The organism is Halomonas sp. ANAO-440, from assembly GCF_019915905.1.
Lineage (GTDB): Bacteria > Pseudomonadota > Gammaproteobacteria > Pseudomonadales > Halomonadaceae > Halomonas > Halomonas chromatireducens.
The window spans coordinates 115,344-342,178 of sequence record NZ_JAHXBV010000004.1; the positions used below are offsets into that span (position 1 = coordinate 115,344).

Consider the following 226,835-nt stretch of genomic DNA (forward strand, 5'->3'; position numbering starts at 1 on the left):
CGCTAAGCTGATACTAGCACCACACCTCTGCTGGCGGTCAAAGGCTTTATTGCATCATGACAATTGATCTGACTCCCTACTTGACCGACACCGGTCCCAAGTACCTGGCCATTGCCCGCGCCTTGTCGGAGGCAATTCGCCTGGGGGAGCTCACCCCGGGCACCCGCCTGCCACCTCATCGACAGCTGGCCGAAAACCTCGCCGTCAGCGTGCAAACCGTTTCACGGGCCTACGCCCAGGCCGAGAAGATGGGCCTGGTACAGGCGCGAGTCGGCAGCGGCACCTGGGTGAATGCCCTGGATGATGCCCGGGAGTCCGCTTATCTACGCGGTCATGAGCCACGTCATGAGAGCGCCCTGATCGACCTCTCCATCGCCCATCCGGTCTGTCCGCCCGGGCACCACCTGCGCTTTCGCCAGGCGCTGATGGAACTGGCGGACCATGCCAGCCCCGACGTAATCACCGCCTGTCGCCCCATCGCCGGACTACCTCACCAGCGCGAGCGGGCCAGCGCCTGGCTGCAGTCCCGACTCGGTGTGCCCGGCGAGATGGACGACAGGATTCTCTGCAACGGCGCGGCCCATGGTCTGATGCTGGCCATCGCAAGCGTGGTGCAGCATGGCGACCTGGTCCTCACCGAGGCCCTCACCGACCATGGCCTGGTCGCCCTGTCGCGCACCCTGGGCTTCCAGCTCCGCGGCGTGGCCATCGACAGCGAAGGCATTATTCCTGAGGCGCTGGAATCGGCGTGTCATCGTTTCAAGCCGAGAGCGGTGTACCTGACGCCGACCCAGTTGAATCCAACCGGCGCGACCATGAGCGAGGCCCGCCGTGACGCCGTGGCCGAGGTACTTGCGCGTCATCGGGTGTGGCTGATCGAGGACGATGTGCATGCCCTGCTCGAGGCCCCTAGCCTGACATCCCTGACCGCCCGGATTCCCCAGCTCGGCTTTCATGTCACCAGCATGACCAAGATCACCGTGCCGGGACTGCGCGCTGGCTACCTGACCGTGCCCCGCGGCCAACTGCACCACGTGCTGCCGCGGATGCGGGCCACCACCTGGATGGCCACGCCGCTGATCTTCGAGCTAGCCGACCGCTGGATCGCCGACGGCAGCATCGAGACCATGGCCGCCGAACAGCGGGAGCTGCTGGGCGAGCGCCAGAAACTTGTCTCCCGACTCTTGGGCCATCACGCCTTTACATCCCGCCCCACCAGCCTGCATGTCTGGGTGACACTCCCCGATGCCTGGCGAGCGGAGGAGATGCAGCAGCAGGCCGAACAGGAGGGCCTGGCCATTACCACCGCGGTACCGTTCATGGTGGAGCAGACGCCGCCCCCGCGTCGCATCCGAGTGAGCCTGGGGGCAGAACAGGACCTGCAGCGTCTGGAGGAGGGTCTGAAGCGACTGGCAATCTTGCTCGATGAGTCTCCCCCACCGATGATGCAGATTATCTACTGACCTTCACTCAACAAGGAGAAGGACATACTGATGCGTATCTTGATCCATATCGACGAGGCGGCCAGCTGGCGCGACGCCCTGGCCGAGCATCTGCCTGGCGCCGAGATCGTCACCAGCGATGCACCCGCCCACCAACGCCGGGATATCGACTACCTGGCCGCCTGGAAGCCGCCCGAGTCGCTGCTGCGGGAGCACGCCGACCTGAAGGGGATCATCAACCTGGGCGCCGGTGTCGACGCCCTGCTCAACAACCCCGGCCTGCCCGAGGGCGTGCCCATCGTCAAGCTGCGCGATGCCGGCATGGCCGAGCTGATCGGTGACTACGTGCGTTACGGCGTGTTGCATTTCCAGCGCGACTTTGACCGCTATCGTCGTCAGCAGGCCCACCGTGAATGGCGGGAGCATGCCGTTGACGACAAGGGTGACTGGCCGGTGGGCGTGCTGGGCCTCGGCGCCATCGGCGCCAAGGTAGCCAGGATGGTCGCCGCCGACGGCTTTCCGGTCCACGGCTGGAGTCGCTCTCCCAAGCGGCTCGACGGCATCACCTGCCACCACGGTGACGACGGCTTGCCTGAACTGCTCGGTCGAGTACGCACCCTGGTGCTGCTGCTACCCGGAACCCCGGAGACCCGGCATATCATCGATGCCAAGACACTGGCCGCCCTGCCGGAAGGTGCCAGCCTGATCAATCCCGGGCGCGGCACCCTGATCGATGAAGTGGCACTGCTGGAGGCGCTGGGGGAAGGTGAAACCGAGGGCCGGATTCGCGGCGCCTTGCTCGATGCCTTTCCCGAGGAGCCGCTGCCCCGGGAAAACCCGCTCTGGTCACACCCGAGGGTATGGATAACGCCGCACATGGCCGGCCCTACCCCGCTGAAGGAAGCCGTGGGGCAGGTCGCCGAACTGATCGAGGCCTTCGAAGCGGGCGAAACGCTCGAGACCGTGAACCCCAGCGCCGGCTATTGAATCGCCACGGCCTCGACCTCATCCCTACAAGTACGGCGAGATAGGAGATAGTCTGAAAGCCATACCCATCGCCCTCCCTGGAGGTGCACGATGACGACGCAACTGGACTACCGTAAGCAAGACACCCTGCTGGTCGTGGACATGCAGAACGACTTCTGCGAAGACGGCGCCCTGCCGGTGGAGGGTGGCAAGGCATTGGTTCCAGGCATCAATGCCGAGATAGAGGCCGCCCGTGCCGCCGGTGCGCTGGTGGTCGCTTCCCGCGACTGGCACCCCATCGACCATGCCAGCTTCGAACATCGCGGCGGCGCCTGGCCGGTGCACTGCGTACAGGACACCCCCGGCGCAGCCTTCCACCCGGACCTCGACTTCACCGACGACACCATCCGCGTCAGCAAGGCCACGGCCTTCGATGTCGATGCCTACTCGGCCTTCGACGGCACTGGCCTGGGCGGCTACCTGCGCGACCGAGGCATCCGTCGCGTGGTGGTGTGCGGCCTGGCCATGGACGTCTGCGTGCTGGCCACCGCCAAGGAAGCACGCCAGGAAGGCTTCGAGGTCGTGCTGCTGGCCGGGCTGACGGCGCCCGTCGACCCCGAGGCCCGGGGCCGCTGCATTCGTGAGCTGGAAGCCGAAGGCATCGAGGTTCGCCAATGAGTCAGCACGTCTCCGTACAGGTGGATGACGGCGACCTGGCCCTGCTCACCGACCTCTACCAGTTGACCATGCTCCAGGCCTACTGGAAGGAGTCGATGCAGGAGCGGGCCACCTTCAGCCTCTACTTTCGCAAGCTGCCGCCCACCCGGCGCTTCATGCTCGCCTGCGGCCAGCAGCATGCCGCCGCACTGGCCAGTCGGCTGCGCTTCTCGTCATCCGCCCTGAGCCGACTGGCCGGCACCGGGAAGTTCGACGATGCCTTCCTCGACTGGCTGGCCGGCTGGCGCTTCACCGGCGATATCTGGACCCTGCCGGAAGGGACGCCGGTGTTCCCGAACGAGCCCTTCCTGGAAGTGGATGCACCGATTGCCGAGGCACAGCTGCTCGAGAGCCTGATCATGAACCTGGTGCAGCTGGAAACGGTGCTGGCCTCCAAGGCCGTGCGCCTCGTCATGGCCGCCCAGGGCCGGCCGGTGGTCGACTTCGGCATGCGCCGCATGCACGGTGTCGACGCGGCGGTACGCGGGGTGCGCGCCTACCGTACCGCGGGCCTAGCCGCCACCAGCAACGTGCTGGGCGGGCTGCGCCACGACCTGGAAATCAACGGCACCATGGCGCACAGCTACATCCTGGCCCATGACAGCGAGCGCGAGGCCTTCCGTGCCTTCGCCCGCCACTATCCGGACACCACCCTGCTGGTGGATACCCACGACACCCTGGAGGGTGTCCGCATGGTCATCGAGCTGATGGCGGAGGAGCCCGACCTGCGCGTCAGTGCGATTCGACTCGACTCCGGCGACCTGGGCGAACTCGCTCACCGCTCCCGCACCCTGCTTGACGAGGCCGGCTTCGAAGAGATCAAGATCATCGCCAGCAGTGGCCTCGATGAATACAGGATCCAGGAGCTTGTCGAGGACGGGGCGCCCATCGACGCCTTCGGCGTGGGCACGCAGATGGGGGTCTCGGCCGACGCGCCGGTCATCGACCTCTCCTACAAGCTGGTGGAGTATGCGGGCATACCCCGGGTCAAGCACTCGACGGGCAAGGTCAACCTGCCCGGGCGCAAGCAGCTCTACCGGCGACGGGACGCCCAGGGCCGCTATGCCGGCGACATCATCGCCAGCCGCGACGAAGCGATCGTCGATGGCGAACCGCTGCTGGTGCCCCTGGTACAGGGCGGCAAGCTGGACGAGTCGGTCATGGCCATGGCCGCCGATGCCCGTGAACGGGTCCGAAACTCTCTCGCGGAGATGCCCGAGGCGCTGACCCGGCTCGCACCGGGCGAGAGCAACTACCCGGTGAAGCTCAGCGAGCAGTTGAAGCGCCTGCAGCAGCGGTGATGGCGTCCCGGAGAACATGCAACAAGCGTGCATCGGGGAACCCAGGGTGCCTTCCCGTGCTCAGACTCCTTGTCACTTCGTCACTCCTTTCCTCACCATCCCATGTTGAGTCCCATGAACCGACTGTTGCGCCCTCTCACCATGCTGGCCTTGCCGCTGCTACTGCTGTCGCTGGGCAGCGCCCAGGCCATGGCGGCCCCGACGGCTGCCAAGCCCGCGTCGGTCAGCGATACCGAACGCCGGGTCACTCCCCAGCCCTTCGACGCGCGATACCGGCTGGAGGTGAGCGGCTGGCCCAACGCCTCCATCGAGCACCGCTTGATCCGGGACAACCATCACTGGCAGAGCCGAATGAATGCCTCCATCGCCGTGGCTCGCGGCAATGAACGCAGCCGCTTCTTCCTGACCCCGGATGGCGTTCGCTCGGTGAACTACGCCAGCGGTTATTCGTTGCTCGGCATCGGCGGCGACTACCGGCTCGGCAGCGACGAGCTGAGCGAGCTGCCCGATCGTCAGGCCGCCCTGTTCGACCTCTCCCTGAGCGCCCTGAATGGCAGCTGCCAGGAGGAGGCCGGCTGTCGCCTGGTCTATCAGGATCATCGTGGCCGTGAGGAGTCCCTCGACTACCGGGTGCACGACCGAGAGACGCTGAGCCTCCCGGCCGGCAAGTTCGAGGCGGTCAAGGTCGAGGTGATGGACCCGGAAACGCCTGACAGGACGATGACCTTCCACTTCCACCCCGAGCTTCCCGGCTTGTTGCTGGCCGTGGACTATCGCCGCGACGGCAAGCGCAAGAGCCGGCTGCGGCTCACCTCTCTCGATACACCCCTCGACACCCAAGCCCCCTGACACGCTGCATGATCGCTTCTTCCCGGTGAGTGCCCCGTCGGCTCGATCGAGGCCGGTCGAGCCGACGGCAGCACTCGCCGCAAAAGGCTGCTAGAGTGTGGCGCTTTGTGCCGCCCGGCGGCCACGACAAGGGAAGAGGTCTCGATGTTGAGCGGGCTGTTGATCGTCCTTTTGCCGCTGCTGCTGGGCTACCTGGTGCCGGTTCGCCATGCCGGCCTGATGAACCTGATCAACCGCGGCGTCAACGCCTCGGTCTATCTCATTCTGCTGCTGATGGGGGTGAGCCTGGCCGGCCTAGAGGACCTGATGCGCGAGCTGTCGCGCATGGGCGGCCAGGCACTGCTGCTGTTCAGCGTCATTACTGCCGTCAACCTGGCGGCCCTCTGGTGGCTGTCTCGCCGGCTCGGGCTACGCTTCGACACCTCACCGGTCGTCGCCAATGCACCGACCACCAAGCTGGCCGCCCTGATCGGCTCCCTGGCGCTGGTCGCGGTGGTGGTCTTCGGTGTGCTGATCGGGCTCGCCCTGAGCTGGCTGGGCGGCCAGACCATCTTCCCCACCGCTGAACGGCTGGCCGAGTGGGCGCTCTATGCCCTGCTGGCACTGATCGGCTGCCAGCTGCGCAATTCGGGCATGCCGCTGCGCCAGATATTCCTCAACCGGCACGGCCTGGCCATCGCCACGACCCTGGCCGCCAGTTCCCTGGTTGGCGGCCTGATCGCCGCCCCGCTCCTCGGCCTGAACTGGAACGAAGGACTGGCACTGGCGTCCGGCTTCGGCTGGTATTCGCTCTCCGCCATTCTCATCGGGGACCAGTTGGGGCCACTGCTTGGCGGCGTGGCCTTCTTCAACGACCTGGCCCGTGAACTGCTGGCCTTCATCCTCATCCCGCTGCTGATCCACCGCCATGCGCCACTGGCCATCGGCTACGGTGGTGCGACCTCCATGGACTTCACCCTGCCGGTCATCCAGCAGCACGGCGGGGTGGCCTGCGTGCCGATCGCCGTGGTCAGCGGATTCATTCTTTCGCTGTTGTCGCCGCCCTTGATCCTCTTCTTCCTGTCGCTCTGAGCCGCGAGGCGACAACGCTGTCACAGCGGCAGAATGTGCGCCTCCGCTACACTTAGCCAAAAGTCTAGGTTGATCTCCGTGCCAATAAGCGGCTAACTGAGCGCCGACAAACTTAATCGTTTAAGTTCTCAAACAGCCAGCCCCATAAGAACAAGCCGACAAGGAAAACTGCCATGCTCAAGAAGACACTGTTTCCCACGCTCATCATGGCTGGAGCCGCCGGTATCAGCCACGCCCAGGCCGCAGACCTGACCATCTCCTGTGGCGCCGTCGGCGCCGAGCTGACCCTCTGCCAGGAGGGTGTCAGAGCCTGGGAGGAAAAGACCGGCCACAGCGTCGATGTGGTCTCGACGCCGAACTCCTCCACCGAGCGCCTCTCCCTCTACCAGCAGATTCTCTCCGCCAACTCCACCGACATCGACATCATGCAGATCGACGTGGTCTGGCCTGGCCTGCTCGCCAACCATCTGCTGGACCTGCGCGAGGTACTCGGCGACGAGGCCGGTGAGGGTCATTTCGAGACCATCATCGAGAACAACACCATAGACGGCCGACTGGTCGCCATGCCCTGGTTCACCGATGCCGGTGTGCTCTACTACCGTCAAGACCTGCTCGAGAAGCACGGCCATGAGGTGCCCAAAACCTGGGAGCAGCTCACAGAGACCGCCCGGGAAATCCGCAATGCCGAGCGCGCCGAGGGTAGCGAGCGGATGCAGGGCTTCGTCTTCCAGGGCCGCGCCTACGAAGGCCTGACCGTCAATGCCCTGGAGTGGGTGGCAAGCCACGGCGGCGGCACCATCGTCGACAGTGGAGGTGAGATCACCATCGACAACCCGCAGGCCGCTGCCGCACTCGATCGCGCGGCGACCTGGATCGGTGATATCTCACCCAACGGCGTCCTCAACTACACCGAGGAAGAAGCCCGAGGCGTGTTCCAGGGCGGCAACGCCGTGTTCATGCGCAACTGGCCTTACGCCTGGGCCCTGGCCCAGAGCGAGGACAGCGAGGTACGTGGCAAGGTCGGTGTGACCCAGTTGCCCTACAGCGGCGACGGTCAGAGTGCCGCCGGCCTCGGCGGCTGGAACCTGGCCGTCTCCCGCTACAGCGAGAATCCCGAGCTCGCCGTCGACCTGGTGGCCTTCCTCGCCGGCGAAGAGGAGCAGAAGCGTCGTGCCATTGCCGGCGCCTACAACCCCACCCTGGAGTCGCTCTACAAGGATGAGGAGGTGCTCGAGGCGGTGCCCTTCTTCGGCGATCTCTACGAGACCTTCGTCAATGCCGTGGCGCGTCCCTCCGCTCCCACCGGAGATGCCTACGGCCGCGTCAGCAATGCTTTCTTCAGTGCCGCCCATGACGTGCTGTCCGGCAACAAGACCGGTGAGCAGGCAGTCAGCGATCTCGATCGTGAACTCTCCCGCGTCAAGCGTCGCAACTGGTAACCTCCTGGAGCCCGAAATGTCGACTCCCGTAACCGAAAGCGCGCCGATCGCGGCGCGCCCCCTGGCAAGGCACAAGCGCAGCACCAAGGTGCGTCGCCAGAGGGTGCGTGCCGCCTGGATCTTTCTGGCCCCGATGCTGGTCGTCCTTGTCCTGGTTGCGGGCTGGCCGCTGCTGCGCACCTTCTACTTCAGTTTTACCGATGCCTCCCTGTCCGACCTGAGCGATACCCTGTTCATTGGACTGGAGAACTATCTGATATATGAAGATGGTCGCTGGTACGGCGTGCTGGCCGACCCCATCTGGTGGCGCGCCGTCTGGAACACCGTCTACTTCTCGGTGGTCTCGGTCTCGCTGGAGGTGGTGTTCGGCATCATCGTGGCGCTGGTGCTCAACGCCGAGTTCAAGGGCCGCACGCTTGTGCGTGCCGCGGTGCTGATCCCCTGGGCGATCCCCACCATCGTCTCGGCGCAGATGTGGGCCTGGATGCTCAACGACCAGTTCGGGATCATCAACCACCTGCTGATGGTGATCGGGATCATCGGCGAGCCGATCGCCTGGACGGCCGACGCCAGCTACTCCATGTGGGCGGTGATCATGGTCGACGTGTGGAAGACCACCCCCTTCGTCGCCCTGCTGGTGCTGGCCGCCCTGCAGATGCTGCCCAAGGACTGCTATGAGGCCGCCGAGGTCGACGGCATCCATCCGGTAAAGGTCTTCTTCAGGGTCACCCTGCCGCTGATCACCCCGGCGCTGATGGTGGCGGTGATCTTCCGCCTGCTCGACGCCCTGCGCGTGTTCGACGTCATCTACGTGCTGACCTCCAACTCCACCAGCACCATGTCCATGTCGATCTACGCACGCCAGCAGCTGGTCGAGTTCCAGGACGTGGGCTACGGCAGCGCCGCCTCCACCCTGCTGTTCCTGATCATCGCCCTTGCAACCATCGCCTACCTCTACCTCGGTCGCAATCAACTGAAACTGGGAGGCGACTGATGACCTCGCGCCAGCTCTCCAAACACGCCACCCGCATCGGTTTCTGGGTCCTGGTAGCCCTGATCGTCGTGATCGCGGTCTTCCCGTTCTACTATGCCGTAAAGACCTCCTTCACCCCCTCCAGCGAGCTGTTCCGGGTCGAGCTATGGCCCTCTCGCCTGGATTTCACCAACTACGTGCAGATCTTCAGCCAGCGCAGCTTCCTGCAGGCGATCTTCAACTCGATCCTGGTTGCCACCAGCGTGGTGTTCATCGCCCTGCTACTCGGTATCACGGCCTCCTATGCGCTGGGGCGGGTGCGCTTTCGCGGGCGCAGCACCGTGCTGCTGGTGATCCTGGGTGTTTCGATGTTCCCCCAGGTGGCAGTGCTCTCCGGCCTGTTCGAGGTCATCCGTGCGCTCAACCTCTACAACAACCCGGGCGCGCTGATTCTCAGCTATACCATCTTCACGCTGCCCTTCACCGTCTGGGTGCTGACCACCTTCATGCGCCAGCTGCCCATGGAGCTGGAAGAGGCGGCGATCATGGACGGCGCCACCCCCTGGGTCATCATCACCAAGGTGTTCCTGCCGCTGATGTGGCCTGCCATGGCCACGACAGGCCTGCTCGCCTTCATTGCCGCCTGGAACGAGTTCCTCTTCGCCCTGACCTTCACCCTCACCGACAGTCAGCGCACCGTGCCGGTCGCCATCGCCCTGCTCTCCGGCGGCAGCGCCTACGAGCTGCCCTGGGGGCCGATCATGGCGGCCTCGGTGGTGGTCACCGTGCCGCTGGTGGTGCTGGTAATCATCTTCCAGCGGCGCATCGTCTCGGGCCTTACCGCCGGCGCCGTGAAGGGCTGATCCCACCCTAACCATCGAGACATAGCCATTGAGGGACGCCGGGGGCAGGCAGAAGAGGAGGTCCGATTCCAGGGATGGAATCGGTAGCGCCCAGGGAGGGGTTTACAGCGCCTCCTCGCAAGCCTGCCGCCGGATCAGTCCCGATAGCGATAAGGCTGAGAGTTAACGGCAACTTCGCTGAATACCAAACGCTTTCCATGACGCAAGGATTCCAAGATGCAGGACAACACCCTCTGGTGGCGCGGCGGCGTCATCTACCAGATCTACCCGCGCAGCTTCATGGATGCCAATGGCGATGGCATCGGTGACCTGGCCGGCATCACCGAGAAGCTCGACTACGTGGCCTCGCTGGGCGTGGACGGGATCTGGCTGTCGCCCTTCTTCACCTCGCCGATGCTCGACTTCGGCTACGACGTCAGCGACTACCGCGACGTGGACCCGATGTTCGGCACCCTGGATGACTTCAAGGCGCTGCTGGCCCGGGCCCATACGCTTGGCCTCAAGGTGATGATCGACCAGGTCATCAGCCACACCGCCGAGGCGCACCCCTGGTTCCAGGAGAGCCGCGCCGACCGCACCAACCCGAAGGCGGACTGGTACGTCTGGGCCGACCCCAAGCCGGACGGCACCCCGCCCAACAACTGGCTGTCGATCTTCGGCGGGCCGGCCTGGACCTTCGACCCGCGCCGCCGCCAGTACTACCTGCACAACTTCCTGTCGAGCCAGCCGGACCTCAACTTTCACCACCCGGAAGTGCGTCAGGCGCAGCTGGACAATATGCGCTTCTGGCTGGAGCTTGGCGTCGACGGCTTCCGCCTGGACACCGTCAACTTCTATTTCCACGACGCCGAACTGCGCGACAATCCACCGGTGCCGGCAGGCGCCGCCAAGACCCTCGGCGCGCCGGATGCCAACCCCTACACCTGGCAGCGCCACGTCTATGACCTGAGCCGCCCGGAGAACCTCGGCTTCCTCAGGGAGCTGCGTGCACTGATGGACGAGTTCCCCGGCACCACCACGGTGGGCGAGATCGGCGACGACAACCCCCTCGAGCGCATGGCCGAGTACACCGCCGATGGTGACAAGCTGCACATGGCCTATACCTTCGACCTGCTCAACGCCCCCCACTCGGCGGCCTATATCCGCGAGGTGCTGGAACGCTTCCAGCGCCTGGCCGGTGACGCCTGGCCCTGCTGGGCGCTGTCCAATCACGACGTGGTGAGAAGCGCCTCCCGCTGGGGCGACGGCGAGGACCCCATCGCCTACCCCAAGGTGGCGCTCGCCATGCTTTTCTCGCTGCGCGGCAGCGTCTGCCTCTACCAGGGCGAGGAGCTGGGCCTGCCCGAGGCCGAGGTACCCTTCGAACGCATCCAGGACCCCTACGGCAAGGTACTGTGGCCGGAGTTCAAGGGCCGCGACGGCTGCCGCACCCCCATGCCCTGGGAGAACGCCAGGGAAGGCGGCTTTACCGCGGGGGGCGTTACGCCCTGGCTACCGGTGGAGGCTCGCCAGCTGCCGCTCGCCGTCGCCGAGCAGCAGGACGACGCGGAGTCGGTACTCAGCGCCACCCGCCGCCTGCTCACCCTGCGCACCGCCCATCCGGCGCTGTTCGATGGCGATCTGGCACTGGTCGATGTGGGGGAAGCGCTGCTGGGCTTCATCCGCGAGAAGGGCAACGAACGCATCCTCTGCGTCTTCAACCTCACCGGCCAGGCCCATGAGGCTCGCCTGCCGCTTGCGGTGGGCAGGTCTCTGGAAGGGCATGGCTTCACCCATGAGCGCGACGGCGAGATACTGTGCCTGCCGCCCTATCAGGCCGCCTATTTCGTCGTCTGAGACACACTCATAGCAATGCTCATAACAGTGCTCATAACAACACTGCCGGCCCGCCACGAGGCAACCCATCAGCGGGCCGGCTAGGAGATACTCAATGGCAAGCGTCAAACTCGACAAGGTCAACAAGGTCTTCGGCAGCACCCATATCATCAAGGATGTGGACCTGGCCATCGGTGACGGCGAATTCGTGGTCTTCGTCGGCCCCTCCGGCTGCGGCAAGTCCACCCTGCTGCGGCTGATCGCCGGGCTGGAGTCGATCAGCGACGGCGAGCTCTCCATCGGCAACACCGTTGTCAACGATCTGCCGCCCCGGGAACGTGGTGTCGGCATGGTGTTCCAGTCCTATGCCCTCTATCCGCATATGACGGTCTACGAGAACATGGCCTTCGGGCTCAAGCTGGCCAAGGCATCCCAGGAAACCGTTCATGAACGGGTCATGGCCACCGCCCGCATCCTGCAGCTGGAGGAGCTGCTGGAGCGCAAGCCCAAGGCGCTCTCCGGCGGCCAGCGCCAGCGCGTCGCGATGGGGCGGGCCATGGCGCGCGAACCCCGCATCCTGCTGTTCGACGAGCCACTCTCGAACCTGGACGCTTCGCTGCGGGTCCAGATGCGCAACGAGATCGCCCGCCTGCACCAGCGTCTCGAGTCCACCATGATCTACGTCACCCATGATCAGGTGGAAGCCATGACCCTGGCCGACAAGATCGTGGTACTCAATGGTGGCCGTATCGAACAGGTAGGCAGCCCCCATGAGCTCTACCAGCGCCCGGGGACCCGATTCGTGGCCGGCTTCATCGGCTCGCCGACCATGAATTTCATGCCGGCAAAACTGCTCGATGCCGACGAATCGGGCTGTCGTGTCAGCGCCAGTGGCATGGCCCAACTCGACCTGCCCCAGGATGCTGTCGGCCAGGCCAAGGGCACCGGCCTGACGATCGGCGTACGCCCCGAACACCTGCGCCTGACCGAGGCCCAGGGCGCCAACAGCTTCGAGATCGTCAACGTCGAGTACCTGGGCAACGAGGTCTATGTCTACCTCGACCCCAAGGAGGGCGACACCCTGCTGATCCAGCGCAGCGAGGCGCCCACCCACTGGTCGGTCGGGCAGCGTGTCGCTCTGGCCCCGGACCCGGCGCATGTCCATCTGTTCGACGGCGAAGGCCGGGCGCTCCCGGTCAAGGCCGTAAGCGCCGTGGCATGAGCGGGACTGTCGCGGCCACGACCGGGGCGGTATGCTTGGCATGCACTCATTAGCAGGAAAAGAAAAAGTGTCAAAACCGTCGCGCCGCATGACCCTGAAGGACCTGGCACGGGAGATGGGCGTTTCCACCGCCACCATCTCCAATGCCTTCAATCGGCCGGACCAGCTCTCACCGGCGCTGCGGGAGCGCATCCTCGACGAAGCCAAGCGGCTCGGCTATCGCGGACCCGACGCCAAGGCCCGCAGCCTGCGCACCGGCCGCTCGCGCATCATTGCGGTGCTGCTCGCCGAGAGCCTCACCTACAGTCTCAACGACGCCGTATCCAGCGAATTCCTCTCGGGGGTTGCCGAAGTTCTCGACGCCCAGGGCCATACCCTGCTGCTGCTCTCCGCGCGCCAGGCCCAGAGCCCGATCCCGGGCTCGGCAAGCATGGCGGACGGCTTTATCGTCTATGGCCTGATTCCCACCTCGGAGCTACTCGACTCGCTTCCCGTTCAGGCTTCGCTGGTGGCAGTGGATTTCGATGTGACGGGCTATCCATCGGTACATATCGACAACGAGCCGGCCTGCTATGCCATCGCCCAGTATGCGCTGAAGGCAAGAAGGCCCAGGCGACCCGCGATCGTCAACCTGCGCCTGACCGTCGAGCCCTGCAACGGCTATATCACGCCCGACCATGCCCTGCTGCCGGCCGATCGCACCATTACCCGTGCACGACTGATGGGCTTTGACCGCGCCCTGGCCGAGCATGGCTTCGAGACCGAACGGGTGCCGAAATGGAACGTGGAAGAGAATACCTTCGACGTCTGCGCCCCGGTGATCGAGTCGATTCTCGACCTGCCGGACGAGGAGCGGCCGGACCTGCTGTTCTGCATGTCGGACCGTCTCGCTCTGACCGCCCTGACCCTGGCCGAGCAGCGTGGCATTCGCGTTCCCGAGGATCTACGGCTGACCGGCTTCGACGGTATCGCCGAGGGGCAGTACCGGGCGCCAAGGCTCACCACCGTGTGTCAGGAGAGCCATGCCAAGGGACGCCTGGCAGCCCGCATGATCCTGGGGCTCGATGAACCCCATGCCAAGATGCTGCATACCGAACTCCTGGTCGGTGACACCTGTCCCTGACCACGGCACCTGCCCTCTGCTTGCATATTGCTTGCACGATTCCTGACCATTGGCTGCATCGCACGGGTGGATGATGACGGGGCCGTCCCCCCGTCGTGAGTCACCCTATGCCTCGTCACGCCGCCGCTCCCCGCGCGCCGCATTGCTCCTGTTTCCATGCTCGACAACGGGGGCGCCTCACGCTTGGCCCCCTGCTGGCGCTGCTGGTACTGGCGGGCGGCCTGTTTCTGGCCTGGTGGCTGATCAGCCAGCCCCCAAGGGTGGAGCGCCGTGCCCCTGCCGAGGCACCGCCCCCGCTGGTGGACGTCGTCACCGCCCACCAGCGCGCTGCGGCACCCTCACTGCATGGCTTCGGTCGCGTTCAGGCCGAGCGCGAGGCGCATCTTTCCAGCCGGATTGCCGGCCAGCTGCTCGAGTTCGCCCCGAATACCCTGCCCGGCATGGTGGTGGAGGCCGGCGCCCCCCTGGCCCTCATGGACGACACCGACTTGCGTCTGGCGCTGCGCGACGCCGAAGCGGGATTGGCCCAGGCCCAGGCCCAACTGGCCATGGAGCGGGGCGAACAGCAGCGCGCCCAGTCGGAGTATCAAAGCTTCGGTCGCGACCTGCCCGCCGACAGGCGAGCCCTGGTGCTGCGTGAGCCACAGCTGCGCGTGGCCGAAGCGGAAGTCGAACGCGCCACGACGGCCCGGGACCGGGCCCGACTCGACCTGCAGCGCACCACTCTCACCGCGCCCTGGCGCGGCATGGTGCAGTCTCGGCTGCTGGGCGCCGGCAGCGAGGTATCCAGCGGCACCGAGCTGCTGCATCTGGTCGATGTCACGCGCTTCTGGGTCCGGGTCTCGCTGCCCGGCGAGGCGCTGGGCTGGCTGGACGCCGCAACGGACGACGCTCCCGGCAGCCAGGTGACCATCAGCAGCCGCAGCTGGCCCACCGGCCATGAACGTCGAGGCGAACTGATCGCCGTGCTGCCGACGCTGGAGGAGAACGGCCTTCAGGCCCAGCTGCTGGTCGCGGTGGACGATCCTCTCGGCCTCGAGCTGGGCTCCCCCGCCCTGCGTCTCGGCGACATGGCGCGGCTCGACTTCGCCGCCCGCCCCCGTGAGGGGCTCTTCGTGCTGCCGGTAGCGGCGCTGCGCCCCGGCGACGAGATCTGGGTGCTGGACGATGAGGACCGCCTTCGCCGTCGCCAGGTCACGGTCCTGCACCGGGGCGACGAGCGTGTACTGATCGAAGAGGGCCTCGAGGAGGACCAGCGCATCGTGATCTCCCAGCTCGGCCAGCCCCGGGAGGGCATGCGCCTTCGTGCTCGGGTCGCCGACAGCGAACGCCCCGCAGGTGCCGTCAGGGAGCCCACCTCATGATGCGTCGCGGCCCCATCGCCTGGATGGTCCATCACGGCGTCGCTCCCAACCTGCTGATGCTGCTGCTGATCGTCGGGGGCCTGGCGGCATCGACCACGATCAAGAAGGAGGTCTTCCCCGATTTCGAGCTGGAGATCATTCATGTCGCCATCGGCTATCCCGGTGCCACTCCCGGAGAGGTGGAGCGCAGCCTGCTGCTGCCCATGGAGGCGGCACTGGCCGACGTGGATGGTATCGACGAGCTGACCGCCACCGCCAGTGAGGGGGCCGGACGGGTCTCGGCCACCCTGGTCGAAGGCGTCGAGGTGATGCGGGTCTACCAGGAAATACAGCAGGCCATCAATGCGATCACCACGCTGCCTGCCGCGGCCGACCCGGCACGCTTCAGCCTGGCAGGTCGCTCACGCAGCGTCATGAGCCTGCAGCTGCATGGCTGGGTGGATGAACGGCTGCTGCATGAGATCGCCGAGGACATCCGTGCCGAACTGCAGGCGGCTCCCGGCATTTCACGGGTCGAGCTCTCGGGTAGTCGTGACCGCGAAATCCAGGTGCTCCTCGACGAAGAGGCCATGCGGCGACACGGCATCGAACACCGTCAACTGGCAAGCCGGATCGGCGACGAAGCCATGGACCTCGCCGGTGGCCGACTGGCCACCGGCGAAGGGGAGTGGCTGGTCCGCTACCAGGGGCGTCGCGACGACCTCCTGGGCTTCGCCGACCTGCCGATCATCGGCTCCCCTGACGGTGCACAGCTGCGGCTTGGCGATATCGCACAGGTCGTGGACGGCTTCGCCGAAACCGATAGCGAGGTACTGTTCAACGGCGACCCGGGTATCAGCCTGGATGTGTACCAGATCGGCAACCAGACGCCGATCGGCATCAGTGACGCCGTCACGGCACAGCTCGAGCGGCTGCGCGCCGGACTGCCCGAAGGAGTCAGTCTGAGCGTGTCGCGGGACACATCCGAGGTCTACCGCGACCGCCTCTCTCTGCTGCTGAAGAACGCCTGGCTGGGGCTGGCACTGGTGCTGGTGCTGATGGCGCTGTTCCTCGAGGCACGCCTGGCGTTCTGGGTCACCCTGGGCATCCCCACGGCCTTCCTCGGCGCCATGCTCTTCCTGCCCTGGCTGGGTGTGTCCATCAACATGATGTCGATGTTCGCCTTCATCATTGCGCTGGGCATCGTGGTCGACGATGCCATCATGGTCGGCGAGAACATCCACAGCTATCGCGAGCAGGGCCACTCCCTGCGCGAGGCCGCGGTACGCGGCGCCAGGGAGATGGCCGTGCCGATCAGTTTCGCCATCCTCTCCAATATCGTCGCCTTCCTTCCGCTACTGTTCCTGCCGGGCTTTCTGGGCATGATCTTCGCCGTGGTTCCGGTGGTGGTGATCACGGTATTCCTGGTCTCCTGGCTGGAAGCGCTGTTCATTCTGCCCGGCCACCTGGCCCACCGTGCCGGTGGCCGAGAAGGCTCGGCCTGGCTCAAGCCTCTGGACCGCCTGCGTCGGACCCTGCAGGGCGGACTGTCGCATTTCACCCAGCACCAATTCGCCCCTTTCCTGCAGCGCGCCCTGGATCAGCGGCTGCTGACCGTCTGCCTGGCCATTGCCCTGCTGGTCGTCGCCATCGCCTGGGCCATGAGCGGCCGACTCGGCTTTTCGCTGATGCCGCGGGCCGAGTCAGACCGGGTTCAGGCCACGGTAACCCTGCCCGTCGGCAGCCCCATCAGCGAGGATCGCCGAGTCCGTGATCAGCTGCTGGAGAGTGCCCTGGTATTGAGCCAACAGGAAGGTGGTCCGCGCTTTTCCGCCACTCGCGCCCAGATCGACGGTGATCGTCTGAACGTACGCCTCACCCTGGCGCGTGACAGCCTCGACGACTGGCCCCCCTCCCGGGTGGCACGGGCCTGGCGGGAAGAAGCCGGCGATTTCACCGGGGTCCAGGCCGTGCGCTTCGAATCCGATTTCGGTGGCCCCGGCCAGGGAGCCGACCTGACCCTGCGCCTCTCCCACCCCGACAGCGGGGCCCTGGAGGCCGCTGCAACCCGTCTGGCCGATGAATTGGCCCAACTCGATGGCCTCACCGATATCGACAGCGGCCTGGCCGACGGCAAGCCCCAGTTGGAAATCCGGCTGTCTCCCGAAGGAAGAGCGATGGGCCTGACCGGCGCAGATCTGGCCGGGCAGCTACGCGGCCCGCTTCAGGGCGCCACCGCCATCGAGCAGTTCATCGGTCGTCACGAGATCAGCGTGGTGGTGAGGCTACCCAGCAGCGAACGGAACAGCCTGAGCGACCTCTACCAGCTACCGATCCGCACCCCCGATGGCGTGACGGCGCCGCTCCATCGGGTAGCCGATATCCACCTGGGCCGTGCTGCCACAACGCTTCAGCGTATCGACGGCCGGCGGATCATCAACGTCACCGCCGAGGTGGCCAGCGAAACCCAGGTCAATCAGGTGCTGGGCACACTGCAGGCCGACGTCTTTCCCGCCCTCCAGGTCGGCTGGCCGGGGCTCGAGATCGCTCCTGGCGGCCGCCAGCAGGAGACCGCTGACAACGTCTCGGTGCTCTCCCAGGCCACCTGGCTGACGCTGATCGCCCTCTACGCCCTGCTGGCGATTCCCTTCCGCAGCTATCTGCAGCCGCTGCTGGTGTTGGCCGCGATCCCCTTCGGTGTGATCGGGGCCGTGGCCGGTCACATGATCATGGGTTACGGGCTGTCGGTGATCAGCCTGATGGGCATGCTGGCGCTCTCCGGCGTGGTCATCAACGATGCCCTCGTCCTGATCGACTATGCCAACCGGCGCCGCCGGGAAGGCCTGGGTGCGCGTGAAGCCATCGTCGCCGCCGCGACACGTCGTCTGAGACCCATCATGATGACGACCATGACCACCTTCCTCGGGCTTGCCCCGATGATCTTCGAGACATCGCGTCAGGCTCGTTTCATGATCCCGATGGCCATTTCGCTCGGCTTCGGCATGCTCTTCGCCACCGTGATCCTGCTGGTACTGGTACCCTGCCTCTACCTGATGCTGGAGCGCCTGCGCGAACGCATCCACGGCCGCCAACTCACCACCGAGTCATTGGAGCCCACCCGATGAGCCTTCGTCTTCCCCGCCCCGCCATTTCACGCTTGGGGATCAAGCTGTTCGTGATCATCCTGGTGGTCAACGTGGGTATTGCCGGGCTGGTCTTCCTGGCGGTGTCGCGCAGCCTGGATCGCGGCTTCATCGATTACCTGGAAACCACCCAGGCCAGCCGTGCCGAGACCCTGGCGGAAGGGCTCGGCCAGGAGTGGGCAAGACGTGGCGGATGGCAGTGGCTGCGCGACTCTCCGCCGGCCTGGCAGGGCCTGGTTCGCCAGCAGCTTTGGCCCGGCGAAGGCCCCCCCGCCCACGGCATCGAGCGCCGCCTGGGCGACGCCCGGGACTTTGTGCTGCATGATGCCGATGGCCTGCCGGTGATAGGGCTTGCCCCGGATGACAGTGAAACCGCCTCGGAGCTGCACTGGCTGCCCATCGAGCACGAGGGCGAGCAGGTCGGCACCCTGGGCTACCGCCCTCCCCAGCAGCTGATGGCCCGCATGGACCGCATCTTCCTATCCCGCCAGCAGCGCAACCTGGGCATCATCATCGCCGCGCTGGGCGTGGCCTCGCTGCTGCTGGCCGGCGGGCTCGCCTGGTGGCTGGGTCGCCGCACCCGCAGCATGGCCCAGGCCACCCGACGTCTCACCGAGGGCGACTACAGCGCGCGCCTGCCTGAGCAGGGGCGTGACGAACTCTCGCGCCTGGCCCACGATTTCAATGTGCTGGCGGCCACCCTGGAAGCCAGCCGTGAGGCCCGGGCCCGCTGGGTCTCGGACATCGCCCACGAGCTGCGTACGCCCCTGTCGATACTGCGCGGCGAGATCGAGGCGATGCAGGATGGTATCCGGCCCTTCAATGAGGACAACCTCTATTCTCTCTCCCAGGAGGTCGGCCAGCTGGAGCGTCTGGTTACCGACCTGCGGCTACTGTCGCAGAGCGATGCCGGCGCCCTGGAGGTGCAGCTCGCGCCCCTGGACCTGGCCGAAAGCCTCGCCGCATGGCTCGAGGAGGCCGACGGCTGGCTCGAAGACAGCGGTCTGGAACTCGCCACAGACATCCAGAAACCGGCCTGGGTTCGTGGCGATGCCCGCCGACTGCGCCAGCTCTGGAGCAACCTGCTCGATAACAGCCGCGCCTATACCGCGCCGCCCGGCCGGCTGGAAGTTAGCCTGAGCCACGAAGGCGATCGCGTCCGGATCACCTGGCAGGATAGCCTACCTGGCGTACCAGAAGACGCTCTCGGCCGTCTCACCGAGCGCCTCTACCGGGTGGAGGACTCACGTAACCGGGCCAGCGGCGGCAGCGGGCTGGGTCTCTCCATCGCCAGCGCGCTGGTCAAGAGCCACGGTGGCGCCATGCATGCCTCTGCCGCCTCGCTGGGTGGGTTATGCTGGACCATCGAGTTTCCCGCCCTGGAAGACGACATACCCAGCCGATAAGGAAAGGACCCCATGCACGACGCCGACGCCCCGCGAGACACCCTGCTGATTGTCGAAGACGAGCCCAAGATCGCCCGCCTGGTGGCCGACTACCTTGAGGGTAGCGGCTTCGCCACGCACCCTATCGACCATGGCGACGCGGTACTGCCCTGGCTGCAGGAGAACATGGCTGGCGAGGGCGCCCCGTCGCTGGTGCTGCTCGACCTGATGCTGCCGGGTACCGACGGCCTGACCCTGTGCCGTGAGATTCGCCAGCGCTGGCCGAAGCTCGCCATCATCATGCTCACGGCCAGGGTCGAGGAAGTGGACCGCCTGCTGGGCCTGGAGCTGGGCGCCGACGACTACATCTGCAAGCCGTTCAGCCCGCGGGAAGTGGTCGCCCGGGTCAAGGCCGTACTGCGCCGCAGCCGGGCCGCCAGTGACCCTGCGGCCAGCGACGGCAGCAACCTGGTGCTGGATGACGACGGCTGGCGCGCCCTGGCCGATGGCCAGGACCTGGGCCTGACCGCCGTCGAATACCAGCTACTAAAGGTGATGATGCAGTCGCCTGGGCGGATCTTTTCGCGCGACCAGCTGATGGACCGTATGTACCGCGACCACCGCATCGTCTCCGAGCGCACCGTTGACAGCCACGTCAAGAAGCTTCGCAAGAAGATTTCGGATACCTGGCCTGAACGCGAGATCATTCGCTCGGTCTACGGGGTAGGCTACAAGTATCAGCCCGAGGAGTAGGCTCCACAGGGTTTGCACACTCCCTGCACGCCCGCTGCACGCCACTTCCGGATACTGACACCATCACCCCAGCACCGAGGAGTTGCTTGATATGAAACGTTCTATGTCCCGCACGCTGTTGATGCCTGCCCTGCTCGCCGTCGCCATTGCACCACTCTCCCTGGCAGCAACTGCCGGCCAGGGCGACAAGGGCTGGAACGAGCAGCGTCAGGCGCTGTTCGAGCGCGCCGGCCTCGACGAGGAGACCCGAGCGGCCCTGGAAGAGGCACATGACGAGCACCGCCAGGCCCTGCGCGAGCTGCACCAGCAGCATCGCGAGCGCATGGATGAGATTCTCGACGAAGACGAACGTGAGGCGCTACGCGAGGCCAAGCGCGAGATGCGCCAGGAGCATCATGGCGAACGCCAGGGCTATGGCCGCCAGGGTTTCCCACAGCGCCTGAGCACCCTGGTCGACAGCTGGGATCTCTCCGACGAGGAGCGTGAAGAACTCACCGAACTTCGCCAGTCCCTCTATGCTGATATGCGGGAGCTGCGCGAGCAGTCGTTCGATTCCCGTGAAGAGCGGCGTGAAGCCTGGCAGGCGCTGCGCGACGAGCATCAGGAAGCCCTCGGCGAAGTACTGAGCGAAGAGCAGATCGAAGCGATGAAGGCCATGATGCAGCCACAAGGCCACAAGGGCCATGGCAAGGCGCATGGACAGAAGCACGACCGCTGATTCTTGGCTCAACGCCTGTATACCCTGGCCCGACCTGCGTGTCGGGCCTTTTCATGGGCGCTCGTCCGCTATGGGTGAACGCCTGCTAGTTGTAGAGCACGTCCGGCCCTTCAGCCGACGGAAAGCATCCCTGTCCTTGCTGTCTTTACTGATACTTCCTCGCCTCCCATAAACACAGGGTTGAAGCTACGCCAGGATGTGCGTATTTTATTTGAACGTTCATTTAAAAAAACACTCCCGCCATACAGCCGTCGAGCCAGCCGCTGACAATGAGCATTGATAAAAGCGTGGCGAAAGCAGGCGTGCTATCGATTGTGAAGAACAATCTACAGCGCGTCTCGGTGTCGGAAACCGGCGGGAGGTCCATCCATCCGACAGGAGTAGGCTCCACATGGCGCTTGATAATCCGCTTCCCGAACGACGTGATCGACTGAATCCCGTGGTCTTCCACGGCTCCGTCGCCGGCATCCTGGTCTTCCTCGTCTTGACCATGACCTTCACCGAGGAAGCCGGCGCCTTCTTCGATGCCGGCCTGGCCTGGGTCAGCCAGACCTTCGGCTGGTACTACATGCTGGCGGTGCTCGCCTACCTGATCTTCGTGATCGCCATCGGCCTGTCACGCTTCGGCAGCATCCGGCTCGGCCCCGACCATTCGCGGCCGGAGTTCTCGCTGCTCTCCTGGTCGGCGATGCTGTTCGCCGCCGGCATCGGGATCGACCTGCTGTTCTTCAGCGTCGCCGAACCGGTCGCCCACTACCTGGCGCCACCGGACATGACGCCGGAGAGCCAGGAGGCGATGCGCGCCGCCGTTGTCCAGACCTTCATGCACTGGGGGCTATCCGGGTGGGGGCTCTATGTGCTGATGGGCATGGCACTGGCCTATTTCAGCTACCGTCACCGGCTGCCGCTGGCCATTCGCAGCGCGCTCTACCCGCTGCTCGGTAAGCGCATCCATGGCCCCATCGGCAATGCCGTGGACATCACCGCGGTGATCTCCACCGTATTCGGCATCGCCACCAGCCTTGGCATCGGCGTCATGCAGCTCAACTACGGGCTGGCCTACATGTTCGACGTGCCCGAAAGCCTCTCGGTGCAGATCATCCTGATCGCCCTGGTGGTGGTCCTGGCCACCATCTCGGTAGTCAGCGGCGTGGAGAAGGGCATCCGGCGTCTGTCGGAGTTCAACATGCTGCTGGCGCTGGCACTGCTGCTGTTCGTGCTGTTCCAGGGCCACACCCTGCAGCTGCTCGACATGGCGGTGAACAACGCCGGCGACTACTTTTCCACCTTTATCGCCAAGAGCTTCGATACCTACGCCTTTGCCGGCGACGCGGCCAACGAGTGGAAGATGTGGTGGACGATCTTCTTCTGGGGCTGGTGGATCGCCTGGACGCCCTTCGTCGGCCTCTTCCTGGCCCGCATCTCGCGTGGGCGCACCATTCGCGAATTCGTTGCCGGCGCGCTGGGCATTCCGCTGGCCTTCATGATGGTGTGGATGTCGGTGTTCGGTAACAGCGGTATCGAACTGGTGGCCAACCAGGGAATCGTCGAGCTGGGCGAGCAGGCCCTGAACACGCCGCAGACCACCATGTACACCCTGCTCGAGCACTACCCCTATATCGGCCTGACCGCCGCCGTGGTCACCGTGCTCGGCATCGTCTTCTTCATTACCTCGGCGGACTCCGGGGCCCTGGTACTGGCCAACTTCACCTCGATCCTGTCCGACGTGAACCACGACGCGCCGATCAAGCTGCGCATCTTCTGGTCGATGATGATCGGCCTGGTTACGGTGGCTCTGCTGATGGCGGGTGGCCTGGCGGCGCTACAAAGTGCTGTGGTGATCACCGCACTGCCCTTCTCGCTGGTGATTTTCGCGATCATGGTGGGGATGTACAAGGCGCTGAAGCTCGAGGGCAGCAAGGCCGATGCGCGTCGACAGGTGACCGGCACAGCGCCTGGCGGCGACTGGCGCGAGCGCCTGGACAGAGCACTCGACACCTCCAACCGTGCCGGTGCCGCCGCCACCATCGAGCATGCCATTCGCCCGGCGCTGACCCAGTTCGCCCAGGAGCTGGAGAGCCGCGGCCAGACCGCCAACGTGACCGAGGAGCATCTCGAGGGCGAAGCCCTGCCGTGCCTGACGCTGCAGGTGGACCTGGGCGAGGCCGCCAGCTTCGTCTACCAGGTGTGTCCGCATCGCATGCGCACGCCGAGCTTCCTGCCGGCGGACGACGATTATTACGTGCGCCTTGACGTCTACCTGGCAGAAGGCGGCCTGGAGAAGGATCTCAACGGCTTTACCCGTGGCCAGGTCATTGCCGATGTGCTGTCGGAATACGAGCGCCACCTGCACTTCCTGGCACTCGCCGGCCAGGGCGGTTATGTACAGGCCATGCCTGGATCGGTAGGGGAACCGCCGCAGGATGCCAACCCCGCCTGAGGACACATAACACCTGCTACGGCGGCGCCCCAGGGCGCCGCCTTTTTTGTCTGGGCCTATTCTCCCTGCAGGGTGGCAATGAGCCGCCGCGCCCCGCCGTGATCGCGATGCTCGCCAAGCCAGATACCCTGCCACGTCCCCAGCGCCAGGCGACCGTCGCGCACCGCCAGGGTGAGCTGGGTACCGAGCAGGCTGGCGCAAACGTGGGCGGGCATGTCATCCGGACCCTCCAGGGTGTGGCGGAAGTAGGGCAGGTCGCCGGGGATGCGCTCGCGCAGGAAGGCATCCAGGTCATGGCGCACGTCCGGGTCGGCGTTCTCGTTGAGAGTCAGCGAAGCCGAGGTGTGCAGCAGCTGCAGGTGCAGCAGCCCGATCGATACCTCGGCCAGCCCGGACACACCCTCGGCTACCTCCCCGGTGATCAGGTGAAAGCCCCGCGAACGCGGGGCCAGTCGAAGCTCCCGTTGTTGCCACATGAAGCGCCCTCTCCAATCAGATAGTGTCCTCTGCCATGCTAACCTGCTGCAGCGCCATGACAAGCGCACCGCCTGCCAGTGCAGGCGGTGCGCTTGCTCTCGCCAGTTGCAAGGGTCAGCAATTGCGAGGGCTCAGTTGCGAGGGTCGTCCGCCGGATCGATGTACTCGATGCCCCAGGGGCCTTCACCGTGCAGTTGGATGATTGTCTCTCCCTCGGCATAGCCGAACATGGCATCACCTGGCGCCATGATGGCGTAGCCTCCCACGGGCAGCTCCTGCGTGGCATCGGGATCGAACGTCTCGCCATGGGCGAAGTGCAAGGTGCCTTCGAGCACCGTGACCCGTTCGTAGGCTGGATGAACGTGCGGCTTGATCTCGTAGCCGTCTTCCAGTCGCAGGCGGAAGGTGAAGGGCTCCTCGGCCGAGAGGTCGCCTTCGATGATGGCGATCTCGGCCCCCTCACCCATGGAGCCCACCGGCCCCCAGGTCAAGTCGTCCGGCGTGCCCAGCACGTGGCCATCGCCATGGTAGGTCTCCGCCTGAAGCGCACCTGCTGCCAAGCCCAGCACAAGGGCCGCGGCGGTCAGGATGCCAGCCTTGTTGGTCATAACGTTGTGCTTGTTCATGTCACTGCTCCTCGGGTGAATCCTTTCTTGTCGGGAAATCACCGCTATTGTCGGTCAGTCACTGTCGTCGCACCTCACCGCTTGATCGCCAGCAGCGAGATGCTCTTGACCCCATAGGTACTGCTAGCCCCCTGGGCCGACTCGGTCAGGAAGCGGTACTCGGGGTGCTCGCGCCAGGCCTCGATGACAAGGCCCGCCGATTCGATGGCCGCACGATAGGCATCCTGCTGCAGGGCACCGCCGATGCAGGCGGCCCACAGGGTCGCATTGCAGGAGACGCTCTCGGGAAGCGGTTTTTCGGTGACGATATCGGCCAGCGCCAGGCGTCCGCCGGACTTCAGCACCCGCGCCGCCTCGGCGAAGACCCTTGGCTTGCCCGCCGACAGGTTGATCACGCCGTTACTGATGACCGCATCGATACTGCCATCGGAGAAGGGCGGCGATTCGATATAGCCGGCGTGGAACTCGACGTTGGCGAAGCCCGCGTCCCCGGCCAGGCGGGTTGCCTTCTCCCGCTGTGCCGCGGTCATGTCGAGCCCCTCGACACGCCCCCCGGCGCCTACCGCCAGGGCGGCGATCAGGCTGTCCATGCCGGAGCCGCTGCCGAGGTCCAGCACCGACTCGCCGGGACGCAGCGCCACCAGATCGAAGAAGTGGCCGACACCGGCGAAGGAGCCGATGGCCGCGGCCGGAATCCGGTCGAGCGCCGCCGGGTCATAGCCCAGTCGTTCGGCCAGTCCACGGCCCATCTCGAAATGAAAGTCATGATCCGGTGTCTCTGCCACCTCGTGATACATCGCCTTGACCCGCTCCTCCAGCTCGCTTCGATTCACCGCGGCGGGTGTCGCTTGTGCGCTGATAGCCATGGTCGCTCTCCTCTTTGGCTGATTCGACACGACGTCGAGTCGTCGTGTGCCCCAAGGACGCACCGACGCCCGTCATTGTTCCCAGAGATGACCGCCGCTTGAAGCGGGAACCCTTGCGGCCCGTGCCGCGTCCTTGCCACAAACGCGATTTGCCCGCTGCCCTGGGACGTTCCATGCTCAAGAGGTGCCCAATGACCCGCACCAGCCAGCTCACCCGCCGCTCGACGGCATGGCTTGCTCCGCTTCGGCGGGTCGAACCGGGGGATGTCATGACATTCCGCGACGCCACCCATCGGCGGCAGTGGTTCGAACAGCGCCTGGAGCCCTTGATGGATCGGCTCTACGGAACGGCGCTGCGCCTGACCCACAACCCCGACGATGCCGAGGATATCGTCGCCGAGGCAGTGGTCAGGGCCTGGACACGGCTCGACAAGCTGCGCGACCCTGAGCGCTTCGACGCCTGGCTGTTTCATATCCTCACCAACACCTTCATCAGCGAGTGGCGCCGACGTCAGAGTCGCCCCCGGGCCGCAGCCGATAGTGACACCGCTGCGCCGGACGATCTCGATGCCGACGGCTTCACCCTGTTCCAGCAGCTGCATCAGCCCTTCCTGCTCTGGTGGGGCAGCCTGGAGGATCAGTTCTTCAACAGCCTGCTCCAGGAGGAAATGCAGGAGGCGCTGGATGCGCTTCCCGACCCGTACCGGGTCACGATTGTGCTGGTTGAGGTGCAGGGTTATACGTATGAAGAGGTGTCCGGCCTGCTCGGTATTCCGCTGGGTACCGTCCGCTCACGGCTGAACCGGGCACGCTCGCTGCTGCAGAAACGGCTCTGGCAACAGGCCAAGGAAGTCGGCATGGCAGCCGGCCATACCGACAAGGGAGGGCAGAAGCCATGAGCCCGAGAAACTTGAGCTGCGAGGAGGTCATCGAGCGGCTCTTCGACTATCTCGACCGGGAGCTGGACCACCAGCAGACGGCCGATATCGAGCGGCACCTGTCCCGCTGTCGCGACTGCTTCACGCGGGCCGAATTCGAAAAACGACTACGGGCCAGGGTGGCGGCATCCGGCACGGTCAAGGCACCGCCTCGGCTATATCTCCGCATCGGCAGCCTGCTGGACAGGTTCGACGATGACGAGCCGGACAGGTCCCACTGAGCCCGAAGGAGGTCCCTCATGGTGGCCCTACTGGGGTATTCACGACAGCAGATCGTCTCGGCGGTCCAGGACATGTACACCGCCGTGGCCGAGGCGCCCGCCTCGCCCTTTCACTTTCCTGTCGGTGGCAAGGCCAGCGAACAGCTCGGCTATCCGGCGGAGTACACGGCCGAGCTGCCACCAGCGTTGCTCGGCTCCTTCGCCGGGGTCGGCTACCCCTTTCGGGCCGACGCCATCCGACCCGGCAACACGGTGCTCGACATCGGCGCCGGTGCCGGCAACGACTCACTGATTGCCAGTCGCATCGTCGGCCCCGCCGGTCGGGTGATCGCCCTTGACCTCACCGCCGCCATGACCCGCAAGCTCAAGCAGTCCGCCGAACGCAGCGACACCGGCAATCTCGACGTGGTGCAGGCCACGGCGGAACAGCTGCCGCTGCCCGATGCCAGCATCGACGCCATCACCAGCAATGGCGCCCTCAACCTGGTGCCGGACAAGCGGCGCGCCGTCGCCGAGATGTTTCGCGTCCTGCGTTCAAACGGTCGCCTGCAGCTTGCCGACGTGGTCATTCATCGTCCGGTCTCGGTGGACTGTCACGACGATCCGCGGCTATGGGTCGAATGCGTGGTGGGCGCCACGATAAGGGAGGACCTGATCGCGCTGTTCGAAGACGCCGGGTTCGAGGAGGTGGCGACGGTGGGCAGCCATGACTATTTCGCCCTGAGCCCCAGCGCCCAGACCCGGGAGGTTGCGGAGAGCTTCGGCGCCCACTCCATCGAACTCGGCATGCGCCGCGGCGAGCGGGCGCCCTCCCTGCCCCGCCAATGGTCGAGACGACTCGATCCGCGGCGCTGGCTGCTGCGACTTCGCCGCCGCGGCCTGCTGGGGCTGTCGGCACTGGGTCTCGCCCTGCTGAGTTGCTATGGCACCATGGCGCTGGTTGGCCTGCTGCCACTGCTGGGCATCGGCCTGACGCTGCATGAGGGGGCCTGGGCCGGCACCATCGCCGCCTTCGTACTGCTCACCCTGGTGGCGCTGGCCGGCGGCTACCGATACCACCGCGCCATCGGCCCGATACTGCTGGCGGCAGCGGGCAGCGCGGCCGTTCTCTACGCCCTGTTCATCGACTACCGGGCATGGGTGGAACTGCTCGGCTTCGTGGTGCTGGGCGGCGCGGCACTCTGGGACCTGCACCGACGACGGCGGGAAGAGGCCAGGGTGCTGGGGCTCGAGCGGCCCGCTGCGGGATAAACCAAGCCAACTGGATCGACTGGCCAAGGGCAGGTCAGCCTTCAGCCGGCCGGCAACGACGCCTTATGAATGGCCAGGGCGACCCGGGGGCCCTCGTAGACCAGGGCATTATGCAACTGCACCAGAGCGGCGCCGGCTCGCAGGCGTCCGGCGACGTGCTGCGCCGAGCCGATTCCCCCTACCGCAATGATCGGCAGCCGTCCCGCCAGCATGGCGGCGAGCCGCTCGATCCGATCGCAGGCCTGGCGCTGGCGTTGCGACACCTGCCAGTCGACATAGCGTTGCGGCGTGGCCGGCGGGCCGACATCGAGGGCAGCGATCAGGGCATCGAAGCGCAGTGCCACCAGCCGGGTCACTGCCTCGGGCAGCTCCACGCTCTCGAGCGGCAGCTTGATCTTCACCGCCAGCGGCACGTAGCGGCCGGCCAGCGCGGTCAAGGCCCGCTGCTCGCGTTTCAGGGCCACCAGGAGCGCGTCCAGTGTCTCCCGACGGCTCGGATGCAGCAGTTCGGCCGCCTGGGGGCTGCTCAGGTTGATAGCGACATAGTCGGCCTGGCCCCATACCGCCCGCAGACCGACGAGATAGTCATGCTGGGCCTGGGATGGCTCCGTCTCGGGGCTCATCCCGATGTTGATACCCAGGAGGGTGCCGGTGGTGGCGCGCTCCGGCTTTCTGGCCACATAGGCGGCCGCGTCCCGCGGGGTGAGCGTGCCGATTTCGATGGCGCCGAACCCCAGGGCGCCTGCCTGCCGCCCCAGTTCCCCCCGCCTATCGAATCCGGCGGCAATACCGACCGGGTTCGGAAACATCAGTCCCATGACCCGCACCGGGGCAGTGGCAGGCGTTCGCGACAGCCCCGCCAGGAGACGGGCACTCAGCCTGGCCCGGGCGAAGGCGAGCTTGCGGCCAAGAGGCGGCTGGTGATGCATCAAGGCGGTCATGAGGTAGCGGGACATGGGAGCAAACCCTGGCGTGAAGAAAAGCATCCAGGGCCGGCCAGCGGCCCGCCACCGGGATCAGGCGTGCCGCAAGGCGAACGCCTGCATGAAGGTGATCAGGGCGTCGACGCCCGCTTCGGGCATGGCATTGTAGAGGCTGGCCCGTACTCCGCCGGTGGCCGGGTGGCCCTGAAGGTTCAGCAGCCCCTGGGCGCTGGCTGACTGCAGGAACTTTCCCGTCAGTGCATCATCGGCCAGATGAAAGCAGACATTCATGGGTGACCGGTCCATTGAGCGTGGATGACAGACGTAGAAGCCGCTGCCGTCGATGGCGTCGTAGAGCCTGGCGCTCTTGCGCCGATTGCGCTCGGCCATAGCCCCCAATCCGCCCTGGCGCTTCAGCCAGCGGAACACCAGGCCGGCAATGTAGATGGCATGGGTCAGCGGGGTATTGACGCGCCCGTTGCTTTCCGCCTGAAGCCGATAATTGAAGACGGAGGGCGTCTCCGGCCGCGCCCGTCGCAGCAGGTCGTCACGGATAATGACGATGGTCAGCCCGGCGGGGCCGATGTTCTTCTGTGCCCCGGCATAGATGACCCCGAAGCGTTTAACGGCCAGGGGACGGGAGAGAAAATCGGACGTCATGTCGGCGACCAGTGGCACCATGCCGGTATTCGGCAGCCAGTGATAGGCCAGGCCATCGGCCGTCTCGTTACTGGTGATATGGCAGTATCCCGCCTCGGGGTCCAGTCGCCAGGTGGCCTGGGCGGGAATCCGGCGATAGTCGTGCGCCTCCCCGCTGGCCGCGACGTTGATGCGCACGTAGCGGCCACCCTCGGCGATCGCCTTTCGCGACCAGTGTCCGGTGTCGAGGTAGTCCGCCTTGGCCCCCGCGGGCAGCAGGTTCATGGGCAGCAGTGCGAACTGCGCCGAGGCACCGCCCTGCAGGAACAGGATGCGATAGTCGGCGGGCACACCGAGCAGCTCGCGCAGGTCCTGCCGTGCCTGCTGTTGGATAGCCTGGAATGCCTCACCGGTGAAGGGCATCTCCATGACCGACATCCCGCTTCTCTGCCCGTCCAGCAGCTCCTCCCGGGCCTGCTGCAGAACCTCACGCGGCATCATGCCGGGGCCCGCAGCGAAGTTGTAGACGGCGTCAGGCGAAGAGACGTCGTAGCCGGGCTCAGATGAAGAGATGCAGCGCATGTCCGCTGGCCGTCATGAAGAAGAGCAGTGGGATCGACAGGATCGTATTGGTGCGAGACGAGAGGAAGGTGATACGCGAGCAGCGCACCCGTTCCTCTAATGGGGCCGGCACGAAGCCCAGCACCTTCTTCTGGTGGGGCCAGAGCACCAGCCACAGGTTGAGCAGCATCAGGGTGCCGATCCAGGCACCCACTCCGATCACCGCATGGGGTCCTTCGAGCAGCAGGGCATCCGGCAGCCAGCCCCGATACCACAGCATCCCCATGCCGGAGACCCAGACCACGATGGAGGCATAGCGAAAGGTGCCATGCTCGCGCTGCATCCGAGCCTCCAGCGCGGCTGAGCGCTCCGCTTCGCTCGCCTCGCCGTTGAACGGGGTGTAGGTGGGATGCTTCACGACATTGGCGTAGTTGTGGCCGATCCAGATGATCGCGAAGAGGAGATGAGCCCAGCGGAACACGAAGTCGAGCAGTGCAAGGGTCATGGCGATTGGTCTCCTAGACCAGTGTCCGGACGATCAGGTACAGCACCGCAGTCAACGACATGCCGGCGGCCAGGGTGCCGCCGAGTGAATCGTGTGGCAGTTTCATGTCGCCTCCCTCCTCAGCCGATAGCCGCCCTGGCGAGCGATCAACGAGCCAGCATTCCCGTCCTCGATCGCCGACTCCCCGATGGCCTGCTGGATAATATGGTGGTGCGGGGATTTGCTGCAGGCAGGGTCGGCATTGGCGGCGTCCCCCGTCAACAGCAGGGCCTGGCAGCGGCAGCCGCCGAAATCCTTCTCCCGTTCGTCGCAGCTGCGGCAGGGTTCCTTCATCCACCCATCGCCGCGAAATTTCTGGAAGGTCGGGGACTCCCGCCACAGCCATTCCAGGCTGTGCTCCCTGATGTTGGGGAACGCCAGGGTGTCGATGGTGCGGGCCTGGGAACAGGGCAGAGCCGAGCCATCCGGGGCGATGGTCAGGTGGATGGAACCCCAGCCGTTCATGCACGCCTTGGGACGCCCTTCGTAATAATCGGGAATCACGAAGAAGATGGTCATGGCATCACCCAGGCGTTGACGGGCCTTGTTCACTTCCGCTTCCGCCCACTCCAGCTCTTCACGGGTGGGCAGCAACTGGTCTCGATTCAGTAACGCCCAGTTGTAGTACTGCACGTTGGCCAGTTCCAGGTATTCCATACCCAGTTCACTAGCCAGATCGATGATCTCCGGCACCTGGGCAATATTGTGCCGGCTGATGGGAACATTCAGCACCATGGGAAAACCGTGGGCCTTGATCTCCTTGGCGATTGCAAGCTTCCTGTCGAAACTCTCCACCCCCGCTAGCATATTCGCCGTATCACGGTCACTGGATTGGAAGCCCAGTTGGATATGCTTTAGACCCGCCTCCTTGAGTGCCGCCAGCCGCTTTGAGGTAAGCCCGATTCCGGACGTGATCAGGTTGGTGTAATACCCCAGGTCATTGGCTTCAGCGACCAGCTCCTCGAGATCCTTGCGCAGCGTGGGCTCACCACCGGAAAAGCCGATCTGCATGGCTCCCATCTTGCGGGCGTCGCGTATTACCCCCTTCCACTCCTCGGTACTCAGTTCATTGTCGCGATAGCGATCGAAGTCCACCGGATTGCTGCAGAAGACGCACTTCAGCGGGCATTGGTAGGTGAGCTCGAGCAGCACCCAGATGGGCTTGCCATCCCCATCAAGACGTAACGCGGATCCAGCCTTTGACACGGGACACCTCCAGGAACTTGATGACACTTTCGGCGATGGCAACACGATTGGCGGCGTAGCGCTCGGTGAGCTTGTCGATGAGCTCGTCAACGGTAGACTCGCCATCACATAGCTTCAGGATTTCGCCACCCGTATCATTCAGCTTGACGATCCCCTCAGGGTAGAGGAGCACATGGGCGCTCTGGGACTCTTCCCAACGAAAGAGAAAAGTAGGACTAAGGACATAGGCGTCACTCAAGTGAACCTGATGATTCGTTGTCATGCCCCACTCCTTATTATTGTTTTCAACAATTCAAGGGCGTAAGCCGGGAATGAACATATGAGTCATTCCCGGCAACTTACTTACCGCACATAGACATAGGCCGTGACTTCAAAGCCCAGTCGAAGGTCACAGAAAGCCGGATCAACCCATTGCATAAAAACCTCCCGATCACGTTAATATTTATTGTTGCAACAGTGACGTTGCCTCTCTGAGGCTATAGATGCAAAAGAAATGCATGAATAGGACCTTGGAAGCAAAAACACACCCCCTTGGTCGTAGTTTTTCAGCTATTGATATAATCAACAGGACGATGCTTACGCTGGATTGACCGGGATCAAAACCGACAAGATAGCCAGGCGGCTTCACGCCACATAGCGTTCTCCCCCAGATTTCCCCGCTTCAGGTTTCAAACTGTCTGACAATCATTTCGCTCGAAGCGTGCCAGCTGGGTCGGCTGACCCAGGTCCGAATGCCACTCACCGATCCCGGAAAGCCGCACCCGGTAACCATTGCGATGTGCGACACCCCATGCCCAGTCACGAAAGCGGTCACGCGTCCATTCGAAACGGTGGTCGGGATCGCGAAACTCGCCACGAGCCAGCCCGAACAGCGGATTGTAGTCGTGGTTGGGTGTGGTCAGCACCAGCAGTCCAGGCCGCAGTACCCCGAAAACGCATCGCTCCACCTGAGACAGGGTCTCCGGCGGCACGTGCTCGATGGTTTCCACCATTGCGGCGGCATCGAAGCCGACCAGTGACGCCTGAGGTTCAGCGTAGGAGCCGCATACCAGCCTCAGCCGCCCCTGCTCCGCCTCTGGCCAGTCACCCAGTCGCAGCTGCGCCTGAGCCAGCAGCTCGCCAGACTGCTCCAGCCCCACCAGCGTCTCGAACTGGGGTTCGTGCAGCAGATACAGAAGCAGCGTGCCGGTGCCACACCCCAGATCCAGCACCCGGCGCGCACCGCTGGCACGCAACTGGCCGGCAACGTGCTGCAGGCGTTGCTGATGCAGGTCAAGATCCTCGAGGTCCATGTCGACGCTCCTTCTTTCGAAGCGAGAAGCATGAAGCATAGCGCCGTATCGTTGTAGTGAAGAAAAAAAAGCGCGGCAATAGCCGCGCCTGAAAATCGCCGCTACGGGCGACGAGAGAGCAACGCTCAGCTTGCCATGTCCAGCACCACGCGCCCCTCGATCTTGCCGTCGATCATGCGCTGGAAGACGTCGTTGATATTCTCCAGGCGGTCGGTGCTCACCGTGGCCTTGACCTTGCCTTCTCCAGCGAAATCCAGCGACTCCTGGAGATCCTGGCGGGTACCGACGATGGAGCCGCGGATGGTGATGCCGTTGAGCACGGTTTCGAAGATCGGCAGGGGAAAATCACCGGGTGGCAGGCCATTGAGAACCAGGGTGCCTCCCCGACGCAACATGCCCTGGGCCTGATCGAAGGCCTTGGGCGATACTGCCGTCACCAAGGCTCCATGCGCACCACCGATTTCCTGCTTGAGGTAGGTGGCGGGATCGGTCTTGAGCGCATTGACCGTGACAGTCGCTCCCAAGCGTTCCGCCAGGGCCAGCTTTCCATCGTCGATATCCACGGCAGCCACGTTTAGCCCCATCGCCTTGGCATACTGGACCGCCATGTGGCCCAGGCCACCGATGCCGGAGATCACCACCCACTGCCCCGGACGGGTATCGGTCATCTTCAGCCCCTTATAGACCGTGACTCCCGCACATAGCACCGGGGCGACCTCGAGGAAATCGATGTTATCCGGCAATAACCCGACAAAGCCGGCATCCGCCAGGGTGTAGTCGGCAAAGCCGCCGTTGACCGAGTATCCCGTATTCTGCTGGGATTCACACAGCGTCTCCCAGCCACCCAGGCAGTGTTCACAGTAGCCGCAGGCTGAATAGAGCCAGGGTACACCGACCCGGTCACCTTCCTTGACATGCTTGACCCCCTGGCCAACTGCCACGATATGGCCCACGCCCTCATGCCCCGGAATGAAGGGCGGGCTGGGCTTGACCGGCCAGTCGCCGTGGGCGGCATGCAGGTCGGTATGACATACCCCCGACGCGGCAACCTTGACCAGTATTTCACCAGCTTGCGGCCGAGGAACGTCGACCTCTTCGATGGCCAGCGGCTCGCCGAACTTGCGTACAACGGCGGCTTTCATCGTCTTGTCCATGTCTCTCTCCGGGCTTGGCGGGTAGCAAGATGCCACACGCGGTTCGTTCGGAATCGCCAGGGACGGAGCGGTTATCCACTCTCGGGATAATTGCCGCCCGGCTGGGCCGGGCGGCATGGAGGCTCAGAAGAAGCCGAGCGGATTGATGTCGTAGCTGACCAGCAGGTTCTTGGTCTGCTGGTAGTGCTCGAGCGCCACCTTGTGAGTCTCGCGACCGACACCGGACTTCTTGTAGCCGCCGAAGGCGGCGTGTGCCGGGTACTGGTGGTAGCAGTTGGTCCAGACGCGGCCGGCCTGGATGCCACGGCCCATGCGGAAGGCGACATTGATGTCGCGACTCCACACCCCGGCGCCAAGGCCGAACTCGGTGTCGTTGGCAATGGCCAGCGCCTCGGCCTCGTCCTTGAAGGTGGTCACCGCCACCACCGGGCCGAAGATCTCCTCCTGGAAGACGCGCATCTGGTTGTTGCCCTTGAGCAGGGTCGGCTGAATGTAGTAGCCCTTGTCGTAGGCCGGATCGAAGCTCGCCTTGTCGCCGCCGGTAAGGAACTCGGCACCTTCCTCGCGGGCGATGTCCATGTAGGACATGATCTTGTCGAACTGCTCCTGGGAGGCCTGGGCGCCGACCTGCACGTCGGTGTCCAGCGGGTTGCCGCGCTTGATCGCCACGGTACGCTCGATCACCTTGGCCATGAAGGCGTCGTACATGTCCTCCTGGATCAACGCTCGCGACGGGCAAGTACACACTTCGCCCTGGTTGAAGAAGGCCAGCACCAGGCCTTCCACCGCCTTGTCGATGAACTCGGGCTCGGCGTCCATGATGTCGGCGAAGTAGATGTTCGGCGACTTGCCACCCAGCTCCACGGTGGAGGGAATGATGTTCTCGGCGGCGCACTTGAGGATATGAGCACCCACCGGGGTGGAGCCGGTGAAGGCGATCTTGGCGATGCGCTTGCTGGTGGCGAGTGCCTGGCCGGCCTCAGCGCCATAGCCGTTGACCACGTTGACCACACCCGCCGGCAACAGGTCGCCAACCAGCTCCATCAGCTTGAGGATCGATGCCGGGGTCTGTTCGGCGGGCTTGAGCACCACACAGTTGCCGGCCGCCAGCGCAGGCGCCAGCTTCCAGACGGCCATCAGCAGCGGGAAGTTCCAGGGGATGATCTGGCCCACCACGCCCAGCGGCTCGTGGAAGTGATAGGAGACGGTATTGGCGTCGATGTCGGCCGCGGTGCCCTCCTGGGCGCGGATGCAGCCGGCGAAGTAACGGAAGTGGTCGACGGCCAGTGGCAGGTCGGCGTTGAGGGTCTCGCGCACCGCCTTGCCGTTGTCCCAGGTCTCGGCGACGGCCAGCATCTCCAGGTTCTGCTCGATGCGATCAGCGATCTTGAGCAGGATGTTGCTGCGCTCGGCGGCGGAGGTCTTGCCCCAGGCAGGCGCGGCGGCATGGGCGGCATCCAGTGCCTTCTCGATATCTTCGGCGGTGGAGCGCGGAATCTGGCAGAACACTTCACCGTTGACCGGGCTGATGTTGTCGAAGTACTGGCCCTTCACCGGGGGCACGAACTCGCCACCGATGAAATTGCCGTAGCGAGACTCGAAGGTGATGACGGAACCGGACTGACCGGGGTTGGCATAGATCATGGTACTAGCTCCTGGAGTGCATTCTTGTCGATTGGTGTGGCCATTTGAAAGATAGCGCTGACTCACCCGGTGGGTGCCTTGACGAGTCCTTTATTTTTCTCGTCCGACATGCCCTCTCGCTGTGTGCCATTGAGGTTGGCCGACCTTGCTTCGAGTGTAGTTAACCCACGGCCGTGGCCAATGCTTCCTTGGGGGGCCGAGAGGGGGTCGTTAGTAGTAGGAGCCGGAGCCACCCGGGGCCCGGCTCCTGACAGATCACTGCTGCGCGTATTCGCTCGGCAGCTTGAAGGTCCACAGCATGCCGCCTTGGTTGAAGTCCTTGATCACCTCCGCGACCTCGCCACCCCACAGCGGCACCGCCCCGCCCCAGCCGGAAGCCACCGAGACGTACTGCTCACCGTCCATCTCCCAGGTTATCGGCGTTGCCACTACTCCGGAGCCTGTATTGAAGCCCCACAGTTCCTCGCCGGTGGTGGCGTCGAAGGCTTTCAGATACCCCTCCGGGGTACCGGTGAAGACCAGGTTGCCAGCGGTGGCCATCACTCCACCCCAGAGCGGCGCGCGATTCTCGTGGCGCCATACCTCCTCACCGGTGCGCGGGTCGACGGCACGCAGCACGCCGATGTAGTCGTCGTTGGTAGGGCGAATCGTGAAGCCGGCACCCAGGTACGCCGCGCCCTTGCGGTAGGAAACCGGCTCGTTCCAGATGTCCATCATCCACTCGTTGGAGGGGATGTAGAACAGGCCGGTATCCTGGCTGTAGGCCATGGGGTTCCAGTTCTTGGCGCCCAGGAAGGCCGGATAGGCCGCCACCGACTCGCCGCGTTCGCCCTCGGTATCGGCCGGATTGCCCGGGCGCCCTGCGGGATTGAAGATGGGCCGGCCGTTTTCGTCCAGCCCATCGGCCCAGGTGATCTTGTCGGCAAAGGGGAAGCCGCGAATAAAGTCGCCGTTCTCGCGATCGAGCACGTAGAAGAAGCCGTTGCGATCCGCCGTGGCGGCAGCCTTGACGATACTACCGTTCTCCTCGTAGTCGAAGGAGATCACCTCGTTGACGCCGTCATAGTCCCAGCCGTCATTGGGCGTGGCCTGGAAATGCCACTTGATGGTGCCGTCGTCAGGGTCGATCGCCAGGCGAGAGGACGTATAGAGGTTGTCGCCGGGACGCAGGTGGGAGTTCCAGGGCGCCGGGTTACCGGTACCGATCAGCAGGGAGTGAGTGTCAACGTCATAGAATCCGCCAAGCCAGGGCGCGCCGCCGCCCTGCTGCCACATGTCACCCGGCCAGCTCAGCCCCGCTTCGCCCCCGGTGATGCCGTTCTCGACGGCTTCGCCATTTTCATAGACATACCCCATGTGCCCCTCGACCACGGGACGGGTCCAAAGCTCATCGCCCGTCTCGGCATCGAAGGCGAAGACAGTGCCTACCACGCCGAACTCACCCCCGGCCACACCGGTGATCAGCTTGCCATCGATGATGATCGGCGCGGCGGTGATGGCATGCCCCGCCTCGTAGTCGGCCACCCGCTTGATCCACTGAACGCGACCGGTCTCGCGGTCGAGTGCCACCAGCCGCGCGTCCAGGGTGCCGAAATAGACCTTGTCGCCGTAGATGGCCGCGCCGCGGTTGATGACGTCGCAGCAGGGCATGATGCCGTCGGGCAGGCGCGCCTCGTACTGCCAGATCTGCTCACCGGTGTAGGCATCCACCGCCCACATGCGAGAGTAGGAGCCGGTCACGTACATCACACCGTCCTTCACCAGCGGCTGTGACTCCTGGCCACGCTGCTTCTCACCGCCGAAGGAGAAGGCCCACACTGGACGCAGCTGGTGCACATTATCGGTATTGAGGGTCGTCAGCGGGCTGAAGCGCTGCCCGTGAAGGCCCATGCCGTTGGTCACCACCTGATCCGTGGCCAGGTGATCGTTGAGCATGTCCTCGAAGCTGACGGCCTGGGCCTGGGCTGAAACAGCCAGTGCAATGGCGGTCAGGGCAAGGGGCCTGGCCAGGTTGCCGAGGGGGGTGGATTGAGTCATGACGGTCTCCGGAGGGACAGTAATTCAATGGAATTGTTGTTCGAACGCCAGCGCGCGTCTTGGCGCTGCGCCTTTCAATCTGGTGGATCTCGGGGTTCCCAGCCATGGCCAACAGGGACGACATTCCCTCCTCTCTTGGTCGTACGACCCGAGAATTCATCCAAAAAAAGCCACCCGATCGCTGCAACTGATCAAGGTGGCAAGAGCCATGCACGGAAAGAAACGTCAGGCAGAATTGCGCTTACCCTCCCCCGGCCAGCGGCGACAACGCTTCACGCTCGTAGCGGCCATACAGGTGGGTCACGCTGCGAATCAGCTCATGGCGCGCGACCGCTATCTCATCGAACCGCTCAGGAATGGCCATGGCCATGACCTCGCTGGCGGTCAGGCCCTGACCGGCCGCCTCCCGGAGGCTTGTATCCAGCCAGGCAAGATAATCGTGCATCTGATCGAAAGGCGCCGTGTCCTCCACCACCGGACCGTGGCCGGGCACCAGATAGCGAAAATCGAGAGCTTCCAGTTCGCGCAGCTCCTCACGCCAGACGTCGATGCCAGGTGTGTGCGGCGTGGTCGGCGCGCGCTGAAAGAACACCATGTCGGCGGCCAGCAGCACGCCGGAGGCATGATCCAGCAGCACCAGGTCGGCCCCGGTATGGCCGCTCATGGCGATCAGTTCGATGTCGCGACCGCCAATGGTCATCCGGCCGGGCGTGACGCGATGGGTGGGCAGCACGACTTCGGTCCCCCGCATCCAGTCACCGAGTGCCCGGTAGAGGTTTTCGGCGAAGTCGTCACCCTGGGCCTTGAGCAGTGCGATGGTATCGTCCAGCGCGTGAAGCCTTTGTGGGTCGAAGGCCTGGTTGCCGAACACATGGTCGGGATGATGATGGGAGAGAAAGACATGGGTAACGGGAAGGTCGGTGATCGAGGCGATGGCCTCCCGCATCTGCTCGCCGTAGCGCCGCGAAGGGCCGGTATCGAAGACCACCACACCCTCTGCGGTCAGGATAAAGGCAGTGTTGACGATATTGCCCCCGTTATCACGGGAAAAATTCTCCGTCACGCCTTCGATGACCCAGACATCCGAGGTGATTTCCACCGGTTCAAGTTCGTACCGAAAGCTTTCGGCCGAAGCACTGCCTCCACCAAGAATCAAGCTACCCAACAGCAGCATGGCATATCGCATGATCAGGTACCCAGGTGACTTTCGAAGACGTTTCCGCCGTTGTCACGCATCCACAGCGTGAGCCCGGCCTCCTTCCCCTCGTGCTCCAGGTCAAAGACGAACAGCGGGTTCTCCGAGGCCGATTCGGACAACGACATGGTAGCGATTCGCGCCTGATTCGCGGCATCTCGCAGCTCCACATCCTCGATATTGAATCGCGGAATGTTGCCCACCATCCCGGTGTCCATGGGATGCATGACCTGCAGCTTCAGGCGAGTGCTGGCCGGCCCACTGACCGGGCTGAATAGCGCACCGCGCATCTGGCCGAGGCTGGCCGCCCAGTCGGGATTGCTGGCCGTGGCGCTGGGCGCGGTGCAACCACCGCCGGCCGCATCTACATGGGCACTGCCGATGTGCCACACGCCCTGCTCATCCTGCACCGCGGCACGCACCGTGGAAGCCTGCTGGATGCGGAAATTCAGGGCAATGCCCCGCACCTCGGTGGCTTCTGGCCGGAAGGTGAAAAGATGCGGTACCGGATTGAGATCGACCCAGGTGATGACCTGCTTGACGGGCGAGCCGAAGCCGGAGAGATCCACCGTCAGGGGCACCTGGGTGGCGTCCTCCGCGAAATGGGGCACCTTGAGTACCACCTGGTCGCTGTGCCGGACTACCGCCTCTTCGCCAAGATAGCGATTGAGGTTGTAGTGCCACATGGGCGAGCGAAAAGGGTCGTCCGGGATGGATGCCGCTGCTGTCACGGCTGAAGCCACCAGGTAGCCAACCATCAGCGCAAGCCATCCGCAACGTGCCGTCCATAGCATTGCTTGTTGTCTCATCACGGTTACTCCGCCGGGCCGAGAACTTCGGCGTAGAAATCGGGCATGCGATACTCGAGGGCATGGGCCTGGAAGATGTCATCGAGGCTGCCGTCGCGCACCGCGCGATCCACTATCGCCTCGACCGCGTAGCCCAACTGGCGATGGTTGTGGCGAACGGCCATGCCGATATCCCATTGCTGACGAGAGATGCCGGGCAGCAGTGGCTCGGCAAGCCGGAAGTCGTGTGCCGGATGGTGTGCCAGGTAATGTTCGAGCTCCCCGCGGATAGCCATGACACCTGCCACTTCGCCGCGGGCCATGGCGGCAAAGGCGTCGCCCACGTTGCGATAGTGGCGAACGTTGTCGCGCAGTTGCCCACCCATCACGGCGGTCAGGTAGGTAGAAGGAAGGGTCTTGTATTCCGTACCGATACGCTGACTACGAAAACTGCCCAGCGTCGCCTCTCCATCGAGTTGACCAGCATCGTAGGCGATGCCCCACTCTTCGCGCTGGTAGGGGCCGAACATCACCACGCTCTTGTTGATGTACTCACCGGTGGAGTCACGCAGGTAGGAGAAGTTTCTGTCGTAGGGGACCCGCAGCATGACATCGGCCACCTGGGTCGGACGCAGGTAGTGTCCACGGGAGACATTGTTGCCGAGATCTCGCCCCAGGCTGCTGCCGGGCTCGATCCAAAAGGGACGGAATTCCAGGCCCAGCCCATCGGCGATGGCGCGCCCGATTTCTACATCAATACCCTGCGCCTCACCCGCTTCGTCAATATAGGAGTAGGGGGGAAAATCCTCGTACAGCCCGATGTTGATATACCCGGAGGCCATCACTTCATCGAGGTTACGCAGCGCCGGGCGCCGGAACAGCTCGGCGCTGGGATTGCTCCCCACCACCTCCCCCACGGCAACGCGCAGCACCTGCGGTGCCAGCCCCTCCCCCCAGGCCGGTGCCTGGAACAGCATGAGCAACAGCAAGATCAAGGTTCGTTTCCACATGGCGAGCTTTCTCCCAGACGATGACTGGTGGCAACGGCTTCCCTCAGGAAACGCTGAACAAATCGACGAGCGAGATGAAGCGGCTAGGTTCGTTCCCGACGAACCAACGCACTTCCCACATCCCTGTGGGTCGCAAGGCGCACGGAGCACAGAACCGAGCGAAGCGACAAACATCCCCTGGATGGCTCCGAAGGAGCGAGAAACCGAAGGTTTCGAGTCAACCGGAGCATATGGGGTATATGTGAGGATCCGCCGGTCCGACGCTTCGGCACCGCGCAACGCAGCGATTCGCTCGCGCAGGCATTTGTGCAGTGTTTCCCTCAGGGCGTCACCGACTCGATGTAGCTCTTGATGGCCCAGATGGCGGTCTGGTCGAGATTCTCCCGAAAGGCGGGCATGCCCCGCTCGGTGCCCTTGATGACACGCTCCAGGTAGAACTCGTCATCCCACTCCTCGAGCTTGCGCAGGTCCGGCGTCAGCCCCCCCGACATGGCCTGGATGCCGTGACAGACGGCACAGTTGCCGCCATAACCACTCTCGCCCACCTGTATGGCCAGCTCATGGTAGTCGTCGTGTTGATTGCCGGGACGGAAGGGGTTCTCCATCAGCGGCGACTCGCCCAGATCGGGCAACCCCTTGGTATCGACTTCCTGCGGCGTGACATCGCCATGCCCCAGGGCAGTACCTGAAGCGCCCAGCAGCAGGCAGGCGCCGCAGATGGCGAGGGTCTTGCGCACGGGAGTGACCAGGGCGTGGGCTAGAGCATGAGTAAGGGAGGTCATGGTTCGCATGAGGGCACCTGTCGTTGTGAGTTGTTGTGAGACGTCGTAGTCGTGAGATTCGGCTGTCGAGCAAGGCCGCAGGTCGCTGGTCTGCAGCGGTGTGAGTGGAGTCTAGGTAGCGCAGCGCAGCGTGCGCAGCGCCACTTTCCGGCCTCTCGACGTCCTCCCTTGGTACTAGTCCTCTCTTCTCCCCCTGCTCCCGTCTTACGCCCTTGGAAGGAGAACAAGGGCCCCATGGTGTCATGGGACGGCACGGCGCGAAGTGCTGAACTTGACGGCATGGCCACACGGTCGGCTGTCCTGCAACCCGAAGGAGAACAACAACATGTCCGCCACCTCTTGCCGTACTCTCCCTTGCCGTACTGTCCCTGCCCGCAAGCGTCCCACCGCACGCCGCCCTGCCGCCATGGGGCTGTTGGCCCTGGCCCTGAGCCTCACCACCGGCGCGGCCCTGGCGGCCGGCGACCTGGCCAACCGGCCCGAGCGCCTGGAGCGCCTGGTGATCGGCACCGGCGAGAGCATGCTCGGGGTGTCGGTGCGTGAGCATCAACTGGAAACCGGCCAGTCCTACCGGCTGGTGATCGAAGCCACGGGCATGCAGGAGTGCGCCTGGGTGGCCCCCGGCTTCTTCAAGAATGCCTGGCTGCGCAAGATCGAGGTGGGCAACGTGGAGATCAAGGCACCCACCCTGACCGAGCTGGAGTTCGAGCGTGAAGGCGAGGCCGAGCTGTTCTTCGTGCCCATCCGCCCCGGCACCTACGAATGGGCCTGCGCGGGACTGGAGGAGCGGGGCGTGACCGGCACCTTCGTCGTGCAGTGATGCCCCGTTTTCGACCCTTCTCGACCAGGAGATGTCATGGACACTTCCCAGCACATGCGACGCCTTGTCTACGGACTGGCACTAGGTGGCTGGCTGCTGGCCCCCTTGGCCAATGCCGACGAGATGAGCCTGCGATATGGCTACCTGCAGTGGCAGCCCGATCGCGGCCCGGCACTGGCCCAGTTGACCCCCGAGCCCGAGGATTCGGGCCTGCAGGGCGCCCGCCTGGGGATCAGCGACAACATGAGCACTGGCCGCTTCCTCGGCCAGAACCATGAACTCGAGAGCATGGTTGCCGCCAGCGAGGACGCCTTGCTGGAAGCGCTCTCGGCCATGCTCGAGGACGATATCGGCCTGATAGTGCTGAACGTGCCGGCGCAGACCCTGCGCAAGGCCGTCGAGATCAACGGCGACCAGGCCCTGCTGTTCAACGCGGGGGCCCGGGATGTGTCGCTGCGCCTCGACGACTGCTCACCCTACTTGCTGCATACAGCCCCCAGCCACGCCATGTTGACCGATGCCCTGGCCCAATGGCTCAGCTGGCGGCGCTGGCGCTCGGTGTTCCTGATCAGCGGCCAGTCTGAAGACGACCAGGCCTGGGCCGATGCCTTCCGCCGATCCGCCGAGAAATTCGCCTTGCGGGTGGTCGCCGACAAGGAGTGGACCTTCGAGGCCGACATGCGTCGCAACGCGTCCGCCGAGCTGCCGCTGTTCACCCAGGGGCCCGACTATGACGTGGTGGTAGTCGCCGACGAGCGCAACGACTTCGGCGATTTCGTGCCCTTCAATACCTGGCTGCCTCGTCCCGTGGCCGGCACCCAGGGCATGGCGGCGGATGCCTGGCACCCCGCCGTGGAAGCCTGGGGAGCGGCACAGCTGCAGAACCGCTTCCACAAGCAGGCCGAACGCCACATGACCGGCACCGACTATGCCGCCTGGGCGGCGATACGCGCCGTGGGCGAGGCGGTGACCCGTACCGAAAGCGACGACATGCCAACTCTGCGCGACTACCTGCTCGGCGACGACTTCGAACTGGCCGCCTTCAAGGGTCGTCCGCTCAGCTTCCGCGAATGGAACGGTCAGCTGCGCCAGCCGGTGCCTCTCGCCCACCCCAACAGCCTGGTGGGCATGGCGCCCTTCGAAGGCTTTCTGCATCAGCACACCGAGCTCGACACCCTGGGCTACGACCGCCCGGAAAGCCGCTGCCGCCTGCGCGACTGAGTCCCGCTCCCCGACCTACACCGAAGGAACCGACCATGAAAATCACCACCCGCGTAGCCACCCTCTGCCTGACCCTGGGCCTCTCCACACCGCTATGGGCCCAAAGCCTGGCCTATGTCTCCAATGAGCGTGACAACACCATCTCGGTCATCGACATGGCCTCCCTCGAGGTGATCGACACGATCGCCGTCGGCCAGCGCCCGCGGGGCATTCTGCTGTCGCCCGACGAAGACCTGCTCTACATCTGCGCCAGCGACGACGACACCGTGGAGATCCTCGACCTGGCAACCCGACAGGTCATCGACACCCTGCCCTCCGGCGAGGATCCCGAGCAGTTCGCCCTGCACCCCAACGGCCGGCATCTCTATATCGCCAACGAGGATGACGCCCTGGTCACCGTGCTGGACGTGGAAACCAAGCGCGTGCTGGCACAGATCGAAGTGGGCATCGAGCCAGAAGGCATGGGCGTCAGCTACGACGGCCGCTGGGCGGTGAACACCAGCGAGACCTCCAACATGCTGCACTGGATCAACACCGAGACCTTCGAGATCGAGAAGAACATCGTCATCGGCGCCCGCCCGCGCCACGTGGAGTTCACCCACGACGATGCACTGCTGTGGGCCTCGGCGGAGATCGGCGGTACCGTGCATATCATCGATGTGGAGAGCCTCGAAGAGATTCACACCATCGACTTTCGCATCCCCGGCGTGAACCAGGACCGCGTCCAGCCTGTCGGCATACAGCTCACCTCCGACGGTCGCTATGCCTTCGTCGCCCTTGGGCCGGCCAATCACATCGCGGTGGTGGATGCTCAGACCTTCGAGGTGCTCGACTACCTGTTGGTGGGCGCCCGGGTATGGCAGGTGGCGCTGAGCCCCGACGAGAAGACCCTGCTGACCACCAATGGCGTCAGCGGCGATGTCTCGGTGATCGACGTCGACAAGCTCGAGGTGGTCAAGACCATCAGCGTGGGGCGCTTCCCCTGGGGCGTGCGCATCACCTCGGGTACCGAGTCGTGATCATGGAAGCCCGGGGCATCGGCTATCGCTATCGGCGCCAGCCCGTCCTGCAGGAGGTCAGCTTCACGCTGGCCTCCGGTCGTTTCCACGCCTTGCTCGGGCCCAACGGGGCCGGCAAGTCGACCCTGTTCGGCCTGATGACCCGCCTTCTCGCCCTGCAGCAGGGCGACCTGCGTCTCGGCGAGCGGTCGCTAAGGCATCAGCCCGCCGCCGTGATGCGCCATATCGGGGCCGTCTTTCAGCAGAACGCCCTGGACCTTGACCTCAGCGTGAGCCAGAACCTGCTCTACCATGCGGCCTTGCACGGCATGTCGCCGCGTGAGGGTCGGCGACGCTGCGGCGAGGAGCTGGAGCGCCAGCGGCTGACCGAACATGCCCGCATGCCGGTACGCCGGCTCAACGGCGGCCACCGCAGGCGGGTGGAGATCGCCCGTGCCATGCTGCACAGCCCTGCCCTGCTGCTGCTCGACGAGCCCACCGCCGGGCTCGATCTCGACAGCCGAGCGGCCCTCGGTGCCCACGTTCGCCAGCTATGCCGGGATCGCCAGGTCACCGTGCTCTGGGCGACCCATCTCATCGAGGAGATCGCGCCGGAGGACCAGGTTCTGGTGCTGCATCGCGGGCGCCTGCTGGCCGACGAGCCGGGCGATGCGCTTTGCCGACGACACGGTGGCATCAGCCTCACCGACACCTTCAACGCCTTGACCCGGGAGGCACTCGCATGACGCCGCGCGACTACTGGTACTGCTTCGTCGGGGTGCAGAAGCGGGAGTGGCTGCGCTTCTGGCAGCAACGCACCCGGTTTGCCAGCGCCCTGGTGCGCCCCTTGCTGTGGCTGGTGGTGTTCGCCGCGGGCTTTCGCATGGTGCTGGGGGTATCGATCATTCCCCCCTATGTGACCTACATCACCTACGAGACCTATATCGTGCCCGGCCTGTGCGGCATGATCATCCTGTTCAACTCGATGCAGGGCGCGCTCTCCATGGTCTACGACCGTGAGCTGGGCTCCATGCGCGTCTTGCTCACCAGCCCGCTGCCTCGCCCCTTCCTGCTCTTGACCAAGCTGCTGGCCATGGGCAGCGTCTCGGTCATCCAGGTCTATGTCTTCCTTCTGATCGCCCGCTGGGGCGTCGGCGTGCGCCCACCCCTGGAAGGCTACCTGGCGGTGCTGCCGGCGCTGCTGCTGGCCGCGCTGATGCTGGGTGCCCTGGGCCTGCTGATCGCCACCTGGGTCAAGCAGCTGGAGAACTTCGCCGGGGTGATGAACTTCGTGATCTTTCCCATGTTCTTCCTCTCCTCGGCGCTCTATCCGCTATGGCGCATGCAGGAGGCGAGCCCCTGGATCTACCAACTGTGCCAGCTCAATCCCTTCACCCATGCGGTGGAGCTGGTGCGTTTTGCCCTCTACGGGCAGTGGAACGGCGAGGCGGTGGCCATCACCCTCGGCGTGACCCTAGCCCTTTCGGCGCTGGCCATCGGCGGCTTCCAGCCCCAGCGTACGCGGCTACTGGGCGCACACCTCAGCTAGACTCTAGACCGGGGCTCCGCCGGCCAGCGCAGCATCGGCGGCGGCCCCTCTGCCCAGCGCCTCCAAGCGCCTGGCCAGACCGGCAACTGCATCGGGGTGATTGTCCACCGCCTCGTCATGCTCGAGGCGGGCGGGCCGCCCGGACAGATACCAGACGCGGTTGGCCAGGGCCGCGGCATCGCGCACTTCGTGGGTGACACAGATCATGGCCATACGCGGCGTCCGGTCGAGCAGCTCGCGAATCAGCGCCTGAAGCTCGGCCGCCCGGTGTGGATCGAGGGAGGCGAATGGCTCATCCAGCAGGAGAAGCTCGGGGCTCACCGCCAGGCAGCGCGCCAACGCGGCACGCCGGGCCATGCCCAGCGAGAGCTGGTCGGGAAAGTGTGCGCCATAGCCGTCGAGTCCGACCTGCGCCAGCAGCGAACTCACCTGGTCGCTGCGTACACCGACCAGCCGCAGGTTGTCGTGCAGCGTGCGCCAGGGCAGCAGGCGGTGCTCCTGGAACAGGTAGCCGATGCGCAGCGCAGGGCGCGGCTGTCCAGTCTCCAGGCCGGCCAGACGATTGAGCAGCGTGGTCTTGCCTGTGCCGGAAGGGCCCAGCAGGCAGATGCGGTCGCCGTGGTGAATGCGCAGCGTCATGGGCGACAGGACGGGATGGTCGGGAGGCGTGGCGAAATCAAGCATGCTGGGCTCCCGAGCGGCGCCAGCGCGAGGCACGCCGCTCCAGCGGTTGCAGGATGACGAGCTCGATCAGCTGCACGATGGCAATGAAGGCCAGGCTGTAGGCCAACAGGCCGGCCACGTCGAAGACCTGAAAGGCCAGGTGCAGCTGGAAACCGACCCCGTCGGAGCGCCCCAGCAGCTCGACCACCAGGACGATCTTCCAGATCAGCGCCAGGCCGCCTCGGGTGGCCGCCATCAGGTAGGGAAACAGCTGGGGCACCCAGACGTGCAGCAGCCGCTGGCCGGGCGAGAACGCGTAGACCCGGGCCATCTGTTCCAGTCGCGGATCCAGGCTGCGCGCCCCCTCACGCAGCGTGACGGCCACGTTGGGTATCTTGTTGATGACAACCGCGAGTATCGCGGCGGCCTCCACCAGGCCGAACCAGACGTAGAGCAGGATGATCAGCACCAGCGCCGGCAGGTTGAGCAGCAGCACCAGCAACGGGTCGAGTAGCGCATTGACCAGCGGCAATCGTCCCATGGCGATACCCACCAGGGCACCCAACGCCATGGCCAGGGTGAAGCTGATCGCCACCCGCTGCAGGGTTATCGCCAGGTGACGCTGCAGTTCACCGCTGGCCGCCTCATGCTGCAGGGTATGCAGTACGGCCAGCGGCGAAGGCAGTAGCGAGGTGTCGAGCTGCCAGGCCATCAGCCACCAGAACACCACCAGCAGTGGCAGGACGACCCAGTAGGCCAACGGCGACGCCTTCACCGTTCGTCACTCGGCGCCTGGACGAACAGCGACGCGGGCATCGTCTCGCCCGGCCTCACGCCGGCCAGTTCCAGCAGCCGCTGCAGCGCCTGGATACGCGGCGCGTCCAGCGGCTCGGGAATGCCCTGCACGTAACCCTGGCGCAGCGCTTCGAAGTGGTCATCGTCGCTGACACGCATGAGCGGACGCAGGGCCGCCCAGTGCTCCGGCTCGTCGCGCAGTTCCCGCTTGGTATGCGCTACGGCGCGGGCAAACTGCGTCACCAACGCCTCCTGTTCGAGCGCCCAAGCCTCGTGAAAGACATAGCCAAGGATCGGCAGCCCCGTGGGGATATCCAGGCTAGCCAGCACCGATGCCATGGGCAGCGCCACTTCGGCGTCGCCCGCGGCCGTCAGCTCGGCGGCGAAATGCCAGAAGGTCACCAGTACATCGAGCTGGCCGCGCTTGAGCGACTGGCTCAGCAGCGGCGGCGCGCCGAACTGCACCCGGGCCTCGCGCTCCAGCGCGATGCCCCGGGCCTGTGCCGCACGTGTCAACAGCACCCAGCTCTTGCTGTCGGGGCCGCCGGCCACGCCGATGCGCTTGTCGCGCAGATCCTCGATATCGCGGATGACCTGCCCCGGTGCCGCCAGCACATCGCCCAGCTGGGAAGAGTAGGGTAGATAGCGAAAGGACTGACCGGCCTCATGGCGGGCCTGGGCCCAGGTCAGGTCGACCACGGCCCCGTCCACATCGCCGCTGGAGACGGCGATGCGCGAGGCCGGCAGGTTGGCCACCAGGCGTACCTGCAGGTCGAATCCCGCCTCTCGATCGAAGCCATGCCGCTTGAGGTGATCGAGCTCCCAGTGGGCGGTGCCGAACTGCAGCACGCTGAGCCGCAGCGTCGGCAGCTCGGCATGCAGGGATTCGGCACCTCCCAGCAGCAGTACGACGATCAGGGTGCGTACCAGCGCAAGGGGTGTAAGCGGGGTGCGTAATGTCATGTGGTCAGCCTAGGGGGCTACCCGCCGCGGCAGAATAGTACTTTCGTGCCTGTCACCTCGCGACAAAGGTGCAATTCCGATGCCGTATAAAAGACGGTCCCATAGGAGCATCAGCCCACAGGATCATGCCCATGGTGGTCGCGAAGCGGCATCTGGCCACGCTGCTCTTGCCAGCGCTCTGCTCGACACTCCCCCTCGCCTCGGCAGCGATGGATGACCCCTTGCTCTTCTCCGAGCAAGGCTATCGCATCGACCGCTACCGCAGCCCCACCCCCGAGACGGCACCCGGCGCTGCCACGGTGGACACGGGTGAGGTCGTGGCCCTGTTGAATGCCACGCCGCCAGCGCTGCCGGTGGATGTGATCAATCTCACCTTTCACCACGGCCGGTTCCTGCAGACCGAGCCCCACCGCTCGCTGCCAGGCGCACTTTGGCTCCCCAACACAGGGCTGGGTCATTTGAGGGACGATTGGTACTACAGCCGTCATGACTGGGTGGGCTACCTGCTCAACGAGGTCACCGTCGCCAGCGGCAATGACATGAGCCATCCAATCGTGGTGGTCTGCCGTTCCGACTGCTGGCTATCCTGGAACGCCGTCAAGCGCCTTGCCGAAGCGGGATTTCAACGACTTTACTGGTATCGTGATGGCATCGACAGCTGGGAAGCCGCCGGCCACCTCCTGGAGACCGCCACGCCAAGCCCACCACCCTTTGCCAAAGCCGAGTCTCCCTGAAGCATTGCCACGAGGATAACAACAAGATGGATGAGCCTACTCCTGCCTATCGCATCCTGATCGCCGACGACCATCCGCTGTTTCGTGAGGCAATCGCGCGGGTGGTCGGCGCTGGCTTCCCCGGCAGCGAGCTGCTGGAGACCGAGAATCTGGAAGCGACCCTGGCCTTGACCGCCGACGAAGAGGATCTCGACCTGATCCTGCTCGATCTCAACATGCCCGGCATGAGCGGCCTGACCGGGCTGATTCAGCTGCGCAACGAATCGCCCACCATTCCGGTAGCGATCATTTCCGCCGAGGAGGACAAGAGCGTCATGCTGCAGGCGGTCTCCTGCGGTGCCGTGGGCTTCCTCACCAAGTCATCCCCCAAGGAGCAATTGATCAAGGCCATCACGCAGATACTCGAAGGCAACATCTATCTCCCCTCCGATATCATGCGTGCCAGCAACACCCGCCCACAGGAGCCGAACGAGCGCAGCATCACCCCGGAGCAGCTAGAAACGTTGACCCGCAAGCAACTGCAGGTGCTGGAGCATATGACCCGTGGGGAGTCGAACAAGATGATCGCCTACCATCTCAACATCGCCGAAACCACGGTGAAAGCCCACGTCTCGGCCATCCTGCGTAAGCTCGGGGTCAGCAACCGCGTGCAGGCGATTCTCTCGGCCAGCGACATCGACTTCAGCCGCTACCTGCGCAAGCCTTGAAGCTCCCCCGCGGTGGCTTCGAGCGGGGCATCGGCCACCAACTGCTGCAGCGTGGTGCGCAGCCGCAACGGCTTGACCGGCTTGTTGAGCAGCTGGAATCCGAGCGAGCGAACCTGCTGGCGCAGCTCACGGCTATGGTCGGCAGTGATCACCAGGACCGGAAGCGGACGCTTGCGCATGGCGTTGATACGCTCCGCCAGATCGAGGCCATTGCATTCATGGTCCAGGTGATAGTCCACGATCAGCGCATCGGCGCCCTCTTCCGCCAGGCAGGCAAGCTGTGACAGGCGAGTTTCGCTTTCGGCCACGATGACCTTGCAACCCCAACGCTCCAGCAGGTGGCGCATCGCCAGGCAGATGGCCGGATCGTTGTCCACCACCCACAGGCATCTCCCGGCCAGCTCCCGCCCCACCCCGCTGACGACCACCGGCCGGGGCTGGCCGGCCGGGAGCTGCTGCGCATAGGGCAGCAGCACGCCGAACAGGGTGCCGCGGCCGATCTGCGAGCTCACGCGTACCGGCTGGTGCAGCATGCGCGAGATCTTGTCGACGATGGAAAGACCGAGCCCCAGGCCACGATCCCGAGCCGAAGCGGTCTGCAGGCGCCGAAACTCCTGAAAGATCAGCTCACGCTCCTCGTCGGGAATGCCGCAACCGGTATCCAGTACCTGGATCTCCAGCCCCTCCCGGCGACGCCGACAGCCCAGCAGCAAATGGCCGCCTGGCGTGTAGCGTATGGCGTTGCTCAAGAGGTTGCGTATCACCCGGGCCATCAGCGAGATATCACTTCTGACGATCGCCGATGACGGAACGTAATGGAACGCCAGGCCTTCGCTGGCCGCCACCTGACGGTACTCCCGAGCCAGACCGTCGAGCAGATCACGGATGGCAAAGGGAGCCATCTCGGGCGTGATCACCCCGGCATCCAGCTTGGAGATGTCCACCAGCGTGCCGAGCAGTGTCTCCACATCCTTGAGCGAGTGACCCACCTGCTGGATCAGCTCCAGGTTGGTCGCCGACATCTCCTGCTCCACCAGCGCCCCCACGAACAGCCGCGCGGCATTGAGCGGTTGCAGCAGGTCATGGCTGACCGCCGCGAGAAACTTGGTCTTGGAGAGATTGGCCGCCTCGGCCTCGGTCTTGGCCTCGCGCAGCTGGCACTCGGCTGCCAGGCGCTCCTCGATTTCTCCGCGCAGCTGCGCATTGACGCGGGTCAGCTCCGCGGTGCGTTCGCGCACACGCTGCTCGAGGTTCTGGTAGGCATGGTGCAAGGCCTCGGCGGTACGGCGCTGCTCGGTGATGTCGCGGACGAGCACGAAAAAGCCGATGACGCTGCCATCGCTGTCGCGGTGCGGCACGTAGGCGCGAAGCAACACCCGCTGTTCGCCGGCGACGTTCTGCTCGGGCAGTTCGAAACTGATACGCTCTCCGGCCAGTACGCGCTGCAGATACGGCATCAGCCGCGCACAGTGCTCCGCCGAATGCAGGTCACCCAGAGTGGAGCCCAATGGCAGGTCGTGGGGCCAGCCGTACCACTCCTCGTAAACGCGGTTGGTGAAGACGTAACACAACTCACGATTCAGGTAGGCGATCATTGCCGGCACCTGATCGGTGATGGTGCGAATCCAGCGCTCCCGTTCGGCCACCGCCTCGGCCTGCCGAATACGCTCGGTGATGTCGGTATAGGTGAGCACCTGGCCGCCGCCAGGCATGGGATGGCCGCGTACCTCGACCACGCGTCCATCGCTGAGGCGGCGCTCGCAGGCCGGCAGTATCGCCTGCATATCCGCCGGGTCGAGCAGTTCACTGGTGGCTTCCAGAGACGCCAGCGCTACCGGCAGCATCAGCCCACCGAGGCCGGTGAGCTGCGAGAAGCGCTGGTTGTGCATCTCCAACTGGCCGCCATGGGTAATCACCGCCACGCCTTGGGAGAGACTGTCGAGGGTGGCCTGCAAGAGGCGCGACTTCTGGGCCAGGGCATGCTCACGCTGGGCGTGCTCATGACGCTTGAGCTCGGTGATATCCACATACAGGAACACGCGCCCCCCACCGCAGATCGGCCGCTGGTTGACCTGCACCCAGCGGCCGTCGTGCAGCTGATAGACGGTGCGCCCCTCACGCTGTTTCAGCTGCTCCTTGACGACCAGCCCGGAGGTGAGCGCCAGCCGCCGCAGCTCCTCCAGCGACATGCCGGCCCGAATTTCGATACCGGCCGGTCGCCAGAACTCGGCGAAGCGGCTGTTGAAATGCTGTATACGCTGGTCGGCACCGAACAGCACGAAGGCGTCGGTAATGCTTTCAATGGCGTCAACCAGATACTGGTTGGCCTGCTCGGCGCGCTTGCGAGCCTCGCCCAGCAGTCTATTGCTGGCACGCAGCTCATCCAGGGTCTGGTTGAGGGCGCGGGTGCGCTCGCGGACCTGCTCGGCAAGCAGAGCGGCATGCTCGAAGGCGGCATAGGGCGCGATGCGCGGCAGATTGCTCGACTCAACCCGCTCGATCAGGGCCGCGTTGATGCGCTCGAGCTTGGCAACCTGACGCTCCAGCTCACGTTCGCGTTCAGAGATCATGGCGGGACCGACCGATGAAGACGCCGCTGAAGGTCTGGTTCAAGTGCAGGCCGTTGCAGTGCTCACCATAGGTGTTGAAGCCGAGGATACGCTGGCGCCGATAGAACTCCCCGGCGGCCGGCTGCAGCCCCGCCTGCTCGAGCTCCAGGCGACGCAAGAAGCAGTCACAGGCGAGAATGCATTCAGCCGGCCCCAGGCGCTCGACGATGGCCTCAACCTCGCAGGCGAGATCCTCCAGCAGGTCCGTGCCCTGCATGGCGGTCATGACGATGCCGGTCTCCACAGCACAGTAGAAGTTCAGACTGAGGTCGCAGTTGACGCCCTGGATGGCACGCACATAGGTCTTGTCATGGAGCCTGACTGCCAACGGATGCCGGGCGAACACCTCAGGGCCCAGCGCCTCGACGGGACAGCCCACCAGTCGCGCATACTCCTGCGCAGCAGGCTCGGCGTTGAGCTCCAGCACCCTGCGCCCCTCGCTGTCGGCGGCCGTCACTACCAGTTTCTCGCCGCGGGGCCGCAGGTGGTGGGTCGAGAGCACCTCGAAATCCAGCGCGGTGTTGATCATCAGCACGACCGCCGCCTGGGCGTGAAAGGTGCCTTCGCCATAGACATGCGTTCCGGTCAGGCGATTGTCGTCCCCGGCGCTGCCGCCGAAGTGAGGAATACCCGCCAGCACCGAGGTCAGGGTCAGCAGCACCTGTTCCTCGCAGGCCGAGAGGCCGTCGAGCAGGGTCATGGCGAAAGTGTGCCCCTTCAGCGGAGCCACGCCATGGCGCAGGCAGTGATCGAACAGTTGATCGGTAATACACTGGGCATCGATCAGCGTGAAACGATCCAGCTCATGGATCAGGCGGTAGTCGAGGGTAAAGGCACGGCGGTCGAAACCCAGTGCCACGATGGAACCCCGAGAGTAGCCATCGATACCCAGCTCCCCCGCCGTGGTACAGCCACACATCTTGACGCCCTCCAGGTGGGCTTTCAGGGCAGTGGCCAGGGCGGGCAGGTCATACTCCGCAGAGCAGAAGAACAGCACCCCCTCCAGGTCGGGGTGAAGCAGCTGGCTGGCGAGGTACTGTGCCGCCCGCTCCGGATCGCGGAGGGAGGACTGGGCCACACGCAGCGACGCATCCTGCGGGGCATCCACTTCCGAGACCGCTAATGGCATTGGCATGGCTGGTCTCTCTCGATCCAAGGTCCGGCTTTCAGTCTATGTCTTGATGCAAAGCAGCAACATAGCACTTCAGTGTCGAAGCGAGGCCGCGGCGCCAGGACCAAAGTCGTAGACTGCTCTCAATGCCGCTCATCGCCGAGCAGCTGGCTGAGAACGGCCCGCAGCTTGCCCGGCCGCACCGGCTTGTGCAGCACAGGAATGCCTGCCTCGGCCAGGGTTCGCCGCCAGGCCTCGGAGCGATCCGCCGTGATCACCACCGCCGGCAGCGCAGGCTGCTGCCAGTGCCGGCGGAGCTTCTCCACCAGGAAATCGCCCATTTCGCCGCCGTCCAGGTGCAGGTCGACCAGCAGCACGTCAGGCGGCTCATGCAGCTGTGCCAGTGCCTCTGCCAGGTCGTGGGCAACGCGACAGTCCATGCCCCATTGCTCGAGCAGTGCCTGCATGCCCATCAATATTCGGCTGTCATTGTCGACCACCAGCATGCGCCGCCCCTGCAGGGGACTCAACTGCAGAGAGGCCAACGGCGCGGCCTCCTGCGAGGAAGATGGCCGACAGATCGGCACACGCACGGCAAAGCACGAGCCGTGCCCCGGCGTCGAATCCACACTCACCGTCGCGTCCAGCCGCTGGCAGATCCGCTCGACGATGGCCAGGCCCAGGCCCACCCCCTGCCGATTGCGCGCTTGCTCCGCGTTGAGCTGGTGATACTCCTCGAAGATGGCCTGAAGCTGGTCGGCAGGAATGCCGGGGCCCGTGTCATGCACTTCGAGGGAGACGACATCCCCCACATGACGCACGCCGAGCAGCACACTGCCGGACTCGGTGTAGCGGCAGGCATTGGAGAGCAGGTTACGCAGCACCCTGCCCAGCAGTCGGAAATCGCTGTTGACGCAGACCGAGCTTTCCACGCAGCGAAAGCGCAGCGCCTTGCGCTGGGCACGCGGGGCATACTCGGCCACCAGGCCATCGAGCATGCGCGAGATGGGGAAGCATTCCAGCTGCGGCTGAATACGCTCCTGGTCGAGCCGCGCAATGTCGAGCAGGTCGGTGAGCAGCTCCTCGGCGCCTTCCAGGGAGAGATGAATGCTGTCGACCAGGCGGCCGCTATCGCCATCGAGCTCCCGCTCGCGCAGCGTGGATACCAGCAGACGCGCCGCATTGAGCGGCTGCAGCAGGTCGTGGCTGGCCGCCGCCAGGTAGCGATCCTTGCTGCGGTTGGCTTCCTGGGCCAGGTCCCGCGCCGCGCGCAGCTGCTCCTCCATCAGGCGCCGCTCGGCCACCTCGCCGGCCAGATCGGCGTTGAGCTGCTCCAGCAGTTGGGTGCGCTCCTGCACCCGGGCCTCGAGGCGTGCGTTGAGCGCCAGCAGCTCCTGGCGGGCCCGCTCACGCTCGGTGATATCGGCAACGAAGCCCTCGACCAGGATCTCATCGCCCCGGTCCGGCTTGCTCAGCAGGGTCAGGGCGACCGGCACCCGCCGGCCGTCGCTTCCGGCAAGCCAGGTGGTATGCCCCTGCAGGTGGCCCTGCCGGTGCAGCAGCAACGCCACCCGCTCCGCCTCCTCGGGCTCGGCAAACAGCGCCTCCAGCGATGCGCAGCGGCTCAGCGTCGTCGCCACGTCGCCATCGCCCAGCATTGCAGCCAGGGCCGGATTGGCTGCCAGGAGGCGCCCGCCCAGGGAGGCCTGGAAAATGCCGTGCAGGGCATTCTCGAACAGCCACTTGTAGCGGTTGCGCTCGGCCTCGAGCTCGGCCATGCGCGCCGTCAGCTCGGGGTAGTAGCTCTTGCGCGCCGACTGCTGGCCAAGCCCCAGCAGCTGGCTGACCGAGTAGCCGTCGGGGTCGTTCACCTTCTTCATCGGGCATACGACCGCAGCATCACAGGGCCTCCTCGAAGACCACCTGCACGTCCCTCGAACCGGAGCGGCGCGGATTGGTCAGGATGCAGGGATCCTCGAGAGCATGGCGGGTCAGGAAGGGCACGTCGCTGGTGCTGACGCCAACCCGGCCGAGACTTCCCGTCAAGCCGACGGCACGCTTGAGCGCAATCAGGTGATCGATCAGCCGGGCCCGCACCTGACGACTCGTCAACCCACGGCAATCGATGCCCAGCGTCTCGGCAATGCGGGTAAAGCGCTCCGGAGCCGCCTCGAAGTTGTAGGCCACCACGTGCTCGAGCAGCAGCGAGTTGCACAGCCCATGGGGCAGGTCCAGGAAGCCACCCAGGCTATGTGACATGGCGTGCACCGCCCCGAGGATGGCGTTGGAGAAAGCCAGCCCCGCCTGCATGCTGCCGAGCATCACCTGGGCACGCAGCTCGAGGTTCTGCGGGTCGGCCACCAGCGCGACGAGATGACCATTGATCAAGCGCATCGCCTCCAGGGCGTGGGCATCGGTGAGCGGCCCACTACCGGTGGAGACGAAGGCCTCGATAGCATGCACCAGTGCATCGACACCGGTGCAGGCCGTCAGGAATGGGCTCATGGTCAGGGTGACCTGGGGATCGATCAGCGAGACGTCCGGCACCACGGACTTGCTGACGATGGAAAACTTCATGCGCCGCTGCTGATCGGAAATGATCGCGAACTGGGAGATGTCCGCCGAGGTGCCCGCGGTGGTGGGCACGAAGATCAGTGGCGGAATGGGCACCCGCAGGGTGTCGACGCCCTCGAACTCCAGGATGTGGCCATCATGGGCAACGACGATGCCGATACCCTTGGCGCAGTCCATGGGGCTGCCGCCACCGATGGCCACGATAGCCTGGGCGCCCATCTCGCGATACGCCTCTGCACCCGCCATCACCTCCTCGATCCGCGGATTGGGCGAGACCGATACAAAGCGCTGGCAGGCGATACCGTGGGCCGCCAAATCCGCCTCCACGTCCGCGACCCAGCCGGCCAGAACAACGCCAGGGTCCGATACCAGCAGCACGCGCTCGGCGCCGAAGGTATCCACGTAGTTGGCCACGGCACGGCGTGCGCCGTCGCCGAAGATGATCTCGGGAGCCACGAACTTGCGCAGCTGGGTAATGCTGGTAGCCATGCCGGGTATCTCCCGCTTGACGCTGCCCATCACCGGGACCCGGCCATGGTCAGCGGCGTCTTGTTATCGTGTCGTCACGGGATTTCTGGCCCATGTTATGGGGCATCCCGTTCCGGCGCCCTTCGCCCTTGGTCGCGTATGGCCTAACCGCGACAAAGGATGCGCGAGTTGCGGGCATGACGCGATATCAACCCCTCCACCTCTCGGTGATCGGTGCTCGACTCGTCCAAAGCCTGTACGATCAGCTCATGTCGCGGCGATATGCTGCATACCGGATCGGTGGCCGCCGCATCGCCCGTCAACAGATAGGCCTGGCAGCGGCAGCCGCCGTGATCCTGGTGACGCTCGCTGCATCCACGACAGGGCTCGGGCATCCAGGCGTCGCCACGAAAGCGGTTGAAGGCGTCGCTGGCGTACCAGATATCCTTCAGCGATGCGTCGCGCACGCTGGGAAAGGGCATGGGCAGCTCACGGGCACTGTGACACGGCAGCACGGTGCCATCCGGAGCCACCGTCATGAAGATGGCGCCCCAGCCGCCCATGCACGCCTTGGGTCGCTCGGCATGGTAGTCGGGCACCACGAACAGCAAGCGCATATTGCGCCCTCGCGCAGCCAGGCGCTCGCGCCACTCCCAGGTCACCGCCTCGGCGCGCTCGACCTGGGCACGGCTCGGCAGCAGGCCGGCACGATTGAGCCTGGCCCAGCCGTAGTACTGGCAGCTGGCCAGCTCCACGGCATCAGCACCCAGTTCGTCGCACAGGGCAATCACCCGATCGATGTCATCGATATTGTGGCGATGCAGCACCACGTTGAGCACCATGGGATAGCCGGCCGACTTGACCGCGCGGGCCATGGCCAGCTTGCCGGCATAGGCCTTGGCCGAACCCGCCACGGCGGCGGCAACCTCTGCATCCGCCGCTTGCAGGCTGATCTGGATATGGTCCAGCCCCGCGTCCCGCAGCGCATCGATGCGCGCCGCCGTCAATCCCACGCCGGAGGTGATCAGGTTGGTGTAGAAGCCGAGCCGCCGGGCTTCGTCGACCAGCGCTTCCAGGTCGCGGCGCACCAGCGGTTCACCCCCCGAGAAACCGAGCTGCACGGCACCCATGGCCCGGGCCTGGCGCATCACGTCGATCCAGGCGTCGGTGTCGAGCTCGTCGCGATAGCGCGCGAAGTCGAGGGGGTTGGAACAGTAGGGACACTGCAGGGGGCAGCGATAGGTCAGCTCGGCCAGCAGCCACAGGGGCGGGCCGATGCCGCTTGCCCCGCCGGCCCGGGAGCGAACGACGTCAGTCATGATGAATCCAGCCCTGTTGCAAGGCGTCGACGAAGAACTCGATGACATCCTGGGCAAGCTCATCGCTCGACGCATCGGGATAACGCCGGGTGAGCTCGTCGATCAGCGCGGCGACATCACGCTCACCATCGACCAGCGACAGGATCGCACCGGCACTGTCGTTGAGCTGCACCATCCCCTCGGGGTAGAGCAGCACATGGCGCCCCTGGGCCTCCTCCCACTGCAGCCGCCAGCCGGGTCGCAGCGAGGGCGCCGCCAGGGCGTTCATGCCAGTCCTCGGTGAAAAACCGCTCGGTCGGTCACGCTGTGATAGGGCGGACGCCCCAGCTGGTAGGCCAGGGTCATGGCATCCAGCATGCTCCACAGCACGTCGAGCTTGAACTGCAGGATCTCCAGCGCGCGCTGCTGAGCTTCCACGGTGGTGCATACCGTCAGCGCCACTTCCAGCCCATGCTCGACATCTCGGCGTGCCTCCTTGAGGCGCTTGCGGAAGTATCCGTAGCCGGCCGCGTCGATCCAGGGGTAGTGACTCGGCCAGGTGTCCAGGCGGCTCTGGTGCGCCAGGGGAGCGAACAGCTCGGTCAGCGAGGAGATCGCCGCCTCCTGCCAGCTGGCCCGACGCACGAAGTTGACGTAGGCGTCCACGGCGAAGCGCACACCGGGGAGGACATGCTGCTGGGAGATCAGCTCCTCCCGGGGCAGGCCGACCGCCTCGCCCAGGGTCAGCCACGCCTCGATGCCACCTGCATCATCGTCTCGCCCGTCGTGGTCCAGCAGTCGCTGGATCCAGCGGCGCCGTGTGGCGGCGTCCGGGCAGTTGGCCAGCAGCGCCGCGTCCTTCTGTGGAATCATCACCTGGTAATAGAAGCGATTGGCCACCCAGCCGCGGATCTGCTCCGGCGTGGCGCGCCCTTCTGCCATGTCGACCTGATAGGGATGGTGAATATGATAGTAATCCCCCTTGGCCAGCAGGGCCTGACGAAAAGCCTCGGGGGTCATGAGAGAGACTGGCGAAGAGAGAGCGGCGTTCATGTCTGGTCCTGTTAGTTGTTTGTTGTTAGCTGTAGGGCGTCGGTTTCCCTGGCATTTACAGTGACAGGCGCATTCCATCATGGGCCACGTCGATGCCGTGCCGGTCCAGCACGGCGCGCTCGGCGGCCCCTTCGTCCAGGACGGGGTTGGTATTGTTGATATGGATCAGGATGCGCCGCGTGCCTGACGGCAAGGCGTCAAGCTCTTCGATCATGCCGCCCTCCCCGGCCAGGGGCAGGTGTCCCATCTCGCGGCCGGTGGTATCGGCGATCCCGAGGCGCGACATCTCGTCGTCGTGCCATAGCGTGCCATCCACCAGCACGCAGTCGGCCCGGGCCATCAGCGCCCTTGCCTCGCGACTCGGCGCCCCCAGACCAGGCCCATAAAAGAGCGAGCCGCCCGTCAGGGTGTCGTGAAACAGCAGCCCCAGGTTGTCACCGGTGGCCGGCGCACCGCGCCGGGGAGAGTAGGGAGGGGCATTGGAGTGCAGCGACAGCGCGGTGATCGCAAGTCCCGGGCAGCTTGGCACCTCAAAGGTGCAGCAGTCGCGCTCGCCGGACAGGGCGATCTCTCTCCAGGACAGGCCTCCGTTCCAGTGTTCCAGCATGGGAAACAGCGGGAAGCCGGTGGACAGGTCGTCGTGGACACTCGCGGTGCACCAGACGTCAAGCGGACAGCCTTCGCGCAGCGACAGCAGCCCGCTGACATGATCGATCTGGGCATCCACCAGCAAGACTTCGGCAATACCACTGCCGCGCAGGCCACGCCTGGGAAAGAGTGCTGGATGGGCGCTGAGCTGGGCACGAATGTCGGGCGAGGCATTGCACAGCAGCCAGCGCTCACCGTCCATGCTGATGGCGATGGAGGATTGCGTCCTGGGGCTCAAGCCGTTCCCTCCCTGGCGCACCCCACGGCAGTTGGGGCAGTTGCAGTTCCACTGCGGAAACCCGCCCCCGGCAGCCGAACCGAGTATCAGCACCTGCATGGCGCTTCTCCTTCTTGCCCGAACGGGACCATTGCAGGCCCCGTTGGCGTGACGAGTGATCAGCGGTTGGCGATATAGAGGGTAACTTCGAAGCCGAGGCGAAGGTCGCGAAAACTAGGCTTGGTCCACATGGCATCTCTCCTGTTGGTGTTGTCGGTTTGCGCAGACGTGCCACAGCAGCGGCACAAGCCCAGTAAAGCACCCGCCGCCCTGCTCATGGGCGGTACTTTGGAAGGAGAAGCCTCCCTTCGTTGGGAGCAAACGGGAGGGAGAGCGCTAGCGCGCCCGGAGGTTGCCGGCTAGCCTCGAAAGATCCTCTTCGTGCCGGGAACTCTGATGAAACCTTACCGTCTGCTGCTGCTAGCCACCTTGGTCCATGGCCCACTCTCCTGGGCCGACGAACCGACCGCTGCGCCGACCCAGGGACGCATGATCGACAGCTATCTGGCATATGGGCAGTTCAAGATGGGACGCTATGAGCACGCTTTCGAGATCTGGCAGCGCCTGGCGATCGAAGGAAATGCCGACGCGGCGTTTCAGCTGGCAGTGATGCTGGAAGATGGCCGTGGCACACCCCCCGACCTGGAACGGGCGCTCGCTTACTACCGCCAGGCCAGTGAAGGCGGCAGCCGCCGCGCGGCGCATCGCCTTGCAGCGCTGTACGGCGAGGGTGCCTACGGCCTTGCAGCCGATCATGCCCTGCACCAGCACTACCGGAGCATTGCCGAGTCGCCGTCATCCCTGGACTGAGCTCGAATGCCACCGTCTTGAGCTCACCGTGAGGCTTTTCTAAGCTGACTAATGGGCACAGTGGTGCCGGTCAATTCTCAACTCGCCAGCAAGGAGCCAAGCGATATGCATCTGCACGGACCCCACACCCAGATTCGCTTTTCTCGCACGTCACTCAGCCTCGCCATCGCTGTCAGCCTTTCTGCAACCGGCCTGGCCAATGCCGACGTTCAGGTAACTGAAGAGGAAGTCACCACCGGGACGGAAACCGAAGAGTTCAATCTACGGGTCACCCGAGTGGTCGGCGGCATCGAACACCCTTGGGCGGTAGCTTGGCTGCCCGATGAGCGCATGCTGGTCACCGCACGTCCCGGCCAACTCTATCTGGTCGACGGCGATGAAGTGACCGAGGTCGGGAACCTGCCCAAGATCGATGCCGAAGAGGATCAGCGCACCGCACCCGAAGGCGGCAACCAGGGTGGCCTGCTGGATGTCGCGGTGCATCCCGACCACGAGAACAATGGCTGGATCTATTTCACCTACTCCAGCCCGGGCGATGACGACTCGGTCATGGGCGACGAGGAGTATGGTACCGGCACGGCCCTGGCTCGCGCCCGGCTAAGCGACGACGGCAGCGAGCTGACCGACCTGGAGACGCTCTACGCCCAGGTGCCGCGCACAGCTCCCGGCCGCCACTACGGCTCGCGTATCGTTTTTCCCGGCGACGGCAGCGTGATGTTCTCCATTGGCGACCGCGGCATTCGCTACCCGTCTCAGGATCTCACCGACCCGGGTGGCTCGATCATTCGCTTGCATGAGGATGGCGGCGCCTTCGAGGGCAATCCCTTCATCGGCGTCGAGCCAGGCAACCTGCGCCCGGAGATATTCTCCTACGGCCATCGCAACAACCAGGGTCTGGCATTGCACCCCCAAACCGGAGCGCTGTGGGCCATCGATCACGGCCCCTCCGGCGGTGGGGAGCAGCTCTATATCGCCGAGCCCGGAAGTAACCACGGCTGGCCCCAGGTCTCCTTCGGTCGCGAATACGCCACCGACGAGTTCATCGGCATCGGCGAGGAGGCACCCGGCGTCAAGCCGCCGGTGCACGTATGGGACGATACCCTGGCGCCTTCGGGTCTGGCCTTCTATACCGGTGAGGAGTTCGCCGCCTGGCAGGGCAACCTGTTCGTCGGGGCCCTCTATGCCGAGCGACTCCACCGCCTGGTGCTGGATGGCAACGAGATCGCGCATGAGGAGGTCCTGCTCGAGAACGAACTGGGGCGCATCCGCGACGTTCGCCAGGGACCGGATGGCCTGCTCTACGTGCTAACCGACGAGAGCGATGGCGGCCTTTATCGCATCGAGCCCGAGACCTGATACCTGCATGGCATCGATCAGCACCCTGCCCGCCCATGGAGCCTGGGCGGGCAGGCCGGGAAAATCAGCTAAGGTGGTGCAACAGAATCATTTTCAGTCGTAGCGGCTTCAGCGGCTTGAGCAAGCACTCGTGTCCCAGCTCCCGAGCACGGGCTTTCAGTGCCGCATCGTGGTTGGCGGTAATCACCACCACCGGCAGCCCGGGGTGGCGCCGGCGCAGACTCGCCGCCACGGCCAGGCCGTCTGGCCCACCCTCCTCAAGATGGTAGTCCACCAAAAGCACATCGGCACTGTCCTCACCGACAAGGGCTTCGAGCTGAGCCAGCGATGCGGCCGTAACCACCCGGCAGCCCCAGCCCCCCAGCAGGGCTGCCATTCCCTCTCGAATGGCCGCATCGTTATCAATTACCCAGACTTTGGCACCTGAAAGGCTATCCAGCGCCTGACCACCCACTGACGGCGCTGATGCTCGTGGCGCTCGCTCCCGGGTCGGTCCATACGGCACACACACCGAAAACAGCGAACCCTTACCCATCTGGGAGACAAGTCGCAGCGGGTGACCCAGCATACCGCTGATACGATCGACGATGGCAAGCCCCAGCCCCAGTCCCCTATCCTGTTCGCTCGACTCAACGCCGAAGCGGCGAAACTCCAGGAAGATTGCCTCGCGCTGAGCCTCGTCGATGCCGGGCCCCGTGTCACCTACCATGATTTCCAGACCATCGGCTCGATGCCGGCAGCCCAGCAGGATACGACCCTGTGGGGTGTAGCGAATCGCGTTGGCCAGGAAGTTGCGCACGACCCGAGCCAGCAATGCCATGTCGGACTCGATAATGGCATCGCTGTGGACGTAGCGCAGCTCAAGCCCTTGCGCCGCAGCCATTTGACGATACTCTTCGGCCAGCACATCGAGCAGTTGATCGATGGGGAAAGGTGCAATGTCGGGCTGCAGCACGCCTGCGTCCAATCGGGAAATATCCACCAGCGTGCCGAGCAGCGCTTCGACCCCCTTGAGCGAGCGACCGATGTGTCCGACCAGCCGGTGCGAATCATCGGGCAGTGCATGCTCGTCCAGGGCGCTGGCAAACAGCCGTGCTGCATTGAGTGGCTGCAGCAGATCGTGGCTGACGGCTGCCAGAAACTTGGTCTTGGAGAGATTGGCGGCCTCGGCCTCGGCCTTGGCCCGGTGGAGTTCGACCAGCGCCTGCTGCAGCGCGTCGGTGCGCTCCCGCACCTGCTCGGCCAGCAGTACCGAGTGCTCGAAGGAGGCATAGGGGGCGCCACCGGCCACCCCACCGGACTCGACTCGTTCGATCAACGAGGCACAGATGCGCCTCAGCCGAGCGTTCTCTTCCTGCAGAGCACGCTCCCTTTCCTGCCACTCATCGGGGAGCTCAGGCGGTTGGAACAGATCCAATGGCGACTCCGGTGAGCGTCTGGTTGATGTGCATACCGTGGTGCTGCTCCCCATAGGTATTGAAGCCGACGACACCCGCCTGCCCCAGCAGCTTCGAGGCCTCATCGACCTGGCCCAGCGCCTCGAGTTCGAGTCGCCTCAGGAAGCAGTCGCAGCCCAGGATCAGGGCTGGCTCACCCAGCCGTTGGCGCAGCCCATCGAGTGTCAGCTGCAGGTCTTCGAGCAGCGGTGCCGGCTGCATTGCCGTCAGCACGATGCCGTTCTCCACCGCGCAGTAGAAACTGAGGCTGCCATCCTCGTTGGCACCCTGGATCGAGCGCACATAGTGCTGTTCACCTATGCGTACTGCCAGGGGATGGCTGGCAAAGATTGCCGGATTCAGGGACGTGACCGGCTGCCCCACCAGACGAGCGTACTCCGCCGCCGCCGGTGCTGCGTTGAGCTCCAGCACCCGGCGTCGTTCACAGTCAGCTCGTGTTACCACCAGCTTCTCCCGACGCGGGCGCAGGTGATGGGTGGTAAACACCTCGAAGGGCAAGCGAGTCTGGAACATCACCACCACCGCCGACTCACTGTGAAAACGGCCATCGCTGTAGACATGGGTATACGCCAGGCGGTTGTCGTCACCCGCCGAGCCACCAAAGCTGGGGATACTACCCAGTGCCGTATCCAGCGTGGCCAGCACCTGCTCCTCGCTGCTTGAAAGGCCGTCGAGCAAGGTGAGTACGAAACGCTGCCCCCCCTCCAGTGCCGACGATGCCTGTCGGCACGACTCGAGCAGCTCGCCAGTCAGGCGCTGTGCCTGCAGCAGCCCGAAGCTCTCCAGGTCGTCGATCAGAGTATGTGCAACGGCGAAGGCACGACGATCAAAGCCGATGGCCACGATGCAGCCACGGCAATAACCTGCGGGCGTGATCTCCCCAGCCGTGGTGCAACCGGAAACGGGTATGCCCTGGAAAGCCGCATCCATCGCCGGCCCCAGCGCCTCGAGCGAGTACTCCGCGCTGCAGAAGAACAGCACAAAGCCAAGCTCGGCGTGAAGCAACCGGCTGGCCAGCTCTCGCGTGGCCTCGCCAGGGTCGCGCCGGGCACTGTACGCGGTACCAACTGGTGAAAGAGCAGAGTCATCCCCTGTCTCGGTGGCGTCGACGGCAAGCAGATCCATGGCGACCTCGGCGGGTGTTTTCTGCAGTTTAGGCTTCCCCAGGGGTCGGCTACAACGCAGGCCGTCGATCGCCAGCCCTTACCTGGTCAGATCGCCGGATGCGGTCTGCTCCGCGAGCCAGCGCTCGAGTTCTTCGAGCGTCACGGGGATCAGGGCGTGGAGTATCTGCAATTGCTCCGCGGCCTCGCCCCGGCGATCATGATGAGCCAGCGTTTCCAGGCGTTGGGCAATGGCAGCCAGCTTCCGGGCACCCAGGCTGGCCGACTCTCCCTTGACGCTGTGGGCTGAAGCTTCTAGGAGTCTCATGTCGCCCTGGTCAAGGGCGTCTTGCATGCTGCGGCGATGCACTTCCAACTGGTCTCGATGCACGCTTATCAAGGTCGCCACCATCGCCTCACCCAGCGAGTCCAGCAGCTCGGCCAAGGCTTGGTCATCAAGTTCCGCAGTGGCAGAAATACTGACCTCATCTGCCGCCGATACCGGCAGCGTGCGGCGCAGGCACGCCGCCAACTCCGAGCGCAGCAGCGGCTTGGTCAGGTAGTCGTTCATTCCGGCATCCAGGCAGCGTGCCCGCTCGGCCCCGGGGCCACCGGCGGTCATTGCCACGACAGGCACCCTGCCGCACCACCCCCCTTTCGCCCGCAGGCGTCGCACGGTTTCCAAGCCGTCCATGTCAGGCATTTGCACGTCCATGAAGATGAGATCAAACGACTCTCGCTCCGCGGCTTCCAAGGCCTCTTGACCACTACCCGCCAACTTGAGGTGGCAGCCGAAGCGCTCCAGCATCGCTACCGCCACCTGCTGATTGACAGGATTATCCTCCACCACCAGCACGTTGCCACTGAGTGTGGGCATGGTGAATGGTGGCGACTCCTCACGCTCCACTTCATTTTCGTCATCAGCCGGCTCGAGAGGCAGCTCGATCCAGAATCGACTGCCCTCGCCGGGCCGACTGTCAACACCGATCTCCCCGCCCATGGCATCGGTCAGTCGACGGCAGATGGCCAGACCCAGTCCGGTGCCCCCATAGCGTCGCGCCGTGGAAGCGTCCGCCTGACGAAACGGCTCGAAGAGACGCTCTTGCTGGTCCTCGGCAATACCGGGTCCCGTATCGCACACTGCAAGGCAGAGTCGACCGTTATCCGCCGCCTTCGCTTCGATGACCACTTCGCCGCGCTCGGTAAACTTGATGGCATTGGCGATCAAGTTGAGCAGCACCTGCCTCAGCCGAGCGGGATCCCCCATGACTTGCGCCGGCAGCGTCGGTGAGAGATGGCTTTCCAGCTTGAGGCCCTTGGCCTCGGCACGCGGCGCAAAAAGCCGGCAAGCATCATCGATTAACGCTGCCAGCCGAACCGGCCGGTGCTCCAGTTCAAGCTTGCCGGATTCGATCTTGGAAAAGTCCAGAATATCGTTGATCAACCCCAGCAAGCGTCCGGCACTGGCATGAAGCGTACTGACATACTCCTGTGAACGAGGATCCAGCGGCTGGTCCATGAGCAGATCGCTCATGCCGATGACGCCATTGAGCGGGGTGCGTATCTCATGGCTTACCGTGGCAAGAAATTCCGACTTGGCCCTGCTGGCCGATTCGGCCTGCCGGGCCGTCCCCTGAAGCTCACGGCTCAATGTCTCCAGCGAGCGCCGCGCCACTGCATTGTCGCGGGCCTCCCGCACCAGAAAGATGACCACCAGCAGCCCGGCCAGACTCATGGCCAGGATCAAGGCCAGCAATAGCACGTAGAGCGTTTGCAGCACCTCCCGGTCACGAGTCGCCGCTTCGGCAAGTAACCCATTAATGGCGATGACAAGCTGCTCGGTATGGGCACTGAGTGCTCCCAGCCTGACGTCGAGTAACTCGCGTGCCGACTCATCCAGTTGATCCAGCGCCTTGAGCCCATCATCGAACCGATCCATCTTTTCGTCGAGCTCGGGCAGCAGTCGAAACGCCGTGGGGCTGTAGGGGTACAGTGAGGAGATATCGGCTCGACGCAACTGATTGAAGCGACTGTAGAGCAGCTCAAAGCGCAGCATGAATGCATCCAGCGATTCACCACTGCCAGTCCCGCTGGCCAGATCACTGCGCAGCTGAACCATATCGCGGTCGAGCTTGTAGGCGTGCCACGAGGCGTCCGCACCCACGTTCTGGTAGAGGCCTTCCTGCCGCCAGGCAGCCAGGCCCACCACGACCAGGGCAGCAGTGAAGAAGAGCAGGGCGGCCATGGCACCCAGCTTCAGCCGGAGGGGGTGTCGCAGCACCATTCTCTTGCCTCCGCCTCAGTGCTGCTCAGGGAACATGGATCGTGCCCACGTGCCAGACTGAGCGAAAGCGAATGGTCTCGTTGAGCAGCTCAGGATGGTCATCGAAAGGATAGAGGAGGAAAGCCGGACCGAGGTCGCGGACGGCGATGGGTTCTCCGTCACGCTGGATGGCCAGGATCACATCGTATTCATGAAAGTCCGATACCGGCACCTTGGCCTCGAAAGCATCCAATGCACGCACTTGTACATGCTCTGCATCAGCGCCCGCTGCATCGAGAACGGCACGGGCCAGCGGCCCCTCGAAACGCCCCACCCCTTCGGTCCAGGGAGTGGTCGTTTCAACCACCACCGGCGAAAGGGACATCAGCATGGCACGGTCAAGGTGCAACTCGTCGCCGACATTGACATGAGCAATGTCGCCTGTCAGCCGCAACAGGACATCCCCTTCCGGGGGCGGGAAGGGATCGGCCTTCGTCAGGACCGAAAAAGGCAGCAGGCAGAGGGCACACAGATAACGACATCGGCTCGTCAGCAACATCTCGGCAGTCCGCATTGGCCGGTTTGACAAACAAGATTACGCGAAATGCACTGAAAGGTCAGGTGAGAAAGAATAAGGCGGGAAACGGCGACGGTAGCGAACCAGGCAGGAGGGAAAGACCCTCCTGCCCATGTGCTGATCAGCTGGCAACCTTCTCCACGGGTTCACAACGTACCAGGTCCTCATAGGCATGCCAGCTGGCGTGCCCCAGAACCGGCAGGATCAGGGCCAAGCCGATATAGAAGGTCAGTACCCCGACCAGCACGCAGCCGGTCAGTATCGCGGCCCACAGCAGCATAGGGCGAAAGTTTCTTGCCACTGAGCGCACACTCGCCTCGATGCCTTCCATGAAGGTCAATTCCTGATCCATCAACGTGGGGATAGCAACCACGCTGATGCTAAAGGCACCGAAAGCCAGCACGGCGCCCACGCCCGTACCAACCAGGATCAAGCCCAGCCCTTGCGGTGTGGTCAGCAGCGATGCATAGAGCGCCGCGGGTCCGGGCGCCTCGAAGCCATAGAACAGCGCGAAGAGCAAGGTGGCCAGACGAATCCAGGCGAGAAAGAAGATCATCATCATCACACCCATCATCGCCAGTTGGCCAGCGTGAGGCCGCCAGGCGCTGAAGGCGTCACCCAGATGGGGAGTGCGATTGGCCTCGATTGCCCGGCTGATACCATAGGATCCCACCGCCACCAGCGGTCCGAGGAACATGAAGCCGGCGGCCATAGGCAGCAACCAGTGCCACAGATCGAGCATCACGGCACCCAGGGTCACGGCGATACTCAGCCCGACCCAGAACATGCCATAGGCAAGACTTACCGCCGTGGCCTGGCGAAAATCCTCAAAGCCGGCGGCCAGCCAGGCCCTGGGCCTGTCCATGCCAATCGGGTTGATGGTGATCTTCACCGTGGGCACCGATGCCTGCCCCGTGGATCTTGTTGTTGCATTCATAGTCATACCCCGTCTGGTCGCCAAGTCATGTGACGAAAGAGCGCGCCGTTCCGGTTGGGTGACCGGGAGGCGTCTTGTTGTCTTGCTACAGCATTAATGTAGTTGACCTGGCACAAGAGTGCGCCTCGCGACAATCAACGTAAAGCCCCATTTTGTCGAATAAAGCTCCCGACTTTTACAGCAATCACAAAAAGGCATAAGATCCTAGCCCTGTCGTTCATGGGGGCATAACGGAATGCCAAAGCGTTCCTTCTGATGGCGTCCGGCCCACAGTAATATGCTCGTTTGGCACGACTTCCGACAAGAACTCCGATCAGGAGCCTGACGATGAAACGGGTTTTCTCTATTGCGTCCTTGCCACTGGTGAGCCTGCTGTTGGTAGGCCTCCCCCTGACCGCCCAGGCCGAAGAGACATTCTCCGACGCCCAGCTCGAGGTGATGGCCGGCGGTTGCGCCAGCTGCCATGGCACCGATGGCCGACTGGCGAGCAGCGTACCATCGATTGCCGGACGTCCCGCCGAGGTCCTGACCTCACGGCTGCTCGACTTCAAGCACGAGCAAGTCGATGAGGTCACGGTAATGGACCGGATCGCCAAGGGTTTCACGGATGCCGAGCTTGAGGCTCTCGCTCGACACTTTGCCGCCATCGATTTGGAAACCGATAACGAGCTGGAAGAATGAGGGGGCGCGACATGAATCATCGCCACAACCGTAGCGGCCTGACCCGCCGTCAGCTGATCAAGGGTATCGGTGCCGCATCCCTGCTGCCACTGATGGGCAGCGCTCCCTTCGCCATCGGCGGGCAGAACGCCGGGCGCGTCCTGGTGGTCGGCGGGGGCTTCGGCGGCGCCACGGCCGCCAAGTATCTCAAGCGGGCCAACCCGGCCATCGAAGTGATCCTGATAGAACCGAACGAAACCTTCTATACCTGCCCGTTCAGCAACCTGCATCTGGGCGGGCTGCGGCAGATGGACGCCATCGCCCATGGCTACGCGGAGCTGGAAGACCGTTACGGTGTCCGTGTGATCCATGCCACGGCCGAGGACGTGGACGCCGACGCCCACCAGGTCACCCTTTCGACCGGACGCAAGCTCGACTACGATCGCCTCGTCCTCTCCCCCGGCATCGACATGCGCTGGAATGCCCTGGAAGGCTACGACGAGGAGGCCGCCGAGAAAGCCCCCCACGCCTGGAAAGCCGGCACCCAGACCGAGCTGCTGCGCAGTCAGCTCGAGGCCATGGACGATGGCGGCACCTTTGTCATGGTGGCGCCGGCCAACCCCTTCCGCTGCCCGCCCGGCCCCTATGAACGTGCCAGTCTGGTGGCCAACTATCTGGCACAGTACAAGCCGAAGTCAAAGGTACTGATCCTCGACGCCAAGGATAACTTCTCCAAGCAGGGGCTGTTCACCGCCGGCTGGGAGCGACTCTACGGCGACCGCATCGAGTGGGTGGGGCTATCGAATGACGGCCGGGTAACCCGGGTCGATGCCGACAGGCTCGAGGTCGAGACCGAGTTCGGCACCGTGCATCGCGCCGATGTACTCAATGTGATCCCGCCGCAGAAAGCCGGCTGGATCGCCGAGCGTGCCGGAGTCACCGACGACTCCGGCTGGGTGCCGGTAAAGGCCGAGACCTTCGAGTCGCGCCAGGTCGCTGACATTTATGTGGTTGGCGATGCCACGGTGGCGGCGCCGATGCCCAAGTCGGGTTTCTGTGCCAACGGCCAGGCCAAGGTCGTGGCAGCTGCCATTGCCGCGTCCCTGGAGTCGCGCCCGGCACCTGAGGCCTACTGGACCAATACCTGCTACAGCCTGGTGGGGCCGGAGTACGGCATCTCGGTGGCCGGTGTCTACCGGGTACAGGATGGGGTGATCGCTGAAGTGGAGGGTGCCGGTGGCCTGAGCCCGGCCGATGCTTCCGACGCCACCCGCGCCCTGGAAGCAGAGTATGCCGTGGGATGGTACAACGCCATCTGCCAGGACACCTGGGGCACTCCCCTCGGAGGCAGGGCTACCTGAGCGTGACCGGACACCTGTTCGTCATTGGGACAAGGATACTCTTTGCATGAGCCATACCGAACTGGTCGTCTGGTCAGCTGTGCTGATCGGCCTGTGTTTTGGTGCGGCTGGCCAGGCCACCGGATTCTGCCTGATGCGTGGCTTGGCCAATAGCTGGACTCTCGGCGACACTCGCAAGCTGCGCAGTTACGTCCTGGCCATGGCGGTGGCGCTGCTGGGCAGCCAGGCGTTGGTTGCTGCCGGCCTGGTATCACTGGGAGCGTCCCACTATGCCAGCCCGGCCCCCTCCTGGCTGGCCATTCCCCTGGGCGGCGTCCTGTTCGGCTATGGCATGACCCTGGCCAACGGCTGCGGGGCCCGGGCACTGGTACTGCTGGGCAGCGGCAACCTGCGCAGCTTCATCGTCCTGACATGCCTGGGCCTGGCCGCCTACATGGCGCTCTCCGGCGTCCTGGCACCGCTGCGGATCTGGCTGGAAAGCATGACTACACTGGCCCTCCCCGCCCGTGACCTGCCAGAAGCCATCGGTGTCCCGGCCTGGCTCACGGCACTGGTGCTTGGCGGCATCCTGCTGGCCTGGGTGCTCTCCAGTGCAACGTTTCGCGCCTCGCCCCGGGACTGGCTGGGCGGCCTCATCATCGGCCTGCTGGTCCCGGCGGGCTGGTACGCAACCGGCGTTCTCGGTCATGACGACTTCGAACCCGTACGTCTGGCGAGCCTGACCTTCATCGCCCCCATCGGTGAATCGCTGCAGTACCTGATGCTGTCCACTGGCACCCGGCTCGGTTTCGGCGTCAGCGTTGTGGGTGGCGTGATTGTCGGCGCCCTGGCCATGGCACTGCTGCGGCGCGACTTTACGCTGCGTGCTTTCGACGGGCCCGGACACATGCTGCGCAGCATGACGGGCGGCGCCTTGATGGGCATCGGTGGGGTCATGGCACTGGGCTGCTCCATCGGCCAGGGCCTGTCCGGGCTGTCGACGCTGGCTTTGACCGCCTTTGCCGCCCTGGCAGGTATTGTTGCCGGTGCGCGACTGGGGATCGTCGGTCCTCTGGCACTGTCCAAGAATTGATCGCTTATCGGAGAAAGTCATGCGCCCTGCCCGCCCCACTCATCATGACGCTGCTCGCCGTAGACTGCTGCGCGGTATGGTCGCAGCCATTGCCGCTATCGGCCTGGCCACGCCCGCCCTGGCAGAGGGCCCTTGGCAGCGCCTGGACGCCGCTCGCAGCGTACTGGGTGATGCCGAGCCAAACACCCAGGGGCTGGTACTCGACCTGCCCCATGTCTCGGAAGATGGCGCCTCGGTTGCGCTCACGGTCGGTTTCGACGGTGAGCTCGCTGACGATGACTACATATCACGCATCGACCTCTTCGCGACGGCCAATCCCTCGCCCGAGATCGCCACCTTCCATCTCACGCCCCTGAGCGGCAAACCCGAGATATCCACCCGAGTCAGACTCAACGAAACCCAGCAGGTGATCGCCATCGCCACCAGCCATCAGGGCGAGCGCTTCGCGACGGCGCGGGAGGTCCGCATCACCGTCAGCGGCTGTCTGATGCGCAATGGCGGCGACCAACCCGAGCCGCTGTCCAACCCTCGGGTGAGCGTTCCCTCCAGTTTCACCGCGGGCCAGCCCGAGGCGGTGCGTACGCTGATCAACCACCCCATGGAGACCGGCTTGCGTGAGGGCGCCGACGGCGAGGTCGTGCCACGGCATATCATCGAACGTTTCACCGTGAGCCTGAATGGTGAGACAGCCTTCGAGGCCGAACTGCACCAGTCGATTTCCGCCAGCCCCTACCTGCTGTTCTATCTCAGCCCCGATGAGAGCGGTGAAGCGCTCTTCGAATGGCAGGACGATACCGGAAATTCCGCCACCCACGAAGCATCTATACAGGCCGGCTGACCGCCAGAGACAAACGAGTCCAGCCTCCAGAACCCAGAACGCCCCGGCCGATGTTTCACGGCCGGGGCGTTCCCTTTTGCTGCTTACCGATTCCTCGATGCTCAACGCACGATCATCACCGATACCTTCGAGTGATGTACCACATGCTCGGCATTGGGACCGAGTACATAGTCGGCAAACTTGCGTTTGTTGTGGGACGCCATGACGATCAGGTCCACCTCGAGTTTCTTTGCAGTCTTGACGATGGCCTCCCAGGGAGAACCATCGATGATCACCGACTGCACCTTGATATCTTCCGGCACGTGCTCCTGGATGAACGTATGCTGCGCATCCGAAATGGCCTCATGCGCTTTCTTGGCGAAGTCCTTGGGGAAATAGGAGCCAACCAGAGGCATGCGGTAGTCAGGCAGCACCGTCACCACATGCAGCGATGCCCCGAAAGTCCGACATAGTGTGACCGCCGTTGGCAAGGCTTTGACCCAGGAACTCTCCTCGTTGAGGTCCACCGACAACAATATCTTGCTGTACATGATCATCTCCTTCAGGCGGTGGCTGTCGAAGCCGGCTGTTGGTTACGCCGACGCCGCTGCAGCAGCACCACCAGGCCAAATACCAGGAAGCCCGGTATCCACATCCACTCTTTCGCCCAACGATCTACCGGGGCCGATACCTCGATGATCTCCTGATCGAAGTCGAAGCCCAGGTCGGCGGCCAGGCTGCCGAACTCGACGAAGTCCACCATGGCCTGATCACCATCTATCCAGAGCTCCATGCCAAGTTCTTGCATGCGCTCCTCGGCCGTTTCACCGCGCGGCACCGGCACCAGAATATAGGTGGTCAAGGGATCGCCGAAGGCATCTTCACCGGCGATTTGCACACGCAGGTTGCTGCCGTCGTCGACCTCACCCAATGCCTCGACAAACTGTGCCGGCGGCACGGACTGGTAGGGGTCGTGGATCCTGTCCATCCAGAACCCTGGGCGGAACAGGGTGAATGCCACCAGCAACAACAGGATGCTCTCGTACCAGCGGTTACGGGCGATCATGAAACCCTGGGTCCCGGCGGCAAAGATCAGCATCGCAATGGTGGCGATGATAAAGATAACGATCCCCTGTAGCCAGCCGACATCGATCAGCAGCAGGTCGGTATTGAAGATGAACAGGAACGGCAGGGCCGCGGTGCGCAGGCTATAGTAGAAGGCCTGAAAACCGGTACGCAGGGGATCACCACCAGAGACCGCCGCTGCCGCAAAGGACGCCAGGCCTACCGGTGGCGTCACATCGGCCATGATCCCGAAGTAAAAGACAAACAGATGCACGGCGATCAGCGGCACGATCAGGCCACTCTGCTGCCCAAGGGTCACGATCACCGGCGCCAACAGCGCCGACACCACGATGTAGTTGGCCGTGGTGGGCAGCCCCATGCCAAGAATCAGGCTGAGCACCGCGGTCAGCAACAGGATCAGCATCAGGTTGCCCATGGAGAGAATCTCCACAACATCGGCCAGCACCAGACCGACGCCGGTCTGGGAGACGGCCCCCACGATGATCCCCGCTGCCGCGGTGGCGATACCGATACCAATCATATTGCGGGCACCGGTCACCAGGCCGTCCCACAGGTCCATGAAGCCTTCCTTGATATCCGCGGCAAGCTTGCTGCGCTGGCGGAATACCGCAATGATCGGACGCTGGGTAACGATGATGAATATCATGAACACCGTGGCCCAGAAAGCCGACAGCCCAGGCGACAGGCGCTCGACCATCAGACACCAGACCAGCACGATCACCGGCAGGATATAGTGCAGCCCGACCATCACCGTGGGCCGAGTCTGGGGAAGAATAAGCACCTTGGAGCTGGGATCGTCGAGCTCCAGCTCGGGATACCGGGCACCTAGCTTCAGCAGAACGACATAGACGACTGTCAGGCCAACGGCTATCACCCAGGGCGTTGCATCACCGAGTACCGGTTTTAGCCAGCCCAACCCGTAATAGACCGCAAAGGAGAGTGCCATCAGCAGGAGCAGGCCGGTCAGAAAGCCGAGCACCTTGTTGAGGAAGGGTCGCGCCGGATTACTGGTGGGCAGGCCCTGCATATTGGCCTTGAGCGCCTCGAGATGGACGATATAGACCAGCGCGATATAGGAGATCAGGGCCGGCAGGAAGGCATGCTTGATGACCTCGACATAGGAAATCCCGACGTACTCCACCATCAGGAAAGCCGCAGCACCCATCACCGGCGGCATGATCTGGCCATTCACGGAGGAGGAGACCTCAACGGCACCCGCCTTCTCGGGAGAAAACCCGACCCGCTTCATCATCGGAATAGTGAAGGTGCCGGTGGTGACCACATTGGCAATCGAGGAGCCGGAGATCAGCCCGGTCATGCCCGATGCCACTACCGCCGCCTTGGCCGGGCCGCCCTTGTAGTGACCCAGCAGCGAGAATGCCACCTTGATGAAGTAATTGCCGGCACCGGCCTTGTCGAGCAGCGCACCGAACAGCACGAACAGGAAGACGAAGCTGGTCGATACCCCCAGAGCGATACCGAAGACCCCCTGGGTGGTCAGCCACTGGTGGTTGACCAGGCTCTGGAAGGTAACGCCACGGTGGGCCAGGATGCCCGGCATATAAGGGCCAAACAGCGAATAGAGGATAAAGACCGAGGCCACGATCATCAGCGGAGGCCCCAGCGCTCGGCGTGTCGCCTCCAGCAGCATCAGGATCCCCACCACGCCAACAATGACATCTTGAGTAATCGGCGCCCCGGGACGATCAGAGAGCTCGGCATAGAAGAGGAAGATGTAGCCGGCACAGAATGCACCCACCAGAGCGAACAGCCAATCCTGAATCGGAATACGATCCCGTGGCGAACGCTTCAATGCCGGGTATGCCATGAACGCCAGGAAGATGGCAAAAGAGAGATGAATGGAGCGCGCCTCAGTGGCATTGAAGACGCCGAAGCGGAACATGTAAGGCAACGGCGAGGCGATCCAAAGCTGAAACAGCGACCAGGCGGCCGCAATGCTGACCAGCAGCTTTCCCGGCACCCCTAACGGCTTGCGCGCGCCTGAATCACTCGAGGCAACCATATCCTCAAGGTCAGCATCAGACGCTCGGGAGGTATTGTTTTCGTCAGTCATATGTTGCCCTATCCACTGTCGATTGACGTGCAGCTCGCTGCTTCTGAACCGTCATCACGGTGCTGTAACTCTATCAAGCCGTTCTTGAAACAGATGCGCGGACCCCCTCGGGTGTCCGCGCATCATTCACCGGAGGGCCAGGCCCTCTGTCAGTCGTTTACTCAATCCAGCCACGCTCGCGGTAGTAGCGAGCCGCACCGTCATGCAGCGGTGCAGTCAGGCCATCGGAGATCATGTCCTCCTCATTGAGGTTCTCGAAGGCAGGATGCAGGCGCTTGAAGCGGTCGAAGTTCTCGAAAACCGCCTTGACCGTCTCATAGATCACGTCTTCGTCTACGGCTGTGGAGCTGACGAAAGTGGCTGCCACACCGAAGGTCTCGACATCCTCGTCATTGCCCCGATAGAGGCCGCCCGGAATCACGGAGCGGGTGTAGTAGGGATAGTCATCGATGAGGCTATCAATCTCGTCACCGGTTACCGGGATGATGCGCGCATCGATCGTGGTGGTGGCTTCCTGAATGGAGCCATTGGGGTGGCCCACTACATAGACCATTGCGTCGATATTGTTATCGGAGAGCGCCGCGGCCTGCTCGGCAGCATCCAGCTGTGAGGCCAGCGAGAAGGTATCGGTATCCCAGCCCATGACATCCATCACCACGTTCATGGTATTACGCTGGCCAGAACCGGGGTTGCCGATATTGACGCGCTTGCCCGGAAAATCGCTGAAATGCTCGATGCCGGAATCGGCCCGTGCGACCACGGTCAGCGGCTCGCCGTGCATGGTGAACACGGCACGCATGTCGTCCCAGGCGCCGTCGGATTCGAAATTGGCCTCGCCATGATAGGCGCGATACTGAACGTCGGACTGCACGACACCCATATCGAGATCGCCGGACTTCATGCCGTTGACGTTGGCCACGGAACCACCGGTAGACGGGGCATTGCAGCGGATGTTGTGCTCGTCACTGCCACGGTTGACCATGCGGCAGACGGACTGACCCACGACATAGTAGACCCCGGTCTGTCCACCGGTGCCGATGGTGATGAAGCGATCCTGAGCGACGGCAGGCGACGAGAACAGGGCCGCACCCAGTAGAGCCCCGGAGAAGGCAGCCGCAGAAAATGCATGGCGTTTCATGAACACACCTCTTGATGTTATTGGCAAGCTGACATTGCTGAAGCAAGGTCCCTGGCAGCCGATTGGCTGGCTAGCGGTCTCTGCCGCTCCCCTCTACTTTAGCGAAAAACAACAGCTCGATGGGGTCTTTTTGCACACTCCTAATGTTAGCCCTCATAAACGTTTAGTGTGCGTTAATTTTCTATGCAGACACAATCTATCGAGCACCCTGCAGCGCTGCTCAGCCAATGCGTATCAAGATGCCTTCATGATCAGCGCCTGCTTCTCGTCTTTCATCGCAGTAAACTCGGCCTCGTAGAAGAACTCGCGCTCGCCCAGCGCAGGCTCCAGATGGTTGAGCCAGGTTGCTTCCTCGTCGTACTTGGCGAAGAACGGCCGCTGCACCCAGTCGCTGTCACGGCCCTGGATGAAACGCAGCACGAAGACCTTCTCGCCGTGGATCTCGGTGACCCCCTGGATCTCCACCTTACCCGGATCGGCGGACATCGACGGCCCGCGGGCAGTGCGCGCCAGGCCCGGCACCTGTTTCATCGCCTCGCGATAGATCTCCCAGGCACGCACCAGCGGCACCTCGAAGTAGTGGCGGGCGCCGGTGTCGCGCTCGACGAACATGTAGTAGGGGATCATCCCCAGCCGCACCTGGGTGGTCCACATCCTGGCCCACTGGTCGGCATCGTCGTTGATGTGTTTGAGCAGCGGCGCCTGGGTGCGAATCTCGGCACCGGTGGCACGGATACGCCGGATCGCCTCGCGGCAGATGGGTGTATCCATCTCCTTCCAGTGGTTGAAGTGCGCCATGAAGGCGACATGCTTGCCGGCGGCGGTCAACTCGCGGAACAGCTCGAGGATATCCTCGGCGTCCGGGTCGGTAACGAAGCGATAGGGCCAGAAGGTCAGGCTCTTGGTGCCGATGCGAATGTCCTGCACATGGTCCAGCTCCGGCGCCATCAGCCCCTCCAGGTACTGGCGCAGGTGCTTGGCCTTCATCACCATGGGGTCGCCGCCGGTCATCAGCAGGTCGGTGACCTCGGTGTGCTCGGCCAGGTAGCGATGCAGCGAACCCGCCTCGCTGGAGGCGAACTTGAGCTCCTTGTCGCCGACGAACTGCGCCCAGCGGAAGCAGAAGGTGCAGTAGCTGTGACATACCTGGCCCTGGCTGGGGAAGAAAAGCACCGTCTCGCGATACTTGTGCTGCATGCCAGGCAGCGGCTCACCGTCGAGCAGCGGCAGGTTGAGGTCCATCTGCCCCGCCGGGTGCGGATTGAGTTCGCCACGCACTCGCTCGATGACCGGCTTCAGCTCTGCCGCATCGGCACCACGACGAACCAGCTCGGCCACCTCGTCGAAGTGTTCCGGCTTGAGCATCCCACGCTGGGGGAAGGTGAGCTGAAAGACCGGGTCCTCGGGGACATTGGTCCAGTCGATCAGTTCATCGATGACGTACTCGTTGACGCGAAACGGCAGCACCTGGCTGACAACCCGCATGTCGAAACGCAGGTTTTCAGGCAGACTCTGGATCGCCTCGATCTTGTCCAGCTGTCGATGGGTATAAACCTTGAACTGACGGGCCTCGAACGCTTCTGCACGCGGGTCGCCGAGATCGATCTTGACTCGCTGGTTCATAGTCTCCTCCTATTGTCGTGGGCCATGGCCGCGAAACCTGCCCTGCGGCGCAAGCACGCCGTATCGCCGACCCAAGGTCGCGAGCCGTGGCTTTTTTTGGGAGCACATTGGTACCGTCTAGGCAGGCAAGTTGCAAGCTTTTGCTTCTATTTGCAACGAATGTCACGCCAAATGGCATAAAATGCAACGATCCGTTCTTATCAAGCCCGCACCGATGAGGACACCTACCAAGCGCCCAACAAGTCGTTGCAGGCACAGCGCCATCACCTCAAGACCTTCCATTCCAGCCAGTAAGCTTGAATCAGCCTGCACATAGCCTCCAAACTGACAGAATTATGGCCAGGAGAGCGATGATGATTTCGTCAGCCCGCGTGGAATGCCTGCAAGGCAATATCGTTCTGCAAGAGGATATTGGCATCGTGGTGAACGCCGCCAATGCCGAATTGCGCCCTGGAGGGGGTGTCGCCGGGGCCCTGCATCGTGCCGCCGGCCCAGAGCTGGACAAGGCGTGCCGGCCGCTGGCGCCCATTGCACCGGGGCAGGCAGTGATTACCGACGCCTTCGAACTGCCCAACCAATATGTGATCCACTGCCTTGGGCCTGTCTATGGCGTCGACTCTCCCGCCGATGAGCTGCTTGCCGCCTGTTACTACAATGCGCTGCGGCTCGCTCAATGGGAGGAGGTGGATTCCATCGCCTTTCCATCGATTTCGACCGGCGCCTTCCGCTATCCGACCACCGAAGCCGCTCGCATCGCCCTATCCACCGTGATCCAGCATCTGCCCGAGTTCCCCCGGATCGAACGCGTTCGCTTCGTGCTGTTCGACACAGCAACCAGCGAGCTGTATCAGCGTACGCTGGCTTCATTCAACGAGGCCTAGATAGCTACTCCGCGATGCATGACGATCGGAATCCAGCCTGGAGCCTGTCAGATTTGACCGATCGTCACGAGAGATTTGGATTTCGAAACAAGTTTATCGATCTGATGAGGCGAATAGCCCGCTATTAACGAATCAGATCGAATGAAATTGGCCGAAAGACCGGATCTCGCAGTAGGTCAGCGTTAAGTCCGACAGGCTCCTAGACGTTGTAGCCCAGCACACCGGGCAACCAGAGGGCGATCTGGGGAAAGATCGCTACCAGCGCCAGGGCGCTGGCCATGGCCAGCACGAACAGCAGCGCCCAGCCCACCGTCTGCTCCAGGCGGATCTTGGCGATATTGGTTGTCACCATCAGGTTGACCGCCACCGGCGGTGTGAACTGTCCGATGGCGATGTTCATCGCCAGCAGGATGCCGAACCACACTGGATTCCAGCCAAAGTGCTGCATTACCGGGATGAGGATCGGCATCATGATGAGATAGATGGAGATGGCATCGAGCAGCATGCCGGCCACCAGCACCGCCAGCATGATCAGGATCAGCAGCAGTACGCCGCTGTCGGAAAGGCCGATGATCCACTCCGCCAGATGACGGAAGGTGCCCAGCATGGTGCCGGCCCAGGCAAAGATCCCGGCCAGGGCGATGATCAGCATCACCACACCCGAGATCACCGCTGCCTCGCCGAGCAGCGTCCAGAGGTCGCGCAGCCGGAGCTCACGGGTGAGGAACAGCCCAACCAGGGCGCCGTAGGCCACGGCCACCACGGCGGCCTCGGTGGGGGTGAACAATCCCGAACGCAGGCCGCCAAGAATGAGCACCGGGGCGAACAGCGCCGGCAGTGCCTGCTTGAAGCTCTCCCCGATCTTCGGCGGCTCGGCGCCTTCCACCGGCGCGCCCCCCTCCCAACCATAGCGCTTCGATACCAGCAGCGCCGGTACCAGCAGCGCCAGCCCGGCCAGGATGCCGGGGAACAGGCCGGCGGCAAACAGTGCACGCAGGTCGACACCCGGCACAACGATGGAGTAGAGAATCAGCGCCACGGAGGGCGGAATCAGGATGGCCGTGGAAGCCGACGCCGCGATCAGCGTTGCCGAAAAGGGCTTGGGATAGCCCGCCTTGGTCATGCTGGGGAGCATCACCATGGCCACGGCGGCGGCGTCCGCCGGACCAGAGCCGCTCATTCCCCCCATGATCATGCAGACCAGCACCGCCACCAGCGCCAGCCCACCGTGGCGGGGCCCGATCAGCGCCTGGGCGAAGCGTACCAGCCTCAGCGCCACACCGGCGCGTTCGAAGATCAATCCCGTCATGATGAACAGCGGGATGGCGATCAGCGGATACTTGGCGATGCTGTTGTAGGTGTTGGTGCCAAGGGTGGCCAGCATCTCGGGGGAAAGCCCGGCCATGATGCCAACGGCACCGGCCAGCGCCAGCGAGAAAGCCACCGGCACGCCGGCGATCAACAGTCCGGCAAAGGCCAGGATCATCCACAGGTCAGGGCTCATCCGCGAGCCTCCCGCTCAGGCGATCACGGGTCTGCTGCGTCAGGCGCACCAGCATGGCCGCCGACAGCAGCGGCAGCCAGGCCAGATACCACCACTGCGGCAGGCCGAGACCTGGCGACAGCGACTGCCACTGATACTCTTCCCAGGTCAGCTTGCCGCCGAACCAGGTGATCAGCCCCAGCACGAGGGCGCCACATAGCCACTGGAAGAGGATCAGCGCCTTGCGCGGACCTGCCGGCAAGGCACGCTCCAGCAGACCGATACGAATATGGCCGTTACGCCGCAGTGCCACCGAGGCCCCCGCGAAGGTCAGCACCACCAGCAGAAACACCGAGAACTCCTCGGTGAAAGCCAGGGAACCACCTGTGACGTAGCGCGTGATGACATTACCCAGGCTGATCAGCGAGATGACCGCCAGCGCCAGGGAGCCCAGCCAGCGTTCCGGCCGGGCATCGGGAGAGAATTTCATGCAAGCCTCGCGAAGAGCGGACCGGCACCGTGAAGGGGCCGGTCCTAGCCGGGATCAGCGCGCCTCGATGGCCGCACGGGCCGCTTCGACCAGCTCCTTGCCGATCCGCGGGACCCACTTGTCGTGGACGCTGGCGGTGGCATTGACGAAGGCGCGATGCTGCTCCTCGGTCAGTTCGGTCACCTCAACCCCGCGCTCCTGGATGGCGGCAAGACGCTCGCTCTCCTCCTCACGGGTCATGGCGATCTCCCACTCACCGGCCTCGATGGCGGTTTCACGCAGGATTTCCTGGTCCTCTTCGTCCAGCGAATCCCAGATCCGCTGGTTGACGGCAAAGATCAGCGGGTCGTTCATGTAGTTCCACAGCGTCAGGTACTCCTGGCCGACCTGGTCGATCCGAGCCACGTCGAATACCGAAAGGGGGTTCTCCTGACCATCCACGGCCCCCGTGGTCAACGCCGGCTGAGCGTCGGTCCAGCTCATCTGGGTAGGATCGGCACCGAGCGCGTTGAAGGTATCCTGGAAGAGGGGCGAGCCCACCACGCGGATCTTCAGGCCGTCGAGATCGCCTGGCTCGCTGATCGGACCGCGGGAGTTGGAGACCTGGCGGAAACCGTTCTCACCCCAGGCGAGCGGCACCACGCCGCGGGACTCGATGGCCTCGAAGATCATTTCACCGGCCTCGCCGCCGGTCACGGCATCCACCGCCGCCTCGTCGGGCATGAAGAAAGGCAGGGAGAAGAGATTGAGTTCAGGGACCTGTGGCGACCAGTTGATGGTCGAACCCACGGCCATGTCGATCAGCCCCGAGCGCATGGCGGAGAACTCGCGGGTCTGGTCACCGGCCACCAGCTGGGAGTTGGGGTAGACGCGCAGGGTCAGGCGACCCTCGGTACGCTCCTCCACCAGTTCAGCCCATTTTTCGGCAGCCTGCCCCCAGGGGAAGGCATCGGACAGCACGGTGGAGACGGAGAGTTCGCGGGCCTGTGCCGAGAGCGAGGTGGCCAGCACGGCGGCACCGGCCAGGGCCGCGGCGAAGCGAGTGAGTCGACTAGCGGATGTCATGACGTGTCCTTGCAGCAAAGGGCCGGTTCAGAGAAGACCGGCCGCGATTATCGTTCTGGGTTGGTACAATCCGGGACATGTTACGCTTCAATATTCTACGAAGTCCCGCGTTGAATGATAGACCGTCATTGGCATAACGCGACCACCGGACCTGTCGCTACCAACCTCGCCAGGTCGAATTCTTCAAGGAATCCCGCTCTTGCCGCTTCGCGATCTACTGCTGGGCCTGGTGATCGTCACCATCTGGGCCCTGAACATCATCGTCATCAAGCTGGGGGTCGCGGAACTCCCACCACTGCTGTTGACCACCCTGCGTTTTATTCTCGTTGCCAGCCTGCTGGTGCCCTTCCACCCGGTTGCCCGGCACCAACTTCCCTTCCTGCTGCTGCTTTCTGTGACCTTCGGCACGCTCCATTTCGCCCTGCTGTTCATCGGGCTGGGCCAGGCCGAAGCGGGTACCGGGGCGCTGCTGGTGCAGATGGGAACGCCCTTCGCCACCCTGCTGGCCGTGATCTTCCTGGGCGAACGCCTGAGCGCCAAGCGCATAGTAGGACTGGTGCTGTCATTCGGCGGCGTGATGATACTCGCCGGCGGCCCCAGCCTGCCCTCGCCGCTGCCCATGGCGCTGCTGCTGCTCAGTGCGCTGGGCTGGGCGATCTCGCAGCTGTTGATCAAGAAAGGCCCCAATATCGCTCCCATGGCGCTGGCGGGCTGGGTCGCGCTTTTCGCCATTCCGCAGGTGGGGCTGGGTTCCTGGTGGTTCGAGAGCGGGCAGATGGAGGCCATCAGCCAGGCGGGGCTATTCGGCTGGGGAGCGGTGTTCTATACCGCCGTGATGTCGTCGATCGTCGCCTATGGTCTCTGGTATGGCCTGTTACGCCGCCACGCAGTCAGCCGACTGGCGCCGCTTAGCCTGCTGGTGCCGGCGGGGGCGGTGGTGCTGGGGATCGTGCTGCTGGGGGAGCAGCTCAATACCCATATCGCCATCGGTGGGGCCATGGTCATCGCCGGCGTGGCGCTGATCGTGATTCGCTTTCGCGCCTTAGTCGGCCGCTGAGCAGCCACTCGTGCGGCCGGGCCAGACCACGCAGGCGCCCGCTTCGATGCCATGCTCGGCGAAATAACCGGCATTCACCTCCAGCGCAGCCTGATAGGGGGCACCGGCCAGTGTCGCCGGGCACTCCCGGGGATTATCCGATAAACAGGGTTCCATGGTATGTATCGTTGCAATACGGCCCCGGGCGTCGATGAAGGCGATGTCCAGCGGTATACGGGTGCGATACATCCAGAAGCCGCTCTGTGGGGGCTGAATCCGTTCATAAAGAAACAGCATGCCCGCCTCGGGCGCCAGCGAGTCACGGTCCATCAGTCCGGTGCGGCGCTCGTCCGCTGTTCGCGCCATCTCCACCTCGAGCCGAAAGACCTCGCCGTCGGCCACGATCCGCACAGGCTGGCGCTCCAGCGTCGTCGACTCGGCCACGGCTGGCCAGCGCCAGGCCAGCATGGCCGCCGCTACCAGCAGAAGCAACAGCAGGCTCGTGCGAATCGAGAGCGCCGACCATTGAAGTGGTCTCATCGCATTTCCTCACTCATTAGGGTTTCGGGGCAGCAGGTGAATCCCTCCGGCGAGCAGGGACACCCGCACCCGTTCGCCACGGGCCAGCCCATTGCGCCGGGCCGCATGAGTGGCAATATCGAAGCGCAATGTCTCGGGGCCGTGGTCGAATACCAGCGTAAGGGACGTCACCCCACCCAGCACAACCATTTCACCAACATGCCCAGTCACCGGATTCTCCCTGTCTCCACGCGATGGGCGGTCGCGACGGTGCAGCACCACATCGGAATCTGGCAGGTACCAAGCGACCCGCTGATTGATAGCGAAAGCCTCCAGCCCATTGCCCACCTGCAGCAACCATGGCCCCCACTGCAGCCGCCGCTGGCCACCGGCTTCCACGACTCGGCCTTCGAAGATGTTATGCCTATCCAGCAGACGCGCCACCTCGGCACTGACCGGGTGGCGAAACAGTCTCTCGGGAACATCAGTCTGTAGCGTGCGGCCACCGTGAAGCACGCAGATCCGGTCCGCCAGTGCCACCGCCTCGTCCAGGTCATGGGTCACCAGCAGGATCGGAATATGGATCTGCTCGCGCAGCAGGGCCAGCTCACGCTGCAGGCGACGCCGTGTCACCTGGTCCACCGCCGAGAAGGGCTCATCCAGCAACAGCGCCCGGGGCTCGCGCGCCAACGCCCGGGCCAACGCCACCCGCTGGCGCTGGCCACCGGAAAGCTGGGACGGATAGCGCCCGGCCAGCCCTTCCAGGCGCATCCGGCCCAGCCACTCGTCGGCACAGGCGCTGCGCCGGCCGGGCTCGAGATGGCCCAGCGCCACCTTGACGTTGTCACGGGCACTCAGGTGGGGGAAGAGCGCATAGTCCTGAAAGACGACACCCACCCGACGCGCCTGGGGCCGGCGGACAATGCCCGGGGAGGTATCCAGCCAGGTCTCGCCACCGCAGTCGATGCGCCCTTCTGCCGGCCGGTAAAGGCCGGCAATGGCACGCAGCAGGGTCGTCTTGCCGCTGCCGGAGGGGCCTACCAGCGCCAGCAGCTCTCCCGGTTCACAGGCGAATTCGGCGGCCAAGGGAATCGGCCCGGCCTGGTGCAGCGATACCGTCAGCCTGCCCCCCCCTGGCGAGGCCGGGGAACTGCCGGGCCAATCAGGCATGACGCCACCTCCGCCGCCCCGCCAGCCCGTAGACCACACCGATGGTCAGGAACGACACCAGCAGCAGCATGGCCGACATGATGCCTGCGCCGGTCTCGTCGAAGGCCTGAACCCGATCGTAGATGGCGATGGACAGAGTGCGGGTCTCGCCGTCGATGGCGCCGCCCACCATCAGAATCACGCCGAACTCGCCCAGGGTATGGGCGAAGGTCAGCGCCAGGGCAGAGATCACGCCGGGCCACACCAGCGGGAGCTCGATACGCAGGAAGGTCTGCCAGGGAGACAGCCCGCTGCACCAGGCCGCCTCGCTCAGGTTGGCGGGTATCGCTTCGAAGGCGCGCTGGATCGGCTGCACGGCAAAGGGCAGGCTGGCCACCAGTGAGGCCAGCAGGATTCCCGTGAAGGTGAAGTTCAGCCCCTCGCCGGTCAAGCGATGCCAGAAGGCGCCGAATGGGGCGTCGCGGCCGAAGCTCATCATCAGGTAAAAGCCTAGCACCGTGGGCGGCATGACCAGCGGCAGCGCCACCAGCGCCTCGCACAGCGACTTGCCGCGAAAGCGCGCCCGGGCCAGGGTGCGGCCCAGCCACAGCCCCACCGGGATCAACAGCAGGCAGGTCATCAGCGCCAGGCGCAGGGAGACAGAGAGGGCCATCCAGTCCATCAGGGCGCCTCGGTATCGACATCGTCCTCGGGGAGACGAAAGCCGTAGTCGGCGAGAATAGCACGTCCCTCGTCCTGCTGGAGCCAGTGATAGAAGGCCCGGGCGGTATCGCCGGCCCCCTCTACCAGCGCCATGCGCTGTACCAGCGGTTCATGCCACTCCTCGGGAATCAACACGAAGTCGCTGCGCTCGGCGAGCTCGGGGGCCAATGCCAGGGACCAGGCCACCAGCCCGCCACGGGCGTCGTCGGAGAGGGCGAACTGGGCCGCCTGGGACACGTTCTCGCCGAGTATCCGCAGGGCAGCACTGTCCGCCCACAGTCCGGCATGCTCCAGCGCTTGCCTGGCCGCCACGCCATAGGGGGCGTGGTCGGGGTTGGCCAGTGCGATGCGCGGCCGCCCCTCGCCCTGGGCGTGCATCGCCAGGGCCTCGCGTACCGCGGCCAGCGGGTCGTCGCTGCTCGGCAGGTCATTGCGCCCGGCCCGCTGTAGCCAGGCCAGCCGCCCGATGGCGTAGACCACGCCGGCATCCTCGGTATGCCCTTCCGCATGCAGCGCATGCACGTAGGCCTCATCGGCCGACAGGTAGAGCTCGAACGGCGCCCCCTGGGCGATCTGGCGGCGGAAGTTACCCGAAGAGCCGAAGTTGAGCCGCAGCCGCTGGCCGGTATCGGCCTCGAAGCGCCGGGCGGCTTCGGCAAGGGCAAATTGAAGATCCGAGGCAGCGGCAACCGTGGGCACGCCGGCCTGGGCCGGAGAGAAGGAGAAGACCAGCCAGGCGGCCAGCCCCCAGCGCAGGAGTGTGTGCATCGCAAGCTACCGATTGCCCCGTGGAGTGTCGGCATTGTCAGTCAGGAAGACATGACCGGTAAAGCCGGCCGGCCATCATCTTGCCGCCGGCATGATCCGGCGCAAGCCTTGGCCAGCGCCGGTCACTGCCGACGCCGAGCCCAGAGGAATCCTATTCGGTGACTCCCTCCCGCTGACCGAGAATGGCCATGAGATCGATCCGTGTCTCCCGGGTGCTGAGGTCGAGCAGGTTCTCGAGCGCCTGGAGATGATCGTCTATGCAGCGCCGGGCCGCCTCGCCGTCGCCGGTCCGCAAGTGTGCCAGCAGTGCCGGGTGATCCTCGGCCAGGTAGCAGCTGGCCAGGCCGGCACGCTTGTAAAGCGCGATGACGATGGAAGTGCGCAGGATGAGATCGGTGAGCATGGCACCCAGCACCCGGTTGGGGGAGCGCTCAGCCAGGAGGTGGTGAATGGCCAGGGAGTGCTCGATTCGAGCCGGTTCGTCGCCACACGCGTAGGCTTCGGCCTCGCGCTCGACCAGGGAAGCAACGGTCGCCAGTTGCTCGTCATCGAGCCGACCCGCCAACAGTGCGGCCACCTCCCCTTCCACCAGCCGGCGGGCGGCGAAGGTTTCGCGGGTCTCTTCGATGCTGGGCGCCCTGACCCGTGCCACCTGATTGGGCTGCTGGGTGACCACGTAGTCGGCGGCCAGCCGTGTCAGGGCCTTGCGCACCACCGAGCGGCTGACGCCGAAGATGTCGCCCAGGGCCACTTCCGGCAGGCGCGTACCCGGCGGCAGGCGCTGGGTCAGCACCGCCTTGCGCACCTTGTCGACGATGAAGCGGTCGCTGATGCGCCCGCCTGCGCGCGTCTCCGCGGCAATCTCCTCCTGCCAGATACTGCTCATGATGCGCTCTCTCTCCCGTCTGCGTCATGAGAATACCTTCGCATGTTTCCTTCAGGCTGACCACACAAAACGATAATTCTGTATACAAAGAATCAGCCTAAGGGCCATCACCTGCTCTGGTGCTGTTCGTTCACGTCGAGAATCTTCAGCGTGTTGGTGCCACCATGGGCGTTCATGTGATCGCCCCGGGTCAGGATCACGTGGTCCCCGGGCAGCGCAATGCCCTGCTCGACCAGCAGCGCCAGCGCTCGCTCATTGAGTTCGGTGGGCGCCATCTCGCTGGTGTCGAAGGGCAGCGAGACCACGCCGCGGTAGAGCGCCATGCGCCGCTGGGCCACCGGGCTGTGGGCCAGGCCGACGATGGGCAGGCCCGAGCGGATGCGCGAGGCGATCAGCGGCGTGTAGCCGGTGGAGGTCATGCAGGCGATGGCCGCCACGCCGGTGAGGTGGTTGGCGGCGTACATCGCCGACAGGGCGATGGTCTCGTCGATCCGCGAGAAGCCCTCGTGGATGCGGTGACCGGACTCCTGGGCGATCCTCTCGCGCTCGGCGCCGAGGCAGACGCGGTTGATCGCCGCGATGGTCTCCACCGGGAAGTCCCCGGCGGCGGTCTCGGCGGAGAGCATCACCGCATCGGTGCCGTCGAGCACTGCGTTGGCCACGTCGAACACCTCGGCCCGGGTGGGCAGCGGCGAGGTGATCATCGACTCCATCATCTGGGTTGCCGTGATCACCGCCCGGTTCAGGGTGCGGGCGCGCTTGATGATGCGCTTCTGCATGCCGATCAGCTCGGCGTCGCCAATCTCCACCCCCAGGTCGCCGCGGGCCACCATCACCGCCTCGGAGGCCTCGATGATGCCGTCGAGCGTCGCCGCGTCGGCCACCGCCTCGGCGCGTTCGAGCTTGGCCACCAGGCCGATCTCTTTCCCCGTCTCGCCCAACAGCGCCCGCGCTTCCTGCATGTCGGCGGCACTGCGGGGGAACGAGACCGCCAGGTAGTCGACGCCGATGTCGATGGCGGTGTTGAGGTCGGCGCGGTCCTTGTCGGTGAGCGCCGGGGCCGAGAGGCCGCCGCCCTCCTTGTTGATGCCCTTGTTGTTGGAGAGCTTGCCGCCCACCACCACGCTGGTGTGGATCAGGTGGTCGGCCACCCGGTTCACATGCAGCACCAGCCGGCCGTCGTCGAGCAGCAGGCGGTCGCCGGGGGCGACGTCATCGGCCAGGGTCTTGTAGTCGCAGCCGACTCGGGTCACGTCACCGGCATCGGCATCCAGCGCCATGTCGAGCAGGAAGGACTGCCCCTCCTCGAGCGTTACCGGCCCATCCTTGAAGCGGGCGATGCGGATCTTGGGGCCCTGCAGGTCGCCCAGGGCGGCCACGGCCCGGCCCAGGCGGGCGGCGATCTCGCGCACCCGCTCGAGGCGGCGCCGGTGGTCGTCGGGCGAACCGTGGGAGAAGTTGAGGCGCACCACGTCGACGCCGGCCTCGATCATCGCTTCCAGCACGCCGTCGCGGTCGCTGGCCGGACCCAGGGTGGCGACGATCTTGGTGCGACGAATGGGGTCATGGATGGGGGCATGGGGGGGAAGCGTCATGATGTCCTCGGCAAGACCAGAATGGCACGGAAGTCGTTGACGTTGGTTCGAGTCGGCCCGGTAACGATAAGCCGATCCAGCGCCTGAAAGAAAGTATACGCGTCGTTGCGCAACAAGTACTCGGCGGGATCGAGGCCGAGCTCCCTGGCGCGGACCCAGTCGCCGGGACCGAACAGCGCACCGGCGTTGTCCTCAGAGCCGTCGATGCCATCGGTGTCGATGGCCAGTGCATGGATGCCCCGGGCGCCTTCAAGGGCTTCGAAGAGCCCCAGCAGATACTCCACGTTACGCCCTCCCCGGCCGTCTCCCTTGACCGTGACACTGGTCTCGCCACCGGAGAGGATCAGCCGTGGCCCACCGCTCTCGGCGGCCGCATCCAGCGCCAGGCGCGCCTGGCCCCGGCCCAGCTCGCGAGCTTCGCCTTCCAGGTCGTCCCCCAGCACGCTCACCGTGACACCGGCGGCCTCGGCGGCCTGTCTGGCTGCATCCAGGGCGTCGTTGGCTCGAGCCAGCATCACACTGTCGTCGCGGACGAAAGCGTCATCCTGTGGCGAGGGGGCGTCACGACTCTCCTGCAGGTGGCGGCGCACGCTGTCGGGAATGGCGATGGCATACTGCTCGAGCACCGCCAGGGCATCCGCCGGCGTCGAGCTGTCGGGCAGGGTCGGCCCGGAGGCGATCAGCGACGCCTCGTCCCCCGGCACGTCGGAAATCAGCCAGGTCACCACCTGGGCCGGATGCGCGGCCGCCGCCAGGCGACCACCCTTGATCGCGGAGAGGTGGCGTCGCACGGTATTGATCTGGCTGATCGGCGCACCACAGCGCAGCAGTGCATGGTTGATGGCCTGCTTCTCGGCCAGGGAAATGCCCTGTGCCGGCAGCGTCATCAAAGCCGAGCCACCACCTGAGATCAGTGCGATGACGCGATCATTCTCGGTGAGTCCCTCGACCGCCTCGAGCATGCGCCGGGCCGCCTTCTCGCCCAGGTCGTCGGGCATCGGGTGCGACGCCTCGAGCACCTCGATGGTCGAGCACTCGGCGTCCAGCCCTTGAAGGCCATGCGCGTAGCGGGTCACCACCAGGCCGGAGAGCGGCGCCTCGGGGCAGCGATCCTGCCAGGCACGCTCCAGGGCGGCCGCCATGGCAGCGGCGGCCTTGCCGGCACCGACCACCACGGTGCGCCCCGGCGGTGGGTCGGGCAGCAGGTCGGCCACCAGCGTATCCGGGTGAACGGCTGCAACGGCGACATCGGCAAGCCGCCGCAACCAGGCCGCTACGTCCATGGCAGGATCGAAGGGGGGCAGAGCAGTATTCATGGGGCACCTCGCAGCGGGCGATAGGCTTCGACGGTAGCAGCAGAAACAGAGTGAAAAAAGCCCGACGACGGGCGGGTTCCAGCCGGGGATCCCGCCGTCGGGTCAAGGGCCACCAGGGGCGGCCATGTGATGGGCGACGACCCGACGCCCATCAGGAGGGAAGCACCTACTGCATGTCTGCGCGACGGGCACACGGCTTGCCGTGCCAGTGGATGCTTCCCTGGTAAGGTCGTTCAGCTGCCGACTTCATGGTCGGCCAGCGACTCGAGCGCTCTCAGGATACCGGCGTGGTCCCAGTCGGCGCCGCCCTGGGCGGCACAGGCCTGGAACAGCTGCTGGGCGTTGGCCGTGCCCGGGAGCGCCAGGTTGAGGCTACGTGCCCCTTCCAGCGCCAGGTTGAGGTCCTTCTGGTGCAGCTTGATCTTGAAGCCCGGATCGAAGGTGCGCTTGATCATGCGCTCGCCGTGGACATCGAGGATCTTCGACTGAGCCAGGCCGCCGAGCAGCGACTCACGCACCTTGGCCACATCGGCGCCCGCCTTCGAGGCGAACAGCAGGCCCTCAGCCACCGCCTCGATGGTCAGCGCCACCACGATCTGATTGGCCACCTTGCAGGTCTGGCCGGCACCATGGCCACCGATATGGGTGATCGTCTTGCCCATCACCTCGAGGATCGGCAGGGCGCGGGTGAAGCCCTCTTCGGTGGCGCCAACCATGATAGTCAGGGCCGCGTTGATGGCCCCGCCCTCGCCGCCAGATACCGGCGCGTCCACGTATTCGCCGCCGGCTTCGGTAATGCGCTTGGCGAATGCCTGGGTGGCAATGGGGGCAATTGAGCTCATGTCGATGACCAGGGTCCCCGGCTTCAGGCCCTCGATGACGCCGTTCTCGCCGAACAGTACCGCTTCCACGTCGGGGGTGTCCGGCACCATGGTGATGACCACCTCGGCCTGCTCGGCCACGGCGCGGGGGCTGTCGAGTTCGCGCATGCCCTTCTCGGCCAGGGTGGCGTCGAGGGTGCCGCGCTTGACGGTGGACAGCGTATGGCCGGCGTCCAGCAGATGCCCCGCCATGGGGCGGCCCATGATGCCAAGGCCAATGAAACCGATCTTGCTCATGATGATTCTCCTTTCAGCTTGTCTTTGTCATTTGCAACCTTACCCGGCGGCTGTCGCAGGTGACGTCGCTACTCGGGGCTGATCCGTCGGCAGGCCTGCGAGGAGGCGCTGTGAACCCCTCCCTGGGCGCTACTTTTGCCATCCATGGCAAAAGACCTCCTCTTCGACCTGCCCCCGGCGCCCCTCGTTAAGGGGTCTGCAATGCTCTTCAGCCGCGGGCCTGGTCGAGCCAACCCAGCCCTTCTTTTGTCGTAGTGGCCGGCTTGTATTCACAGCCAATCCAGCCGTCGTAGCCCAACCGGTCGAGGTGAGAGAAGAGGAACGGGTAGTTGATCTCTCCGGTGCCCGGCTCGTGCCGTCCCGGGTTATCGGCCAGCTGCACGTGGGCGATGCGATCCAGGTGCTTTTCCATGGTCGGCGCCAGGTCACCCTCCATGATCTGCATGTGATAGATGTCGTACTGCAGCTTCAGGTTGGCACTGCCCACCTCGTCGAAGATCGATAGCGCCTGCTCGGTGCGGTTGAGGAAAAAGCCGGGGATGTCGCGGGTGTTGATCGGCTCGGCCAGCAGCAGGATACCGGCGGCCTCGAGCTTTCCCGCTGCATACCGGAGGTTTTCCACCAGGGTGCGACGCGCCTGCTCCAGGCTTACGCCCCGGGGCTGGATGCCGGCGAGGCAGTTGACCTGCTTGCAGCCAAGGGCAGTGGCGTAGTCGATAGCCTTGTCGACACCGGCACGGAACTCCTCGACGCGATCCGGATGGCAGGCAATACCTCGCTCGCCGGCGGCCCAGTCGCCGGCCGGCAGGTTGTGCAGCACCTGGGTCAGGCCGTTGGCGTCCAATCGAGACTTGATCTCGGCCGGCGTGTAGTCATAGGGGAAGAGGTACTCGACGCCCTTGAAGCCCGCATCGGCGGCGGCCTTGAAGCGATCGAGGAACGCCTCCTCGGTGAACAGCATGCTGAGATTGGCGGCAAACTTGGGCATAACGGTCTCCTCTGGGTCGTTAGTCTTATTTGTGGGCGAATCCGACGACAGGTCCCGGGGCGCCGGACCGTCGATGAGGCGCTGTGAATACATCCCTGTACGCTACCGATTCCTTCCCTGGAATCGGACCTCCTCTACGACCTGTCCCCGGCGCCCCTCCTCGCGTCCTGTGTATCTATCAAGTGAGGGCGCTGATCGAGGTCGGCGCATCCGCCTGGTTCTCGGCCAGAGCCTCGAACTCGTTGATGCCACCGAGATCGGTCCCCATGGCGATGTTGGTCACCCGCTCCAGGATGATCTCGACCACCACCGGCACCCGGTGCTCGGCCATCAGCTCGCGGGCCCTGGTGAAGGCGGGGGCGATCTCGTCGGGCCGGGTCACGCGCAGCGCCTTGCAACCGAGCCCCTCGACGACAGAGACGTGATCCACGCCGTAGTCGTTGATCTCCGGGCAGTTGATGTTCTCGAACGAGAGCTGCACGCAGTAGTCCATGTCGAAGCCGCGCTGGGCCTGGCGGATCAGCCCCAGGTAGGAGTTGTTCACCAGCACATGGATATAGGGCAGCTTGAACTGCGCCCCCACCGCCAGTTCCTCGACCATGAACTGGAAATCGTAGTCGCCCGAGAGCGCGACCACCTGGGCGTCCGGGTCGGCACGGCAGACGCCGAGAGCCGCGGGGATGGTCCAGCCCAGCGGGCCCGCCTGGCCGCAGTTGATCCAGTGCCGCGGCTTGTAGGTATGGAGGAACTGTGCCCCCGCAATCTGTGACAGACCAATAGTACTGACATAGCGGGTATTCTTGCCGAATACACGGTTCATTTCCTCGTAGACCCGCTGCGGCTTGACCGGCACCTCGTCGAAGTGGGTCTTGCGCAGCAAGGTGCGCTTGCGCTCCTGGCACTCCTCGGCCCAGCTACTGCGATCCTTCAGCTTGCCTGCCGCCTTCATCTCGCTCGCCACCTCGATGAAGAGTTCAAGCGCCGCCTTGGCGTCGGAAACGATGCCGTAGTCGGGGCCGAAGATGCGACCGATCTGGGTCGGCTCGATATCCACGTGGACAAACTTGCGCCCTTCCGTATAGGTCTCGAGGTTGCCGGTGTGGCGGTTGGCCCATCGGTTGCCGATACCCATCACGAAATCCGACGCCAGCAGGGTGGCATTGCCGTAGCGATGCGAGGTCTGCAGGCCGACCATGCCCGCCATCAGCGGATGATCGTCCGGGATAGTGCCCCAGCCCATCAGCGTCGGGATCACCGGCACGCCGGTCAGCTCGGCAAATTCGGTCAGCAGGTCGCTGGCATCGGCATTGATGATACCGCCACCGGCCACGAGCAGCGGGCGCTCGGCCTCGTTGAGCATGGCGATGGCCTTCTCGACCTGGGCGCGCGAGGCGCTGGGCTTGTAGGCCGGCAGCGGCTCATAGGTGTCGGGATCGAACTCGATCTCGGTCATCTGCACGTCGATGGGCAGGTCGATCAGCACGGGCCCCGGGCGCGAGGAACGCATCAACTGGAAGGCCTGCTGGAAGACGCGCGGCACCTGGGCTGGCTCCAGCACGGTGACGGCCCACTTGGTGACCGGACCGGCAATCGCCTGGATGTCCACCGCCTGGAAATCTTCCTTGTGCAGCTTGGCCCGCGGCGCCTGGCCGGTAATGCACAGGATCGGAATCGAGTCGGCGGTGGCCGAATAGAGACCGGTGATCATGTCGGTGCCGGCAGGGCCGGAGGTACCGATGCAGACCCCGATATTGCCGGCCTTGGTCCGGGTGTAGCCCTCGGCCATATGCGAGGCGCCCTCGACGTGTCGGGCCAGCAGATGGTCGATACCACCAACCTTGCGCATGGCGGCATAGAAGGGATTGATGGCGGCACCAGGCACACCGAAGGCAACGTCGATGCCTTCCTTCCTGAGTACGTAAATGGCGGCTTCTGCGGCGGTCATACGAGCCATGATGATTCCTCCAGTGAGGGGCGTTGTTCTTAGTGGAAATTGTTTTTGGAAAATATTTCTGTATACCGAGATTAGGCTCCGCCTAGCCTGCCGTCAATATTTTGTGGAAACAATTTTCATAAAATTGCCTGGATACAAAAAAGCCCAAGTAACATCAGCTACTTGGGCCATCATAGCCTTATCAAAAACCGCCGATAATCAGTCGGCGGTGATGCGCAGCGCCAGCGGGTACTCGTCGCAGTTGTTACCCTCGCCGCCACGATCTACGACCAGGAATTCCCCCTGGCGCTCGAGCACCGATTGGATCGCATGCCAGATCCCGGCTCGGTAGTTCACTCCCTGGCGGCCATCGGTGATGAAGGCGCGCACATCGTCCGGGGCGATGGTCTCCCCCGGCGGGGCCACCACGATCACGAAACGCTCCTCGTGCAGCGGCATGAAGGCCTGGCTGCCCTGAGGATGACGCTCCAGGAAGTCGAGCTCGAGCGGCAGCTCAATGGGCTCGCTGACGAAGATACTGATCAGCGCCCGAGCCTGCTCACCGAGGGTTTCGACCTTCGCCAGGTCGTGGTAACGACGGGTGCGCCCGGCGTTGATGTGAAAATAGTCGGCCGTGCGCGTGTCGATGACGTCGCCGAAGGCCGCGAAGGCTTCCGGCGTCAGCGGCTCGGCTTTGAGTTCCAGCATATTGCCCCCTTAAAGGTTTTCTCGGCAGTCGACCTGAATCACTAGGGCTGTTCCGGCGACAGGCCTACGAGGAGGCGCTGTAAACCCCTCCCTGGGCGCTACATTTGCCATCCCTGGCAAATGACCTCCTCTTCGGCCTGCCCCCGGCGCCCCTAGCGATCAGTGTTTTCAACGAGCCCCGATCTGCAGCGCCGGGTGGCGATTCACATCCTTGTAAAGCAGATAGCGGAACGGCCCAGGGCCACCGGCATAGCAGGCCTGGGGACAAAAGGCGCGCAGCCACATGAAATCGCCGGCCTCGACCTCGACCCAGTCCTGGTTGAGGTGATAGACCGCCTTGCCCTCCAGTACGTAGAGACCGTGCTCCATGACGTGTGTCTCGTCGAAGGGGATCACGGCGCCGGGCTGGAAGGTGACGATGTTGACGTGCATGTCATGACGCACGTCAGCAGGGTCGACGAAGCGAGTGGTGGCCCAGCGCTCGTCGGTGTCCGGCATCGGCGTCGGCGCAATATCGTTCTCGTTGACCACAAACGCCTCCGGCACCTCGATGCCCTCGACGAACTCGTAGGCCTTGCGCACCCAGTGGAAACGCACCGGGGCATCGGACTCGTTGTGCAGCTGCCAGTGGCTGCCCGGCGGCAGGAAGGCGTAGCCACCTGCGGTCATGTGGTGGCGCTCGCCGGCCAGGGTCAGGGTCATCTCCCCTTCCACCACGAACAGCACGCCCTCGGCGGCCGGGTCGAGTTCGGGCTTGTCGCTACCGCCCCCCGGCGACACCTCCATGATGTACTGGCAGAAGGTCTCGGCAAAGCCGGAGAGCGGCCGTGCCAGCACCCATAGGCGAGTGTTGTGCCAGAACGGCAGATTGCTGGTGACGATATCACCGAACACCCCCTTGGGGATCACGGCGTAGGCCTCGGTAAAAACCGCTCGGTCCGAAAGCAGCTGGGTCTGGGGCGGATGTCCACCTCGGGGGGCGTAATAAGTGCGTTGGCTCATGATGCGTCCTGAAAGATTGCCAAAGATAGCGCTCAAGCTATCGTGACGGGTGCGTCTCTCGGGGCTAAACCGTCGACAGGCCTTCGAGGAGGCGCTGTGAACCCCTCCCTGGGCGCTACCTTCGCCATCCATGGCGAAGGACCTCCTCTACGGCCTGTCCCCGGCGCCCCTCGTAAAGCAGCCAGGCTGTCCTGTCGGGGTTCGACGTCAGCGCGCCGGCGCGGGGTGGTGCTCGGCCCAGTGCCGCGCGATATCCACGCGTCGCGTGACCCAGACCCGGTCGTGGGCCTCGATATGGTCGAGGAACCGCTGCAGGGCACGGAATCGGCCGGGGCGGCCCAGCAGCCGGCAGTGCATGCCCACCGAGAGCATTTTCGGCGACTCCTCCCCTTCCGCATAGAGCACGTCGAAGGCGTCGCGCAGGTAGCTGAAGAAATGGTCGGCAGTGTTGAAGCCCTGGGGCGCGGCGAAGCGCATGTCGTTGCTGTCCAGGGTATAGGGCACGATCAGGTGATCGTGTTCGCGACCCTGGCTATCCGCCTGGCGAGTCCAGAACGGCAGGTCGTCCCCATAGTAGTCACTGTCATAGAGGAAGCCACCCTCGTCGAGCACCAGCCGGCGGGTGTTGGGGCTGTCGCGGCCGGTGTACCAGCCCAGCGGCTTCTCGCCATAGAGGCGCTGGAAAACCTCCATCGCCTGCTGCAGATGTTCACGTTCGACGTGCTCCGGTACGTCCTGATAATGGATCCAGCGATAGCCGTGGCAGGCGATCTCATGCCCCAGCTCCTTGAAGGCGTAAGCCACTTCCGGGTGGCGCTCCAGCGCCATGGCGACACCGAATACCGTCAGCGGCAGGCCGCGTCGCTCGAACTCGCGCAGGATGCGCCAGACCCCGGCCCGGGAGCCATATTCATAGATCGACTCCATGCTCAGGTGTCGATCGGGAAACGAGGGCGCGCCGATGATCTCGGACAGGAACTGCTCGGACCCCGAATCGCCATGCAGCACGCAGTTCTCGCCACCCTCTTCATAGTTGAGCACGAACTGCACGGCGATCTTCGCCTTGCCGGGCCAGTTGGCATGGGGAGGCGTACGGCCGTAGCCGATCAGATCGCGGGGATACTCACTGCTTACGCTCATCAAGGACGTTCCTCTTGTTCTTCCTGACTCGTTCTTTCTGCTTCGCGCTTAGCCCACCGACGGGCCAAGGCGCTGCCTGGCAACAGGTGACAACAATTAGTGTATACAATAGAAAAGTATACTGTACCCAACCCCATTGCAAGGTATCAGCGGCAATCCAGTGAAACCCCATCGGAGTCATGACATCTCGAATCGCCGTCGCTCTTACTCCTCACAGCATTAATCTTTGTATACAAAAAATCAAGACAACGTACTCGACATTCATCTATATCACCGAATGCACCCGCCCCCTCCTGCTCAGGCTGACGGCTGTCGCCCCTACCCAGGAATAAGTGTATACAAAATATTCTCCACAGAGTCGCCAATGCCCTCTGACATTTCAGGAATACGACCTAGGTCTAACAGCCAGAAAATACCGAAATTGCTGAATAATTTGAGTAATGAATTGTTTTTTAACAATAAAAACCCATGAGCAGCAAATCGGCGACGTGCTTGCGCACACGATGCCATCCGTCTATCTTTGTGTACAAAGACATTTTATTTTGTTCACAACAAATTCAAGACGGAGCTCCCTATGCAAATACGCGTCATCAACCCCAACACCACCCAGGCCATGACCAGGAAAATTGGCGAGGCCGCCCAGCGCATTGCCGCGCCAGGCACACAGATTGTCGCCACCCAGCCCACCAGCGGCCCGGTTTCCATCGAGAGCCACTTCGACGAGGCGATCAGCGCCGTCGGCGTGCTGGAAGAGGTCATGGCCGGAGAGCGCGAGGGGGCGGACGCCTATGTCATCGCCTGCTTCGGCGACCCGGGGCTGCTGGCCGCCCGTGAGCTGACCCGTGCGCCGGTGATCGGAATCGCCGAGGCGGCCTTCCACATGGCCGCCATGATCAGCACTCGCTTTTCCGTCGTCACCACCCTGGGACGCACCGGCATCATCGCCGAGCACCTGCTGGAGCAGTACGGCTTTCGCCATCACTGCCGACGAGTCCGCGCCGCCGAGGTACCGGTACTGGACCTGGAAGAGAACGGCGAGATGGCACTGAACCGCATCATCGACGAGTGTCGCCGGGCCCGCGACGAGGACAACATCGGGGCCATCGTGCTCGGCTGTGGCGGCATGGCCGACCTGACCGAGGAGATCGGCCAGGCGGTGGGGCTTCCCGTCATAGAGGGCGTTACCGCCGCCGTGAAGCTGGCCGAGGCGGTGGTCGGCCTGGGGCTTGGCACCAGCAAGCATGGCGACCTGGCCTTTCCCAGACCCAAGGCCTTTACCGGCCAGTTCGAGCACTTCTCCGGCCTGACACCCATCGGCCGGACACTCCCCAAGCAAGAGTAATCACCACAGAAAGCCGCCTGCGAAATAGTGGCCCTGTACGGCACGGACGACCGACAACGATAAATTTGGCAAACATCCTTGCGAGGACACAATAATGAGCGATCCGACAGCAAAGGCGCAGCCCGCCGCCCCGGACATCTCTATGGGCACGACAGTTGGCGTCACCAAGGCGCCGGGGGACGAAAGCCTGGCCCCACAGCATACCCGTATCATGGGACGCCCCTCCTACTTCCTGGCCTGGTTCGGCGGATGCGTATCGATCGGCACCTTCGCCATGGGCTCCAGCGTGGTGGGCACACTGAACCTGATACAAGCGACGCTGGCGATTGCCATCGGCTGCTTCGTGATCGGCATCGCGCTCGCCATCAATGGTGCAGCCGGCTACAAGTATGGCATTCCCTTCATGGTCCAGGCGCGCAGCGCCTTCGGCTTTGCCGGCACGCGCATACCCGGCCTGGTCCGAGCCGTACCCGCCATCGTCTGGTACGGCTTCCAGAGCTGGATCGGGGCCGGCGCGCTGAACATGGTGTCGGCCACCCTGTTCGGCTTCGACAACCTGATATTCTACTTCATCACCTTCCAGTTCCTGCAGATCGGCCTCTCGGTGATGGGCTTCCAGGGCATCAAGTGGCTGGAGAACATCGGCAGCGTCTTCATCCTCGCCTCGCTGACCTACATGTTCTATGCCACGGTACAACGCTATGGCGATGAGCTTTCCGCCAACCTGCTGACCATGGAAGGTTCCTGGGGCATGCCGTTCTGGGGCGCCACCATGCTGTTCCTGGGTATCTACAGCACCATGATGCTCAACGTCAGCGACTACTCCCGCGAGCACAAGAAGGGAACCGGCCCAGGCCTGCTGACCACTATCTACGCCATGTCGATCCTGCCCTGCACCATGTTCATGGGCCTGATCGGCTACATGGTCTCGGAAGCCACCGGCACCGCCGACCCCATCCAGGTCTTCGCCAATGCCGTGGACAACACCCCGCTGCTGATGACCACCCTGCTGTTCATCGCCTTCGCCCAGGTCACCACCAACGTACTCAACAACGTGGTGCCGCCGACCTATGTGCTGATGGACGTGTTCAAGCTGAAATTCCCCATCGCCACCGTGATCGTCGGGCTGCTGGCCTTCGCCACCTTCCCCTGGAAGCTGGTGCAGCCGGAATCCGCCGCCGGCCTGCAGCTGTTCGTGCAGACCTACTCCGCCTTCCTCGGCCCGATCTTCGCCATCCTGGTCGTCGACTACTACATCATTCGTCGCCGCACCCTGGATATCGGCAAGCTGTATGACGAGACCGGTCCCTACCAGGGCGTCAACTATGCCGCACTGATCGCCACCGCCGTCGGCATCGTGTCCGCCCTGACCTTCTCAGCCGTCTCCTGGTACGCAAGCCTGATCCCCGCCGGCATCACCTACTACCTGTTGATGCAGCACTGGGGCCCCTGCCAGCGCTTCCGCCAATAACGCCACGCAAGCGTAAACGCCAGCGCCCCGGACACATGATCCGGGGCGCTGGCGTTGGTTAGAGCAAAAGGCAACGCATTGGCTCAGCTGCCGAAGATGCTCTGCAGGTCCGGCGCTTCGGCCTCTTCCTCGACGATGGAGAGCGATGCCTCGATTTCCTTGAGATGGTGGCTCATGAAGGCGCGGGCCCCCTCGCCGTCACCCGCCTCCAGGTAGCGGATCAGGTCGTCATGATCGTGAGATTCGCAGCCCAGGTTGCCAGGGTTGCCGTAGACCGCCAGGATCAGCGAGGAGCGCGAGCAGAGCCGGCCGACGAAGGCGGCCAGAGTATCATTGCCGGAAAGCGCCGCCAGGCGTTCGTGAAAGGCCGCAGAGAGCTTGATTGCCGAACTCTGCTCCCCGGCGCTCAGTGCTTCGCGTTCGCGGCTGGCCATGGAACGCAGTTCCTCGATATCCGCTTCGCTGATGCGCCGCGCCACTTCCGGCATCAGCCCGCACTCGACCATCTGGCGGGCATCGAAGACCTCCCTGGCTTCATCGGCAGTGGGGCGAGTCACGCTCGCGCCACGACGTGGCGTCAATGTAACCAGTTGCTCCAGGGCCAGACGCTGAAGAATCTTGCGGATACCGGTACGGCTGATACCAAACACCTCGGCCAGGGCATCCTCGCGCAGCCGTGCCCCGGGCCTGAGTCGGTGCTCGATGATAGCGTCACTGATAGAGCGATAGATCGTCTCGTGGCGCTCGGCGCCATCGCCGTTCTTGCCCAGACGTCGAGGGGGGGGCTGACCCGACGCTTCACCATCGGCAAGGCTTTGCCGCTGATTCATGGTATCCCTCCTTGTATGCCCATTAATGGCAATCATTGTATACGCATTGCGGGTCGACAATGAACCTGGCTGCAACGCCCACAGCCCGCCATAAGGCGGGCTGTGGGTCGATCGCAGAAAGAAGCGACTACGGGGTCATTCCGACCAGGCGGCGATGGTCTCGCGCTCCTCGTCGGTCATGCCGGTCATGTTGCCCAACGGCATGTACTTGCTGGCCACCACCTGCTGAATCTGGCTCTTCTGGCGCAGGATCTGGTCCTCGGTATCATAGGCGACACCGGCCGGCGGAGCAGAAAAGCCTGGCTGCGTCGGCTCACGGGAGTGGCAGGCTACACAGTGCTGATCGATCAGGGCGTGAACCTCGTCGAACTCGGGACCATCGGCTGCCGTATCCCTGTCCGTCGCCGCGGTCTGCCCGGCAGGTGCCGCCAGCCAGAACGCCACCAGAATCAGTGCCACCCCCGCCGCAGGGTACGCTGGCTGGATCTTTCCTGCATGCATCAGCACGAAGAACTGGCGGATCAACGCGCCGGCAAAGATAAACAGCGACATCAAGATCCAGGCGTGCTCATGGCTGTAGATGAACGAGTAGTGGTTGCTGATCATTAGCAGCACCACCGGCAGGGTGAAGTAGGTGTTATGCACCGAGCGCTGCTTGCCGCGCTTGCCGTCGAGCGGATTGGGCGTCTCGCCCGCCTTCATGGCGTTGACCATGCGGCGCTGGCCGGGAATGATCCAGAAGAACACGTTGGCCGACATGGCGGTTGCCATCACCGCACCGGTCAGCAGGAAAGCCGCTCGGCCGGAGAACATCTGCACGCTCAGATAGGCCACCACCACCATCATCACCGCCACCGCGATGCTGAGCACCCCGTCACGGGTCATGTTGGGACTGATGCGCTTGCAAAGCTCGTTGTAGACGACCCAGCCGCCGGCCAGGAACACGAGCGCCAGCACGTTGGCCTGCCAGCCGCTCATGTTCGCGGCCCACTCCCAGTTGGCATTGGGGTTCACCAGGTAGAAGCCCGGGTTGAACATATAGAGGGTGACGAATAGCGCAAATCCCGACAGCCAGGTGGTGTAGGACTTCCAGAACGACCAGTGCAAGTCGTCGGGCAGCTTGGCCGGGGCCGTGGCATATTTCTGGTTGTGATAGAAACCGCCCCCATGGACGGCCCACATTTCGCCGAATACACCCTTCTCGCGATCTTCAGCGGCCTTGGGCTTCTTCAGGCCATTGTCCAGCATGACGAAGTAGATCGACTCGCCGATCCACGCGATGGCCGCGATGACGTGTAGCCAACGCAGCATGAAATTGACGAACTCCAACAGGTAAGCTTGCATTGAGGGGGTCTCTATCAGTGTTGTTGTTCAGCGCCTGGTACCGAAGCGCAGCCATAGACTCAGCGCTTCCCTAGCTGCCTCGGTAGGTGGAATAACCATACGGCGACAGCAGCAGCGGTACATGATAGTGCTGTGACGCATCGGCCACGCCAAAACGCAGCGGTATCACGTCCAGGAAGCGGGGCTCATCAGCTGCCACACCCTGGCGTCGCAGATAGGCACCGGCATGAAAGACCAGCTCGTACTCACCGGCCAGGAAGTCGTCTCCTTCCAGAATCGGCGCATCGCAGCGACCATCATCATTGGTCACGACACGCTTGAGACGAGTGCGCTGCTCGCCTTCCAGCCGATAGACCGCTATCTCGATCCCCTCGCCGGGCTGGCCCTTCGCAGTATCAAGAACATGCGTTGTCAGTCGTCCCATCGGTTTCTCCCATGCTTGGCTGGCGATGCCACCTCAGGCGGTGCATCATGGTAACTGCAATGCTGAAGACAGTTTTAGCTCTTTTGATGGTACATTTCAAAATTTTTTTGTATACACTTTCCGTAAGGCTATATCAGGCCGATCCCCCGACCACCATTGCGGAGTCCCCCGATGAGCGACAAGACCCTCGAACCGCGCCCCAGCACCCTCGACCGCCAGGCATTCGTCGCACAGTATGGCGATATCTATGAACACTCTCCCTGGGTCGCCGACCTGACCTGGCAACAGGGCCTAGGCGACGAACAGGACACGCCGTCCGGGCTTGCCGAAGCCATGGGGCGGACGCTGCGAGAAGCATCGGCCGAAAAGCAGTTGGAAGTGATTCGTGCCCACCCCGACCTTGCCGGTAAGGCCGCCATTGCCGGCGAGCTGACCGATGACTCCACCCGCGAGCAGGCCGGTGCGGGACTCGACCAGTGCACCCCGGAAGAGATGGCGCGCTTCCAGCGACTGAACGACGCCTACAAGGCCCGCTTCGATTTTCCCTTCGTGATGGCCGTCAAGGGTAGCGACCGCCACGCTATCCTCGACGCCTTCGTGGCTCGTCTGGAGAACACGCCGGAGCAGGAGCGCCGCACCGCCATCGAGCAGATCAACCGCATCGCTCTCTTCCGCCTGGAAGCCCGCACCGAAGCATGATCTCACGCAGCGCCAGCAATACGCTGGCGCTGTAGCGCTTCCACCTGCCTTGGAATCGCCCGCCTACCTTCACCTCGCTCCCAGGCCGTCCTTCATACCTGAGACCATCACGGCTCTTCTTTTCACGGCTGCTACGCAAGCGGCAATCGAAAGAATGGGTGGGAAAAACCAGACCCCAGAATATGACCAAACGGTCAGAATTGCGCTCGCATCTTACTGTTTTAATTAGAAAACCGGCTATCTCAAAAAAAATAGTCACCTGCTGTCTTTCAAAACAGCATCGATTGTGTACATTTGATTAATGACTGTGCATCCAAAAACTAAACTTCTGGATACAATAACAAGCGTGAGAGCCTGACATGACCGACAACAATCTGTCTTCTTCACTGAAGAAACCATCGCGCACCATCAATCAGAATCCCGATGCCATGCCTCCGCTGGGCAAGGCAATCCCGCTGGGCATCCAGCACATCATGGCGATGTTCGCGGGAAACGTGACCCCACCTATCATCATCGCCGGCGTTATCGGCGCCACCACCGGTGAGCAGATCTTCCTGATCCAGGTGGCGCTCTTCGTGGCCGGCATCGCCACCCTGATCCAGACCATCGGCATGGGTCCCATCGGGGCCCGACTCCCCATTGTTCAGGGCACCAGCTTCGGCTTCCTGCCGGTGGCCCTGCCCCTGGCCGGCACTTTCGGTCTGGCTTCGGTGCTGGGCGCCTCCTTGATCGCCGGGCTGTTGCAGGTGGGCCTGGGCGCCTTCCTCAAGAAAATCCGACACTGGTTCTCCCCGGTGGTCACCGGCATCGTAGTACTCCTGATCGGTATTACCCTGATGCCAGTGGGCCTCAACTACGCCGCCGGTGGCGTCGGGGCCGATGACTTCGCCTCCCCCACCAACCTGGGCCTGGCACTGTTCGTGCTGGTGGTGACCATCGTCGTTCATCAGTTCGGCCGCGGCTTCCTCAAGGCCTCCTCCATCCTGGTAGGGCTGGTCAGCGGCTACCTGGTCGCCATCGCCCTCGGCATGGTGGACTTCTCCAGCGTCGGCAACGCCGCCTGGTTCGCCTTCCCCAAGCCCCTCCAGTACGGACTGGAGTTCCATTTGACCGCCATCATCGGCATGACCTTGATCATGTTTGTGGTAGGCCTGGAGACAATCGGTAATATCTCCGCCATCACCATCGGTGGCGCCGGCCGCCAGGCCAAGGATCGCGAACTATCCGGCGGCGTGATGGCCGACGGCGTGGCCACCTCTTTCGCCGCCGTCTTCAATACCCTGCCCAATACCGCCTACGCGCAGAATGTGGGCTTGATCACCCTGACCGGCGTGGTCAGCCGCCACGTGGTGACCATCGGCGGCATTCTGTTGATCTGCATGGGCCTGTTCCCGAAACTGGGCGGCCTGGTTGCGGCCATGCCCCACGCGGTGCTGGGCGGCGCCGGGGTCGTCATGTTCGGCATGATCGCCTCAGCCGGTATGAAGATCATCCAGGAGTGCGAGCTCAATCAGCGCGCCATGCTGATCATTGCCGTCGCCCTGAGCCTGGGCATCGGCCTGCCGGCAGTGGAGCAGATTGCCGAAACCATGCCCGGCCAGTTCGGCCTGCTGCTCAAGTCCGGCCTGGTGCCTGCCGCGCTGGCTGCGCTGCTGCTCGATGCAATCCTGCCGGGAAAGCCCAAGCGCGAGCCGATCGAGCCACAGGAGGCCATCGCTGCCAAGAGTGAAGAGGCCAAATCCAACCTCTGAGGCGTTACCCCACCGCCTCGCGAGATAACGCCGCCGGATGATCTCCGGCGGCGTTCTCATTGCAGAGTGAAGCGCTCGGATTCAAAACTACACTGTGTAGAGGATCGCTTTCCGGAGGTTCTTTCATGTTCCGTGATCGTCTCGATGCCGCCAGGCAACTTGCACAGCGCCTCGAGCGTCTCAAGGGGCGCAACCCGCTGATACTCGCCATCCCCCGAGGTGGTGTGCCCATGGGACGTCATCTGGCCGATGCGCTGGAAGGTGAGCTGGATGTGGTGCTGGTGCGCAAGATACGCGCGCCGGGCAGTCCGGAGTTCGCCATCGGCGCGGTGAGCGAAGACGGCAGCATGAAGCTCGATGATGCCGCTTCGCATTTCCCCCCCGAAGCGGTGGCGCGCGAAGCCGATCACCAGCGCCAGCTGCTGAAGGAGCGCCGGGAGCGCTACAGCCCGGTTCGCCCACCGATATCGCCCGAGGGCCGGGTGGTGGTGGTGGTGGACGACGGCAGCGCCACCGGCGCCACCATGGAGGCCGCCCTGAAGACGCTGCGTGGCCGTCCCGAACGGCTTATCGCCGCCATGGGGGTCGGCGCTCCCAGCGCCGTGGCACGCCTGGAAGCTGCGGCGGATGAAGTGGCCTGCCTGGAGATACCCCAGGGCTTCATGGCAGTCGGCCAGTTCTATGCCGACTTCAGCCAAGTGGAGGAAGAGGAAGTCATTGAGCTGCTGAACCCCTCGTCCGGCTGAAACTGGCCGTTAGGCGCCCCTCTCTACGCACTACGCACCACGCAAGAGACCGCCATCCCGAAGGATGGCGGTCTCTACCAAAGCCTGAAGGCTTGGTTCGGCTCGCTGCAGCAGAACTAGTCTGGCGCGCTTGCCTTGCGGCCTTACTTGCTGGCCTGAACCTTCTTGACAGCGTCTTCGGCCAGCTTCTGGCTAGTCTTGACGTTCTCTTCCGCCAGCTTCTGTCCCTTTTGCAGGAACTCCTGGCTCAGGGTAACCACCTTCTGGGTGTCGCCCTGGAGGCGATCGCCCAGATCCTGCACGGCCTTCTGCTGATCGCTCACGACCTGCTTGAGGCCTTCGGCGTCCTTGACGTCGATCCAGGCGCGCGCCTGGGCCAGGCTTAACTCGCTGTACGTGCGGAAGGCGTCCAGCTGGGCAGCCATCAGCTTTTCATAATATTCCAGCGTCAGCGAACCATAGGCGCGGGCCGGCGCGACAAACAGGCTCTCGAACTGCTGAGTGGCTTGCTCGGTTGCTTGCTCGGTAGTCTTGCTCATGAAAAATCTCCAGTACGGTTCGGGGTAGCCAAGGCTGGTTCCCATCCGAAACCGCCTTGTTGCAATGCAGCATAGCAAGCATTTTTGTGCGTTGCAACATCGTCAGCGGTAGGCACCCTGGATATCGGTCACTCGCATGGCGCTGCGGCCAAGACCGCCGTGCAGGTCGAGCATGCGCTCGAGCCATCCATATACCGGATCGGCGTTGGAAACCATGTCGGCACTGGAGACCACGCGTGCCCACATGAAGCTGCCGAAGACGAGGTAATCGGCAGCGGCAGGGGCAGCCCCGTCGATGAAGTCGGCTTCCTTGAGCTGTCCTCGCAGCGGCTCGAGTGCGGCATCCAGTTGCGATAGTCCCTTGGCGGGGGAGTGAAATTCCTCGAGAGCACGACCGAAGCGCTTTTCCCGCGTCTCGCGAAAATAGTCACGATCCTTGGGATGGATGGCATTGAGCAGGTCCATGATGATGGTTCGCATCATCGCCGGCGCCAGGGCTCGCTCGGCATAGTGCTTGAAGAACCGGGCACGGGCCTCTGCCATCCCGTCGCCCAGCAGCGGCGCGCCAGGATAACTATGATCAAGGTAGCGCAGGATCTCGTAGCTGTCGGCAACGGCGCGGTCACCGTCAACCAATACCGGCACCTTGTCGGAGTCGGAGAAGGCAAGCGCCTCCTTGTCGGTGAAATACCAGGGGCGGGTCTCCACCGTCAGCCCCTTGTGTGCCAGGGCGTAGCGAACCCGCCAGCAGTAGGGGGAAAAGCGCAGCCCCTCGTCAATACCGCAGAGTTCATAGAGAACCATAGCCATGCCGTCTCCTTACTTTCGCTGGGGGTCGTATAATGTAGGGGTCAAACGTAGGGATCCTATAGCGATAGTGCCAGCCTTTCCCCAGCGATACCAATTCATCACCCGCACCCTCGCAGCGGCTTCCTTGCTATCCATTGGTCTAACATCCCGGCGAAAGCCACGACCGGATTTGGCCAGAATTATCAAGGCAAATCATTGTTTATAAACATACTAAGTGCGTTGCGAGGGCTTCATTTCATGAGTGAAAAATTGGTAATACCAATTAACCATGATTGGTAATGAGCACCATCAAGCCGTATCGTCGCCCCATTGTGGTAGCCATGGGGCCTCGTATCCGAGCCCTCACTCGATCCCTGAAAACGAGACAGCGAGGTAACGTCATCTCATGACGGACACGACACTTGCCCTACTTGCCTTCACGCCGCTGATCCTGGCCGGCGTGCTGCTGATCGGCCTGCGCATGCCGGCGAAAACTGCCATGCCGGCGGTCTATGTGGTCACCGCCCTCATTGCCCTGCTCGCCTGGGACATGAGCTTCAACCGAGTTCTGGCCTCGACTCTCCAGGGCCTGATTCTCACCATATCGATCCTCTGGATCATCTTCGGTGCCATCCTGCTGCTCAACACCCTGAAACACTCCGGGGGCATCACCGCCATCCGCAACGGCTTCTCGGGCATCAGCCCGGACCGCCGGGTGCAGGCGATCATCGTCGCCTGGCTGTTCGGCTGCTTCATCGAGGGCGCCTCCGGCTTCGGCACCCCAGCCGCCGTAGCCGCGCCGCTGATGGTGGCACTCGGCTTCCCGGCGCTGGCCGCCGTAGTGGTGGGCATGATGATCCAGTCAACGCCGGTCTCCTTCGGCGCCGTGGGCACGCCGATCGTGGTGGGCGTCACCGCCGGTATTGATCGTGAAGGCATCACATCTCAGCTGGAAGCCGGCGGCTATACCTGGCTTGAATACTTCCGTCTGATCGCCGCCGAGGTGGCCGTTATCCACGGTATCGTCGGCGTCCTGATGCCGCTGATCATGGTGGTGATCATGGTGCGCTTCTTCGGTGCCAACAAGTCCTGGAAGGAAGGGCTATCCATCACCCCCTTCGCGCTCTTCGCCGGCGTGGCCTTCGTGGTGCCCTATATGCTCGCCGGCGTGCTGCTCGGCCCGGAATTCCCGTCCATGATCGGTGCCATGGTGGGACTTGCCATCGTTGTGCCCGCCGCGCGCAAGGGCTTCCTGATCCCCAAGGACGTCTGGGACTTCCCCGAGCGCAAGTCCTGGCCGGACGCATGGATCGGCAAGCTGGAAATCAAGCTGGACGACATCGCCGGCAAGGCACCGATCTCTACCCTCATGGGCTGGGTACCCTATGTGCTGCTGGCCGTGATTCTGGTCGCCTCCCGCACCATCGACCCGTTCCGCGAAGCGCTTCAATCACTGAGCTTCGGCTGGAGCAATATCCTCGGTGAGGCCGGCGTGTCGGGTGCTATCGAGCCACTCTACCTGCCCGGTGGGATCCTGCTGATGGTGGTACTGCTCACCGCCCTGCTCCACCGCATGCGCCTGGGCGAGCTCAAGGCAGCCTTCGGTGAGTCCTCGCGGACCATTTTCGGCGCTGGCTTCGTGCTGATCTTCACCATTCCCATGGTGCGCATTCTGATCAACTCCGGCGTCAACGCTGCGGACCTGGTATCCATGCCGGTTGCCATGGCACAGTTCGTTGCCGACGGGGTGGGCGGCGTCTATCCGCTCTTCGCGCCCGCAGTCGGTGGTCTGGGTGCCTTCATTGCCGGTTCCAACACCGTCTCCAACCTGATGCTGGCGGAGTTCCAGTTCAACGTGGCACAGCAGTTGGGCGTTTCCACCGCAATGATGGTGGCACTGCAGGCGGTGGGTGCCGCCGCGGGCAACATGATTGCCATCCATAACGTGGTGGCGGCGTCTGCCACCGTGGGGCTGCTGGGCCGCGAAGGCGAAACCATTCGCAAGACGATCCTGCCGACCCTCTACTACCTGATCTTCACCGGCATCATCGCCATGATCGCGTTCTACGTCATCGGCGTCACGGACCCGCTGATGCGCGCCGGCTGATCCTCTGCCGGGAGCCTGCGGAAGGCCACGAAAGGGCCCTGTCGAATTCGACAGGGCCTTCTCGGTTGTGGCCAGGTTGATGACAGCGCTGGTAACGATTCATGGTGCTAGCCGCCAAGAAACTGGTCCTACCACTCGTACCCGGCATGGCCATCCCCCCATCATCCCCTTAAGGTGCCAGGCGGAGGTTCCCGAATAAGTAGCATAAAACCGAGGAATTTTTGCCCATGACAAATACCACGCTAGCGCTACTTGCCTTTCTACCCCTGGTCCTGGCCGGGGTGCTGCTGATCGGCTTTCGAATGGCGGCCAGAACCGCCATGCCGATCGTCTACCTGGTGACGGCCCTCATCGCTCTATTCGCCTGGGAGATGACCTTCACGCGGGTCATCGCCTCTTCGTTGCAGGGTTTGATCCTCACCGTCTCGATCCTGTGGATCATCTTCGGTGCCATCCTGCTGCTCAATGCCATGAAGCATTCCGGAGGCATCACCGCCATTCGCAACGGCTTCTCGGGCATCAGTCCGGACCGCCGGGTGCAGGCCATCATCGTCGCCTGGCTGTTCGGCTGCTTCATCGAGGGAGCCTCCGGCTTCGGTACCCCGGCCGCCGTGGCCGCGCCATTGATGGTGGCCCTGGGCTTTCCGGCCCTGGCTGCCGTGGTGGTGGGCATGATGATCCAGTCCACCCCGGTCTCCTTCGGTGCCGTGGGTACGCCGATCGTGGTTGGCGTTACCGGCGGGGTCAACCAGAGCGCCATCACTGAAGCACTTGAAGCCGGTGGCTACACCTGGCTGGAGTACTTCCGTTTGATTGCTGCCGAGGTAGCCATCATCCACGGCATCGTCGGCATCCTGATGCCGCTGATCATGGTGGTGATCATGGTGCGCTTCTTTGGGGCCAACAAGTCCTGGAAGGAGGGCCTTTCCATCACGCCTTTTGCGCTTTTCGCCGGCGTGGCCTTCGTGGTGCCTTACATGCTGGCAGGGGTACTGCTCGGCCCGGAATTCCCGTCCATGATCGGTGCCATGGTGGGTCTGGCCGTGGTCGTGCCCGCCGCCCGCCGCGGCTTCCTGATCCCCAAGGATGTATGGGAGTTTCCCGAGCGCAAGTCCTGGCCCGACGAGTGGATCGGCAAGCTGGAGATCAAGCTGGACGACGTCGCCGGCAAGAAGCCTCTCTCCACCTACATGGGCTGGGCGCCCTATGTGCTTCTGGCCGTGATACTGGTCGCCTCCCGCACCATCGACCCGTTCCGCGAAGCGCTTCAATCACTGAGCTTCGGCTGGAGCAATATCCTCGGCGAAGCCGGAGTATCCGGCAGCCTGGAACCACTTTATCTGCCGGGTGGCATTCTGGTTTTCGTGGTGTTGCTCACGGCCCTGCTTCACCGCATGCGCATCGGTGAGGTGAAAGAAGCCTTCAATGAGTCAACCCGCACCATTCTCGGGGCCGGCTTCGTGCTGATCTTTACCATTCCCATGGTGCGGATCCTGATCAATTCCGGGGTCAATGGAGCCGACCTGGTCTCCATGCCGGTGGCCATGGCGCAGTTCGTCGCCGATGGGGTGGGTGACGTCTACCCGTTCTTCGCTCCCGCAGTCGGGGGACTCGGCGCCTTCATTGCCGGCTCCAATACCGCAGCCAACCTGATGCTGGCGGAGTTCCAGTTCAACGTGGCGCAACAGCTCGGGGTATCCACCGCAATGATGGTGGCGCTGCAAGCCGTGGGTGCGGCCGCAGGCAACATGGTCGCCATCCATAACGTGGTCGCGGCATCGGCTACCGTGGGGCTGCTGGGACGCGAAGGCACAACCATCCGCAAGACGATCCTGCCGACCCTCTACTACCTGATCTTCACCGGCATCATCGCCATGATCGCCTTCTACGTGATCGGCGTCACCGACCCGTTGATGCGCGTCGGCTGACCCTTTCCGAAAGCGCAGCAGACAGCTCCCATGGCCTCGTCCATGGGGGCTGTCGTTGACGCTCAACCACCAAGCCTGGCATCGACTCGGGCGGCATTCGCTACGAAGTACGCCTTGATGCCTGCCACGACATGGCGAACGTCTTGCTCTGAAATGTCGAGGTGCGTCAACATGCGCGTGACCGGTGCAGCGGCCATCAGGATACCCCGTTCAGCGAGAAACGCCTCCAGCGCCGAGCAATGGGCCTCAGGAAGAGTGACGAACAGCATGTTGGTATCACAGCCATGCACCCCGACTTCATCGATTTCACCCAAGCCTTCAGCCAGCAGCGCAGCGTGGCGATGATCCTCTCCCAGGCGTTCGACATGGTTCTCCAGCGCATGATGACAAGCCGCCGCCAGGATGCCGACCTGGCGCATGCCGCCGCCCAGCGTCTTGCGCCAACGCCGCGCCCGTAAAATGAAGGCCTCGTCGCCCAGCAGCAGCGAGCCAACCGGCGCGCCAAGCCCTTTTGAAAAGCAGAGCGACACCGAATCGAAACCCTGGCACAGCTCGGCGAGGGAGCGTCCGGAGGCAACCACGGCGTTGAACAGTCGTGCGCCGTCCAGGTGGGTGGCCAGCCCATGCTCATGGGCCAGCGCCGTGGCACGACGGGTATAGGCTTCCGGTAGCACCTTACCCCGGAAGGTGTTCTCCAGCGCCAGCAGCCGGGTGCTGGCATGATGAATGTCGGCTCCCTTGATGGCAGCCTGCACCCTCTCCAGCGGCAGGCTGCCGTCCGGGTCATGCTCGATGGGCTGGGGCTGGATGCTGCCCAGAACCGCCGCACCGCCACCCTCATCGCGATAGATATGCGAGAACTGGCCGGCGATATACTCGTCGCCCCGCTGGCAGTGGACCAGGAGGGCCGCCAGGTTGCTCTGGGTTCCCGAGGGGAAGAACAGCGCAGCCGCCATGCCCGCCCTCTCTGCCACCGCCGCCTCGAAGGCGGCAACGCTGGGGTCATCGCCCCATACATCGTCTCCCACCGGTGCCCTGGCCATCGCCTCGCGCATGGCCGGGGTGGGCCGGGTCACGGTGTCACTGCGTAGATCGATCATTGTCTTCCATCCTCGTCACGACGAAAGGGGCGACCCCTGTCGCCCCTTTCTATGGTGCCTGGCCATAGTGCCTGGCCATGGTGCCTTGCCTTGATCATGATGCCTGGCGGGTTCGCCTCAGGCCAGTGCCTGCTCCAGCAGCCGAGCCACGTGGATCGCTTCACGCCCCGAGCCGTCCTTGATCTGGTGGCGACAGCTGGTGCCATCGGCCACCACGACGGCCTCGTCAGCGGCCTCGCGGATAGCCGGCAGCAGCGACAGCTCGGCCATTTTCATCGAGGCATCATAGTGCTCGACCTCGTAACCGAAACTGCCGGCCATGCCGCAGCAGGAAGACTCGATGGTCTCGACCTCGAGCTCGGGAATCCATGACAGCACCTGCTCGATGGGGCGCACGGCATCGAAGGCCTTCTGATGACAGTGGCCGTGAAGCATGACGCGTCGGTATGCCAGCGGCTTGAGTTCCAGCGGCAGCTCCCCGGCCTCACGCGCCTTGACCAGGAACTCCTCGAACAGACAGGCCGCCTCAGCCAGTGCCCTCGCCTCTTCGCCGAATCCATACTGCAGGAACTCGTCACGCATGCTGAGCAGGCATGACGGCTCGAGACCGACAATGGCCATGCCACTGTTCACATAGGGCATCAGCGCCTCCAGCGTCCGCTGCGCCTCGGCTTTCGCCTTGTCGAACTGGCCGGACGAGAGGTAGGTGCGCCCGCAGCACAGCGGTCGCTCACCCTGCTTCACGTTGAGGTGTACCTCGTAGCCGGCGGCTTCCAGCACGCGCTTGGCGGCCCTGGCATTGTCTCCCTCCATATAGTTGTTGAAGGTATCGACGAAAAGCAGCACCTCGCGGGTCGCCGTATCCTGCGCCGTGTGCGCTTCGGCCAGGAAGTTGCCAGCAAAGGCCGGCAACGCACGCTCCGGGGCCAGCCCAAGCCCGCGCTTGACGCCACGGGCGATGAAGGGGATCCGCTCGATGCCGTTGACCAGGGCGGAGAACCGGCTCGCCCAGGGCGCATAGCGCGGCATCTCGCCGACCATGCGGTCACGCAGCGACAGTCCCTTGGCCCGCACCCGGGCGCTACGCGCCTCGATCTTGAACTTGGCCATGTCGACCCCGGTGGGGCAGTCCCGCCGGCAGCCCTTGCAGGAGACGCAGAGGTCCAGCGCCTCCTTGACGTCATCGCTGGCCAGGCCCTCCTCGCCCAGTTGTCCGGAGAGCACCAGCCGCAGGGTATTGGCACGCCCCCGGGTCAGGTGTTTTTCGTCACGCGTGATGCGGTAGCTCGGGCACATGGTGCCAGCATCGAACTTGCGGCAGTGGCCGTTGTTGTTGCACATCTCCACCGCCATGGCCAGGCCATGGGTGGGGTCACCGGCGCTGCCGGCTTCGCTCTGCGCGCCGGTCAGCGGGTCGCGCCTGACGTTCCACGCCGACCAGTCGAACACCGGCGTCAACGGAATCGCCCGGTAATCCCGGGGGAAGCGAAAGTAGCGATCGTCGTCCATCTTCGGGGTGTCGACGATCTTTCCCGGGTTGAAGCGGTTGTCCGGATCGAAGAGCCGCTTGACCTCGCGGAAGGCGTCGTTGATCGTGGGCCCGAACTGCCAGGCCACCCACTCGCCGCGGCAGAGCCCGTCGCCGTGTTCACCAGAGTAGGCCCCCTTGTACTCGCGCACCAGCGCCGACGCCTGTTCGGCGATCTCGCGCATCTTGCCGGCGCCGTCGCGACGCATGTCGAGGATCGGCCGCACGTGCAAGGTTCCGACGCTGGCATGGGCGTACCAGGTGCCCTCCGTGCCATGGCGGTGAAAGACCTCGGTGAGCTTGTCGGTATACTCGGCGAGGTGCTCCAGGGGCACCGCGCAGTCCTCGATGAAGGAGACCGGCTTGCCGTCGCCCTTCATGCTCATCATGATGTTGAGTCCCGCCTTGCGCACGTTCCACAGCGCCTTCTGCTCGGCGGGCTCGGGCATGTCGACCACGCTGCCGCCCAGCCCCAGGTCGCCCATCAGCTGGTTGAGCGCGCGCAGCGACGCCAGCTGTGTCTCGCGATCCTCGCCGGCAAACTCCACCAGCAGCACGGCCTCGGGCTTGCCGATCAGGGCCTTCTCGATCACCGGGCGAAATGCGGGGTTCTCCAGCGACAGGTCGATCATGGTGCGGTCGACCAGTTCCACCGCGGTGGGATCGAGCTTGACGATATGCTGGGTGAAATCCATGGCCTGGTAGAAGGTGGGGAAGTTCACCACCCCGAGCACCTTGTGCTCGGGCAGCGGCGAGAGCCGCAGCGTGATGCGGCGACTGACCGCCAGGGTACCTTCCGACCCGACCAGCAGGTGCGCCAGATTGATCCGGCCTGCCGGGTCGTAGGGCTTGGGATTCTGGCAGTCGAACAGATCCAGGTTATAGCCGCCGACGCGGCGCAGCACCTTGGGAAAGTGATCGCGTATCTCGGGGCCGACCCGCTCGGCGATGGCTCGTACCTTGTCGGCAATCAGGCGCGCTCGGCTACCCTCGGCCAGCTCCTCGACAAAACCGAAGCTCGCCTCGCCTCCGTCGGCCAGCAGGGCATCCACGCCGAGCACGTTGTGGACCATGTTGCCGTAGCGGATCGAGCGCGAGCCGCAGGAGTTGTTGCCGGTCATGCCACCCACGGTGCACTGGGCGCTGGTGGAGACATCCACCGGAAACCAGAGCCCATGGGGCTTGAGCCAGGCGTTGAGATGATCGAGCACGATTCCGGGCTCCACCACCACCGTGCGTGCCTCGGCGTCGAACTCGACCACCTGGTCGAGCCAGCGGGTGGTATCGATCACCAGCGCCTCACCCACCGTCTGGCCGCACTGGCTGGTGCCGGCCCCCCGGGGCAGCACCGGGACGCCGGCGTCCCGGGCGATGGCCAGTGCCAGCGCCAGGTCCTCCTGGTGGCGTGGTATCACCACCCCCAGCGGCATCACCTGGTAGATCGAGGCGTCTGTCGAGTAGCGGCCACGCGATGCATGATCGAACAGTACCTCGCCTTCCATCTCCCGGGAAAGGCGGGCCGCCAGCTCAGTCACTGGCTTGATCCGCGCATCCGGGGAAGGGGTCTTTCCCGTCATAGACGTCATTCTGCCTTCCTCAGCCATGTCAGGATGGGCTCACCTGGCGTCGAGCGGATGCCGGGCAAAGTAGTCCAACGCCGCCACCACGCCACTATCCTTGAGCGGCACGCCGCTGAGTTTCATGCCGGCTTCACAGCCGCCCAGGGTGGCGATCAGCGTCAGGTCATTGCAGTCGCCCAGATGGCCAATGCGGAACATCCGGCCCTTGACCTTGCCCAGGCCCATGCCGAGCGACAGGTCGAAGCGCTCGTAGATCAGCTGGCGCACGGCATCGGCATCGACTCCATCCGGCATCATCACGCCGGTCAGTACCGGGGAGTAGAGCGCCGCATCCTGGCACTGGATCTCCAGGCCCCACGCCGCCACCGCCGCACGCACCCCGGCCGCCCAGCGCTGGTGCCGCGCAAGCACATGGTCGAGCCCCTCCTCGAGCAGCATGTCCAGCGACTCGTTGAGGCCATAGAGCAGGTTGGTACTCGGCGTATAGGGCCAGTAGCCGTTCCGGTTGGCCTCGATGATCTCGTCCCAGGCCCAGAAGCTCTTGGGCAGCTGCGCCTCGCGACTGGTAGCGATGGCCTTGTCGGACACGGCATTGAAGCTGATGCCCGGTGGCAACATGAGACCCTTCTGGGAGCCGGAGATCGTCACGTCCACCCCCCACTCATCGTGACGGTAGTCAGCGCTGGCCAGCCCCGAGATGGTGTCGACCAGCAGCAGTGCCGGGTGGCCCACGGCATCGATGGCACGACGCACCGCCGCGATGTCGCTGGTCACCCCGGTGGAGGTCTCGTTATGCACCACGCAGACCGCCTTGATCTCATGGCCACCGTCTTCCCTCAGGCGCGCCTCGATCATGTCCGCCTGCACCCCCTGCCGCCAGCCTTCCGTTCCCGGCAAGCCGAGGAACTCGGGTTCCAGGCCCAGGCGCAGCGCCATCTTCTGCCACAGGGTGGCGAAGTGGCCGGTCTCGAACATCAGCACGCGATCGCCCGGTGACAGGACATTGACCAGTGCCGCCTCCCAGGCGCCGGTCCCCGAAGCCGGATAGATGACAACGGGGTTCCCGGTCTTGAAGACCTGCTTGATCTTGTCGAGCAGCTCACGCCCCAGGGCACCGAACTCGGGGCCACGATGGTCGATGGTCGGCAGGCTCATGGCACGCAGGATGCGATCCGGCACCGGCGAGGGTCCGGGGATCTGCAGAAAATGGCGGCCCGAGGGGTGGTAGTCGAGATTCAGCATGACAAAGTCTCCAATGACGTAATACCAGTAATTTCGGTAAGAAATTCAATCAATCACCTGGATCAAGCCGCTACTTGATACAGCCCTCGTCTCGCAAGGTGTTCCGTTCCGGCTCGGTCATGCCGAGACTGGCCAGTACCTCATCGGTGTGCTGACCGAACAGTGGCGCTGGTGAGCGAATCTGCGACGGCGTGCGGGAAAACTTGCTGGGAAAGCCGATGGTCTTCATCTTGCCGATCACCGGATGCTCCATCTCCTCGACCATGCCACGCGCCAGGTAATGCTCGTCCTGCATTGCCTGACCGAAGTCGTTGATAGGGCCCGCGGGGACCCCTGCCTGGTCACACAGCGCCAACCAGTGGTCGGTATCCTGCTCGGCCATGATTTCCTCGAGCAGCGTTTCGAGCGCTTCGACGTGCTGGCCGCGGTCATGGTTGGTGATGAAACGCGGATCTGACATCAGATCCGCGCGCCCGAGTACATCGCCGCAGAGGCGCTCCCAGGTGCGCTGATTGGCACAGCCCAGCATCAGATAGCCGTCACGAGTCTTGATCGCCTGATAGGGCGCCGAAACCCGATGGCGCCAACCGGTCGGTTCGGGCACCCTGCCCTCGGCAAAATAGGCCGCGGCCTCCCAGGCGAACCACGGCAGGCCGCATTCAGTGATGGCAATATCGATGTGCTGCCCTTCACCGGTATTCATCTTGTGGATATGTGCGGCGAGGATCGAATACACCGCAGTGATGCCGGCACCGATGTCATAGACGGCGATACCGGTCTTCAGCGGTCGACGCCCAGGCTCGCCGGTCATCGACATCAGGCCGCTCATGCCCTGAGCCACAAGATCGAAACCGCCGCGGTGACTGTAGGGGCCGGTCTGTCCGTAGCCGGAGATCGAGCAGTAGACGATGCCGGGGTTGATGGCCTTGATGGTGTCGTAGTCAATCTTGAGCGACTTGGTGACTCCGGTACGATAGTTCTCGACGATCACGTCGGCATCCTCGGCCAGCCGATAGAAGATCTGCCGGGCGCGCTCATCCTTGAGGTTCAACGAGATACTCTTCTTGTTCCGATTGATCTGGGAGAAGCAGGTCGATTCGTCGTTGACGTAGGGCCCCATCTGGCGGCTGTCATCACCGCCGTTGGTCTTTTCTACCTTGATCACCTCGGCACCCATGTCGGCCAGCACCATGGTGCAGTAAGGGCCGGCCATGATCTGGGAGATATCCAGCACTTTCAGCTTGTGTAAGGGAAGCATCGGCTCCACCTCGCTTTGTTATTAGTGACCCGTCCACTCGAACGGCGTCTTGTTGACGAACTTGCTGACTGCCGCCTTGAAGTCGTCGCTCATGTAGCAGGCGATGACCCAGTCATCGCCGGTATCTCGCGCCGTACGCCGCTGCGCCTGTACTCGCCCGACCAGCGCCTTGCTGGCCTGCACGGTGAGCGGCGCGAGCCTGTTGAACTGCTTGGCAACTTCGGCCACCTCGGCATGGATCGCGTCGGGCTCGATGACCGCATTGACCAGGCCCGCCTGGCTGGCCTCGCCGGCGTTGAACAGCTTGCCCAGCATCAGCGCCTCCTTGGTCCGAGCGATGCCCACCATGTCGATCAGCCGCGACACATTAGTGATCGAAAGGCAGTTGCCCAGGGTCTTGGCGATGGGCACCCCGAACTTGAGATTGGGCGTGCAGTAGCGAAAATCGCAGACCATGGCCAGTGCCGCGCCGCCGCCCACACAGGCACCCTCGATGAGCGCGATGGTGGGTTTGTTGAGGGTCTCCAGCTTGCCGACCACCCGGTCGATACGCTGCTCGTAGCCGATGGCGTCCTCGGGCTTGGAAAAGTGACTGAACTGGGTGATGTCGGTGCCTGCCACGAAGGCCTCACCGCCCACGCCGTACAGAACCACCGCATGCACCCGCTCCTCCTTCGCCAAGTGATCGCAGCAGGCTTCCAGGGCGTCGTACATCTCCCAGGTCATGGCATTGCGGCTCTCGGGACGGTTGAAGCCAAGCCACGCCACCCCTTCACGCACCTCATACAGCAGAGTGTTGCCTACCATCATTCTTCTCCCTCTTGCCGACCGGACACCCAGTGAATAATGAATTCAAAAAGCTGGGCATGATCTCCCCTGCCTCGTTCTCAAGCCCGGCGGACAGGTGCCCGCCGGGCACTCCTCTAGCGGTAGAAGAACTCCACCAGGGCCATCGGGATGGCGGGGATATAGGTCACCAGCAGCAGGATGAAGAGCAGCACGGTGATGAAGCCAAGGTTCGAACGCGTCACCGACCAGACATCCGTCTTGGCGATCGAGCAGGCCGTGATCAGCACGCTCGCCACCGGCGGGGTCTGCTGTCCAATGGCCAGGTTGAGACAGACCACCAGGCCGAAGTGAACAGGATCGATTCCGGCAGCGCCGACCAGCGGCATGACGATGGGCACCACCAGAATGATGGCCGCCGCGGAGTGCAGGAACAGACCGATCAGCAGGAAGAATACGTTCAGCATCATCAGGATGGCGTACTTGTTATCCGTCAGGCTGAGCACCGCCTGGGCCAGCTGCTGGGGCATGCGCATCTCGGTCAGGAATACGCCGATCAGCGCCGAGGCCGCCACCAGCAGCATCACCACGGCGGTTTGCTGGCCGCCGTCGATGATCGCCTTGTAGAGGGTGCGCATGTCCAGCTCACGGTAGATCACGGCGCTGATGAAGATCGCCGCCGCGACGGCGAGCCCTGCCCCTTCAGTAGCGGTCACGAAGCCGCCGAAGATGGAGCCGAGGATGATGATCGGCAGTGTCAGGGCCCAACTGGCCTCCTTGGCGGTCTGCTTGACGCGCTTGAACTGGAACACCTCTTCCACCGGCCAGTCGTACTTGCGGGCGTAGTAGTAGCTCAGCGCCATCAGGCCACCCGCCCCCAGCAGCCCGGGCACGATGCCGGCCACGAATAGCTGGACGATGGAGGCGCCGGACATCACGCCATACAGGATCATCGGGATGGAGGGTGGAATGATGATCGCCAGGGACGCCGAGGAAGAGGTGACCGCCGCGGCGAAGGGCGCCGGGTAGCCGCGCTTCTTCATCGCCGGGATCAGCACCGAGCCGGTAGCGGCCACGTCGGCCACCGCGGAGCCGGATATCTCGGCGAAGAACAGCGAAACGCCTATGTTGATCATCGCCAGCCCGCCCCGGATGAAGCCGAACAGCGCCGAGGCAAAGGCGATCAGGCGCTTGGAGATGCCACCGGTGTTCATGATGGCACCTGCCAGCACGAACATCGGGATGGCCAGCAGCGGGAAGCTGCTCGCTCCCTCGAACATCGTCAGCCCGATGTTGGGCAGCATCTCCAGGCCCTGGTAGGCCACGATGGCCACCGTCGCCACGATCGCCAGCGCCACCGCGATGGGCAGGCCCATCAGGATCAGCCCCAGCAGGCCAATTATCATGAAGGGGAGTGTCATGGCTGATCCCTCTTGGTCAGTGCATCCGCGGTGAATCCGGCCCGCGCATTGTCACGTTCGGCCTCGGCGATGGCGTGGCGGATCTCCTCCTCTTCCTGGGTGAGGCCCGAGCGCACCCTGGCCAGGTGAGCCGGCATGCTGAGCAGTTGGGCGATGATGAACAGCGCCGCCCCGATGGGAATGACCGACTGGGTAAAGGTGAGGGGCACCCAGCGCAGGGTGATCAGCGCCATGCCCTGCATGACATCGAGCACCACCAGGCCGGCCCAGCCGAGCACCAGGAAGAAACCGATGAACAGCGACTCGGTGAGATAGGCAATCGGCATGCGGATATGCACCGGCATGGCGGCCAATACGCCATCGACGCCGATATGGCCCCGCTTGAGCGCAGCCAGCGCCCCGGCGTAATAGGTCAGCCACACCAGCATGATGGCGGCCACCTCGTCATACCAGGAGGGGGTGCGCCAGGCGTAGCGGGTCACCACCGCGTAGAGCACCACCAGCGTCAGCGAAACCATCAGCACCACCGTGATGATCTCGAGAAGGCGCTCCAGGATGCGAGAAATAGTATTCACGGTACCCATGGCTCTCGACTCGTTCAGGAAAGTGGACAGGAGCCCCCACGCCGCCAGGCGGCGCGGGGGCGGGAGCCTTGCGGGTGACGCAAGGCGGGTCAGGAGTCGTTACCGAGCTCCAGAACCCTGTCGATGAGTTCCTGAGAGCCGGGCACCTCATTGGCAAAGGCCTCATAGATCGTACCCGAGGCCTCGATGAATACCGAAGTATCGACCTCGTTCACCTCTGTGTTGGCCTGACGAATTACGTCGATGAGATCCTCGTCGAGCTGTGCGGCATGCTCATAGACGAATGCCTGGGTCTCCTTGGCCGCCTCGATGATGATCTCCTGGATCTCATCGGGCAGGTTGTTGAAGCGGCGGCCGGCGGTGAGGTAGGCCGGCGTATAGACGTGACCGGTAAGGGAGAGGTAGTCCTGCACTTCCTGGAAGCGCTGGCCGGCGATCTGCGCCAGGGGGTTCTCCTGGCCGTCCATGACGCCCGTCTGCAGGGCCATGAACACCTCGGAGAGCGACATCGGTGACGGCTCCGCACCGTACTCCTCGAACATCCGCACACGCCACACGCCCTGGGGCACCCGGAGCTTGATACCGCGCAGGTCCTCGGGCGTGTTGATGGCACGCCGGTTGTTGGTGATATGGCGGAAACCGTTCTCCCACACGGCCAGGATGCGGTAACCGTTCTGCTCGGCCAGCGGCGCCAAGGTAGGCCAGACGACTTCCTCCTCGACCCGCTTCATGTGCTCGCGATCCTGGATCAGGTACGGCAGCTCGAAGAGACCGAACTCATCCGCCACCGAAGACATGATGGTGGAGGGCAGCGCCAGGTCGACGGTACCCAGCCGCATGCGCTGGAGCAGCTCGGAGTCGGTGCCCAACTGGCTGGAACCGAAGACCACTACCTCGTAGGGCTCAGGCAGGCGCTCGTTGACAAGCTCGGCAAAGTGGTTGGCGGAGTCGGAGAACAGGGAGTCGGGGCCTCCGACATGGCCGAAGGTGATCTCGCGCGCCTGGGCCTGCAGCGATACCGACGCCACCGCGATGGCGAGCGTGGTGACAGCGACACGTGGGAATAGCATGGCGTGTTACCTCATTGTTCTAGTATTGACGCTTTGGTGGGCTGGCTTGGATAGACGCAGATAAAATTGAATTCTTTATTCTAAATACGTCTTCAACCTAAGCTAGTCCTATCCGAGAAGAGGTGTCAAGTCGGGTCGGTCCACTCAGAGCGGCTCGAGGCCATGGGCCAGGCCCGCTGCCTCTATACCCGCGATGGCGGCACTCTCGTCCTCGGCGGAAGAGGCGCCACTAACGCCCACTGCGCCGATGACGCGCTCATCGGCATCGAGGACCAGCACGCCCCCGGCGACGGGAATGAAGTGTCCGCCAGACGCGGTGGACACGCTGGCGAGAAAGGCGGGACGCTCGGCGTTGCGCGCTCCCACCACTCCGCTGGCCACTCCGATGCCAAGCGCGGCAAACGCCTTGCCTTGGGCAACGGGGAAGCGCAACGGGGCGCAACCATCCTCGCGTTCGGCGGCGACCACATGACCTCCCCCATCCAGCACCACGGCGGTCAGCGGCTCTGTGCCGGCACGCCGGGCCTGGGCGAAGACGCCGTCGAGAATGGCTCTTCCCTGCTCACGAGTGAGTTGGACGCTGCTGCGAAAGACCTTGCCGGCCATGGGGTGCTCCTTGTTGTTATGTCGCTGGAGTTATGTCGCTGGTATTGGCTCGCTTCGTTGCTGTGTCACTGATATACCCCTCTGCATTCACTGCCACCGCTTGGCGGCCTCGGGAAAGCTTGAGAGAATTCTGAATTCATAATACCTTTCAGGGTATGCCGTCAACCGCGCAGTGTGCTTGAATACCAGGCAAGGAAAGCAGTGTCGTTCGCCATGCAGGGCAAAGCCTCGACAGCGACCGCGGACAAGGAAAACAGACAATGACCAAGATTCAGCCTCGTACCCTCTTTCGGGAAGTCGCAGACCGCATTCGAGACCTAATTGAGCATGGGGAACTGGCCCCTGGGGAGCGTATCTCCGAGAAGCAGCTGTGCGAAAATTTCGGCGTATCACGCACGCCGCTGCGCGAAGCGCTCAAGGTGCTGGCCTCGGAGGGCCTGGTGGAGCTACTGCCCAACCGGGGGGCACGCGTCAAGCAGTTGACCTACAAGATGGTCAAGGATACCTATGATCTCATGGGTGCCCTGGAAGGGCTTTCGGGCGAACTGGCCTGCCAGCAGATCAGCGATGAAGGCATAACGGCGATCTGCGCGCTACACGAGCGCATGCTGGTGCATTATCGCAATCGTGAACTACCGGAATATTTCCAGGTGAACCAGAAAATTCACGAGAGCCTGCTGGCCGCTTCGAATAACGATGTGCTGCTCGAGATGTACAACAACCTCAGCCAGCGGGTGAAGCGGGTTCGCTACTCCAAGAAGATGACCGACAGCTATTGGCGCCGCGCCGTACAAGACCATGAAGAGATGATCGCCGCGCTCAAGAAGCGTGACAGCAAGCGGCTGGGCCAGGTACTGCGCGACCACCTGTGCAACAAGCTCGAGGTCGCCTCGATCGCCGGCGTCATCGACGACGGGGAGACCCGCAACGTGGCGAACTCCTGACCGCTGACCATCGGCTGGGCCCGAAGCCTTGCCCCCGACCGGGGGCTCCGGCACGGGTCACTGCCACTCCTTCAGGCGCATGGCCGAGCGCTCCAGACGCTGGTCTTCCGCTTCGATCTCGCGCAGCTGCTCACCGATACCGGCTAGGTGGTCGAGGGCCGCGCGCCTGGCGGCCTGGGGCTTGCCCTCGATGATGGCCCGATAGAGTCGGGCATGCTGGCGGTTGATCATTTCCCGCGGGGCCTCGCGGTGGTAGAGGTTCTTCACCGAGGCGAACACCGAGCTGAGCAGCAGATCGGTCAGCGTCTGCAGGGTATGAACCAGCACGGGGTTGTGGGAGGCCTGGCAGATCGCCAGGTGGAAGGCATGATCCAGGTGCGCCAGTTCCTTGACCTCGATCTTCGGGCACTCCTTCACGTAATCGACCATGGCTTCATAGCGCCGCTGGATCAGCACGCGGTCGCTGGGTGTGGCACGTTCGGCGGCCAGCTTCGCCGACTCGCCCTCGAGCAGTGAACGCACCTCGAGGAGATCGTACAGCGTGCGCGGATGGTCGCGCAGCAGGTGCATCAATGGGCTGTCGTCCCGCCCCGGGACCAGGTCGGCCACCACCGACCCCCGCCCCTGCCGCGTCACGATGATGCCCTTGCTGCGCAGCGCGCGCAGCCCCTCCCGCAGCGAAGAGCGCGATACGCCCAGCCGCTCGCAAAGCCGACGCTCAGAAGGCAGCAGTTGCCCCGGCCGAAAGACCCCGTCGAGGATCAGGTGCTCGAGCCTTGCGGCCACCGCATCGGGAGTACGCGTCGGCAGGGCAAGCTCATCGGACTCCCTGGTACCCACCGTCTCCGTGGCGCCCCATGGCGTTCCCTCCCCAGTCCCCGATTCCTTTGTCATGAGGTGATCTCCGCAAGCCGCTGAGGCAGGATCGTCATTGACCGGCTGTCAGTGAACGACTAATGGTATATGGTGGAAATATTTTCCAATATAGTCGAAAACAACTGGTCATACCAGCAGACCGGAAGCTGGACAGCGAGTCGGTTAGCGCGCAGATTGGAGCTTTCGCACGATCACAACTCCTGCCGCCATGACTCTCAATGAGGCGTCTCCATGAATATCCTCTACGATGAACGACTCGATGGCGCGGCGCCGCAGCTGGACAAGACCGCCATCCGCGACAGTCTCGCCCAGGACGTACCCGGCCTGACGCTGCTGCATCGTGAAGAAGACCTGCACCCCTTCGAGTGCGACGGCCTCTCGGTCTATCGCACCCTGCCCATGCTGGTGGCGCTGCCAGAGACCCTGGCGCAGGTCGAACAGCTGCTCAAGACCTGCCACCGCCTCGGTGTGCCGGTGGTGACCCGCGGTGCCGGCACCGGCCTCTCGGGCGGTGCCATGCCGCTGGAGCACGGTGTGCTGCTGGTGCTGTCGCGCTTCAGCCGCATCCTGGAGATCGACCCCGAGGCGCGAATTGCCCGGGTCGAGCCCGGGGTACGCAACCTGGCCATCTCCGAGGCGGCCTCACCCTATGGCCTCTACTACGCCCCGGACCCCTCTTCCCAGATCGCCTGCTCCATCGGCGGCAACGTGGCCGAGAACGCCGGCGGCGTGCACTGCCTCAAGTACGGCCTGACCGTGCACAACGTGATCAAGGTCGAGGTACTGACCATCGAGGGCGAGCACATGACCCTGGGCAGCGATGCCCTTGACGCCCCCGGCTTCGACCTGCTGGCGCTGTTCAATGGCTCCGAGGGCATGCTCGGCGTGGTCACCGAGATCACCGTCAAGCTGCTGCCCAAGCCCGAGACCGCCAAGGTGCTGATGGCCAGCTTCGACGACATCGAGAAGGCCGGCAACGCCGTGGGCTCGATCATCGCCGCGGGCATCATTCCCGGCGGCCTGGAGATGATGGACAACCTGGCGATTCGCGCCGCCGAGGACTTCATCGGCGCCGGCTATCCGGTGGAGGCCGAGGCGATCCTGCTCTGCGAACTGGATGGCGTCGAAGCCGACGTCGACGACGACTGCGAGACCGTTCGCCGCGTACTCGAGGCGGCCGGCGCCACCGGTATCCAGCAGGCCCGCGACGATGCCGAGCGCGCGCTGTTCTGGGCCGGTCGCAAGAACGCCTTCCCGGCGGTGGGCCGCATGTCGCCGGACTACTACTGCATGGACGGCACCATACCCCGCCGTGAACTGGCCCGGGTGCTCAAGGGCATCTCCGACCTGTCCGAGCAGTACGGCCTGCGCGTGGCCAACGTCTTCCATGCCGGCGACGGCAACATGCACCCGCTGATCCTGTTCGATGCCAACACCCCGGGCGAGCTGGACGAGGCCGAGGCGCTGGGCGGCAAGATCCTGGAACTGTGCGTCGAGGTGGGCGGCACCATCACCGGCGAGCATGGCGTCGGCCGCGAGAAGATCAACCAGATGTGCGCTCAGTTCCGCCCCGACGAGCTGGCCACCTTCCGCGCCGCCAAGGCCGCCTTCGATCCGACGGGCCTGCTCAACCCGGGCAAGAACATTCCCACCCCGGCCCGCTGCTCGGAATTCCGCACCATCAAGAGCGCGGCAGCCGACCCCGCCAAGCAAGGCTGACTGGAGTGACCATGGACAAGACAGCAACGACACCCCATGACCATGACGCCAGCGAGTCATTGGCAGAGCGCATCCGCCAGGCGAGTGCCACCGGCACCCCGCTGCGCATCGTCGGCGGCGATACCCGCGGCTTCTACGGCCGTCCCACAGAGGGCGAAGTGCTCTCCACCGCCGAGCACCGGGGCATCACCTTCTACGACCCGGTGGAGCTGGTGGTATCGGTACGCAGCGGCACGCCTCTCACCGAGCTCGAGGCCGCCCTCGCCGAGCAGGGGCAGATGCTGCCCTTCGAGCCGCCACGCTTTGGTGAAGCGAGCACCGTGGGCGGCATGGTTGCCAGCGGTCTCTCCGGCCCCCGACGCCCCTGGGCCGGCAGCGTTCGCGATTTCGTACTCGGGGTCCGGGTGATCGGCCACGAGGGGATCGAGCAACGCTTCGGCGGCCAGGTGATGAAGAACGTCGCCGGCTACGACCTGTCGAGGCTGATGGTCGGCGCTCAGGGCACCCTCGGGCTGCTCACCGAAGTCACCTTCAAGGTGCTGCCCCGGCCCGGCGCCAGCCGCAGCCTGCACCTGGATATCTCGCTGGAGGAGGCGCGCAACAGGCTGGCCGACTGGGGCCGTGAGCCGCTGCCCATCAGCGCGGTAGCCTGGCTGGAGGGCGCCCTGCATATCCGCCTGGAAGGCGGGCCAAGCTCCGTGGCCGCCACCCGCGAGCGTCTCGGCGGCGATGAGCTGGATGAGAGCTTCTGGACCGCGTTACGGGATCTGCAGCTGGACTTCTTCGACCAGGGTGACGCCACGGCCAGCGACCGGCCCCTGTGGCGTCTGTCACTGCCCCATCGCACGGCCTCGCTGGAACTCGCCGACGCAGCGGAAGCCTCGATGATCCACGACTGGGCCGGCGCCCAGTGCTGGGTCAGGAGTGCCATCGATGCCGAGACCCTGCGCAGCGCCTGCCGACGCGTCGATGGTCATGCCACCTACCTGGGCGCCTGTGAAGGGCCGGGAAGCGACGAGCCCTTTACCCCGCTGCCATCGGTGCTGCTGAAGTATCACCGCAACCTCAAGGCCGAGCTCGACCCCAAGGGCATCTTCAACCCGGGCCGGCTCTACGCGGCGTTCTGAGACGTATCGAGGAAACCTACATGCAGACGCACTTTACCGAGGAAGACCTCAAGAAGCCGCACATTCGCGAAGCCGACCGCGTGCTGCGCAGCTGCGTTCACTGCGGCTTCTGCAACGCCACCTGCCCTACCTATCAATTGCTGGGCGACGAGCGCGACGGCCCCCGGGGACGCATCTACCTGATGAAGGAGATGCTGGAAAACCCCGACGACGACGTGAACGTCACCGAGCAGACCCGGCTGCATCTGGACCGCTGCCTGACCTGTCGCAACTGCGAGACCACCTGCCCCTCCGGCGTGGAGTATCACAAGCTGCTCGACATCGGCCGCGCCGAGATCGAACGGCGGGTGCCGCGCAAGGCTAGCGACCGCGCCTTCCGCTATGGGCTGCGCAAGGCCCTGACCGATCCCAAACGCTTCCAGGCGCTGCTCAAACTGGGCCAGACCTTCAAGCCGCTGGTGCCGGGCAAGCTCAGGGACAAGCTGCCGGCCACGCCGGTGGATGCCGGAGCACGGCCCGAGGGCAAGAGACACCAACGCCAGATGCTGATTCTCGAAGGCTGCGTACAGCCGGGGCTCTCGCCCAACACCAATGCTGCCACGGCAAGGGTGCTGGACCGCCTGGGCATTGGCCTCACTCCGGCTCCCGAGGCAGGCTGCTGTGGCGCGGTGGATTTCCACCTCAACGCCCAGGACGACGGCCGAGCCCGCATCCGCGCCAATATCGACGCCTGGTGGCCACACGTAGAGGCCGGTGCCGAAGCCATCGTGCAGACAGCCAGCGGCTGTGGCGCCTTCGTCAAGGAGTACGGCGAGATGCTGGAGGGCGACCCCGAGTACGCCGAGAAAGCCCGGCGGGTCAGTGAGCTGGCCCGGGATCTCGTCGAAGTGCTGCGCGACGAGGAACTGGAAGCGCTGAAGGTGAAGGAGAGCCGCAAGCTCGCCTTCCACTGCCCCTGCACCCTGCAGCATGCCCAGAAGCTCGGCGGCGCCGTCGAAGGCGTGCTGGTCAAGCTCGGCTTTTCGCTGACGCCGGTACAGGATGCCCACCTCTGCTGCGGCTCGGCGGGCACCTACTCCATCACCCAGCCGGAGCTTGCCACCCAGTTGCGCGACAACAAGCTCAACGCCCTGGAAGCCGGCAACCCGGAGCTCATCGTGACCGCCAATATCGGCTGCCAGACGCACCTCAACGGTGCGGGGCGAACGCCCGTCAGGCACTGGATAGAAATCGTCGATGAGACGTTACAACCTACAGCGAGCACGGCCCTCGGCCAATGAATCTACCAACGCGAGGGGCGCCGGGGACAGGCCGTAGAGGAGGTCCGATGCCATGGATGGCATCGGTAGCGCCCAGGGAAGGGTTTACAGCGCCTCATCGACGGACCGGCGCTCCGGGGCCTGTTGCCGGAACAGCCCCGGTGATTCAGCCACTGGGGTAGCTATTAATTCAGTACAGCAACACTCATCCCAAACAGGAGATCACCATGAACACCAAGCCCGCACTCACCCTCACCGACGTCAACGCCATCCTCGACGCCGCCCAGCAGGAGGCCGAGGCCAATGGCTGGGCCGTGACCATCGCCGTAGCCGACGACGGCGGCCACCTGCTCGGCCTGCGCCGCCTCGACGGCACCGCCCCCTTCACTGCCAATGTGGCCGCCGAGAAGGCGCGTAGCGCCGCCATGGGCCGCAAGGAGACCCAGGTCTTCGAGGAGATGATCAATGGCGGGCGCAACGCCTTCCTCTCTGCCCCCTTGCAGGGCCTGCTCTCCGGCGGCGTGCCGGTGATCGTCGACGGCCAGGTCGCCGGCAGCGTCGGGGTTTCCGGCGTCAAGCCCGACCAGGACGTCCAGGTGGCCAAGGCAGCCATTGCCGCCATCGGCTGAATCCAGGCCCGGCCAACCTCGCAAGCGCCCTGCTGTTGCATGACAGCAGGGCGTTTCTGTCCTGTGCAGTTCGCCCGGGTTATCTATACTGACAGCGGCCGGACCGATGGCCCGCCGGCACCGCATCACGTCGGGTAAGGCTGGCTCAGAAAGACAGCTCCGGTCGGGGCACTGCCTATCCATTCGGACCAGCCGACCGGCTGCGTTCAAAGGAGATATCGACAATGATAAAGACACTGTTTGCCGCACTGGTATTACTCGCCTTCGCCTTTCCCGCCTGGGCCGCCAGTTGCCCCATGCTGATGGGCGAGATCGACGAGGCGCTGCAGGACGACGCCAAGGTCGCCCAGCTAAGCGAGGCCGAACTCGAGCAGGTCAACGAGCTGCGCCAGGAGGGCGAGGAAGCCCACAATGCCGGCGACCATGCTCGCTCCGAAGATTTATTGAACCAGGCCAAGGAAATCCTCGGCGTTTGACCGGACAGGCGACGAGGGCCAGCGCCCTTGTCGCTTTTCAAAGCGCTTCTCAGGATTGAAATGACTCTTAAAGAGTCAAGGAGGAAGAGTGTGGCTGGTGGCTGGTCAAGAGATGGCGCCGAGCAGGAGCAGATCGAGAGCACGGTGGAGGACGCGCTGCAGCGGTTACGCAGCCAGCTTCCCACCGGCGAGAGCCTGACACACTGCGAGGAGTGCGGCGACGAGATTCCCCAGGCTCGCCGCGAGGCGATCAGGGGCGTGCGCCTGTGTTTCACCTGCCAGAGCGAGCGGGACAAGCAGCAGACGACCTACAGCGGCTACAACCGTCGAGGCAGCAAGGACAGCCAGCTGCGCTGAACGACCCCCATCTCCGACGCCTGGGTCATGGATCCAGGGGGCAGCGCATGAGCGACACCTCGTCATCGTCGCGGTCGAGCCAGGTCAGCGTCACCGACTCGTGATTCTCGAGCTGCAGTCGAATCCGCTCGCTGCTCTCCATTCCTTCGCCCGAACAGTCGAGCTGGCCCTGCCATACATTTTCGGACTCTTGCGTCGCTGCCATCTCGCAGATGTTCTCGTACCCCTCGAAGCGCGATGGGGAAATAGTGATCATCCGCTCCTCCCCGTCTCGCGCACACCAGTCCGGCTCGGCGGCCCAGTGCCCCACATACGCAATGGCATCTTGAAGCGCCGGCTCGTTGCCCGGAGCATCGTCATCGCAGCCGGTCAGCGCGAGAGCGGCACACAGCAACATCCATCCATAATGTCGCACATCCATGACGTCACCTCGGCGTTCATGTTCGCTTCTGCTCACAGCAGCGTGCGGTCGGCTATCAGCATAGGCGCGAATCGCGAACTGGCGGGCCTCCCGGGCAAAAACTGCTCCTCGCGACTTCTGTTAGTCTCCTTATCGTTTGCAGCACTGCACCGGCCCGATATCATGGTGCCTTTGCGAGCCCCGATGCCAGCGGGGCTTCTTCGTGCTCATGAGGTCGCCATGCCGCTGCTCTATTTCCTCGCACCGCTGGGTGCGGTGCTGATCTGGTCGGGCAACATGACCATCAACCAGCTCACCGTGGGCACCATCGCCCCCAGCAGTATCGCCTTCCTGCGCTGGGTGCTGGCACTGGCCGTGCTCACACCCTTCGTGCTGCCGTCCGCCTGGCAGCATCGCGATGCCATCCGCCGCCACTGGCCAAAGCTCGCGGTGCTGGGCCTGATCGGCATGGCGCTGTGGCAGGGCCTGGCCTATGTCGCCGCCGAGACCACTTCGGCCACCAACATGGGCATCCTTGCCGCCATGGTGCCGCTGCTAACCGTACTGCTCAGCGCGCTGATCCTGCGCGAGGCGCCGAGCCTCGGTGGCACCCTGGGCGGCATCGTGGCGCTGTTCGGGGTTACCGTACTGCTGGGGCGCGGCAACCCACTCTCGCTGCTGCAGCTGGAAGTCGCCCTGGGTGACCTGCTGATGGTGGTCGCCGCCACCTGCTACGCGCTCTACGGTGTCATGCTCAAGCGCTGGCCGCTGGACCTGCCGCCCTGGGTCGTGCTCTACGTGCAGGTCTGCTTCGCCGTCCTGTTCCTGCTGCCCGGCTACCTGCTGGGGCCGATGACGCCGGTGGACAGTCAAAACGTCTGGCTGATTCTCTACGCCGGCATTCCCGCCTCGATCGTCACCACCTTCCTGTGGATGCGCGCCATCCGCCAGATCGGCGCCAGCCAGGCGAGCATTTTCATCAACCTGATGCCGCTGTTCAGCGCTCTGATCGCCATGGCCTTCCTGAACGAGCGGATCGCGCTGTTCCACCTAGTTGGAGGTGTGATGGTGCTGGCGGGTGTCATCATGGCGCAGACCTTGACCCAACCCCTTCTCAGCAAGGCAAGCAGTAGCGTATGACCCAGGACACCACACCCCTCTTTCGAATCCCGGCCTTCCCTGGCGATACCGCCGGGAGAAAGGCAGAGGTAAGAAAAAAGTAAAGTTAGACCATTGTCAGCCGATATCCCCTCAGAGCACCAAGCCAAGAAATGGTGCCATTTACGCTGGGGGAAGCCGGCTGTGAAAGAGACCTTGCTGCAAGCCGTTGAGTCGAACCTGAGCAGGCCCTGGTACCGCCTGCGCTTCAGTCCGACGGTGGAAGCACGCTTCGAAGCCGACACCTCTGCTCGTCGCAATCGTCACCTGCTGATCGCAGGCACCGTGGCGCTTGTTATCTACGGCCTTTACTTCTTCAACGACGTTGTCATTCGTCCGGAGTCATTGCACACCGCCGCCTGGATCCGTTTCGGGCTGATGACCCCCCTGGGCATCGTGGCCCTCTACTGTGTGCATCGCGGCCTGCCACCGGCCATGCGAGAGGCGACAATGTCCGCCACCATGATCGTGGCAATGTTGCTCTCCAACGTGATCTTCGTCCTGTCCACATCCCCTTATTCGTTTCTCGATACCTTCTCGTTCGGGCTGATCCTAGTGGTGGGCAACATTGTCTTTTCGCTGCGCTTCGGCTTCGCCCTGGTCACATCGTTGCTGTGCGGGGTCATCATGGTGGCCTTCGTGGTGCCCTATGACGCCATTGAGAGCCCAGTCAAGATCAATACCCTGGTTGTCTTTACCTCTAGTGCCATCTTTACGCTGGTGGCCAACTATCGCCTGGAGGCCAGCGAACGGCAGTCCTACCTGCTGCTGTTGCGCGAGAAGTTGAGGAACCAGGCTGCCCTGAAGGACAACCAGACCCTGACCAAGATGTCTGCCACCGACCCGCTGACCGGTGTCGCCAATCGCCGGCATTTCGACAGCGCGCTCGCCCAGCGCTGGAGCGAAGCCATCACCGAACAAACGATGCTCGGCATGCTGGTGATCGATATCGACTGCTTCAAGAATTACAACGACCGTTACGGTCACCTCCAGGGCGATGCCTGCCTGCGCCAGGTCGCGGTGGAAATGCAGCGCCATGTCCGCCAGGATAACGACCTGGTGGTGCGCTATGGCGGTGAAGAGTTCGTCGTGCTATTGCCAAACGCCTCGTCGGAATCGGCAAAGCTCGCCGCCGAGCGCATTCGACAAGGCATAGAAGCACTGGCCATTCCCAACCAGGGCGCCGAGCATTCCCCGGTGATCACGGTCAGCATCGGCGTCGCCGTACTCCATCCATCGGCAACCCAGGCTGCCTCTACACTGCTCAAGCGTGCGGACGAGGCGCTCTACCAGGCAAAACGTGCGGGGCGCAACCGCAGCGTACTGGCGCCAGATGGCCCGCTGCCCGCTTAGGACAGCGGTACTGGGCCAGTACCGCCACGATGCAGCCGGTGGCACATCGAGACGACACCAGGGGCAGCTACAGCACATACATCCGCAACGGCATCCAGATGCCCATACCGACCATGATCAGGTTCTCGGTCAGCGATACGAAGCCCAGCGGCACCTTGCTGTCACCGCCGACACAGGCGCACTTGAGCTCACGCTTGTCGATATAGACCGCCTTGAACACCGAGACGGCGCCCACCGTACCGATGAACAGCGCCAATGGGGCAGCGAACCATACAAGGGCGCCCGCCAGCATCAGGATGCCCGCCAGCGTCTCGGCATAGGGATAGACATAGCCATAGCGCACCTGACGCTGGGCCAGCAGGTCGTAGTTGAGAAACATCGTGCTGAAGCTCTCAACGTCCTTGAGCTTCTGCAGCCCCAGCAGGGCCATGGCGATGGCCACGAAATATTCCGGCATCCTCGCGCTGAGCAGGGTGCCGGTCGCCGTCCAGCTGACGGCAAACCCCATCAGCAGGGCCGTGGCAAATAGGGCGATCACCGGTTGGTAGGTGGTCTCGTCCTCGCCCGGTGAATCCAGGCCGAAGTACTCGCGCAGCTCTTCATAGCCACCGATGCGCCGGCCATCGATGAAGGCCTGGGGCGTCGTATCCACCCCATGCTTTTCCTTGAAAGCTTCTGTCTCCTCCCGCGTGGTCAGGTGGTGATCCTCGACATTGAAACCCTTGCGCTCCAGCAAGTCCTTGCTCTTCAGTCCGAAGGGGCACAGGTGCTCCTCCATGACCATGCGGTAGAGCTGAGCGGTCTTTTCGCTCTCGTCCGCGCTTCCATGACTCATGACGCTCCTCCAACGCTGATGGACTCACGCCGAGTGTAGTCGCTTGAGGCGCTCAGCGAATTCCCGCCCGCAGGAACGACTGCACGAACTGGCGCTGGAACAGCAGGAAGGCCACCAGCAGCGGGGCGATACTGAGCAGGGTGGCGGCGCTGACGGTGGCCCAGTTCACACCGGTTTCCGGCGCCGAGAAGATGCCGAGCCCCACGGTCAGCGGGCGGCTCTCCACCGAGTTGGTGACCACCAGCGGCCACAGGAAGTTGTTCCAGTGGTGGCTGACCGAAACCAGTCCGTAGGCGAGATAGGTGGGCTTGGCCAGGGGCACGTAGACCTTGAGCAGGATCGCCATCCAGCCGCACCCCTCGATCCGGGCGGCGTCCTCCAGCTCGCGGGGTATGGTCTTGAAGGTCTGTCGCAGCAGGAAAATACCGAAGGCGCTGGCGACATACGGCAGCCCGATGCCGGTGATGGTGTCTACCAGACCAAGCGAACTGGCGATGCGGTAGTTCTCGACGATCAGGACCTCGGGGAATACGAAAAGCTGGATCAGCACCAGCATGAACAGGATCTCCTTGCCGGGGATCGGGAAGCGCGCAAAGGCGAAGCCGGCCAGGGTACAGACCACGAACTGTGCCAGCACCACCCCGGTGACCAGCAGGAAGGTGTTCAGGTAATAACGGGCAAACGGCGCCTGGGCCCAGGCGTTGGCGAAGTTCTCCAGGGTCACCGGGGCAAAGAGATCGAAACGCACCATGTAGGCCGCCGGGTGGAAAGCCGCCCAGAAGGCGTAGAGCAGCGGGAAAATCCAGATCAGCGCCAGCAGCCAGGCGGCGGTGGTCTCCAGGCTGGGTAACCGCAGGGCGAACCGTCTGTTTGCTGCGCTCGTCAGGCTCGGCTGACTCATGAATCGTCCCCCGTGCTCACTGGTAGTGGGTCCTGCGGTCGAGGATGGTGAACTTCACCGTGGCCACCACCGCCAGCACCAGCAGGATCACCACGGTGATGGTGGCGGCATAGGTGCGGTCGAAGAAGGAGAAGGCATTTTCGTAGACGTAGTAGAGCAGCAGGTTGGTGGCGTTGTTGGGCCCACCCTTGGTCAGGATGAACAGGTGATCCACCACCCGCACGGCATTGATCAGCGCGTTGATCAGCACGAACAGGGTCGTGGGCATCAGCAGCGGGAAGGTGACCCGCCAGAAGAAGCTCCAGCGGCCGGTGCCCTCCAGGTCCGAGGCCTCCTTGAGCTCCGGCGGGATGCTCTGCAGTGCCGCCAGGTAGAAGATCATGAAGAAGCCGGCTTCCTTCCAGATGGTCATGACGATGACAGAGCCAAGCGCCACGCTGGGGTCGCCCAGCCAGTTGACCCCGGACAGGCCCAGCGCCCCGAGTATCTTGTTGAACAGGCCGATCTGCGGCGCGTAGAAGAACATCCAGATATTGGCGGCGGCGATCATCGGCAGGATGGTCGGGGTGAAATAGGCCATGCGCACGAAGCCGCGTCCCGGCAGGCGGGCATTGACGAATAGCGCCATGCCCAGCGCCAGGGCGATGGACGTGGGAATGGTCCCCAGCGCATAGATCAGGTTGTTGCGCGCCACCCGCCAGAAGGTACGGTCCTCGATCAGCAGCGCGTAGTTCTCGAGCCCGACGAACTCCGGCGGCGAGCCGCGAAAGCCGGGCAGGAACAGGCTGTTGACGAGGGTGGACACCGTTGGCAGATAGGCGAAGGTACCCAGCAGCACCGCCGCCGGGAGCAGCAGCAGTGCGCCGTAGATTTGCATGCGTCGGTCGGCGTTCTGGATCACCATGTGAGACTTCCTGCTCCGTGGCTGAGCCGGGGACAAGACCTAAGAGGAGGCGCTGTGAATCCTTCCCTGGACGCTACATTCGACATCCCTGTCGAATGACCTCCTCTTCGGCCTTGCCCCCGGCGCCTCGTTACCTCTACTTGTCGAGTCCACGAAAGGAAGCGCTTCACAAATAGGCGAGCGAGATGAAGCGCAAGGCGCACGGAGCACAGGAACCGGAGCCTATGGGGTATAGGTGAGGATTCCGAGCACCGCGCAACGCAGCGATTCGCTTGCGCAGCCATTTGTTAGCGTTTCCTCAACGAGAGCGTGCGTAGCGCCGTAATGCCGCTTCGGCCTCTGCCTGAGCCTGGTTGAGCGCCTCCTCCGGCGACATCTGGCCGGTCAGCGCCGCCTGTATCGCATTGTCCAGCGCCCGGCGCACGCGCCCGCCCTGGTAGGTGGAGAGCTCCGCGGTACCGTGCTCGAGCTGGTCGCGGGCCACCGCCGCCGGTGGGAAGGTCTCGACGTAGTCGCGCAGGGCCTCGGTCTCGTAGGCAGCCGGGCTCACGCCCATGTAGCCGGTCTCGATGGACCAGGCCGCCGCGCGCTCGGGATCGGTCATCCAGCGGATGAAGGTCATGGCGGCGCGCTGCTCGTCTTCGGTGGTGTCGTTGAAGATGTAGAAGTTGCCACCGCCGGTGGGGCTGCCGCGCTGGGTATTCATGGGCAGCATGGCCACGCCGAAGTCGAACGAGGCCTCGTTGCGCACGGCGGTGAGGTTGCCGGTGGTGTGCCACATCATGGCCGTGGCCTGTTCGATGAAATTCTGGCGCAGGGTGCCCCACTCGATGGTGCCGTCGGGCATCGCCTCGTGCTCCTGGGTCAGCGACACCCAGTATTCCAGCGCCTCGATGGAGGCAGGGTCGTCGAAAAAGACCTCGGTGCCATCCTCGCTCATCAGCCGATGCCCGTTCTGAAAGGCGAAGGCCTGGAACATCCAGTAGGGGTAGCCGGTGGAGGGCACCATGACGCCCCACTGGTCGCCACCGCTGGCCTCGCGCACGGCCGCGGCCATTTCGGCCATCTCCTCCCAGTTTTCCGGCGGTGTCTCGGGGTCGAGCCCGGCGGCTTCGAAGGCCTCCTTGTTCCAGTAGAGCACGATGGTGGAGCGCTGGAACGGAATGCCGTAGGTCTGGCCGTCGAGCTGGCCGTTTTCCATCAGGCCGGGGTAGAAGCTATCGAGCCATTCGCGCTCTTCGTCGGTCTCGATGAGATCGTCGAAGGCGACGATGGCATCCTGCTCGATCAGGTCGAAGAGATCGATGGAGAAGAGCACCGAGAGCTGCGGTGCATCGCCCGCCTCGATGGCCGACATCGCCCGGACCCGGGTGTCGTCATAGTTGCCGGCATAGATGGCATTCACCGAGATGTCGGGATGATCGGCCTGGAAGTCGGCGACCAGGCCGTCGATGACATCGGTCAGCGCCCCACCGACGGCGATGGGATAGTACATGGTCAGCTCGACCGGATCGTCGGCCACGGCCTGACCGGCGCTCAGCAAGCCAGCAGCGGCCAGGCCGCAGAGGGTGGGAGCAAGGCGTGTGTTCATGGGTTGACTCCTGGTGAGTATTTTCCGGAAGAACCGCGCGGGGTCTGTACCCCGCTTCTCTGCGCTGCTTGAGTCTGCCTCAGGCGACCGGGGGCCGCAGACAGGTCATACCCCTGGAGCGCCAGGCGTTGCCCGTCTCCAGAATCGAAGAAGTGGGTCGCCCCGGGTGCCCACTGCAGGCGGCAGGCCGCCCCCTTGGCTACGCCGGGCACACCATCCAGGCGCGCACGCAGCTCCTGGCTGCCCACCTTGAGCCGCACGATGCTGTCGGCCCCCAGGTATTCGGCATCGACCACCTCGGCCGGCACGCCGCTGGCATCGGCGGGCAGTACGGCGATGTCTTCGGGGCGGACCCCCAGCAGGTGCCCCTTGGCATCGTGGGACGCTACGCTGCAGCGCGGCTCGCCCTCGATGACGGCCCCATCGGCCGCCGCGGCGAGCGTCACCAGGTTCATGGCCGGGCTGCCGATGAAGCTTGCCGCGAAGGCCGTGGCCGGCCGGTTGTAGAGCTCGTCGGGGGTCGCGTCCTGCACGATGCGCCCCGCCTCCATCAGGATGACCCGGTCGCCCATGCTCATGGCTTCCACCTGATCGTGGGTGACGTAGATCACCGTCATGCCCAGCCGCTGCTGGAGGGCCTTGATCTCGCGGCGCATCTCGCCACGCAAACGAGCATCGAGGTTGGAGAGCGGCTCGTCCATCAGGCAGATGGGATGCTCGGAGATGATCGACCGGGCCAGCGCCACACGCTGGCGTTGCCCGCCCGAAAGCTGGGCCGGCTTGCGGTCGAGGTATGCGGTGAGATCGACCAGGTTTGCCACCCGGGCAAGGCGCTCCTGGCGCTCGGACTTGGGCACCTTGCGGCTGCGCAGGCCGAAGACGATGTTGTCGGCCACGCTCAGGTGGGGAAACAGCGCATAGGACTGGAACACCATGCTCAGGCCGCGGTCGCCGGGTGGCAGATGGGTCACGTCGCGCTCGCCGATGCGGATGCGTCCATCGCTGGCCTGCTCGAGGCCGGCGATCATGCGCAGCGTCGTCGACTTGCCGCAGCCCGAGGGGCCCAGCAGGATCACGAATTCACCGGGTGCGACATCGAAGGAGATCCGGTCCACGGCGGCCTGGCCACCCCAGGTCTTGCTCACGGCATCGAGCCGGATGCGCTTGTTGTCGTTGTTCATGGCGCGCTCATCATTCTCGTCACGACAGGTTGAGAAAGTTTTCTCGTCTGAATCAGCGTAGCCGCACTTCGGCCTCTTTGCGGTGCATCTTGACTCGCTGATATGACAGTCGCATGACGCTAGCGCAGCTTGCCTTCAAGGCCGCTGCAGTCGCCCACCGCGGCCGACCCCGTGACCATGCTAGACTTCGTCTTTCACCCTGACAGGAATCGACGCACCATGTCCCTCGACGACCTGCATCTGAACCTGCGCAACCTGACGCAGGACGACTACCCTCAGCTCAAGATTCTGATGGACGCCGTCTACGACGATATTGGTGGTGCCTGGCCACAGCACTCCATCGACCGGCTGATCCAGGAGTTTCCCGATGGCCAGATCGCCATTGAGGACGACGAGAGGCTGATAGGCGTGGCGCTGACCGTGCGGGTCGACTACGACGAGTTCTCCAACCCCCACAAGTACGACGACCTGGTGGGCAACCGCGAGATCATCCTCAACGATCCGCAAGGCGATGCCATGTACGGGCTGGATGTGCTGATCCATCCCGACTATCGCGGCTACCGGCTGGGGCGCCGCCTCTACGAGGCACGCAAGGAGCTGTGTCGTTCGCTCAACCTGCGCGCGATACTCGCCGGCGGACGTATCCCCAATTACCACGAGCACGCCGGGGAACTCTCGCCCACCGAGTACATCGAGCTGGTTGCACGCAAGGAGATTCATGATCCGATCCTCTCCTTCCAGTTGGCCAACGACTTCCAGGTCAAGCGCCTGTTGCGCAAGTACCTGCCGGAAGACGAGAAGTCCCAGGGCTACGCCACCCTGCTGGAGTGGAACAACATCCTCTTTGAGCCCGCCGAGCGGGTGCTGGAAAACCGTCCCACCCAGGTACGTGTCGGCGCCGTGCAGTGGCAGATGCGCGAATGCGCCTCGGTAGAGGCGGTACTGCAGCAGGTCGAGTACTTCGTCGACGCCCTCTCCAGCTACCAGAGCGACTTCGCCGTCTTTCCGGAGCTGTTCAATGCGCCGCTGATGGGGCTGCAGGACCGTGCCACCCAGCAGGACCAGCTGGCGGCCATCCGCTTCCTGGCCGGCTTCACCGAGCAGTTCAAGACCGAGCTGTCGCGCATGGCGGTCTCCTACAACATCAATATCGTCGCGGGTTCGATGATTGAAGAGGGTGAGGACGATCGGCTCTACAACATCGCCTACCTGTGTCATCGCGACGGCACCATCGAAAAGCAGGCCAAGCTGCACATCACCCCCCAGGAGCGGCGGGAGTGGGTGATCGAGGGCGGCGACGAGCTGCGCGTGTTCGAGACCGATGCTGGCCGCGTGGGCATCCTGATCTGCTACGACGTGGAATTTCCCGAGCTCGGCCGCCTGCTCGCCGACCAGGACATGGACATCCTCTTCGTGCCCTTCTGGACCGACACCAAGAACGGCTACCTGCGGGTGCGCCACTGCGCCCAGGCGCGGGCCATCGAGAACGAATGCTACGTGGTGCTGTGCGGCAGCGTCGGCAACGTGCCGTCGATCCGCAACCTCGACATCCAGTACGCCCAGTCCTCGGTATTCACACCCTCGGACTTCGCCTTCCCCCACGACGCAGTGCTCTCGGAGACCACGCCCAATACCGAGATGGTGATCTTCTCGGACCTGGACCTGACCCGGCTCACCGTGGTGCGGGCCGAAGGCTCGGTAACCAACCTCAAGGACCGGCGCAAGGACCTGTTCGACCTGCGCTGGCGCGACTGGTCCTGGAAGTCCGGCAGCCTGACGCCGGGCAATCCCGAGGAGAACTGAGGCCATGTTCGGTCGCCTTCGCCGCTGGCGGGCCGAGCGCTTCGCCTCGCGTCATCCCTTCCCCGAGGCGGCCTGGGCCGAGGCCCGTGCACGCCTGCCGCTGCTGGCGGCGCTGGGCGATGAGGAGGCCGACCGCCTGGGCCGGCGCGCCTGGCACTTCCTGCACCTCAAGCGGCTGAGCCTGCACCCCGAGCTGACTGGCCGGACACCCTTCGACCTGCCGGCACAGCTGGCGCTCTCAGCCCAGGCCTGCCTGCTGACCCTGGGCTGGCCCTTCGACGACCATGTCGACGCCTTCAGTGGGGTCCACGAACTGTTGATCCTGCCCGACGCGTTCCGCCGCCATGTGGAGGAGCTGGACGAGTTCGGCGTGATGCATGAGTACGTGGATGAGCGGGCCGGCGAGACCTCATCCCAGGGGCCGGTGGTGCTGGCCTTTCCCGACCTGATGGAGAGCGGCGGCCTCGACGGCTTCAACGTGGTGATCCATGAGCTCGCCCACAAGCTCGACCTTGGCAACTCGCTGGACGTCGACGGCTTCCCGCCGCTACCCCGGGACATCGATCCCAAGGAGTGGCACCGGGTCTTCATCGGCGTATGGGACGACCTCCAGGCACGCCTCGAGCGTGGCGAGGACACACCCATCGACGACTACGCCGCCAGCCATCCAGGGGAGTGCTTCGCGGTGTGCTGCGAGTACTTCTTTACCGCGCCGGACATCCTCCACGAGGCCTATCCGGCACTGTATGAGCTGCTGACACGCTACTTCCGCCAGCAGCCGCTGGCACGGCTGCCAGAGGATCACACCGCGGCCCCCCGGGAGCCTCGGGGAGACCAGGATCGTTCAGCCCTGTGACGGACCCAGCAGGCCAACCAGCTCCGGCACGGGGCGGTCGGCATGACCGGCATCGCTCATCGACTGGTAGAGCGCCAGCACCGCATCGGCCACGCCGCGCTGGGCGTCGAGGTCTTCGGTCATGGTGCGGTAGTAGCCGATATCCTTGAGGCCGTTGGCCACGCTGAAGCGAAAACCGGAGGCGTCGCCATCGGCGATGTAGGGCCGCAGGCGCTCCAGGATCACCCCGCCACCGCCGCCCTTGCCCAGCACGTCGAGGAAGGCAGCGTCGTCGATACCGGCCCGCCGTGACGCCGCGGCGGCCTCGGCCAGCACCGCGGTGAAGCCCAGCGAGACGAAATTGTGCAGCAGCTTGAGGGTATGGCCGGCGCCAACCTGGCCGGCATGGGCGATGTTCTCGGCAAAGCACTCGAGCAGCGGTTGCACCTCGGCGAACAGCGCCTCCGGTGCACCGACGATAAGGTTCAACCGGCCCTCCTCCGCCTCCTTGGGGGTGCGGGTCATAGCGGCATCCATGAAGCGCCCGCCGGCCGCCTCCACCCGGGCGGCCACTCGCTCGGTGGAGCTGGGCAGCGCCGTGGAGCAGTCGACAACCACGCAGCCCGCCCGCAGCCCTTCCAGCACCCCGCCGGGCTCGAACAGCACCGCCTCCACCTGGGGCGAGCCGGTCACGCAGAGAATGACCACATCGGCGGCCTCGGCCACCTCGCGGCCGCTTGCCTTCGCGGTCGCCCCGGCGGCGCGCAGGTCGTCCACGGGCTGGTTGCCGGGGTGGTCGAGAAAGCAGAGCGTATGCCCTCCTTTCAGGATGTTCACGGCGATACCGTGACCCATCAGGCCCACGCCCACCAGGCCGACTCGAAATAGCTGACTCATCCCATTGCTCCTCTGGTTCATCCCACCGTGCATCGCGGACCGGCGGCTCGCTCAGCCGGGCTTGATTCAACCGTGCCTGATTCAACCGTGCTAAATGGCCACGGTCTTGAGCCGGGTGTAGCTCTTCAGGCCTTCGAATCCCTTCTCCGGTGATAATACCTGAGGCGACGCCAGCCAAACCATTTGGCCATAGCGCGCCTCCCTCCTATGCTGAAATCCCCCCCTGCGCAGGTCGCCCACATGCCCCGCAAGGTCCTTCTCGCCCTCGCCAGCCTGATGGTGCTCGCTCTACTCGGTTTCCTGGGACAATGGCTGGCTGCACGCGACCTGTTCGATGCCAACACCCTGTTCGCCCTGCTGCAGGGTTCGCTGGCCTGGCGCGACCAGCCCTGGGCCGGCGTCGTGGTGGTCGCGGTCTTCTTGATCGCCTCACTGGTGCTTTTCCCGCTCAGCGTGCTGGTGATACTGGCCGGACTGATCTTTGGCCCGGTGTGGGGGTTCGTCTATTCGTTCATCGGTACGCTTCTGGGTGCGATTGCCACGTTCTGGCTGGGGCGCTGGCTGGGGCGCGACGCCCTGCTGCGCTACGGCGGAAAGCGGCTGCTAGGGCTTTCGCGCTACCTGGCCGGGCGTGGCGTGCGCACCATAACCCTGCTCAACCTCTTGCCCCTGGCACCGTACACGCTGACCAACCTGCTCGCCGGCGCCTTTCACATCCGTTTTCGCGACTACCTGCTGGGTACTCTGATCGGTGCCACGCCAGGACTGGCCGGCATCATCCTGCTCAGCAGCCAGCTCGGCACACTGCTCTCCGCCGAGGATCGTCAGGAGCTAGCCTGGGCGGGCGCTGGCGTCATCGCGGGCCTGGCCTTGCTGTACGGTCTCAAGCGCTATGCCGATGCCCGCCAACGGCGCCGACACCGAGGCTGAACCCACCGGCCATCAGGTTTCGCCTGCCATGGCCGGCACCCTCCCCGGCATCTCCCGTTCGAGGAAGTCGACGAAGGCGCGAATGCGAGCGGGAACATGCCGCCGTTGCTGATAGACGGCATGAAAATCGGCCCGCACCCCTTGCCACTCGTGGAGCAGCTCGATCAGGGCACCCCTTGCCAGGTGCTCGTGCACGTCCCACCAGGAGCGCAGTGCGATCCCATGGCCATCCAGCGCCAGCCCCACGATCACCTCGCCATCATTGCTGGCCAGCGGCCCCGCCACCTTGACCGCCTGCTCGACATCGCCACCGCGGTGGCAGAACCGCCACACCGCGTAGTCGCTCTCGTTTTCGCGCAGGACCAGGCAGGGGTGAGCCGTCAGGTCGTTCAACGAGGCAAGCGGCGCCATGCGCGACACATAGGCGGGTGCGGCGCACAGCACCCTGCGGTTGGCGAGGATACGCCTGGCTACCAGGCGCGAATCGGGTGGCTCGCCCACGCGTATGCCGATATCAAACCCCTGGTCGCCGAGGCTCAGCGGATAATTGCTCAGCTCGAGCACACCCTCGACGCCGGGGTGCCGGGTGCAGAAGGCCGAGAGCAGCGGTGCCACGTGGTGGCGGCCGAAGCCGAAGGTGGCGTTGACCCGCAGCGGCCCGGACAGCGCCGCCTGTTGCTCGCCCAGGGCCTCTTCCAGCTCGGCAAGCTCCTCCAGGATTGCCGACCCCCGCGCCAGGTAGCGCTCGCCTTCCGCCGTGAGCGAGAGGCGACGCGTGGTGCGGCTGGCCAGCTCCACGCCGAGACGCGCCTCCAGCACCTTGAGGCGCTTGCTGACCGCCGACAACGACAGCCCCAGCTCCCTGGCCGTGGCGGTAAGGCTTCCGGCACGAGCCAGCTGCCGGAAGAAGGCGAGATCGTCGAGCTGCGCCATGCTTTCTACACCTCAGTTCAACAATATATTGCCATTGAGCCTGATTATCCTTTTCTTGCCAATGACTACACTGTCCTCACCATCCTGAATCGTGTTCGCATGAATCGGTCAAACAGGAGCACCGCCATGTTCGAGGAGTATCGATCGTTCTCGATCGACAATAACGGTATACGCATACCTGGCCTCATCGGCGGCTCGGGGCCACCGTTGCTGCTGCTTCACGGCCACCCCCAGACCCATCTGATCTGGCATCGCCTGGCCGAGTCGCTGGCACGCCACTTCACGGTGGTGGCAACCGATCTGCGCGGCTACGGCGATGCCTCCAAGCCTCCCGGCGAGCCGGATCACGCCAACTACAGCAAACGGGCCATGGCCGCCGACCAGGTCGCGGTAATGCACGAACTGGGCTTCGAACGCTTCCTGCTCTGTGGCCACGACCGGGGCGGACGGGTGGCCCACCGCCTGGCCATGGACCACCCTGAGGCGGTGGAGAAGCTGATGCTGCTGGATATCGCTCCCACCCTGGCAATGTACGAGAAGACCGACCGTACCTTCGCCACCGCCTACTTCCACTGGTTCTTCCTGATCCAGCCGGCACCATTGCCGGAAACACTGATCGAGGCATCCCCGGCCGACTACATCACACGCACCATGGGCGGACGTCACGCCAACCTCGATGCCTTCGACCCGGCCGCCATCGTCGAATACCAGCGTTGCCTGGCCCAGCCAGGAGCCGCCCATGCACTGTGCGAGGACTATCGCGCCTCGAATACCATCGACCTGGAACACGACAGCGCCGACCGCGAGGCCGGGCGCCGCATCGCCTGCCCCGTGAGGGTGCTATGGGGGCAGCACGGCATCATCGAGCGCTGTTTCGACACGCTGGCGGAGTGGCGCGCCGTCGCCGAGCAGGTCGACGGCGAGGCCCTGCCCTGTGGCCACTACATTCCCGAGGAAGCGCCGAGTGCGCTGCACAACCATATCCTTCAATTCATGAAAACCGCATGAGGAACTGACCATGACCCAGCGTATCGCCGTTATCCCCGGTGATGGCATCGGCACCGAAGTGATGCCCGAAGGCCTGCGCACCCTGGAAGCCGCCGCCAAGAAATTCGGCATCGACCTGGCTTTCGAGCATTTCGATTTTGCCTGCTGCGACTACTACGCGAAGCACGGCCAGATGATGCCCGACGACTGGTTCGAGCAGCTCAAGGATTTCGACGCCATCTTCTACGGCGCCGTGGGCTGGCCTGACACCGTACCGGACCATGTCTCTCTCTGGGGGTCGCTGCTGCAGTTCCGCCGTCAGTTCGACCAGTACATCAACTTGCGCCCCTGCAAGCTGCTGCCCGGTATCAAGAGTCCCCTTGCCGACCGCAACCCCGGCGACATCGACTTCTACGTGGTGCGCGAGAACACTGAGGGCGAGTACTCCAGCGTCGGCGGCAAGATGTTCGAGGGCACCGACCGTGAGGTGGTGATCCAGGAGACGGTGATGAGCCGCCACGGCGTCGACCGGGTGCTGAAGTACGCCTTCGACCTGGCCCAGAGCCGCCCGCGGAAGAAGCTCACCTCGGCCACCAAGTCCAACGGCATCGCCATCACCATGCCCTGGTGGGACGAACGCGTGGAGGCCATGTCCGGCAACTATTCGGACGTCAGCGTCGACAAGTTTCACATCGATATCCTGACCGCCAATTTCGTCCTGCATCCCGACTGGTTCGACGTGGTGGTGGGCAGCAACCTGTTCGGCGACATCCTCTCCGACCTGGGCCCGGCCTGCACCGGCACCATCGGCGTGGCCCCCTCGGCCAACATCAACCCGGAAGGCAAGTTCCCCAGCCTGTTCGAACCGGTCCACGGCAGTGCACCGGACATCGCCGGCAAGGGTATCGCCAACCCCATCGGCCAGATCTGGTCCGGGGCGATGATGCTCGAGCACCTGGGCTACGCCAAGGCCGCCAAGGCCATCGTCGATGCTGTCGAAGCGGTACTGGCCGAAGGCGACGCCAGCCTGCTGACCCCTGATATCCGCGGCCAGGGAACCACGGAGACCCTGGGCCAGGCCATTGCAGAACGTATCCTGGAGACGGAGCAGTGACTCAATGGCAATGAAATGAAACAGAACCGCTCCAGCGTCACGGTTCGATTGTATTCGTCATGGGTTCGTAAAGATTCTCAGTGACTACCGATTTGTCGTCTAGCCTGACAGGTGCCAGCTCAGAAGAGCGAGGTGAAATAATGGAGGAACGACATGAAAAGGACAGCAATCGCTATCGCAGTAGGCGCACTGAGTGCCGGGCTTACCCACGGCGTCCTCGCCCAAGACCAAGACGAGGATACACAGCTGAGCCAACAGCAGCAGACGACTGAAGAGAACGCCCAGGATCGGGATGCACTCGATACCGATACTCAGGGCACAAACGATGAGACAGATATCCGGGTCGAGCAGGAGCCGGCCGAGATCGAGGTCGAGCAGGAGCCACCCGAGGTGACCGTCGAGCAGCAGGCCCCTGAAGTGACCATTGAGCAGCCCGATCCCAACGTCGAAATCGATCAGGCCGAACCGGAGGTCACCATCGAGCAACAGGGTGAAGCCGAGGTGCTTGTCGAAGGCGCAGACGAGGCTTCAGCCGAGATCCGCGACGACGAGCAGCGCGATGAAGATCGCGACCAGCGCGATGACGAAGAAATGTACGACGACCAGAACGGTCAGGATCGTGACGCTCAGGGCCAGGGCATCCAGGTCAGCGAGCTGGAAAACCGCGACCTCATCAATCAGGACGGTGAGGAGCTCGGCGACATTGAACGTGTGGTGCGCAACATCCAGAGCGGCGACATCTACGTGATCGTTACGGAAGGCGGCTTCCTCGGCTTCGGCGAAGACGAGATGGCCTATCCGATCGAGAATCTCGAAATTCGCTCCGAAGGCGAAGTCGTTCTTCAGTCACAGAGCGGCGAACGTTCAGCCGACGAGTTCGACGATGACAACTTCGAGGAGCTGGATGGAGATGAAGAGATCAATATCAATCACATGAACTGATTGGCTTGGCTCTATATGGCCCCTCTGATCCCACGGGCCTAAGCAAAGAAGGCGTGGCGTGGCCGCGCTTTCTTTCGTGTCTGTTGTCAAGAAAAGGGCAGGCTTCCAGCTTGGCCGCCACGTCGGCAACCCAGCGCCCCTGCGTTCGGGCCAGCTCCAGCTCATTCTCGGCGGGCTGTCTGGAACCATCTGCCCCGGCCAGCGTCTCGGCACCGTATGGCGAACCACCCTGCACTATTCCTCAGGCCAGCAAGCCAGGCCTCTGTCAACTGATTGCAATTGGATGTGGCTAAGGGCCGGGCCTAAACCAGCCAAACGACATCGCCTGTAAGGCGATGGGCCATTTCCCGACAGAAACCTCGTGAACGATTTATTGCGAGAGGAGAATATAGTGTCCCGACAAGCCGAGATGAGCCACACGGCTTCCCCAGTAAAGGCATTTGCCAACCCCGCCGGCCAGGGCCGCACCGGGACCATGAGGCTTGAGCACCTGGACGGGCGATTGTAAGGTGACGGTGATCGCACCTCCATGACAGGAGCAAATCCATGACAATCTTCGAGGCACTTCGACAAGACCACGATATTCAACGCGATCTGCTCGCCCGTCTGATGGAGACACAGGGCGACAGCGAGGAACGGCATGCGCTGTACCGCCAGGTACGCGACGAATTGAAGCATCATGCCGCCGCCGAGGAGCGAGCCCTCTACATCCCCATGATGGCAATCGACCTGACCCAGGAAAAAGCGCGGCACAGCGTGGCGGAACACCACGACATCGACGAGATGATCGAAACGCTGGATGCCACCGACTACGCCTCCCCAGGCTGGCTGGCCAACGCCAAGAAGCTGAGCCACCTGGTGCTGCATCACCTCGATGAAGAAGAACAGGAAGTCTTCCAGCTAGCCGGGCGCGGCCTGGCCAGCGACCAGAAGACAGCGCTGGCCGATGACTATCGAGAGGAAATGGCCAGGCAGCGTGGTGCATGACGATCATGCGGCCCGACCGACGGCGCCTCGGCAACCCCTCGTCCTACCAGTGGCGCATGAGAACACCCCGAAGGCTGGATTGGATGTCCAGATGTCGGGCTGCTGCTGAAAACGGAATATGTCAGCCATGGCTGATAACTACAGCGCAGAAAGCGTCTGCGTGGAGGAAAGCGAACGTTTTGTCCTCTCCGTTCGAATTCGTCAATTCATGACACGCCAGACCCCTTCGAGAATGCGCACCTTGCCGGCGGCGAGGTTGTCGCGCAGGTTGCGCCCCATGGTGGGAAACTCCTCCCCGAAAATCATCTCCGGGCCCGGCAGTCTGCGGCCCCTCTCGAGCGCCTCTTCAGTGCGGCTTTCGCGTTGGCTATGTACCTGCCGCCAGGCCAGCGCCGAATCGGTAACATCATCCACCCTAAGCGACTCAAAGCCGGATAGTGCCATAGCGCGCTCGAGTTGCTCACGGCTACGCAGGTGACTGGTGGCAGGCGTACGCGCCCAGGGAACGGGTAGAATCAGCGGCTCGGGATTGTCACCGGCCACGACCTCGTGCAGCAGCACACATCCGCCCGGCACCAGCAAACGCCGCCACTCAGCCAGTACCCGCGGCACATGGGGCATGTTCATCAGCGCATGCTGGCACCACACCCAATCAACGCTTTCCGCTGCCAGCGACACGCTGGCAGCGTCGGCGCACATGAAACGGGTACGATCATCCAGGCCGGTGGCCTTGCTGAGCCAATCGGCCACTTTGACGAAGGCCGCCGTAATGTCGACACCCACCACCTTACAGCCGTACTCGGCTGCCAGCAGTCGGCTGGCGCCACCGGTGCCGCAACCAACGTCGAGAACCCGTTCGCCACCCCGAAGTCCACCCAGGGCCGCCAGGGCGCGGCTGGCGCTTCTCCCGCCAAGGTGGAGCTGGTCGATGCCGGCGCTGTCGTCCAGACTCAACTTGTCCGGGTCGCAGCCAGCCTCTACAAAGGCTTGCCGCAAGCGGTCCAATAAGGCATTGCTGTCCGGTTCGGTTTCGGCATCGTAGTGGGCGTTGAGCTGACGGACGTAGTCGCGGGAATCGTGACCGTATTCATCTGGCATGGCGGGCTCCTCGCCGTCAGGATGGAAAAGGTGCCAGCTTAGGCCCCGTCCGCTCGCATCCCCATTGCACCAAAGTCTGCATCAATGCCAATCAGCGAGGAAATAGCATGCCCCTGTGGCTGAACCGTATCGCACCCCTGATACTCGCCGCTACCCTGCTTGGCGGGTGTGTCGGCACGCCCAAGGGCACACAGCCGGTTACCGGCTTCGAACTCGATCGTTACCTGGGCAAGTGGTACGAAATTGCCCGGCTCGACCACTCCTTCGAGCGCGGGCTGGACTGCGTCACCGCCGACTACTCCCTGCGCGATGACGGCGGTGTGCGAGTCATCAACCGCGGCGTGAACCTGGAAATCGGCGAGGAGGATGAGGCGGAGGGACGCGCCTACTTCGTCAGGGACGAGAGCGTAGCCCATCTCAAGGTGAGCTTCTTCGGGCCCTTCTATGGTGGCTACAACGTGCTGGTACTTGACGATGAATATCGCTGGGCGCTGGTCTCGGGTCCTACCCGCGAATACCTGTGGATTCTCGCCCGCCAGCCCGAACTCGACCCCGCCGTCTACCGCGAGCTGGTGAAGGATGCCGAACGCATGGCCTTCCCCGTGGCTGAGCTGATCGAGGTTACACAGGGCGATGCCTGCAACGACCGGCGCTGAGCGCCAGTTTCAATATCGCACCCGGGCTTTCACCAGCCCGACGCTGGGGCTTGTGGGGAACGTTCATCAACGGGAAGGTAGCTCAGAATTCACGACACGAGCAGGGCGGTACCATGCTGGCGGATTGGATCGAGCTGAGTCTGGAGGGGACCATACCCACCGAGCGGGAGGGGCGCACGACAGGTGGGCGTTTCCTGCTTCATGCTCCGGGAATACTCGAGCTGATTCCCGACACGGCAGGCAAAGATGCCCAGGCCTGCGTTCTCTCCGCGGGCATTCACGGCAACGAGACGGCACCCATCGAGCTGCTCGGCAACTGCCTGGCCCGGATAGAGGCAGGACTCCTCGCGGTGGGCGCACCGGTGCTGGTGATTCTGGGCAACCTGGCATCGATTCGTAGCGGCAAGCGCTATGTCACCACCAACCTCAACCGGCTGTTTCGTCGAGAGTTGGACGAAGAGGGCATGGAACCCGAGCGAGCACGGGAGCTGATGAGCGCCGTCGATGGTTTCTTCGCGCGCCATGCACAGCTGCCCCGACTGCACTACGACTTGCATACGGCGATTCGTGACAGCCGTTATCCACGTTTCGTGGTCGAGCCATTCGGCGAGACGCCCACCCTCCCCGAGCAATGGGCATGGCTGGCCGCGGCGGATATCCAGGCGGTACTGCACCAGCACCTCCACAGTTGGACCTTCTCCCACTACTCGAAGCATTATCACCAGGCCCAGGCCTTCACCCTGGAGCTGGGGCGCGCCCTGCCCTTCGGTCACAATGACCTGGCGGCCCTCGCCCCGATGGGCCGGCTGCTGGAAGAGCTGGTTGCCGGACGAAAGCCAGCCCAGGCACCGGCGGTACAGATGGCTTTCTTCCGCGTCGCCCATGAGCTGATGCGGGAATCCGAGTCGTTCCGGCTCTGCTTTGCCGACGATACGCCCAATTTCACCGAGTTCCCCCCCGGCACACGGCTGGCCGAAGACGACAAGGCAGGGCCCTTCATCGTCGGAGAGGCCTCTGTGAGCGTGGTGTTCCCCAACGCCAATGTCGAGCTTGGGGCTCGGGCAGCGCTGCTCGCGACCCGGACCGAGCAGCCTGTCTGACCGAGCGTTGCAATCCAGGGCATCGGAGCCAAATTCGCCCATTCGCAACATTATCAACAGTAAAAAAATCCGACATACAACAATAATCTGGAGCAATCTGATGACACACCGCACCGACCCACACAACCAAGGTCGAATGGCACCCACCCCCGACCAGCCTGGTCAAAGCATCCTGGCCTGTTAGAATCGCCCCTTTTTCATACCGGCATGCTTAAACCGGCCAGTCGCCCCTGGCGACTCGTCCCGACCTGGAGCCCACCCATGGCCGATACCCCGATTCCTCTCGAAGTGCGCAACATCAAGAAGCGCTTCGGCGATACCGAAGTACTCAAGGGCCTTTCGCTGCAGGCCAGAAAAGGTGATGTCATTACCCTGATCGGGGCCTCAGGTTCCGGCAAGAGTACCTTTCTGCGCTGCATGAACCTGCTCGAACAGCCCGACGACGGCGACTTGATCGTCCACGGCGAAGCGATACAGTTCAAGCAAACCCGCCAGGGGCGTGAGCCGGCCGACTGGAAGCAGGTGGTGCGGATGCGCGCCAAGCTGTCGATGGTCTTCCAGAGCTTCAACCTCTGGGCGCACATGACGCTGCTCGAAAACGTCATCGAGGCGCCGATTCATGTACTCGGCAAGCCGAAGAAGGAAGCCATCGAGCAAGGCCGTGCCCTGCTTGAACGGGTTGGCCTGACCGCAAGGGCGGATGCCTACCCGGCACAGATGTCCGGTGGCCAGCAGCAGCGCGGCGCCATTGCCCGGGCACTGGCCATGGACCCGGAGGTGATGCTGTTCGATGAGCCCACGTCGGCGCTGGACCCGGAGCTGGTCGGCGATGTGCTCAAGGTCATGCATGGCCTGGCCGATGAGGGGCGCACCATGGTGGTGGTCACCCATGAAATGGGCTTCGCCCGCGACGTCTCCAGTCAGGTGATCTACCTGCACCAGGGCCTGGTGGAAGAGGCAGGCCCCCCCCAGGAAGTGCTGGTCAACCCCACCTCGCCGCGGCTCAAGCAGTTCCTGGCGCCGAAGTACTGAGGAATTCCACCATGCTCGACCTACACGGCTATGGGCCCCGGCTACTGGAAGGCGCCGGCGTCACCATCCAGCTAGCGCTGCTGTCACTGATACTGTCCATTGTACTGGGGCTGATCACCGCCAGTGCCAAGATGTCGCGCAGCTGGCTGCTGCACAAGGTAGCCACGCTCTACACCACGGTGATTCGCGGCGTACCCGATCTCGTGCTGATGATGCTGCTGTTCTTCGGTGGCCAGATGGCATTGAACGTATTGACCGATATGATCTACGACCGCTTCGGCGTGGACTGGTATGTCAACCTCAATGCCTTTGCCGCCGGCGTACTCACCATCGGCTTCATCTTCGGCGCCTACATGGGCGAAACCTTCCGCGGCGCCTTCATGGCGGTGGATCACGGTCAGATCGAGGCCGGCAAGGCCTACGGCATGAGCCCCTGGCTGGTGTTCCGGCGAATTCGCTTTCCGCTGATGATGCGCCATGCCCTGCCCGGCCTCTCCAACAACTGGATGGTGCTGCTCAAGACCACCGCTCTGGTGTCGGTGATCGGCCTGACGGATATGGTGCGCGTCGCCGCCGAAGCCTCCCGCGCTACCCATGAGCCGTTCACCTTCCTGCTGCCGGTTGCAGCCGTCTACCTGTTGATCGCCAGCCTCTCGGAGTGGCTGTTCGTCCGGCTGCAGAAACGCTACAACGTTGGCTTCGGGGAGCACTGATATGGAATGGTTCAATGCGCTACTCGCCGACAATCGCATCTTCACGCCCAACACCATCGCCTTCTACTGGGAAGGCCTGGTAACCACCACTCAGCTGGTGTTCCTGTCGCTGCTGGTGGGGCTGGTGCTCGCTGTGCCGCTGGCCATCGGCCGTAGCTCCCGGCACCGCTGGATCAGCCTGCCGATCTACGTCTATACCTACGTCTTTCGCGGCACGCCGCTGCTGATCCAGCTTTATATCATCTACTACGGCGTCGTCTTCTTCGATGGCATCCAGGAAACCTTCCTCTGGCCGATGCTGAGGGAAGCGTTCTACCCGGCCCTGATCGCCTTCACGCTGAATACCGCGGCCTATACCACCGAGATCTTCCGCGGAGCCATCAAGGCCACCTCGCGCGGCGAGATCGAAGCGGCCAGGGCCTACGGCATGTCGCCGGGCTTGACGATGCGACGTATCATCCTGCCCAGCGCCTTTCGCCGGGCACTGCCGGCCTACGGCAACGAGGTGATCTTCATGCTCCATGCCAGCGCCATTGCCAGCGTGGTCACGCTGATGGACCTCACCGGCGCAGCCCGCTTCGTCTATGCACGCTTCTATGCGCCATTCGAGGCATTCCTGTTTGCTGCTGCAATCTATCTCTGCCTGACGTTCGCCATCCTGTTCTTCTTCCGTTGGCTGGAAAAGCGTCTGCTCGCCCACCTCCGGCCGCAGAGCGGCTGAAGTGGCAGCGTCAAACAGACGTTGGAAAATTCACGCCAAGAGGGTTTCGGCCCGGGCGTGGCTGCGCTAAATTCAGGCGCGACGTCACCGTAAAACGGTGTACGAAATGACAACAAGGAAGCCATTATGAAAAAACTGCTGACCGTCTCCCTCCTGGGCCTGGCCATTGCAGCCGGCACTGCCCAGGCACGTGACTACGACCATGTGCGCTTCGGCGTCGACATTCCCTACGAGCCGATGGAGTACCGTGATGCCGATGGCGAGCTGACCGGCTTCGACATCGACCTGGGCAACGCCCTGTGCGCCGAGATCGGTGTAACCTGCGAGTGGATCGAGCAGGAGTGGGACGGCATCATTCCCGGCCTGCTGGCGCGCAACTACGACGCCATCATGTCCTCCATGACCATCAATGACGAGCGCCGCCAGACCGTGCTCTTCTCCGATCCCTACATCACCATCCCCGGTGCCTGGTTCGCCCCCGCCGGCAGCGAGATCGAAGAGATCAATGAAGAGGCGCTGGCCGACAAGAGCATCGGCGTGCAGCGTGGTACCACCTTCGACAGCTACGTCACCGACAACTACGGCAGCGTAGCCAACGTTAGCCGCTACTCCACCGCCGACGACATGGTGCTGGATCTGCAGTCCCAGCGCCTGGACCTCGTCTTCCTGGAGTTCATCGTCGGCCAGGTCACGCTGCTCGAGAACCACGAAGGCGAGTACCAGGTGGTCGGTGAAATGGTCACCGAGCCCGAGGAGTACTTCGGCGAAGGCTTCGGCATCGCCTTCCGTCCGCGCGACGAAGCGCTTGCGGAGCGCTTCAACGAAGCACTGGCCACCCTGAAGGAAGACGGTACCTACGACGAGATTTTCGAGCGCTACTTCGGCGAAGAGTAAGCCTGTTCGACGCTCCCGGCTCATCCGGGAGCGTCATCCCGTCCCTGCCTCCTGCACCGTCCCTGCCTCTCCGTTCTGTTGGGGCCTGGCCTTTGCGTACCCCTAATCCCCGGCATTCAGCGACGGGAAGACAACAACAAGGAACATCATCATGAAACGCTATCTTGGTATCACCCTGCTCGGCGCCGCCCTGGTGGCTGGCCCCGCCCAGGCCCGCGACAGCTACGATCACGTCCGCTTCGGCGTCGATGTACCCTACGAGCCGATGGAGTATCGTACGCCGGAAGGCGAACTGACCGGCTTCGATATCGACCTGGGCAATGCCCTGTGTGATGAGATGGGCATTACCTGCGAATGGGTCGAACAGCAGTGGGACGGCATTATCCCAGGCCTGATGGCACGCAACTACGACGCCATCATGTCATCCATGACCATCAACGAGGAGCGACGCGCCCAGGTACTGTTCTCCGATGCCTACTTCACGCCGCCCTCGGCCTGGTTTGGCCCGGCGGATAGTGATATCGACTTGCCTTCCGAGGAGACCCTGGAAGGCAAGACGCTGGGCGTGCAGCGTGGCACCCTGCAGGACAGCTATGCCACCGACTTCTACGGCGACGTTGCCACCATCCGACGCTACCCCACCGCCGACGACATGCTGCTGGACATGGAGTCGGGCCGTCTCGACCTGATGTTCGTCAACTACCCGGTCGGCAAGACCACGCTTCTCGACAGCGAGCGTGGCGACTACCGGGTGGTAGGCGAGATGATTCGCGAACCGTACAAGTACTTCGGCGACGGTATCGCCATTGCCTTCCGTCCACGCGATGAGGCCCTCGCCGAACGCTTCAATGAAGCGCTGGCCACGCTGAAGGAAAACGGCACCTACGACGAGATCCATGACCGGTACTTCACCGATTGAACTCGTCACAAGGCCACGCCATTACGGTGGCGTGGCCGCTTGACAGGCCTGGCGTGTTCGCGCATGTTTGGCAGGTCGCCTTGAAAAGAGCGAGAGGTTCTTCCCATGATCATCAATGGTGGTTTCGTTGAGAGTTTCTATCTCAGCGAATGGTTCGACGAATAGCCCCCTTCCGGCCATCCCCTGGCCCGGCACGCCAGTGCCTCGTACTCTGCCGTACTCCGCGTGATCCAAGCCATGGCCCCGGCTAACGCCTGCCCATGACTGCGCTCCGTCGATAACGGCTCCGGCTTCACGGCCTATTCCCAGCAGCTCATCAACTGCCTACCAACAAGCACAAGCTGCCTGTGCGCAGCATTCATGGCCGATGGCATGCGCTAATGGCATGTACATTTGGCATGCACTAACGGAGATTCCCATGCGTCATACTTCCCTATTGCTGGCCGCCACCCTTGGCGCCGCCCTGGTTGCCGGTACCGCCCAGGCTCGTGACTACAGCGAAATCCGCCTCGGCGTCGACCTCCCCTACGAGCCGTTCATGTACCGCCAGGCCGACGGCGAGCTGACCGGATTCGAGATCGAGCTGGGCGAAGCGGTGTGCGCCTATCTCGAAGCCACCTGCACTTGGGTGGAACAGGACTGGGACGGCATCATCCCCGGCCTGCTGGCACGCAACTACGATGCCATCATGTCATCGATGTCGATCAACGAGGAGCGTGCCCAGCAGGTACTCTTTTCCGACCCTTACTACACCACGCCCAGCGTCTGGGTAACTGCACTGGATCGGGAGATCGACATTGACGACCGCGCCAGTCTCGAGGGGCTGGTCGTGGGCGTGCAGCGAGCCACGCTCCAGGACAACTATGTCACCGAGCTCTACGGCGACGTGGTGGAGGTGCGCCGCTATACCGGTGGCAGCGAGGTGGTCACCGACATGCGTGCCGGCCGACTCGACCTTGCCTTCATGGACTACCCGGTGGCGGAGTCGAACATGGCGATTGACACCGACGAGAGCGAATTCAAGCGTATCAGCGGCTTCATCAAGGAGCCTGCGCATATCTTCGGCGAGGGCGTAGGCGTAGCCTTCCGCAAGCGCGACCAGGCGCTCGCGGACGACTTCAACGAGGCTCTCGCCGCCCTCAAGGAAGACGGCACCTACGACGAGATCATGAACCGCTACTTCAGCTACGATATCAAGCTATAGGTTCTGCCGCGGCAACGCCTTCGAACGCCGGCCCTGCCGGCGTTCGCTGCTTCCCAACCACGCTGAATCAGGACCCTGTATGCTGACCCTGCTGAAGAACGCCCGCCTCTTCGCTCCCGAGCCCCTGGGCCTCTGTCATCTGCTGATTGCCGATCAGCGCATAGCCGCCATTGTGTCGGCGGATACCGAACCGCCCATCAGCGGTAGCGCCGTGGAGATAATCGACCTGGAAGGCCGCCGGGTCATTCCCGGCCTGGTAGACCCGCTGGTGCACTTCATTGGCGGCGGCGGCGAAGGTGGCTTCGGCACGCGCACCGCCGAACTCACCCTCGAGGATGCCCTGGCCTCAGGCACCACCACCCTGGTCGGCGCGCTGGGCACCGATGCCCTGACTCGCACATCGGCCAACCTGCTGGGCAAGGCCCGGGAGCTCGCTGCGGGAGGCCTGACCACCTACTGCTATACCGGCTCCTACCAGCTGCCGCCGGTGACCCTCACCGGCTCGGTGGGCAGCGACATCCTCTTCGTGCCGGAATTCATCGGCCTGGGGGAAGTGGCAATCAGCGACCACCGCGGCTCCCAGCCCAGCGCCTTCGAACTCGCCCGGCTGGCCTCCGAGGCGCGAACCGCCGGCATGCTGGCCGGCAAGTCGGGTATCGTCTTCATCCATACCGGCGATGCCCCCACTCACCTGGAACCGCTGCGTGAGGCCGCCCGCACCAGCGCCATTCCAGTGGCCCAGTTCCTGCCCACCCATATCAATCGAACGCCATCGCTGTTCGAGGATGGCCTGCGCTTCGCCCGCGAAGGGGGCCGCATCGACTTCACCACCAGCACCACGCCGGAGCTGCTGGCGGGCGGCGAAGTGCCGGCATCGGAAGCCGTGGCCCGGGCTCTGGAGGCCCGCGTGGAACCTTCGAGAATCACGCTCTCATCGGATGCCAACGCCTCGCTGCCCCAGTTCGACGAGGCACGCCGCTTCGTCGGCCTGAGGGCAGGTCGCCTGGGCAGCCTGTTCGAGGTGCTGGGCCAGTGCATCAACGACCACGGCATTCCGCTGGAGCGCGCCATCGGTGTCGCCAGCACCCATGCCGCCGACGCCCTCAAGCTCCCACGCAAGGGGCGCCTGCAGGTGGGCAGCGACGCCGATCTGCTGGTGCTGGCCGAAGACGAATGGGCCACCGATGAAGTGTGGGCAATGGGTCGGAGGGTCTATCGGCGGGGCTGATGGGAACGTACCAGAATGCCGCGCCCGGCGAAGAAACGTTCGAAGTCCGCGGGCTCGAGGCGGGCATCCGCCTGGCTAGTGCCGGATAGCCCGGATGGATTATGGAAGCGCAGGCGTCTGCGCCCATCCAGGCCGAAAAGGTAGACCAGATGCCCGCCCCGATGTGGCGGGCTCAGTTCGGGCGTGCGAATGGAAGGGTGTACCGAAGCGATAATACGATGCCCCTCACCGAGCCACTGTAGAAAATGCCCCGTATCCACATGCTCTATCACTTCGGCGTCCAGTTGATGCCACTCCCTCAATAGCTGAACCAGCGGGCGATAGTAGAGCCCCTTGATGCCCTCCTCGGTGATAACGTAACCACCCGCTTCACGGCACTGCGTCAACAGCTCAAAGAGGCTTCGCCGCTCACCTCGCAGGTCCTCCAGCAGCATCTTGGTGCAAGCCATACCACAGATGTGCCTTGCCCAGCTGGCATACTCAGTGGCGCTTGCAGCGCCGGATTCCGCCCAGCGCGGGTCGTCGGAGGCGTTCATGTTCCCGTCGAGAAAGCCGGGGATAAGTTCACTAGAAACCCACTGTGAATAGTACGCTGGAACGTTCCTGTCTGGCATTGATTCCCTCAAGAATGGTTCAAGGCTCTTGTGCGACTCTGGCACATCGCTTCGCACACCGGCCACGCCACCCAGCTGGATGGTCACCATGACCCGTGTCAGCTGGATTAGCGGCTCGGGGCCACTGCCTGGTCTCGTCAGCTGTCAGCTCACCTGCCCTCCATGGCACGCCTCATGAAGTTGAGGATCCAGCGCACCATCAGGGTGTCGTCCACTGGCGCCGAGAGCGAGGCCTCCCCCTCGCGTACTCGCTCTTCGCCCACCAGCTCGGCGCGCAGCGCCATCAGGTCCCGCGAATAGGGCTTGGTGAATTCCGGATGTCCCTGTACGCCGAGGAAGTGCGCGCCGATCTGGATCAGATAGAAGGGACAGAAGTCGCTACCGGCGAGCACCCGGGTTTGTAGTGGCAATTCGCTGACCTGATCCTGATGGCTGACCAGCAGGTCCAGGCTCGGCTGCCAGGGCGCCATCCACTCCGTTCCTGTCTCGACACGATTGAACGACATCCCCACGCCCCAGCCCTTGGGGCTCTTCACCACTGCGCCGCCCAGTGCCTTGGCCATCAACTGATGGCCGAAGCAGATGCCCACCAGCGGCTTGCCCGCCTCCCACAGCCGCCGCACGAAGCCGCAGAGGTCATCGACCCAGGCAAGGCCGTCATTGACGCCGTGCTTGGAGCCGGTGGTCAGCCAGGCATCCACCGCATCGATATCGTCGGGAATCTCCCCATCCTGGCAGCGCCAGACGACGAACTCGAGCGCCGGGTCGACCTTATGGAAGAGCGCCGCGAACATCTCCGGATAGTTGCCATGGGCCTCGCGCAGCTCAGGCGCCACATCATCGCACTGCAGAAGCCCTATACGCATCGCTCAGTCTCCCTGTGGGGTTACGGCCACTCTGTTTACGGTCGTCCATCCTGTTCACCGCCTTTCTTACCGCTTACCGTCGCCCTGCTGATTACAGTCGCCCTGCTACGGCGGCAACGAAGATATCGCGGTAGTCGTCGGCAGTGAACTTGATCGGGTTGGAGCCCGATGACGGGTCGGCCACGGCCATCTTGCCCACCTTGTCGGCCTGGCGGGTATCGATGCCGAGGTCGGCCAGGGTGTGCGGTATGCCCAGCCGCTCACGCATTTCCAGAACCCAGTCGATCACCGCCGCCGTACCCGGCTGGTCCAGGTCGAGGTAGCGGCCCAGGCGCACCATGGGCTCACCGATGGCGCGCTCGTTGGCACGCAGCACATAGGGCATCAGGATGGCGTTGAGCGTTCCGTGGTGGGCATCGTGCAGCGCGCCGAGCGGATGCGCCAGGGCATGCATCGCCCCCAGGCCGCGCTGGAAGGCGGTAGCGCCCATGCTCGACGCCACCAGCATGTTCATGCGCGCTTCCAGGTCGTGCCCGTCGGCATAGGCGCGGGGCAGATAGTGATGGATGCGTCGCATCCCCTCGACCGCGATGCCCTCGGCCATGGGGTGATAGAGCGGTGAGCACCAGGCTTCCATGCAGTGTGACAGGGCATCCATGCCGGTGGCGGCGGTCATCGCCCGCGGCAGTCCCACGGTCAGCTCGGGGTCGAGGATCACCGTGGCCGGCACCATGCCAGGATGGAAGATGATGCGCTTGACGTGCTCGACCTCGTCGGTGATCACCGAGGCACGCCCCACCTCCGAACCGGTTCCCGCGGTGGTCGGCACGGCAATGATGGGCGCAATGGCCTCGGCATCGGCGTTTTTCCAGTTGTCGCCGATATCCTCCAGCGACCACAGCGATAGCCCTTCCCGCTGATTGGCCATCAGCGCCACGGCCTTGGCGGCATCCAGCCCCGAACCGCCGCCGAAGGCGATCACGCCGTCATGGCCGCCGTCCCGAAAGGCTGCCATGCCGTCGAGGACGTTCTTCCCGGTGGGGTTGCCCTTCACCTGGCTGAAGACGGCAATCCCGAGCCCGCTGTCCTCGCAGGCTTGCACGCTCTCCTGCACCATCGGCAGCGCGGCGAGGCCGGGGTCGGTGATCAGCAGCGGTGCCTGCATGCCGAGCGCCTTGCAGGCCGCGGGCAGCTCACGAATGCGTCCCACCCCGGTGAGGATATTGGCGGGGTAGTTCCAGCCCGTGGTGAACGGCTGCATATCCGGATGATTCATATTGAGCTCCTGGGCGGTGCTGCCCGTTCAGGCATGCTTGAGGTGAAAGGACTTGGGCCGCGTCAGCGTCTCGTAGCCCAGCCGCGAAAGGGAACAGCCGCGCCCCGACTGCTTGACCCCGGTCCAGGCCAGCTCCGGGTCGAGGTAGTCGCAGCGGTTGGTGAAGACGGTGCCGGCGTCGAGCCGATGGGCCAGCGCCTCGCCGATGGCCCTGTCACGGGTGAACACCGCCGCGGTGAGGCCGAAGTCGCTGTCGTTCATCAATGCGACGGCTTCGTCGTCGGAGTCCACCGCCATGATGCCCACCACCGGACCGAAGCTCTCTTCGGTCATCACCCGCATCGAGTGGTCGACCCCGGTCAGCACCTGGGGTGCCAGGTAGGCGCTGCCCGGCACCGAGAGCGGATAGTCGCCGGGGTCGATCCAGGCCCTGGCCCCGGCGGCAACCGCCTCCTCGATCTGGCCGCGCACGAAATCCGCCGCCGCCGGCCGCACCAGCGGGCCCAGGGAGGTGGCCGGGTCGGTGGGATTGCCGAGCCGAAGCTGCCTGACCCAGGCCACGGCACGCTCGACGAAGGCATCGAAGATGTCGCGATGCACGTAGAGACGCTCGATGCCACAGCAGCTCTGGCCCGAATTGAAGAAGGCACCGTCCATCACCCCGTCGACGGCGGCATTCAGGTCGACGTCGGCACGGATATAGGCCGGGTCCTTGCCGCCCAGCTCGAGCCCGGTGGCAATGAAACGCCCGGCGACGTTGCGCTCTACCATCGCCCCGCCGGGAACCGATCCGGTGAAGGAGACATGGGCGATGCGGCGGTCCTGGATCAGGCCTTCGGTGGCCTCGTGGGAGAGATGCAGGTGCTGGAAGACCCCTTCCGGCAGCCCGGCCTCGTCGAAGGCCTCTTGGAATCGTTCGGCGCACAGCGGTGTCTGCGCCGAGTGCTTGAGGATCACCGTGTTGCCAGCCATGATCGCCGGCACCACCGCATTCACCGCGGTCATGAACGGAAAGTTCCAGGGCGCGACGATGAACGACACCCCCAGCGGCTCGCGGGTGATGTAGCGGGTGAAGCCAGGCTTGTCCTCGAGCACGATGGGGGCCAGCGCGTCGTCCGCCAACGCAATCATGGTGCGCGCCCGCTCCTCGAAGCCACCGATCTCGCCCGCAGCGGCGGCGATCGGCCGCCCCATCTGCCAGGTCAGTTCCTCGGCCAGCTCGTCGCGGCGCGCCACGAAGGCATCCACCATGCGCGAGCAATACCGGGCGCGCTCCGACAACGGCACGTCGCGCCAGGCCCGCTGCGCCGTCCCCGCCCGCGCCAGCGTCGCCTCCACCAGGGCCGGATCGGCCTGTTCCCGTTCGACGTAGACCGAGCCGTCAACGGGGGAAATCGTCTTCTGTATGGCCATATTCTTCTCTTTCCTTCCAGTAGCGAGCGACACGGCCCCCGGCTAATCCGGCGGCAGGTCTCCGCGGGGGCGCTTTGAATCCCTCCCTGGACGCTACTTCTTCCTTCCCTGGAAGAAGACCCCCGCTACGACCTGCCCCCAGCGCCGCTCCTGCCTGCCCCTGCCGCTAAGTAATTGGGCACGCCCAGGCCGCATAAACCTATCGGGGCTTGCCCTCTCTCAGATAATTTCGAAATAGCGGTCAAGTTCCCAGTCGGTGATATGCCTGCGGAACTGTCTTTCCTCCCACTCCCGCGTGGCCGAGAAATGCTCGACGAAGTCGTCGCCGAACAGGGACCGTGCCGGCCCCGAGGCCTTGAGCCGCTGGGCGGCTTCCCACAGGGTCTGCGGCAGGGCCTGGCTGGCGGGGTGGGTCAGCTCGTAGGCGTTGCCGCTCACCGGCTCGCCCGGCTCGAGCCGCTGCTCGATGCCATGCAGGCCGGCACCGATCGCCGCGGAAAGGGCCAGGTAGGGGTTGGCGTCGGCGCTGCCCAGGCGATATTCCACCCGCTGTGACTTGGCGCTGCCCGGTATCACCCGCAGCGCCGTGGTACGGTTCTCCACCCCCCATGTGGCATCGGTGGGCGCCCAGAAGCCGGGGATCAGGCGGGTATAGCTGTTGACGGTCGGGGCGAACATGGCCAGGAACTCCGGCATCAGCTGCTGCTGCCCGGCCACGAAGTGACGCTGGATCTCGCTCATCTGGTGCGGCTTGTCGGCATCAAAGAAGGCCGACTCGCCGCTGTCGATGTGATTGAGCGACAGGTGGATATGACCGCTCTGGCCGGGGTAGTCCGGCGACCACTTGGCCATGAAGGTGGCCATCAGGCCGCGACGCTGCGCCCACACTTTGGTGAACGTCTTGAACAGCGCCCCCTTGTCGCCGGCAGCCAGCGCCTCGTCGACGCCGATGGCCGCTTCCAGCACGCCGGGGCCGGTCTCGGTATGCAGGCCTTCGATGGGGAAATCCATCGCCTCGGAGAGCGCCAGCAGTTCGTGATAGAGCTCGCTGTGCACCGAACTCCTGAGCATCGAATAGCCCATCATGTCCGGCGTCAGCGGCTTGAGGTTGCGAAAGCCCTTCTCGCGGATCGACTCCGGTGTCTCCTGGAACAGGAAGAACTCGTATTCCAGCGCGCCATGGGCAATAAAGCCCATCTCGCGGGCCTTGGCCAGCACGCGCCGAAGCAGCCCGCGCGGGCAGATCGCCTCGGCGGGGCCGGTGAACTCGGCGAGAAACAGCAGCATGTCGCCTTCGCAGGCGAGGTCGCGACAGCTGTCGGGCAGGATTCTCAGGCCGGCATCCGGATAGCCGGTGTGCCAGCCGGTGTACTTGACGTTGTCGTAGAGCTCATCCTTGCTGTCCCAGCCCAGCACCACGTCGCAGAAGGCGAAGCCCTCCTCCAGCGCATGGAAGAACTTGTCGCGGCGCATGTACTTGCCGACCATGATCCCGTCGATATCGAACAGGCCGACCTTGACGTGGCTCAGGCCGCGCTCCTCGACGATGCGCCGGGCATCCTCCGCACTCTTGATCTCTCTTGCCTGCAGTCGGCTCATGGTCTCTCCCTCTGCTGCCCTGTTGTTGTCATTCGATGCCCCGGCGATGGCTGGACGGGGCAGGCGGCAAGCGCCGCCTGCCCCACGGGTTCACTGCCTGACGCTCAGCTGTAGCGGTAGGGAGGACCGGCCTGCTGCATGGTCTGGCGGTAATCCTTGAGGATCTGCACCACCCGCGCATTGCGATCGCTCTGTTCGGCGATCTCGTCCCAGAACTCCAGCGCCGCATCCTCCAGGGTTTGCCACTCCTCCTCGGGGATGGAGGTCAGCTCCAGTTTGCCACCGGTGGTGCGATAGTGCGCCTCCCCCCACCAATACCAGTGCTGCCGATAGTAGTGGGAATTGTCCATGCACAGCTTGAACAGCGTCTGCAGGTGCTCGGGGACCTCGTTCCAGCGATCGGAATTGGCAAAGTAGGAGCCGGCCCAGGCCCCGGAAATGTTGTTGGTGAGGTAGTAGCTGGCAACGTCGGCCCAGCCGACGGTGTAGGCCTCGGTGATTCCCGCCCAGGCGATCCCGTCGAGCTCCCGGGTCTGCATGGCGACCTCGATGTCTTCCCAGGGCAGCGTCACCGGCACCACGCCGAAGCGGCTCAGAAAGCGCCCCGCCGTGGGGAAGGTGAAGACGCGCTTGCCACGCAGGTCTTCCAGGCTGCGGATCGGGTCGCGGGTCACGAAGTTGCAGGGGTCCCAGGCGCCGGCGCCGAGCCAGGTGACGCCATCGATCTCGGCGTAGGCCTCCTCCCAGATCTCCTTGAGGCCGTAGTGGTGGAACAGCGCCGGCACGTCCAGGCTGTAGCGCGAGGCGAAGGGAAAGTAGCCGCCGAAGACCGACACATCCACCGGCGCGGCGATGGAGTCGTCGTCGCTCTGCACCGCGTCGATGGTGCCGCGCTGCATGGCACGGAACAGCTCACCGGTGGGCACCAGCTGGTCGGCATAGAAGAGCTCGATCTCCATCTCGCCGTTGGCGGCCTTGTTGAAGGCATCGATGGAGGGCTTGATGACGTGGGCCGCCAACGCCGGCCCGGCGTAGGTCTGCATGCGCCAGCGAATGGGGGCACGCGACTGGGCGTGGACGTAGGGGGCGCCGACGGTGGCCGCCCCCACGGTGGCGGCGGTAGCGACCCCGGCCTTCTTGAGAAAGTCCCGTCTGTTGCGATTGGTCATGATCATTCTCCCGATCTGGTTTGTTGTTGTTTCACTTGCCCACGGCCAGGCACCAGGAAAGCGTCAGTAGCCGTAGTAGAGCTCCGGCAGCCACAGCGCCAGCTGCGGGAAGACGGTGATCAGGCCCAGCCCCAGGAGCATGATCATCACGAACGGCCAGACGCTGCGGTAGATGTCGCCAAGGGACACCTCCGGCGGCGCCATGGCACGCATCAGGAACAGGTTGTAGCCGAACGGTGGCGTCATGTAGGCGATCTGCACGGTGATGGTGTAGAGCACGCCGTACCACACCGGGTCGAAGCCCAGGCTCACCACCAGCGGCACATAGAGCGGCGCCACGATCACCAGCATCGCGGTATCGTCGAGGAACATGCCCATCAGGATGTAGGAGAGCTGCATCATCAGCAGGATCTCCCAGGGGCCGAGGCCCATGCGGTCGAGGAAGACGTTCTCGATCGCCCGCACCGCCCCCAGGCCGTCGAACACGGCGCCGAAGCTGAGCGCGGCTAGGATGATCCACATGAACATGCAGCTGATGCCCAGGGTGCGGCGCACCGTGACCTCGATCACGGCCCGGGTCAGGCGCCCCTTGAACAGCGCCGCCAGGGTCGCCGCGAAGGCGCCATAGGCGGCGCTCTCCACCAGGCTGGTGACCCCCATCAGGAACAGGCCGGTCATCGAGAAGAAGATCAGCAGCGGCAGGATACCCGCGCGCAGCAACTTGAGCTTCGCGCCCAGGCTCATGTTGCGCTCCTCCGGAGGCAGGGCCGGCCCCAGGCTCGGCTGCAGCCGGCAGCGCACCACGATATAGATCACGAACAGCGCGGCCAGTATCAGCCCCGGAATGGCCCCGGCCAGCCATAGCTTGCCCACCGGCTGGCGGGCGATCATGCCGTAGAGCACCAGCACCACGCTGGGCGGCACCAGGATGCCCAGCGAGCTTCCCGCCTGGATCACCCCGGTCACCATGATCTTGTCGTAGCCGCGGCGCAGCAGCTCGGGCAGCGCGATACTGGCACCGATCGCCATGCCGGCCACGCTCAGGCCGTTCATGGCCGAGACCACCACCATCAGGCCGATGGTGCCCACCGCCAGGCCGCCCCGCAGCGAGCCCATCCAGACATGGAACATCTCGTAGAGGTCGCCGGCGATGCCCGACTCGGAGAGCATGTAGCCCATGAACACGAACAGCGGCAGGGTCAGCAGCGGATACCAGTTCATCAGCACGAAGCTGGCATTGAACGGCATCTCCACGCCGCCATCGCCCCACAGCAGCAGCGCCGAGGCGGCGCCAACGAAACCGATGACGCCGAACACCCGCTGGCCGGTCAACAGCAGCAGCATCATGCTCGAGAACATCATCAGCGCGATCATCTCGTAGCTCATTCGGCATCCTCCGCATAGATGTCCTGCCCGCGAGCGGTGGCGACATCCTTGAAGAAGGTCGCGACGGCCTGCAGCAGCATCAGCAGGATGCCGATACACATGATGATCTTGATCGGCGCCAGCGGCGGCGCCCAGGCAGAGTAGTTGCGTTGCCCGTACTGCAGCGCGTACTGGGTGCTGGAGATGCCGCCCAGCAGCAGCGTAACCAGGAAGAAGATCAGGAAGAGGATGGTGATGGCGTCGACCAGCGCCTGGGTGCGAGGCGTCCAGCGGCTATAGAAGAGATCCATGCGTACATGGGCCCCCATCTGCATCGCATAGGCCCCGCCCAGCAGGTAGTAGCTCACCAGCATGAACTGGGACATCTCCACGCCCCACATCAGCGGGCTGTTGAGCACCGTGCGCGAGAAGGAGGCATAGAGCAGCAGCCCCATCATGACGAAGACCAGGTACATGATCACCCGGCCCACCCCGCGATTGAGGCGGTCGACGAGGCGCACATAGCGTCTTATTGTTCTTGGCATCTCGGGGAAAACCCTGTGCGGCTTGAAACATTGCGTTTCAGTCTTGGCCGCTCTTTCCCCGGACCGCAAAGAGCATCGGTGTTGGCTGGGCTGGGACTATCGATAAAAACGATAGTGCACCATCTGAGGTCTCAGGAGCGGGTAGAAACCGCCTCGGAGAGCCATGGCAGGGCCTGGTCGAGCTGGCGGCGGAAACGTTGCTCCAGCAGGCGGCGGCTGTCCCGGGCCAATAGCGCGGGCAGGTCGCCCAGCTCATCGCGACGCGAGACCAGGGTCAGTTCCCGGGTGAGCGGCGCCACCGGCAGCGGCGCCACCTGGACCTTGAGATTCTCGAGCCCGGCCTGGTAGAGACACAGCGGCGTGGTGATGGTCCAGCCGGCCCCGGCGCTGACCAGTCGCAGCACCGCAAAGGTGTTGTCGAGATGCAGGCGGGCCGGCAGCTCCAGCTTGTTCAAGCGCAGATGGCGCTCGATGGCCTGGCCGATCAGCGACTGCGGCGTATAGCGCACGAAATCGAGCTGACGGGCGATCCAGCGCAGGTTGTCCAGCGGCCCCGTCCAGCCAAGCGGTACCACCAGCACGAAGGGTTCGCTTAGCAGCGCATGGCGCTCCAGGCCGTCGTAGTTCTCGAGTCGGTCGTCGGAGACGATGATATCCACATGGCGGGTCAGCAGGGCATGGCTGTGCATATGTGACAGCCCGGTGGTCAGCGTGTAGTCGCGGGTATAGCGCTTGATCAGCTCGATCAGCGGCTGGCCGACCGCGGTGGCCAGCGAGTCGACCAGCGCCAGGCGAACCTGGTGCAGCTGGCCGAAGGCACCCGACACCAGTTCACGACGGGTGCTGCGTGCCTCCTCCAGTAGCCGCCGGGCACGGTCGTAGAAGAAGCGGCCCGCGCTGGTCGGCTCCAGCGGTCTTGTATTGCGCTTGAACAGCGTCACCCCCATTCCCTCTTCGAGGTTGGCCAGGCTCTGGGACACCGAGGACTGCTTGAGCCCCAACCGCCTGGCCGCCGCACTCTGGCTTCCCTGTTCCAGTGTCTCGACGAAAATTTCCATGCTGCGGAGATCGAAACCGAAGCCACTGCGCATTGCCGTATTTCTCCATGCTCTGCCCCTTGTCGCCAGGAACTTGCCCGCTGCGTTCCGGTCATAAGAGCGTTGTTCTTATTGCTTTTTCGTCATCGACAGGGAGGTCAAGATGACCACACAGGCTGCCGCCAGCGCGGGGTCGGATCGCCCCGTTTCCACCTGGACCGCCTGGGGCCAGTGGCTGGCACTCGCCACCATGACCATCGATCATCTTACCCGCTACGTGCTGCCTGCAGGCTGGCAGCTCGACTGGGCAGGGTCGTCGATCGGACGTATCGCCTTCCCGCTCTTCGCCGCCATGGTCGCCTGGCACGGGCTGTTCAATACCCGCAACCCCCTGCGCTACGCCCGGCGTATCCTGGTGATCGGCCTGGTGGCCCAACTGCCCTACATGATGATGCCCCGGGCATCGGATGCCTTCATTCTCAATGTCTGCTTCACCCTGGCGCTGGGCCTGGCCTGGGGCATCTGGCTGCGCAGCCTGCTGGCGCGGTATCTGCAGGGTAAGTTGGATGTGACGCTGGCACTGGGTCTTGGCGTCTCTTTGCTGGGCTGGTATGTGGCCGGCAACTGGGTGGAATACGGGCACCGGGGCCTGCTGTTGATTCCGCTGCTCATGCTCGCCTTCCATCAGCTGCACGGCGCCGGCGAAGCGCTGGGGGAACGCCTGCTTGCCGTTACCCTGGCAGCACCGGTGCTGGTGGTGGCCGGGCTGATGAACAGCTCCGACATGGCCAAGTCCTTCACCGTGGCCACCTGCCTGGTGGTCCTGTGGCTCGCCGCCGGCGCCCACCGATTCACGCCGAGCGTTCCGAGCGCCATGCCACGCCGGCTGTGGCTGGCCTGGTACCCCGGCCATTTCATGCTGATCGCCGCCTGGCTCTGGGCAAGCGGTGGCCTGGGCTGATCAGTCGGTGATCTGACCGGAGCCGGCCGATTCCTGGCAGCGGGAGAGAAGCTGCTCCAGCAGCTCGATGGCCATGGGTCGATGGAAATGATAGCCCTGGAAGCGGCGACAGCCGCGAGCCAACAAGAAGTCCAGTTGGGCCTCATTCTCGACACCCTCGGCCACGACCTCGATACCGAGATGCTGCGCCATGGCCAGTATTGTCTCGACGATGGCGGCATCGTTGCTGTCGGAGTCGAGGTCACTGACGAAGCTGCGGTCGATCTTCAATTCGTCCAGTGGAAGGCATTTCAAGTACGTCAGTGAAGAGAAGCCTGTACCAAAATCGTCCAGCGCAAGATTGACCCCCAGCCGCTTGAGCTGATGCATGCGGTCGACGGCTTCACCGAGACCGTCGATCATGATGCTCTCTGTCAGTTCAATGGTCAGCCGCGACGGGTCGATGCCATGGGTACCCAGAACCCAAGTCACGCCTTCGACGAATCCAGGCTGGGTGAAGTGCCGCACGCTGATGTTGACCGACAGACGAGGCAGCATTTCGGCCGGCAGCCGGGTCAACAACTCGCAGCAACTATCCAGCATCCAGGTCTCGAGCTCGACGATCAGGTCGCTCTCCTCGGCGATGGCAATGAAGACCTCCGGCGATATCCAGCCATGGACGGGGTGCTGCCAGCGCATCAGCGCCTCGACACCGAATATCCGCCCGTCCTGGTCCAACTGGGGCTGGTATTGAGCAAAGAGCTGGTCTTCGGTCAGTGCACTGCGCAGCGCCTGCTCCATCTCCAGCCGCCAGGTGATCTGAGTCTGCATCGATGGTTCATAGCCGCACACCTGGGCCCGACCCTTGACCTTGGCCTGGTACATGGCAGTATCGGCATGGCGCAGCACATCACCCACGTCATCATCGGCGGCAAGTGGGAAGAGCGTATAGCCGATGCTCGGTGTGACGCTGATTCGTTGGCCCGCGAGATCATAGACCTTGCGCAGTGAGGAGAGCAGCTCTCTCGCCATCTGCTCGGCCCGCACCAGCTCGGCCTCCCGGTCGCCCGACAAAGCCGGCACCAACACCACGAATTCGTCGCCGCTGAGGCGCGCCGCCATGTCCCCGTCGCGCATGCAGACCAGCAGCCGCTTGCTGAGCTGCCTGAGCAGCTCGTCACCGACGCTGTGACCCAGTGAGTCGTTGATCATCTTGAAGCGGTCGAGGTCGAGGAACATCACCAGACCCAGTCGGCCGTCATCGCGGCGATCCCGAATCGTGGACGCCAGGGTCTCTATCAGCAGGCGGCGATTGGGCAGCTCGGTCAGCGGATCGAAGTAGGCTTGCCGATGGATGGTCTCTTCCGCTCGCTTACGCTCGGTGAAATCCTCGATCAGCGCCACGCCGCCGACGATCTCACCTGCTTCATTGCGCAGCGCATTGTAGAAGGCACGAAGCGGCGTCTGCTTGCCGCTGAGAATGGCGCGATAGGTTCCTTCATAATAGCCGGTACCGCTGACCAGCGCCTGGCGGACCGCGCCGGATACCCGCTTGTCCTCCGCTTGCTCCAGCAGGTTAAAGCCCTGCAGGCGCTCCCAAGTGGTTCCGAGAATTTCCAGACACTTCTCGTTGAAGTCGACGACCCGTCCCTCTCCGTCGAAGTGCATCACCCCCAGGGGCGTATGACGAAAGATGGCGCGATAGCGGCTCTCGCTCTCACGCAGCTGCGACTCCCGCGAGGTGACAGCCAGGCGCAGGGCGATATTATCGCTGATGATATGGTGAAGACGACGGCTGACCGTCAGCAGGAGCCCCAGAAACAGCACGACCATGGCAGAGAGCAACCAGGAGAACGGCGAGCCCTGGAACAGCAGCTGGCCCAGCAGTGGCAGCAAGGCGGGCAGGATGAAGACAGGGGCCACCCACCACACCGAAGAGAGCGTCGTCATGCCACCCGCGGCGACTCCGGTCAGCACGATGGTCAGGGCGGCGAGCTGTCCTTGATGCTCCATGGTGAACATCAGCAACCCCGCAGCGCCCCACACGGCGCCGGCAATCCCCGCCCCCCAGGCGAAACGCCGCAGCCAGCAACGCTGATGACGTCGGCTGGCCGGCTGGCGATGATAATACCAGGCAAGCCCCAGGCGACCCGAGGAGACGAAGACCAGTACAACCAGCCATCCGATCAGCAGAGTAGCCGGTAACAACGGCCACATGGCGGCGACCAGCAGGCACGCTCCCAACACGCTAGCCAGCACCGGTTGCCACAGCCGCTCGTAGAGCAGGCGAACCTGCTCGTGGACGAGCTGGCGGCACTGGGTGGAGACTGGCAGAGACGCACCGAAGAGCTCGCGACTCTCCGCCGGGGGAGGACTGGGCATGCGATCGTTCCGAATAGATGTATTCGTTGTGGCTCCTATCTTTACCGCATGCCGGCGGATTTGGCGAGGGAGCCGCCCTCAACGCAAGGCGCGAGGCGACTCCCTGGCATGATCAAGGCCAGGAGTAGACGCCTCGGTTCAAGGCATCGCGAATGGCCGATATCACCTTGTTACCACGCAGCGTGGCCCCACTGTAGCCATCGATGTCATCGACCATACGCTCGGGCTCGTAGAGCGCGAAGACGCGCGTCACGGGCTCGCCCTCGAGCCGCTCGGTGATCTGCTGGTGCTGCACCATAACCGGGTAGAGCTCGTCGCCCTCTTCCAGTGCCAGATAGTCCACCCCACGGTAGGCCAGGTGACGATAGCTGACATTCGACAGCCGACCGTCGCGCAGGTCGAACTGCACGTTGACCTGCATCTCGCCGCCGTCACTGAACACACCGCGGTAGCGGCCATCCAACGGCAGGCCAAGCAGCGCTCGGTGCAGCCGTTCGTCATCGACAGGCGATAAGCGCGCCTCGTCAGTGTCGGTGTCCTGACTGACAGTATCGGACGGTTCGGTGGCGGCCTCGGACTCGAACGGCTCACCCTCCTCGTCCACCAGACGCCCGACCAGGTACTCCTCGAGCATACCCTCGGCCCGCGGGCTATGGGGCACGTCGGGACGCTTGTTGTCCCAGCCTTCGGTAGCCTCTCTGCCACACCACTCCAGCATTATCTCTTCGTCGGTAGGATGGTCGGGGATGTAGTCGGTGACGTCGTAGACCCTGCCATGAATGGCCTTCCAGCAGCTCTCGGCGCCATCGTGCTCGGCCAGCTCATCCAGGGTGATGGCATCCAGCTCATCGTCGGCGGCCTCGTCACGCTCGCCGCTCGATAACGCGTTGACCGAGACCATGGTGAAGAGGCTCGCCATGAAGGCAATGAAGGCGGAGTATGCAATTTTGTTGAGCGTCATAGAAAGTCGAAGACCTCGCTGTGAATACGTGAAGCGGGAATCCCCTGCCCGGCAAGCAGTTGCTTCAGGTGAGCATTCATGGCGGGAGGTCCACAGACATAGATCTCTCGCTCGGTAAAGTCGGGGCAGTGTTCACGCAGGTAGGCCTCGTCCAGCCGCCCACGTTCTCTGGAATAGTGCTGGCTGAAGGCAAAGGACTCATGGCCCGCGGCAATGCGCTCAAGCTCCTCCCGATAGTAGGCACGCTCCGGGCTGTTCGCGAGATAGAACAGGTGGACACGCCCATCGGTCAATCCTCGCTCGGCAATGTCGCGTGCCCCGCCCACAAAAGGGGTAATACCGATACCGCCACCGATCCAAAGCTGATCACGCTCTGGAAAGTGCCGGCCATAGAACTCACCGTAGGGGCCCTCGATCAGAATCCGGGTCTCCGGCTCCACCGTCTGCAGGGCATGGCTGGCGTCACCCAGGTCCTTGATGCCAATGCGCAGGCGAGAATCCGACGGCGCCGAAGCGATGGTATAAGGATGCTCCTCGCCGCGCCCGGCGGAAAGCCTCTCGTCCAGCGGCGTGAGGTAGACGAACTGCCCTGCCTCGTAGGCCATGGGCCGGCCCTCGGGACGCAATACCAGCTCGACCACGCCGCGCGCCAGCCGCTCTACCGCTTCGACACGGTAGGGATGCCGCGCCACACGCGGTGACACCAGCTTGCGCCAGACGATAGCGCCGATGCCGGCCAGCCCCAGCAGCCACCAAAGCGCTGATTCACCGGCCAGCAGCAAGGCATGCCCAAGCCCCAGCAGCAGCGCCGCCGCCGACACCAGGTGCAGACGCTTCCAGCGCTGGTAGTGGGGCTGGCCGAAGAAGTCGAAGGTGGGCGCAAGGAAAATCACCATGGCCAGCCAGGCCAACCAACCCAGCCAGGTCGCGCCATGTGAAAGCGGCGGGAAAAGGGTCGCCACCGCTGCATCCAGGGAGGCCGGTACCGCCGCCAACCCCAATGCCAGGACATGTACCATCACCAAAATGAAGGCGGTGAAACCCAACCAATGGTGAAGCCGCCACAGCCGGGCTAGCCCGCCGAACCAGCGATCCGTACCCGGCAGGCGAATGCTCACCGCTGCCGCCAGCAGCATCATGGCCAACCCAAGGATGCCAGTTACTCGGCCCACCCAGGTCAGCCACAGTTCAGGTGGCCCACCGAGTCCCCCCAAGCGCGGCAGCGCCACCAACAGCGGCAGGATTATGAGGACGATCAGCAGCAGGTCACCATAGCGAGGTCGCAGGGGCATGCAGGGCTCCATCATGAACAGGCCCTATCAGTCTTGCTGACAATCCTCATTTCGCAACACCATCCCGCACTAACTTGCCCTTGAGTGATCCAGGTCAACACATCATGCCGCGACTCAACCACACTGAAAGCCTGGAAGGTCTCCCTGACGTCGATACGAATAACAACAACAAACCACACTCATAGACCGAGGAGCCTCCATGGCTAATAACAAGATAGGCCACAGGGTTTCGCCCTGGCTGGCGCTTGCGCTACCTGCCGCGCTGGCACTGACCTGGGCAACCCAGGGCAGCGGCGTGATCAAGAACGATCACGACCGCAATATCCACATTCCCGACGAGCTGACCATGCCGCTGCAGGTGCAGGTCGCCTACAACGATGACGAGGTTTTCTTCCGCTATCGTTGGCCCGCCGAACAGGCCTATGTCTACCATGACATGCTGCGTTACGAAGATGGCGTTTGGCATCGTCATGGCGCCTCGCCCATCGGCTCGGATCCGGACAACGCCTACGAGGACCGGGTCACCATGCTGGTGGACGATGGCAGCGTTCCCGAGTTTGGCCGCTATGGCGGCTACATCACCGTTGGCAGCGGCATGCGTTACTTTCCCGATGTAGCCGGTGCGCAAGAGGTGCGTGATCACCCTCACCTCGGCGAGGCCCTGGGTCGCAGCGATGTCCGCAAATATCTACCGGCCACCCGTACCGACCAGAATGACTGGCGCAGCGTGGTCAATGCGGATCTGCTAAGCGCCCAGCGCGAGGCAGGATACTTCCTCGACCTGTGGCACTGGCGAGCAGGACGCTCCAACCCAGTCGGCATGGCCGACGATAATTGGGTCGGCGAATACCGTAACAGCGATGCCGGCCGGGGTGCCTTCACTACCAACTGGGATGGTGAAAACGCACAGCCCAACTGGATGTTCGACCCCGATGCGGTAGCTATACACGCCTTGCGCTGGGAAGATATCGCCGCGAACCGCTTCGACTTCGATGGCCTCTACTATCTGGCAGAGGACTTTGCCGTGGAATTCGACCCCGACCATGACTGGCAAAACGGCGACGTCATTCCCCGCCGTCTGCTGCGCCAGCCCGAGGGCTCCCGTGCGGCAATTCGGGTCCACGGAGATGCCCGCTGGGCTGATGGTCATTGGGACGTAACCCTGGTGCGCGCCATGGATACGGGAAGCCCGCTTGACGACAAGGCGTTCCGCGAACAGGGACGCTACGATCTAGGTATCGCCGTGCATCGGAATGCTACCGGCAGCCGCTGGCACTATGTCTCGCTACCCTACTCGCTTGGCTTTGGTCGCGAAGCGGATATCCAGGCCCAGCGCCTTAATGGCAGTGAGCCCGACTGGTCCGGTGACTGGACCGACATTACCCTGCTCTATCCCGGCCAGGTCAATTGGCCACTGCTGATCAGCGATGCCCATGCCGGCGCCAAGGATATCGCCGACGGCACCGCGGTACGTGCCCGCCATAACGAGAAGCAGCTGGCTTACTACGGCATGGAGATGGAGTTCAACGGCCCCATCACCGCACGCTGGGGGCTGACGCTCTTCACCGGTCTGTTCCTGATGCTGGGCATGACTCTCGCTCTGCTACCTGCCTTTCGCTCCAATCAAAAGGGAGACCTCTAATGGCTGCCATGCATCATATGCTCGTGCATTTTCCACTGGCGTTCTGGTCGCTCTCCATCCTGATGATTCTACTCGGGGCACTGGCCAAGGGGCATATCGCTGAGCTGAGTCGAGCTGCACTGCTGCCGGTACTGGCAATCAGTGTACTGAGTGGCCTGGTAGCCATTGTCAGCGGGCTGATAGTCTGGCCGATGCAGGCCAATATCACCAGCCCGCTGGCCCGCAACCATATCCTGATGGCCTTTTGGTCGCTGGGCATCTTCACCATGCTCACGGTACTCGTGTGGCGTGCCGGCGATTCTGCCTTCGAAGGGAGCCGTCGTTGGGCCCTGGTGATCCTGGCACTGACCGGAGGCCTCATGTTCGCCGCCGCCGGCACACTGGGTGGACATATGCTCGGCGAGGCCACCCCCTGGTCCGCAGTCCTTGGCCTGCTCGGCTGGAACGTCTACACCACCTATTACACACCCTACTGGGTGCTCCTGCTGATGCTGCTGGCAGGATTGGGAGGCATCTACCTCTGGCTCCGGGCATCAGGTCGCCTGGAGCCCGGTAAAGCTACGCTCCGATAACCATTGAACCGCAACCATCAAGGGCCCCAAACGGGGCCCTTGTCGTTAGGGAGGCGCCTCTCCGCCTTGGACGCGCAGCTTTCAGCTTGCTTGGAGTGGCCGTCCGCGAAATAAAGCGGGCCCCGTTGCGCTACGTCACCGGTTGCGCTGACGTTACGAGTCCTCGAAGCTGAAGCGCGGCTCCGGCGCTTCGGGCAGCAGGCAAGCGCAGGCATGCACCTTCTCGAGCAACTCGGCATGGGTCGGCGCCAGCAGGTTGACGTGGGCGAGCTTGCGGCCGGGGCGCTCGCTCTTGTCGTAGCGGTGCAGGTGAGCGTCTTCGATGGCGAGTATCGCCGCCGCGTCGCCCTCCTGGCCGATCACGTTGACCATGCAGGTGGGCATGCGCGCCGAGGTGTCGCCCAGCGGCAGGCCCTGGATCGCCCGCAGGTGGTTCTCGAACTGGCTGGTCACCGCGCCGTCCATGGTCCAGTGGCCGGAATTGTGTACCCGCGGCGCCATCTCATTGGCCAGCAGCTGGCCGTCACGGGTCTGGAACAACTCCAGGGTCAACACGCCGACATAGTCGAGTTCGTCGAGCAGTGCGCGAATATAGCCATCCGCGGTCTGCTGCACGGTCTCGTCGAGATCAGGCATTGGCGCCAACGAATAGCGCAGAATGCCATCGACATGCAGATTCTCGGCCATGGGGTAGAAGGCCACGTCGCCCTCGCGGCCACGCACGGCGATGATCGAAACCTCACGCACGAAATCGACGAATGCCTCGACGACCAGTTGGGGATGATTGATGCTGCGCCAAGCATCGGCGGCCTCGGCCGGGTCGCGTAGCACCGCCTGGCCCTTGCCGTCGTAACCCTCGGTGACCGACTTGGCCACCACCGGAGCACCCAACTCGCGGGTCGCCGCCTCGAGCTCCTCGGCGCTCTGCACCAGGCGATAGGCCGGGGTGGGAATGCCCAAGCGGTCGAACAGTGCCTTCTCCTGAGCACGGTTCTGGCAGATCCGAATCGCCTCGCTGGACGGATAGACCGGCCTGAGTTCTTCGATGGCCTGGACAAGCGCAACGGGCAAATGCTCGAACTCGTAGGTGACGAGATCAACCTTGGCCAGGAAGTCGTCGAGATGGTGCTGATCCGTATACACCATCACATCACCGATGCCCGCGCTGGGATGGCCGGTGGTATCGAGAAAGGTAAAACGATTGGCCAGGGGATAGCCGGCCAGGGCCAGCATGCGGCCAAGCTGGCCGGCACCGAGCACACCGATGTTCATGTCGCTTACTCCTCTCGCAGGCTCATTCGGCTCTCGCTGACTCATTCGGAGCGAGGGTCGGGGTTGTCGAGCACCGTCTGGGTCTGTTCGGCTCGGAAGGCCTCGACGGCAGTACGCACCGACTCATCCTGCAGTCCGACGATCTGCGCTGCCAGCAGGCCGGCATTGGTGGCCCCCGCCTTGCCGATGGCCAGGGTCCCCACAGCGATCCCGCCCGGCATCTGAACGATGGAAAGCAGCGAATCCAGGCCCTTGAGCGCCTTGGACTCCACCGGCACGCCCAGCACCGGCAGCGCCGTCTGGGAGGCCACCATGCCCGGCAGGTGAGCCGCACCGCCCGCGCCGGCGACGATCACCTGCAGGCCGCGTTCGGCGGCACCCTTGGCGTAGTCGAACAGCAGGTCAGGCGTGCGATGCGCGGAAACCACGCGGGTCTCGCAAGCCACGCCCAGGCGCTCGAGCATCGCCACGGCGTGCTCCATGACCGGCCAGTCGGACTTGGACCCCATGATCACGCCTACGCGTGGCTGCTGGTTGGACTGCATGTGCGGCTCCCGGAAGTGGTGCAGAAATGCGAAGGGCAGGTATTCTAACGGCGCCCGCAGGCGCCGTCATCTTGACCATTCGAACAATAGGCGGCCCGTCAGGCCGCCTATCGCCCGTCAACCGCTGCGGACGCCGGCGGCGGCCATCTCTCTCCGATGGGCAACCCAGTTCCCACCGATGGCCAGGGCCATGATCACCACACCCGCGATCTCTGCGGTCAGATCTGGATAGAACACCGCCACGATAGCCGGCACAATGGCCATCCGCGACAGCAACGACATGCGGGTGAAGAGATACCCTTCCAGTGCAGCCGCAAAGGCACAGAGCGCCAGAATCGCAATCACCCCGTTCCAGACCACCACCGGCACCGGGCCACCGACAATGATCTCCGGATTGAAGACCATGAACATCGGGATCAGGTAGAGACCCTTGGCAAACTTCCAGGCCTGGAAACCGGTTTCCATTGGTTTGCTGCCGGCAATGGCCGCCCCGGCGAAGCCCGCCAGGGCGATGGGTGGCGTCACGTTGGAATCCTGGGAGTACCAGAACACCACCAGGTGTGCGATCAGCAGCGGAATACCGAACTCCGCGGTGAGCGCCGGGCCCACCAGCACGATCAGCACGATGTAGCTGGCGGTCACCGGCAACCCCATGCCCAGGATCAGGCTCGCCAGCAGCACCATCAGCAGCGCCAGCACGATGTTGCCACCGGAGAAAGCCATCATCATGGAGGAGAACTTCAGCCCCAGGCCGGTAAGCCCGACCACACCAACGATGATGCCGGCCACCGCACAGGCCATGGATACCGCTACGGCATTGCGCGCACCGAGCTCGAGTCCCTGGACCAGCTTGACCAACCCGGCCCAGAGCATGAGCTTGATACTGGTGAGCGTTACCGACTGGCCCTGCTGAGGGGCAACGAAGAAGAACCACAGCGCATAGCGCAGCACGGCGACCACCACCATGGTGATCACCGCATAGAAGCCTACCCGCATCGGCGACATGTTCATCACCAGCAGCCAGACCAGCACCCCCAGCGGCAGCAGGAAGTGCCAGCCGTCCCGCATCACCTGGCGCATTTGCGGCAGCTCGGAACGCGGCAGCCCCTGCATGCCCTGCTTCAGCGCGATGATATGCACGAAAAGATAGACGGTGGCGAAGTACATGATCGCCGGCAAAATGCTGACCTTGACCACCTCGAGATACGGCGTATTGGTGTACTCGGCGATCAGGAAAGCGCCCGCCCCCATCAGCGGCGGCATGATCTGTCCACCGGTGGAGGCCGCTGCCTCGATGCCACCCGCCTGGTGCGGCTTGTAGCCCAGGCGCTTCATCAGCGGAATAGTGAAGGCGCCGGTGGTCACCACATTGGCGATGGCGCTGCCCGAAATCGACCCCATGCCGGCAGAAGCGATGACCGCAGCCTTGGCCGGACCACCCCGCTGGCGACCGGTCGCGGCATAGGCCATGTCAATGAAGAACTTTCCGGCGCCGGTGCTCTCGAGAAAAGCACCAAACAGCACAAAGATAAAGATATAGGTGGCTGCCACACCCAGCGGCAGGCCGAAGATCCCTTCCTGTCCCAGGTAGAGCTGTCCGGCAACCCGATCCAGGTTGTAGCCACGGTGTTCGAGGATGCCCGGCATGAACTGCCCCAGCCAGGGCAGCTCACCGCGAGGGCCGGCGAAGGCGTAGACAATGGCCAGGGCGCCAATCAGCGTCATGCCGAAGCCCACCGCTCTACGGCTGGCCTCCAGCACCGTCAACGTGGCGATACAGCCGACAAGGATATCGGTCTGGCTCCAGAAGCCCGCGCGGCTGATGATCTCGTCCAGGTAGAGCACCAGATAGCCACCCGTGACCAGGGCGCCGGCGAAGAACATGGCATCGATGAGCCAACCCAGGATACCGCGTTTGCGGCCGGGCCCGAACACCGGAAACATCAGGAAAGCCAGCATCATGATCAGCATCAGGTGGATGCTGCGCTGGTAGAAGAGGCCCAGCGGCTGGATGCCCGCCGAGTAAAGCTGGAAGAGGGAAAGCCCCACCGCCACGATGGTGATCAACCACAGGACGAAGCGGGGCTGGATGGCGTTGCCACCCGGCATCACCACCGGTGGGTTTGTGGACTCGCTCATGGATTCCTCGTCAGACGTCGTCTGGCTAGCTCAGTTGTCGAGCATGTTGAGTTGAATGGTGACACGCTGGCCCGCGGCTATATCGCTGAGGCTGATCCGGTTTGTCTCACCGTCGCGCTGCCATACTAAACGATGATCGACCTCAGGTGAGCCAACGCGCAAGACATAGCGGTTGCCGGGTACGGGTTCGTGGATATTCTCGATCCAATAGCCGCCCTTCCCGTCGGAGACCTGCTCACCCCGCCCCTGGGAGTGTCCGAGGCCCGCGGCAAAATCGGGCTGATGGCTGCGCTCGAGCTCCATCCGGCCCTGGTGATGTCGATAGCAGTCGAGTACCGGGAAATGCCTGACGGAGTGGTTCCAGCCCAGGCACCAGCGGTCACCCTCCGGCATCGGGACGCGCAACAGCAACTCATCCTCGACGCTTCGCACCTCGAGCCACTGGCCACCAGCTGCCATTGCCGGGCCAAACCATAACGCCCACAGCATCAGGGCGGACAACGTGGTCCGCCCTGATGCCATGGCTTGGCGCACTCCGGGACGCATGGTTTCCTGTCCCTGGCGTCAACTTTGCGTCATCACGGACGCAGGTCGTCCGGGATATCGGCCTCGATTTCCTCGAAGTAGCGAATGGCACCGGGGTGCAGCGGCACCGGAGTGGACTCCATGGTGAACTCCACGGTGGTGTCGTTGGCCGCCGGGTGCACGGCGATCAGGTCATCGGTACGCTCGAACAGCAGCTTGGTGAGTTCGTAGGCCAGATCCTCGTCCATGTCGGAATTGACGACCAGGACATTGGGGATACTGATGGTCTGCACTGCCTCGTCCATGCCGTCGTACATGCCGGCACGCAGCTCATAGGCGGCAAACACCGGTTCTGCTTCACGGGCGTTCTCGATCTCTTCGTCCGAGAAACCGATCAGGCGAATGTCGCGGGTAGCCGCCAGGTTGAGGATCGAGCTGGTGGGCGGCCCCACGCTCCAGAAGCCGGCGTCGATGTCACCATCGCGAATGGCGTCGGCGGTTTCGTTGAAGTTCAACCGCTGCGGACGGAAGTCATCGTAGGAGATGCCATTGGCTTCCAGCAGGGCTCGGGCGTTGAGCTCGGTACCGCTACCCGGGGCGCCGACAGAGACCCGCTTGCCCACGAGGTCGGACAGCGACTGCACGTCGGAATCGGCCAGGGTGACCAGCTGCACGGCGTTCGGGTAGACCGAAGCCAGGGCGCGGGTGTTTTCGATCTGGCGGCCTTCGAAGTCACCGGTGCCGGACCAGGCCTGGTAAACGGTATCCGCCAGCGCCAGCGCCAGATCAGCATCGCCGCGCATGATCAGCCCCATGTTCTCCACCGAGGCCCCGGTCACTTCAGCGGTCGCACTGGCTCCCTCGATGTTGTCGTTGATCATCTCCGCAAAGCCACCACCGATCGGGTAGTAGACGCCCCCGGTACCGCCGGTGGCGATAGAGAGCTGCTGGGCTGCTGCCATGGGTGCTGTGACCAGCAGCGAAGCTGCCACTGCATACTTGAGAGCTCGCATGGAATTCCTCCGTCCTGAAACCGAACTGCTTGTGATTGTTGAAGCTGATTGCTGTACCTGCGCAAAAGCGCTGCCTGACGAAATCAGGCCCATCAGAAAGCTAGCACGCCACCCTCAGGGTAGCCACTCTCTACTTTCTACGTTTCAGCAAAGTTTCTGCAATAACACCATGGTAGCTTCCTCGGGAGGCTCCCTTCCCGGTTTTTTACCATGAATGGGACCTGATGTGGCCTTCCATGGCATGAGAAATACGCATCTAAACGACACTGGCAAAATCGAGAAAAAGCCCCCATGATGTACCTGTCGCAATCGCCCTTTGGAGCATCATGAGTACGGCATATCGCACGACAGGCGCGGACCTTCTCGACCCTCCGCGAAGTTGCCCTGACCTCGATGTCAGGGATTTGGAAAAACGTACACGCCTCATGCGCATCGTGACTCGGCTGATCGCCGTATCCGACCTGGGTTGCCGCGAGATCGCTCGCCGAGCCGGGTTGCCGGCACAGAAGATCAGTGATCTGCTGGCCGGGCGCCTGGAGCACCTTTCACTGGATGAGCTACGACTTCTCTATCGCACCATCAATCCGGAAGGCGCTCCGCACTAGCTTGCACTACCCGAACGCACCCCCCAACGCCCGGTCACCATGACCGGGCGTTGCCGTCTATGGCTATGGCACGGATCACTGACGGTAGGGCGAGATGTTTGTACAGGCCATGACGGCTAGACGGGACCCGCCAGGCGAACATCACCCAAATTCAGAGTGAGTCCCACGATGCAGCAACCGCAGCAGACTGTCTTGAGAGCGCTACGGGACATCGTCCTCGTTGGCGGCGGCCACACCCACGTGGGGGTGTTGAAGCGCTTCGCCATGAAACCTGAACCCGGCGTCAGGCTCACAGTGATCTGCCGAGACACCCATACCCCCTACTCGGGCATGCTGCCGGGCTATGTGGCCGGGCACTACAGCTATGACGACGTGCATATCGACCTGCGCCGCCTGGCGGAGTACGCCGGGGCACGCTTCTTCCGCGACGAGGCCATCGGCATCGACCACGAGGCGCAGACCGTCCTCTGCCGCTCGCGCCCGCCGGTGCCCTACGACTGGATGTCGATCAATATCGGCTCGACCCCCAGCGTGAATTCGGTCAGCGGTGCTGGCGAGCATGCGGTGCCGGTCAAGCCGATCCATCAGTTCAACGACCGCTGGCAGAGTCTGCTCGAACGCCTCACGCACCCACACACCGGGCAGCACCCGGGCCAGACCCGCATCGCGGTGGTCGGCGGCGGGGCCGGCGGCGTCGAGCTGCTGCTGGCCATGCAGTACCGGCTGAGCAACGAACTCAGCGCCCTGGCCCGCGACCCGAGTGAGCTGCGCTTCTCCCTCTTCACCCGTGGCGCGCAGATCCTGCCAACCCACAACCCCCGGGTGCGCGCCCATTTCCAGGCAACCCTCAAGCAGCGCGGCGTCGAGGTGTACACCGCCACCGACGTGGTCGGTGTCGAGGCGGGCCGGCTCCAGGCCGCCGACGGCAGCTGGCACCCCGCCGACGAGATCGTCTGGGTCACCAATGCAGGCGGCGCCGCCTGGCTGCGCGACACCCGCCTGGCTCTCGACGACGACGGCTTCATCCAGGTCGGCGACACCCTGCAGTCGCTCTCCGACCCGCGCATCTTCGCCGCCGGCGATATCGCCAGCCAGGTCGACCATCCCCGCGAGAAGGCCGGGGTCTTCGCCGTGCGGCAAGGGCGCCCGCTGGCCGACAACCTGCGCGCCGCCGTGACCGGCCGCGCCCTGTCGCCCTACCGCCCCCAGGCGCAATGGCTGGCGCTGATCAGCACCGGCGACCGTCACGCCGTAGCCTCCCGCGGCGGCCTCTTTCTCGCCGGCGACTGGGTGTGGCGCTGGAAGGACGGCATCGATCGGCGTTTCATGGCCAAGTTCAATGACCTGCCGCCGATGGAGGAAGGCGCCATGCGGGCGCCCCGGGCCAGCCGCGTGGCGCTGAACGAGGAGGAGAGCGCCCAGGCGATCTCGGCCATCGCCATGCGCTGCGGCGGCTGTGGCGCCAAGGTCGGCGCCTCGGTGCTCTCCCGGGCCCTCTCGACCCTGCAGCCGGTGGAACGGGACGAGGTACTGGTGGGCCTGCACGCCCCGGACGATGCCGCCGTGGTACGGGTACCGCCGGGCAAGGACGTGGTGCATACCGTCGACTTCTTCCGCGCCTTCATCGACGACCCCTATGTGTTCGGCAAGGTCGCCGCCAATCACGCCCTGGGCGACATCTTCGCCATGGGCGCCGAGGCCCAGACCGCCACCGCCGTGGCCACGGTGCCCCAGGGCCTCGAGGCCAAGGTCGAGGACACCGTCTACCAGATGATGCGCGGTGCCGTCGAGGTGCTCAACGAGGCCGGCTGCGCCCTGGTCGGCGGGCACACCGGCGAGGGCAGCGAGCTGGCCCTGGGGTTTGCCGTCAACGGCCTGATCGACGCCGGTGGAGATAGCGCTCTGACGAAAGGCGGCCTGCGCCCGGGCCAGGCGCTGATCCTGACCAAGCCCATCGGCACCGGCACCCTGTTCGCCGCCCATGCCCGGCTCGGCGCCCGGGGGCGCTGGATCGACGCCGCCCTGGAGAGCATGTGCCAGTCCAACCGGCAGGGGGCGAGCTGCCTGCGCGAACACGGCGCCACCGCCTGTACCGACCTCACCGGTTTCGGCCTGCTGGGGCACCTGGTGGAGATGACGCGCCCTTCCGGGGTGGATGCCGAACTCGACCTGACGGCGCTGCCGCTGCTCGAGGGCGCCGAGGAGACCGTCGCCGCCGGTATCCTGAGCTCGCTGCAGCCCGCCAACGTGCGCCTGCGCCGTGCCATCCACGACCAGGCCGCCTGGGTGGACCACCCCCGCTATCCGCTGCTGTTCGACCCCCAGACCGCCGGCGGCCTGCTGGCCAGCGTGCCCGCCGAACGCGCCGAGGCCTGCCTCGCGGCCCTGCACTCGCTGGGCTACGCCCGGGCCGCCATCATCGGCCGCGTCCTCGAGCCCGGCGAAGCGCTGGAGCCCATCCATCTCAGGGGCTGAGGGGAGTGGAAGGCCAAGAGCTCACTTTACAACATCGTTAGCGAACAGGGGCTGTGCCGGGCGCAGGCCTTCGCAAAGGCGCTGTGAACCCTTCCCTGGGCGCTACATTCGCCATCCATGGCGAATGACCTTTGCTACGACCTGCCCCCGGCGCCCCTCGTCAGAGGCCGAGGTAAAGCAGTCAGCCCACAGGCGGCGATAACTCGCGCCAGCGCCTCCCGCTCGGCCGCGGGGCTGAACAGCGGCGCCCGCGCCAGCACCTGCTGGCGGAGCCGGTCGACGAAGGCCGGTTCGGCCTCTGCTCGGCACAACAGGGCCCTCAGGGCCGCGGTGTCGTCCACCGGGAAGTAGCCGGCGTAGTCGTCGCCCAGCAGCCCGCGGTTTCCGGGGATATCGGAGGCCACCACCGGCAGGCCGGCCACGCAAGCCTCGCTGACTACATTGGCGCCCCCTTCCATGCGCGAGCTGATCACCATCAGCCGTGCCCGGGCCATCCACTGACGCACCCGCCAGCGGGGCAGGTCGCCGAGCCAGCGGTAACGCGCGTTGCAGGCCATCTCCTCGCGGGCGGCCTCGGCCCACTCCGGGCGGTGGGCGCCACCGAGTTGCACCACGCACAACCGCGACGTCGATGGCAGCTCGCGCACGGCCAGGGCCGCACGCAGCGAGTCCTTCTCCTCGCGCAGGTGGCCGGCGACCAGCACCTCGAAACGGCGACGGATGGGCCCTTGGGCACGGGGCGGCAGTGGCAGGGCTGACTGGTGGACGACATGCAGGCGCGACAGGCAGCACGGCGGCAGATCCTCGGCCAGGCAGTCATGCAGGCCGATCAGGGCATCGCTGGCGGCGAGGCTGTCGAGAAACGCCTCCGGGTCGCTGTGCTGGAAGCGGTAGACGTCGGTTCCCGTCAGCACCACCACCAGCGGGCATGCCGGAAAGGCGGCGCGACAGGCGCGGATGGCGGCGTGGCTGCGCACCGCATGCAGCGCCAGCACCAGGTCGGGAGGCTGGCCGTCGAGGCGGCAGCCATCGGCGTCCCCGTCGGATTGTGCAACGCGCACGCGACAGCCCAGGTCGTGCAGCAGCCCCGCCCAGCGGGTGGCCGTGGTCCGGTTGCCGGCATGAGAGCCTCGACGCGCCGGCGTGATCAGCGCTACCTTCAACACTATCTCGACTCCCTATCTCGACTACTTAGCTCGACTCCCTATCCTTGCTCCCTGAGCGCTCCACTGCGACGAGGTCGGCATGCTCTCCACACCACTCAGCACACCGCCTACGCCACCCCGGCCCGCCGTCGAGCTGGCGGCAATGCTCACCGACGCGCGGACGCGCAGCCTGGCGCTGATGCAGGACACCCTGGAGGCCCGCGAACTCGGCCCGCGGCTGGCGATCGTCAATCCACCGCTGTGGGAGCTGGGCCACCTGGGCTACTTCCACGACCATTTCGCCCTGCGCGGCCTCTTTGGCCTGCCCGACTACCAGATCGCCGAGGCCGAGCGGCTGTTCGATTCCAGCAGCATCGCCCATGACGACCGTTGGTCGCTACCGCTTCCGTCACGGGAGCAGACCCTGGCGTACCTGTCACGGGTTCAGCAGGCCATGCTCGAACGCCTGCCCGACGGCGAGGCCAGCTCGGCCCAGAGCTATGTCTACCAGCTCACCACCCTGCACGAGGACATGCACGGCGAGGCCTTCCTCTATACCCGCCAGACCCTTGGCGACCCGGCCCCCGACCTGGGCACGCCACCACCGGGGTTCGCCACTGGTGAGCCCGCTGCCGGCGCGCAGCCCGGCGACGTCGCCATCCCCGGCGGTCGCCACCTGCTGGGCTCCGATGAAAGCGTTCCCTTCCGGTTCGACAATGAGAAGGCGCCAATGGAAGTCCATGTGGCGCCCTTCTCGATCGCCAAGGCGCCGGTGGCCAACGCCGAGTTCGCCGCCTTCGTCGACGACGGCGGCTATACACGACGCCAACTGTGGAGCGAGGCCGGCTGGCGCTGGTGCGAAAAACAGGGCCTGCAGGCTCCCGTCTACTGGCGTCAGAACGCCAACGGCCGCTGGGAGGAGCGCCGCTTCGACCGCTGGGGGCCGCTGCCCCCCCATCAGCCGGTGGTGCATGTGAACTGGTTCGAGGCCGAGGCCTGGTGTCGCTGGGCCGGTCGTCGCCTGCCCAGCGAAGCCGAATGGGAGGTCGCCGCCAGCCGCGAGCCAACACCCGACGGGGCGTCACTCGCCCCCGGCAAGCGTCGCTTCCCCTGGGGCGACACGCCGCCGGTTGCCCGCCTGGCCAACCTGGACGGCTGGCGCCTGGCACCGCTGGACGTGGCGGCACTGCCCGACGGCGACAGCGCCTTCGGCTGCCGACAGATGCTCGGCAACGTCTGGGAGTGGACGGCCTCGCCCTTCGGCCCCTTCCCGGGCTTCGAGCCCGAGCTGTACCGCGACTACTCGGCGCCCTGGTTCAAGGAGGGCCGCTACGTGCTGCGCGGCGGGGCCTGGGCCACCCGGGGGCGGCTGATCCACAACGGCTACCGTAATTTCTTCACCCCGGAGCGCCAGGACATCCTGGCGGGGTTTCGTACCTGCGCGCTCTAAGAGGGGATAGATCTGCGTTTTTCGGTATCATGCCCCGTTCCGCTTACCCAGGCTCTATGCTTTAGAAGCCAAGATATTCTCGACTGGCCACTCCCCCACAAGGACGCCCTGACATGTTCCGACGCCTGCTGCCTGCTCTTGCCCTTGTCACACTCATCACGCCTTCCCTGGCCGCCGCCCAGACCCTGGTGTTCACCGCCATCCCCGACGAGGATGAGACACGCCTGCAGCAGCGCTTCCAGGCCGTGGCCGACTACCTCGCCGAGACGCTGGAGGTGGAGGTTCGCTTCATTCCAGTCACCTCCTACGCCGCCTCGGTCACCGCCTTTCGCAACAACCAGGTGCAGCTGGCCTGGTTCGGCGGCTTCACCGGCGTGCAGGCACGCCAGCTGGTACCGGGCTCCCGCGCCATCGCCCAGGGCGTGGAGGACCCCGAGTACAAGAGCTACTTCATCGCGAACCAGCGGACCGGACTCGAACCACACAGCGGCGAAACCGCCCCCGAGGGGCTGCGCGACCTGACCTTCAGCTTCGGCTCCCAGAGCTCGACCTCCGGGCGGCTGATGCCGGAGTACTTCCTGCGCGAGCACCTCGGCGCTTCGCCCGACGAGCTGTTTACCCGGGTCGGCTTCAGCGACAACCACAGTCGCACCATCTCGGTGGTGCAGTCCGGCGCCTACCAGGCCGGCGTGGTCAGCTACAAGGCGTGGGAGAACGAGCTCGAAGCGGGCAACATCGACCTCGACCGGGTGCAAGTGATCTGGGAGACGCCGCCCTACCCCGACTACCAGTGGACGGTGCGTGGCGACGTCGATGAGCGCTTCGGCGAGGGCTTCACCGAGCGCCTGCAGCAGGCGCTGCTCGACATGGATGACCCCGACCTGCTGGCCAGCTTTCCCCGCGCAGGCTTCATCCCCGCCGTGAACGAGGACTACCAGGAAATCCTCGAGGTCGCGCAGTCCCTGGGGCTGCTCGACTGATGACCGTGCTGGCGCTGCGGGATGCCGTCGCCACCTATGGCGAGGTGCGCGTGCTCGGCCCGCTGAGCCTGACGCTGGCCCCCGGCGAACGCGTAGCGCTGGTGGGTCGCAGCGGTGCCGGCAAGTCGACGCTGCTGTCGGTGATGTATGACCGATGGCGCGACCAGGGGGCGGCCCTGATGCCCCAGGACCTGGGGCTCGTGACGACACTCTCGGTATTCCATAACGTCTACATGGGCCGGCTCGACCGCCACCCCTGGTGGCGCAACCTGCTGACCCTGGTGCGCCCGCGGCCAGCCAACGTGGCGGAGATCGACACCCTGCTCGGCCGGCTCGGCCTGGCCGACAAGCGCTGGACGCCCTGCGGCGAACTCTCCGGCGGGCAACGCCAGCGAGTTGCCGCGGCGCGGGTGATCCATCAGGGCGGCGGCATGCTGCTCGCCGATGAGCCCGTCTCGGCACTCGACGGCCCGCTCTCCGAGGTGACCCTGACCGCGCTGACCGACGCCTACCCCACCGCGGTGCTGGCCATGCACGACGTGGACCTGGCGCTGCGCTACTGCACCCGGGTGATCGGCATCCAGGATGGCGCCATCGCCATCGACCAGCCCAGCCAGCGCCTCTCCGCCACCGACCTGCTGCCGCTCTACTGATGCCGTTGACCGCCACACGTCGCGTTACCCTGGGACTGGTCCTGCTGGCGGCGGTGTGCCTGCTGTTCGGCGACTTCGAGATCAGCACCCATGACCCCTGGCACGCGCTGGGCCGCCTGTTCATGGGGCTGATCCAGCCCGACTTCTCCCGCGTCGACTTCCTCGGCGAGGCCCTGCTGCGGACGGTGGCCTTCGCCTTCGTCGGCGTGGGGCTCGGCTCGGCGGCGGGCATGCTGCTGGCCCTGCTCTTCCGGCATGTCTGGGTGCGCACCTTCTGCGCCTTCATCCGCGCCATCCACGAACTGTTCTGGGCGCTGATCTTCCTGCAGAGCTTCGGCCTGCACCCGATCACCGGGGTGCTGGCCATCGCCATTCCCTACGCCGGCACCTTCGCCAAGGTCTATGCCGAGATCCTCGACGAGTGCGACCCGCAGCCGGAACGCAGCCTGCCACAGCGCGCCGGGCGGCTATCGGCGCTGGTCTATACCCGCATCAGCCAGGCCTGGCCGCACCTGGTCAGCTATACCGCCTACCGCCTCGAGTGCGGCCTGCGCTCCAGCGCGGTGATCGGCTTCGTCGGTATGCCGACCTTGGGGTTCCACCTGGCAGGCGCCTTCGCCCAGGGCCACTACGGCACGGTGGGCGCACTGCTGCTGCTCTTCTACGCCCTGATCGCCAGCCTGCGGCTATGGGCGCGGCCACGGCTGCTGCCCCTCTACCTGGTGGCCTCCCCCTTCCTGCTGGGTACCGGGCTGCCGATCGTGTGGAGCAACGTCTCGCGCTTCTTCACCGAAGACATCGTGCCCGCCCCGCTGCGCAACGGCGAGGGCCTGGAGGGCCTATGGCCCTGGTTCGGCGACCTCCTGCTCGGCCAGGCCCTGCCCGGCATCTGGAACACCCTGCTGCTGACCCAGATCGCCCTGGTGCTCACAGGGGTGCTGGCGATGACGCTATTCCCCGTGATCTCGCGACACTTCACCGGGCGCCTGGGCGGCACCGCCGGACATGTGCTGCTGGTGGTCATGCGTTCGACGCCGGAATACCTGCTGGCCTTTATCCTGCTGCAGCTATGGGGGCCCTCGATGCTGCCGGCGGTAGTGGCCCTGGCGCTGCATAACGGCGGCATCATCGGCCACCTGGTGGGGCGCCGCAGCAACGAGATCCCGCTGCGCCAGGACGCCCCGGGCGGCATCAACCGCTACGCCTACGAGGTAGCGCCACGGGTCTATGGCCCCTTCCTGGCGCTGCTCTTCTACCGCTGGGAAATCATCATGCGCGAGACAGCGATACTGGGCATTCTCGGCATCGCCACCCTGGGCTTCTACGTCGACAGCGCCATCCAGGAGCTGCGCTTCGACCGCGCCATGGTGCTTATCCTGATCACCGCGCTGCTCAACATCGGAGTGGATATCCTCGCCCGCCGACTGCGCGCCCACCTGCGCCTGAGCCACACCGCCCGGAGCGAGCCCGCCGCTGCATGACAGGGGCGACCCACCTGTTCGAACGGAGGGTGACAATCGGTCGGCACGGCCTAATAGTGGCAAGGCATCGCAACCACCATTGCACTAGGGGGAACATCATGGAACAGGGCAATACGCAGGCGGGCCTGCGCGACCTTATCGAGCCACTTCACCGGGGCAAGTTCTGGATGCAGCTCACCGGCGTGATGCTGATCCTGTCGGGGGTCGTGACGGCCCTTTCCATCGTCGGCCTGGTCGTGGCGTGGATTCCCATCTGGGCCGGCGTGGTGCTGATGCAGGCAGCAGGCTCGGCAGGCCGTGTTTACACCAGCGGTGATCCTGGCGAGATGAAGGTCGCCATGGGCAAGCTGAAGACCTACTTCACCATCTTCGGCGTCCTGCTCCTGATCTACCTGATTCTCGCCGTGGGCGGCATGATCATCGGAATGGCCGGCATGAGCGGCATGATGGGTGGCATGGGCGGCATGGGCATGTAGCCGTCGAAAGCGTCCGTCCGGGCGCAACGGGTTGGCCGGCACACAGCCTCGCAAGCTGGGTGCCGGCTTAATGGAGCGCCCACAGGGCGCTCTTCGGCATTCTGCTAGTGGAAATCCTCAGTCAAGCAGGGTCAGCAGCCAGTCGTTGTTGGCACGGATGGCGTCATAGAGCTCACGGCTTCGCATCTCAAGCTCGGTGTCATCAGCCCAGTCGCCGGGGCGCTCGAAGAGTTCACCGCTACGGTAGGCGTTACTCGCCGTGGTGGCGAACCAGGCGATGGCAGCCACCTGATGGCGATCGTCGATCACCTCGCCGTCTTCCACAGACAAGCGGCGATGCATCAGTCCATCCTCGCCCAGTTGATGGTCCAGGGCAGCTTGAAGCAGTCGGTCACTCAGTTCGCCGATGCGCTCACCAAGCTCAGGCCGGGTCTCCAGGAAACTGGAGGTGCCGTCTCGCTCGCGCAGAGTGCCGAAGCCGCCGGTGAAGTGGTTCAGAAAGCGCCACTGACTCTCGGTGTCAATCCGATCACTGTCGACCCTGACGCCCTCCGAAGTGAAGACGACGCGTTCAGCCAGGCCCCAGTCGCGAACTGCCTCGTCACTGTCCAGCAGTGCCAGGGTCATCTCCGCCTTGCGCTCGAATAGCCGCTCGGCCAGTTCCCTGTCATCGTCGTCACCGAAGACGTAAAGGATCTCGTAGAGCGCCTTGTGGCCGCGCACCAGGCTGCCTAGGGTGTCCAGGTGATAGGCGCCGTCGTTGTCCAGGTCGTAGATCTTCCTCTCGTAGTCCCAGGCCTCATCCAGTGTGCCGGCCAGGTTGCGGCTGATCGCCACCAGGCGCTCGAGGGTAATGCCATGGGCGGCCTCCATGACCTCTTCGCTGAGCTGACCCATGTCATCGGCACCGCCCGGCTTGTGCCAGCGCACCCAGGAGTAGGCCAGGCTGTGGAGCACATCCAGGCCATGGGCCATGCTGGCGGCGTCGCGCTCGCGGCCAACGTCCTGGAAGCCGCGCTGGCCATAGTGATCCTGGTAGAGACGCTGGGTGATGGCCCCGAGGTAGCCGGCCGGGCCGTGGGTGATGGCGTTCTCGAGGCCGTGTTCGGCCCAGCGGCCACCGCTGTGGTGCATGTGGTAACTGAAGGCAGCCTGGGCAAGGTCGGCCAGGCTCATCTCGCGCCCGGGGACCCACTCGCCTTCCTCCTGGACCATGGTTCCCACGGCGCCCTCGTCAGTGAAGAAGGCCGAAGCCTGATGCTGCAGATCTAGCCATGCCTGGCCCTGAGCCGCCATGGACTCGTCGGCCAGGCTGGCGTCATAGCCTTCGTGGCCCATCTCGCTGTCACGCATGATACGCCCGACACTGGCCATGGCATGTTGCACGGCGGAGATGTCGCGATGGTAGAGCGCCTCCTGATAGAACAGCGCCTCGCCGTCGGCATCGACCTGGGCCGGGATCGGCAGGTCGACGCCGGTCGCCTCCGGCAGGGTGTCGTAGTTGGCTAGTGCCGACAGGCTGGTCAGGGCCAGGCTGCCCATGCCGGCGGCCACGGCGGTACGCATTAGGGAACGGGAAACAGGCGGTGTAAGGGTCATAGAAGTCTCCTTGTTGGCCATGACATCACACGATGCCGAGTCCTCACCCTAACTCGCCTTCCTGAAATCCAACTGAAAGCCGTTCAGATAGCCAGCGGCAGGGTCACCACCAGGCGGGTGCCCTCGCCCTCCCGGGAGAACAACTGCGCCTCACCGCCATGCTGACGTGCCACCTCATCAATGATGGCCAGCCCCAGCCCTGCTCCCGCCTGATGGCGCTGTCGGGAGGGGTCGCCGCGGTAGAAGCGCTCGAAGGCCCGCGCCAGCTGGGCTTCGCTCATGCCGGGGCCTGTGTCGACGATCTCCAGGCGCGCCCGCCCCGCCCGAGCCTGCAAGCGTACCTCGATGCGCCCATACTTCGGGGTGTAAGCCACGGCGTTGTCCAGCCCGGCCCCTATCAGACGTGCCAGCAGATCGGCGTCCCCAACCACGCAAAGTCCCGGCTCCAGAGTCATGCTGAGCGACTGCTGCCGAGACTCGGCCTGGGGCTGGCGCAGGCGCACCTGGCGCTGCACCACCTCATCCAGTGGCAGGTGCTCGTGGCGCTGCGATACCCCTCCGGCATCTATCCTGGCCAGCAGCAGCAGTTCCTCCGCCAGTCGCCCCAGGCGGCGCACCTCATCCCGGGCATCTACCAGGGTCTGGTGATGGAAGTCGTCCAGACGCTCACGACCCTCCCGCTCCACCAGGGCCAGGGCGGTGTTCATCACAGTCAGCGGTGCGCGCAGCTCATGGGAGGCGCTGGCGATGAACTCGCGCTGCTGGCGCAGCGCCTGCTGCAGGGGCAGCAGGCTGCGATCCGCCATCCACCAGCCGCCTAGCCCTGCCAGCACCACGAAGCCCAGCGCCAGCCCCAGCAACAGGACCAGCAATTGCTCCAGATGAACCAGGCTACCCCCCACATCAGTGGCGGCGTAGACACTGCCCAGGTAGCGCCCCTCGCTGTCCTTTACCGGGTGGCGCAGCAGGGCCAACTGCAGGGCACCCTCCTCGTCGGCAAGGATCTCCTCGAAGACCACCCGCCCCCGGGGCAGGGCGTTGCCCTTGAGCAGTGCCAGCACCTCTTCACGCAGAGCCGGGCGAGTCTCGTTGCCGTGTACCAGCCGCGCATCTGGCCCAAGAATATAATAGAAGGCGGTGCGATGGGGGCGAAAGCCGATGCTGACGTCATCGGGACCGCGCCGCCCCTCCATCCAGGCTTCCAGGTCCGGCTTATGGACCTCTGCCTCGCGCTGGGCAAGCTGCACAAGTTCGCTCTTCAGCGACTGCTTGACCAGTGCCGAGTGCATCAGATAGCCGACCAGCAGCACGGTGCAAAGCCCCAGCGCCATGCCCAGGGCATAGCGCCAGGCCAGGCGGCGGCGGCTAGCCTCCAACTGGCGGAGATCGTGATGGGGTGGATCCGGGCGAGACATGCAGGTTTCCGAAAAATTGAATTGGCCCCTCAGCATACCCGGGGAAGCTGAAAGTCGCCTGAAAGTGCGACTCAGGGCGTAAAGCGGTAGCCCAACCCTCGTAGAGTCTCGATGGGCTGCCGGGTAGCGCAACGGGAAAGCTTGCGTCGCAGCAGGCGCAGGGTCGCATCCAGAGCGTTGTCGGTGACCACCTGGTCGTGTCCCCAGAGCCGCTCGTAGATCAGCTCGCGTGGCACGCTATGACTCGCCCGGCGCATCAACAGCTCGAGCAACTGGAACTCCCGCTGGGTCAGCTCGACAGCGCGGCCCCGATGTTCGACGCGCCTCTCGTCGCAATCCAGCACCCAGTCGCCGACCTGCAATCGGCGGCCATCCAGAGGCCGACGAGCGCGTCGCCCCAGCGCCTCGAGGCGTGCCATCAACTCCTCAGGCTCGAAGGGCTTGAGCAAGTAGTCGTCGGCACCGACGGCGAATCCCTCCAGGCGGTCCTCCAGGGCGTCACGCGCAGTCAGCATCAGGATGCCGCCCTCGAAACCGCTGGCCCGGGCCCGCTCGCACAGCGCCACCCCGTCTTCGTAGGGCAGCATCCAGTCAAGCACCAGCAGGTCATAGTCGCCCTGCTGCATCAGTGCCACCGCCATGCGTCCGTCATGTGCCACATCCACCGTATGGCCCGCCTGACGCAGCATATGGTCCAGCAACCGTGTCAGGCGTTCATCATCGTCCACCAGCAGCAGATACATGGGTGCCTCCCTGTCCCGACTCTCTCGCCGGGTGGCGAGAAGCGAACATAGCTACCAGCCTTGTTCTCTGCAGACAAGTCCAGTTCGGTAGCCACACTCCAGGAAAGGATGGATATCCTGCGAAATCGGACCGCCCCCACCGGGAAACCGATAGGGGGCTAGAAAGTGATGCTTAGTGGATGGCGAGGCGAATCAATCCAGCCGGTCGGTCACCGCACCGGTAGAGGCGGAGCTGACCGTCTTGGCGTACTTGGCCAACACACCGCGGGTATAGCGTGGTGCCGGCTGCCGCCAGTCAGCCCGACGCCGCTGCATCTCGCCGTCATCGATCGCCACCTCGATGGTATTGGCCTCGGCGTCGATGGTGATGGGGTCGCCGTTCTCGACCAGCGCCAGCGGCCCGCCATCGAAGGCCTCGGGCGACACGTGGCCGACCACGAAGCCATGGCTGCCGCCGGAGAAGCGCCCGTCGGTGATCAAGGCCACGTCGTTGCCGAGCCCCCGGCCCATGATCGCCGAGGTCGGGGTGAGCATCTCGCGCATGCCGGGTCCGCCCTTGGGTCCCTCGTAGCGGATCACCACCACGTCACCGGCCACCACCGTGCCGTCGTTGATGCGTGCCTGGGCCTCCTCCTCCGAGCCGAACACCCGCGCACTGCCGATAAAGCGCGTGCCCTCCTTGCCGGTGATCTTGGCCACGGCCCCTTCGGGCGCCAGGTTGCCGTAGAGGATCCGCAGGTGGCTCTCGGCCTTCAGTGGCGCCGACAGCGGCGCGATGATTGACTGCCCCTCGGCATAGGGCGCCACGTCGGCCAGGTTCTCGGCCAGCGTCCGGCCGGTGACCGTCAGGCAGTCGCCATGCAGCAGCCCGGCATCGAGCAGCATCTTCATCAGCGGCTGGATGCCGCCGATCGCCACCAGCTCGCTCATCATGTAGTGGCCGCTGGGGCGCAGGTCGGCGAGCACCGGCACCCGCTTGCCGATTTCGGTGAAGTCCTCGAGCGAGAGCGGCACCCCCACGGTGTTGGCCATGGCGATCAGGTGCAGCACCGCATTGGTGGAGCCTCCTAAAGCGATGACCACGGTGATGGCGTTCTCGAAGGCGTCACCGGTCATGATGTCCGAGGGCTTGATGTCCCGTGCGAGCAGCTCCAGTACCGCGGCACCCGCCGCCTCGCAGTCGTCGCGCTTCTCCTGGGACACCGCATTCTGCGCCGAGCTGCCCGGCAGGCTCATGCCCAGCGCCTCGATGGCCGACGCCATGGTGTTGGCGGTGTACATGCCGCCGCAGGAGCCGGGGCCGGGAATCGCCTTCTCCTCGATCTGCTTCACCTCGATCAGGTCCAGGTCTCCGCGGGTGTAGGCACCCACGGCCTCGAACACCGAGACGATGTCGGTGTGCCCCTCGCCGGGCAGGATGGTACCGCCGTAGACGAACACGCTGGGCCGGTCGAGCCGCGCCAGTCCCATCAGGCAGCCGGGCATGTTCTTGTCGCAGCCGCCGATGGCCACCAGGCCGTCGAAGCCCTCGCAGCCGGCCACGGTCTCGATGGAATCGGCGATCACCTCCCGCGATACCAGCGAATACTTCATGCCCTCGGTGCCGTTGGCGATGCCGTCGGAGATGGTGATGGTGTTGAAGATCACCCCCTTGCCGCCGGCCGCGTCGGCGCCATCACTGGCCCGTTCGGCGAGGGTATGGATATGGCTGTTGCAGGGCGTGAGATTGCTCCAGGTGGAGGCAATGCCCACCTGGGGCTTCTTGAAATCCTCATCGGTGAAGCCCACCGCACGCAGCATGGCACGGCTGGCGGACTTGCCGACCCCATCCACTACCGGGGCGGAATAACGGCGGCGCGGATCCTCGGGCGTATCGCTCATGATGCTTCCTCTATCGTTGTTCAGGGGGGGGTAATAGAGAGAGGGTGGACCGCAGACAGGACGGCTGTCCATGCCAAACCGCCATGTCTTGCCACAAGACGAGGCGGCAACTGCACCTGCGCACTATGCCTCAGCGCGGCTGCACGGCGTCGTGGAAGGCGCGCTCCTTCGCCACGGTGTCGCGGAAGCGCTCGGCCATCCGAGCGAAGGCGGTGTCATCGAGCGCCGCCGCCTCCTCGTCCAGGCGCTGGCGCAGCCAGGCCACGAACTCCTGAAAGGCGGGGTTGTCGTGCAGATCGATCCACTCCCCCATCAACGGGTGCAGCCCGTCTACACGGGTCACGCGCAGCGCCCACTCGAGATAGACCCACTCGGTGACCACCAGCACCGCCAGGATCTCGGCGTAGTCGCCGCCCTGGCCGGTGTCGTGCAGCAGCTCGCGAAACGCCCGGGTCTGCGGCAGGTAATCCGGCGCCTCGCGCAGGGACGCAGGCACCTCGAAGGCGTCGAAGGTGCGCTGGAAGGTGCTGTTCTCGTCGCTGGTCAGCATGCCCATGAACTGGCCCAGCACCACCCGGTCCGCCATGCTCGGCGCGTGGCCGATAGCGTGGCCGATCAGGGCGGTGAAAGGGTCGACGAAGCCGTAGTCCTGCACCATGTAGGCGGCAAAGTCGCCCCCCACAAGCCGCCCCTCGGCCAGGGCGTCGAACAGCGGGTGGTTCACCGTGGCCGACCAGTCCGGCTCGCTGTTCTCGCGAAGCCAGTCGGTGATGCGCGCCGATTCACGGCTAGCGGCCCAGGCGTTCCAGTCAGAGCGTGTCGTCATCAGGCGTCTCCCTTGCTTGCCAGGTGAAATTTCGTCCCGGGGCGCAGCCAGGCGATCAGCAGGCTGGCCAGGGTGGAAGCGAGCAGCGCACCGAGGAACGGCGCCAGGGTGGGAATGCTGTCCGGGAAGCTCGCCGCCAGTACACCGGCGGCCAGGCTGCCCTGGGTGATCCAGCCCGGCAGCACCGCGCCGAGCAGGCCCGCCACGCCGCCGGCCACTGCCGCCAGCGGTGACATGCGCCGCCACAGGCCCAGCAGCACCGGCACCACGATGGCTGCGCAGAGCAGGTCGGCGATCAGGAACAGCCGCAGCACCGAGAAGCCCTGAAGGGCCACCCATGCCACCGGTGCCATCAGCGCCACCGTGACGAGCCGTGCCCCGCGAACCGAGAGCCCGCGCCTCCCGGAGCTGGCCACGGCCATGGAGGCGATGGCGTTCTGCAGGGTATCCACGCTGGAGGCAACCAGCGTTACCGCCAGCACCAGAGCCGGAAGGCCCAGCCAGGCCGGCGCGGCGGAGAGCAGTGCGAAGAAGGGAATCGGCGGCTCGCCCAGCGGCAGTGCATGCATGGCCGCCAGCATGCCCAACCCGCCGATGGCCATCACCACCAGCAGGCTGCTGGCCCCACCCAGCAGCGCCCCGCGGCCCAGGGCGCGGTCATCCTCGGCCGCCCAGATACGCTGCCAGTAGCCTTGGTGGAAGAGGTTGGCCGCGGTGACCGCGATCACCAGGGTCAGCGCCACGGAGAGCGCACTGCCGGTGGGAATCGACGGCATGATCGCCCCGGCGGGCATGGGCGGCAGCCACCACCAGGCCACGCCGCCGACCAGTACCAGCAGGGCCAGCAGCAGCCAGGCCTGCCAGCGATCGGTGGCCAGGCTCGCCCGCAGGCCGCCAAGGGTGGTGTAGACCAGGGTGACCACCGCCACGCCGAGGATCACCAGTGAAGGCGGCACATCGGAGAGCAGCGCGGCAATGGCGCCGATGGCAGTCAGCTCGGCGGCCAGGAAGATGGCCATGTAGGCAACGGAAACGAAGGAGACCCAGCGCCGCACCCCGGCGCCATAGCAGGCCTCGGCGAATTCACCGATGCTGCGTCCCTGCGGCAGGTGGCGGCGGATGGCGGGGCCGTAGAGTCCCAGTATCAGGAACGGCAGCGACGAGCCGATGGCGTAGCCCGCCAGCGCCACAGGCCCGACGAAGGCGCCGATCTCCGGCGGCGCAAAGAGGATCCAGGCCCCCATGCTGGAGGCCAGGAACGACAGGCCGATGGCCTGGGCTCCCTGGGAGTTGCGGGCAGTCACGTAGTCATCGAGCAGGCCGTCGGCCCGGCGGGCGCGCAGGCCCAGATAGGCAAAGCAGAGCAGCGCCGCGCCGAGCACGGCAGACGTCAGGTAGGGCATGTCGCACTTCCTCCGCCGGTATGAACCGGATCAGGTTCCAGGGTCAGCGCTTGGCTCTCTCAGCCCCTGCCGGTTGCACGGCGGGACTCCCCTGGCGACAGTGAATGGATTGTCGAGTAATTTAACTCAAGTTATTGTCAGGATGGCCGATATAACCGTCTAGCGTCCATGATTGATGGGACGAGTGATGATACAACAGTCGCTACCAGCGAACGACCACTCTCGCCGAGACTACCGATGCCGTTTACCGAAGCCAAGGAACACGCCCCCGGACGGTTGCATGCCATCTTCGCCGACCCCTACAGCGCTTTCGACAACCAAGTGATCGAGCGGCAGCTGCACTTGCGGGTCGCCATCGATGACCTGCTGCTGCAGCCCATGGCCAAAGGCCAGCTAATGCTGAGGGTGATCCATGGCTGGGAAAACGGCAGCTTCGAGCCCGCCGACCTGGACCACAGCGACCATCGCATCGGCTCACTCGAAGACCTGCGCAAGGCGGTCGATCGTTACCACCAGGCCTTCGAGGCTTCGCAGCCTTTTCCCAAGGATAATGCCTCGCTGCTGGCCCGCCCGCTCGAGCATGCCATCAACCAGGCCGAAGCTAACGGCCAGGCCCTCGACGAGGAGACCCGCACCATTCCCGCCCGCTGGCCCGCCTTCGACCAGGGGCTCTATCTTTATACGTTCTTCAAGGTCTACCACCGCCTCACCTACGGCGAAGATGACTCCTACCGCACGGCACGCTGCACGACCCCGCACGGACCTCGCGAGATTCACGAATTCCATCTGGAGGAAGGTGAATTCGCCGTGATTTCCCCTACCGAGAGGGACGCCACGGTAGACACCGTGCTGGTGCTGCATGAAAGCCAGCTGGTTCCGGTGCTGCAGTTGTTGGAAGGATGCCGGGAAAGCGCCTGAGTGAGCTTCAATACACGTCGGACGCCTCGATTGCTTCCTACCTGTTAGACCTTCTCACGCGGCACCCGGCCCATCAGGTAAAACTCGTCGTTGGGCGGCGTGCCGGTGAGAGTAACCAGGCGATTGGAGAGGCCGAAAAAAGCGGTGATGGCGCCAATGTCCCAGATGTCATCCAGGGTGAAGCCGGCGTTCAGCAAACGCGTCTGCCATTCATCGGTGAGTTCGCCCACGTCCAGGCCGCAGTGAAAGGCGAAGTCGAGCATGAGCCGATGGCGCTCGCTCAGCGGTGCCGTGCGGTGGTTGATGGCGACCTGATCGGCCAGCAGCGGGTCCTTGCTGTAGATCCGTACCAGGGCGCCGTGGGCCACCACGCAGTAGAGGCAGTGGTTGCGGGCGCTGGTGGCCACCACGATCATCTCTTTTTCGGCCTTGGTCAGGGTGTCTGACTCCCGCTCCATCAGCGCATCGTGATAGGCGAAGAAGGCGCGAAACTCTGCCGGGCGATGGGCCAGCATCAGGAAGACGTTGGGCACAAAGCCGGCCTTCTCCTGTACCGCCAGCATGGCGTCACGAATATCCGCAGGCAGATCCTGGATCGATTCGGGTATGGGAAAGCGGCTGATGGGCGTCGACATGTCGGACTCCTGCTGGGACTCTATGGACTGGACACAGTTAACGTCAACGTAAACACATTGTCCATGCCCGTACTCAGTCGGACGTATTCAAATGCGAGCACGTCACCACCCGGTTCCGATGATGCGCCTTGGCCTCGTACATGGCGTGATCGGCAAGGCGGTAGAGGGTTCCAACATCACGCACGGCATCGCACCCACGACAGGCGACCAGACCAAACGAGGCCGTGATAACCCCATAGCTGGACGTCTCATGGCGAATGCTCAGCTCCTGAAGGGCTCCGCGAAATTTTTCCAGCGCCCGCTGGCCCTCCTCCAGCGACTCTACGTCCAGCAGCAGGCCAAACTCCTCCCCGCCCAGGCGGAACAGGCGGTCGCCGGCCCGACGAAAATGCTCCAACAAGAGAGTGGATACCCTCACCAGCACTTCATCGCCGGCATGGTGGCCATAAGTGTCGTTGTAGAGCTTGAAGTCGTCGATATCCATTATTGAAAACAGCAGCGGCTGGCCGCTGCGACGCCGTCGCTGCAGCTCCTCTTCCATCAACTCCTGAAACTGTCGCCGATTCAACAGCCCCGTCAGAGGGTCGGTGCGAGCCAGGGTGGTAAGCTGTTGGTTGGCTTTTTCCAGCTCCTGTGTACGCTGAGCCACCTCCCGTTCCAGGCGCTCGTTGAGCGAACGCTGCAGATCAAGGGTGGCGCGCTCGGCGGCGAGCTTTTCGTTCTTGAACTTGTTGATCTTCCAGGCCAGCCCGAGGGATAGCAGTAGAAACTCGATCCCCGACCCGACCTGGACGGCGTATTCCGTGACGACATTGTAGGGCAGCACCCCCGCCACCCGCAGGAAGTAGAGCGTTATCCCGATGAGTAGCACGCTCCACGCCACCAGGTAAATGCGAGCCAGGGTGTCGCCGCTATAGCTGCGCCAGACTGCCACACCGAGCAACAGGCAGGAAAGCAGGATGGCACCGGGAATCATCAGGTGGAATACCGCCGCATAGTGACCGAAAAGTGCCGGTAGCGCGCTGATCATGCACAGGCCGGCAAGACCATACAGCACTCGGGTCAAGCGGGGTGCGTGCTGGCGAAGGTTCATGTAGCTTTCACTGAAGATTGCGAGGGTGACGGCGAACAGGCCGATATTGAGCGGCACCATCTGGTTGTTGAACATCGGCATGTCCGGCCACCAGTACTGAAAGGCGAAGCCTCGCGACGAGAACATCAGGATGAAGAAGGTGCCGAGATAGGCGACGTAGTGCAGCAAGGGCCGTTCACGGGTGGCAAGGTAAAGCAGCAGGTTGTAGATCAACAACGCCAACAGGGCACCGAAGTAGAGGCTGAATGCCATCAGCTCCCGCTGGGCCTTGGCCAGAAAGCTGGCATCATCCATGAGGTAGAGTGGCGTCGCATCATAGAGCCCGTCGTGGGTATCCAGCCGCAGGAAGACCTGCCGCGACTCGCCAGCCGGAACATGGATGGGCAGCACGAAGGTGCGATGGGAGATAGGCCGGGTGTCGAAGCTGCGACGGTTGCCAGTCTGCCACTCCCTGACGATTTCGCCCTGCTGGTCCACCACGTAACCATCGAGATAGTCGTGCAACGGCATGGCCAGTTCCAGCAGCCGGCGCACAGGGAGAGCGGTATCGTTCTCGACCCGCAGCGTTAGCCACCAGGCGGAATCGGAAAAGCTGAAATTGAGGGTTTGCTGGCGGGAGCGCTCCCATTCCAGTGCCTCACCGTGACGCAGCAGCCGCTCGATATCAAACTCACGCGCCCTGTCTTCCAGCAACAGAACGTGCGGACTGAGGTTAAGCTCCCCTCTCAGGGTACCGACATCGATAGCGGCCAGCGCATGCCCTGGCAGCAAGAACAGCAGCAGTGCCAGCCAGCGAAACGCCACGAAGGTTGGCAAGAAATACAAGAGGCGCCTGGTCACGTGAGCTCCTCGCTGGCAGGTGTTGAATCTACCATATCAGCTAATGAGACTTTGGCGCCGTTGAAAAAAGGGATATCCCCAAAACCAGCCAGGCAAGCCTTGACAACAGTCAGAGTGTCCGGCGGCCAAGGTCCGTGGTAGGCCGCCCCTTGTGGCCACCCTTTCTCCAACAACTGAAACGCTCCCGCCCAGAAGCTGAAACGGCCCCGCTTCTCGATGAAGCGGGGCCGGGCGTCAGGCGGTCAGCCGATTCCAGCTCAGCTCAACGAGATGGTGCTGTTGATACCGCTTGAGACGTTCTCGGGCTCGAACCAGCGCGCAGTGACGGTCTTGGTCTGGGTCCAGAAGGCGATGGCCTGCTTGCCGTTGGGGCCCAGGTCGCCCAGCTTGGAACCGCGGGAACCGGTGAAACTGAAGTAGGCCACGGGCACCGGAATCGGCACGTTGATGCCGACCTGGCCCACGTCGATGTCGCTCTCGAAGCGACGCGCCACCCAGCCGGAGTTGGTGAAGATCGAGGTGCCATTGCCGTTGGGGTTGGCGTTGACGAATTCGATCGCCTCATCCAGGGTATCGACGCTGACCACGCAGAGCACCGGCCCGAAGATCTCCTCCCGGTAGATGGTCATCTCAGGCGTCACGTCGGCGAACACGGTGGGCCCGACGAAGTTGCCATGCTCGTAGCCCGATACCTCATAGCCGCGGCCGTCGACCAGCAGCTTGGCGCCCTCCTTCTCGCCGGCGTCGATCAGTCGAATCACACGGTCACGGGCGGCCGGAGAGACCAGTGGGCCGAGGTCGGCATCGCGCTGGGTACCGGGGCCGACCTTCATGTTGCGGGCGCCGTCGACGATATCATCGAGCCACGCCTTGGCCTCGCCTACCAGCACCACCACGGAGTTGGCCATGCAGCGCTGGCCAGCGGCACCGAAGGCGGAACCCAGCAGGTTGTTGATGGCCTGGCTGCGGTTGGCGTCGGGCATGACGACACAGTGGTTCTTGGCGCCCATCATCGCCTGCATGCGCTTGCCGGCCTTGGCGGCACGATCATAGAGCAGCGAGCCCACGTGGCTCGAGCCGATGAAGGAGAGCGCCTTGATGTCGGCATGGTCGGCGATCTGGTTGGCCACGTCCGGTCCACCGTGAACCACGTTGAGCACGCCGGCCGGTACACCCGCTTCGTGGGCCAGCTCGACCAGACGCATGGTGGAGCTCGGGTCCTGCTCGGAGGGCTTGAGCACGAAGGTGTTGCCGGTGGCGATGGCCAGCGGGAACATGAAGCAGGGCAGCATGATCGGGAAGTTGAAGGCGGTGATGCCGGCACCCACGCCCAGCGGCTGGTTGAGGGTGTAGACGTCGATCTCGGTGCCGGCGTTCTCGGCCAGCTCACCAAGCTGCAGCGAGGTGATCGAGCAGGCGTGTTCGATCACTTCCAGGCCACGACCCACCTCGCCCTCGGCGTCGGGCAGCGTCTTGCCGTGCTCTTCCGTGATCAGGGCGGCGAGCTCCGGGGTGTGCTCACGCACCAGCGCCTGCAGCTTGAGCATGATGCGCATGCGCTTGCCCAGCGGCACCTTGCGCCAGGTCTTGAAGGCTTCCTTGGCGCTGGCGACAGCGCGGTCGACCTCCTCGGCGGAGCAGAACGGTACCCTGGCGACCACTTCCTGGGTCGCCGGGTTGACCACGTCGCGCCACTCCTGGCTATTGGACGGGACGGGCTTGCCGTCGATGTACATCGGAATCTCGCGGACTGACATGGTGCGTGCTCCTCTCTTGTGTCTGCTGGCTCTAGTCTGCCTGCACTGTCTGCTTATCGTTGTGATGGGCTTGTCGCGGCAAGGCAGATATTAGACTTTGTGTGTATTAGCACACGGAATGGAATGCCATGAGTCTAGCCAGAGGTCGGATTGCCTGACAACGGGCACTCGGGCACATTGCTTGTGCGCCAATGCACAGCCGCACCGCGCACCCGGAGGCCCTCATGCTCGACTGGCAGGACATACAGATCTTTCTGGAAGTGGCCCGCAGCCAACGGCTGACCGACGCCGCCCGGCGCCTGGGGCTTGACCACTCCACCCTGTCGCGGCGCACCCGCCGCTTCGAGCAGAAACTCAATACCCAGCTCTTCGAGCGTAGCACGCATGGCTACCATCTGACCGAAGCGGGCCAGCAACTGCTGGCCCACGCCGAGGAGATGGCCCGGCACGCCTTCGAAGCCGGCGAAAACCTTACCGACAAGAACCACCAGCTCAGCGGCCAGATTCGCCTGGGGGTCACCGAGGGCTTCGGCACCTGGGTGATCGCCCCGCTGCTCTCCCTCTTCTGCGAACGCCACCCCGGCATCACCCTGGACCTGCTGGCACTGCCACGGGTGGTCAACCTGAGCCGCCATGAAGCGGACCTGGCCATCACCGTCGAGCGCCCGGTCAGCCCCGGCATGGTGATCTCACGGCTGTGCGATTACCGGTTGCGCCTGTACGGCAGCCGTGACTATCTCGCCCGCCACGGCAAACCCGCAGGGCTCACGGAACTCGGCCGCCACCGGCTGATCGGCTATGTGGATGACCTGATCTTCAGCGAGCAGCTCAGCTACCTGGAGCCACTGCTCGACCCCGCCGTGGTGGGCCAGCCGGGGCCGCACTTCTCGATACGCAGCACCAGCGTGACCACCCAGCATGCCGCCACGCTGAGCGGGGCCGGGCTTGCCGTGCTGCCCTGCTTCATGGCCGAGACCAGCGATACGCTCGACAGCGTGCTGGACGACGAGGTAGAGATCGTGCGCCATTTCTGGATCACCGCACGCCAGGAACAGCGCCGCCTGGCCAGGGTAAGGCTGCTGTGGGACTTCCTGCGCGAAGCGCTGGAGGTGAACCACGCCTTCCTGATGGGCGAGGCGCGTGAACTGGTGATGCCCGCGCCCTGAGCACTCTGTCTGTCAGGCCGTCCCGCCCCGCCGTAGCTGGCGTGACGCCTCACGCCCGGCAATGGCCCCCATCACCACGGCGCTGAGCAGGCCGTTGCCCGACAGGTAGCCGCTGTCATTCGAGCCCGAAACGCCCCGCGCCGCGCCGCCGGCGGCAAACAGGTTGGGAAAGATACTGCCCTCCTGCCCCACTACCCGCGCCTGGGTGTCGACTTCCAGCCCTCCCTGGGTATGGAACAGCGCACCGGTTACACGAATGGCGTAATAGGGAGGCACTAGCAGGGTCTCCGGCGAGAAGCTGCGACCGAAGGCATCTGCCTCGCCGTTCCCGGCCAGGGTCCGCATTTCGTCGAAGGTCTGTTCAAGGGCATCCAGTGGCAGATCCAGCCCCTTCGCCATCGACTCCAGCGTCGCGAAGGTGCGCACTGCCCCGGCAATATGCGCGTTGCGGTAGTCCTCGAACTCGAGCGCTGCATGATGGATACGCGCATCGAACAGGTTCCAGGCCACACGGCCCGGCTGAGCCAGCACCTTGGCCGCCTGCTCCGAATAGCCACCGTGCTCGCTGGAGAAGCGCCGTCCTTCAAGGTTGACCTGGATGCCTCCGCGCATCATCAACGCCCAACTGATCAATGTCTGATGTGGCGTGGCCAGGGAGCCATGCCCCTGGCAGGCTCCCAGATCCTTCAGGCTGGCTCCCATGGCCTCGCCCCAGAGCAGGGCATCACCCTGGTTCCCTTCGTGGCCGTAGTAGAGAGCATTCTTCAAGGTGGGCAGGTAGCGCGCCACCAGTTCCGGATTGCCGCCGTAGCCGTTGCAGGCCAGGATCATAGCCTCGCAGCCAATGCGCTCCTGGCTCCCATCGGGGCGCTCGAGGGTGACACCGCGCACCCGTCGAGCCTCGTCGACATGCAGATCGACCACCCGGGCCTGGGTCAGGATATCGATACCCGCCGTCTCGGCAGCGGTCAGCAAGCTCCCCATCAGTTCCTCACCGGTTCGCCGCGGCGTGGCATGCATCCGCATGCGGCTATGTCCGGGATAAAGAAAGCCGTCGACCAGGTCGAACGGCACGCCATGGGTATCGGCCAGCCACTCCACCACTCGACCGGAGTATCCGGCCAGCGTCTGGACGATGGCCGGGTCAGCCTCATCACCGTTCTTCGCCTGGATATCTTTCGCCATCAGCTCGGGGCTGTCGTCCACCCCCTTGTCGGCCTGAAAGCGGGTGCCGGCGGCGGGTATGAAGCCGGAAGACATGAAGGTGCTGCCCCGCGGCAATGCATCGCGCTCGAGCACCGCCAGCTCGATGCCACACTCCCGGGCCGCCAGTGCCGCCACCAGGCCGCAGGCTCCCGCGCCGACGATCAGCAGCGGCAGGGACACCTCGAAGGTATCAGCGTCATGGAAGGCCACGATGCCCATCAGCGCGCCTCCTCTTGGCCAGCGCCCTGGAAGGCGTCGAGTATCTCGCCGGCCGGTGCCTGCCAGACTTCGTCATGGCCGGCGATATGGGCCAGCACCTCCTCCAGGCAGGCGATACGGTGGGGTTGACCCACCAGCCAGGGATGCAGGCTGAGCGCCAGCATCCGCCCCCCTTGCTCCCTCGACTCCTGCAGGAGAAAGTCGAAGGCATCCTTGACCTGCTCGACCCAGGCGTCTTCCGAATGGAGGTTCTGGCACATCACGAACTGATCCTCGATCTCGGTCGACAGGGGCATCATGGCCAGCGGCCCGTTGTCCGTGGCGAAGGCGTAGGGCATATCGTCGTTGACCCAGTCGGCGCAGTAGGCGATGCCGTTCTCGGCCAGCAGCTCCGGCGTGTGCCAGCTCTGCGAGCGAGCCGGGCTGAGCCAGCCGCGAATGGGCTGTCCGATCTGCTCGCGCAGCGTCTCTACCGAGCGGCGTATGATCTCGGCCTCCTCGTCGCGATCCTGCCCGCCATAGTGCAGATGATCCATGTTCCAACCGTGGCAGAGGAACTCGCCGCCGTATGCCTTGAGACGCTCCACCAGGTAAGGCGTCTGCTCGGCAAGCTGGGCATTGATCGCCCAGGTGGGACGGATGCCATGCTTCTCGAAGGCCGCCAGCATGCGGTAGATACCCACCCGGTTGCCGTAGTCGCGCAGCGAGTAGTGGCGCAGGTCGGGATAGGGCATGGTCATGCCGTTGGGCACCTTGAAGGGTACCCCACGCTGGCTGAGCGGGTAGAACTGCAGCGACACGTTGATCCAAACCGCCAGGGTCTTGCCGCCAGGCCATTGGACCGGGGGCCGCTCTGCCAGCATCGACCAGTCGTAGCGGTCATGATCGTAGCCGTGTCGGCGCCAGGGATAGGTCAGGTAATCCTTGTCGAGAGACGAACTTTTCGAGGACATGGCTCAGCGCCTCCTGGCCGGGATGGCCCTGGCGTCGATGTCGCGCAGGGCATCGTCGTAGTGGTGGGCAAGATAGTGGCTGGCGATCTCGCGGCCGGTGGCGAGCCAGACGTCGCTGTGGCCGGTGATGTACTCCAGCGCCTCCTCGAAGGCCTTGATTCGATGCGGGCAGCTGACCTGGTAGTTGTGGGTGGGAATGCACATCACCGTGCCCGATTCGGCGCCTTCGGCATAGAGCCGGTCGAAGTGGCGCTTGAGCATGGTCAGGTAATGGCGTGGCTCCACCTTGTTCACGGCGTAGACGATGGTGTCGTTCATCTCCAGCGAATAGGGCATGGAGACGAAGCGGCGGCCCGAGCGCAGCCGGATCGGCGTGGGCTGGTCATCGTGGAACAGGTCACAGGTATAGAAGCCCGCCTCATCGCCGAACAGCGCCTGGCCCTCCTCGGCGAACAGGTCCAGGGTCCGCTCCGAATGGGAGAGCGCCGGGGCCAGGTAGCCCGCACACTTCTGCCCGGTGTGGCGGTGGATCGCCTCGATGCTGTCGCGAATCATCTCCCGCTCCTGGGCCTCACTCATGCCATAGGTGTAGCGGGTGTTGTAGATGCCGTGGCTGAAGAACTCCCAGTCGCGCTCACGGCACATCTCGATGATCTCGGGATGGTGTTCGCACAGCGCCACCGACAGCGACACCGAGCCGCGAATGCCGTACTTGTCAAGCAGGGCCATCTGGCGCTGGTGGCCCACCCGGTTGCCATAATCGCGAATGCTGTAGCCAGGCACCGAGGGGTGGGGCGTCGGCCATGGCTTGCGCTGCGGATTCTGGGGCGGGTCGAGCTCGTAGTACTCGATATTGGGTGCCACCCAGAAGGCGACCCGCGCCCCGCCCGGCCAGGTGATCTTCGGGCGATGTTCGTAGGGCCAGTAGTCATAGGCACCAAGCGTTTCCTTCATGTTGCACACTCCTCTTCCACTCTCGCCGAGACGCTCAGCTCTGCTCGGCAGCACGAGCTTCGAGCCAGCTCAGCACCTCGGCCACCGGCATGACGTCGGCGTACTTGAGATGCAGGTCGGTCAGGTTGGCGTAGTGGTAGCTCTCGTGCTTGTCGGCAACGCACTCCATGGGCACGACGGTACGGTAGCCACGGGAGAGGCTATCCACCGCGGTGGCACGGATACAGCCGGAGGTGGAGCCGCCGGTAACGATCACGGTATCGACCTGATGCCATACCAGCAGCGACTGCAGCGGGGTCTCGAAGAAGGCCGAGGGCATGCGCTTGGTGTAGACGACATCGTGTGGGTCGATCTCCACCCGCTCATCGAATTCGGCACGCTCGGAGCCGTACTTGATGTTCTGCAACGAGTCGGGGGTATCGGTCCGTGTGCCCCATACGCCGGCGTCTTCTGCGGAGTCGAGGAACGCCACGTGGGTCCAGACTACCGGCCAGCCGAGCTGTCGGAACGAGCGGGCCAGCTGGTTGACGTAGTCGAGCTGATTGGGGTCGGTCTCGTAGGCGGTCTTGAACAGGTCGGTTCGGGTATAGGCCTTCTGCGGGTCGACGTTGACCAGCACCGCCTTGTTACCGAAACCGAACGGCACGCGCTGGGGGTTGGCCATCACCTCGAAGAAGATCTCCTTGGCGGTCTTGTCGGTGGTAATCATGCGCTCTCTCCTGAAGGATCGGTCATTGTTCTCTTCGGCCGTCGTACTTCTCGCCCAGCTCGAGCATCTTTCGGGTGCCGAGCACCTCGTTGAGCTGTCCGAAGTCGAGCATGCGCTCGCGAAAGGCGTCGGTGGTACCGTCACGGCGCAGGGTGGTGAAAAACTGGCTCGCCATGTGGGTGAAGGCGCGTACCAGGGCACCGGGGAAGATCACCAGCGAAAAGCCTAGCTGCTGGAGCGCCTGGGCGTTCTGCAACGGCGTGTCGCCCCCCTCCACCATGTTGGCCATGATCGGGATCTTGCCGCGGAACTCGGCCATGATGCTGGCGATGTCCTCGTCGCTGCGGATACCCTCGATGAACAGCACGTCGATCCCGGCCTCGCGGTAGGCATGGGCCCGCTCAATGGCCCGCGCCGTACCCTCCACCGCCACCGCATCGGTGCGGCCGATGATCAGGGTCGAGTCACTTTCACGGGCATCCATTGCCGCCTTGAGCTTACCCACCATCTCGCTCTCGGACACCAGGGTCTTGCCACGCAGATGGCCGCAGCGCTTGGGGTAGGTCTGGTCCTCCAGCTGTATCGCATTGGCGCCGGATCGCTCCAGCATGCGCACGCTGCGCATCACGTTCATGGCGTTGCCGAAGCCGGTGTCGCAGTCGACTACCACCGACAGCTCGGTGCGCTCACGGATGTGTGACATCACGTCGTTGACCTCGCTCACGCTGACCAGGCCAATGTCGGGACGGCCGAGCTGGGTATAGGCAATGCTGGCCCCGGAAAGATAGACGGTGTCGAATCCGGCATCGGCGGCAAGCGAAGCGCTCAAGGCGTCGTAGACACCCGGGGCGACGACGATCCCCGGATCGCTCAGCCTGGCCTTGAGGTCACTGGCGTGAAGAGTCATGGCAAGAGAATTCCTCGAATGTTCATGAAATCGAAAAGGGAAACGAAAGGGCCACTTCAGGGCCTTGCCAGCGCCAGGTCGTTCCAGACCTGCTGGCGCACGATCCTGCCGCGGCACAGTTCGAAGCGGTCGATGAAGCGCACGCCGGAGAAGGGGGTACCGTCGGGCCACTCACCGCTGAGTTCGCCGTGACAGAACACCGTCGTCTCATCGCCATCGCCACAGGTTTCCACTGCTGCAATGCACTTGCGCACGAAGCGGTAGCGGCCGCCGGCCCAGGCCACCAGTTCTTCGAGACGATGCATCTCGCCGCTGCCGGGGAACGTCATGACGAACTCATCGTCGAGCAGGGTCTTGGCAGCACCGAGATCACGAGCCTCCATGGCCGAGAGAAAGGCGCGCACCACTTGCTCGGCGCTCATGCCGGGCTTGCCGTCCTTCCCTTCCGCTCCCGGCATGCGCTGGCGACCGCCTCGCATGTAGGCATCGGGCTCCACTTCATGCAGCAGCACGGTGATGCCTTCAGGGTCAGCGGCAATGCTGTGGCGCACGGCATCGGTAAGCCGAGCGCACAGGCGCTGTTTCAATTCGCCGGAGTAGCCTCGGATCAGACTGACCTGAATGACGGGCATGGGTGTTCTCCAAGGAAGCCTTTCTCGTTGTTTGGCGCTATTCTTCATATTGCATGGCACAGCAACCTGTCCTATGCATAATACATTTCTATGTCTACCCAATGCCTCGCGTCAAGCTCTTCATACAGACCGGCAACAACGACAAGGACCCAACCATGAACGATACGCATGCGAATTCCGTCGGGGGCACCAAGTCCCATCGCATCTATCTGCTGCTCAAGGATGCGATTCTCAGCGGTCGACTGGCCCCGGGGCGAAAGCTCCCCGGCGAGCTGAAGCTGGCCGATCAGTACGGCGTATCGCGGGTCACTGTCAGGCGCGCCATGCAGGCACTCAACGAGGCGGGGCTGGTGGCACGCAAGCCAGGACTCGGCACCGTTGTGCTGGAGCAGCCTCTGGACGCCACCGTCATGACTGCCAGCGTCGCCAACCTGATGCCCAACATGGTCAAGATGAGCAAGGCCTCGCGGGTGCGCCTGCTGGAGTTCTGCTACGTCAAGCCGCCGGAGCCGGTGCGGGAGGGCCTGGGCCTTCGCGAGGGGGAGCGCGTGCAGCGTTCGATTCGCGTGCGCATGGCCGATGACAAGCCATTCTCCTACCTGGTGACCCACGTCCCGGAATACATCGCCCTGCACTACAACGAGGCTGACCTTTCGCAGACACCGCTTTTCGCTCTGCTCGAGCGCAGCGGTGTGAAGGTCGATCACGCGGCGCAGACCATCTCGGCAACACTGGCCACCCATGAGGTGGCTGAGGCGCTCGATGTATCGGTGGGCTCACCGCTGATCGCTCTGACCCGGGTGGTTTACGACGAGGAGGGGCGCGGCGTGGAGCATCTCGACGCGCTATACCGCCCCGACCGTTACCGCATCCAGATCGATCTGAACCGTACCGGCGATGAAGCCGCTCGATACTGGGAGCCGATGTCGTCGGAGCCCCAGCGGGCGAAGCCCGAACATCAGGAAGCGTGAGGCGCAGAGTGACACGGCACCAAGGCTGTTCTATTTTTAATACATATAAAAAAGGAAATAAAATACATTTGACCTGTGCGGCGGTCTGGGATAGTTGTATGAGTATAGCGGGATGAAAATAACACAACCTCGGCAAAACGAACCGACATGACAATGCCAACGACACTGTTCGACAAGGTGTGGGACGCCCACGAGATCCATCGCAGCGAAAGCGGCGAGAGCCTGCTGTGGATCGACCGTCACTTCGTGCATGAGGGCTCCTTCCACGCCTTCAACAAGCTGCGCGAGCGAGGCCTGCCCGTGGCGCGGGCCGACCTTACTTTCGGTATCGCCGATCACTACGTGCCGACCCTGACCCGCCGCCTCGACGACATCGACGATGCCAAGGTCCGCGGCATGATCGAACAGTTGGCAGACAACACCCGTGAACATGCCATCACCCTGTTCGGCCTGGACGACCCCCGCCAGGGCATCGTCCATGTGCTGGGGCCCGAGCAGGGCCTGACTCAGCCCGGGCTGCTGATGGTCTGCGGCGACAGTCACACGTCCACCCACGGCGCCTTCGGCAGCGTTGCCTTCGGCATCGGTGCCTCGGAGGTGGCCCATGTACTTGCCACCCAGACCCTGTGGCAGAGCCGCCCCAGGCAGATGCGCCTGACCGTGGAGGGCACCCTGGCCCCCGGCATTACCGCCAAGGACATCGCCCTGACCTGGATCGCTCGCCTGGGCGCCGACGGCGCCCGTGGCCACGCCATCGAATATGCCGGCAGCGCCATCCGCGGACTCTCCATGGAGGCACGACTGACCCTGTGCAACCTCTCCATCGAGGGCGGCGCCCGCTGCGGCATGATCGCCCCGGACGACACCAGCTTCGCTTATCTCGAGGGTCGCCCCTGGGCGCCGGAAGGAGAACGACTGGAACAGGCCATCCGCTATTGGCAGACCTTGAAGAGCGATGACGGGGCCCGCTTCGACCGCGACATCACCCTGGACGCCGCCGAGATCGTTCCCACCGTGACCTGGGGCGTATCCCCGGAAGAAGCCCTGCCCATCGACAGCTGCGTTCCGGATCCCGCTACCCAGAACGACGAGGGCAAGGCACGCCAGATGCGCGACAGCCTCGACTACATGGGTCTCACCCCCGGCCAGAAGCTGACCGATATCGCCATCGACCGGATCTTCATCGGCTCCTGCACCAACGCCCGCATCGAGGACCTGCGCGCCGCAGCCGAGGTGCTGCAAGGTCGGCGTAGCCGCGTGCCCGGCATCGTCTCTCCCGGCTCCACCCAGGTGAAGAAGCAGGCGGAAGCCGAGGGGCTGGACACCGTCTTCCGGGAGGCGGGACTGGAGTGGCGGGAGTCGGGCTGCTCCATGTGCGTGGCCATGAACGGTGACCTGGTGCCCAGCGGCGAAAGGTGTGCCTCGACCACCAACCGCAACTTCAAGGGTCGCCAGGGGCCTGGGGCCAGAACCCACCTGATGTCGCCGGCCATGGTGGCTGCCGCTGCCGTGGCCGGCCATCTGGCCGACATCCGCGCGCTGTAACGGGAGGACTGAGATGACACCCATCAAGATTCTGGACACCCTGGCCTGTCCGCTGGCCCTGGCCAACGTGGATACCGACCAGTTGATCCCGGCGCGCTTCATGAAGGAGCCGCGCAGCATCGGCTACGGCCAGTTCCTGCTGCATGACCTGCGCTACGATGAGCGCGGCAGCCCCCGTCCGGACTTCATCCTCAATCATCCTAAGGCCGAGCAGGCCCAGATCCTCGTGGCACGACGCAACTTCGGTGGCGGCTCAAGCCGTGAAGCCGCTGTCTACGCCTTGGTGGACCATGGCTTTCGCTGCGTGATCGCCCCGAGCTTCGGTGACATCTTCTCGTCCAATGCGGTGAACAACGGTCTGCTTCCGGCCACGCTGCCAGAGACCGATATCGAGCGCCTGCTTGCCCACCTGGGCAGTGAGCCCGGGCCGATGCGGGTAGACCTGGAAGAGTGCCGCGTCCGTGCCGGTACGCTCGACCTGAAGTTCGAGATCGCTCCCAGCTGGCGCACCAAGCTGCTGAACGGCTGGGACGACATCGACATGACCCGGCAGCACCAGGCGAAGATCGCCCGATTCGCGGCCGACTATGCGCGCCGACACCCCTGGCTCGAGACACCGCCAGGCGACGCCACGATCATTTCCAGAGGGTGATACCAGGCCCTTGCCCGGCTTGTGCATGCACTGCGTGATGCAAGCCTCCAACAACAATCGGCAACATCCGTACCATCCCATCGAGGAGAACAACGATGAACAAGCAACTACTGGCCACCCTTGGCGTAGCGACCCTGCTCGCCTCCACCCACGCAGCGGCCGTGGATCGCATCAGCGCAGTCCATGCCTTCCCTCCCTCACTGATCTATACCCAGAGCTTCCTCGAGTTCGTGGACAAGGTGAACGAGCGCGGTGAAGGCGTGGTACAGATCGATGTACGTGGCGGCCCCGAGGTCATCGGCCTATCGGAGCAGCCCGACGCGGTCCGCAACGGTGTGGTCGACATGGCCTATACCGCGGCCAGCTTCTACGCCGGCACCGTACCGGAGCGCGATGCCATGGTCGCCTCGAACACCAACGCCATCCATGCCCGCGAGAACGGCGGCATCGACCTGCTCAACGAGATACACCAGGAAAAGATGGGCACCTATTACCTGGGCTGGTTCGACAGCGGTGTCAGCTACAACCTCTACACGATCAACGAGCCCCGCCTGGACGACGACGGCAACCTGAGCGTCTCGGGAATGACGCTGCGCAGCAACCCGGTCTACGACGCCTTCTTCCAGGACTACCTGGGCGCACAGCCGATCAGCCTGCCCACCACCGACGTCTACTCGGCGCTGGAGCGCAACGTGGTCAACGCCACCGGCTGGACCCAGATCGGCCTCAAGGACCTCAACTGGGATCGCTTCCTGAACTACCGGATCGACCCCGATTTCTTCTCCACCGACATGGGCGTCATCCTCAACCTGGATAGCTGGAACGCTCTGAGCGAAGAGGCTCGCGAGATCCTCCAGGAAGTGGCCATCGAGCATGAGCGCGCAAGCGCAGAACGTTTCGAGGTGCTGGCAACGGAGCAGCTCGAAGAACTGGAAGCCGACGGCATGCAGGTCTTCCGCCTGGAAGGCGAAGCCGGCGAGCGCTTTTCAGAAGCAGCCCGTGAAGCCACCTGGGAGCGCATGCGTCGCCAGATGGAACGTCACCCCATGGGCCTCGAGCACTATGACGAGCTGATCGAGAAGTTCAACGACCTCTGAAGCATGACGAGCCGGCCGCCAGGCGGCCGGCTCTCCTTCCTGTTCCCGCCTGGCTCGCTGCCGGGCCCTGGATGACGCTATGCGATACGCAACCCGCGCCTATCTTCTGCTGCTCAACGGCATGGCCCTGCTGGCCGCCATCATGCTGGTGTGGCTGATGGTCGCCATCGTGCTCTCCGTGGTGATCCGCAACCTGGGCCTGCAGCCCTCTGCCTGGTTCTTCCTCTCCACCGAGTACGCCATGTTCTATCTGACCCTGCTGGGTGCGCCCTGGCTGGTCAGGCACAAGGGGCACGTGCATATCGAACTGCTCACCTCAATCCTGCCACCGCTGGCCCTGCAGGTATTGAGCCGGCTGGTCGCCCTGCTCTGCGTGACGGTCTGCGTGGTATTGGCCTGGAAGGGCTATGACCTGGTGATGCTGAACCTCCAGCGCAGCGACTATGACGTGCGCGCCTTCTTCGTACCGAAGTGGATCCTCACCATCGCCTACCCGGTCTGTTTCTCTCTCATGGCCATCGAATTCGCCCGCTTCGTGGTGGGTCGAGACATTCTTCACAGCGGCGAAGCGGGGATAAAAGAATAATGGAATGGTATCTGGCCCTGGCCTTTCTCCTGGCCCTGATCCTCGGCTTCATGGCCATCGGTACGCCCATTGCGCTGGCGTTCCTGGCCGCCAACGTCATCGGCGCCTGGTACTTCATGGGCGGACAGAACGGCATCATCCAGATGCTGAACAACGGCTTCGGCGCCCTGTCGAGCTTCAACCTGGTGCCGATCCCGCTGTTTCTGCTGATGGGCGAACTGTTCTTCCGCACCGGCATGGGCATGAAGATGTTCAATGCCATCGACCAGCTGATGGGCAAGGTGCCTGGCCGGCTCTCCTATGTCACCGTCGTGGGGGGTACCGGGTTCTCGACCCTGAGCGGCTCCTCCATGGGGTCCACGGCGCTGATGGGCTCGCTGCTGGTGCCCGAGATGGAGCGCCGCGGCTACAAGAAGCACATGGCCATCGGCCCGATCCTGGGCACCGGCGGCCTGGCCATCATCATTCCACCCTCGGCGCTGGCGGTACTGCTGGCCACCCTGGCCAAGATCGACATCGGCGCCCTGCTTATCGCCGGCATTCTGCCGGGCCTGGTGCTGGCCTGTCTCTATATCGCCACCATCTGGATCCACACCCGGATCGACCCCTCTGCCGCCCCCAACTACGAACTGGAGCCGGTTCCCCTCAAGCAGAAGCTGAAGCTGATTCTCACCGACATCGTGCCGATGATCAGCGTGATGGTGCTGATCGTGGCGCTGATGCTGATGGGCTTCGCCACCCCTTCCGAGGCGGCTGCGTTCGGGGCCCTGGGCGCCATGGTGCTGGCCTTCGTCTTCCGCTGCATGACCTGGGAGGCGTTCAAGCTATCGGTCACCGGGGCACTGAAGGTCACGCTGATGGCCTACCTGATCGTTTTCGGCTCCGCCACCTTCAGCCAGCTGCTGGCCTTCTCCGGCGCCTCCAGCGGACTGATCCAGTGGGCCACCAGCTTCGACCTGGCACCCATCCTGATGCTGCTGGCGATGTTCGCCGTGCTGCTGGTACTCGGCACCTTCATGGAGCAGATCTCCATCATGATGCTGACGGTGCCGTTCTTCTTCCCGCTGGCGCAGGTGCTGGGCTTCGATCCGATCTGGTTCGGCATCATCGTGCTGCTGGCCCTGGAGATCAGCTTCTCGACGCCACCGCTTGGGCTGCTGCTGTTCGTGATGAAGGGGGTGGCCCCCAAGGGCACCACCATGCGCGAGATCTACGCCGCGGCGATTCCCTATATCCTCTGCTCGATGCTGCTGGTCGCCCTGCTGATCGCCTTCCCGGCCATCGCCACCTGGCTTCCTGGAATGATCAACTGAGCCCGCAGCGGGATCGCAGCCGACATTTCGGCGCAACTAGACGCAATTTTCCGCCGATTCGGCACCGATTGGACTTTTTCAGGATAGATCAGTAGGGTATACGACCCTTGGATCAGGCAATAATACTGATAACCGATCCCTGACAGGTCCCGCCATGGGACACCCTGGTCTTGCCTACATGCAGACTGGATCACCGGTACTCTCGACTGTACGTCGTCGACGCCATCGATAGAGAAGGAATCCATGTCGCGCCACTACGCCGATGAAGGACGGTGCATGCCGCGCCGCCCGCCCCCCGACCTCGCCGCTGCGGGGTAATGCCTGACTGACGGCATCGTCTTGCCGTGCCTGATCGATAGCACCCGAGGCTGCGCCACGCCTGGCGTCAGCCTGCTTGTCTCTGCGCTAATGCCTGAGCGCTGATCAGCCTCAAGCCGCCTTTGGGCCTGGCCCCCCCACAGCACCATCACTGCGTCCGGCATGTCGACCTGATCGACCGGCCCGGGCGTGTTCGTTCCATCCACCGAGGGATTGCCCTTGAACAGCGAATCGCTCTATCAATTTTCGACCCTGACCGTCATCTTGCTGCTGCTCGCCTTCTACGGCGGCACCTACCTGATGACGCTGGGCATCCGCAAGAAGAACGAAGACGCCGACGCCTTCATGGTCTCCAACCACCGCGTGGGCTTCGGCATGGGCGCCGCCAGCATGACCGCCACCTGGATCTGGGCCGCCTCCTTCTACGCCGCCGCCACTTCCGGCTATACCTACGGCGTCTCTGGCCCCATTCACTACGGACTGTGGGGGGCACTGATGATCCTGTTCATCTACCCCTTCGGCCGGCGCTTTCGCAAGCTCGCCCCCAATGCCCACACCCTGGGCGAACTGATCCACGCCCGTCACGGCTCCTCCAGTCAGCTGATCCTGGCGCTCTCCAACGTGCTAGGCAGCGTGATCAGCCTGATGGTCAACTTCACCGCCGCCGGCGCGCTGGTCTCGGTGCTCTCGCCGCTGTCGTTCCAGGCCGGGGTGATCATTGCCGGCTTCGGCGTGCTGCTCTATACGCTGTGGTCGGGGTTCCGCGCCTCGGTGATGACCGACTTCGCACAGCTGGTGGCGCTGATGGCGATTGCCATCGTGATCATCCCCGCGGTGTTCTTCGCCATGGGCGGTCCCAGCGAGCTGGTGGCTGGCCTGGATAACCTGACGGTCGAGCAGGCCAACCTGTTCTCCATGGATGCCATTCTCTACCAGGGCGCGCCCTTCTTCGTCGCCGTGCTGGCCTATGCGATCGGTAACCAGACCATTTCCCAGCGCCTGTTCGCGGTGAACGAGAGCCATATCAAACCCACCTTCATCACCGCGACCATCGGCTACGGTGCCATCGTCATCGGGCTGGGCATGATCGGCCTGATGGCGCTGACCCTGGGCGTCGAGCCAATGGGCGGCGACATGAACAACCTGATCCCGCAGATGGTGTCCGGCTATCTGCCGCCGCTGTTCATTGCGCTGTTCTTCATCCTGGTGATCGGCTCGCTCTCCTCTACCGCCGACTCCGATCTCTCCGCGCTGTCGGCGATCATGATGGCCGATGTCTACGGCAAGAACATCGCCCGCGGCAAGGCCGACCCCAAGCGCATGCTGCTGGTGGGCCGCCTGACCATGATCGTCGCCACCGCGGTGGGCATCGTCTTCGCCAGCTTCTCGCTGGATATCCTGGTGATGCTGGTGTTCGTCGGCGCGCTGTGGGGCGCCATCGTCTTCCCGGTCATCGCCAGCTGCTTCTGGAACCGGGTCACCAATCAGGCCTTCACCACCTCGGTACTGGTGGCCATGGTGCTGTTCTGCCTGGCGCGCTTCGAGCTGCTGCCCATGAGCGGCGCCAGCGGCCTGTTCTTCGAGGTGCTGGCCAGCATCGGTGGCGGCGTGATCATCGGCCTGATGGTGTTCGGCTTCCTGGGCCGCATCGCCGGGTTCATCGCCGCCGCCCTGGCGCTGGTGGCGATGCTGGTGTTCGCCACCGACTTCCTGCGCGACTACACCGTACTGCTGGCCTCGCTGACCGCCTATGGCGCCAGCACCCTGGTCTGCGTGGTGATGAGCCTGATGAGCCGCCAGGAAGACTTCGACTTCGCCACCATCGGCGAGCGGGTCGGCGACTACGACACCCACGAACCCAGCGTGCAGGAAGGCGACGTGGCCACGGCCAGGCCGGCCGTCTAGCCCGGATCGTTAACTTGAGCCTACCGCGGTGCCGCTGGCCGGCACCGCCACAGTGGAGAATTTGACATGAATGCACTCTATGGTTTCTACGTGCTGATCTGGCCCGCCATCACCCTGGGGGTGCTGGTGGTGATCTGCCGCGCGGTGATGCGCGACCGCCGCAAGGCGAAAGAGGAGCAGCGCGAGCTGGTATGAACCGCGCCGTATGACCGCAACGGGCCCTGATATCAGGGCCCGTTTCGTATCGGTTCTACATACCTTGGGGTGAGTTTCAGGTGCCGCAGAAGGTGCGAAAAACTCGCTCGCGTGGCGATGCCGGCAGGCTGTAATCCTCGCGGCCGGGCTGCGCCTCGAATGGCCGGGTGACCACCGCGAGCAGCTCTTCGAAAGGCGCGAAGTCGTCCTCGTCGATGGCTGAGGTCAACGCCTGCTGGACCCGGTGGTTGCGGGGAATGTAGGCGGGATTGACGAGCCGCATCTGCCGGGCCCGCTCGGTGGGCGCCGCCGGCTCCTGGGCCAGGCGTTCGCGCCAGCGCTCGAGCCAGGCCTCGATCAGCTCCGGGCGCTCGAACAGGTCGCCGAGGGCGCTGTCCGCTTCGCCGGATTCGGCCGCCTCGCAGAGCTGTCGGAAGGTCAGGGTGAAGTCGGCATGCCCCTGGTGCATGGCATCCAGCAGCGACTCGGCCAGCGCCCGGTCGCCCGCCTCCTCACGGGCAAGACCCAGCTTGGCACGCATCACGGCCAGCCATTCGGCCTCGTACTGTGCCTCGAAGGCCTTGATCACCTCGGTGGCCCATTCCACCGCTCGCTCCTGGTCACTGTCGATCAGCGGCAGCAGGGTCTCGGCCAGCCGCGCCAGGTTCCACTGGGCGATCCAGGGCTGGTTGGCGTAGGCATAACGCCCCCCCTCGTCGATGGCGCTGAACACGGTCCTGGGATCGTAGGTTTCCATGAAGGCACAGGGGCCGTAATCGATGGTCTCCCCCGACACGGTGGTGTTATCGGTGTTCATCACGCCATGGATGAAGCCGACACCCATCCACTTCGCGATCAGTGCCGCCTGCCGCGCCTGGATCGCCTCGATCAACGCCATGTAGCGCTCATTGCCGGACAGCCTGGCCAACTCGGGGTAGTGGCGCTCGATCACATGATCGGCCAGCTCGCGAATGGCATCGGCATCGCCACGAGCGGCAAAGTACTGGAAGGTGCCGACACGGATATGGCTGCTGGCCACGCGGGTCAGGATCGCCCCCGGCTCGGGAATGCCACGGACCACCCGCTCTCCGGTGGTCACCGCCGCCAGGGCCCGGGTGGTGGGAATCCCCATGGCGTGCATGGCCTCGCTGACCAGGTACTCCCTCAGTACCGGCCCCAGTGGCGCACGACCATCGCCGCCGCGGGAGAAGGGAGTGCATCCCGCCCCCTTGAGCTGGATATCGCGCAGCCGGCCTTGCCGGTCCGTGACCTCACCCAGCAGCACCGCTCGGCCATCGCCGAGCCGGGGCACGAAGCCGCCGAACTGGTGGCCGGCATAGGCCTGCGCCAATGGTTCGGCCCCGGGCGGGACCACATTGCCGGCAAACCATACGGCGGCCTCTTCCCTGTCGAACGCGCCCAAGTCGAAGCCCAGCTCTTCAGCCAGGGAACGGTTGAAGGCCACCAGCCGGGGAGACGCCACGGGCACGGGATCGAAAGACGCGAAGAAGCGCTCGGGAAAGCGAGCATAGCGAAGGGTAAACGGGGGAAACATGGCGGCTCCAAATAGCGACTGGGCACGTAAAGCGGGGTTCACTCTGGTATGACAAGGCACCCCGGGCAACATTCCCTGCGCGCACCTCGGCCTGGCGGCATAGAGTGAATAGACAACGCAGTCTAGCGCCTATGAAGTGTCGCGGCTCTCCTGCCGGCCCCATGGATGACTCTCCTTCACGCAGGCCGCAAAGCGCAGCTGTGCTGCCCGCGCCGCCAGCAGATGGGCCCGCATGACCGATGCCGCCCAATCCCCATCGCCAGCGTCCAGGGCACGCAGCAGTTCACGGTGGTGGTTCATGCTGCCGGCCAGCTCCTCCTGGGTATAGTGGTGATAGCTGCGACGCGAAACCGGCACCTGCACGATGGTTTCCAGCAGGCGCTGAAGGCGCGGACTCCCCGCCGCCGCCATGAGCCTGGCGTGGTAGTCATCATTCAGAACGGCAATCGCCTCAAGGGCATTCTCCCCCATTTCCCGACACAGCTCTTCCATCCGTTCGGCCAACGACTCGAGCTTGTCCAGCTGGGCACGATCGATGCGGGAGGCCGCCCGACGCGCCACCTGGGGCTCGAGCAGGACCCGCAGCTCGAACACCTCTTCCACGTCGCGCTGGGTCCAGGAAACCACCTGGGCACCGTGATGAGGAATGGCCTCTACCCAGCCATCCGACACCAGACGCCTCAGGGCTTCGCGGATCGGCGTGCGGCTAAGTTCCAGCTCCTGGCCGATGGCCGCTTCACGCACATAACTTCCCGGAGGGTATTGCCCGTCGAGGATACGTTTCCTGATGATCTGATAAACGCGATCGGCAGCGGTCATTGATTGGCTCCTTGCAGTGAGGACGCGTCCCGGTGCGCCTCTTCGGCCCGACTGTCTGCTGGAAGTCGACCAAGGTTGCAACGTTAATCGTACACAACTATTTGCATGAGAAGCACTGTAGGCCTACATTTGGCGGAAATCGAGCCGAATTGCATACAATTAGAATGTGAACCAGCATCTGACAAGGAAGTGATGGCATGAGCCTGACCCCACCACAGCTCGCCGATATACGCTGCCTGGCATTTGACGTCTTTGGCACGGTGGTCGACTGGCGAAGTAGCGTGATACGCGAAGGTGAGTCCCTCGGGCAGGCCCGCGGACTGGAAGTGGACTGGGCCGCCTTCGCCGACGCCTGGCGCGCGGGCTATGTCCCGTCGATGAGCCGGGTTCGCCAGGGGCGCCTGTCCTGGACCTCGCTGGACCAGCTGCATCGCATGACCCTCGACCGCATCCTTGAGGATTTCGGCATCACCGGGCTGTCGGAAGCCGACAAAGCCAATTTCAATCGCGTCTGGCACCGGCTCAAGCCCTGGCCGGATGCCGTGGGCGGCATGCACCGCCTGCGCGAGCGGTTCACTCTGACCACCCTTTCCAATGGCAACATGGCGCTGCTGGTCAACATGGCCAAGCAGGCCGGCCTGCCGTGGGACTGCGTCCTCTCGGCCGAGCTGGCCCGACACTACAAGCGTGACCCTGAGGTCTACCGCATGGCAACCCGGCTACTGGATCTGAGCCCGCAGCAGATCATGATGGTGTCCGCCCACCAGGACGACCTCAACGCCGCAAAAGACGAGGGACTGCGCACCGTCTTCGTGATGCGCCCGCTGGAATTCGGGCCGCAAGCCACGCCCGACCTGACGATCGACCCGAGCTTCGACTACGTAGCAAACGATTTCCACGACCTGGCCGACCAGTTGCTGAGCCGATCGGAAGCTCGCCAATCGCTGGCCCTTTCATAGTCATCAAGGACTACCGAATGAAGATCGTGATACCCGATGACTATCAGGACTGCGTGCGCACCCTCGATGCCTTCGCCAAGCTGGAAGGCCAGGATGTCACCATCCACAACGATACGGTGACCGACCTGGATGCCCTGGTCGAACGCTTCCACGATGCCGAGGCGCTGGTGCTGATCCGAGAACGCACACCGATCACCGCCGAACTGCTGGCGCGCCTGCCCAACCTCAAGGTGATCAGCCAGACCGGTGGCGGCGCGACCCATGTGGACATGGATGCCTGCCGCCGCCACGGCATCACGGTCATGGCAGGCACCGGCTCGCCCCATGCCGCCGCCGAGCTCACCTGGGGGCTGGTCATGGCCGCCATGCGCCATATTCCCCAGGAGTTCGCGAACCTCAAGGCCGGACGCTGGCAGCGCACCCTGGGCACCGGGCTGAAGGGCCGCACCCTGGGCATCTTCGGTTACGGCAAGATCGGCAAGCTGATCGCCCGCTACGGCCAGGCCTTCGACATGAAGGTGCTGGTGTGGGGGCGCGAGGGCACCCGGGCGCGAGCCGCCGAAGATGGAATCGAGGTCGCCACAAGCCAGGAAGGGCTGTTCGAGCGCAGCGACGTGCTGAGCCTGCACCTGCGATTGAACGCCGATACCCGCGGCATCGTCACTGCCGATCATCTGGCACGCATGAAGCCCACCGCCCTGCTGGTCAACACCAGCCGCGCCCCGCTGGTCGAGGCTGGCGCCCTGGAGGCGGCGCTGCGCGCCGGACGGCCTGGCCAGGCCGCCGTTGACGTGTTCGACGTGGAGCCGGTGACCCACCACCCGCTGCTCGAGCTGCCCAATTTCCTCGCCACGCCCCACCTCGGCTATGTGGAGAAGGACAGCTACGAGCTCTACTTCGGCGATGCCTTCGACAACCTGCTCACCTTCGCCGCGGGCCGCCCGGTCACCAACCTGGCCGAGTGAATCGACACCACCTGCCCACGGCGGCCTGCCGCCATGGGCCGCGCAGCATCCAGCCTTCGTGCAAAACCCTCCGCTCTAGAACAGCAAGGGCGACGGCAGCGTCATGCCGATCATCTTGATGAACAGCAGCCATACCGCGGCCCCCATCAGTGGCGGCACGATCAGCAGCCCCTTCAGGCTGAGATTGGGCGCCAGCACCGCGATCAGCACGGCATTGAACGCCACGGTGGAGACAATCAGCCCCAGGTTGAGCACCAGCCAGAAGTAGATGATGGCGCCACCCAGCATCAGGCCCGAGGAGAGGCCGATGGCGACCAGGTCCTGGTCCCTGGCATCCGGCCGCTCGAGCGCCGACGCTCGTTTACGCAGGGTGAAGAACCCCAGCATCGCCAGCACCCAGAACCCCGAGCCGATCAGGAAGTAGTAGGCCGTCTGCGGCATGATATAGGACGGCACCAGGGGTGCCGGCCGCCAGGCCCCGTACTGGATGTGGATCAGGCCCGCGATACCGAGTGAAAGCATGACCGCCGCCGAAAGCAACTCTTTCACGATTGTGCGATTCATTTCTTGGCCCTCAAGGCGAAGGTGAACAGCAGTATCAGTGCGAAGGCAGCCACGTAGAAGCCGATTGCAATGGGGCTCTTGATCAGCACTGCCCAGTCACCACCGCCCATGATCATCGACTGACGCAGCGCCCGCTCGGCCCCCGGTCCGATGATGAAACCAAGCACCAGCGGCGCCAACGGAAAGCTCATCAGCCGCAGGGTCACGCCCAGCGCTCCGGCGAAAAGCAGCACCCATACATCCACCACCGAGTTGTTGGCCGCGTAGGTGCCGACAATGGCCAGGATGAATACCCCCGGTATCATGAAGCCAGGCTGGATCATGGCGATTCGCGAATAGTAGGGCAGTAGAACCTTGCCCAGTACCAGGTTCACCAGGTTGGCAAAGATCAGCGTCAGGAACAGCGCATAGATGATCTCCGTGTTGTCGGTGAGCAGGCTTGGCCCCGGCGTCATGCCCATCAGGATAAAGGCCGCGCCGAACAGGGCCGCCGTGGCGCTTCCTGGAATGCCGAAGGCGAACAGCGGAATGAAGGTTGAGCCAGCCGTGGCACTGTTGCCGGACTCGGCGCTGGCGATCCCCTCCAGCGACCCCTTGCCGAAGTCCTCGGGCTTGCGCGAGAAACGCTGAGCCAAGCCATAGCTCATGAAGGCCGCCAGCGACTGCCCCGCCCCCGGTAGCGCACCGATGAAGGTACCCACCGCCGCACCGATGTAGGTGGCCTTGAGGGTGAACTTGAATTCGGCCCAGGTGAGCTTGTCCTTTCTGATGTCATAGCCCTGCAGCAGGCTTGCCTGCTCGGCAACGTCGTCCATCAGCTTGTCGACCTTGCGCCGCCATAGCTTCGAGCCCTGGATGACCACCTCGGAAATGGCAAAGATACCGATCAGCACCGGGATCAGGCTCAGCCCACCGGAGAGTCCCGGCATGCCGAAAGTGAGTCGCGTCGCCCCGGTGATGGGATCCCGGCCGATCATGGCCAGCAGGATACCGATGGCGGCCACCGCCAGGCCCTTGGCCACCATGCCCTGGCTCAGGGCGGCGATCAGGATCAACGAGAAGGCATACAGGGCAAAGAACTCGATCGGCCCGAAAGTCAGCGCCACCGCCGCCAGCGGTACGGCGATGAAGATCAGCACCAGGTCGCTGGTAGTATCGCCGATGACCGAGGAGTAGAGCGCGGTGTGCAGCGCCTTGCTCGGCTTGCCCTTGAGCTTGGCCTGATAGCCGTCGATGCTGGTAGCCGCCGCACCCGGTGTCCCGGGGACACCGAAGGAGATCGCCGCGATCGAACCGCCGAACAGCCCCCCCTTGTAGATGCCCACCAGCAGGCCCATCGCCATGGCCGGTTCGAGAAAGAAGACGAAGGGCAGCAACAGGGCGATGGCCATATCGCCCGACAGGCCCGGGATGGCACCCAGCGTAATGCCAAGCAGCACCCCGAGCATCACGTACATCAAGACATAGGGATGAAAGGCCAGCGCACTGGCCTCAATGAGAAGATCAAGCATCAGCGCTCTCCGGCGAGGCTGGAAGGGTCACGACCAGACGGCCGGAGCCGAGTGGTTCGGCTCCGGGCTTCCAGGGGAGGGTGTCAGTCCTGGTTTATCGCGGCGAGGACATCCTTGACCCGCTGGGTGGTGTCGCGATAGATCGCCTGGGCGCTTTCCAGACCCTGCACGTTGTCCAGTCCAGCGGAGGCCTGGGTGGACATGGTTTGTGCGGTATCGGTCTCGAGGCCCTGCATGATGCACTCGGAAAGCTCCTGCTGGATCGACTCCGGCACGGAGGAGAAGGCGTAGACCAGCAGCGGTGCCTCGAAGGAGACGTCATACCCGGCTTCACGGAAGGTGGGTACGTCCGGCAGCACGTCGGAGCGCTCGTCGGCGAAGACACCGATGGCGGTTACCTCACCGGAATTGACGTTGGAGACGATGGAGGGCGGCAGGGTCATGCCGAGGTCGATATGACCACCCAGAATCATGGTGCGGGTCTCGCCGCCGCCAGTCGTCGGCAGGTGGACGTTCTGGATGCCGGTTTCCTGCTCGAGCATCACCAGCGGCAGGTGCACCAGGCTCAACGGATCGGCATGGCCGAAGACGAGGCTGTTCGGCTCGGCCTCTGCCAGCTCGATCCAGTCCTCGATGCTCTGGATATCGTGGTCGGCCTTGACGTAGACGGTGGGCTTCCAGTCGGTCAGGTGGACGATGGGCACCCAGTCCTCCACTTCCCACGGAGTGTCCTCGGTGAGTGTCTGAGTGATGGTGGCGGAATAATCGGCCATCAGGATGGTATGGCCGTTGGGCTCGGCATCGGCGACGAATTGCAGCCCTTCCATGCCCCCTGCGCCCGGCATGCTGACCACATCGATACGGCTGCCGCAGTGTTCCGCCGCATTGGCTGCGATGATGCGAGCGGTGATATCCGTGCTGCCCCCTGCACCATAGGGCATGACGATACGAATCGGGTCGCTGCCCAGGCTTTCCCCATTGGAGGCAAGCGCAGTACCTGCAGACAGGGTCAGCATCGCGGCACTGACCGCAACGGCGGTTGTTGACAGTTTGAAGATCATGTCGAACTCCCTATTCTTGTACATTATTTGTTTCTTGCAAGGCGAACACCACCGCTCCTGATGAGCGACAGCCCTCTGCCTTTAAACCCTAGGCCTCCTGCCCCATGGCTGCTTGTTCATTCCGAGGATTGTCTTGTTAATTTCCCGGTAATTCCACGCAAAACGGAATAAACTGTACACATACTTCTTCCTGTACAAGAACAATCCGGTGATCAGCGACCGATACTTTGCAGCCCAGCCAGCCTGGTGCAACATGACTCACTCGCCAGGAAAAGGGCCAAGGGAGACAGACGGAAATGAGCCAGAACCTCTTCGAGACCTTCGCCGCCCGCATGCAGGAACGCGGCGATGCCGATTTCATCACCACCCGTGACGGCCGCCGCTACAGCCATGCCGATGCCTTGGCCGCCAGCGGCCGGCTGGCAGGTGCCCTGGCCGCGCAGGGTGTCACCCCCGGCGACCGGGTTGCCGTGCAGGTGGACAAGAGCCCCGAGGCGATCCTGCTCTATCTCGCCTGCCTGCGGATCGGGGGCGTCTTCCTGCCGCTCAATACCGGCTATACCGCCGACGAGGTCCGCTACTTCCTTGCCGACGCCGAACCGGCGCTGTTCGTCTGCCGCCCGGCCGCCCTCGAGCAGGCCAGGGCGGTGGCCGGCGAGACAGGCTGCCCGGCGGTGGAAACCCTGGGCAGCGACGGCGACGGCAGCCTGATGGAGGCCGCCCAGCGGGCCACGCCCTTTGATGCCATCGAGCCGCGTGAGCAGAACGACCTGGCGGCGATCCTCTATACCTCGGGCACCACCGGGCGCTCCAAGGGCGCCATGCTGACCCACCGCAACCTGGGCTCCAATGCCGCCACCCTGGCCGAGGCCTGGCGCTTTACCGCCGAGGATCGCCTGATCCATGCCCTGCCGATCTTCCACACCCATGGGCTGTTCGTTGGCTGCAACGTCACCCTGATGGCCGGCTCCAGCATGCTGTTCCTGCCGAGCTTCGACGCCGACGTCATCTTCCAGGAAATGCCCCGCGGCACGGTGCTGATGGGCGTGCCGACCTTCTATACCCGCCTGGTAGCCGATGCACGGCTGACTCCCGAGGCCACCGCCAGCATGCGGCTGTTCGTCTCCGGCTCGGCCCCGCTCACCGCCGAGACCCACCGGGAATTCGAACGGAAGAGCTGCCATGCCATCCTCGAGCGCTACGGCATGACCGAGACCAACATGAACCTCTCCAACCCCTACGACGGCGAGCGGCGCGCCGGCACCGTGGGCATGCCGCTGCCTGGCGTGGAGTACCGCATCACCGACCGCGAAACCCATGAGCCGCTCCCCAATGGTCAGATCG

At 64.2% G+C, this 226,835-nt stretch carries 207 protein-coding genes, 1 pseudogene and 1 riboswitch (1 of these 209 only partly in view); of the genes and pseudogenes, 91 read left to right on the plus strand and 117 right to left on the minus strand.

Going from position 1 to position 226,835, the window contains the following annotated elements; translation table 11 throughout:
• Positions 1–56: 56 nt before the first annotated feature.
• The 18 genes from KZO25_RS03795 to betT all read left to right on the plus strand — a co-directional run bounded on the left by KZO25_RS03795 (position 57) and on the right by betT (position 23,563).
• Positions 57–1,463 (plus strand): PLP-dependent aminotransferase family protein, encoded by a 1,407-nt coding sequence (locus tag KZO25_RS03795; protein WP_223135934.1) that lies wholly within the window; start codon positions 57–59, stop codon positions 1,461–1,463.
• A 30-nt stretch (positions 1,464–1,493) separates the two neighbouring features.
• Positions 1,494–2,429: a 2-hydroxyacid dehydrogenase gene (locus KZO25_RS03800; protein WP_066444572.1), complete on the plus strand. Its 936-nt coding sequence runs from the start codon at positions 1,494–1,496 to the stop codon at positions 2,427–2,429.
• Positions 2,430–2,519: 90 nt separating this feature from the next.
• Positions 2,520–3,086 (plus strand): nicotinamidase, encoded by a 567-nt coding sequence (locus KZO25_RS03805; protein WP_223135935.1) that lies wholly within the window; start codon positions 2,520–2,522, stop codon positions 3,084–3,086.
• Complete coding sequence (locus tag KZO25_RS03810) at positions 3,083–4,426, plus strand: nicotinate phosphoribosyltransferase (protein ID WP_223135936.1); 1,344 nt, start codon at positions 3,083–3,085, stop codon at positions 4,424–4,426. Before KZO25_RS03805 ends, KZO25_RS03810 begins: the two co-directional genes overlap by 4 nt.
• A 114-nt stretch (positions 4,427–4,540) precedes the next feature.
• Positions 4,541–5,275, plus strand: coding sequence for a hypothetical protein (locus KZO25_RS03815; RefSeq protein ID WP_223135937.1), 735 nt, complete (start codon positions 4,541–4,543; stop codon positions 5,273–5,275).
• A gap of 144 nt (positions 5,276–5,419) precedes the next feature.
• Positions 5,420–6,346 (plus strand): lysine exporter LysO family protein, encoded by a 927-nt coding sequence (locus KZO25_RS03820; protein WP_066444581.1) that lies wholly within the window; start codon positions 5,420–5,422, stop codon positions 6,344–6,346.
• 173 nt (positions 6,347–6,519) lie between these two features.
• Positions 6,520–7,785, plus strand: a complete 1,266-nt coding sequence (locus tag KZO25_RS03825) for an ABC transporter substrate-binding protein (RefSeq protein ID WP_223135938.1) — start codon at positions 6,520–6,522, stop codon at positions 7,783–7,785.
• A 16-nt stretch (positions 7,786–7,801) separates the two neighbouring features.
• On the plus strand, positions 7,802–8,779 hold the full coding sequence (locus KZO25_RS03830; RefSeq protein ID WP_223135939.1) for a carbohydrate ABC transporter permease: 978 nt from the start codon (positions 7,802–7,804) through the stop codon (positions 8,777–8,779).
• A complete protein-coding gene (locus tag KZO25_RS03835) occupies positions 8,779–9,621 on the plus strand; it encodes a carbohydrate ABC transporter permease (protein ID WP_223135940.1) in 843 nt (280 codons plus the stop codon). Before KZO25_RS03830 ends, KZO25_RS03835 begins: the two co-directional genes overlap by 1 nt.
• Before the next feature lie 216 nt (positions 9,622–9,837).
• Positions 9,838–11,457, plus strand: a complete 1,620-nt coding sequence (locus KZO25_RS03840) for an alpha-glucosidase family protein (protein WP_223135941.1) — start codon at positions 9,838–9,840, stop codon at positions 11,455–11,457.
• A 94-nt stretch (positions 11,458–11,551) separates the two neighbouring features.
• Positions 11,552–12,658, plus strand: a complete 1,107-nt coding sequence (locus KZO25_RS03845) for an ABC transporter ATP-binding protein (protein WP_223135942.1) — start codon at positions 11,552–11,554, stop codon at positions 12,656–12,658.
• Positions 12,659–12,746: 88 nt separating this feature from the next.
• Complete coding sequence (locus KZO25_RS03850; protein WP_223136117.1) at positions 12,747–13,781, plus strand: LacI family DNA-binding transcriptional regulator; 1,035 nt, start codon at positions 12,747–12,749, stop codon at positions 13,779–13,781.
• A 107-nt stretch (positions 13,782–13,888) separates the two neighbouring features.
• Positions 13,889–15,145, plus strand: coding sequence for an efflux RND transporter periplasmic adaptor subunit (locus tag KZO25_RS03855; RefSeq protein ID WP_223135943.1), 1,257 nt, complete (start codon positions 13,889–13,891; stop codon positions 15,143–15,145).
• Complete coding sequence (locus KZO25_RS03860) at positions 15,142–18,249, plus strand: efflux RND transporter permease subunit (RefSeq protein WP_223135944.1); 3,108 nt, start codon at positions 15,142–15,144, stop codon at positions 18,247–18,249. Before KZO25_RS03855 ends, KZO25_RS03860 begins: the two co-directional genes overlap by 4 nt.
• Positions 18,246–19,673 carry an ATP-binding protein gene (locus tag KZO25_RS03865; protein ID WP_223135945.1) on the plus strand — a complete coding sequence of 476 codons (1,428 nt, stop codon included), beginning with the start codon at positions 18,246–18,248 and terminating at the stop codon, positions 19,671–19,673. The genes KZO25_RS03860 and KZO25_RS03865 overlap by 4 nt, the downstream gene beginning before the upstream one ends.
• Before the next feature lie 12 nt (positions 19,674–19,685).
• On the plus strand, positions 19,686–20,405 hold the full coding sequence (locus KZO25_RS03870; protein WP_066444610.1) for a response regulator: 720 nt from the start codon (positions 19,686–19,688) through the stop codon (positions 20,403–20,405).
• Between the two features lie 91 nt (positions 20,406–20,496).
• A complete protein-coding gene (locus KZO25_RS03875; RefSeq protein ID WP_223135946.1) occupies positions 20,497–21,123 on the plus strand; it encodes a hypothetical protein in 627 nt (208 codons plus the stop codon).
• Between the two features lie 391 nt (positions 21,124–21,514).
• Positions 21,515–23,563 carry a choline BCCT transporter BetT gene (betT, locus tag KZO25_RS03880; protein WP_223135947.1) on the plus strand — a complete coding sequence of 683 codons (2,049 nt, stop codon included), beginning with the start codon at positions 21,515–21,517 and terminating at the stop codon, positions 23,561–23,563.
• Between the two features lie 56 nt (positions 23,564–23,619).
• Here betT and KZO25_RS03885 read toward each other — a convergent pair whose 3' ends face one another.
• From KZO25_RS03885 to KZO25_RS03895, 3 genes are all read right to left on the minus strand, one after another.
• Positions 23,620–24,039 (minus strand): secondary thiamine-phosphate synthase enzyme YjbQ, encoded by a 420-nt coding sequence (locus tag KZO25_RS03885; protein WP_223135948.1) that lies wholly within the window; start codon positions 24,037–24,039, stop codon positions 23,620–23,622.
• Between the two features lie 132 nt (positions 24,040–24,171).
• Positions 24,172–24,666 (minus strand): cupin domain-containing protein, encoded by a 495-nt coding sequence (locus KZO25_RS03890; protein WP_223135949.1) that lies wholly within the window; start codon positions 24,664–24,666, stop codon positions 24,172–24,174.
• Positions 24,667–24,740: 74 nt separating this feature from the next.
• Entirely contained in the window at positions 24,741–25,532 is a 792-nt protein-coding gene (locus KZO25_RS03895) for a methyltransferase domain-containing protein (RefSeq protein ID WP_223135950.1), read from the minus strand.
• A gap of 191 nt (positions 25,533–25,723) precedes the next feature.
• On the opposite strand from KZO25_RS03895, the gene KZO25_RS03900 reads away from it, so the two are divergent.
• From KZO25_RS03900 to KZO25_RS03910, 3 genes are read left to right on the plus strand one after another with little or no spacing between them, the layout of a single operon-like run.
• Entirely contained in the window at positions 25,724–26,431 is a 708-nt protein-coding gene (locus KZO25_RS03900) for an RNA polymerase sigma factor (protein ID WP_223135951.1), read from the plus strand.
• A complete protein-coding gene (locus KZO25_RS03905) occupies positions 26,428–26,691 on the plus strand; it encodes an anti-sigma factor family protein (protein ID WP_223135952.1) in 264 nt (87 codons plus the stop codon). Before KZO25_RS03900 ends, KZO25_RS03905 begins: the two co-directional genes overlap by 4 nt.
• Positions 26,692–26,709: 18 nt before the next feature.
• Positions 26,710–27,942, plus strand: coding sequence for a MerC family mercury resistance protein (locus KZO25_RS03910; protein WP_223135953.1), 1,233 nt, complete (start codon positions 26,710–26,712; stop codon positions 27,940–27,942).
• A 41-nt stretch (positions 27,943–27,983) separates the two neighbouring features.
• Here KZO25_RS03910 and KZO25_RS03915 read toward each other — a convergent pair whose 3' ends face one another.
• From KZO25_RS03915 to pedF, 14 genes are all read right to left on the minus strand, one after another.
• Positions 27,984–28,898 carry a hypothetical protein gene (locus KZO25_RS03915; protein ID WP_223135954.1) on the minus strand — a complete coding sequence of 305 codons (915 nt, stop codon included), beginning with the start codon at positions 28,896–28,898 and terminating at the stop codon, positions 27,984–27,986.
• Between the two features lie 60 nt (positions 28,899–28,958).
• The gene (serC, locus tag KZO25_RS03920) at positions 28,959–30,086 is read right to left on the minus strand and encodes a 3-phosphoserine/phosphohydroxythreonine transaminase (protein ID WP_223135955.1); all 1,128 of its coding nucleotides are present in this window, start codon (positions 30,084–30,086) and stop codon (positions 28,959–28,961) included.
• Positions 30,064–30,570, minus strand: coding sequence for a urate hydroxylase PuuD (locus tag KZO25_RS03925; RefSeq protein WP_223135956.1), 507 nt, complete (start codon positions 30,568–30,570; stop codon positions 30,064–30,066). The genes serC and KZO25_RS03925 overlap by 23 nt, the downstream gene beginning before the upstream one ends.
• 102 nt (positions 30,571–30,672) lie before the next feature.
• Positions 30,673–31,815 (minus strand): pyrroloquinoline quinone biosynthesis protein PqqE, encoded by a 1,143-nt coding sequence (gene pqqE / locus KZO25_RS03930; RefSeq protein ID WP_223135957.1) that lies wholly within the window; start codon positions 31,813–31,815, stop codon positions 30,673–30,675.
• Positions 31,784–32,077, minus strand: a complete 294-nt coding sequence (pqqD, locus tag KZO25_RS03935) for a pyrroloquinoline quinone biosynthesis peptide chaperone PqqD (protein WP_223135958.1) — start codon at positions 32,075–32,077, stop codon at positions 31,784–31,786. Before pqqD (KZO25_RS03935) ends, pqqE (KZO25_RS03930) begins: the two co-directional genes overlap by 32 nt.
• Before the next feature lie 80 nt (positions 32,078–32,157).
• Positions 32,158–32,232, minus strand: a complete 75-nt coding sequence (gene pqqA / locus KZO25_RS20210) for a pyrroloquinoline quinone precursor peptide PqqA (protein WP_114477445.1) — start codon at positions 32,230–32,232, stop codon at positions 32,158–32,160.
• Between the two features lie 251 nt (positions 32,233–32,483).
• On the minus strand, positions 32,484–33,107 hold the full coding sequence (locus tag KZO25_RS03945; RefSeq protein ID WP_223135959.1) for a methyltransferase domain-containing protein: 624 nt from the start codon (positions 33,105–33,107) through the stop codon (positions 32,484–32,486).
• Positions 33,108–33,232: 125 nt separating this feature from the next.
• Positions 33,233–34,261, minus strand: a complete 1,029-nt coding sequence (adhP, locus tag KZO25_RS03950; RefSeq protein WP_223135960.1) for an alcohol dehydrogenase AdhP — start codon at positions 34,259–34,261, stop codon at positions 33,233–33,235.
• A gap of 123 nt (positions 34,262–34,384) precedes the next feature.
• On the minus strand, positions 34,385–35,905 hold the full coding sequence (locus KZO25_RS03955) for an aldehyde dehydrogenase family protein (RefSeq protein ID WP_066447910.1): 1,521 nt from the start codon (positions 35,903–35,905) through the stop codon (positions 34,385–34,387).
• Positions 35,906–36,160: 255 nt separating this feature from the next.
• Positions 36,161–37,942 carry a PQQ-dependent methanol/ethanol family dehydrogenase gene (locus KZO25_RS03960; RefSeq protein ID WP_223135961.1) on the minus strand — a complete coding sequence of 594 codons (1,782 nt, stop codon included), beginning with the start codon at positions 37,940–37,942 and terminating at the stop codon, positions 36,161–36,163.
• Between the two features lie 241 nt (positions 37,943–38,183).
• Positions 38,184–39,128 carry a quinoprotein relay system zinc metallohydrolase 1 gene (locus KZO25_RS03965; RefSeq protein WP_262488832.1) on the minus strand — a complete coding sequence of 315 codons (945 nt, stop codon included), beginning with the start codon at positions 39,126–39,128 and terminating at the stop codon, positions 38,184–38,186.
• 2 nt (positions 39,129–39,130) lie between these two features.
• On the minus strand, positions 39,131–39,946 hold the full coding sequence (locus KZO25_RS03970) for a quinoprotein dehydrogenase-associated SoxYZ-like carrier (protein ID WP_223135962.1): 816 nt from the start codon (positions 39,944–39,946) through the stop codon (positions 39,131–39,133).
• A gap of 5 nt (positions 39,947–39,951) precedes the next feature.
• Complete coding sequence (locus tag KZO25_RS03975) at positions 39,952–40,935, minus strand: substrate-binding periplasmic protein (protein ID WP_262488833.1); 984 nt, start codon at positions 40,933–40,935, stop codon at positions 39,952–39,954.
• Positions 40,936–41,255: 320 nt separating this feature from the next.
• The gene (gene pedF, locus KZO25_RS03980) at positions 41,256–41,726 is read right to left on the minus strand and encodes a cytochrome c-550 PedF (protein WP_262488834.1); all 471 of its coding nucleotides are present in this window, start codon (positions 41,724–41,726) and stop codon (positions 41,256–41,258) included.
• 316 nt (positions 41,727–42,042) lie between these two features.
• On the opposite strand from pedF, the gene KZO25_RS03985 reads away from it, so the two are divergent.
• Genes KZO25_RS03985 through KZO25_RS04005 form a run of 5 tightly spaced genes read left to right on the plus strand, consistent with a single transcriptional unit; the run spans position 42,043 to position 46,305 of the window.
• On the plus strand, positions 42,043–42,537 hold the full coding sequence (locus tag KZO25_RS03985; protein WP_262488835.1) for a copper-binding protein: 495 nt from the start codon (positions 42,043–42,045) through the stop codon (positions 42,535–42,537).
• Between the two features lie 36 nt (positions 42,538–42,573).
• On the plus strand, positions 42,574–43,758 hold the full coding sequence (locus KZO25_RS03990) for an ABC transporter substrate-binding protein (protein ID WP_223135963.1): 1,185 nt from the start codon (positions 42,574–42,576) through the stop codon (positions 43,756–43,758).
• A 35-nt stretch (positions 43,759–43,793) separates the two neighbouring features.
• Entirely contained in the window at positions 43,794–44,777 is a 984-nt protein-coding gene (locus KZO25_RS03995) for a YVTN family beta-propeller repeat protein (protein ID WP_223135964.1), read from the plus strand.
• A gap of 2 nt (positions 44,778–44,779) precedes the next feature.
• Positions 44,780–45,502 (plus strand): ATP-binding cassette domain-containing protein, encoded by a 723-nt coding sequence (locus KZO25_RS04000; protein ID WP_223136122.1) that lies wholly within the window; start codon positions 44,780–44,782, stop codon positions 45,500–45,502.
• The gene (locus tag KZO25_RS04005) at positions 45,499–46,305 is read left to right on the plus strand and encodes an ABC transporter permease (protein WP_223135965.1); all 807 of its coding nucleotides are present in this window, start codon (positions 45,499–45,501) and stop codon (positions 46,303–46,305) included. Before KZO25_RS04000 ends, KZO25_RS04005 begins: the two co-directional genes overlap by 4 nt.
• Positions 46,306–46,308: 3 nt before the next feature.
• Here the strand turns inward: KZO25_RS04005 and KZO25_RS04010 are convergent, their stop codons facing one another.
• The 3 genes from KZO25_RS04010 to KZO25_RS04020 are packed head-to-tail and all read right to left on the minus strand — an operon-like array spanning position 46,309 to position 48,726.
• Complete coding sequence (locus KZO25_RS04010) at positions 46,309–46,989, minus strand: ABC transporter ATP-binding protein (protein WP_223135966.1); 681 nt, start codon at positions 46,987–46,989, stop codon at positions 46,309–46,311.
• Complete coding sequence (locus KZO25_RS04015; protein ID WP_234292545.1) at positions 46,982–47,728, minus strand: ABC transporter permease; 747 nt, start codon at positions 47,726–47,728, stop codon at positions 46,982–46,984. The genes KZO25_RS04010 and KZO25_RS04015 overlap by 8 nt, the downstream gene beginning before the upstream one ends.
• Before the next feature lie 11 nt (positions 47,729–47,739).
• Entirely contained in the window at positions 47,740–48,726 is a 987-nt protein-coding gene (locus KZO25_RS04020; protein ID WP_223135967.1) for an ABC transporter substrate-binding protein, read from the minus strand.
• Positions 48,727–48,857: 131 nt separating this feature from the next.
• On the opposite strand from KZO25_RS04020, the gene KZO25_RS04025 reads away from it, so the two are divergent.
• The gene (locus tag KZO25_RS04025) at positions 48,858–49,460 is read left to right on the plus strand and encodes a rhodanese-like domain-containing protein (RefSeq protein WP_223135968.1); all 603 of its coding nucleotides are present in this window, start codon (positions 48,858–48,860) and stop codon (positions 49,458–49,460) included.
• Positions 49,461–49,486: 26 nt separating this feature from the next.
• Positions 49,487–50,167 carry a response regulator gene (locus tag KZO25_RS04030; RefSeq protein WP_223135969.1) on the plus strand — a complete coding sequence of 227 codons (681 nt, stop codon included), beginning with the start codon at positions 49,487–49,489 and terminating at the stop codon, positions 50,165–50,167.
• Here KZO25_RS04030 and KZO25_RS04035 read toward each other — a convergent pair.
• The 9 genes from KZO25_RS04035 to pqqA (KZO25_RS04075) form a co-directional block, all read right to left on the minus strand.
• Positions 50,149–52,737: a PAS domain-containing hybrid sensor histidine kinase/response regulator gene (locus KZO25_RS04035; protein WP_223135970.1), complete on the minus strand. Its 2,589-nt coding sequence runs from the start codon at positions 52,735–52,737 to the stop codon at positions 50,149–50,151. The genes KZO25_RS04030 and KZO25_RS04035 overlap by 19 nt on opposite strands.
• Positions 52,727–53,911, minus strand: coding sequence for a nitric oxide-sensing protein NosP (gene nosP / locus KZO25_RS04040; RefSeq protein WP_223135971.1), 1,185 nt, complete (start codon positions 53,909–53,911; stop codon positions 52,727–52,729). The genes KZO25_RS04035 and nosP (KZO25_RS04040) overlap by 11 nt, the downstream gene beginning before the upstream one ends.
• Positions 53,912–54,030: 119 nt before the next feature.
• Complete coding sequence (locus tag KZO25_RS04045; RefSeq protein WP_223135972.1) at positions 54,031–55,767, minus strand: NahK/ErcS family hybrid sensor histidine kinase/response regulator; 1,737 nt, start codon at positions 55,765–55,767, stop codon at positions 54,031–54,033.
• A 19-nt stretch (positions 55,768–55,786) separates the two neighbouring features.
• Positions 55,787–56,950, minus strand: coding sequence for an alcohol dehydrogenase-like regulatory protein ErcA (gene ercA / locus KZO25_RS04050; protein WP_223135973.1), 1,164 nt, complete (start codon positions 56,948–56,950; stop codon positions 55,787–55,789).
• A 143-nt stretch (positions 56,951–57,093) separates the two neighbouring features.
• Positions 57,094–58,248, minus strand: a complete 1,155-nt coding sequence (pqqE, locus tag KZO25_RS04055) for a pyrroloquinoline quinone biosynthesis protein PqqE (RefSeq protein ID WP_223135974.1) — start codon at positions 58,246–58,248, stop codon at positions 57,094–57,096.
• Positions 58,241–58,516: a pyrroloquinoline quinone biosynthesis peptide chaperone PqqD gene (gene pqqD / locus KZO25_RS04060; protein ID WP_223135975.1), complete on the minus strand. Its 276-nt coding sequence runs from the start codon at positions 58,514–58,516 to the stop codon at positions 58,241–58,243. Before pqqD (KZO25_RS04060) ends, pqqE (KZO25_RS04055) begins: the two co-directional genes overlap by 8 nt.
• Positions 58,513–59,280 (minus strand): pyrroloquinoline-quinone synthase PqqC, encoded by a 768-nt coding sequence (gene pqqC / locus KZO25_RS04065; protein WP_223135976.1) that lies wholly within the window; start codon positions 59,278–59,280, stop codon positions 58,513–58,515. The genes pqqD (KZO25_RS04060) and pqqC overlap by 4 nt, the downstream gene beginning before the upstream one ends.
• Positions 59,281–59,335: 55 nt before the next feature.
• Positions 59,336–60,265 carry a pyrroloquinoline quinone biosynthesis protein PqqB gene (gene pqqB, locus KZO25_RS04070; protein ID WP_223135977.1) on the minus strand — a complete coding sequence of 310 codons (930 nt, stop codon included), beginning with the start codon at positions 60,263–60,265 and terminating at the stop codon, positions 59,336–59,338.
• Positions 60,266–60,324: 59 nt separating this feature from the next.
• Positions 60,325–60,396, minus strand: coding sequence for a pyrroloquinoline quinone precursor peptide PqqA (pqqA, locus tag KZO25_RS04075; protein ID WP_010627037.1), 72 nt, complete (start codon positions 60,394–60,396; stop codon positions 60,325–60,327).
• 205 nt (positions 60,397–60,601) lie between these two features.
• Between pqqA (KZO25_RS04075) and KZO25_RS04080 the strand changes: the two genes are divergently transcribed.
• A complete protein-coding gene (locus KZO25_RS04080) occupies positions 60,602–61,015 on the plus strand; it encodes a tetratricopeptide repeat protein (RefSeq protein ID WP_223135978.1) in 414 nt (137 codons plus the stop codon).
• A 105-nt stretch (positions 61,016–61,120) separates the two neighbouring features.
• The gene (locus tag KZO25_RS04085) at positions 61,121–62,371 is read left to right on the plus strand and encodes a PQQ-dependent sugar dehydrogenase (protein ID WP_223135979.1); all 1,251 of its coding nucleotides are present in this window, start codon (positions 61,121–61,123) and stop codon (positions 62,369–62,371) included.
• 64 nt (positions 62,372–62,435) lie between these two features.
• Here KZO25_RS04085 and KZO25_RS04090 read toward each other — a convergent pair whose 3' ends face one another.
• From KZO25_RS04090 to KZO25_RS04110, 5 genes are all read right to left on the minus strand, one after another.
• Positions 62,436–63,788 carry a hybrid sensor histidine kinase/response regulator gene (locus tag KZO25_RS04090; protein WP_262488836.1) on the minus strand — a complete coding sequence of 451 codons (1,353 nt, stop codon included), beginning with the start codon at positions 63,786–63,788 and terminating at the stop codon, positions 62,436–62,438.
• Complete coding sequence (gene nosP, locus KZO25_RS04095; RefSeq protein WP_223135981.1) at positions 63,766–64,953, minus strand: nitric oxide-sensing protein NosP; 1,188 nt, start codon at positions 64,951–64,953, stop codon at positions 63,766–63,768. Before nosP (KZO25_RS04095) ends, KZO25_RS04090 begins: the two co-directional genes overlap by 23 nt.
• Before the next feature lie 78 nt (positions 64,954–65,031).
• Positions 65,032–67,215 carry an ATP-binding protein gene (locus tag KZO25_RS04100; protein ID WP_262488837.1) on the minus strand — a complete coding sequence of 728 codons (2,184 nt, stop codon included), beginning with the start codon at positions 67,213–67,215 and terminating at the stop codon, positions 65,032–65,034.
• Positions 67,216–67,240: 25 nt separating this feature from the next.
• The gene (locus tag KZO25_RS04105; protein WP_223135982.1) at positions 67,241–67,753 is read right to left on the minus strand and encodes a molybdopterin-dependent oxidoreductase; all 513 of its coding nucleotides are present in this window, start codon (positions 67,751–67,753) and stop codon (positions 67,241–67,243) included.
• A gap of 139 nt (positions 67,754–67,892) precedes the next feature.
• Positions 67,893–68,708 carry a DUF2189 domain-containing protein gene (locus KZO25_RS04110; protein WP_066449125.1) on the minus strand — a complete coding sequence of 272 codons (816 nt, stop codon included), beginning with the start codon at positions 68,706–68,708 and terminating at the stop codon, positions 67,893–67,895.
• 327 nt (positions 68,709–69,035) lie between these two features.
• Between KZO25_RS04110 and KZO25_RS04115 the strand changes: the two genes are divergently transcribed.
• From KZO25_RS04115 to soxZ, 4 genes are read left to right on the plus strand one after another with little or no spacing between them, the layout of a single operon-like run.
• Complete coding sequence (locus KZO25_RS04115; RefSeq protein WP_066449130.1) at positions 69,036–69,389, plus strand: c-type cytochrome; 354 nt, start codon at positions 69,036–69,038, stop codon at positions 69,387–69,389.
• Positions 69,390–69,400: 11 nt separating this feature from the next.
• Entirely contained in the window at positions 69,401–70,729 is a 1,329-nt protein-coding gene (locus KZO25_RS04120) for an NAD(P)/FAD-dependent oxidoreductase (protein WP_066449133.1), read from the plus strand.
• A gap of 46 nt (positions 70,730–70,775) precedes the next feature.
• Entirely contained in the window at positions 70,776–71,801 is a 1,026-nt protein-coding gene (locus KZO25_RS04125; RefSeq protein WP_223135983.1) for a YeeE/YedE family protein, read from the plus strand.
• 19 nt (positions 71,802–71,820) lie between these two features.
• Positions 71,821–72,639, plus strand: a complete 819-nt coding sequence (gene soxZ / locus KZO25_RS04130; RefSeq protein WP_066449140.1) for a thiosulfate oxidation carrier complex protein SoxZ — start codon at positions 71,821–71,823, stop codon at positions 72,637–72,639.
• Between the two features lie 101 nt (positions 72,640–72,740).
• Here the strand turns inward: soxZ and KZO25_RS04135 are convergent, their stop codons facing one another.
• The 4 genes from KZO25_RS04135 to KZO25_RS04150 all read right to left on the minus strand — a co-directional run bounded on the left by KZO25_RS04135 (position 72,741) and on the right by KZO25_RS04150 (position 78,539).
• Positions 72,741–73,169 carry a universal stress protein gene (locus tag KZO25_RS04135; protein ID WP_066449142.1) on the minus strand — a complete coding sequence of 143 codons (429 nt, stop codon included), beginning with the start codon at positions 73,167–73,169 and terminating at the stop codon, positions 72,741–72,743.
• A gap of 11 nt (positions 73,170–73,180) precedes the next feature.
• A complete protein-coding gene (locus KZO25_RS04140; protein WP_223135984.1) occupies positions 73,181–75,778 on the minus strand; it encodes a TRAP transporter permease in 2,598 nt (865 codons plus the stop codon).
• Between the two features lie 157 nt (positions 75,779–75,935).
• Complete coding sequence (locus KZO25_RS04145) at positions 75,936–76,916, minus strand: TAXI family TRAP transporter solute-binding subunit (RefSeq protein ID WP_066449147.1); 981 nt, start codon at positions 76,914–76,916, stop codon at positions 75,936–75,938.
• Positions 76,917–77,150: 234 nt separating this feature from the next.
• Complete coding sequence (locus KZO25_RS04150; RefSeq protein ID WP_223135985.1) at positions 77,151–78,539, minus strand: KamA family radical SAM protein; 1,389 nt, start codon at positions 78,537–78,539, stop codon at positions 77,151–77,153.
• Positions 78,540–78,889: 350 nt separating this feature from the next.
• Here KZO25_RS04150 and KZO25_RS04155 point away from each other — a divergent pair, with 350 nt between their 5' ends.
• Entirely contained in the window at positions 78,890–79,420 is a 531-nt protein-coding gene (locus KZO25_RS04155) for a macro domain-containing protein (RefSeq protein WP_066449153.1), read from the plus strand.
• Positions 79,421–79,619: 199 nt separating this feature from the next.
• Here the strand turns inward: KZO25_RS04155 and KZO25_RS04160 are convergent, their stop codons facing one another.
• From KZO25_RS04160 to KZO25_RS04170, 3 genes are read right to left on the minus strand one after another with little or no spacing between them, the layout of a single operon-like run.
• Positions 79,620–80,924 carry a TRAP transporter large permease gene (locus tag KZO25_RS04160; RefSeq protein ID WP_066449164.1) on the minus strand — a complete coding sequence of 435 codons (1,305 nt, stop codon included), beginning with the start codon at positions 80,922–80,924 and terminating at the stop codon, positions 79,620–79,622.
• Positions 80,914–81,393 (minus strand): TRAP transporter small permease, encoded by a 480-nt coding sequence (locus tag KZO25_RS04165; protein ID WP_066449165.1) that lies wholly within the window; start codon positions 81,391–81,393, stop codon positions 80,914–80,916. The genes KZO25_RS04160 and KZO25_RS04165 overlap by 11 nt, the downstream gene beginning before the upstream one ends.
• A gap of 54 nt (positions 81,394–81,447) precedes the next feature.
• Positions 81,448–82,458, minus strand: a complete 1,011-nt coding sequence (locus tag KZO25_RS04170) for a DctP family TRAP transporter solute-binding subunit (RefSeq protein WP_223135986.1) — start codon at positions 82,456–82,458, stop codon at positions 81,448–81,450.
• A gap of 199 nt (positions 82,459–82,657) precedes the next feature.
• Between KZO25_RS04170 and KZO25_RS04175 the strand changes: the two genes are divergently transcribed.
• Positions 82,658–83,515: a DMT family transporter gene (locus tag KZO25_RS04175; protein ID WP_223135987.1), complete on the plus strand. Its 858-nt coding sequence runs from the start codon at positions 82,658–82,660 to the stop codon at positions 83,513–83,515.
• Here the strand turns inward: KZO25_RS04175 and KZO25_RS04180 are convergent.
• From KZO25_RS04180 to puuE, 13 genes are all read right to left on the minus strand, one after another.
• The gene (locus KZO25_RS04180; protein WP_223135988.1) at positions 83,501–84,034 is read right to left on the minus strand and encodes a DUF192 domain-containing protein; all 534 of its coding nucleotides are present in this window, start codon (positions 84,032–84,034) and stop codon (positions 83,501–83,503) included. The genes KZO25_RS04175 and KZO25_RS04180 overlap by 15 nt on opposite strands.
• Positions 84,035–84,043: 9 nt before the next feature.
• Positions 84,044–85,183, minus strand: coding sequence for an ABC transporter ATP-binding protein (locus tag KZO25_RS04185; RefSeq protein ID WP_223135989.1), 1,140 nt, complete (start codon positions 85,181–85,183; stop codon positions 84,044–84,046).
• Positions 85,176–85,844: a molybdate ABC transporter permease subunit gene (modB, locus tag KZO25_RS04190; RefSeq protein WP_223135990.1), complete on the minus strand. Its 669-nt coding sequence runs from the start codon at positions 85,842–85,844 to the stop codon at positions 85,176–85,178. The genes KZO25_RS04185 and modB overlap by 8 nt, the downstream gene beginning before the upstream one ends.
• Positions 85,844–86,653: a molybdate ABC transporter substrate-binding protein gene (modA, locus tag KZO25_RS04195; protein ID WP_223135991.1), complete on the minus strand. Its 810-nt coding sequence runs from the start codon at positions 86,651–86,653 to the stop codon at positions 85,844–85,846. Before modA ends, modB begins: the two co-directional genes overlap by 1 nt.
• Positions 86,654–86,804: 151 nt before the next feature.
• Positions 86,805–87,539: a GntR family transcriptional regulator gene (locus KZO25_RS04200; RefSeq protein ID WP_223135992.1), complete on the minus strand. Its 735-nt coding sequence runs from the start codon at positions 87,537–87,539 to the stop codon at positions 86,805–86,807.
• 107 nt (positions 87,540–87,646) lie between these two features.
• Positions 87,647–89,134, minus strand: coding sequence for a pyruvate kinase (pyk, locus tag KZO25_RS04205; protein WP_223135993.1), 1,488 nt, complete (start codon positions 89,132–89,134; stop codon positions 87,647–87,649).
• Positions 89,131–90,450, minus strand: a complete 1,320-nt coding sequence (locus KZO25_RS04210) for a glycerate kinase (RefSeq protein ID WP_223135994.1) — start codon at positions 90,448–90,450, stop codon at positions 89,131–89,133. The genes pyk and KZO25_RS04210 overlap by 4 nt, the downstream gene beginning before the upstream one ends.
• Positions 90,451–90,683: 233 nt before the next feature.
• Positions 90,684–91,568, minus strand: a complete 885-nt coding sequence (locus KZO25_RS04215) for a 2-hydroxy-3-oxopropionate reductase (protein WP_223135995.1) — start codon at positions 91,566–91,568, stop codon at positions 90,684–90,686.
• 208 nt (positions 91,569–91,776) lie between these two features.
• Positions 91,777–92,556 (minus strand): hydroxypyruvate isomerase, encoded by a 780-nt coding sequence (gene hyi / locus KZO25_RS04220; RefSeq protein ID WP_223135996.1) that lies wholly within the window; start codon positions 92,554–92,556, stop codon positions 91,777–91,779.
• A gap of 178 nt (positions 92,557–92,734) precedes the next feature.
• Entirely contained in the window at positions 92,735–94,510 is a 1,776-nt protein-coding gene (gene gcl, locus KZO25_RS04225; protein WP_223135997.1) for a glyoxylate carboligase, read from the minus strand.
• A 198-nt stretch (positions 94,511–94,708) separates the two neighbouring features.
• Positions 94,709–95,197 (minus strand): ureidoglycolate lyase, encoded by a 489-nt coding sequence (locus tag KZO25_RS04230; protein ID WP_223135998.1) that lies wholly within the window; start codon positions 95,195–95,197, stop codon positions 94,709–94,711.
• Positions 95,198–95,365: 168 nt separating this feature from the next.
• On the minus strand, positions 95,366–96,199 hold the full coding sequence (locus KZO25_RS04235; RefSeq protein WP_066447947.1) for a bifunctional allantoicase/(S)-ureidoglycine aminohydrolase: 834 nt from the start codon (positions 96,197–96,199) through the stop codon (positions 95,366–95,368).
• 207 nt (positions 96,200–96,406) lie between these two features.
• The gene (puuE, locus tag KZO25_RS04240) at positions 96,407–97,339 is read right to left on the minus strand and encodes an allantoinase PuuE (protein ID WP_223135999.1); all 933 of its coding nucleotides are present in this window, start codon (positions 97,337–97,339) and stop codon (positions 96,407–96,409) included.
• Between the two features lie 574 nt (positions 97,340–97,913).
• Here puuE and KZO25_RS04245 point away from each other — a divergent pair.
• Both KZO25_RS04245 and KZO25_RS04250 read left to right on the plus strand, forming a co-directional pair.
• Positions 97,914–98,681: an aspartate/glutamate racemase family protein gene (locus KZO25_RS04245; RefSeq protein ID WP_223136000.1), complete on the plus strand. Its 768-nt coding sequence runs from the start codon at positions 97,914–97,916 to the stop codon at positions 98,679–98,681.
• Between the two features lie 142 nt (positions 98,682–98,823).
• Positions 98,824–100,152, plus strand: coding sequence for an NCS1 family transporter (locus KZO25_RS04250; RefSeq protein ID WP_066452300.1), 1,329 nt, complete (start codon positions 98,824–98,826; stop codon positions 100,150–100,152).
• Positions 100,153–100,235: 83 nt separating this feature from the next.
• On the opposite strand, the gene KZO25_RS04255 is transcribed toward KZO25_RS04250, so the two are convergent.
• From KZO25_RS04255 to uraH, 3 genes are all read right to left on the minus strand, one after another.
• Positions 100,236–100,982, minus strand: a complete 747-nt coding sequence (locus KZO25_RS04255; RefSeq protein WP_223136001.1) for a GntR family transcriptional regulator — start codon at positions 100,980–100,982, stop codon at positions 100,236–100,238.
• A gap of 135 nt (positions 100,983–101,117) precedes the next feature.
• Positions 101,118–102,326 carry a urate hydroxylase PuuD gene (locus tag KZO25_RS04260; protein ID WP_066447958.1) on the minus strand — a complete coding sequence of 403 codons (1,209 nt, stop codon included), beginning with the start codon at positions 102,324–102,326 and terminating at the stop codon, positions 101,118–101,120.
• Between the two features lie 70 nt (positions 102,327–102,396).
• Positions 102,397–102,750 carry a hydroxyisourate hydrolase gene (gene uraH, locus KZO25_RS04265; protein ID WP_066447962.1) on the minus strand — a complete coding sequence of 118 codons (354 nt, stop codon included), beginning with the start codon at positions 102,748–102,750 and terminating at the stop codon, positions 102,397–102,399.
• Positions 102,751–102,921: 171 nt separating this feature from the next.
• On the opposite strand from uraH, the gene uraD reads away from it, so the two are divergent.
• The 3 genes from uraD to KZO25_RS04280 all read left to right on the plus strand — a co-directional run bounded on the left by uraD (position 102,922) and on the right by KZO25_RS04280 (position 105,946).
• Positions 102,922–103,449, plus strand: a complete 528-nt coding sequence (gene uraD / locus KZO25_RS04270) for a 2-oxo-4-hydroxy-4-carboxy-5-ureidoimidazoline decarboxylase (protein ID WP_066447966.1) — start codon at positions 102,922–102,924, stop codon at positions 103,447–103,449.
• A gap of 359 nt (positions 103,450–103,808) precedes the next feature.
• Positions 103,809–105,200 (plus strand): uracil-xanthine permease family protein, encoded by a 1,392-nt coding sequence (locus KZO25_RS04275; RefSeq protein WP_066447971.1) that lies wholly within the window; start codon positions 103,809–103,811, stop codon positions 105,198–105,200.
• A gap of 125 nt (positions 105,201–105,325) precedes the next feature.
• A complete protein-coding gene (locus tag KZO25_RS04280; protein WP_223136002.1) occupies positions 105,326–105,946 on the plus strand; it encodes a phosphoribosyltransferase in 621 nt (206 codons plus the stop codon).
• Between the two features lie 143 nt (positions 105,947–106,089).
• Here KZO25_RS04280 and KZO25_RS04285 read toward each other — a convergent pair whose 3' ends face one another.
• A complete protein-coding gene (locus KZO25_RS04285) occupies positions 106,090–106,485 on the minus strand; it encodes a phasin family protein (protein WP_223136003.1) in 396 nt (131 codons plus the stop codon).
• A 102-nt stretch (positions 106,486–106,587) separates the two neighbouring features.
• Positions 106,588–107,295 (minus strand): glutathione S-transferase N-terminal domain-containing protein, encoded by a 708-nt coding sequence (locus KZO25_RS04290; protein WP_066447977.1) that lies wholly within the window; start codon positions 107,293–107,295, stop codon positions 106,588–106,590.
• 385 nt (positions 107,296–107,680) lie between these two features.
• Here KZO25_RS04290 and KZO25_RS04295 point away from each other — a divergent pair, with 385 nt between their 5' ends.
• Together KZO25_RS04295 and KZO25_RS04300 are read left to right on the plus strand one after the other, a co-directional pair.
• Positions 107,681–109,381, plus strand: coding sequence for an L-lactate permease (locus tag KZO25_RS04295; RefSeq protein ID WP_066447979.1), 1,701 nt, complete (start codon positions 107,681–107,683; stop codon positions 109,379–109,381).
• Between the two features lie 227 nt (positions 109,382–109,608).
• On the plus strand, positions 109,609–111,309 hold the full coding sequence (locus tag KZO25_RS04300) for an L-lactate permease (RefSeq protein ID WP_223136004.1): 1,701 nt from the start codon (positions 109,609–109,611) through the stop codon (positions 111,307–111,309).
• 62 nt (positions 111,310–111,371) lie between these two features.
• Here the strand turns inward: KZO25_RS04300 and ltaE are convergent, their stop codons facing one another.
• The 9 genes from ltaE to KZO25_RS04345 form a co-directional block, all read right to left on the minus strand.
• Positions 111,372–112,409 carry a low-specificity L-threonine aldolase gene (ltaE, locus tag KZO25_RS04305; protein WP_223136005.1) on the minus strand — a complete coding sequence of 346 codons (1,038 nt, stop codon included), beginning with the start codon at positions 112,407–112,409 and terminating at the stop codon, positions 111,372–111,374.
• A gap of 117 nt (positions 112,410–112,526) precedes the next feature.
• Entirely contained in the window at positions 112,527–115,523 is a 2,997-nt protein-coding gene (locus KZO25_RS04310; protein WP_223136006.1) for an FAD-binding and (Fe-S)-binding domain-containing protein, read from the minus strand.
• Between the two features lie 30 nt (positions 115,524–115,553).
• Positions 115,554–116,759: a pyridoxal-phosphate-dependent aminotransferase family protein gene (locus KZO25_RS04315; protein ID WP_066451977.1), complete on the minus strand. Its 1,206-nt coding sequence runs from the start codon at positions 116,757–116,759 to the stop codon at positions 115,554–115,556.
• A 70-nt stretch (positions 116,760–116,829) separates the two neighbouring features.
• The gene (locus tag KZO25_RS04320; RefSeq protein WP_066451978.1) at positions 116,830–118,017 is read right to left on the minus strand and encodes a CaiB/BaiF CoA transferase family protein; all 1,188 of its coding nucleotides are present in this window, start codon (positions 118,015–118,017) and stop codon (positions 116,830–116,832) included.
• 21 nt (positions 118,018–118,038) lie between these two features.
• Positions 118,039–118,827, minus strand: coding sequence for an enoyl-CoA hydratase/isomerase family protein (locus KZO25_RS04325; RefSeq protein ID WP_066451979.1), 789 nt, complete (start codon positions 118,825–118,827; stop codon positions 118,039–118,041).
• 113 nt (positions 118,828–118,940) lie between these two features.
• Positions 118,941–120,224, minus strand: coding sequence for a TRAP transporter large permease (locus tag KZO25_RS04330; protein ID WP_223136007.1), 1,284 nt, complete (start codon positions 120,222–120,224; stop codon positions 118,941–118,943).
• Positions 120,221–120,808, minus strand: coding sequence for a TRAP transporter small permease (locus KZO25_RS04335; RefSeq protein ID WP_066451981.1), 588 nt, complete (start codon positions 120,806–120,808; stop codon positions 120,221–120,223). Before KZO25_RS04335 ends, KZO25_RS04330 begins: the two co-directional genes overlap by 4 nt.
• Before the next feature lie 89 nt (positions 120,809–120,897).
• The gene (locus tag KZO25_RS04340) at positions 120,898–121,878 is read right to left on the minus strand and encodes a TRAP transporter substrate-binding protein (RefSeq protein ID WP_223136008.1); all 981 of its coding nucleotides are present in this window, start codon (positions 121,876–121,878) and stop codon (positions 120,898–120,900) included.
• A gap of 144 nt (positions 121,879–122,022) precedes the next feature.
• Positions 122,023–122,484: a GlcG/HbpS family heme-binding protein gene (locus KZO25_RS04345; protein WP_066451983.1), complete on the minus strand. Its 462-nt coding sequence runs from the start codon at positions 122,482–122,484 to the stop codon at positions 122,023–122,025.
• Positions 122,485–122,744: 260 nt separating this feature from the next.
• Between KZO25_RS04345 and KZO25_RS04350 the strand changes: the two genes are divergently transcribed.
• On the plus strand, positions 122,745–123,428 hold the full coding sequence (locus KZO25_RS04350; protein ID WP_066451984.1) for a GntR family transcriptional regulator: 684 nt from the start codon (positions 122,745–122,747) through the stop codon (positions 123,426–123,428).
• A 57-nt stretch (positions 123,429–123,485) separates the two neighbouring features.
• Here the strand turns inward: KZO25_RS04350 and glcC are convergent, their stop codons facing one another.
• Positions 123,486–124,322: a transcriptional regulator GlcC gene (gene glcC / locus KZO25_RS04355; RefSeq protein ID WP_083517659.1), complete on the minus strand. Its 837-nt coding sequence runs from the start codon at positions 124,320–124,322 to the stop codon at positions 123,486–123,488.
• A gap of 213 nt (positions 124,323–124,535) precedes the next feature.
• On the opposite strand from glcC, the gene glcD reads away from it, so the two are divergent.
• From glcD to KZO25_RS04385, 6 genes are all read left to right on the plus strand, one after another.
• Entirely contained in the window at positions 124,536–126,023 is a 1,488-nt protein-coding gene (glcD, locus tag KZO25_RS04360; protein WP_114477010.1) for a glycolate oxidase subunit GlcD, read from the plus strand.
• A gap of 11 nt (positions 126,024–126,034) precedes the next feature.
• The gene (glcE, locus tag KZO25_RS04365) at positions 126,035–127,150 is read left to right on the plus strand and encodes a glycolate oxidase subunit GlcE (RefSeq protein WP_223136009.1); all 1,116 of its coding nucleotides are present in this window, start codon (positions 126,035–126,037) and stop codon (positions 127,148–127,150) included.
• 20 nt (positions 127,151–127,170) lie between these two features.
• On the plus strand, positions 127,171–128,430 hold the full coding sequence (glcF, locus tag KZO25_RS04370; protein WP_223136010.1) for a glycolate oxidase subunit GlcF: 1,260 nt from the start codon (positions 127,171–127,173) through the stop codon (positions 128,428–128,430).
• A 206-nt stretch (positions 128,431–128,636) separates the two neighbouring features.
• Positions 128,637–129,038 (plus strand): GlcG/HbpS family heme-binding protein, encoded by a 402-nt coding sequence (locus KZO25_RS04375; RefSeq protein WP_223136011.1) that lies wholly within the window; start codon positions 128,637–128,639, stop codon positions 129,036–129,038.
• 224 nt (positions 129,039–129,262) lie between these two features.
• Positions 129,263–129,514 (plus strand): hypothetical protein, encoded by a 252-nt coding sequence (locus tag KZO25_RS04380; RefSeq protein WP_223136012.1) that lies wholly within the window; start codon positions 129,263–129,265, stop codon positions 129,512–129,514.
• 90 nt (positions 129,515–129,604) lie between these two features.
• On the plus strand, positions 129,605–129,871 hold the full coding sequence (locus tag KZO25_RS04385) for a DksA/TraR family C4-type zinc finger protein (RefSeq protein WP_223136013.1): 267 nt from the start codon (positions 129,605–129,607) through the stop codon (positions 129,869–129,871).
• A gap of 25 nt (positions 129,872–129,896) precedes the next feature.
• On the opposite strand, the gene KZO25_RS04390 is transcribed toward KZO25_RS04385, so the two are convergent.
• On the minus strand, positions 129,897–130,292 hold the full coding sequence (locus tag KZO25_RS04390) for a hypothetical protein (protein ID WP_223136014.1): 396 nt from the start codon (positions 130,290–130,292) through the stop codon (positions 129,897–129,899).
• Between the two features lie 219 nt (positions 130,293–130,511).
• On the opposite strand from KZO25_RS04390, the gene KZO25_RS04395 reads away from it, so the two are divergent.
• Both KZO25_RS04395 and KZO25_RS04400 read left to right on the plus strand, forming a co-directional pair.
• Positions 130,512–131,411 carry a DMT family transporter gene (locus tag KZO25_RS04395; protein WP_223136015.1) on the plus strand — a complete coding sequence of 300 codons (900 nt, stop codon included), beginning with the start codon at positions 130,512–130,514 and terminating at the stop codon, positions 131,409–131,411.
• Between the two features lie 162 nt (positions 131,412–131,573).
• Positions 131,574–132,782 (plus strand): diguanylate cyclase, encoded by a 1,209-nt coding sequence (locus KZO25_RS04400; RefSeq protein WP_223136016.1) that lies wholly within the window; start codon positions 131,574–131,576, stop codon positions 132,780–132,782.
• A 67-nt stretch (positions 132,783–132,849) separates the two neighbouring features.
• Here the strand turns inward: KZO25_RS04400 and KZO25_RS04405 are convergent, their stop codons facing one another.
• The 5 genes from KZO25_RS04405 to KZO25_RS04425 all read right to left on the minus strand — a co-directional run bounded on the left by KZO25_RS04405 (position 132,850) and on the right by KZO25_RS04425 (position 138,194).
• Complete coding sequence (locus KZO25_RS04405; protein WP_223136017.1) at positions 132,850–133,617, minus strand: MauE/DoxX family redox-associated membrane protein; 768 nt, start codon at positions 133,615–133,617, stop codon at positions 132,850–132,852.
• A gap of 52 nt (positions 133,618–133,669) precedes the next feature.
• Entirely contained in the window at positions 133,670–134,518 is an 849-nt protein-coding gene (locus tag KZO25_RS04410; protein ID WP_223136018.1) for a carbohydrate ABC transporter permease, read from the minus strand.
• Positions 134,519–134,534: 16 nt separating this feature from the next.
• Complete coding sequence (locus KZO25_RS04415; protein WP_223136019.1) at positions 134,535–135,422, minus strand: carbohydrate ABC transporter permease; 888 nt, start codon at positions 135,420–135,422, stop codon at positions 134,535–134,537.
• Between the two features lie 298 nt (positions 135,423–135,720).
• Entirely contained in the window at positions 135,721–137,013 is a 1,293-nt protein-coding gene (locus tag KZO25_RS04420) for an ABC transporter substrate-binding protein (RefSeq protein WP_223136020.1), read from the minus strand.
• Positions 137,010–138,194, minus strand: a complete 1,185-nt coding sequence (locus KZO25_RS04425) for an ABC transporter ATP-binding protein (RefSeq protein WP_223136021.1) — start codon at positions 138,192–138,194, stop codon at positions 137,010–137,012. The genes KZO25_RS04420 and KZO25_RS04425 overlap by 4 nt, the downstream gene beginning before the upstream one ends.
• 219 nt (positions 138,195–138,413) lie before the next feature.
• On the opposite strand from KZO25_RS04425, the gene KZO25_RS04430 reads away from it, so the two are divergent.
• The gene (locus KZO25_RS04430; RefSeq protein WP_066451998.1) at positions 138,414–139,997 is read left to right on the plus strand and encodes a bifunctional GNAT family N-acetyltransferase/carbon-nitrogen hydrolase family protein; all 1,584 of its coding nucleotides are present in this window, start codon (positions 138,414–138,416) and stop codon (positions 139,995–139,997) included.
• A gap of 4 nt (positions 139,998–140,001) precedes the next feature.
• A complete protein-coding gene (locus KZO25_RS04435) occupies positions 140,002–140,853 on the plus strand; it encodes a zinc-dependent peptidase (RefSeq protein WP_223136022.1) in 852 nt (283 codons plus the stop codon).
• Here the strand turns inward: KZO25_RS04435 and KZO25_RS04440 are convergent.
• On the minus strand, positions 140,842–141,729 hold the full coding sequence (locus KZO25_RS04440) for an NAD(P)-dependent oxidoreductase (protein ID WP_223136023.1): 888 nt from the start codon (positions 141,727–141,729) through the stop codon (positions 140,842–140,844). The two genes, KZO25_RS04435 and KZO25_RS04440, sit on opposite strands and share 12 nt — an antisense overlap.
• A 240-nt stretch (positions 141,730–141,969) precedes the next feature.
• On the opposite strand from KZO25_RS04440, the gene KZO25_RS04445 reads away from it, so the two are divergent.
• Entirely contained in the window at positions 141,970–142,659 is a 690-nt protein-coding gene (locus tag KZO25_RS04445) for a TVP38/TMEM64 family protein (RefSeq protein WP_066452001.1), read from the plus strand.
• A 12-nt stretch (positions 142,660–142,671) separates the two neighbouring features.
• Here KZO25_RS04445 and KZO25_RS04450 read toward each other — a convergent pair whose 3' ends face one another.
• Complete coding sequence (locus KZO25_RS04450; protein ID WP_066452002.1) at positions 142,672–143,592, minus strand: LysR family transcriptional regulator; 921 nt, start codon at positions 143,590–143,592, stop codon at positions 142,672–142,674.
• Positions 143,593–143,718: 126 nt separating this feature from the next.
• On the opposite strand from KZO25_RS04450, the gene KZO25_RS04455 reads away from it, so the two are divergent.
• The 3 genes from KZO25_RS04455 (at position 143,719) to KZO25_RS04465 (ending at position 146,635) form a co-directional block, all read left to right on the plus strand.
• Positions 143,719–144,600: an alpha/beta fold hydrolase gene (locus KZO25_RS04455; protein WP_223136024.1), complete on the plus strand. Its 882-nt coding sequence runs from the start codon at positions 143,719–143,721 to the stop codon at positions 144,598–144,600.
• Positions 144,601–144,610: 10 nt separating this feature from the next.
• Positions 144,611–145,693, plus strand: coding sequence for a tartrate dehydrogenase (locus tag KZO25_RS04460; RefSeq protein ID WP_316935462.1), 1,083 nt, complete (start codon positions 144,611–144,613; stop codon positions 145,691–145,693).
• A gap of 153 nt (positions 145,694–145,846) precedes the next feature.
• Complete coding sequence (locus KZO25_RS04465; protein WP_223136025.1) at positions 145,847–146,635, plus strand: DUF6470 family protein; 789 nt, start codon at positions 145,847–145,849, stop codon at positions 146,633–146,635.
• Positions 146,636–146,741: 106 nt separating this feature from the next.
• Here the strand turns inward: KZO25_RS04465 and KZO25_RS19925 are convergent.
• A pseudogene (locus KZO25_RS19925) lies at positions 146,742–146,870 on the minus strand (NAD(P)H:quinone oxidoreductase); the annotation flags it as partial.
• 311 nt (positions 146,871–147,181) lie between these two features.
• On the opposite strand from KZO25_RS19925, the gene KZO25_RS04470 reads away from it, so the two are divergent.
• Entirely contained in the window at positions 147,182–147,622 is a 441-nt protein-coding gene (locus KZO25_RS04470; protein WP_066452006.1) for a hemerythrin domain-containing protein, read from the plus strand.
• Positions 147,623–147,823: 201 nt separating this feature from the next.
• Here the strand turns inward: KZO25_RS04470 and KZO25_RS04475 are convergent, their stop codons facing one another.
• Positions 147,824–148,720 carry a class I SAM-dependent methyltransferase gene (locus KZO25_RS04475; RefSeq protein ID WP_223136026.1) on the minus strand — a complete coding sequence of 299 codons (897 nt, stop codon included), beginning with the start codon at positions 148,718–148,720 and terminating at the stop codon, positions 147,824–147,826.
• 107 nt (positions 148,721–148,827) lie between these two features.
• Here KZO25_RS04475 and KZO25_RS04480 point away from each other — a divergent pair, with 107 nt between their 5' ends.
• The 9 genes from KZO25_RS04480 (at position 148,828) to iadA (ending at position 157,187) form a co-directional block, all read left to right on the plus strand.
• Positions 148,828–149,376 (plus strand): lipocalin family protein, encoded by a 549-nt coding sequence (locus KZO25_RS04480; RefSeq protein WP_223136027.1) that lies wholly within the window; start codon positions 148,828–148,830, stop codon positions 149,374–149,376.
• Between the two features lie 113 nt (positions 149,377–149,489).
• Positions 149,490–150,476: a succinylglutamate desuccinylase gene (locus KZO25_RS04485; RefSeq protein WP_223136028.1), complete on the plus strand. Its 987-nt coding sequence runs from the start codon at positions 149,490–149,492 to the stop codon at positions 150,474–150,476.
• A 261-nt stretch (positions 150,477–150,737) separates the two neighbouring features.
• Positions 150,738–151,508 carry an ABC transporter ATP-binding protein gene (locus KZO25_RS04490; protein ID WP_066452010.1) on the plus strand — a complete coding sequence of 257 codons (771 nt, stop codon included), beginning with the start codon at positions 150,738–150,740 and terminating at the stop codon, positions 151,506–151,508.
• Between the two features lie 11 nt (positions 151,509–151,519).
• The gene (locus tag KZO25_RS04495) at positions 151,520–152,221 is read left to right on the plus strand and encodes an ABC transporter permease (protein ID WP_066452011.1); all 702 of its coding nucleotides are present in this window, start codon (positions 151,520–151,522) and stop codon (positions 152,219–152,221) included.
• A gap of 1 nt (position 152,222) precedes the next feature.
• A complete protein-coding gene (locus KZO25_RS04500; RefSeq protein ID WP_066452012.1) occupies positions 152,223–152,942 on the plus strand; it encodes an ABC transporter permease in 720 nt (239 codons plus the stop codon).
• A 126-nt stretch (positions 152,943–153,068) separates the two neighbouring features.
• The gene (locus KZO25_RS04505) at positions 153,069–153,836 is read left to right on the plus strand and encodes a transporter substrate-binding domain-containing protein (protein ID WP_066452013.1); all 768 of its coding nucleotides are present in this window, start codon (positions 153,069–153,071) and stop codon (positions 153,834–153,836) included.
• Positions 153,837–153,987: 151 nt separating this feature from the next.
• A complete protein-coding gene (locus KZO25_RS04510; protein WP_223136029.1) occupies positions 153,988–154,755 on the plus strand; it encodes a transporter substrate-binding domain-containing protein in 768 nt (255 codons plus the stop codon).
• Positions 154,756–155,173: 418 nt separating this feature from the next.
• On the plus strand, positions 155,174–155,959 hold the full coding sequence (locus tag KZO25_RS04515) for a transporter substrate-binding domain-containing protein (protein WP_223136030.1): 786 nt from the start codon (positions 155,174–155,176) through the stop codon (positions 155,957–155,959).
• Between the two features lie 79 nt (positions 155,960–156,038).
• The gene (iadA, locus tag KZO25_RS04520) at positions 156,039–157,187 is read left to right on the plus strand and encodes a beta-aspartyl-peptidase (RefSeq protein ID WP_223136031.1); all 1,149 of its coding nucleotides are present in this window, start codon (positions 156,039–156,041) and stop codon (positions 157,185–157,187) included.
• Here iadA and KZO25_RS04525 read toward each other — a convergent pair.
• From KZO25_RS04525 to KZO25_RS04565, 9 genes are all read right to left on the minus strand, one after another.
• The gene (locus KZO25_RS04525; protein ID WP_262488839.1) at positions 157,172–157,723 is read right to left on the minus strand and encodes a hypothetical protein; all 552 of its coding nucleotides are present in this window, start codon (positions 157,721–157,723) and stop codon (positions 157,172–157,174) included. The genes iadA and KZO25_RS04525 overlap by 16 nt on opposite strands.
• Before the next feature lie 227 nt (positions 157,724–157,950).
• Positions 157,951–158,667, minus strand: a complete 717-nt coding sequence (locus KZO25_RS04530) for a glutamine amidotransferase-related protein (RefSeq protein ID WP_223136033.1) — start codon at positions 158,665–158,667, stop codon at positions 157,951–157,953.
• Between the two features lie 91 nt (positions 158,668–158,758).
• Entirely contained in the window at positions 158,759–159,943 is a 1,185-nt protein-coding gene (locus KZO25_RS04535) for an iron-containing alcohol dehydrogenase (protein ID WP_223136034.1), read from the minus strand.
• A gap of 27 nt (positions 159,944–159,970) precedes the next feature.
• Positions 159,971–161,356, minus strand: coding sequence for an aldehyde dehydrogenase family protein (locus KZO25_RS04540; RefSeq protein ID WP_223136035.1), 1,386 nt, complete (start codon positions 161,354–161,356; stop codon positions 159,971–159,973).
• A 219-nt stretch (positions 161,357–161,575) separates the two neighbouring features.
• Entirely contained in the window at positions 161,576–162,955 is a 1,380-nt protein-coding gene (locus KZO25_RS04545; RefSeq protein WP_223136036.1) for a glutamine synthetase family protein, read from the minus strand.
• 104 nt (positions 162,956–163,059) lie between these two features.
• Positions 163,060–164,124, minus strand: coding sequence for a TRAP transporter substrate-binding protein (locus tag KZO25_RS04550; protein WP_223136037.1), 1,065 nt, complete (start codon positions 164,122–164,124; stop codon positions 163,060–163,062).
• A 63-nt stretch (positions 164,125–164,187) separates the two neighbouring features.
• Positions 164,188–165,510, minus strand: a complete 1,323-nt coding sequence (locus tag KZO25_RS04555; RefSeq protein WP_223136038.1) for a TRAP transporter large permease subunit — start codon at positions 165,508–165,510, stop codon at positions 164,188–164,190.
• The gene (locus KZO25_RS04560; RefSeq protein ID WP_223136039.1) at positions 165,507–166,034 is read right to left on the minus strand and encodes a TRAP transporter small permease subunit; all 528 of its coding nucleotides are present in this window, start codon (positions 166,032–166,034) and stop codon (positions 165,507–165,509) included. The genes KZO25_RS04555 and KZO25_RS04560 overlap by 4 nt, the downstream gene beginning before the upstream one ends.
• A 131-nt stretch (positions 166,035–166,165) precedes the next feature.
• Complete coding sequence (locus KZO25_RS04565) at positions 166,166–167,125, minus strand: LysR family transcriptional regulator (RefSeq protein ID WP_223136040.1); 960 nt, start codon at positions 167,123–167,125, stop codon at positions 166,166–166,168.
• A 109-nt stretch (positions 167,126–167,234) separates the two neighbouring features.
• Between KZO25_RS04565 and KZO25_RS04570 the strand changes: the two genes are divergently transcribed.
• On the plus strand, positions 167,235–168,032 hold the full coding sequence (locus KZO25_RS04570) for a TraX family protein (RefSeq protein WP_223136041.1): 798 nt from the start codon (positions 167,235–167,237) through the stop codon (positions 168,030–168,032).
• On the opposite strand, the gene KZO25_RS04575 is transcribed toward KZO25_RS04570, so the two are convergent.
• From KZO25_RS04575 to KZO25_RS04585, 3 genes are all read right to left on the minus strand, one after another.
• Positions 168,033–170,393 (minus strand): putative bifunctional diguanylate cyclase/phosphodiesterase, encoded by a 2,361-nt coding sequence (locus KZO25_RS04575; protein WP_223136042.1) that lies wholly within the window; start codon positions 170,391–170,393, stop codon positions 168,033–168,035.
• A 112-nt stretch (positions 170,394–170,505) separates the two neighbouring features.
• Complete coding sequence (locus tag KZO25_RS04580; RefSeq protein WP_223136043.1) at positions 170,506–171,354, minus strand: cytochrome b5 domain-containing protein; 849 nt, start codon at positions 171,352–171,354, stop codon at positions 170,506–170,508.
• A complete protein-coding gene (locus KZO25_RS04585; RefSeq protein WP_223136044.1) occupies positions 171,351–172,646 on the minus strand; it encodes a ferric reductase-like transmembrane domain-containing protein in 1,296 nt (431 codons plus the stop codon). The genes KZO25_RS04580 and KZO25_RS04585 overlap by 4 nt, the downstream gene beginning before the upstream one ends.
• Before the next feature lie 199 nt (positions 172,647–172,845).
• Here KZO25_RS04585 and KZO25_RS04590 point away from each other — a divergent pair, with 199 nt between their 5' ends.
• Together KZO25_RS04590 and KZO25_RS04595 are read left to right on the plus strand one after the other, a co-directional pair.
• Positions 172,846–174,288, plus strand: coding sequence for an ethylbenzene dehydrogenase-related protein (locus tag KZO25_RS04590; protein WP_066452019.1), 1,443 nt, complete (start codon positions 172,846–172,848; stop codon positions 174,286–174,288).
• A complete protein-coding gene (locus tag KZO25_RS04595; RefSeq protein WP_066452020.1) occupies positions 174,288–174,860 on the plus strand; it encodes a DUF2231 domain-containing protein in 573 nt (190 codons plus the stop codon). Before KZO25_RS04590 ends, KZO25_RS04595 begins: the two co-directional genes overlap by 1 nt.
• Before the next feature lie 153 nt (positions 174,861–175,013).
• On the opposite strand, the gene KZO25_RS04600 is transcribed toward KZO25_RS04595, so the two are convergent.
• The 5 genes from KZO25_RS04600 to KZO25_RS04620 form a co-directional block, all read right to left on the minus strand.
• A complete protein-coding gene (locus KZO25_RS04600) occupies positions 175,014–176,132 on the minus strand; it encodes a 5-(carboxyamino)imidazole ribonucleotide synthase (protein ID WP_223136045.1) in 1,119 nt (372 codons plus the stop codon).
• A 41-nt stretch (positions 176,133–176,173) separates the two neighbouring features.
• Positions 176,174–176,677, minus strand: coding sequence for a 5-(carboxyamino)imidazole ribonucleotide mutase (gene purE / locus KZO25_RS04605; RefSeq protein WP_066452022.1), 504 nt, complete (start codon positions 176,675–176,677; stop codon positions 176,174–176,176).
• 117 nt (positions 176,678–176,794) lie between these two features.
• Positions 176,795–178,816 carry a TRAP transporter permease gene (locus KZO25_RS04610; RefSeq protein WP_223136046.1) on the minus strand — a complete coding sequence of 674 codons (2,022 nt, stop codon included), beginning with the start codon at positions 178,814–178,816 and terminating at the stop codon, positions 176,795–176,797.
• A gap of 30 nt (positions 178,817–178,846) precedes the next feature.
• Complete coding sequence (locus KZO25_RS04615; protein ID WP_262488840.1) at positions 178,847–179,338, minus strand: DUF1850 domain-containing protein; 492 nt, start codon at positions 179,336–179,338, stop codon at positions 178,847–178,849.
• Between the two features lie 56 nt (positions 179,339–179,394).
• Positions 179,395–180,354, minus strand: a complete 960-nt coding sequence (locus KZO25_RS04620) for a TAXI family TRAP transporter solute-binding subunit (RefSeq protein ID WP_223136048.1) — start codon at positions 180,352–180,354, stop codon at positions 179,395–179,397.
• A gap of 326 nt (positions 180,355–180,680) precedes the next feature.
• Here KZO25_RS04620 and KZO25_RS04625 point away from each other — a divergent pair, with 326 nt between their 5' ends.
• Together KZO25_RS04625 and selD are read left to right on the plus strand one after the other, a co-directional pair.
• Positions 180,681–180,959, plus strand: a complete 279-nt coding sequence (locus KZO25_RS04625) for an XRE family transcriptional regulator (protein WP_066452121.1) — start codon at positions 180,681–180,683, stop codon at positions 180,957–180,959.
• 168 nt (positions 180,960–181,127) lie between these two features.
• Positions 181,128–183,434 (plus strand): selenide, water dikinase SelD, encoded by a 2,307-nt coding sequence (gene selD, locus KZO25_RS04630; RefSeq protein ID WP_223136049.1) that lies wholly within the window; start codon positions 181,128–181,130, stop codon positions 183,432–183,434.
• Between the two features lie 134 nt (positions 183,435–183,568).
• Here the strand turns inward: selD and senB are convergent, their stop codons facing one another.
• Positions 183,569–184,600 (minus strand): selenoneine biosynthesis selenosugar synthase SenB, encoded by a 1,032-nt coding sequence (gene senB, locus KZO25_RS04635; protein ID WP_223136050.1) that lies wholly within the window; start codon positions 184,598–184,600, stop codon positions 183,569–183,571.
• 79 nt (positions 184,601–184,679) lie between these two features.
• On the opposite strand from senB, the gene senA reads away from it, so the two are divergent.
• The 5 genes from senA (at position 184,680) to KZO25_RS04660 (ending at position 189,619) form a co-directional block, all read left to right on the plus strand.
• Positions 184,680–186,029, plus strand: a complete 1,350-nt coding sequence (gene senA / locus KZO25_RS04640; RefSeq protein ID WP_223136051.1) for a selenoneine synthase SenA — start codon at positions 184,680–184,682, stop codon at positions 186,027–186,029.
• A 113-nt stretch (positions 186,030–186,142) separates the two neighbouring features.
• Positions 186,143–187,009 carry a putative selenate ABC transporter substrate-binding protein gene (locus KZO25_RS04645; protein WP_223136052.1) on the plus strand — a complete coding sequence of 289 codons (867 nt, stop codon included), beginning with the start codon at positions 186,143–186,145 and terminating at the stop codon, positions 187,007–187,009.
• Positions 187,009–187,662: an ATP-binding cassette domain-containing protein gene (locus KZO25_RS04650; protein ID WP_223136053.1), complete on the plus strand. Its 654-nt coding sequence runs from the start codon at positions 187,009–187,011 to the stop codon at positions 187,660–187,662. Before KZO25_RS04645 ends, KZO25_RS04650 begins: the two co-directional genes overlap by 1 nt.
• Complete coding sequence (locus tag KZO25_RS04655) at positions 187,662–189,143, plus strand: PhnE/PtxC family ABC transporter permease (protein ID WP_223136054.1); 1,482 nt, start codon at positions 187,662–187,664, stop codon at positions 189,141–189,143. The genes KZO25_RS04650 and KZO25_RS04655 overlap by 1 nt, the downstream gene beginning before the upstream one ends.
• A gap of 98 nt (positions 189,144–189,241) precedes the next feature.
• Positions 189,242–189,619: a DUF5362 family protein gene (locus tag KZO25_RS04660; protein WP_223136055.1), complete on the plus strand. Its 378-nt coding sequence runs from the start codon at positions 189,242–189,244 to the stop codon at positions 189,617–189,619.
• 117 nt (positions 189,620–189,736) lie between these two features.
• Here the strand turns inward: KZO25_RS04660 and KZO25_RS04665 are convergent, their stop codons facing one another.
• The 6 genes from KZO25_RS04665 to KZO25_RS04690 form a co-directional block, all read right to left on the minus strand.
• The gene (locus KZO25_RS04665) at positions 189,737–191,218 is read right to left on the minus strand and encodes a hypothetical protein (RefSeq protein WP_223136056.1); all 1,482 of its coding nucleotides are present in this window, start codon (positions 191,216–191,218) and stop codon (positions 189,737–189,739) included.
• Between the two features lie 83 nt (positions 191,219–191,301).
• Positions 191,302–192,633, minus strand: a complete 1,332-nt coding sequence (locus tag KZO25_RS04670; protein WP_223136057.1) for a sensor histidine kinase — start codon at positions 192,631–192,633, stop codon at positions 191,302–191,304.
• Positions 192,634–192,704: 71 nt separating this feature from the next.
• Positions 192,705–193,376 carry a response regulator transcription factor gene (locus KZO25_RS04675; protein ID WP_223136058.1) on the minus strand — a complete coding sequence of 224 codons (672 nt, stop codon included), beginning with the start codon at positions 193,374–193,376 and terminating at the stop codon, positions 192,705–192,707.
• Positions 193,377–193,568: 192 nt separating this feature from the next.
• Positions 193,569–195,257 (minus strand): dihydroxy-acid dehydratase, encoded by a 1,689-nt coding sequence (gene ilvD, locus KZO25_RS04680; protein WP_223136059.1) that lies wholly within the window; start codon positions 195,255–195,257, stop codon positions 193,569–193,571.
• A 130-nt stretch (positions 195,258–195,387) separates the two neighbouring features.
• Positions 195,388–196,083, minus strand: coding sequence for a TenA family protein (locus KZO25_RS04685; RefSeq protein WP_223136060.1), 696 nt, complete (start codon positions 196,081–196,083; stop codon positions 195,388–195,390).
• Entirely contained in the window at positions 196,083–197,486 is a 1,404-nt protein-coding gene (locus tag KZO25_RS04690; RefSeq protein WP_223136061.1) for a sodium:solute symporter family transporter, read from the minus strand. The genes KZO25_RS04685 and KZO25_RS04690 overlap by 1 nt, the downstream gene beginning before the upstream one ends.
• Positions 197,476–197,589: riboswitch (TPP riboswitch) on the minus strand. Its footprint overlaps the gene before it by 11 nt.
• A 134-nt stretch (positions 197,590–197,723) precedes the next feature.
• Between KZO25_RS04690 and KZO25_RS04695 the strand changes: the two genes are divergently transcribed.
• A complete protein-coding gene (locus KZO25_RS04695) occupies positions 197,724–198,404 on the plus strand; it encodes a hypothetical protein (RefSeq protein ID WP_066452108.1) in 681 nt (226 codons plus the stop codon).
• A 44-nt stretch (positions 198,405–198,448) separates the two neighbouring features.
• On the opposite strand, the gene KZO25_RS04700 is transcribed toward KZO25_RS04695, so the two are convergent.
• The 3 genes from KZO25_RS04700 to KZO25_RS04710 form a co-directional block, all read right to left on the minus strand.
• Complete coding sequence (locus tag KZO25_RS04700; protein ID WP_066452107.1) at positions 198,449–199,039, minus strand: peroxidase-related enzyme; 591 nt, start codon at positions 199,037–199,039, stop codon at positions 198,449–198,451.
• Positions 199,040–199,112: 73 nt separating this feature from the next.
• A complete protein-coding gene (locus KZO25_RS04705; RefSeq protein ID WP_223136062.1) occupies positions 199,113–200,972 on the minus strand; it encodes a diguanylate cyclase in 1,860 nt (619 codons plus the stop codon).
• Positions 200,973–201,229: 257 nt separating this feature from the next.
• Entirely contained in the window at positions 201,230–202,729 is a 1,500-nt protein-coding gene (locus KZO25_RS04710) for a CoA-acylating methylmalonate-semialdehyde dehydrogenase (protein ID WP_223136063.1), read from the minus strand.
• 224 nt (positions 202,730–202,953) lie between these two features.
• Between KZO25_RS04710 and KZO25_RS04715 the strand changes: the two genes are divergently transcribed.
• Positions 202,954–203,895 carry a LysR family transcriptional regulator gene (locus KZO25_RS04715; RefSeq protein ID WP_066452104.1) on the plus strand — a complete coding sequence of 314 codons (942 nt, stop codon included), beginning with the start codon at positions 202,954–202,956 and terminating at the stop codon, positions 203,893–203,895.
• 12 nt (positions 203,896–203,907) lie between these two features.
• Here KZO25_RS04715 and KZO25_RS04720 read toward each other — a convergent pair whose 3' ends face one another.
• From KZO25_RS04720 to KZO25_RS04745, 6 genes are read right to left on the minus strand one after another with little or no spacing between them, the layout of a single operon-like run.
• Positions 203,908–205,320, minus strand: coding sequence for an FAD-dependent oxidoreductase (locus tag KZO25_RS04720; protein ID WP_066452103.1), 1,413 nt, complete (start codon positions 205,318–205,320; stop codon positions 203,908–203,910).
• Entirely contained in the window at positions 205,320–206,273 is a 954-nt protein-coding gene (locus KZO25_RS04725; protein WP_223136064.1) for a polysaccharide deacetylase family protein, read from the minus strand. The genes KZO25_RS04720 and KZO25_RS04725 overlap by 1 nt, the downstream gene beginning before the upstream one ends.
• 3 nt (positions 206,274–206,276) lie before the next feature.
• Complete coding sequence (locus KZO25_RS04730; protein WP_223136065.1) at positions 206,277–207,227, minus strand: polysaccharide deacetylase family protein; 951 nt, start codon at positions 207,225–207,227, stop codon at positions 206,277–206,279.
• A gap of 34 nt (positions 207,228–207,261) precedes the next feature.
• Positions 207,262–207,936 (minus strand): isochorismatase family protein, encoded by a 675-nt coding sequence (locus KZO25_RS04735; protein WP_223136066.1) that lies wholly within the window; start codon positions 207,934–207,936, stop codon positions 207,262–207,264.
• A 22-nt stretch (positions 207,937–207,958) separates the two neighbouring features.
• The gene (locus KZO25_RS04740; RefSeq protein ID WP_223136067.1) at positions 207,959–208,843 is read right to left on the minus strand and encodes an oxaloacetate decarboxylase; all 885 of its coding nucleotides are present in this window, start codon (positions 208,841–208,843) and stop codon (positions 207,959–207,961) included.
• Between the two features lie 56 nt (positions 208,844–208,899).
• Positions 208,900–209,475: a tautomerase family protein gene (locus KZO25_RS04745; protein WP_223136068.1), complete on the minus strand. Its 576-nt coding sequence runs from the start codon at positions 209,473–209,475 to the stop codon at positions 208,900–208,902.
• Positions 209,476–209,630: 155 nt separating this feature from the next.
• Here KZO25_RS04745 and KZO25_RS04750 point away from each other — a divergent pair, with 155 nt between their 5' ends.
• The 8 genes from KZO25_RS04750 (at position 209,631) to KZO25_RS04785 (ending at position 218,057) form a co-directional block, all read left to right on the plus strand.
• Positions 209,631–210,446 carry a GntR family transcriptional regulator gene (locus KZO25_RS04750; RefSeq protein ID WP_066452097.1) on the plus strand — a complete coding sequence of 272 codons (816 nt, stop codon included), beginning with the start codon at positions 209,631–209,633 and terminating at the stop codon, positions 210,444–210,446.
• Positions 210,447–210,599: 153 nt separating this feature from the next.
• Entirely contained in the window at positions 210,600–211,991 is a 1,392-nt protein-coding gene (gene leuC / locus KZO25_RS04755) for a 3-isopropylmalate dehydratase large subunit (RefSeq protein WP_410505372.1), read from the plus strand.
• A 13-nt stretch (positions 211,992–212,004) separates the two neighbouring features.
• Positions 212,005–212,643, plus strand: coding sequence for a 3-isopropylmalate dehydratase small subunit (gene leuD / locus KZO25_RS04760; protein WP_223136070.1), 639 nt, complete (start codon positions 212,005–212,007; stop codon positions 212,641–212,643).
• A gap of 95 nt (positions 212,644–212,738) precedes the next feature.
• Positions 212,739–213,740, plus strand: coding sequence for a TRAP transporter substrate-binding protein DctP (gene dctP, locus KZO25_RS04765; protein WP_066452094.1), 1,002 nt, complete (start codon positions 212,739–212,741; stop codon positions 213,738–213,740).
• 79 nt (positions 213,741–213,819) lie between these two features.
• On the plus strand, positions 213,820–214,326 hold the full coding sequence (locus KZO25_RS04770) for a TRAP transporter small permease (protein WP_066452093.1): 507 nt from the start codon (positions 213,820–213,822) through the stop codon (positions 214,324–214,326).
• Entirely contained in the window at positions 214,326–215,639 is a 1,314-nt protein-coding gene (locus KZO25_RS04775; protein ID WP_223136071.1) for a TRAP transporter large permease subunit, read from the plus strand. The genes KZO25_RS04770 and KZO25_RS04775 overlap by 1 nt, the downstream gene beginning before the upstream one ends.
• Before the next feature lie 537 nt (positions 215,640–216,176).
• A complete protein-coding gene (locus KZO25_RS04780) occupies positions 216,177–217,862 on the plus strand; it encodes a sodium:solute symporter family protein (RefSeq protein ID WP_223136072.1) in 1,686 nt (561 codons plus the stop codon).
• A gap of 66 nt (positions 217,863–217,928) precedes the next feature.
• Complete coding sequence (locus KZO25_RS04785) at positions 217,929–218,057, plus strand: putative transporter small subunit (protein WP_220250810.1); 129 nt, start codon at positions 217,929–217,931, stop codon at positions 218,055–218,057.
• 76 nt (positions 218,058–218,133) lie between these two features.
• On the opposite strand, the gene KZO25_RS04790 is transcribed toward KZO25_RS04785, so the two are convergent.
• Positions 218,134–219,612: a protein adenylyltransferase SelO gene (locus KZO25_RS04790; RefSeq protein WP_223136073.1), complete on the minus strand. Its 1,479-nt coding sequence runs from the start codon at positions 219,610–219,612 to the stop codon at positions 218,134–218,136.
• A 129-nt stretch (positions 219,613–219,741) separates the two neighbouring features.
• Entirely contained in the window at positions 219,742–220,431 is a 690-nt protein-coding gene (locus tag KZO25_RS04795) for a GntR family transcriptional regulator (RefSeq protein ID WP_066444354.1), read from the minus strand.
• A gap of 197 nt (positions 220,432–220,628) precedes the next feature.
• Between KZO25_RS04795 and KZO25_RS04800 the strand changes: the two genes are divergently transcribed.
• Together KZO25_RS04800 and KZO25_RS04805 are read left to right on the plus strand one after the other, a co-directional pair.
• On the plus strand, positions 220,629–221,390 hold the full coding sequence (locus tag KZO25_RS04800) for a haloacid dehalogenase type II (protein WP_262488841.1): 762 nt from the start codon (positions 220,629–220,631) through the stop codon (positions 221,388–221,390).
• Between the two features lie 17 nt (positions 221,391–221,407).
• Positions 221,408–222,355: a D-2-hydroxyacid dehydrogenase family protein gene (locus KZO25_RS04805; protein ID WP_223136074.1), complete on the plus strand. Its 948-nt coding sequence runs from the start codon at positions 221,408–221,410 to the stop codon at positions 222,353–222,355.
• Positions 222,356–222,430: 75 nt separating this feature from the next.
• Here KZO25_RS04805 and KZO25_RS04810 read toward each other — a convergent pair whose 3' ends face one another.
• The 3 genes from KZO25_RS04810 to KZO25_RS04820 form a co-directional block, all read right to left on the minus strand.
• Positions 222,431–222,919, minus strand: a complete 489-nt coding sequence (locus KZO25_RS04810; protein ID WP_223136075.1) for a hypothetical protein — start codon at positions 222,917–222,919, stop codon at positions 222,431–222,433.
• Positions 222,916–224,430, minus strand: a complete 1,515-nt coding sequence (locus tag KZO25_RS04815) for a tripartite tricarboxylate transporter permease (RefSeq protein ID WP_066444338.1) — start codon at positions 224,428–224,430, stop codon at positions 222,916–222,918. The genes KZO25_RS04810 and KZO25_RS04815 overlap by 4 nt, the downstream gene beginning before the upstream one ends.
• Positions 224,431–224,513: 83 nt before the next feature.
• On the minus strand, positions 224,514–225,491 hold the full coding sequence (locus KZO25_RS04820; protein ID WP_066452169.1) for a Bug family tripartite tricarboxylate transporter substrate binding protein: 978 nt from the start codon (positions 225,489–225,491) through the stop codon (positions 224,514–224,516).
• 296 nt (positions 225,492–225,787) lie between these two features.
• Here KZO25_RS04820 and KZO25_RS04825 point away from each other — a divergent pair, with 296 nt between their 5' ends.
• On the plus strand, positions 225,788–226,835 hold the 5' portion of the coding sequence (locus KZO25_RS04825; RefSeq protein ID WP_223136076.1) for a malonate--CoA ligase. It continues 470 nt past the right edge of the window; only the first 1,048 of its 1,518 coding nucleotides appear in the window; it begins with the start codon at positions 225,788–225,790; the stop codon falls past the right edge of the window.

Excerpts from the sequence above, each read along its gene's own strand:
- KZO25_RS03795 (WP_223135934.1), top strand. The coding sequence starts at position 57 with ATGACAATTGATCTGACTCCCTACTTGACCGACACCGGTCCCAAGTAC.
- KZO25_RS03800 (WP_066444572.1), top strand. The coding sequence starts at position 1,494 with ATGCGTATCTTGATCCATATCGACGAGGCGGCCAGCTGGCGCGACGCC.
- KZO25_RS03805 (WP_223135935.1), top strand. The coding sequence starts at position 2,520 with ATGACGACGCAACTGGACTACCGTAAGCAAGACACCCTGCTGGTCGTG.
- KZO25_RS03810 (WP_223135936.1), top strand. The coding sequence starts at position 3,083 with ATGAGTCAGCACGTCTCCGTACAGGTGGATGACGGCGACCTGGCCCTG.
- KZO25_RS03815 (WP_223135937.1), top strand. The coding sequence starts at position 4,541 with ATGAACCGACTGTTGCGCCCTCTCACCATGCTGGCCTTGCCGCTGCTA.
- KZO25_RS03820 (WP_066444581.1), top strand. The coding sequence starts at position 5,420 with ATGTTGAGCGGGCTGTTGATCGTCCTTTTGCCGCTGCTGCTGGGCTAC.
- KZO25_RS03825 (WP_223135938.1), top strand. The coding sequence starts at position 6,520 with ATGCTCAAGAAGACACTGTTTCCCACGCTCATCATGGCTGGAGCCGCC.
- KZO25_RS03830 (WP_223135939.1), top strand. The coding sequence starts at position 7,802 with ATGTCGACTCCCGTAACCGAAAGCGCGCCGATCGCGGCGCGCCCCCTG.
- KZO25_RS03835 (WP_223135940.1), top strand. The coding sequence starts at position 8,779 with ATGACCTCGCGCCAGCTCTCCAAACACGCCACCCGCATCGGTTTCTGG.
- KZO25_RS03840 (WP_223135941.1), top strand. The coding sequence starts at position 9,838 with ATGCAGGACAACACCCTCTGGTGGCGCGGCGGCGTCATCTACCAGATC.
- KZO25_RS03845 (WP_223135942.1), top strand. The coding sequence starts at position 11,552 with ATGGCAAGCGTCAAACTCGACAAGGTCAACAAGGTCTTCGGCAGCACC.
- KZO25_RS03850 (WP_223136117.1), top strand. The coding sequence starts at position 12,747 with ATGACCCTGAAGGACCTGGCACGGGAGATGGGCGTTTCCACCGCCACC.
- KZO25_RS03855 (WP_223135943.1), top strand. The coding sequence starts at position 13,889 with ATGCCTCGTCACGCCGCCGCTCCCCGCGCGCCGCATTGCTCCTGTTTC.
- KZO25_RS03860 (WP_223135944.1), top strand. The coding sequence starts at position 15,142 with ATGATGCGTCGCGGCCCCATCGCCTGGATGGTCCATCACGGCGTCGCT.
- KZO25_RS03865 (WP_223135945.1), top strand. The coding sequence starts at position 18,246 with ATGAGCCTTCGTCTTCCCCGCCCCGCCATTTCACGCTTGGGGATCAAG.
- KZO25_RS03870 (WP_066444610.1), top strand. The coding sequence starts at position 19,686 with ATGCACGACGCCGACGCCCCGCGAGACACCCTGCTGATTGTCGAAGAC.
- KZO25_RS03875 (WP_223135946.1), top strand. The coding sequence starts at position 20,497 with ATGAAACGTTCTATGTCCCGCACGCTGTTGATGCCTGCCCTGCTCGCC.
- betT (WP_223135947.1), top strand. The coding sequence starts at position 21,515 with ATGGCGCTTGATAATCCGCTTCCCGAACGACGTGATCGACTGAATCCC.
- KZO25_RS03885 (WP_223135948.1), bottom strand. The coding sequence starts at position 24,039 with ATGTGGCAACAACGGGAGCTTCGACTGGCCCCGCGTTCGCGGGGCTTT.
- KZO25_RS03890 (WP_223135949.1), bottom strand. The coding sequence starts at position 24,666 with ATGAACAAGCACAACGTTATGACCAACAAGGCTGGCATCCTGACCGCC.
- KZO25_RS03895 (WP_223135950.1), bottom strand. The coding sequence starts at position 25,532 with ATGGCTATCAGCGCACAAGCGACACCCGCCGCGGTGAATCGAAGCGAG.
- KZO25_RS03900 (WP_223135951.1), top strand. The coding sequence starts at position 25,724 with ATGACCCGCACCAGCCAGCTCACCCGCCGCTCGACGGCATGGCTTGCT.
- KZO25_RS03905 (WP_223135952.1), top strand. The coding sequence starts at position 26,428 with ATGAGCCCGAGAAACTTGAGCTGCGAGGAGGTCATCGAGCGGCTCTTC.
- KZO25_RS03910 (WP_223135953.1), top strand. The coding sequence starts at position 26,710 with ATGGTGGCCCTACTGGGGTATTCACGACAGCAGATCGTCTCGGCGGTC.
- KZO25_RS03915 (WP_223135954.1), bottom strand. The coding sequence starts at position 28,898 with ATGTCCCGCTACCTCATGACCGCCTTGATGCATCACCAGCCGCCTCTT.
- serC (WP_223135955.1), bottom strand. The coding sequence starts at position 30,086 with ATGCGCTGCATCTCTTCATCTGAGCCCGGCTACGACGTCTCTTCGCCT.
- KZO25_RS03925 (WP_223135956.1), bottom strand. The coding sequence starts at position 30,570 with ATGACCCTTGCACTGCTCGACTTCGTGTTCCGCTGGGCTCATCTCCTC.
- pqqD (WP_223135958.1), bottom strand. The coding sequence starts at position 32,077 with ATGACAACGAATCATCAGGTTCACTTGAGTGACGCCTATGTCCTTAGT.
- KZO25_RS03945 (WP_223135959.1), bottom strand. The coding sequence starts at position 33,107 with ATGGACCTCGAGGATCTTGACCTGCATCAGCAACGCCTGCAGCACGTT.
- adhP (WP_223135960.1), bottom strand. The coding sequence starts at position 34,261 with ATGGACAAGACGATGAAAGCCGCCGTTGTACGCAAGTTCGGCGAGCCG.
- KZO25_RS03955 (WP_066447910.1), bottom strand. The coding sequence starts at position 35,905 with ATGATCTATGCCAACCCCGGTCAGTCCGGTTCCGTCATCACCTTCGAG.
- KZO25_RS03960 (WP_223135961.1), bottom strand. The coding sequence starts at position 37,942 with ATGACTCAATCCACCCCCCTCGGCAACCTGGCCAGGCCCCTTGCCCTG.
- KZO25_RS03965 (WP_262488832.1), bottom strand. The coding sequence starts at position 39,128 with ATGCGATATGCCATGCTGCTGTTGGGTAGCTTGATTCTTGGTGGAGGC.
- KZO25_RS03970 (WP_223135962.1), bottom strand. The coding sequence starts at position 39,946 with ATGAGACAACAAGCAATGCTATGGACGGCACGTTGCGGATGGCTTGCG.
- KZO25_RS03975 (WP_262488833.1), bottom strand. The coding sequence starts at position 40,935 with ATGTGGAAACGAACCTTGATCTTGCTGTTGCTCATGCTGTTCCAGGCA.
- pedF (WP_262488834.1), bottom strand. The coding sequence starts at position 41,726 with ATGCGAACCATGACCTCCCTTACTCATGCTCTAGCCCACGCCCTGGTC.
- KZO25_RS03985 (WP_262488835.1), top strand. The coding sequence starts at position 42,043 with ATGTCCGCCACCTCTTGCCGTACTCTCCCTTGCCGTACTGTCCCTGCC.
- KZO25_RS03990 (WP_223135963.1), top strand. The coding sequence starts at position 42,574 with ATGGACACTTCCCAGCACATGCGACGCCTTGTCTACGGACTGGCACTA.
- KZO25_RS03995 (WP_223135964.1), top strand. The coding sequence starts at position 43,794 with ATGAAAATCACCACCCGCGTAGCCACCCTCTGCCTGACCCTGGGCCTC.
- KZO25_RS04000 (WP_223136122.1), top strand. The coding sequence starts at position 44,780 with ATGGAAGCCCGGGGCATCGGCTATCGCTATCGGCGCCAGCCCGTCCTG.
- KZO25_RS04005 (WP_223135965.1), top strand. The coding sequence starts at position 45,499 with ATGACGCCGCGCGACTACTGGTACTGCTTCGTCGGGGTGCAGAAGCGG.
- KZO25_RS04010 (WP_223135966.1), bottom strand. The coding sequence starts at position 46,989 with ATGCTTGATTTCGCCACGCCTCCCGACCATCCCGTCCTGTCGCCCATG.
- KZO25_RS04020 (WP_223135967.1), bottom strand. The coding sequence starts at position 48,726 with ATGACATTACGCACCCCGCTTACACCCCTTGCGCTGGTACGCACCCTG.
- KZO25_RS04025 (WP_223135968.1), top strand. The coding sequence starts at position 48,858 with ATGGTGGTCGCGAAGCGGCATCTGGCCACGCTGCTCTTGCCAGCGCTC.
- KZO25_RS04030 (WP_223135969.1), top strand. The coding sequence starts at position 49,487 with ATGGATGAGCCTACTCCTGCCTATCGCATCCTGATCGCCGACGACCAT.
- KZO25_RS04035 (WP_223135970.1), bottom strand. The coding sequence starts at position 52,737 with ATGATCTCTGAACGCGAACGTGAGCTGGAGCGTCAGGTTGCCAAGCTC.
- nosP (WP_223135971.1), bottom strand. The coding sequence starts at position 53,911 with ATGCCAATGCCATTAGCGGTCTCGGAAGTGGATGCCCCGCAGGATGCG.
- KZO25_RS04045 (WP_223135972.1), bottom strand. The coding sequence starts at position 55,767 with ATGAAGAAGGTGAACGACCCCGACGGCTACTCGGTCAGCCAGCTGCTG.
- ercA (WP_223135973.1), bottom strand. The coding sequence starts at position 56,950 with ATGGCTACCAGCATTACCCAGCTGCGCAAGTTCGTGGCTCCCGAGATC.
- pqqE (WP_223135974.1), bottom strand. The coding sequence starts at position 58,248 with ATGACTGACGTCGTTCGCTCCCGGGCCGGCGGGGCAAGCGGCATCGGC.
- pqqD (WP_223135975.1), bottom strand. The coding sequence starts at position 58,516 with ATGAACGCCCTGGCGGCGCCCTCGCTGCGACCCGGCTGGCGGCTGCAG.
- pqqC (WP_223135976.1), bottom strand. The coding sequence starts at position 59,280 with ATGAACGCCGCTCTCTCTTCGCCAGTCTCTCTCATGACCCCCGAGGCT.
- pqqB (WP_223135977.1), bottom strand. The coding sequence starts at position 60,265 with ATGCAGGTGCTGATACTCGGTTCGGCTGCCGGGGGCGGGTTTCCGCAG.
- KZO25_RS04080 (WP_223135978.1), top strand. The coding sequence starts at position 60,602 with ATGAAACCTTACCGTCTGCTGCTGCTAGCCACCTTGGTCCATGGCCCA.
- KZO25_RS04085 (WP_223135979.1), top strand. The coding sequence starts at position 61,121 with ATGCATCTGCACGGACCCCACACCCAGATTCGCTTTTCTCGCACGTCA.
- nosP (WP_223135981.1), bottom strand. The coding sequence starts at position 64,953 with ATGGATCTGCTTGCCGTCGACGCCACCGAGACAGGGGATGACTCTGCT.
- KZO25_RS04100 (WP_262488837.1), bottom strand. The coding sequence starts at position 67,215 with ATGGTGCTGCGACACCCCCTCCGGCTGAAGCTGGGTGCCATGGCCGCC.
- KZO25_RS04105 (WP_223135982.1), bottom strand. The coding sequence starts at position 67,753 with ATGTTGCTGACGAGCCGATGTCGTTATCTGTGTGCCCTCTGCCTGCTG.
- KZO25_RS04110 (WP_066449125.1), bottom strand. The coding sequence starts at position 68,708 with ATGAATGCAACAACAAGATCCACGGGGCAGGCATCGGTGCCCACGGTG.
- KZO25_RS04115 (WP_066449130.1), top strand. The coding sequence starts at position 69,036 with ATGAAACGGGTTTTCTCTATTGCGTCCTTGCCACTGGTGAGCCTGCTG.
- KZO25_RS04120 (WP_066449133.1), top strand. The coding sequence starts at position 69,401 with ATGAATCATCGCCACAACCGTAGCGGCCTGACCCGCCGTCAGCTGATC.
- KZO25_RS04125 (WP_223135983.1), top strand. The coding sequence starts at position 70,776 with ATGAGCCATACCGAACTGGTCGTCTGGTCAGCTGTGCTGATCGGCCTG.
- soxZ (WP_066449140.1), top strand. The coding sequence starts at position 71,821 with ATGCGCCCTGCCCGCCCCACTCATCATGACGCTGCTCGCCGTAGACTG.
- KZO25_RS04135 (WP_066449142.1), bottom strand. The coding sequence starts at position 73,169 with ATGTACAGCAAGATATTGTTGTCGGTGGACCTCAACGAGGAGAGTTCC.
- KZO25_RS04140 (WP_223135984.1), bottom strand. The coding sequence starts at position 75,778 with ATGACTGACGAAAACAATACCTCCCGAGCGTCTGATGCTGACCTTGAG.
- KZO25_RS04145 (WP_066449147.1), bottom strand. The coding sequence starts at position 76,916 with ATGAAACGCCATGCATTTTCTGCGGCTGCCTTCTCCGGGGCTCTACTG.
- KZO25_RS04150 (WP_223135985.1), bottom strand. The coding sequence starts at position 78,539 with ATGAACCAGCGAGTCAAGATCGATCTCGGCGACCCGCGTGCAGAAGCG.
- KZO25_RS04155 (WP_066449153.1), top strand. The coding sequence starts at position 78,890 with ATGATGATTTCGTCAGCCCGCGTGGAATGCCTGCAAGGCAATATCGTT.
- KZO25_RS04160 (WP_066449164.1), bottom strand. The coding sequence starts at position 80,924 with ATGAGCCCTGACCTGTGGATGATCCTGGCCTTTGCCGGACTGTTGATC.
- KZO25_RS04165 (WP_066449165.1), bottom strand. The coding sequence starts at position 81,393 with ATGAAATTCTCTCCCGATGCCCGGCCGGAACGCTGGCTGGGCTCCCTG.
- KZO25_RS04170 (WP_223135986.1), bottom strand. The coding sequence starts at position 82,458 with ATGACATCCGCTAGTCGACTCACTCGCTTCGCCGCGGCCCTGGCCGGT.
- KZO25_RS04180 (WP_223135988.1), bottom strand. The coding sequence starts at position 84,034 with ATGAGACCACTTCAATGGTCGGCGCTCTCGATTCGCACGAGCCTGCTG.
- KZO25_RS04185 (WP_223135989.1), bottom strand. The coding sequence starts at position 85,183 with ATGCCTGATTGGCCCGGCAGTTCCCCGGCCTCGCCAGGGGGGGGCAGG.
- modB (WP_223135990.1), bottom strand. The coding sequence starts at position 85,844 with ATGGACTGGATGGCCCTCTCTGTCTCCCTGCGCCTGGCGCTGATGACC.
- modA (WP_223135991.1), bottom strand. The coding sequence starts at position 86,653 with ATGCACACACTCCTGCGCTGGGGGCTGGCCGCCTGGCTGGTCTTCTCC.
- KZO25_RS04200 (WP_223135992.1), bottom strand. The coding sequence starts at position 87,539 with ATGAGCAGTATCTGGCAGGAGGAGATTGCCGCGGAGACGCGCGCAGGC.
- pyk (WP_223135993.1), bottom strand. The coding sequence starts at position 89,134 with ATGACGCTTCCCCCCCATGCCCCCATCCATGACCCCATTCGTCGCACC.
- KZO25_RS04210 (WP_223135994.1), bottom strand. The coding sequence starts at position 90,450 with ATGAATACTGCTCTGCCCCCCTTCGATCCTGCCATGGACGTAGCGGCC.
- KZO25_RS04215 (WP_223135995.1), bottom strand. The coding sequence starts at position 91,568 with ATGAGCAAGATCGGTTTCATTGGCCTTGGCATCATGGGCCGCCCCATG.
- hyi (WP_223135996.1), bottom strand. The coding sequence starts at position 92,556 with ATGCCCAAGTTTGCCGCCAATCTCAGCATGCTGTTCACCGAGGAGGCG.
- gcl (WP_223135997.1), bottom strand. The coding sequence starts at position 94,510 with ATGGCTCGTATGACCGCCGCAGAAGCCGCCATTTACGTACTCAGGAAG.
- KZO25_RS04230 (WP_223135998.1), bottom strand. The coding sequence starts at position 95,197 with ATGCTGGAACTCAAAGCCGAGCCGCTGACGCCGGAAGCCTTCGCGGCC.
- KZO25_RS04235 (WP_066447947.1), bottom strand. The coding sequence starts at position 96,199 with ATGAGCCAACGCACTTATTACGCCCCCCGAGGTGGACATCCGCCCCAG.
- puuE (WP_223135999.1), bottom strand. The coding sequence starts at position 97,339 with ATGAGCGTAAGCAGTGAGTATCCCCGCGATCTGATCGGCTACGGCCGT.
- KZO25_RS04245 (WP_223136000.1), top strand. The coding sequence starts at position 97,914 with ATGCAAATACGCGTCATCAACCCCAACACCACCCAGGCCATGACCAGG.
- KZO25_RS04250 (WP_066452300.1), top strand. The coding sequence starts at position 98,824 with ATGGGCACGACAGTTGGCGTCACCAAGGCGCCGGGGGACGAAAGCCTG.
- KZO25_RS04255 (WP_223136001.1), bottom strand. The coding sequence starts at position 100,982 with ATGAATCAGCGGCAAAGCCTTGCCGATGGTGAAGCGTCGGGTCAGCCC.
- KZO25_RS04260 (WP_066447958.1), bottom strand. The coding sequence starts at position 102,326 with ATGCAAGCTTACCTGTTGGAGTTCGTCAATTTCATGCTGCGTTGGCTA.
- uraH (WP_066447962.1), bottom strand. The coding sequence starts at position 102,750 with ATGGGACGACTGACAACGCATGTTCTTGATACTGCGAAGGGCCAGCCC.
- uraD (WP_066447966.1), top strand. The coding sequence starts at position 102,922 with ATGAGCGACAAGACCCTCGAACCGCGCCCCAGCACCCTCGACCGCCAG.
- KZO25_RS04275 (WP_066447971.1), top strand. The coding sequence starts at position 103,809 with ATGACCGACAACAATCTGTCTTCTTCACTGAAGAAACCATCGCGCACC.
- KZO25_RS04280 (WP_223136002.1), top strand. The coding sequence starts at position 105,326 with ATGTTCCGTGATCGTCTCGATGCCGCCAGGCAACTTGCACAGCGCCTC.
- KZO25_RS04285 (WP_223136003.1), bottom strand. The coding sequence starts at position 106,485 with ATGAGCAAGACTACCGAGCAAGCAACCGAGCAAGCCACTCAGCAGTTC.
- KZO25_RS04290 (WP_066447977.1), bottom strand. The coding sequence starts at position 107,295 with ATGGCTATGGTTCTCTATGAACTCTGCGGTATTGACGAGGGGCTGCGC.
- KZO25_RS04295 (WP_066447979.1), top strand. The coding sequence starts at position 107,681 with ATGACGGACACGACACTTGCCCTACTTGCCTTCACGCCGCTGATCCTG.
- KZO25_RS04300 (WP_223136004.1), top strand. The coding sequence starts at position 109,609 with ATGACAAATACCACGCTAGCGCTACTTGCCTTTCTACCCCTGGTCCTG.
- ltaE (WP_223136005.1), bottom strand. The coding sequence starts at position 112,409 with ATGATCGATCTACGCAGTGACACCGTGACCCGGCCCACCCCGGCCATG.
- KZO25_RS04310 (WP_223136006.1), bottom strand. The coding sequence starts at position 115,523 with ATGACGTCTATGACGGGAAAGACCCCTTCCCCGGATGCGCGGATCAAG.
- KZO25_RS04315 (WP_066451977.1), bottom strand. The coding sequence starts at position 116,759 with ATGCTGAATCTCGACTACCACCCCTCGGGCCGCCATTTTCTGCAGATC.
- KZO25_RS04320 (WP_066451978.1), bottom strand. The coding sequence starts at position 118,017 with ATGCTTCCCTTACACAAGCTGAAAGTGCTGGATATCTCCCAGATCATG.
- KZO25_RS04325 (WP_066451979.1), bottom strand. The coding sequence starts at position 118,827 with ATGATGGTAGGCAACACTCTGCTGTATGAGGTGCGTGAAGGGGTGGCG.
- KZO25_RS04330 (WP_223136007.1), bottom strand. The coding sequence starts at position 120,224 with ATGACACTCCCCTTCATGATAATTGGCCTGCTGGGGCTGATCCTGATG.
- KZO25_RS04335 (WP_066451981.1), bottom strand. The coding sequence starts at position 120,808 with ATGGGTACCGTGAATACTATTTCTCGCATCCTGGAGCGCCTTCTCGAG.
- KZO25_RS04340 (WP_223136008.1), bottom strand. The coding sequence starts at position 121,878 with ATGCTATTCCCACGTGTCGCTGTCACCACGCTCGCCATCGCGGTGGCG.
- KZO25_RS04345 (WP_066451983.1), bottom strand. The coding sequence starts at position 122,484 with ATGGCCGGCAAGGTCTTTCGCAGCAGCGTCCAACTCACTCGTGAGCAG.
- KZO25_RS04350 (WP_066451984.1), top strand. The coding sequence starts at position 122,745 with ATGACCAAGATTCAGCCTCGTACCCTCTTTCGGGAAGTCGCAGACCGC.
- glcC (WP_083517659.1), bottom strand. The coding sequence starts at position 124,322 with ATGACAAAGGAATCGGGGACTGGGGAGGGAACGCCATGGGGCGCCACG.
- glcD (WP_114477010.1), top strand. The coding sequence starts at position 124,536 with ATGAATATCCTCTACGATGAACGACTCGATGGCGCGGCGCCGCAGCTG.
- glcE (WP_223136009.1), top strand. The coding sequence starts at position 126,035 with ATGGACAAGACAGCAACGACACCCCATGACCATGACGCCAGCGAGTCA.
- glcF (WP_223136010.1), top strand. The coding sequence starts at position 127,171 with ATGCAGACGCACTTTACCGAGGAAGACCTCAAGAAGCCGCACATTCGC.
- KZO25_RS04375 (WP_223136011.1), top strand. The coding sequence starts at position 128,637 with ATGAACACCAAGCCCGCACTCACCCTCACCGACGTCAACGCCATCCTC.
- KZO25_RS04380 (WP_223136012.1), top strand. The coding sequence starts at position 129,263 with ATGATAAAGACACTGTTTGCCGCACTGGTATTACTCGCCTTCGCCTTT.
- KZO25_RS04390 (WP_223136014.1), bottom strand. The coding sequence starts at position 130,292 with ATGGATGTGCGACATTATGGATGGATGTTGCTGTGTGCCGCTCTCGCG.
- KZO25_RS04395 (WP_223136015.1), top strand. The coding sequence starts at position 130,512 with ATGCCGCTGCTCTATTTCCTCGCACCGCTGGGTGCGGTGCTGATCTGG.
- KZO25_RS04405 (WP_223136017.1), bottom strand. The coding sequence starts at position 133,617 with ATGAGTCATGGAAGCGCGGACGAGAGCGAAAAGACCGCTCAGCTCTAC.
- KZO25_RS04410 (WP_223136018.1), bottom strand. The coding sequence starts at position 134,518 with ATGAGTCAGCCGAGCCTGACGAGCGCAGCAAACAGACGGTTCGCCCTG.
- KZO25_RS04415 (WP_223136019.1), bottom strand. The coding sequence starts at position 135,422 with ATGGTGATCCAGAACGCCGACCGACGCATGCAAATCTACGGCGCACTG.
- KZO25_RS04420 (WP_223136020.1), bottom strand. The coding sequence starts at position 137,013 with ATGAACACACGCCTTGCTCCCACCCTCTGCGGCCTGGCCGCTGCTGGC.
- KZO25_RS04425 (WP_223136021.1), bottom strand. The coding sequence starts at position 138,194 with ATGAACAACGACAACAAGCGCATCCGGCTCGATGCCGTGAGCAAGACC.
- KZO25_RS04430 (WP_066451998.1), top strand. The coding sequence starts at position 138,414 with ATGTCCCTCGACGACCTGCATCTGAACCTGCGCAACCTGACGCAGGAC.
- KZO25_RS04435 (WP_223136022.1), top strand. The coding sequence starts at position 140,002 with ATGTTCGGTCGCCTTCGCCGCTGGCGGGCCGAGCGCTTCGCCTCGCGT.
- KZO25_RS04440 (WP_223136023.1), bottom strand. The coding sequence starts at position 141,729 with ATGAGTCAGCTATTTCGAGTCGGCCTGGTGGGCGTGGGCCTGATGGGT.
- KZO25_RS04445 (WP_066452001.1), top strand. The coding sequence starts at position 141,970 with ATGCCCCGCAAGGTCCTTCTCGCCCTCGCCAGCCTGATGGTGCTCGCT.
- KZO25_RS04450 (WP_066452002.1), bottom strand. The coding sequence starts at position 143,592 with ATGGCGCAGCTCGACGATCTCGCCTTCTTCCGGCAGCTGGCTCGTGCC.
- KZO25_RS04455 (WP_223136024.1), top strand. The coding sequence starts at position 143,719 with ATGTTCGAGGAGTATCGATCGTTCTCGATCGACAATAACGGTATACGC.
- KZO25_RS04460 (WP_316935462.1), top strand. The coding sequence starts at position 144,611 with ATGACCCAGCGTATCGCCGTTATCCCCGGTGATGGCATCGGCACCGAA.
- KZO25_RS04465 (WP_223136025.1), top strand. The coding sequence starts at position 145,847 with ATGAAAAGGACAGCAATCGCTATCGCAGTAGGCGCACTGAGTGCCGGG.
- KZO25_RS04470 (WP_066452006.1), top strand. The coding sequence starts at position 147,182 with ATGACAATCTTCGAGGCACTTCGACAAGACCACGATATTCAACGCGAT.
- KZO25_RS04475 (WP_223136026.1), bottom strand. The coding sequence starts at position 148,720 with ATGCCAGATGAATACGGTCACGATTCCCGCGACTACGTCCGTCAGCTC.
- KZO25_RS04480 (WP_223136027.1), top strand. The coding sequence starts at position 148,828 with ATGCCCCTGTGGCTGAACCGTATCGCACCCCTGATACTCGCCGCTACC.
- KZO25_RS04485 (WP_223136028.1), top strand. The coding sequence starts at position 149,490 with ATGCTGGCGGATTGGATCGAGCTGAGTCTGGAGGGGACCATACCCACC.
- KZO25_RS04490 (WP_066452010.1), top strand. The coding sequence starts at position 150,738 with ATGGCCGATACCCCGATTCCTCTCGAAGTGCGCAACATCAAGAAGCGC.
- KZO25_RS04495 (WP_066452011.1), top strand. The coding sequence starts at position 151,520 with ATGCTCGACCTACACGGCTATGGGCCCCGGCTACTGGAAGGCGCCGGC.
- KZO25_RS04500 (WP_066452012.1), top strand. The coding sequence starts at position 152,223 with ATGGAATGGTTCAATGCGCTACTCGCCGACAATCGCATCTTCACGCCC.
- KZO25_RS04505 (WP_066452013.1), top strand. The coding sequence starts at position 153,069 with ATGAAAAAACTGCTGACCGTCTCCCTCCTGGGCCTGGCCATTGCAGCC.
- KZO25_RS04510 (WP_223136029.1), top strand. The coding sequence starts at position 153,988 with ATGAAACGCTATCTTGGTATCACCCTGCTCGGCGCCGCCCTGGTGGCT.
- KZO25_RS04515 (WP_223136030.1), top strand. The coding sequence starts at position 155,174 with ATGCGTCATACTTCCCTATTGCTGGCCGCCACCCTTGGCGCCGCCCTG.
- iadA (WP_223136031.1), top strand. The coding sequence starts at position 156,039 with ATGCTGACCCTGCTGAAGAACGCCCGCCTCTTCGCTCCCGAGCCCCTG.
- KZO25_RS04525 (WP_262488839.1), bottom strand. The coding sequence starts at position 157,723 with ATGAACGCCTCCGACGACCCGCGCTGGGCGGAATCCGGCGCTGCAAGC.
- KZO25_RS04530 (WP_223136033.1), bottom strand. The coding sequence starts at position 158,667 with ATGCGTATAGGGCTTCTGCAGTGCGATGATGTGGCGCCTGAGCTGCGC.
- KZO25_RS04535 (WP_223136034.1), bottom strand. The coding sequence starts at position 159,943 with ATGAATCATCCGGATATGCAGCCGTTCACCACGGGCTGGAACTACCCC.
- KZO25_RS04540 (WP_223136035.1), bottom strand. The coding sequence starts at position 161,356 with ATGGCCATACAGAAGACGATTTCCCCCGTTGACGGCTCGGTCTACGTC.
- KZO25_RS04545 (WP_223136036.1), bottom strand. The coding sequence starts at position 162,955 with ATGAGCCGACTGCAGGCAAGAGAGATCAAGAGTGCGGAGGATGCCCGG.
- KZO25_RS04550 (WP_223136037.1), bottom strand. The coding sequence starts at position 164,124 with ATGACCAATCGCAACAGACGGGACTTTCTCAAGAAGGCCGGGGTCGCT.
- KZO25_RS04555 (WP_223136038.1), bottom strand. The coding sequence starts at position 165,510 with ATGAGCTACGAGATGATCGCGCTGATGATGTTCTCGAGCATGATGCTG.
- KZO25_RS04560 (WP_223136039.1), bottom strand. The coding sequence starts at position 166,034 with ATGCCAAGAACAATAAGACGCTATGTGCGCCTCGTCGACCGCCTCAAT.
- KZO25_RS04565 (WP_223136040.1), bottom strand. The coding sequence starts at position 167,125 with ATGCGCAGTGGCTTCGGTTTCGATCTCCGCAGCATGGAAATTTTCGTC.
- KZO25_RS04570 (WP_223136041.1), top strand. The coding sequence starts at position 167,235 with ATGACCACACAGGCTGCCGCCAGCGCGGGGTCGGATCGCCCCGTTTCC.
- KZO25_RS04575 (WP_223136042.1), bottom strand. The coding sequence starts at position 170,393 with ATGCCCAGTCCTCCCCCGGCGGAGAGTCGCGAGCTCTTCGGTGCGTCT.
- KZO25_RS04580 (WP_223136043.1), bottom strand. The coding sequence starts at position 171,354 with ATGACGCTCAACAAAATTGCATACTCCGCCTTCATTGCCTTCATGGCG.
- KZO25_RS04585 (WP_223136044.1), bottom strand. The coding sequence starts at position 172,646 with ATGCCCCTGCGACCTCGCTATGGTGACCTGCTGCTGATCGTCCTCATA.
- KZO25_RS04590 (WP_066452019.1), top strand. The coding sequence starts at position 172,846 with ATGGCTAATAACAAGATAGGCCACAGGGTTTCGCCCTGGCTGGCGCTT.
- KZO25_RS04595 (WP_066452020.1), top strand. The coding sequence starts at position 174,288 with ATGGCTGCCATGCATCATATGCTCGTGCATTTTCCACTGGCGTTCTGG.
- KZO25_RS04600 (WP_223136045.1), bottom strand. The coding sequence starts at position 176,132 with ATGAACATCGGTGTGCTCGGTGCCGGCCAGCTTGGCCGCATGCTGGCC.
- purE (WP_066452022.1), bottom strand. The coding sequence starts at position 176,677 with ATGCAGTCCAACCAGCAGCCACGCGTAGGCGTGATCATGGGGTCCAAG.
- KZO25_RS04610 (WP_223136046.1), bottom strand. The coding sequence starts at position 178,816 with ATGAGCGAGTCCACAAACCCACCGGTGGTGATGCCGGGTGGCAACGCC.
- KZO25_RS04615 (WP_262488840.1), bottom strand. The coding sequence starts at position 179,338 with ATGGCATCAGGGCGGACCACGTTGTCCGCCCTGATGCTGTGGGCGTTA.
- KZO25_RS04620 (WP_223136048.1), bottom strand. The coding sequence starts at position 180,354 with ATGCGAGCTCTCAAGTATGCAGTGGCAGCTTCGCTGCTGGTCACAGCA.
- KZO25_RS04625 (WP_066452121.1), top strand. The coding sequence starts at position 180,681 with ATGAGTACGGCATATCGCACGACAGGCGCGGACCTTCTCGACCCTCCG.
- selD (WP_223136049.1), top strand. The coding sequence starts at position 181,128 with ATGCAGCAACCGCAGCAGACTGTCTTGAGAGCGCTACGGGACATCGTC.
- senA (WP_223136051.1), top strand. The coding sequence starts at position 184,680 with ATGCTCTCCACACCACTCAGCACACCGCCTACGCCACCCCGGCCCGCC.
- KZO25_RS04645 (WP_223136052.1), top strand. The coding sequence starts at position 186,143 with ATGTTCCGACGCCTGCTGCCTGCTCTTGCCCTTGTCACACTCATCACG.
- KZO25_RS04650 (WP_223136053.1), top strand. The coding sequence starts at position 187,009 with ATGACCGTGCTGGCGCTGCGGGATGCCGTCGCCACCTATGGCGAGGTG.
- KZO25_RS04655 (WP_223136054.1), top strand. The coding sequence starts at position 187,662 with ATGCCGTTGACCGCCACACGTCGCGTTACCCTGGGACTGGTCCTGCTG.
- KZO25_RS04660 (WP_223136055.1), top strand. The coding sequence starts at position 189,242 with ATGGAACAGGGCAATACGCAGGCGGGCCTGCGCGACCTTATCGAGCCA.
- KZO25_RS04665 (WP_223136056.1), bottom strand. The coding sequence starts at position 191,218 with ATGACCCTTACACCGCCTGTTTCCCGTTCCCTAATGCGTACCGCCGTG.
- KZO25_RS04670 (WP_223136057.1), bottom strand. The coding sequence starts at position 192,633 with ATGTCTCGCCCGGATCCACCCCATCACGATCTCCGCCAGTTGGAGGCT.
- KZO25_RS04675 (WP_223136058.1), bottom strand. The coding sequence starts at position 193,376 with ATGTATCTGCTGCTGGTGGACGATGATGAACGCCTGACACGGTTGCTG.
- ilvD (WP_223136059.1), bottom strand. The coding sequence starts at position 195,257 with ATGAGCGATACGCCCGAGGATCCGCGCCGCCGTTATTCCGCCCCGGTA.
- KZO25_RS04685 (WP_223136060.1), bottom strand. The coding sequence starts at position 196,083 with ATGACGACACGCTCTGACTGGAACGCCTGGGCCGCTAGCCGTGAATCG.
- KZO25_RS04690 (WP_223136061.1), bottom strand. The coding sequence starts at position 197,486 with ATGCCCTACCTGACGTCTGCCGTGCTCGGCGCGGCGCTGCTCTGCTTT.
- KZO25_RS04695 (WP_066452108.1), top strand. The coding sequence starts at position 197,724 with ATGCCGTTTACCGAAGCCAAGGAACACGCCCCCGGACGGTTGCATGCC.
- KZO25_RS04700 (WP_066452107.1), bottom strand. The coding sequence starts at position 199,039 with ATGTCGACGCCCATCAGCCGCTTTCCCATACCCGAATCGATCCAGGAT.
- KZO25_RS04710 (WP_223136063.1), bottom strand. The coding sequence starts at position 202,729 with ATGTCAGTCCGCGAGATTCCGATGTACATCGACGGCAAGCCCGTCCCG.
- KZO25_RS04715 (WP_066452104.1), top strand. The coding sequence starts at position 202,954 with ATGCTCGACTGGCAGGACATACAGATCTTTCTGGAAGTGGCCCGCAGC.
- KZO25_RS04720 (WP_066452103.1), bottom strand. The coding sequence starts at position 205,320 with ATGGGCATCGTGGCCTTCCATGACGCTGATACCTTCGAGGTGTCCCTG.
- KZO25_RS04725 (WP_223136064.1), bottom strand. The coding sequence starts at position 206,273 with ATGTCCTCGAAAAGTTCGTCTCTCGACAAGGATTACCTGACCTATCCC.
- KZO25_RS04730 (WP_223136065.1), bottom strand. The coding sequence starts at position 207,227 with ATGAAGGAAACGCTTGGTGCCTATGACTACTGGCCCTACGAACATCGC.
- KZO25_RS04735 (WP_223136066.1), bottom strand. The coding sequence starts at position 207,936 with ATGATTACCACCGACAAGACCGCCAAGGAGATCTTCTTCGAGGTGATG.
- KZO25_RS04740 (WP_223136067.1), bottom strand. The coding sequence starts at position 208,843 with ATGACTCTTCACGCCAGTGACCTCAAGGCCAGGCTGAGCGATCCGGGG.
- KZO25_RS04745 (WP_223136068.1), bottom strand. The coding sequence starts at position 209,475 with ATGCCCGTCATTCAGGTCAGTCTGATCCGAGGCTACTCCGGCGAATTG.
- KZO25_RS04750 (WP_066452097.1), top strand. The coding sequence starts at position 209,631 with ATGAACGATACGCATGCGAATTCCGTCGGGGGCACCAAGTCCCATCGC.
- leuC (WP_410505372.1), top strand. The coding sequence starts at position 210,600 with ATGCCAACGACACTGTTCGACAAGGTGTGGGACGCCCACGAGATCCAT.
- leuD (WP_223136070.1), top strand. The coding sequence starts at position 212,005 with ATGACACCCATCAAGATTCTGGACACCCTGGCCTGTCCGCTGGCCCTG.
- dctP (WP_066452094.1), top strand. The coding sequence starts at position 212,739 with ATGAACAAGCAACTACTGGCCACCCTTGGCGTAGCGACCCTGCTCGCC.
- KZO25_RS04770 (WP_066452093.1), top strand. The coding sequence starts at position 213,820 with ATGCGATACGCAACCCGCGCCTATCTTCTGCTGCTCAACGGCATGGCC.
- KZO25_RS04775 (WP_223136071.1), top strand. The coding sequence starts at position 214,326 with ATGGAATGGTATCTGGCCCTGGCCTTTCTCCTGGCCCTGATCCTCGGC.
- KZO25_RS04785 (WP_220250810.1), top strand. The coding sequence starts at position 217,929 with ATGAATGCACTCTATGGTTTCTACGTGCTGATCTGGCCCGCCATCACC.
- KZO25_RS04790 (WP_223136073.1), bottom strand. The coding sequence starts at position 219,612 with ATGTTTCCCCCGTTTACCCTTCGCTATGCTCGCTTTCCCGAGCGCTTC.
- KZO25_RS04795 (WP_066444354.1), bottom strand. The coding sequence starts at position 220,431 with ATGACCGCTGCCGATCGCGTTTATCAGATCATCAGGAAACGTATCCTC.
- KZO25_RS04800 (WP_262488841.1), top strand. The coding sequence starts at position 220,629 with ATGAGCCTGACCCCACCACAGCTCGCCGATATACGCTGCCTGGCATTT.
- KZO25_RS04805 (WP_223136074.1), top strand. The coding sequence starts at position 221,408 with ATGAAGATCGTGATACCCGATGACTATCAGGACTGCGTGCGCACCCTC.
- KZO25_RS04810 (WP_223136075.1), bottom strand. The coding sequence starts at position 222,919 with ATGAATCGCACAATCGTGAAAGAGTTGCTTTCGGCGGCGGTCATGCTT.
- KZO25_RS04815 (WP_066444338.1), bottom strand. The coding sequence starts at position 224,430 with ATGCTTGATCTTCTCATTGAGGCCAGTGCGCTGGCCTTTCATCCCTAT.
- KZO25_RS04820 (WP_066452169.1), bottom strand. The coding sequence starts at position 225,491 with ATGATCTTCAAACTGTCAACAACCGCCGTTGCGGTCAGTGCCGCGATG.